167 protein-coding genes and 1 riboswitch are annotated in these 190744 nt (G+C 72.0%); of the genes, 72 read left to right on the top strand and 95 right to left on the bottom strand.

The window, feature by feature from the left end:
- Positions 1 to 274 precede the first annotated feature (274 nt).
- Together ACIRPU_RS22950 and ACIRPU_RS22945 are read right to left on the bottom strand one after the other, a co-directional pair.
- Positions 275 to 1240 (bottom strand): DeoR/GlpR family DNA-binding transcription regulator, encoded by a 966-nt coding sequence (locus tag ACIRPU_RS22950; RefSeq protein WP_403870110.1) that lies wholly within the window; start codon positions 1238 to 1240, stop codon positions 275 to 277.
- Positions 1241 to 1428: 188 nt separating this feature from the next.
- A complete protein-coding gene (locus ACIRPU_RS22945) occupies positions 1429 to 2877 on the bottom strand; it encodes an NAD(P)H-quinone dehydrogenase (protein WP_385559613.1) in 1449 nt (482 codons plus the stop codon).
- Between the two features lie 96 nt (positions 2878 to 2973).
- Here ACIRPU_RS22945 and ACIRPU_RS22940 point away from each other — a divergent pair, with 96 nt between their 5' ends.
- The 5 genes from ACIRPU_RS22940 (at position 2974) to ACIRPU_RS22920 (ending at position 6686) form a co-directional block, all read left to right on the top strand.
- The gene (locus ACIRPU_RS22940) at positions 2974 to 3411 is read left to right on the top strand and encodes a gamma-glutamylcyclotransferase (RefSeq protein WP_355708192.1); all 438 of its coding nucleotides are present in this window, start codon (positions 2974 to 2976) and stop codon (positions 3409 to 3411) included.
- A gap of 54 nt (positions 3412 to 3465) precedes the next feature.
- Positions 3466 to 3747 (top strand): type II toxin-antitoxin system RelE/ParE family toxin, encoded by a 282-nt coding sequence (locus ACIRPU_RS22935; protein WP_403870106.1) that lies wholly within the window; start codon positions 3466 to 3468, stop codon positions 3745 to 3747.
- 98 nt (positions 3748 to 3845) lie between these two features.
- A complete protein-coding gene (locus ACIRPU_RS22930) occupies positions 3846 to 4670 on the top strand; it encodes a purine-nucleoside phosphorylase (RefSeq protein ID WP_355708188.1) in 825 nt (274 codons plus the stop codon).
- Between the two features lie 134 nt (positions 4671 to 4804).
- Positions 4805 to 6436, top strand: coding sequence for a phospho-sugar mutase (locus ACIRPU_RS22925; RefSeq protein ID WP_403870103.1), 1632 nt, complete (start codon positions 4805 to 4807; stop codon positions 6434 to 6436).
- 25 nt (positions 6437 to 6461) lie between these two features.
- The gene (locus tag ACIRPU_RS22920) at positions 6462 to 6686 is read left to right on the top strand and encodes a hypothetical protein (protein ID WP_403870100.1); all 225 of its coding nucleotides are present in this window, start codon (positions 6462 to 6464) and stop codon (positions 6684 to 6686) included.
- 106 nt (positions 6687 to 6792) lie between these two features.
- On the opposite strand, the gene ACIRPU_RS22915 is transcribed toward ACIRPU_RS22920, so the two are convergent.
- On the bottom strand, positions 6793 to 8487 hold the full coding sequence (locus ACIRPU_RS22915; protein ID WP_403870097.1) for a hypothetical protein: 1695 nt from the start codon (positions 8485 to 8487) through the stop codon (positions 6793 to 6795).
- A gap of 253 nt (positions 8488 to 8740) precedes the next feature.
- Positions 8741 to 9466, bottom strand: coding sequence for a PH domain-containing protein (locus ACIRPU_RS22910; RefSeq protein ID WP_403870094.1), 726 nt, complete (start codon positions 9464 to 9466; stop codon positions 8741 to 8743).
- A 123-nt stretch (positions 9467 to 9589) separates the two neighbouring features.
- Here ACIRPU_RS22910 and deoC point away from each other — a divergent pair, with 123 nt between their 5' ends.
- Genes deoC through ACIRPU_RS22895 form a run of 3 tightly spaced genes read left to right on the top strand, consistent with a single transcriptional unit; the run spans position 9590 to position 12913 of the window.
- Complete coding sequence (gene deoC, locus ACIRPU_RS22905; RefSeq protein ID WP_403870143.1) at positions 9590 to 10552, top strand: deoxyribose-phosphate aldolase; 963 nt, start codon at positions 9590 to 9592, stop codon at positions 10550 to 10552.
- Between the two features lie 5 nt (positions 10553 to 10557).
- Positions 10558 to 12009, top strand: coding sequence for an aldehyde dehydrogenase family protein (locus ACIRPU_RS22900; protein WP_384123745.1), 1452 nt, complete (start codon positions 10558 to 10560; stop codon positions 12007 to 12009).
- Complete coding sequence (locus tag ACIRPU_RS22895; protein ID WP_403870092.1) at positions 11999 to 12913, top strand: aldehyde dehydrogenase family protein; 915 nt, start codon at positions 11999 to 12001, stop codon at positions 12911 to 12913. The genes ACIRPU_RS22900 and ACIRPU_RS22895 overlap by 11 nt, the downstream gene beginning before the upstream one ends.
- Positions 12914 to 13032: 119 nt before the next feature.
- Here the strand turns inward: ACIRPU_RS22895 and ACIRPU_RS22890 are convergent, their stop codons facing one another.
- Complete coding sequence (locus tag ACIRPU_RS22890; RefSeq protein WP_403870089.1) at positions 13033 to 13440, bottom strand: hypothetical protein; 408 nt, start codon at positions 13438 to 13440, stop codon at positions 13033 to 13035.
- A 58-nt stretch (positions 13441 to 13498) separates the two neighbouring features.
- Between ACIRPU_RS22890 and ACIRPU_RS22885 the strand changes: the two genes are divergently transcribed.
- The gene (locus ACIRPU_RS22885) at positions 13499 to 14206 is read left to right on the top strand and encodes a uridine kinase (protein WP_384123740.1); all 708 of its coding nucleotides are present in this window, start codon (positions 13499 to 13501) and stop codon (positions 14204 to 14206) included.
- 237 nt (positions 14207 to 14443) lie between these two features.
- Here ACIRPU_RS22885 and ACIRPU_RS22880 read toward each other — a convergent pair whose 3' ends face one another.
- Positions 14444 to 15184, bottom strand: a complete 741-nt coding sequence (locus tag ACIRPU_RS22880) for a SigE family RNA polymerase sigma factor (RefSeq protein WP_384123738.1) — start codon at positions 15182 to 15184, stop codon at positions 14444 to 14446.
- A gap of 639 nt (positions 15185 to 15823) precedes the next feature.
- Between ACIRPU_RS22880 and afsQ1 the strand changes: the two genes are divergently transcribed.
- From afsQ1 to ACIRPU_RS22855, 5 genes are all read left to right on the top strand, one after another.
- Entirely contained in the window at positions 15824 to 16501 is a 678-nt protein-coding gene (gene afsQ1, locus ACIRPU_RS22875; RefSeq protein WP_028807033.1) for a two-component system response regulator AfsQ1, read from the top strand.
- Positions 16498 to 18132 carry an ATP-binding protein gene (locus ACIRPU_RS22870; protein ID WP_403870085.1) on the top strand — a complete coding sequence of 545 codons (1635 nt, stop codon included), beginning with the start codon at positions 16498 to 16500 and terminating at the stop codon, positions 18130 to 18132. The genes afsQ1 and ACIRPU_RS22870 overlap by 4 nt, the downstream gene beginning before the upstream one ends.
- Before the next feature lie 5 nt (positions 18133 to 18137).
- On the top strand, positions 18138 to 18764 hold the full coding sequence (locus ACIRPU_RS22865; RefSeq protein WP_384123757.1) for a hypothetical protein: 627 nt from the start codon (positions 18138 to 18140) through the stop codon (positions 18762 to 18764).
- A gap of 175 nt (positions 18765 to 18939) precedes the next feature.
- Entirely contained in the window at positions 18940 to 19491 is a 552-nt protein-coding gene (locus ACIRPU_RS22860; protein ID WP_403870082.1) for a VanZ family protein, read from the top strand.
- A 93-nt stretch (positions 19492 to 19584) separates the two neighbouring features.
- Positions 19585 to 19788, top strand: a complete 204-nt coding sequence (locus tag ACIRPU_RS22855) for a PspC domain-containing protein (RefSeq protein WP_355708169.1) — start codon at positions 19585 to 19587, stop codon at positions 19786 to 19788.
- A gap of 86 nt (positions 19789 to 19874) precedes the next feature.
- On the opposite strand, the gene ACIRPU_RS22850 is transcribed toward ACIRPU_RS22855, so the two are convergent.
- The gene (locus ACIRPU_RS22850) at positions 19875 to 20228 is read right to left on the bottom strand and encodes an ATP-binding protein (RefSeq protein ID WP_355708167.1); all 354 of its coding nucleotides are present in this window, start codon (positions 20226 to 20228) and stop codon (positions 19875 to 19877) included.
- A gap of 138 nt (positions 20229 to 20366) precedes the next feature.
- Complete coding sequence (locus tag ACIRPU_RS22845) at positions 20367 to 21563, bottom strand: adenosine deaminase (protein ID WP_403870077.1); 1197 nt, start codon at positions 21561 to 21563, stop codon at positions 20367 to 20369.
- A gap of 113 nt (positions 21564 to 21676) precedes the next feature.
- Between ACIRPU_RS22845 and ACIRPU_RS22840 the strand changes: the two genes are divergently transcribed.
- Positions 21677 to 22450, top strand: a complete 774-nt coding sequence (locus ACIRPU_RS22840) for a prolyl oligopeptidase family serine peptidase (RefSeq protein ID WP_355708163.1) — start codon at positions 21677 to 21679, stop codon at positions 22448 to 22450.
- Positions 22451 to 22460: 10 nt separating this feature from the next.
- Here ACIRPU_RS22840 and ACIRPU_RS22835 read toward each other — a convergent pair whose 3' ends face one another.
- Positions 22461 to 23432, bottom strand: a complete 972-nt coding sequence (locus tag ACIRPU_RS22835) for a LysR substrate-binding domain-containing protein (protein WP_355708161.1) — start codon at positions 23430 to 23432, stop codon at positions 22461 to 22463.
- Positions 23433 to 23495: 63 nt separating this feature from the next.
- Between ACIRPU_RS22835 and ACIRPU_RS22830 the strand changes: the two genes are divergently transcribed.
- The 3 genes from ACIRPU_RS22830 to ACIRPU_RS22820 all read left to right on the top strand — a co-directional run bounded on the left by ACIRPU_RS22830 (position 23496) and on the right by ACIRPU_RS22820 (position 27177).
- Positions 23496 to 24782, top strand: coding sequence for an MFS transporter (locus ACIRPU_RS22830; RefSeq protein WP_403870073.1), 1287 nt, complete (start codon positions 23496 to 23498; stop codon positions 24780 to 24782).
- Positions 24783 to 24894: 112 nt separating this feature from the next.
- Positions 24895 to 26010 (top strand): DNA polymerase III subunit beta, encoded by a 1116-nt coding sequence (gene dnaN, locus ACIRPU_RS22825; RefSeq protein WP_403870070.1) that lies wholly within the window; start codon positions 24895 to 24897, stop codon positions 26008 to 26010.
- A gap of 150 nt (positions 26011 to 26160) precedes the next feature.
- On the top strand, positions 26161 to 27177 hold the full coding sequence (locus ACIRPU_RS22820) for a sigma-70 family RNA polymerase sigma factor (protein WP_403870066.1): 1017 nt from the start codon (positions 26161 to 26163) through the stop codon (positions 27175 to 27177).
- On the opposite strand, the gene ACIRPU_RS22815 is transcribed toward ACIRPU_RS22820, so the two are convergent.
- The 9 genes from ACIRPU_RS22815 to ACIRPU_RS22775 form a co-directional block, all read right to left on the bottom strand.
- A complete protein-coding gene (locus tag ACIRPU_RS22815; protein WP_403870063.1) occupies positions 27061 to 27447 on the bottom strand; it encodes an STAS domain-containing protein in 387 nt (128 codons plus the stop codon). The genes ACIRPU_RS22820 and ACIRPU_RS22815 overlap by 117 nt on opposite strands.
- A gap of 70 nt (positions 27448 to 27517) precedes the next feature.
- On the bottom strand, positions 27518 to 28801 hold the full coding sequence (locus ACIRPU_RS22810; RefSeq protein WP_355708208.1) for a thymidine phosphorylase: 1284 nt from the start codon (positions 28799 to 28801) through the stop codon (positions 27518 to 27520).
- Positions 28802 to 28916: 115 nt separating this feature from the next.
- On the bottom strand, positions 28917 to 29333 hold the full coding sequence (locus ACIRPU_RS22805; RefSeq protein ID WP_355708153.1) for a cytidine deaminase: 417 nt from the start codon (positions 29331 to 29333) through the stop codon (positions 28917 to 28919).
- On the bottom strand, positions 29330 to 30592 hold the full coding sequence (locus tag ACIRPU_RS22800) for an ABC transporter permease (RefSeq protein ID WP_403870059.1): 1263 nt from the start codon (positions 30590 to 30592) through the stop codon (positions 29330 to 29332). Before ACIRPU_RS22800 ends, ACIRPU_RS22805 begins: the two co-directional genes overlap by 4 nt.
- Positions 30592 to 31710 (bottom strand): ABC transporter permease, encoded by a 1119-nt coding sequence (locus ACIRPU_RS22795; protein ID WP_355708149.1) that lies wholly within the window; start codon positions 31708 to 31710, stop codon positions 30592 to 30594. The genes ACIRPU_RS22800 and ACIRPU_RS22795 overlap by 1 nt, the downstream gene beginning before the upstream one ends.
- On the bottom strand, positions 31707 to 33410 hold the full coding sequence (locus ACIRPU_RS22790; RefSeq protein ID WP_403870139.1) for an ABC transporter ATP-binding protein: 1704 nt from the start codon (positions 33408 to 33410) through the stop codon (positions 31707 to 31709). The genes ACIRPU_RS22795 and ACIRPU_RS22790 overlap by 4 nt, the downstream gene beginning before the upstream one ends.
- Before the next feature lie 235 nt (positions 33411 to 33645).
- On the bottom strand, positions 33646 to 34698 hold the full coding sequence (locus ACIRPU_RS22785) for a BMP family protein (protein ID WP_403870056.1): 1053 nt from the start codon (positions 34696 to 34698) through the stop codon (positions 33646 to 33648).
- A 242-nt stretch (positions 34699 to 34940) separates the two neighbouring features.
- Positions 34941 to 36017, bottom strand: a complete 1077-nt coding sequence (locus tag ACIRPU_RS22780; RefSeq protein WP_355708144.1) for a BMP family ABC transporter substrate-binding protein — start codon at positions 36015 to 36017, stop codon at positions 34941 to 34943.
- A 277-nt stretch (positions 36018 to 36294) separates the two neighbouring features.
- On the bottom strand, positions 36295 to 37587 hold the full coding sequence (locus tag ACIRPU_RS22775; protein ID WP_403870053.1) for an amidohydrolase: 1293 nt from the start codon (positions 37585 to 37587) through the stop codon (positions 36295 to 36297).
- Between the two features lie 302 nt (positions 37588 to 37889).
- Here ACIRPU_RS22775 and ACIRPU_RS22770 point away from each other — a divergent pair, with 302 nt between their 5' ends.
- Entirely contained in the window at positions 37890 to 38141 is a 252-nt protein-coding gene (locus ACIRPU_RS22770; RefSeq protein WP_403870050.1) for a hypothetical protein, read from the top strand.
- 21 nt (positions 38142 to 38162) lie between these two features.
- Here the strand turns inward: ACIRPU_RS22770 and ACIRPU_RS22765 are convergent, their stop codons facing one another.
- The 4 genes from ACIRPU_RS22765 to ACIRPU_RS22750 are packed head-to-tail and all read right to left on the bottom strand — an operon-like array spanning position 38163 to position 42876.
- A complete protein-coding gene (locus ACIRPU_RS22765; protein ID WP_403870047.1) occupies positions 38163 to 39254 on the bottom strand; it encodes a hypothetical protein in 1092 nt (363 codons plus the stop codon).
- A 43-nt stretch (positions 39255 to 39297) separates the two neighbouring features.
- Positions 39298 to 40236: an N-acetylneuraminate synthase family protein gene (locus tag ACIRPU_RS22760; RefSeq protein ID WP_385559718.1), complete on the bottom strand. Its 939-nt coding sequence runs from the start codon at positions 40234 to 40236 to the stop codon at positions 39298 to 39300.
- Between the two features lie 13 nt (positions 40237 to 40249).
- Entirely contained in the window at positions 40250 to 41497 is a 1248-nt protein-coding gene (locus tag ACIRPU_RS22755; RefSeq protein ID WP_403870043.1) for a cytidylyltransferase domain-containing protein, read from the bottom strand.
- Positions 41498 to 41517: 20 nt separating this feature from the next.
- Positions 41518 to 42876 (bottom strand): DUF6716 putative glycosyltransferase, encoded by a 1359-nt coding sequence (locus tag ACIRPU_RS22750; protein WP_403870040.1) that lies wholly within the window; start codon positions 42874 to 42876, stop codon positions 41518 to 41520.
- A gap of 198 nt (positions 42877 to 43074) precedes the next feature.
- On the opposite strand from ACIRPU_RS22750, the gene ACIRPU_RS22745 reads away from it, so the two are divergent.
- The 3 genes from ACIRPU_RS22745 to ACIRPU_RS22735 all read left to right on the top strand — a co-directional run bounded on the left by ACIRPU_RS22745 (position 43075) and on the right by ACIRPU_RS22735 (position 46801).
- Positions 43075 to 44070, top strand: a complete 996-nt coding sequence (locus ACIRPU_RS22745) for a glycosyltransferase family 2 protein (RefSeq protein ID WP_403870037.1) — start codon at positions 43075 to 43077, stop codon at positions 44068 to 44070.
- Positions 44070 to 45425, top strand: a complete 1356-nt coding sequence (locus tag ACIRPU_RS22740) for a polysialyltransferase family glycosyltransferase (protein ID WP_403870034.1) — start codon at positions 44070 to 44072, stop codon at positions 45423 to 45425. Before ACIRPU_RS22745 ends, ACIRPU_RS22740 begins: the two co-directional genes overlap by 1 nt.
- A gap of 227 nt (positions 45426 to 45652) precedes the next feature.
- On the top strand, positions 45653 to 46801 hold the full coding sequence (locus tag ACIRPU_RS22735) for an acyltransferase family protein (protein WP_403870031.1): 1149 nt from the start codon (positions 45653 to 45655) through the stop codon (positions 46799 to 46801).
- A gap of 149 nt (positions 46802 to 46950) precedes the next feature.
- Here the strand turns inward: ACIRPU_RS22735 and ACIRPU_RS22730 are convergent, their stop codons facing one another.
- Together ACIRPU_RS22730 and ACIRPU_RS22725 are read right to left on the bottom strand one after the other, a co-directional pair.
- Positions 46951 to 48300: an alpha-2,8-polysialyltransferase family protein gene (locus ACIRPU_RS22730; protein WP_403870028.1), complete on the bottom strand. Its 1350-nt coding sequence runs from the start codon at positions 48298 to 48300 to the stop codon at positions 46951 to 46953.
- On the bottom strand, positions 48297 to 49280 hold the full coding sequence (locus ACIRPU_RS22725; RefSeq protein ID WP_403870025.1) for a glycosyltransferase family 2 protein: 984 nt from the start codon (positions 49278 to 49280) through the stop codon (positions 48297 to 48299). The genes ACIRPU_RS22730 and ACIRPU_RS22725 overlap by 4 nt, the downstream gene beginning before the upstream one ends.
- Positions 49281 to 49486: 206 nt before the next feature.
- Between ACIRPU_RS22725 and ACIRPU_RS22720 the strand changes: the two genes are divergently transcribed.
- A complete protein-coding gene (locus tag ACIRPU_RS22720) occupies positions 49487 to 51220 on the top strand; it encodes a hypothetical protein (RefSeq protein WP_403870022.1) in 1734 nt (577 codons plus the stop codon).
- Positions 51221 to 51295: 75 nt separating this feature from the next.
- On the opposite strand, the gene ACIRPU_RS22715 is transcribed toward ACIRPU_RS22720, so the two are convergent.
- The 4 genes from ACIRPU_RS22715 to ACIRPU_RS22700 all read right to left on the bottom strand — a co-directional run bounded on the left by ACIRPU_RS22715 (position 51296) and on the right by ACIRPU_RS22700 (position 54820).
- Positions 51296 to 52564: an NAD(P)/FAD-dependent oxidoreductase gene (locus ACIRPU_RS22715; RefSeq protein ID WP_403870016.1), complete on the bottom strand. Its 1269-nt coding sequence runs from the start codon at positions 52562 to 52564 to the stop codon at positions 51296 to 51298.
- Positions 52561 to 53037, bottom strand: a complete 477-nt coding sequence (locus ACIRPU_RS22710) for a GtrA family protein (RefSeq protein ID WP_403870014.1) — start codon at positions 53035 to 53037, stop codon at positions 52561 to 52563. Before ACIRPU_RS22710 ends, ACIRPU_RS22715 begins: the two co-directional genes overlap by 4 nt.
- On the bottom strand, positions 53027 to 54055 hold the full coding sequence (locus ACIRPU_RS22705; RefSeq protein ID WP_403870011.1) for a glycosyltransferase family 2 protein: 1029 nt from the start codon (positions 54053 to 54055) through the stop codon (positions 53027 to 53029). The genes ACIRPU_RS22710 and ACIRPU_RS22705 overlap by 11 nt, the downstream gene beginning before the upstream one ends.
- 114 nt (positions 54056 to 54169) lie before the next feature.
- Positions 54170 to 54820 carry a TetR/AcrR family transcriptional regulator C-terminal domain-containing protein gene (locus ACIRPU_RS22700; protein WP_403870008.1) on the bottom strand — a complete coding sequence of 217 codons (651 nt, stop codon included), beginning with the start codon at positions 54818 to 54820 and terminating at the stop codon, positions 54170 to 54172.
- A gap of 101 nt (positions 54821 to 54921) precedes the next feature.
- Between ACIRPU_RS22700 and ACIRPU_RS22695 the strand changes: the two genes are divergently transcribed.
- The gene (locus tag ACIRPU_RS22695) at positions 54922 to 56259 is read left to right on the top strand and encodes an FAD-dependent monooxygenase (protein ID WP_403870136.1); all 1338 of its coding nucleotides are present in this window, start codon (positions 54922 to 54924) and stop codon (positions 56257 to 56259) included.
- Here the strand turns inward: ACIRPU_RS22695 and ACIRPU_RS22690 are convergent.
- Together ACIRPU_RS22690 and ACIRPU_RS22685 are read right to left on the bottom strand one after the other, a co-directional pair.
- Entirely contained in the window at positions 56256 to 56828 is a 573-nt protein-coding gene (locus tag ACIRPU_RS22690) for a Uma2 family endonuclease (RefSeq protein WP_385559932.1), read from the bottom strand. The two genes, ACIRPU_RS22695 and ACIRPU_RS22690, sit on opposite strands and share 4 nt — an antisense overlap.
- Before the next feature lie 100 nt (positions 56829 to 56928).
- The gene (locus ACIRPU_RS22685; protein WP_403870005.1) at positions 56929 to 58509 is read right to left on the bottom strand and encodes a methylmalonyl-CoA mutase; all 1581 of its coding nucleotides are present in this window, start codon (positions 58507 to 58509) and stop codon (positions 56929 to 56931) included.
- A 278-nt stretch (positions 58510 to 58787) separates the two neighbouring features.
- On the opposite strand from ACIRPU_RS22685, the gene ACIRPU_RS22680 reads away from it, so the two are divergent.
- Positions 58788 to 59639 carry a L,D-transpeptidase family protein gene (locus tag ACIRPU_RS22680; RefSeq protein ID WP_403870002.1) on the top strand — a complete coding sequence of 284 codons (852 nt, stop codon included), beginning with the start codon at positions 58788 to 58790 and terminating at the stop codon, positions 59637 to 59639.
- Positions 59640 to 59697: 58 nt separating this feature from the next.
- Here ACIRPU_RS22680 and ACIRPU_RS22675 read toward each other — a convergent pair whose 3' ends face one another.
- From ACIRPU_RS22675 to ACIRPU_RS22635, 9 genes are all read right to left on the bottom strand, one after another.
- The gene (locus ACIRPU_RS22675; protein ID WP_403869999.1) at positions 59698 to 60201 is read right to left on the bottom strand and encodes a hypothetical protein; all 504 of its coding nucleotides are present in this window, start codon (positions 60199 to 60201) and stop codon (positions 59698 to 59700) included.
- Positions 60202 to 60490: 289 nt separating this feature from the next.
- Positions 60491 to 61672, bottom strand: a complete 1182-nt coding sequence (locus ACIRPU_RS22670) for a hypothetical protein (protein WP_403869996.1) — start codon at positions 61670 to 61672, stop codon at positions 60491 to 60493.
- Positions 61672 to 62331, bottom strand: coding sequence for an RNA polymerase sigma factor (locus tag ACIRPU_RS22665; protein WP_403869993.1), 660 nt, complete (start codon positions 62329 to 62331; stop codon positions 61672 to 61674). The genes ACIRPU_RS22670 and ACIRPU_RS22665 overlap by 1 nt, the downstream gene beginning before the upstream one ends.
- A 292-nt stretch (positions 62332 to 62623) precedes the next feature.
- Positions 62624 to 63517, bottom strand: coding sequence for a hypothetical protein (locus tag ACIRPU_RS22660; protein ID WP_403869991.1), 894 nt, complete (start codon positions 63515 to 63517; stop codon positions 62624 to 62626).
- A 94-nt stretch (positions 63518 to 63611) separates the two neighbouring features.
- Positions 63612 to 64244 carry an RNA polymerase sigma factor gene (locus ACIRPU_RS22655; protein WP_385559772.1) on the bottom strand — a complete coding sequence of 211 codons (633 nt, stop codon included), beginning with the start codon at positions 64242 to 64244 and terminating at the stop codon, positions 63612 to 63614.
- 179 nt (positions 64245 to 64423) lie between these two features.
- The gene (locus tag ACIRPU_RS22650) at positions 64424 to 64876 is read right to left on the bottom strand and encodes a hypothetical protein (RefSeq protein WP_403870132.1); all 453 of its coding nucleotides are present in this window, start codon (positions 64874 to 64876) and stop codon (positions 64424 to 64426) included.
- 94 nt (positions 64877 to 64970) lie between these two features.
- Complete coding sequence (locus ACIRPU_RS22645; protein WP_403869988.1) at positions 64971 to 65525, bottom strand: hypothetical protein; 555 nt, start codon at positions 65523 to 65525, stop codon at positions 64971 to 64973.
- Between the two features lie 91 nt (positions 65526 to 65616).
- Entirely contained in the window at positions 65617 to 66033 is a 417-nt protein-coding gene (locus ACIRPU_RS22640) for a DUF4328 domain-containing protein (RefSeq protein ID WP_403869985.1), read from the bottom strand.
- Positions 66034 to 66085: 52 nt separating this feature from the next.
- Entirely contained in the window at positions 66086 to 67693 is a 1608-nt protein-coding gene (locus ACIRPU_RS22635) for a glycoside hydrolase family 20 protein (RefSeq protein WP_403870129.1), read from the bottom strand.
- A gap of 249 nt (positions 67694 to 67942) precedes the next feature.
- Between ACIRPU_RS22635 and ACIRPU_RS22630 the strand changes: the two genes are divergently transcribed.
- From ACIRPU_RS22630 to ACIRPU_RS22610, 5 genes are all read left to right on the top strand, one after another.
- Positions 67943 to 68497 carry a 2-oxo-4-hydroxy-4-carboxy-5-ureidoimidazoline decarboxylase gene (locus ACIRPU_RS22630; RefSeq protein ID WP_403869982.1) on the top strand — a complete coding sequence of 185 codons (555 nt, stop codon included), beginning with the start codon at positions 67943 to 67945 and terminating at the stop codon, positions 68495 to 68497.
- A gap of 249 nt (positions 68498 to 68746) precedes the next feature.
- On the top strand, positions 68747 to 69127 hold the full coding sequence (sdhC, locus tag ACIRPU_RS22625; RefSeq protein WP_078615861.1) for a succinate dehydrogenase, cytochrome b556 subunit: 381 nt from the start codon (positions 68747 to 68749) through the stop codon (positions 69125 to 69127).
- Positions 69128 to 69132: 5 nt separating this feature from the next.
- Positions 69133 to 69615 carry a succinate dehydrogenase hydrophobic membrane anchor subunit gene (locus ACIRPU_RS22620; protein ID WP_384122083.1) on the top strand — a complete coding sequence of 161 codons (483 nt, stop codon included), beginning with the start codon at positions 69133 to 69135 and terminating at the stop codon, positions 69613 to 69615.
- A 33-nt stretch (positions 69616 to 69648) separates the two neighbouring features.
- Positions 69649 to 71403, top strand: coding sequence for a succinate dehydrogenase flavoprotein subunit (gene sdhA / locus ACIRPU_RS22615; protein WP_403869978.1), 1755 nt, complete (start codon positions 69649 to 69651; stop codon positions 71401 to 71403).
- Positions 71403 to 72164 (top strand): succinate dehydrogenase iron-sulfur subunit, encoded by a 762-nt coding sequence (locus ACIRPU_RS22610; protein ID WP_351758098.1) that lies wholly within the window; start codon positions 71403 to 71405, stop codon positions 72162 to 72164. Before sdhA ends, ACIRPU_RS22610 begins: the two co-directional genes overlap by 1 nt.
- 108 nt (positions 72165 to 72272) lie before the next feature.
- Here ACIRPU_RS22610 and ACIRPU_RS22605 read toward each other — a convergent pair whose 3' ends face one another.
- The 3 genes from ACIRPU_RS22605 to ACIRPU_RS22595 all read right to left on the bottom strand — a co-directional run bounded on the left by ACIRPU_RS22605 (position 72273) and on the right by ACIRPU_RS22595 (position 73684).
- Complete coding sequence (locus ACIRPU_RS22605) at positions 72273 to 72536, bottom strand: TM2 domain-containing protein (RefSeq protein ID WP_310432318.1); 264 nt, start codon at positions 72534 to 72536, stop codon at positions 72273 to 72275.
- Positions 72537 to 72765: 229 nt separating this feature from the next.
- Entirely contained in the window at positions 72766 to 73191 is a 426-nt protein-coding gene (locus ACIRPU_RS22600; RefSeq protein ID WP_355710214.1) for a DUF2752 domain-containing protein, read from the bottom strand.
- The gene (locus tag ACIRPU_RS22595; protein ID WP_403869974.1) at positions 73184 to 73684 is read right to left on the bottom strand and encodes a TM2 domain-containing protein; all 501 of its coding nucleotides are present in this window, start codon (positions 73682 to 73684) and stop codon (positions 73184 to 73186) included. Before ACIRPU_RS22595 ends, ACIRPU_RS22600 begins: the two co-directional genes overlap by 8 nt.
- A gap of 149 nt (positions 73685 to 73833) precedes the next feature.
- Here ACIRPU_RS22595 and ACIRPU_RS22590 point away from each other — a divergent pair, with 149 nt between their 5' ends.
- The 4 genes from ACIRPU_RS22590 to ACIRPU_RS22575 all read left to right on the top strand — a co-directional run bounded on the left by ACIRPU_RS22590 (position 73834) and on the right by ACIRPU_RS22575 (position 76121).
- Positions 73834 to 74241, top strand: a complete 408-nt coding sequence (locus ACIRPU_RS22590; RefSeq protein ID WP_403869971.1) for a VOC family protein — start codon at positions 73834 to 73836, stop codon at positions 74239 to 74241.
- Between the two features lie 101 nt (positions 74242 to 74342).
- On the top strand, positions 74343 to 74759 hold the full coding sequence (locus ACIRPU_RS22585) for a hypothetical protein (protein WP_355710208.1): 417 nt from the start codon (positions 74343 to 74345) through the stop codon (positions 74757 to 74759).
- 5 nt (positions 74760 to 74764) lie between these two features.
- A complete protein-coding gene (locus ACIRPU_RS22580) occupies positions 74765 to 75286 on the top strand; it encodes a DCC1-like thiol-disulfide oxidoreductase family protein (protein WP_403870126.1) in 522 nt (173 codons plus the stop codon).
- A 10-nt stretch (positions 75287 to 75296) separates the two neighbouring features.
- On the top strand, positions 75297 to 76121 hold the full coding sequence (locus tag ACIRPU_RS22575; RefSeq protein WP_355710206.1) for a TetR family transcriptional regulator: 825 nt from the start codon (positions 75297 to 75299) through the stop codon (positions 76119 to 76121).
- A gap of 1 nt (position 76122) precedes the next feature.
- On the opposite strand, the gene ACIRPU_RS22570 is transcribed toward ACIRPU_RS22575, so the two are convergent.
- Positions 76123 to 78543, bottom strand: coding sequence for an MMPL family transporter (locus ACIRPU_RS22570; protein WP_403870123.1), 2421 nt, complete (start codon positions 78541 to 78543; stop codon positions 76123 to 76125).
- Positions 78544 to 78710: 167 nt separating this feature from the next.
- Here ACIRPU_RS22570 and ACIRPU_RS22565 point away from each other — a divergent pair, with 167 nt between their 5' ends.
- Both ACIRPU_RS22565 and ACIRPU_RS22560 read left to right on the top strand, forming a co-directional pair.
- Positions 78711 to 79400, top strand: a complete 690-nt coding sequence (locus ACIRPU_RS22565) for a response regulator transcription factor (RefSeq protein ID WP_403869967.1) — start codon at positions 78711 to 78713, stop codon at positions 79398 to 79400.
- A complete protein-coding gene (locus ACIRPU_RS22560; RefSeq protein ID WP_403869964.1) occupies positions 79397 to 80842 on the top strand; it encodes an ATP-binding protein in 1446 nt (481 codons plus the stop codon). Before ACIRPU_RS22565 ends, ACIRPU_RS22560 begins: the two co-directional genes overlap by 4 nt.
- Before the next feature lie 64 nt (positions 80843 to 80906).
- Here the strand turns inward: ACIRPU_RS22560 and ACIRPU_RS22555 are convergent, their stop codons facing one another.
- From ACIRPU_RS22555 to ACIRPU_RS22540, 4 genes are all read right to left on the bottom strand, one after another.
- Complete coding sequence (locus ACIRPU_RS22555; RefSeq protein WP_403869961.1) at positions 80907 to 81308, bottom strand: ATP-binding protein; 402 nt, start codon at positions 81306 to 81308, stop codon at positions 80907 to 80909.
- Positions 81309 to 81430: 122 nt separating this feature from the next.
- A complete protein-coding gene (locus ACIRPU_RS22550) occupies positions 81431 to 82984 on the bottom strand; it encodes an ABC transporter substrate-binding protein (protein ID WP_403869958.1) in 1554 nt (517 codons plus the stop codon).
- Between the two features lie 193 nt (positions 82985 to 83177).
- Positions 83178 to 84572: a metallophosphoesterase gene (locus tag ACIRPU_RS22545; protein ID WP_403869955.1), complete on the bottom strand. Its 1395-nt coding sequence runs from the start codon at positions 84570 to 84572 to the stop codon at positions 83178 to 83180.
- A 2-nt stretch (positions 84573 to 84574) separates the two neighbouring features.
- Positions 84575 to 84814, bottom strand: a complete 240-nt coding sequence (locus ACIRPU_RS22540; protein ID WP_355710194.1) for an SCO4848 family membrane protein — start codon at positions 84812 to 84814, stop codon at positions 84575 to 84577.
- Between ACIRPU_RS22540 and ACIRPU_RS22535 the strand changes: the two genes are divergently transcribed.
- Positions 84753 to 86258, top strand: coding sequence for a D-alanyl-D-alanine carboxypeptidase (locus ACIRPU_RS22535; protein ID WP_403869952.1), 1506 nt, complete (start codon positions 84753 to 84755; stop codon positions 86256 to 86258). The two genes, ACIRPU_RS22540 and ACIRPU_RS22535, sit on opposite strands and share 62 nt — an antisense overlap.
- On the opposite strand, the gene ACIRPU_RS22530 is transcribed toward ACIRPU_RS22535, so the two are convergent.
- The 3 genes from ACIRPU_RS22530 to ACIRPU_RS22520 all read right to left on the bottom strand — a co-directional run bounded on the left by ACIRPU_RS22530 (position 86212) and on the right by ACIRPU_RS22520 (position 88724).
- Positions 86212 to 87129 carry a YihY/virulence factor BrkB family protein gene (locus ACIRPU_RS22530; RefSeq protein ID WP_403869949.1) on the bottom strand — a complete coding sequence of 306 codons (918 nt, stop codon included), beginning with the start codon at positions 87127 to 87129 and terminating at the stop codon, positions 86212 to 86214. The genes ACIRPU_RS22535 and ACIRPU_RS22530 overlap by 47 nt on opposite strands.
- A gap of 139 nt (positions 87130 to 87268) precedes the next feature.
- Positions 87269 to 88222, bottom strand: coding sequence for a decaprenyl-phosphate phosphoribosyltransferase (locus tag ACIRPU_RS22525; RefSeq protein WP_403869946.1), 954 nt, complete (start codon positions 88220 to 88222; stop codon positions 87269 to 87271).
- On the bottom strand, positions 88215 to 88724 hold the full coding sequence (locus ACIRPU_RS22520; protein WP_403869944.1) for a phosphatase PAP2 family protein: 510 nt from the start codon (positions 88722 to 88724) through the stop codon (positions 88215 to 88217). Before ACIRPU_RS22520 ends, ACIRPU_RS22525 begins: the two co-directional genes overlap by 8 nt.
- Positions 88725 to 88856: 132 nt before the next feature.
- On the opposite strand from ACIRPU_RS22520, the gene ACIRPU_RS22515 reads away from it, so the two are divergent.
- Positions 88857 to 90242, top strand: coding sequence for an FAD-binding protein (locus tag ACIRPU_RS22515; RefSeq protein WP_403869941.1), 1386 nt, complete (start codon positions 88857 to 88859; stop codon positions 90240 to 90242).
- Positions 90239 to 90994, top strand: a complete 756-nt coding sequence (locus ACIRPU_RS22510) for a decaprenylphospho-beta-D-erythro-pentofuranosid-2-ulose 2-reductase (RefSeq protein ID WP_403869938.1) — start codon at positions 90239 to 90241, stop codon at positions 90992 to 90994. The genes ACIRPU_RS22515 and ACIRPU_RS22510 overlap by 4 nt, the downstream gene beginning before the upstream one ends.
- 27 nt (positions 90995 to 91021) lie before the next feature.
- Here ACIRPU_RS22510 and ACIRPU_RS22505 read toward each other — a convergent pair whose 3' ends face one another.
- The 5 genes from ACIRPU_RS22505 to ACIRPU_RS22485 all read right to left on the bottom strand — a co-directional run bounded on the left by ACIRPU_RS22505 (position 91022) and on the right by ACIRPU_RS22485 (position 96348).
- Positions 91022 to 91600, bottom strand: a complete 579-nt coding sequence (locus ACIRPU_RS22505; protein WP_403869935.1) for a 2'-5' RNA ligase family protein — start codon at positions 91598 to 91600, stop codon at positions 91022 to 91024.
- A 187-nt stretch (positions 91601 to 91787) separates the two neighbouring features.
- On the bottom strand, positions 91788 to 92801 hold the full coding sequence (gene trpS, locus ACIRPU_RS22500) for a tryptophan--tRNA ligase (RefSeq protein WP_385559841.1): 1014 nt from the start codon (positions 92799 to 92801) through the stop codon (positions 91788 to 91790).
- A gap of 81 nt (positions 92802 to 92882) precedes the next feature.
- Entirely contained in the window at positions 92883 to 94334 is a 1452-nt protein-coding gene (locus tag ACIRPU_RS22495; protein ID WP_403869932.1) for a glycine hydroxymethyltransferase, read from the bottom strand.
- Positions 94335 to 94374: 40 nt separating this feature from the next.
- Positions 94375 to 94465, bottom strand: a riboswitch (ZMP/ZTP riboswitch).
- A 207-nt stretch (positions 94466 to 94672) separates the two neighbouring features.
- Positions 94673 to 95860, bottom strand: a complete 1188-nt coding sequence (locus ACIRPU_RS22490; RefSeq protein ID WP_403869929.1) for a glutathionylspermidine synthase family protein — start codon at positions 95858 to 95860, stop codon at positions 94673 to 94675.
- A gap of 32 nt (positions 95861 to 95892) precedes the next feature.
- Positions 95893 to 96348, bottom strand: coding sequence for a hypothetical protein (locus ACIRPU_RS22485; RefSeq protein ID WP_403869927.1), 456 nt, complete (start codon positions 96346 to 96348; stop codon positions 95893 to 95895).
- Between the two features lie 130 nt (positions 96349 to 96478).
- Here ACIRPU_RS22485 and ACIRPU_RS22480 point away from each other — a divergent pair, with 130 nt between their 5' ends.
- Positions 96479 to 97357 (top strand): DMT family transporter, encoded by an 879-nt coding sequence (locus ACIRPU_RS22480; protein ID WP_403870120.1) that lies wholly within the window; start codon positions 96479 to 96481, stop codon positions 97355 to 97357.
- On the opposite strand, the gene ACIRPU_RS22475 is transcribed toward ACIRPU_RS22480, so the two are convergent.
- Positions 97338 to 98117 (bottom strand): DUF3050 domain-containing protein, encoded by a 780-nt coding sequence (locus ACIRPU_RS22475; protein ID WP_403869924.1) that lies wholly within the window; start codon positions 98115 to 98117, stop codon positions 97338 to 97340. The two genes, ACIRPU_RS22480 and ACIRPU_RS22475, sit on opposite strands and share 20 nt — an antisense overlap.
- A 228-nt stretch (positions 98118 to 98345) precedes the next feature.
- Here ACIRPU_RS22475 and ACIRPU_RS22470 point away from each other — a divergent pair, with 228 nt between their 5' ends.
- The 5 genes from ACIRPU_RS22470 to ACIRPU_RS22450 all read left to right on the top strand — a co-directional run bounded on the left by ACIRPU_RS22470 (position 98346) and on the right by ACIRPU_RS22450 (position 105690).
- On the top strand, positions 98346 to 98924 hold the full coding sequence (locus tag ACIRPU_RS22470; protein ID WP_403869921.1) for a hypothetical protein: 579 nt from the start codon (positions 98346 to 98348) through the stop codon (positions 98922 to 98924).
- Between the two features lie 31 nt (positions 98925 to 98955).
- Positions 98956 to 101250, top strand: coding sequence for a chorismate-binding protein (locus ACIRPU_RS22465; protein ID WP_403869918.1), 2295 nt, complete (start codon positions 98956 to 98958; stop codon positions 101248 to 101250).
- Entirely contained in the window at positions 101247 to 102866 is a 1620-nt protein-coding gene (locus ACIRPU_RS22460; protein WP_403869915.1) for a benzoate-CoA ligase family protein, read from the top strand. The genes ACIRPU_RS22465 and ACIRPU_RS22460 overlap by 4 nt, the downstream gene beginning before the upstream one ends.
- 65 nt (positions 102867 to 102931) lie before the next feature.
- Entirely contained in the window at positions 102932 to 104515 is a 1584-nt protein-coding gene (locus ACIRPU_RS22455) for a class I adenylate-forming enzyme family protein (RefSeq protein WP_403869912.1), read from the top strand.
- Entirely contained in the window at positions 104512 to 105690 is a 1179-nt protein-coding gene (locus ACIRPU_RS22450; protein ID WP_403869909.1) for an FAD-dependent oxidoreductase, read from the top strand. The genes ACIRPU_RS22455 and ACIRPU_RS22450 overlap by 4 nt, the downstream gene beginning before the upstream one ends.
- A gap of 161 nt (positions 105691 to 105851) precedes the next feature.
- On the opposite strand, the gene ACIRPU_RS22445 is transcribed toward ACIRPU_RS22450, so the two are convergent.
- Together ACIRPU_RS22445 and ACIRPU_RS22440 are read right to left on the bottom strand one after the other, a co-directional pair.
- Entirely contained in the window at positions 105852 to 106340 is a 489-nt protein-coding gene (locus ACIRPU_RS22445; RefSeq protein WP_403869906.1) for a carboxymuconolactone decarboxylase family protein, read from the bottom strand.
- 32 nt (positions 106341 to 106372) lie between these two features.
- Positions 106373 to 107797: a PLP-dependent aminotransferase family protein gene (locus ACIRPU_RS22440; RefSeq protein WP_403869904.1), complete on the bottom strand. Its 1425-nt coding sequence runs from the start codon at positions 107795 to 107797 to the stop codon at positions 106373 to 106375.
- A 47-nt stretch (positions 107798 to 107844) separates the two neighbouring features.
- Here ACIRPU_RS22440 and ACIRPU_RS22435 point away from each other — a divergent pair, with 47 nt between their 5' ends.
- Genes ACIRPU_RS22435 through ACIRPU_RS22425 form a run of 3 tightly spaced genes read left to right on the top strand, consistent with a single transcriptional unit; the run spans position 107845 to position 109549 of the window.
- Entirely contained in the window at positions 107845 to 108363 is a 519-nt protein-coding gene (locus tag ACIRPU_RS22435; protein ID WP_384117335.1) for a carboxymuconolactone decarboxylase family protein, read from the top strand.
- The gene (locus ACIRPU_RS22430) at positions 108360 to 108803 is read left to right on the top strand and encodes a carboxymuconolactone decarboxylase family protein (protein WP_384117332.1); all 444 of its coding nucleotides are present in this window, start codon (positions 108360 to 108362) and stop codon (positions 108801 to 108803) included. The genes ACIRPU_RS22435 and ACIRPU_RS22430 overlap by 4 nt, the downstream gene beginning before the upstream one ends.
- A 14-nt stretch (positions 108804 to 108817) precedes the next feature.
- Positions 108818 to 109549, top strand: coding sequence for an isocitrate lyase/phosphoenolpyruvate mutase family protein (locus ACIRPU_RS22425; RefSeq protein ID WP_403869900.1), 732 nt, complete (start codon positions 108818 to 108820; stop codon positions 109547 to 109549).
- A gap of 54 nt (positions 109550 to 109603) precedes the next feature.
- Here ACIRPU_RS22425 and ACIRPU_RS22420 read toward each other — a convergent pair whose 3' ends face one another.
- The 5 genes from ACIRPU_RS22420 to ACIRPU_RS22400 form a co-directional block, all read right to left on the bottom strand.
- Entirely contained in the window at positions 109604 to 110575 is a 972-nt protein-coding gene (locus ACIRPU_RS22420; RefSeq protein ID WP_403869897.1) for an ABC transporter substrate-binding protein, read from the bottom strand.
- 2 nt (positions 110576 to 110577) lie between these two features.
- Positions 110578 to 112524, bottom strand: coding sequence for an ABC transporter permease (locus ACIRPU_RS22415; protein ID WP_403869894.1), 1947 nt, complete (start codon positions 112522 to 112524; stop codon positions 110578 to 110580).
- Positions 112524 to 113654: a glycine betaine/L-proline ABC transporter ATP-binding protein gene (locus ACIRPU_RS22410; protein WP_403870117.1), complete on the bottom strand. Its 1131-nt coding sequence runs from the start codon at positions 113652 to 113654 to the stop codon at positions 112524 to 112526. The genes ACIRPU_RS22415 and ACIRPU_RS22410 overlap by 1 nt, the downstream gene beginning before the upstream one ends.
- Before the next feature lie 5 nt (positions 113655 to 113659).
- A complete protein-coding gene (locus ACIRPU_RS22405) occupies positions 113660 to 115192 on the bottom strand; it encodes a GMC family oxidoreductase (RefSeq protein WP_403869891.1) in 1533 nt (510 codons plus the stop codon).
- 140 nt (positions 115193 to 115332) lie between these two features.
- On the bottom strand, positions 115333 to 116862 hold the full coding sequence (locus tag ACIRPU_RS22400) for an aldehyde dehydrogenase family protein (protein WP_403869889.1): 1530 nt from the start codon (positions 116860 to 116862) through the stop codon (positions 115333 to 115335).
- A 241-nt stretch (positions 116863 to 117103) separates the two neighbouring features.
- Here ACIRPU_RS22400 and ACIRPU_RS22395 point away from each other — a divergent pair, with 241 nt between their 5' ends.
- Positions 117104 to 118048 (top strand): GNAT family N-acetyltransferase, encoded by a 945-nt coding sequence (locus ACIRPU_RS22395; RefSeq protein WP_403869886.1) that lies wholly within the window; start codon positions 117104 to 117106, stop codon positions 118046 to 118048.
- Here ACIRPU_RS22395 and ACIRPU_RS22390 read toward each other — a convergent pair.
- Complete coding sequence (locus tag ACIRPU_RS22390; protein WP_403869883.1) at positions 118031 to 118975, bottom strand: LysR family transcriptional regulator; 945 nt, start codon at positions 118973 to 118975, stop codon at positions 118031 to 118033. The genes ACIRPU_RS22395 and ACIRPU_RS22390 overlap by 18 nt on opposite strands.
- 164 nt (positions 118976 to 119139) lie before the next feature.
- On the opposite strand from ACIRPU_RS22390, the gene ACIRPU_RS22385 reads away from it, so the two are divergent.
- The 3 genes from ACIRPU_RS22385 to ACIRPU_RS22375 are packed head-to-tail and all read left to right on the top strand — an operon-like array spanning position 119140 to position 121609.
- Complete coding sequence (locus tag ACIRPU_RS22385; protein ID WP_403869880.1) at positions 119140 to 120546, top strand: MFS transporter; 1407 nt, start codon at positions 119140 to 119142, stop codon at positions 120544 to 120546.
- A 41-nt stretch (positions 120547 to 120587) separates the two neighbouring features.
- On the top strand, positions 120588 to 121430 hold the full coding sequence (locus ACIRPU_RS22380) for a helix-turn-helix domain-containing protein (protein WP_403869877.1): 843 nt from the start codon (positions 120588 to 120590) through the stop codon (positions 121428 to 121430).
- A complete protein-coding gene (locus ACIRPU_RS22375; RefSeq protein WP_403869874.1) occupies positions 121412 to 121609 on the top strand; it encodes a DUF397 domain-containing protein in 198 nt (65 codons plus the stop codon). Before ACIRPU_RS22380 ends, ACIRPU_RS22375 begins: the two co-directional genes overlap by 19 nt.
- A gap of 53 nt (positions 121610 to 121662) precedes the next feature.
- On the opposite strand, the gene ACIRPU_RS22370 is transcribed toward ACIRPU_RS22375, so the two are convergent.
- From ACIRPU_RS22370 to ACIRPU_RS22350, 5 genes are all read right to left on the bottom strand, one after another.
- On the bottom strand, positions 121663 to 122652 hold the full coding sequence (locus ACIRPU_RS22370) for a malate dehydrogenase (RefSeq protein WP_403869871.1): 990 nt from the start codon (positions 122650 to 122652) through the stop codon (positions 121663 to 121665).
- Positions 122653 to 123152: 500 nt separating this feature from the next.
- On the bottom strand, positions 123153 to 124166 hold the full coding sequence (locus tag ACIRPU_RS22365) for a helix-turn-helix domain-containing protein (protein ID WP_403869868.1): 1014 nt from the start codon (positions 124164 to 124166) through the stop codon (positions 123153 to 123155).
- A 146-nt stretch (positions 124167 to 124312) separates the two neighbouring features.
- Complete coding sequence (locus ACIRPU_RS22360) at positions 124313 to 124771, bottom strand: helix-turn-helix domain-containing protein (RefSeq protein ID WP_403869865.1); 459 nt, start codon at positions 124769 to 124771, stop codon at positions 124313 to 124315.
- Positions 124772 to 125058: 287 nt separating this feature from the next.
- Entirely contained in the window at positions 125059 to 125694 is a 636-nt protein-coding gene (locus tag ACIRPU_RS22355; RefSeq protein WP_403869862.1) for a DUF3017 domain-containing protein, read from the bottom strand.
- Complete coding sequence (locus ACIRPU_RS22350) at positions 125684 to 126538, bottom strand: bifunctional methylenetetrahydrofolate dehydrogenase/methenyltetrahydrofolate cyclohydrolase (RefSeq protein ID WP_355705363.1); 855 nt, start codon at positions 126536 to 126538, stop codon at positions 125684 to 125686. Before ACIRPU_RS22350 ends, ACIRPU_RS22355 begins: the two co-directional genes overlap by 11 nt.
- A gap of 293 nt (positions 126539 to 126831) precedes the next feature.
- On the opposite strand from ACIRPU_RS22350, the gene ACIRPU_RS22345 reads away from it, so the two are divergent.
- Positions 126832 to 127464, top strand: a complete 633-nt coding sequence (locus ACIRPU_RS22345; protein ID WP_403869859.1) for an RDD family protein — start codon at positions 126832 to 126834, stop codon at positions 127462 to 127464.
- 108 nt (positions 127465 to 127572) lie between these two features.
- Here ACIRPU_RS22345 and purH read toward each other — a convergent pair whose 3' ends face one another.
- Positions 127573 to 129156, bottom strand: coding sequence for a bifunctional phosphoribosylaminoimidazolecarboxamide formyltransferase/IMP cyclohydrolase (gene purH / locus ACIRPU_RS22340; protein WP_384125299.1), 1584 nt, complete (start codon positions 129154 to 129156; stop codon positions 127573 to 127575).
- Entirely contained in the window at positions 129153 to 129782 is a 630-nt protein-coding gene (purN, locus tag ACIRPU_RS22335) for a phosphoribosylglycinamide formyltransferase (protein WP_355705360.1), read from the bottom strand. Before purN ends, purH begins: the two co-directional genes overlap by 4 nt.
- Positions 129783 to 130101: 319 nt before the next feature.
- On the opposite strand from purN, the gene ACIRPU_RS22330 reads away from it, so the two are divergent.
- The gene (locus ACIRPU_RS22330; protein ID WP_355705359.1) at positions 130102 to 130860 is read left to right on the top strand and encodes a hypothetical protein; all 759 of its coding nucleotides are present in this window, start codon (positions 130102 to 130104) and stop codon (positions 130858 to 130860) included.
- A gap of 139 nt (positions 130861 to 130999) precedes the next feature.
- Here ACIRPU_RS22330 and ACIRPU_RS22325 read toward each other — a convergent pair whose 3' ends face one another.
- Positions 131000 to 132766, bottom strand: a complete 1767-nt coding sequence (locus ACIRPU_RS22325) for a DUF6350 family protein (protein ID WP_403869855.1) — start codon at positions 132764 to 132766, stop codon at positions 131000 to 131002.
- Positions 132767 to 132862: 96 nt separating this feature from the next.
- Between ACIRPU_RS22325 and ACIRPU_RS22320 the strand changes: the two genes are divergently transcribed.
- Positions 132863 to 134146: a helix-turn-helix domain-containing protein gene (locus ACIRPU_RS22320; protein WP_403869852.1), complete on the top strand. Its 1284-nt coding sequence runs from the start codon at positions 132863 to 132865 to the stop codon at positions 134144 to 134146.
- Between the two features lie 123 nt (positions 134147 to 134269).
- Here ACIRPU_RS22320 and sucD read toward each other — a convergent pair whose 3' ends face one another.
- The 6 genes from sucD to ACIRPU_RS22290 form a co-directional block, all read right to left on the bottom strand.
- The gene (gene sucD / locus ACIRPU_RS22315) at positions 134270 to 135157 is read right to left on the bottom strand and encodes a succinate--CoA ligase subunit alpha (RefSeq protein ID WP_307164996.1); all 888 of its coding nucleotides are present in this window, start codon (positions 135155 to 135157) and stop codon (positions 134270 to 134272) included.
- Between the two features lie 21 nt (positions 135158 to 135178).
- Positions 135179 to 136357: an ADP-forming succinate--CoA ligase subunit beta gene (sucC, locus tag ACIRPU_RS22310; RefSeq protein WP_403869849.1), complete on the bottom strand. Its 1179-nt coding sequence runs from the start codon at positions 136355 to 136357 to the stop codon at positions 135179 to 135181.
- A 575-nt stretch (positions 136358 to 136932) separates the two neighbouring features.
- Positions 136933 to 137940 (bottom strand): hypothetical protein, encoded by a 1008-nt coding sequence (locus ACIRPU_RS22305; RefSeq protein WP_403869846.1) that lies wholly within the window; start codon positions 137938 to 137940, stop codon positions 136933 to 136935.
- A gap of 66 nt (positions 137941 to 138006) precedes the next feature.
- The gene (locus ACIRPU_RS22300) at positions 138007 to 139239 is read right to left on the bottom strand and encodes a VWA domain-containing protein (RefSeq protein ID WP_403869843.1); all 1233 of its coding nucleotides are present in this window, start codon (positions 139237 to 139239) and stop codon (positions 138007 to 138009) included.
- A complete protein-coding gene (locus ACIRPU_RS22295; protein ID WP_403869840.1) occupies positions 139236 to 141824 on the bottom strand; it encodes a DUF5682 family protein in 2589 nt (862 codons plus the stop codon). Before ACIRPU_RS22295 ends, ACIRPU_RS22300 begins: the two co-directional genes overlap by 4 nt.
- A 121-nt stretch (positions 141825 to 141945) precedes the next feature.
- Complete coding sequence (locus tag ACIRPU_RS22290; protein ID WP_403869837.1) at positions 141946 to 143088, bottom strand: AAA family ATPase; 1143 nt, start codon at positions 143086 to 143088, stop codon at positions 141946 to 141948.
- A gap of 190 nt (positions 143089 to 143278) precedes the next feature.
- Here ACIRPU_RS22290 and ACIRPU_RS22285 point away from each other — a divergent pair, with 190 nt between their 5' ends.
- Entirely contained in the window at positions 143279 to 144631 is a 1353-nt protein-coding gene (locus ACIRPU_RS22285; protein ID WP_403869834.1) for an SWIM zinc finger family protein, read from the top strand.
- An 80-nt stretch (positions 144632 to 144711) separates the two neighbouring features.
- Positions 144712 to 146373 carry a DUF5691 domain-containing protein gene (locus ACIRPU_RS22280; RefSeq protein WP_403869831.1) on the top strand — a complete coding sequence of 554 codons (1662 nt, stop codon included), beginning with the start codon at positions 144712 to 144714 and terminating at the stop codon, positions 146371 to 146373.
- 135 nt (positions 146374 to 146508) lie between these two features.
- Here the strand turns inward: ACIRPU_RS22280 and ACIRPU_RS22275 are convergent, their stop codons facing one another.
- Positions 146509 to 146925 (bottom strand): cobalamin B12-binding domain-containing protein, encoded by a 417-nt coding sequence (locus tag ACIRPU_RS22275; protein ID WP_355705350.1) that lies wholly within the window; start codon positions 146923 to 146925, stop codon positions 146509 to 146511.
- 499 nt (positions 146926 to 147424) lie between these two features.
- Between ACIRPU_RS22275 and ACIRPU_RS22270 the strand changes: the two genes are divergently transcribed.
- Positions 147425 to 148420 carry a lipase family alpha/beta hydrolase gene (locus tag ACIRPU_RS22270; RefSeq protein WP_403869827.1) on the top strand — a complete coding sequence of 332 codons (996 nt, stop codon included), beginning with the start codon at positions 147425 to 147427 and terminating at the stop codon, positions 148418 to 148420.
- A gap of 277 nt (positions 148421 to 148697) precedes the next feature.
- Complete coding sequence (locus tag ACIRPU_RS22265; protein WP_403869824.1) at positions 148698 to 150227, top strand: M23 family metallopeptidase; 1530 nt, start codon at positions 148698 to 148700, stop codon at positions 150225 to 150227.
- 70 nt (positions 150228 to 150297) lie between these two features.
- Here ACIRPU_RS22265 and pcrA read toward each other — a convergent pair whose 3' ends face one another.
- Positions 150298 to 152799, bottom strand: coding sequence for a DNA helicase PcrA (pcrA, locus tag ACIRPU_RS22260; protein ID WP_403869821.1), 2502 nt, complete (start codon positions 152797 to 152799; stop codon positions 150298 to 150300).
- A gap of 455 nt (positions 152800 to 153254) precedes the next feature.
- Here pcrA and ACIRPU_RS22255 point away from each other — a divergent pair, with 455 nt between their 5' ends.
- Entirely contained in the window at positions 153255 to 154430 is a 1176-nt protein-coding gene (locus ACIRPU_RS22255) for an NlpC/P60 family protein (protein ID WP_403869818.1), read from the top strand.
- A gap of 229 nt (positions 154431 to 154659) precedes the next feature.
- Positions 154660 to 155667: a tellurite resistance/C4-dicarboxylate transporter family protein gene (locus tag ACIRPU_RS22250; protein WP_403869815.1), complete on the top strand. Its 1008-nt coding sequence runs from the start codon at positions 154660 to 154662 to the stop codon at positions 155665 to 155667.
- Here the strand turns inward: ACIRPU_RS22250 and ACIRPU_RS22245 are convergent.
- Complete coding sequence (locus ACIRPU_RS22245) at positions 155645 to 155998, bottom strand: hypothetical protein (protein WP_307164983.1); 354 nt, start codon at positions 155996 to 155998, stop codon at positions 155645 to 155647. The two genes, ACIRPU_RS22250 and ACIRPU_RS22245, sit on opposite strands and share 23 nt — an antisense overlap.
- Before the next feature lie 458 nt (positions 155999 to 156456).
- Here ACIRPU_RS22245 and ACIRPU_RS22240 point away from each other — a divergent pair, with 458 nt between their 5' ends.
- Positions 156457 to 157536 carry an NlpC/P60 family protein gene (locus tag ACIRPU_RS22240; RefSeq protein WP_403869812.1) on the top strand — a complete coding sequence of 360 codons (1080 nt, stop codon included), beginning with the start codon at positions 156457 to 156459 and terminating at the stop codon, positions 157534 to 157536.
- A gap of 13 nt (positions 157537 to 157549) precedes the next feature.
- Here the strand turns inward: ACIRPU_RS22240 and ACIRPU_RS22235 are convergent, their stop codons facing one another.
- Together ACIRPU_RS22235 and ACIRPU_RS22230 are read right to left on the bottom strand one after the other, a co-directional pair.
- Positions 157550 to 158296, bottom strand: coding sequence for a LuxR C-terminal-related transcriptional regulator (locus ACIRPU_RS22235; RefSeq protein ID WP_384117507.1), 747 nt, complete (start codon positions 158294 to 158296; stop codon positions 157550 to 157552).
- Positions 158293 to 159621, bottom strand: a complete 1329-nt coding sequence (locus ACIRPU_RS22230) for a PspC domain-containing protein (RefSeq protein ID WP_403869809.1) — start codon at positions 159619 to 159621, stop codon at positions 158293 to 158295. Before ACIRPU_RS22230 ends, ACIRPU_RS22235 begins: the two co-directional genes overlap by 4 nt.
- A 674-nt stretch (positions 159622 to 160295) precedes the next feature.
- On the opposite strand from ACIRPU_RS22230, the gene ACIRPU_RS22225 reads away from it, so the two are divergent.
- Together ACIRPU_RS22225 and ACIRPU_RS22220 are read left to right on the top strand one after the other, a co-directional pair.
- Positions 160296 to 161576, top strand: a complete 1281-nt coding sequence (locus ACIRPU_RS22225; protein ID WP_403869806.1) for a PspC domain-containing protein — start codon at positions 160296 to 160298, stop codon at positions 161574 to 161576.
- Complete coding sequence (locus ACIRPU_RS22220; protein ID WP_355705340.1) at positions 161563 to 161808, top strand: hypothetical protein; 246 nt, start codon at positions 161563 to 161565, stop codon at positions 161806 to 161808. Before ACIRPU_RS22225 ends, ACIRPU_RS22220 begins: the two co-directional genes overlap by 14 nt.
- Positions 161809 to 162049: 241 nt before the next feature.
- Here ACIRPU_RS22220 and ACIRPU_RS22215 read toward each other — a convergent pair whose 3' ends face one another.
- Entirely contained in the window at positions 162050 to 162586 is a 537-nt protein-coding gene (locus ACIRPU_RS22215) for a DoxX family protein (protein WP_355705339.1), read from the bottom strand.
- A gap of 198 nt (positions 162587 to 162784) precedes the next feature.
- Positions 162785 to 164074, bottom strand: a complete 1290-nt coding sequence (locus tag ACIRPU_RS22210; protein WP_385553485.1) for a hypothetical protein — start codon at positions 164072 to 164074, stop codon at positions 162785 to 162787.
- A gap of 201 nt (positions 164075 to 164275) precedes the next feature.
- Here ACIRPU_RS22210 and ACIRPU_RS22205 point away from each other — a divergent pair, with 201 nt between their 5' ends.
- Positions 164276 to 165217 carry a DUF4429 domain-containing protein gene (locus tag ACIRPU_RS22205; RefSeq protein WP_403869802.1) on the top strand — a complete coding sequence of 314 codons (942 nt, stop codon included), beginning with the start codon at positions 164276 to 164278 and terminating at the stop codon, positions 165215 to 165217.
- A 73-nt stretch (positions 165218 to 165290) separates the two neighbouring features.
- Here ACIRPU_RS22205 and ACIRPU_RS22200 read toward each other — a convergent pair whose 3' ends face one another.
- Positions 165291 to 166085, bottom strand: a complete 795-nt coding sequence (locus tag ACIRPU_RS22200; protein WP_403869799.1) for a class II aldolase/adducin family protein — start codon at positions 166083 to 166085, stop codon at positions 165291 to 165293.
- A gap of 110 nt (positions 166086 to 166195) precedes the next feature.
- On the opposite strand from ACIRPU_RS22200, the gene ACIRPU_RS22195 reads away from it, so the two are divergent.
- Together ACIRPU_RS22195 and ACIRPU_RS22190 are read left to right on the top strand one after the other, a co-directional pair.
- A complete protein-coding gene (locus tag ACIRPU_RS22195) occupies positions 166196 to 166822 on the top strand; it encodes a hypothetical protein (protein WP_403869796.1) in 627 nt (208 codons plus the stop codon).
- Between the two features lie 56 nt (positions 166823 to 166878).
- Complete coding sequence (locus tag ACIRPU_RS22190) at positions 166879 to 167352, top strand: pyridoxamine 5'-phosphate oxidase family protein (protein WP_403869793.1); 474 nt, start codon at positions 166879 to 166881, stop codon at positions 167350 to 167352.
- A 19-nt stretch (positions 167353 to 167371) separates the two neighbouring features.
- On the opposite strand, the gene guaA is transcribed toward ACIRPU_RS22190, so the two are convergent.
- On the bottom strand, positions 167372 to 168952 hold the full coding sequence (guaA, locus tag ACIRPU_RS22185) for a glutamine-hydrolyzing GMP synthase (RefSeq protein ID WP_384117483.1): 1581 nt from the start codon (positions 168950 to 168952) through the stop codon (positions 167372 to 167374).
- A gap of 341 nt (positions 168953 to 169293) precedes the next feature.
- Here guaA and ACIRPU_RS22180 point away from each other — a divergent pair, with 341 nt between their 5' ends.
- The 5 genes from ACIRPU_RS22180 to ACIRPU_RS22160 all read left to right on the top strand — a co-directional run bounded on the left by ACIRPU_RS22180 (position 169294) and on the right by ACIRPU_RS22160 (position 174564).
- Positions 169294 to 169575: a chorismate mutase gene (locus ACIRPU_RS22180; protein WP_355705332.1), complete on the top strand. Its 282-nt coding sequence runs from the start codon at positions 169294 to 169296 to the stop codon at positions 169573 to 169575.
- An 867-nt stretch (positions 169576 to 170442) separates the two neighbouring features.
- Positions 170443 to 171024 carry a hypothetical protein gene (locus ACIRPU_RS22175; RefSeq protein ID WP_403869788.1) on the top strand — a complete coding sequence of 194 codons (582 nt, stop codon included), beginning with the start codon at positions 170443 to 170445 and terminating at the stop codon, positions 171022 to 171024.
- A gap of 27 nt (positions 171025 to 171051) precedes the next feature.
- Positions 171052 to 172101 (top strand): hypothetical protein, encoded by a 1050-nt coding sequence (locus ACIRPU_RS22170; RefSeq protein WP_403869785.1) that lies wholly within the window; start codon positions 171052 to 171054, stop codon positions 172099 to 172101.
- A gap of 183 nt (positions 172102 to 172284) precedes the next feature.
- Complete coding sequence (locus ACIRPU_RS22165; RefSeq protein ID WP_403869782.1) at positions 172285 to 173367, top strand: hypothetical protein; 1083 nt, start codon at positions 172285 to 172287, stop codon at positions 173365 to 173367.
- A gap of 159 nt (positions 173368 to 173526) precedes the next feature.
- Positions 173527 to 174564, top strand: coding sequence for an LPXTG cell wall anchor domain-containing protein (locus ACIRPU_RS22160; protein ID WP_403869779.1), 1038 nt, complete (start codon positions 173527 to 173529; stop codon positions 174562 to 174564).
- A gap of 80 nt (positions 174565 to 174644) precedes the next feature.
- Here the strand turns inward: ACIRPU_RS22160 and ACIRPU_RS22155 are convergent, their stop codons facing one another.
- From ACIRPU_RS22155 to ACIRPU_RS22120, 8 genes are all read right to left on the bottom strand, one after another.
- Positions 174645 to 176423 carry a GMC family oxidoreductase N-terminal domain-containing protein gene (locus ACIRPU_RS22155; protein WP_403869777.1) on the bottom strand — a complete coding sequence of 593 codons (1779 nt, stop codon included), beginning with the start codon at positions 176421 to 176423 and terminating at the stop codon, positions 174645 to 174647.
- A gap of 107 nt (positions 176424 to 176530) precedes the next feature.
- A complete protein-coding gene (locus ACIRPU_RS22150) occupies positions 176531 to 178174 on the bottom strand; it encodes a succinic semialdehyde dehydrogenase (RefSeq protein WP_403869774.1) in 1644 nt (547 codons plus the stop codon).
- A 122-nt stretch (positions 178175 to 178296) separates the two neighbouring features.
- Positions 178297 to 180111 (bottom strand): protein kinase, encoded by a 1815-nt coding sequence (locus ACIRPU_RS22145; protein ID WP_403869771.1) that lies wholly within the window; start codon positions 180109 to 180111, stop codon positions 178297 to 178299.
- A 177-nt stretch (positions 180112 to 180288) separates the two neighbouring features.
- Complete coding sequence (locus ACIRPU_RS22140) at positions 180289 to 181899, bottom strand: serine/threonine-protein kinase (protein WP_403869768.1); 1611 nt, start codon at positions 181897 to 181899, stop codon at positions 180289 to 180291.
- Between the two features lie 92 nt (positions 181900 to 181991).
- Positions 181992 to 183650, bottom strand: a complete 1659-nt coding sequence (locus tag ACIRPU_RS22135; RefSeq protein ID WP_403869765.1) for a protein kinase — start codon at positions 183648 to 183650, stop codon at positions 181992 to 181994.
- A gap of 72 nt (positions 183651 to 183722) precedes the next feature.
- Entirely contained in the window at positions 183723 to 185411 is a 1689-nt protein-coding gene (locus ACIRPU_RS22130) for a protein kinase (protein WP_403869762.1), read from the bottom strand.
- A 148-nt stretch (positions 185412 to 185559) separates the two neighbouring features.
- The gene (locus ACIRPU_RS22125; protein ID WP_403869758.1) at positions 185560 to 188313 is read right to left on the bottom strand and encodes a protein kinase; all 2754 of its coding nucleotides are present in this window, start codon (positions 188311 to 188313) and stop codon (positions 185560 to 185562) included.
- A 176-nt stretch (positions 188314 to 188489) separates the two neighbouring features.
- Positions 188490 to 190652, bottom strand: a complete 2163-nt coding sequence (locus ACIRPU_RS22120; RefSeq protein WP_403869755.1) for a serine/threonine-protein kinase — start codon at positions 190650 to 190652, stop codon at positions 188490 to 188492.
- Positions 190653 to 190744 lie beyond the last annotated feature (92 nt).

Raw genomic sequence — 190744 nt, 5'->3', positions numbered from 1 at the left:
GAACGCGCACCGCTCCGGCACCGTCAAGGCCCTGGCCGCGGAGGTCGGCGCGTCCATCACCTCCGGCGCCGCGATCTGCGAGATCAAGGACTGACCCCACCGGTCACCCGTGCCGAGGCGCCCGTCCAACGGGCGCCTCGCCGCGTTTCAGAGCGCCTCATTCCAGCCCGTCCGGGGGCCCCTCCGGGGGAGTTTGAGGACGAGGCCCGTTCAGGGCCGAACGGGGGTCTGGCGGCGGAGCCCCCAGGTCACCCGGCGCGGCGGCCCCGCGAGGTCAACGGCGACGCAGGTCCGCGACCCGAGCCCGCTCCCCGCCAGGGGGCTGCTCACCCATCATCGAAGCCGCCCGCAGCCCCGCGGCAGCCCCTGGCACCTGACCCCGCCGCGGAGCCGGCAGCGGCACGTCCCGACGCTGCTGCTGATGGCGCGCCGGGGCCGGGTCACCCCCCGGGCTCCCCGACGCCCCGGCCACGGCGATCTGCACCCCCTGGTCCGCCAGAGCCTGGAGCTCGGTGGCCGCACGGTCGTCGTGCGCGGGCGGCTCGTCGGTCACCAGCCGGGTGATGACGTCCGTCGGCACGGTCTGGAACATCGTGTCCGTGCCGAGCTTGGTGTGGTCGGCGAGGACGACGACCTCCGCGGCCGCCTGCACCAGCGCCCGGTCCACGGACGCCGACAGCATGTTGGACGTGGACAGCCCGCGCTCCGCGGTCAGTCCGCTCCCGGAGATGAAGGCCCGCGACACCCTGAGTCCCTGGAGGGACTGCTCGGCGCCGCTCCCCACGAGGGCGTAGTTGGAGCCGCGCAGGGTGCCGCCGGTCATCACGACCTCGACCCGGTTGGCATGGGCCAACGCCTGGGCGACCAGCAGCGAGTTGGTGACGACGGTCAGGCCGGGCACCCGGGCGAGCCGGCGGGCCAGCTCCTGTGTGGTGGTGCCCGCCCCGACCACGATGGCTTCGCCCTCTTCGACGAAGTTCGCGGCGAGATCCGCGATGGCGGTCTTTTCGGCGGTCGCGAGATGGGATTTCTGCGGAAAGCCGGATTCTCGCGTGAACCCGCCCGGCAATACCGCACCGCCGTGTCGGCGGTCGAGGAGTCCTTCTGCCTCCAGTGCGCGCACGTCCCGCCGTACGGTCACTTCGGAGGTCTGGACGACGCGGGCGAGTTCACGGAGCGACACGGCCCCGTTCGCTCGCACCATTTCGAGGATCAATTGACGACGTTCTGCAGCGAACACGAAACTGACAGTAACGCGGACGACCGTCTGCTTTCAGCTCTTTGCGCCGAATAGTAGAAGTTGTTCGCACAGGAGGACGGGGAGTGGTATAGGGCCTGGTTCAGGCGGCTATGCCTCCCGCATGCCCGGCAACCCGGCGACGACGCGCCGTCAACTCCCCGTGACCGGCGGGGAGTCGAAACCGGCCGTCAGGCTTCGCCCGATGTCTTCCGGGTGTGCAGCTGTCGCGCCACTTCGGCGATCGACCCGGAAAGGGACGGGTACACAGTGAACGCGTTCGCGATCTGTTCGACCGTCAGATTGTTGTCGACGGCGATCGAGATCGGGTGGATGAGTTCCGAGGCGCGCGGCGACACGACCACACCGCCGACGACGATCCCGGTGCCGGGCCGGCAGAAGATCTTGACGAAGCCGTCGCGGATGCCCTGCATCTTCGCGCGCGGGTTGCGCAGCAACGGCAGCTTGACGACCCGGGCGTCGATCTTGCCGCCGTCCACGTCGGCCTGGCTGTAGCCGACGGTGGCGATCTCGGGGTCGGTGAAGACGTTCGAGGAGACGGTCTTCAGGTTGAGCGGGGCCACCGCGTCGCCGAGGAAGTGGTACATGGCGATACGCCCCTGCATGGCGGCGACGGAGGCCAGCGCGAAGATCCCGGTCACGTCACCGGCCGCGTACACACCGGGGGCGGTGGTCCGGGAGACCTTGTCGGTCCAGATGTGACCGGACTCGCGGACCTTGACGCCCGCCTCCTCCAGCCCCATCCCCTCGCTGTTGGGAATGGCGCCGACCGCCATCAGGCAGTGCGAGCCGGTGATGACCCGGCCGTCGGACAGGGTGACCTCGACCCGGTCGCCGACCCGCTTGGCGGACTCGGCGCGCGAGCGGGCCATGACGTTCATGCCGCGGCGGCGGAAGACGTCCTCGAGGACGGCGGCGGCGTCCGGGTCCTCGCCGGGCAGCACGCGATCGCGCGAGGACACGAGGGTGACCTTGGAGCCGAGGGCCTGGTAGGCGCCGGCGAACTCCGCGCCGGTCACACCGGAGCCGACCACGATGAGCTCCTCGGGGAGCTCGCCGAGGTCGTAGACCTGGGTCCAGTTCAGGATGCGCTCGCCGTCGGGCTGGGCGTCCGGCAGCTCGCGCGGGTGGGCGCCGGTGGCCAGCAGCACGGCGTCGGCGGTGAGGGTCTCCTCGGTGCCGTCGGCGGCGCTGACCACGACCTTGCGCGAGCCGTCGAGGGCCTGCATGCCCGCCAGCCGGCCGCGTCCGCGCAGCACGCGCGCGCCGGCCCGGGTGACGGAGGCGGTGATGTCGTGCGACTGGGCGAGCGCGAGCCGCTTCACCCGCCGGTTGACCTTGCCGAGGTCCACCCCGACGACCCGGGCGGCCTGCTCCAGCGGCGGGGTGTCGTCGGCGACGATGATCCCCAGCTCTTCGTACGAGGAGTCGAAGGTGGTCATCACCTCGGCCGTGGCGATCAGGGTCTTCGACGGCACGCAGTCGGTCAGCACCGACGCTCCGCCCAGACCGTCGCAGTCGACGACGGTCACCTCCGCGCCGAGCTGCGCGGCCACCAGCGCTGCCTCATAGCCGCCGGGTCCGCCACCGATGATCACGATCCGAGTCACGTACTCCATTGTCCCGCACGGGGGCCGGTGGTACTGCCCCGGGGGGCCGCGAGGGCGCCACCGTTACGAGAGTGACGCGTGCGCGGGCTGCCGTACTCTCCTTGCATGTCGCTCTACGCCGCGTACGCCGGCAACCTCGACGCGCGGCTGATGACCCGCCGCGCTCCCCACTCGCCACTGCGCGCCACCGGCTGGCTGAACGGGTGGCGGCTGACGTTCGGCGGCGAGCAGCTGGGCTGGGAGGGCGCGCTGGCGACGGTCGCCGAGGACCCCGGCGCGCAGGTCTTCGTCGCGCTGTACGACGTCGCCCCCATGGACGAGGACTCCCTGGACCGCTGGGAGGGCGTGGGCCTGGGCATCTACCGGCGCGCCCGGGTGCGGGTGCAGACGCTGGAGGGGGAGGAGTCCGCCTGGATGTTCGTGCTGAACGGCTACGAGGGCGGGCTGCCCGCGGCCCGCTATCTCGGGGAGATCGCCGACGCCGCCGAATCCGCCGGAGCACCACACGATTACGTGATGGAGCTGCGCAAGAGGCCTTGCTGAGCGCGGCCGACTCTGGACTCGGTGGGCATCACAGCAGACGAACGGGAGAGCGCGATGACCGGCAGGACTGCGTACACCGTCTTCTACACGGAGCAGGCGGCAGCGGCGCGCGACCGGCTGGATGAACCCCAGCGGGCGGTGTTCGAGAAGGGCATCATGATGCTCGCCGCGGATCCGTTTCCCGACCTGTCCCGGCCCATAAGCTCCACCGGGGACGACCGGACGATCCGGCTGACCCAGAACATCCTCATCGAGTACACCGTCAGCGTCGGCAGGCTACTGATCTTCATCGTCGAAGTCTTCAACGACAAGGACATCTTCGTCACGGGCGAGTGATCGCTCCGCCCCTCTCGTTGGAAACGACAAGACAACGATCGTCGTCCCGTGGGCTCCGTCATCTACGCGCGTAGGCCTTAACCGGCTACCCTCATCGCGTGAACGCATCTCTTCTCCCGGACGACATCCAGGGCGACCCGCACGCCGCCGCCGACGCCGCCGCCGCGCGCCTGCGCGAACTGACCGGCGCCGAGACCCACGACGTCGCCCTCGTGATGGGCTCCGGCTGGGCACCGGCCGTGGACGCCCTGGGCGCTCCCGACGCCGAGTTCCAGGTCACCGAGCTGCCCGGTTTCCCGCCGCCCGCGGTCGAGGGCCACGGCGGCAAGATCCGCTCGTACCAGATCGGCGAGAAGCGGGCGCTGGTCTTCCTGGGCCGCACCCACTACTACGAGGGCCGCGGCGTCGCCGCCGTCGCCCACGGCGTCCGTACGGCGGTGGCGGCCGGCTGCAAGACGATCGTCCTGACGAACGGCTGCGGCGGCCTGCGCGAGGGCATGCGCCCCGGCCAGCCGGTGCTGATCAGCGACCACCTCAACCTCACGGCGACGTCCCCCATCGTCGGCGCGAACTTCGTGGACCTCACGGACCTGTACTCCCCGCGGCTGCGCACCCTGTGCAAGGAGATCGACGCGACGCTGGAGGAGGGCGTCTACGCCCAGTTCCCCGGCCCGCACTACGAGACCCCGGCCGAGATCCGGATGGCCCGGACCATCGGCGCGGACCTCGTGGGCATGTCGACCGTGCTGGAGGCCATCGCGGCGCGTGAGGCGGGGGCGGAGGTGCTGGGCATCTCCCTCGTGACCAACCTGGCCGCCGGCATGACCGGCGAGCCGCTGAACCACGAAGAGGTCCTCCAGGCGGGACGCGACTCGGCGACGCGCATGGGCTCGCTGCTGGCGCAGGTGCTGGACAGGCTGTAGAAGCGGTTCCGCAGGTGGCTGGGGGCCACCGCCCCCAGACCCCCGCTTCGGCCCTGAAGGGGCCTCGTCCTCGAACGCCGGACGGGCTGAGTGATACCGACCGGCGCTGACACGCAATCGGAGGCTGACCCACCGTGCACGACGATCTCCTCGCCCGCGCCCAGGCCTGGCTCGCGGAGGACCCCGACCCCGAGACCCGCGCGGAGCTGGGCAGGCTCATCGAGGCGGGGGACGTCACCGAGCTGGCCGCCCGTTTCGCCGGCACCCTCCAGTTCGGCACCGCCGGACTTCGCGGGGAGCTCGGCGCCGGACCCATGCGGATGAACCGCTCCGTCGTGATCCGGGCCGCGGCCGGCCTCGCCGCGTACCTCACGAAGAACGGCGGGACCGGCGGGGTCGTCGTCATCGGCTACGACGCCCGCCACAAGTCGGAGGACTTCGCCCGCGACACGGCGGCCGTGATGACGGGCGCCGGATTCCGGGCGGCCGTGCTCCCCCGCCCTCTGCCCACCCCCGTCCTCGCCTTCGCCATAAGGCACCTGGGCGCCGTCGCCGGCGTGGAGGTCACCGCCAGCCACAACCCGCCGCGCGACAACGGCTACAAGGTGTATCTGGGGGACGGCTCGCAGATCGTGCCGCCCGCCGACGTCGAGATCGCGGCCGAGATCGACGCCATCGACGCCCTGAAGGACGTTCCGCGTCCGGAGGCCGGCTGGCAGACCCTCGACGACGCCGTCCTCGACGCCTATCTGGCCCGCACGGACGCCGTCCTCGCCCCGGACTCCCCCCGCACGGCCCGCACGGTCTACACGGCGATGCACGGAGTGGGCAAGGAGGTCCTGCTGGCGGCCTTCGCCCGCGCGGGCTTCCCCGAGCCCGTCCTCGTCGCCGAGCAGGCCGAGCCCGACCCGGACTTCCCGACCGTCGCCTTCCCCAACCCGGAGGAGCCCGGCGCGATGGACCTCGCCTTCGCCAGGGCCCGCGAGACCGGGCCCGACCTGATCATCGCCAACGACCCGGACGCCGACCGCTGCGCCGTGGCCGTGCCCCACGAGGGCGACTGGCGCATGCTGCGGGGCGACGAGGTCGGTTCGCTCCTCGCCGCGCACCTCGTCCGCAGCGGCGCGCGCGGTGTCTTCGCCGAGTCGATCGTGTCCTCCTCCCTCCTCGGCCGTATCGCCGAGCAGGCGGGCCTGCCCTACGAGGAGACCCTCACCGGCTTCAAGTGGATCGCCCGCGTCGACGGCCTGCGCTACGGCTACGAGGAGGCCCTCGGCTACTGCGTGGACCCCGAGGGCGTACGCGACAAGGACGGCATCACCGCCGCCCTGCTCATCACGGAGCTCGCCTCCGCCCTCAAGTCCGAGGGCCGCACCCTCCTCGACCTGCTCGACGACCTCGCCGTGGAGCACGGTCTGCACGCCACCGACCAGCTCTCGGTCCGCGTACAGGACCTCACGGTCATCGCCCGCGCGATGGAGCGGCTCCGCGAGCGGCCCCCGACCTCGCTCGCGGGCCTGGCCATCACCAGGGCCGAGGACCTCACCCAGGGCACGGACAAGCTGCCCCCCACCGACGGCCTGCGCTACACGCTGGACGGCGCCCGGGTCATCGTCCGCCCCAGCGGCACCGAACCGAAGCTGAAGTGCTACCTGGAGGTCGTGGTCCCGGTCGCCGCCCACGCCGACCTCCCGGCGGCCCGCGGCACGGCGGACGACCTGCTCGCCGCGATCAAGCGGGACCTGTCGGCGGCGGCCGGCATCTGAGGGGCGCCGCACACTTCACTTCGCGTTGGCCCCTCGCACCGTCCGAAGGGCGCCGGCGCCTACCGCACCCTCAAGGCCGTCCGGAACCGTCAAGGCCGTCCGGACGGCCGCCGACGGCACCCTCTCCACCACCGTCCGCGGGTACGCCGACGGCTCCTACCTGTGGTCCTACGCCGGCACGGCGGGCACCGCGGCCGCGGTCTCCGCGGGCGCGGTCTCCGCGGGCGCCTTCGTCGACGTGGTGGGCTGAACCCACGCCACCCGTGCGCCGGGCACCCCTCGCGGGTGCCCCGCCGCCGCACACGGACCGCCGACGCCGGACGGGACCCACGGCGGGACCCGCCCGGCGGAGGCCGTCACGGCAGGAACAGCACCGCCGCCGCGCCCACGACCCCTAGAACGATCCCGAGCGGCCACAGCGCACGCCCTCGTTGGCGCTCGTCGGCCGGGGCGTCCGGGCGGGTCGCCGGGTCCCGCCACATCGCGGTGATCTCGGCGGCCGTCCGCTGGTACGGGTGAAGCACGCCGAGCCTGCTCTCCAGCCACGGCCAGCGCGGCGAGGCCACCCGCCACTCCTCGAACGAGGCCCGGGGGCCGAGGATCCGCAGCCGGGCCCCCTCGCACTCCGCGGCCCGGATGTGGTCCCAGGCGAGGTGCCGGGTGCCGCTCAGACCGTTGAACCACAGGCCCTCGTGGTCGGCGGTGATCCGCCACGCGATGCGGCGCGGCAGCAGCAGGGCGGCGAGCAGCGTGGCGACCAGGCCGTAGCCGTACCTCCACCACCCGGAGTCCTCCCAGGAGAGCGGGAGGAACAGCAGCACCAGTCCGACGGCGAACCAGTCGGCCCACCCGGCACGCCACTTCCGTACCCCCGCGGCGGCCTTCCGGCCGGTCCGCTCGGCGACGACGACCGCGGCGGCGGCCCCGCGCAGCTCCTCCAGCCGGGCCTCCCTATGGGCCTTCCCCCGCTCGGTCCTGGCCCGCCACCGGTACGCGAGGGCCGTCACCGGCCGCACGGGCCCCACGGACGCCTCCACCACGGGCGGCTCACCGGCCTTGTCGGCGGCGGCGAGGAACACGACCTCGGCGCCGTCGTAAGGGGTCCCGTACAGAACGGCCTCGCGCAGCGGCCCGGCGCGCTCGTCGTCGATCCGCGCGATCAGCTCCCGAAGACTCTCGTCGTCAGCGTCGTCCTCGGTCTCGTCCTCGTCCTCATCGTCCTCGTCGTCGTCCGCGCCCCCGTCGAGCTCCATGGTGAAGACCGTGAACAGGGGTCGCAGCGCGGCGAGGTCGTCGGCGGCGAAGACCTCGGTCTCGACGTCGCCGTTCTCCCGCACGAGCACGCGCAGCACCGGCGCGGGCGCCCGGCGCAGGCCGACGGCCCGACGGCGGGCCAGCGCCGCCGAGAGCAGCATGGTGAGGCCGAGCCCGGCGAGGCACCAGCCGGCCGCCGGGACCACCTGCCGGTCCTCGGCCAGGTCCCAGAGGCCCGCGGTGGCGTACAGGGCGCCTCCGGCGACGACCGTGACGAGCCCGGACCACAGCAGGAACGTGCCCCGCTCCGACCGCCCGCCCAGGACCCAGGGGGCCCAGGGCGCCTCGGCGGTCACTCCACCGGCGGCCTCCAGCCCCGCCGCCCGTTGCCGCTTCAGCGCGGCCAGCCGCAGGCCCACGGCCACCCAGACGCCCACGAGCGCGGCCGTCAGCCCCAGCCGGACGGGCGAGGCGAAGTCCCCGAGCGTCGATACGGCGGCAACGGCGAACGGCACGAGGACCAGGGCCGCCTCGGGCCGCAGCACCAGCCACACGACGTGCAGGGCGACCAGCGCGGCAGCCCAGGCGGGCAGTCCGCCCGCCCGGTGCAGCAGCCCCGCACCGGCCACGGCCGCCAGCGGCAGCGCCACGAACGCGGACGTCCGCGCCCGCACGGGCACCCAGCGGGGCGGCAGCCCACGCGTCCAGCGCCCCGCCTGCTCGCCCTCCCAGGACCGGCACCCCTCGGGTATCGCCTCCCCGGGCAGCCGCAGAACCTCGACAGAATCCGTACTCATCGCTCCCCGACCTACCGGCCACCAGATCTCCCGCCCCGCACAGCGGCCGTCACGACCGGGGCATATGCCGATGATGACGAAGGACGCTGTGATCCACGGCAACGCGCGGATCACGATCCGCCCCGCCCCGCCCCGCTACCGCGCCCGCCCCGCCCCGCGACTGCGCCCGCCCCGCCTCGCTACCGCGCCCGCCCCGGCCCCCCGAACCGACGCCCCGCCGGCTCACATCCCGCCGCGTCACGCACCGCCGACCTCACCCCACGGCCAGCAGAATCCCCAGCACCACGGCCCCCGCCACCGCCGGGCCCAGGATCTCCCAGGCCCAGCGCTCGGTCACCTCGCCCTGCGCGGTCTCCGCCTTCTCGCGCGCCCCCCACAGCTCCCGCAGCTCGTCCATGACCCGGTCGGTCTCGGCGCGCACGGGCCCGTCCAGTGCCGGGCCGACGTTGCGCGGCACCCCGCCGCGCAGGCCGGTGAGCCCGCCGAGCCCGCCGAGGCCCGCGTCCTGACCGCCGGTCCGGCCGCCCCGGCCGCCCCCGGCCCGCTCCGCCGCCGCCTTGGACTCCCGCCGGGTCGCCTTTTTCCGCGCCCGCAACGAGACCGGGATGGACCACAGCTGGTACTTCTTCCCCGACGCGGTGACGATCTCGTTGGAGTAGCCGGACCGCAGGGCGGCCACCTGCCCCCACGGCAGCACGATCACCCGGAACGGATTGCGGACCCGGAGCCGGTCCTGGCCCGCGAACACGGCGGGCCGCAGGGTGAAGGCGACGATCAACGGCACCATCAGGATCAGCGCCGCGAGCGCCAGCCACGGCGTGCGTCCCTCGCCCACGAAGATCGCGTCGAGGCCGAGCCAGCCCACCAGGCCCAGCAGCAGCACGCCACCGGCCATGCCCGCGGGTGACCGGTAGACGCGGTCCTTGGTCTCGGGTGCCGAAGGCTGCGGCGCGGGTGGCTGGTCTTCCGGGGTCGTCATGGCCCCGATTCTGCCCGACGCCCACCGGCCCGCTCATCCGCAGCCCCGCCGTTCTCGACGAGCATGGATGCGACCGCCGGGGTGTACAGCCGCTACGCGCGTAGATATGCTCGTCTGGTGACCATGCCCACCAATACACCTACCGCAGCCGACGCACTCACGGACGTCACGGCGTCCGACGGCTCGCTGCGCCGCTTCCTCCACGGGCTGCCCGGCGTCGACACGGTCGGCCTGGAGGCGCGCGCCGCCGCGCTCGGCACCCGTTCCATCAAGACGACCGCGAAGGCGTACGCCATCGACCTCGCCATCTCGATGGTCGACCTGACGACGCTGGAAGGCGCGGACACCCCGGGCAAGGTCCGGGCGCTCGGCGCGAAGGCGGTCCGCCCCGACCCGACCGACCGTACGACCCCGGCCGCGGCCGCGGTCTGCGTGTATCCGGACATGGTCGCCACCGCCAAGGAGGCCGTCGCCGGCTCCGGCGTGAAGGTCGCCTCGGTCGCCACCGCCTTCCCGGCCGGTCGCGCCGCCCTCGAGGTGAAGCTCGCGGACGTCCGCGACGCCGTCGCCGCGGGCGCCGACGAGATCGACATGGTCATCGACCGCGGAGCGTTCCTCGCGGGCAAGTACCTGAAGGTGTACGACGAGATCACCGCCGTGCGCGAGGTGTGCGGGACGTCCGCCCGGCTGAAGGTCATCTTCGAGACGGGCGAGCTGTCGACGTACGACAACATCCGCCGGGCGAGCTGGCTCGGCATGCTCGCGGGCGCCGACTTCATCAAGACCTCGACCGGCAAGGTCGCCGTGAACGCCACCCCCGCGAACACCCTCCTGATGCTGGAGGCCGTGCGTGACTTCCGCGCCCAGACCGGCGTCCAGGTCGGCGTGAAGCCCGCCGGCGGCATCCGCACCACCAAGGACGCGATCAAGTTCCTCGTCCTGGTCAACGAGACCGCGGGCGAGGACTGGCTGGACAACCACTGGTTCCGCTTCGGCGCCTCCTCGCTACTGAACGACCTGCTGATGCAGCGTCAGAAGCTGGCCACCGGCCGCTACTCCGGCCCCGACTACGTGACGGTGGACTGATCACCATGGCATCCACGACTGCATCCGCATTCGAGTACGCTCCGGCCCCCGAGTCCCGCTCGGTCGTCGACATCGCCCCCTCCTACGGCCTGTTCATCGACGGTGAGTTCACCGAGGCGGCCGAGGGCAAGGTCTTCAAGACCGTCTCGCCGTCCACCGAGGAGGTCCTCTCCGAGATCGCCCAGGCGGGCGAGGCGGACGTCGACCGTGCCGTGCGGGCCGCCCGCAAGGCCTTCGGGAAGTGGTCCGCGCTGCCGGGCTCCGAGCGCGCCAAGTACCTGTTCCGCATCGCCCGGATCATCCAGGAGCGCAGCCGCGAACTGGCCGTCCTGGAGACGCTGGACAACGGCAAGCCGATCAGGGAGACGCGCGACGCCGACCTGCCCCTGGTCGCCGCGCACTTCTTCTACTACGCGGGCTGGGCGGACAAGCTCGACCACGCCGGCTTCGGCGCCTCGCCGCGGCCCCTCGGCGTGGCCGGCCAGGTCATCCCCTGGAACTTCCCCCTCCTGATGCTGGCGTGGAAGATCGCCCCGGCGCTCGCGACCGGCAACACGGTCGTCCTGAAGCCCGCCGAGACGACCCCCCTCTCCGCCCTGTTCTTCGCGGACGTCTGCCGCCAGGCGGGCCTGCCCAGGGGCGTCGTCAACATCCTCCCCGGCTACGGCGACGCGGGCGCCGCGCTGGTCGCGCACCCGGACGTGAACAAGGTCGCCTTCACCGGCTCCACCGCCGTCGGCAAGGCCATCGCCCGGCAGGTCGCTGGCTCGCACAAGAAGGTCACGCTCGAACTGGGCGGCAAGGGCGCCAACATCGTCTTCGACGACGCGCCGATCGACCAGGCCGTCGAGGGCATCGTCAGCGGCATCTTCTTCAACCAGGGCCAGGTCTGCTGCGCGGGCAGCCGGCTCCTCGTCCAGGAGTCGATCCAGGACGAGCTGCTGGATTCGCTGAAGCGCCGCCTCGCCACCCTCCGGCTCGGCGACCCGCTCGACAAGAACACCGACATCGGCGCGATCAACTCCGCCGAGCAGCTCTCGCGCATCACCTCGCTCGTCGAGCAGGGTGAGGCGGAGGGCGCCGAACGCTGGTCCCCGGCCTGTGAACTGCCCACGTCCGGCTACTGGTTCGCCCCCACGCTCTTCACGAACGTCACCCAGGCGCACACCGTCGCCCGCGACGAGATCTTCGGCCCGGTCCTGTCGGTCCTCAGCTTCCGCACGCCGGAGGAGGCCGTCGCCAAGGCCAACAACACGCCGTACGGCCTGTCGGCCGGCATCTGGACGGAGAAGGGCTCCCGCATCCTCGCGGTCGCGAGCAAGCTCCGCGCGGGCGTGATCTGGTCCAACACGTTCAACAAGTTCGACCCGACGTCGCCGTTCGGCGGCTACAAGGAGTCGGGCTTCGGCCGCGAGGGCGGCCGCCACGGCCTGGAGGCGTACCTCGATGTCCGATAAGACCGACAAGACCGAGCAGCAGCAGCGACTCGGCGTCTTCAAGACCTACAAGCTGTACGTCGGCGGGAAGTTCCCGCGTTCCGAGAGCGGCCGGGTGTACGAGGTGACCGACGCAAAGGGCAAGTGGCTGGCCAACGCACCGCAGTCCTCCCGCAAGGACGCCCGGGACGCGGTCGTCGCCGCCCGCAAGGCGTTCGGCGGCTGGTCCGGGGCGACGGCGTACAACCGGGGCCAGATCCTCTACCGCGTCGCGGAGATGCTGGAGGGCCGCAAGAGCCAGTTCGTCCACGAGGTCGCCGACGCCGAGGGCCTGTCGAAGTCCAGGGCCGCCGACCAGGTCGAGGCGACGATCGACCGCTGGGTCTGGTACGCGGGCTGGACGGACAAGATCGCCCAGGTCGTGGGCGGCGGAAACCCGGTCGCGGGCCCGTACTTCAACCTCTCCTCGCCCGAACCGACGGGTGTGGTCGCGGTCCTGGCCCCGCAGGAGTCGTCCTTCCTGGGCCTGGTCTCGGTCCTCGCCCCGGTGATCGCCACCGGCAACACGGCGATCGTGATCGCGAGCGAGCGCTCCCCGCTGCCGGCGCTGTCGCTCGGCGAGGTGCTGGCCACCTCCGACCTGCCCGGCGGGGTCGTCAACGTCCTCTCCGGCCGTACGGCGGAGATCGCGGCGCCCCTCGCCGCCCACCAGGACGTCAACGCGATCGACCTCGCGGGCGCCGACGACGTGCTGGCGAAGGAGCTGGAGATCGCGGCGGCCGACAACCTGAAGCGCGTTCTTCGTCCACAGCCTGTGGACGACTGGTCGGCGACGCCGGGCATCGACCGCATGACGGCCTTCCTGGAGACGAAGACGGTCTGGCACCCCACGGGTTCACTGGGCGCCTCGGGCTCGTCGTACTGAGGGCAGTTCACCGGTCCCACAAGACGCGGAAGCCGCGCCACCCCTCCGTCCGGGGGCGGCGCGGCTTCCGTCCTTGTGCCGTGTGCCGTGTCGTGTGCCGTGTGCCGTGCGGGGCGCGTTCAGCCGCCCAGCACCTTCGTCACCTCGCCCAGCACCGGGATCGAGCCGATGGACTGCGCCTGCGCCACCGGCCCGGTGAGCATCTGGGAGGTCAGCGGCTTGAAGTCGGCGAGCTGGGTGCCGACGCCGTTGTCGAGGGGGTCGACGCCGGTGCCCGCGAGCGGGTTGGGCTTGAGGCCGGAGACGGCGCCGGTGACGTACGTCAGGGAGCCGAGCGCCCCCTGCACGCCCGCCTGGGGGTCGAGGTGACCGACCGAGGTGGGCCTCGTCCGCACCACGTCGGCGACCGGCTCGCCGGTGGCCGCGGCGGCGGTCCCGGCGCCGGCGCCCAGCGCCACCCCGGCGGTCGCGAGGGCGGCGAGGGCGCGCCGGCCGGTGGAGGTCTGGGGAGAAGCGTGTCGGGCCATCGCGATGCCGCCTTCTGATGCGCAAGGTGATCGGGTCGACACGAAGGGTAGTTGAGGTGTGACGCGCGCATCAAAGCCGACCCGCGGGGTCGTTGACGGCCGGGGGGATGCCGCACACTGGTGTCCCGTGACCTCCCCTCCGCCCATACCGACGCGAGTCGTGCTGCTCTGCGGCCCTTCCGGCTCCGGCAAGTCCCTGCTCGCCGCCCGCTCCGGCCTTCCGGTGCTGCGGCTCGACGACTTCTACAAAGAGGGCGACGACCCGACGCTGCCGCTGGTCGCCGGGAGCGCCGACATCGACTGGGACCACCCCGGATCGTGGGACGCGGACACGGCCGTCGCCTCGATCGTGGAACTGTGCGCCACGAGCCGTACGAACGTTCCCGTCTACGACCTCTCGCTCAGCGCGCGCACCGGCGCGGAAGCGATCGAGATCGGACGAACCCCGCTGTTCATCGCGGAGGGCATCTTCGCCGCCGAGATCGTGAACCGGTGCCGCGAACTGGGCGTCCTGGCCGACGCGCTGTGCCTGAGCCGCGGCCCGGTGAAGACGTTCCGCCGGCGTTTCCTGCGCGATCTGAAGGAGGGCCGCAAGTCGGTGCCCTTCCTGCTGCGCCGCGGCTGGCGCCTGATGCGCGCCGAACGCTCCATCGTCGCCCGCCAGACCGCGCTCGGGGCGCACGCCTGCGACCGCGACGAGGCGCTGGGCCGCCTGGCGGCAGCGGCGGCGGGCCGCCGCGCCCCGACGGCGCGTACGGCCGCCTAGGCCGCTCACAGCGCCGCCGGCGGCAGCGGCACGCAGAAGCGGGACTGGATGGACCCCCCGGCCCTCCAGCCCCGCTTCCTCGGTGCTCCCCCGTGTCCCCCCGGGGTGGTGCTTCCCCCGTACTTGCGCGGTACCGCTCCCCACGTCCCCCGTCGGGCCCCCCGGGTACCGCTTCCCCCGTGTTTCCCCCGTTCACCGGCTCCCCTGAGCGGAGCCGGGCCCTTCCCCCGTTCACCCTCAGGCGACAAGCTCCCCGAAGGCGCTCTCCTCGTCACGGCCGAAGCTGAGGACCTCGTCCTCGCGCAGCCGGCGGAGCGACCGCCAGATGCTGGACTTCACCGTGCCGACACTGATGTCGAGGATCTCCGCGATCTCCGGGTCGGTGCGGCCCTCGTAGTAGCGCAGGACCAGCATCGTCCGCTGGAGTTCGGGCAGCCGCGCCAGCGCCTGCCACAGGACGGCGCGCAGTTCGGTGCCGCGCATCGCGTCCGTGTCGCCGGCCGTCTCCGGCAGCTCCTCGGTCGGGTACTCGTTCAGCTTGCGGCGGCGCCACGCGCTGATGTGCAGGTTGGTCATCGTCCGGCGGAGGTATCCGCCGACCGCGGCCTTGTCACTGATCCGGTCCCACGCCCGGTACGTCGAGAACAGCGCGCTCTGCAGCAGGTCCTCGGCCTCGAAGCGGTCGCCGGTGAGGTGGTAGGCGGTTGCGTACAGGGAGGCGCGGCGCTCCTGGACGTAGGCGGTGAACTCCGCCTCGGTCAGCGAACGACGCTCCCCCGTGTCCTCCCTGTACGCGGCTCCCCCGTGAGCCGCCTGTTCCCCCGTGTCGACCACCGTCATGAAGGTGGTGTGACGCCCGGCGCCGCGAGCGCACCCCCGCCCGCTCACGGCACCGGACTTCTCGGAACCCCGGTGCACGTCGTGCAGACGCGTGACGACTGCGACTGCGTTGGTGCTCATACCGTGCAGCGTGTTCATCTCGCGCCCCCCGTCGTGGACTTACCGGTGTTCGGTCTCTCGCTCCGGTCCGGCTCCGCCGTCGTTCCGCGTCGCCTTGCCCGTGACCAAAAGATTGCCGCCGCCACTTCATCGCCGTGTCCGCCGACTGTCACAGACCTGTCACAGGGGCCTGTCACGCCAACACCACAGGCCGTGCACAGTCGTCCGCAGTACGGCAGTTGGCCCGGTCGGCGCAGGTCACCGCGGGACGCTGCCGGGGGGATTTCCCGGCATGGCGCCGGGCGTGATCGGCGCCCACCGGTGGCCCGGGACGACGCCCGGAGGCTCGGACCGGGGGGCCACGACGAGGACGGCAGGCCACTGTGCGGGTTCGTGGCGGGTCTCGGGGAGCACCTGAGGCCCGGCGGGGAGGCCGGCCGATCCTGTCCGATCCGGCCACGCACCTCGGTCCGCGCACCCGCGAGGAGCTGCTCCGGCCCGTCGAAACCGCAGGTCTGCGGGTTGCGGACCGCACCGGCGTACGGTCTGGGCACAGGCGTTCGCAGGACGTGCCCGACCCCCTGCACGCGGCCCGCGCCGCCGGAACCACCTCCCTCTGGCGTCTCACCACCGACCCACAGGTCGAACGACAGCCCCCTCATGGGCCAGAATGAGCCCGTGCCTTCCCTGTTGCTGATCGAGGACGACGACGCCATCCGTACGGCCCTGGAGCTCTCACTGACGCGCCAGGGACACCGGGTGGCCACCGCTGCCAGCGGTGAGGACGGTCTGAAGCTGCTGCGCGAGCAGCGGCCGGATCTCATCGTGCTGGACGTGATGCTGCCCGGCATCGACGGTTTCGAGGTGTGCCGGCGCATCCGGCGCACCGACCAACTGCCGATCATCTTGCTGACCGCGCGCAGCGACGACATCGACGTGGTCGTCGGGCTGGAGTCCGGCGCCGACGACTACGTCGTCAAACCCGTGCAGGGCCGGGTGCTGGACGCCCGGATCCGGGCCGTGCTGCGCCGCGGAGAGCGTGAGTCGAGCGACTCGGCGACGTTCGGCAGTCTCGTCATCGACCGCGCGGCGATGACGGTGACGAAGAACGGCGAGGACCTCCAGCTCACGCCGACCGAACTGCGGCTGCTGCTCGAACTGAGCCGGCGGCCGGGGCAGGCGCTGTCCCGGCAGCAGCTGCTGCGGCTGGTGTGGGAGCACGACTACCTGGGCGACTCGCGGCTGGTGGACGCCTGTGTCCAGCGGCTGCGGGCCAAGGTGGAGGACGTGCCGTCGTCCCCGGTCCTGATCCGTACCGTGCGCGGCGTCGGCTATCGCCTGGACGCCCCTCAGTGACACAGCCGGCAGGGGGGCTCCGCGGCTGGTCCGCGGCGCGTAAGGGAAGACTTTCGCGGCTGCGTTTCACCAGCCTGCGGCTGCGGCTCGTCGTCGTCTTCGGGGCGGTGGCGCTGACCGCGGCCGTGTCCGCGTCCGGCATCGCGTACTGGCTGAACCGTGAAGCCGTGCTGACCCGCACCCAGGGTGCGGTGCTGCGGGACTTCGAGCAGGAGATGCAGAACCGGGCGGGTTCGCTGCCCGAGAATCCCTCGCAGGACGAGCTCCAGCACACCGCCGGGCAGATGGCCAACAGCAGCCAGCGCTTCAGCGTGCTGCTGGTGGGCGAGGACTCGAGCGGCATGACCGTCTACGGCAACTCGGGCGGGCTGAACGGGTTCTCGCTGGAGGACGTGCCCGGGTCGCTGCGTACGGCGGTGAACAAGCGGCAGGACGTCACGGGCGGCAACAAGGTGCCGTTCCATCTGTACTGGCAGCGGGTCGTCGACCACGGCACGCCCTATCTGGTGGCCGGGACGAAGGTGATCGGGGGCGGGCCGACCGGGTACATGCGCAAGTCGCTGGAGCCGGAGGCCAAGGACCTCAACTCGCTGGCCTGGTCGCTGGGGATCGCCACCGGCCTCGCGCTGATCGGGGCCGCGCTGCTCGCGCAGGCCGCCGGGACGACCGTGCTGAAGCCGGTGCACCGGCTGGGCGTCGCGGCGCGGCGGCTCGGCGAGGGCCGGTTCGACACCCGGCTGCGGGTGTCCGGGACGGACGAACTCGCCGATCTGTCACGGACGTTCAACCGGGCGGCCGAGTCCCTGGAGAAGCGGGTCGCCGACATGGCCGCGCGGGACGACGCCTCGCGGCGGTTCGTCGCCGACATGTCGCACGAGCTGCGGACGCCGCTGACCGCCATCACCACCGTCGCGGAGGTGCTGGAGGAGGAGCTGGACGCCGAGTCGGGCAGCATCGACCCGATGATCGAGCCCGCGGTGCGGCTGGTGGTCAGCGAGACGCGGCGGCTGAACAACCTCGTCGAGAACCTGATGGAGGTCACCCGCTTCGACGCGGGTACGGCGCGGCTGGTGCTGGACGACGTCGACGTGGCCGACCAGATCACCCACTGCATCGACGCGCGGGCCTGGCTGGACGCGGTCGACCTGGACGCCGAGCGCGGCATCCACGCCCTGCTCGACCCGCGCCGTCTGGACGTGATCCTCGCCAACCTGATCGGCAACGCGCTCAAGCACGGCGGTTCGCCGGTGCGGGTGTCGGTGTCGGCGGCGGACGACGCGGTCGTCATCTCCGTGCGCGACCACGGGCCCGGCATCCCCGAGGACGTGCTGCCGCACGTCTTCGACCGGTTCTACAAGGCGAGCGCCTCCCGGCCGCGCTCCGAGGGCAGCGGGCTCGGCCTGTCCATCGCCCTGGAGAACGCCCACATCCACGGTGGCGAGATCACCGCCGCCAACTCCCCGGAGGGCGGCGCGGTGTTCACGCTGCGGCTGCCCCGGGGCGTCCTGGAGGCGGCGGACCAGGTCGGCGAGGAGGACGAGCAGGCCGGGCGGTCGGCACGGTCCGTCCCGTCCATGCCCGTGCAGTCCGGGAAGTCCGGGAAGTCCGTGCAGGACAAGGGGGACGCGTAGTGACCATGCGCCGTGCGTCGGTACGACGGCTGCTCGCCCTGCCCGTGCTGGCCGGCCTTGCCGGTCTGCTCGCCGGCTGCGGGATCCGGTCGACCGAGGTGCCGACCGACTTCGGGCCCGCGCCCTCCCGGGCGCGCTGCTCGCTCACCGAGCCGGACGTGACCTCGCAGTCCGCCCGCGCGGGCGTGCCGGTGCAGGTGTTCCTGCTGTGCGGTTCGTCGCTGGTGGCCGTCGACCGGTCCGTGCGGGTGCCGGACGGCACGGCGGACGTCGCACGGCGGGTGCTGGTGGCGCAGGGCCTGCTCGACCAGCTCGCCGAGTCGCCGTCGGCGGGCGAGAAGGAGGCCGGGTACACGACGGACGTGCGCGGCGGCATGACCGTCGGCGGGCCCGGTCCGAGGGACCCCGACGACGCGCTGCGGCTGAGCGCCCAGCCCGGGGACATGACCTCCTACGCCCTCGCCCAGCTCGTCTGTACGTTCTCCGACTCGGCGGCGGCCGAGGGCAACGGCTCGGTGGTCCTGGGCGGCCCCGGCTCCGACCCGCTGCGCCGCTACGAGTGCACCGACGAGGTCCGCTCCCGCCCCGGCAGTGCGGAGCCCCCGTCCTCGGCGATCACCGACGGCGGCTGAGCCGGGCCCGGGGTCCGGCCGGTGTGGCGGACGCCTCATGCCGTGCCCGGTGGCCGCGGTCGTCGCAGGTCACCGTCTGTCGCGGGGCGGTGGCGGCCGGGCGGGGCCGCTGACTCGTGCCGGTGTCGGGGAACGGCCCGGAACCGATCGTGCCGGGGGGCGCGTCTTGGGGGGCGTGCAGCGTCAAGGCTCCATCGGCGGCAGCGCCGCGATCCGCATCCGCGCGACCGGGATCATTCTCCTGGCCGCCCACCTCGTGTTCGTCGCCTGGGTCGCGCTGCGCCCGCTGAACGTCCCCTGGGTGGTGCCGGCCAACCTCCATCCGTTCGACGGGATCCGGGCCGACCTGAGACTGGGCTGGCCCGAGGCGGCCCGGCGGATCGGTGAGGGGCTGGGGCTGCTGGCCCCGCTGGGCTTTCTGCTGCCGCTGGTGCACGGCAGGCTCCGGGTCTCGCCGCTCGCCTCCCTGATCCGTACGGTCACGGCGGGCGCCCTGCTGTCGCTGGGCATCGAGCTGTTGCAGACCGGGGTGCCCGGTCAGGTCGTGGACGTCGACTCGATGCTGCTGAACACCCTGGGCGTGGCGCTGGCGCACGTCGCGGTGGTGCCGGCGGTGCGTGCCTGGCTGCGCCGCAGGGACGAGCGCCGGGGGCGTGCCACGGTCCGTCAGGAGGAGGCCGCTCAGGGTCTGACCCCGAGGATTTCCAGGGTCGGGGTCGCACCATAGAGCGACGCTTCGTCCCCTTCGTCACCGTAGCGTGGAAGACAGATGGAGCGGCCGTAGGGGCCGCTCCGGCAGACGCTCGCGAAGGAGCCGCAGATGTCCAGCCTCGCTCGCCCCACCCACGGCCGCATGATCGGCGGAGTGTGCGCCGCGCTGGCCCGGCGCTTCGGCACCTCCGCGACCACGATGCGCGTGATCTTCGTCCTCTCCTGTCTGCTGCCCGGCCCGCAGTTCCTGCTCTACATAGCGCTGTGGGTGCTGCTGCCCTCGGAGGACAAGGCGGCGCGCACGGCCTGGTGACGGCCGTCCACGGCAACGCCGTCGGGTCGCGCCCGGTGTCTCCGGGTGCGCCCCGACGGCGTGTCGTGCGTGGCGGACGGTGCCGTTCAGCCCAGCGGGATGCCGTTCACCGGCAGGCCGTGCGTCGGCAGGCCCTTGAGCGGCAGACCACCGAGCAGACCGGCGACGGGCGCGGTCGGCCCCTCGGCGAGCAGCTTCTCGGCGACCGGCTGGGCGGCGGACAGGCCCGCGCCGAGCGCCGGCTGGGCCTGCGTCAGCACCTCACCGGCCGCGGGCAGCGCCGAGGTCAGGTTCTCCGCGGGCAGCGTCCTGGTGACGCCGTCCAGGGCCTGCGTGGCGTCCGGGACGGCGGGGGCGGCGTGCGCGGCACCCGCACCGACGGCGGCGAAGGCGGCACCGAGAGCGGCGACACCGAGGGTCTTGGCAGCAGACTGCTTCATGATGAATGCGTCCTCGAATGGGATACGGGGAACTGAGCGGTTCTCGACCGTAAACACGGAGAGGGGTCGGCGGCAAACATCGAAATGCGGACGGATGGTGAACGCCCGCACGCACTCCGCGCCCCGAAAAACCGCTACTCAGCCTTCCGTGACCGTAGAACCCCTGGTGGAGGCGGTCTGCTGGAACAGCCATTCGGACTTCAGCTCGGAATAGCCGGGCTTGATCACGTCACTGATCATGGCGAGCCGTTCATCGAAAGGAATGAATGCTGACTTCATAGCATTGACAGAGAACCACTGGAGATCGTCGAGCGTATAGCCGAACGCGTCGACAAGGTGCTCGAATTCCCGGCTCATGCTGGTGCCGGACATCAGGCGGTTGTCCGTGTTGACGGTGGCCCGGAAGTGGAGCCGGCGCAGCAGGCCGATGGGGTGCTCGGCGTAGGAGGCGGCCGCTCCGGTCTGGAGGTTGGAGCTGGGGCACAGCTCCAGCGGGATGCGCTTGTCGCGGACGTAGGAGGCGAGCCGGCCGAGCTTGACACTGCCGTCGGCGGCGATCTCGATGTCGTCGATGATGCGCACCCCGTGACCGAGCCGGTCGGCGCCGCACCACTGGAGGGCCTGCCAGATCGACGGCAGCCCGAAGGCCTCGCCGGCGTGGATGGTGAAGTGGTTGTTCTCGCGCTTCAGGTACTCGAAGGCGTCGAGGTGCCGGGTGGGCGGGAAGCCCGCCTCGGCGCCCGCGATGTCGAAGCCCACGACCCCGAGGTCCCGGTAGCGGTTGGCGAGTTCGGCGATCTCCAGGGCGCGGGCCGCGTGCCGCATGGCGGTGAGCAGGGCGCCGACGCGGATGCGGTGCCCGTTGCGCCGGGCCGTCCGTTCGCCCTCCCGGAAGCCTTCGTTGACGGCCTCGACGACCTCTTCGAGGCTCAGTCCGCCTTCGAGGTGCTGCTCGGGCGCGTAGCGCACCTCGGCGTAGACGACACCGTCCTCGGCGAGGTCCTCGGCGCACTCGCGGGCGACCCGGACGAGCGCGTCGCGGGTCTGCATCACGCCGACGGTGTGCGAGAAGGTCTCCAGATACCGTTCCAGCGAGCCGGAGTCGGCGGCCTCCCGGAACCAGATGCCGAGCTTGTCGGGGTCGGTCTCCGGGAGTTGGACGATGGGGGCACCTCCCACGCCGTCAGGGCTGTGGGGGACGGCGTCCCGGGCGAGGTCGACGATCGTGCCGGGACGCAGCCCGCCGTCGAGATGGTCGTGCAGCAGAACCTTGGGTGCCCGCCGGATCTGGTCCGAGCTCGGGGTGATGCCCGCCTGGGTGCTCTGGCTCGTCATTTCCGCACTCTAACTCCTACGCGCGTAGATGGCGCGTTGTACAACTCCGCCGATACGTAACGGTGACCGCCCGGACAGGTGGAGTACAACGGCGCTTCTGACACTGTTCTGTCATGGCACAGGATGTGACGCCGGTTCGGACGGTCCGGCTGGGGAAGGCGCTCGGCCCCGCGCCGACAGCGGTGAGCGGGGTGGTGCTGCTGCTCCCGGGCGGCGAGGAGGTGTCCAGCCGGAGACCGTCCGCAGTGTGGGCGGCCGCCTCCGTACGGGGGCTGGGGCGCAGGCTGGCCCGGGCGGGACGCGAGGAGGGCCTGGCCATCCACGCCGTGCACTACCGCTACCGCGGCTGGAACGGCAGCGAGGCGCATCTCGCCGCCGACGCGGCCTGGGCCGCCGACGAGGCCGTACGGCGTTACGGGGACGTCCCCGTGTGCCTGACCGGCGTCGACATGGGCGCACGGGCCGCGCTGCGGGCGGGCGGCCACGAGGCCGTCAACTCCGTGCTGGCGATCGCTCCCTGGCTGCCGGAGGAGGACATGGCCGCTCCGCCCGAACCGGTGAAGCAGCTGGCGGGGCGGCGGGTGCTGATCGTGCACGGCACGAACGACGAGCGCTGCGACCCCGAGCTGTCGTTCCGGCTCGCGGCACGGGCGAAGAAGGCGAACCGGGACGTGTGCCGGTTCGAGGTGCACTCCGACGGCCACGGACTGCACCAGTACCGCGGTGAAGTCCTGGCGCTGGCCGAGGACTTCGTCATGGGCGCGCTGTTCGGCCGGGCGCTCTCCCGGCCGGTGGAGGACGCGCTGGCCGCCCCGCCGCCGCTGGGGCTGCGAATGCCGTTGGCCGTGGGGTTCGGCGCCTCGTTACGGCGCCCGGGCCGCCCCTGAGGCGCGGCCCTCAGTTCGGCAGCAGGTTGCCCCTCCTGGACAGCAGGAACTTCTTGAAGGCCGCCACGGGCGGGGTGTCCGGGTGGCCGTCCAGCCAGGCCACGCCGATCTCGCGGGCGGCTCTCGGGGCCGTGACCGTCAGCTCCACCACCCCCGGGCGGGCCACGGCGGGCGGCGGCAGCAGCGCCACGCCCAGCCCCGCCGCCACCAGTCCGCGCAGGGTCTCCGCCTCCTCGCCCTCGAAGGCGATCCGGGGCCGGAAACCGGCCTCCTTGCAGAGGTCGTCGGTGATGCGGCGCAGTCCGTAGCCCGGTTCCAGGGTCACGAACGTCTCGTCGGCGGCCTCGGCGAGGCGGACCCGCCTGCGGGCGGCGAGACGGTGGTCGGCGGGGACGACCAGGCGCAGCTTCTGCTCGTCGAGGCGGCGGGCCACCAGGTCGGGGGCGTCCGGGACCGGTGAGGTCAGACAGAGGTCCAGCTCCCCCGCCCGCAGCCGCTCCAGCATCGCCTCGCCGTAGTTCTGGACCAGGCTGAAGCGGACGCGCGGGTGATCGGCGCGGAAGGCGTGGATCAGCCCGGGGACGGTCTCGGCGCCCATGGTGTGCAGGAAGCCGAAGGCGACCTTGCCGGTGGCCGCGTCGGCGTCCGCCCGGACCTCGTCGGCGGCCCGCTCGATCTCGCCGAGGGCGCGCTCGACGGAGGCGAGGAAGGTGCGCCCGGCGGGGGTGAGGGAGACCGTGCGGCCGTGCCGGGCGAACAGGTCGACGCCCAGGTCCTGTTCGAGGCGGACCATGGCCCGGGACAGCGTCGACTGCGGGACCTGCATCTCCTGCGCGGCGCGCGTGACGTGCTCGGTACGGGCGACCCCGGCGAAGTACGCGAGCCGGGGGGCCAGCACCCTCGACATCTCCGCCGCGTCCGCCATGTCTTCTGTGTCACTGGACGGTGACAGGCGAGCCTCTGACCTCTGTTGATGCACCATGGGAACGATTATGACGATTCCATGCATTGGACGGATGAGCAGGGGCGTACGTAACTTCGAGGCATGTCTCCCGCCAGTACCGGGGCGTCCACGCTCGTGGGCGCCGCGTCCTCCGCTTCCGTCTCCTCCACTCCCCCGTCCGCCGACTCCCGTCTGGCCCCCGGCGGCCCCGGCTACCGCCGGATGAGCTTCGCGCTCTTCCTCGCCGGTGTGGCCACCTTCGCCCTGCTGTACTCCACGCAGGCGCTCCTGCCGCTGATCTCCGGTGACTTCGGGGTGGCGGCGAGTCAGGCGAGCTGGACGGTGGCGGCGGCGACCGGCGGACTGGCGTTGTTCGTGCTGCCGATGAGCGCCCTGTCGGAGCGCTACGGCCGCCGTACGGTCATGACGGCCTCGCTGGGCGTCGCGGTCGGCGTGGGCATGCTGGTGCCGTTCGCGCCCTCCCTGGGCACGCTGGTCCTGCTGCGGGCGGTGCAGGGCGCGGCGCTGGCCGGTCTGCCGGCGTCGGCGACCGCGTATCTGGCCGAGGAGGTCCGGCCGAAGGCGCTCGTCACGGCGATCGGTCTCTTCGTGGCGGGCAACAGCGTCGGCGGGATGAGCGGCCGGGTCATCACCGGCTGGGTCGCACAGGAGTGGGGCTGGCGGGTGGCCGTCGGCGTGATCGGCGCCCTCGCGGTGGCCTGCGCGATCGCCTTCCGCCTGCTGCTGCCGGCGCCCCGGCACTTCAAGGCGGGTTCACTGGCGCCGCACGTCCTGATCGGCACGGTCCGTGAGCACCTCGCCAACCCGCTGCTGTGCCGTCTGTACGCGATCGGCGCGCTGTTCATGACCGTCTTCGGCGGCGTGTACACGGTGATCGGCTACCGGCTGACGGAGGCGCCGTTCTCCCTCCCCCAGGGCATCGTCGGCTCGATCTTCCTGGTGTACCTGGTGGGCACGGTGTCGGCGTCGACGGCGGGCCGGCTGGTCGGCCGCCTGGGCCGGCGCGGTGCGCTGTACCTGGCGGGCGGCACCACGGCGACCGGACTGCTGCTGTCGCTGGCGGACTCGCTGGCCCTGGTCCTGCTCGGCCTGGTCCTGATCACGGCGGGCTTCTTCGCGGGGCACGCGGTGGCCTCCTCGGCGGTCAGCAAGACGGCGACGACCGGCCGCGCGCAGGCCTCCGCCCTCTACCAGTCCGCGTACTACATCGGCTCCAGCACCGGCTCCACGGTCGGCGCGCTGGCCTTCCACTCGGGCGGCTGGGCCGGCACGGTCGGCGTGGGCGTCCTGGCGGTGCTCGGCGTCGTGACGATCACGGTGTTCGGGACGCGGGCGGCCCGCCGGGAGACCCTGGTCGCCGCGCACTGATCGTCCCGCGGCCTTCCCGCGACCTTCCCGCGGTCCTCCCCCTGCTCGGGGCCGGTTGTCAGTGGTGGCGCATAGCCTCCGCGCGACGACCGGTGCGAGCAGGGGGTTTTTGATGGAGTTCCGGATCGACCGCGGTGACCTCGTCGAGGCGGTGGCCTGGGCGGCTCGCGCGCTGCCCGCCCGTACGCCGGTGCCCGTGCTGGGCGGGCTGCTGCTGGACGCGGCGACGGGCCGGCTGACCGTGTCGGGCTTCGACTTCGAGACGGCGGCGCGGATCGAGACCGACGCCGAGGTCCGGGGGGCGGGCACGGTGCTGGTGCTCGGCCGCCGGCTCCTCGACATCTGCAAGGTGCTGCCGGACGGGCCGGTGAGCTGCGCCCTGGACGGCACCCGGTTCACGGTCGAGGCGGGCGGCACCGGTTTCGGCCTGTCGACCCTGCCGCGCGAGGAGTACCCCACCCCGCCCGCACCGCCGCGGGTCTACGGCACCGTGGACGCGGCCGCGTTCGCCGCCGCCGTCGCCCAGGTCGCGGTGGCCGCGGGCCGCGACGACACGCTCCCGGTGCTGACGGGCGTCCAACTGCGCCTGGAAGGCGATGAGATGACGCTGTCCGCGTCGGACCGCTACCGGTACGCGGTACGGCGGCTGGGGTGGCGGCCGCAGGCGGCCGGCGAAGAGGTGGCGGAGGCGCTCGTGCCGGCCCGTCGGCTGCTGGACGTGACCCGGTCGCTGGCCCGGTGCGGGGAGGTCCGGGTCGGACTCGACGGGGCCTCGGGGAGCGGCCCGATCGGGTTCGAGGGCGGACGGACGCGGACGGTGGTACGGCGGCTGGACGGACGGCTGCCGGCCCCCGGGAAGCTGTTCGACATGGCGGGGGCCGCGGTCGCCGAGGTGGAGAGCGCGGCACTGACGGAGGCCGTGCGGCGCGTCGCGGTGGTGGCGGAGGCGAGCAGTCCGGTACGGCTGGACTTCTCGGCCGGGTCCGTCCTGTTGCGCGCCGGGTACGGCGACGACGTGGCCACCCAGCGGCTGCCCGCCGCGCTGACCGGCGCCGAGGAGGTGACCGTGGCCTTCAACCCGGCGTATCTGCTGGACGCGCTGGCCTCCTTCGAGGCGCCGACCCTGCGGGTCGAGCTGCTGGGGACGGGACAGCGGGCGCTGCTCGGCGCCGCGGACGCCCCCGAGACCCACCGGCACCTGCTGATGTCCGTGAAGCAGCTGGTCTGAGAGCGCCTTCGGCGCCCTTCCACGTGCCGTCCACACGCCTTCTACCTGCGCCTTCGCCGACTCGGCGGGCCATTGTCAGTGGGCTGCGGTAGCTTCCGAAGTGCTGGGCGCAAAGGCGCGTGACAGATGGGCCACAGGGGTGGGTGGACGATGGGCAACAGCACGGCGACGACGACCGACATCGACGTCGCACTGGAGAAGCACCGGACGGAACTGACCGGCTACTGCTACCGCATGCTCGGTTCCTCCTTCGAGGCCGAGGACGCGGTGCAGGACACCCTGGTGCGCGCCTGGCGGAGCTACGAGAAGTTCGAGGGCCGCTCCAGTCTGCGTTCGTGGCTGTACCGGATCGCGACGAACGTCTGTCTGGACATGCTGACGGCCGGCAACAAGCGGGCCCGGCCGATGGACCTCTCCGAGTCCACCCCGCTCGCCCGGGCGGCCCTCTCGCCCCGCCCCGACAACACCTGGCTGGAGCCGATGCCGGACGCCCGTGTGCTGCCGACGGTGGAGGACCCGGCCGAGGCGGCGGTCGCCAAGGAGTCGGTGCGCCTCGCGTTCATGGCCGCCTTGCAGCAGCTCCCGCCGAAGCAGCGGGCGGTGCTGATCCTGCGCGAGGTGCTGGCGTGGAAGGCGAGCGAGGTCGCCGAGCTGCTCGACACCTCGGTCGCCTCGGTCAACAGCGCGCTCCAGCGGGCGCGGGCGACCCTGTCCGAGCGGGAGGCCTCCGGCGCGGACGCGGCGGTGTCCGACCCGTTGGACGAGGAGCAGCAGAAACTGCTCGACCGCTATGTGGCGGCCTTCGAGGGCTATGACATGGCGGCGCTGACGGCCCTCCTGCACGAGGACGCCATCATGACGATGCCGCCGTTCGACCTGTGGCTGACAGGGCACGACGACATCACCGGCTTCATGACCACGCTCGGCTCCGCGTGCGAGGGCTCGCGCCTGCTGCCGGTGCAGGTCAACGGTCTTCCGGGCTTCGCCCAGTACAAGCCGGACCCCGACGAGGGCGGGTTCACGCCGTGGGCGATCCAGGTCCTGGAGATCTCAGACGGCCGCCTCACCGGGTTCCACTTCTACCTCGACACCCAGCGCTGGTTCCCCCTCTTCGGCCTCCCCCTCCACCTCGAAGCGGAGACCGACGAGGTCGAGCAGGGCGCGTAGGGCCGGGTCGGGGGCGCGCAGTCGTATGTGTCCCCCGGCCCGCCGGGCGGCCAGCTGGAGCCGCGCCAGCAGGTCGACGGCGACGAGCCCCGGCGGTCCGATCCCGGCGACGTCACAGACGACCACCGGGGTGCCGGTGGCCGCCAGCAGCGCCCGTACGTCGTCGACGAGCCCTGCCACCCGCGGGCGGGTGACGGGGCCGGTCAGGGTGAGCACGGGCGGTGTCGTCGCTTCCACGATCGGTAGACCGGCGCGGGGCGCCCAACTCATCGGAGCGGGAGAACCACGGTCGGGCGATCGTCGCGGCGACGCGTTCAGGCGACGCGTTCAGGCGATGCGTTCAGGCGATGCGTTCCAGCACCACGGGGGACGCGGTGAACCCGGTTCCGGCCGCGCCGATGTCGTACGAGCCCAACGCCGCCTGGAGCGCGTACTCGAAGCGCTCCGGGGTGTCCGTGTGCAGGGTCAGCAGGGGCTGGCCCTCCGTGACCGTGTCCCCGGGCTTGGCGTGGAGTTCGACGCCCGCGCCCGCCTGCACCGGGTCCTCCTTGCGGGCCCGGCCCGCGCCGAGGCGCCAGGCGGCGATGCCGATGTCGTAGGCGTCGAGGCGGGTCAGGACGCCCGAGGCGCCCGCCTTCACCACGTGCTGTTCCTTCGCCGTGGGAAGCGGGGCGTCCGGGTCGCCGCCCTGGGCCGCGATCATGCGGCGCCAGACGTCCATCGCCGAGCCGTCGGCCAGCGCCTTCGCCGGGTCCGCGTCCTTCACGCCGGCCGCGTCGAGCATCTCGCGGGCGAGGGCGATCGTCAGTTCCACCACGTCCGCCGGGCCGCCGCCGGCCAGCACCTCGACCGACTCGCGGACCTCGAGGGCGTTGCCGGCCGTGAGGCCGAGAGGGGTGGACATGTCGGTCAGCAGCGCGACCGTCTTCACGCCGTGGTCGGTGCCCAGGCCGACCATCGTGGAGGCCAGCTCACGGGCGTCCTCGATGGTCTTCATGAAGGCCCCGGTGCCGACCTTCACGTCGAGGACCAGCGAGCCGGTGCCCTCCGCGATCTTCTTCGACATGATCGACGAGGCGATCAGCGGGATCGCCTCCACCGTGCCCGTGACGTCCCGCAGCGCGTACAGCTTCTTGTCGGCCGGGGCCAGGCCGTCGCCCGCCGCGCAGATCACCGCGCCGGTCGTGTCCAGGACGTGCAGCATCTCCTCGTTCGACAGCAGCGCGCGCCAGCCGGGGATCGACTCCAGCTTGTCCAGGGTGCCGCCGGTGTGGCCGAGACCCCGGCCGGAGAGCTGGGGTACCGCCGCACCGCAGGCCGCCACCAGCGGGGCCAGCGGGAGCGTGATCTTGTCTCCGACGCCGCCCGTGGAGTGCTTGTCGGCCGTCGGGCGGGACAGCGCCGAGAAGTCCATGCGCTCACCGGAAGCGATCATCGCGGCCGTCCAGCGGGCGATCTCGCGGCGGTTCATGCCGTTGAGCAGGATGGCCATGTTGAGGGCGGCCATCTGGTAGTCGGCGACCTCGCCGCCGGTGTACGCGTCGATGACCCAGTCGATCTGCTCGTCGCTGAGCTCGCCGCGGTCCCGCTTGGTGCGGATGACGGAGACCGCATCCATCGACAACTGCGTCATGGCTTTCCTTCCGGTGGTGCACCGTAGTGCGGGTGCACGGTGGTGCGGCAAGACGTTGCAGAAACCGCGCGGCCCCTCTGCGCCGGTCAGAGGGGCCGCGCGGGACTTACTTGGTGAGGTGGCCCGGGCCGAAGGCCTGCGGGAGCATCTCGGCCAGCGGCAGGATCCCGGCCGGCGTCTCCAGCAGCAGCTCCGGGCCGCCGAACTCGTAGAGGAGCTGACGGCAGCGGCCGCACGGGACGAGGATCTCGCCACGGCCGTCCACGCAGGTGAAGTGCGTGAGCCGGCCGCCTCCGGTGTTCTGGAGCTCCGAGACCAGCCCGCACTCGGCGCACAGGCCGATCCCGTAGGAGGCGTTCTCGACGTTGCAGCCCGACACGATCCGGCCGTCGTCGACGAGGGCCGCCACGCCGACCGGGTAGCCGGAGTACGGGGCGTACGCCCGGGACATGGCGTCCCGGGCCACCGTACGCAGCTTCTCCCAGTCGACCTGGTCGGCGGATCCGGCGGCGGGCGGGGTCATTTGCCCTGCCCCTTCCGGTACGGCATGCCGTCCGCCTTGGGCATCCTGAGGGACTGGGCGGAGAGCGAGAGCACCAACAGGGTGACGACGTACGGGGCGGCCGTCACGACCTGGCGCGGGACCTCGTCCGTGCCGACGTACCAGACGAACATCAGGGCCGAGATCAGCGCGGTGACGACGGCGGGGACGTACTTCTTCTGCCACGCCAGGTAGGCCGCGCCGAACACCAGCACGATCGCCAGCAGCAGGATCAGCGCGTGCACGTTGGTGGTGCCGCCGCGCAGGTTGAGGCTGTCGGTGTAGCCGAACAGGCCCGCGCCGAGGGCGAGGCCGCCCGGCATCCAGTTGCCGAAGATCATCGCGGCGAGGCCGATGTAGCCGCGGCCCGCGGTCTGGCCGTCCAGGTAGACGTTCGAGGCCACGATGGACAGGAACGCGCCGCCGAGGCCGGCGAAGCCACCGCTGATGATCACGGCGATGTACTTGTACTTGTAGACGTTGACGCCGAGGGACTCGGCGGCCACCGGGTTCTCGCCGCAGGACCGCAGCCGCAGACCGAAGGCCGTCCGCCACAGCACCCACCAGGTGGCCGGGACGAGGGCGACGGCGACGACGGTGAGCGGCGACAGGTCGGTGATCAGACCGCCGACCAGTCCCGCGATGTCCGAGACCAGGAACCAGTGCTTCTCGTTGAGCGTGTCCAGCCAGCTCGACAGGCCGGGTACGTCGAAGGTGCCCAGCGAGTCGATCGGCGGGGACTGCTTGGAGGAGCCCTGCGGGACGCCCTCGAAGGCGAACTTCGACAGATAGCGCGTGGTGCCGAGGGCCAGGATGTTGATGGCCACACCGGAGACGATGTGGTTCACGTTGAAGGTGACGGTCGCGATGGCGTGCAGGACGGCGCCGAGCGCGCCGCCGATGATGCCGAAGACGACGCCCGTCCACGGGCCCCACTGGTAGCCGGCCCAGGCGCCGAACCAGGTGCCGAGGATCATCATGCCCTCGAGGCCGATGTTGACGACGCCCGCGCGTTCGGCCCACAGACCGCCGAGGCCGGCGAGGCCGATCGGGACGGCGAGGCGCAGGGCCGTGGACATCTGGCCGGTGGAGGTGATGCCGTCGGCGCCGGTGATCAGGCGGACGATCGAGGTCAGCACCAGGACGCCCGCGATGATCAGCAGGAGGACCGGGAGCGAGATTTTGCGGCCGCCCTTGCCGGGCTGCTTCGCCTTCGGCTTGGCGATGGTCGTGGTGCTCATCAGACCGTCACCTCCTTCTTGGTGTTCTGGGCGGCGGCGGCGAGCTCGGCGCCGACGCGCTTCTGCTGACGGCGCAGACCCCACTGGCGAACGGCCTCGTACGAGATGACGACCGCGAAGACGATGAGGCCCTGCATGATCGTGGCGATCTCCTTCTCGTACGCCACCGGGGTCGCGTAGTCGAGGGCCGGAGAGGCCTTGTCGAGGAAGGCGATCAGGAGCGCGGCGAAGGCGATGCCGACCGGGTTGTTGCGGCCCAGCAGGGCGATGGTGATGCCGGTGAAGCCGAGACCCGTGGGGAAGCTCAGGCTGTAGGTGTGGGCGTCGCCGAGCAGCAGGGGCAGGCCGGAGAGGCCCGCGATGCCGCCGGAGATGAGCATCGCGGTGAGGACCATCTTCTTGGCGTCGACGCCGGAGGCCGCGGCGGCGGTCTCGGACTCGCCGGTGGCGCGCAGGTCGAAGCCGAAGCGGGTGCGGTTGAGGACGACCCAGTAGACGATGCCGAGGGCGATGGCGAGGAAGACCAGGCCGTAGATCTCGCCGACGTCCGCGCCCAGGTCGATGCCGGGCACCCAGCCGGAGTCCTTCATGATGCCGGTGGTGTTGTTGTTGCCGACCTGCACGCCCCACATGTTGTCGAGGGTGAGGTAGCCGATGACGCTGGTGGCGATCGCGTTCAGCATGATCGTCGCCACGACCTCGCTGACCCCGCGGGTGACCTTCAGGACGCCCGCGATGCCGGCCCAGAAGGCGCCGGTGAGGACGCCGACCAGGAGCAGCAGCGGGATCTGGAGGAAGGACGGCAGGGCGATGTTCGCGCCGACCACGGCGGTCATCATCGCGGCGAGGCGGTACTGGCCGTCGACGCCGATGTTGAACAGGTTCATGCGGAAGCCGATGGCGACCGCGAGGGCGGCGATGTAGTACATCGAGGCCTGGTTGACGATCAGGACCTGGACGTCGGAGTAACCGGCCTGCTCCAGCATGAGCGTGTACGGCTCGATCGGGCTCTTGCCCGAGGCGATCAGCACGACCGAGGTCAGCAGGATCGCCGCGACGAGCGCGATGACCGGGCCGGCCACCGCGAGGAGCACGCGCTCCTTGTCGAACTTCTTCATCGGGCCTCGTCCTCCGGACCGGCAGCTTCCTCGGTGGTTTCCGCGTCGTCGACGTGTTCTTCGTCCACGTGTTCCAGGTGACCGGACGCGGCGCCGGTCATGGCGGAGCCGAGCTCCTCCGGGGTGATGGTGGCGGGGTCGGCGTCCGCGACCAGGGTGCCGTTGTAGATCACGCGCAGGGTGTCCGACAGACCGATGAGCTCGTCGAGGTCGGCGGAGATCAGCAGCACGGCCAGACCCTCGCGGCGGGCCTCGCGGATGCGGTCCCAGATCTGGGCCTGCGCGCCGACGTCCACACCCCGGGTGGGGTGGGCGGCGATCAGGAACTTCGGGTTGTGGCTCATCTCGCGGCCGACGATCAGCTTCTGCTGGTTGCCGCCGGAGAGCGAGGCGGCGGTGACGTCGATGCCGGGGGTGCGGACGTCGAACTCCTCGACGATCCGGCGGGTGTCGGCCTGGGCGCCCTTGATGTTCAGCCAGAAGCCCTTGGCGTTGGGCGCCTCGGTGACGTGGCCGAGGATGCGGTTCTCCCAGAGGGGCGCCTCCAGGAGCAGGCCCTGGCGGTGGCGGTCCTCGGGGATGTAGCCGACGCCGGACTCGCGCCGCTTGCGCGTGTTCCAGGGGGTGATGTCCTCGCCGAGGAAGGCGATGCTGCCGGAGTCGGCGTTCTTGGTGCCGATCAGCGCGTCGATCAGCTCGGTCTGGCCGTTGCCCTCGACGCCGGCGATGCCCATGACCTCACCGGCGTGGATGGTGAAGCTGACGTCGTCGAGGGCCTTCTTGACCTCGCCGCCGAGAGCGACCTCGGGCGAGATCATGCCGCTGACCCCGCCGGCCGTGGGCTCCGCCTCGACGCCCAGGGAGGCGCCGCCGCTGGCGTACACGGTGAGGTGCGTGACCTGGATGACGGGCTTGTCGGTGACCGTGGACTCGGCGGTCTCCGGGGTGGGCAGTTCGCTGCCGACCATCATCTCGGCGAGCTGACGCGGGGTCGTCTCGGCGGGGACGGCCGTGCCGACGGTCGTACCGCGCCGGATGACCGTGATCTCGTCGGCGACGGACAGCACCTCGCCCAGCTTGTGGGAGATGAAGATGACCGACAGGCCCTCGGACTTCAGCTCGCGCAGGTTGTCGAAGAGCGCGTCGACCTCCTGCGGGACGAGCACGGCGGTCGGCTCGTCGAGGATGAGGGTCTTGGCTCCGCGGAAGAGGACCTTGAGGATCTCCACGCGCTGTCGGTCGGCGACGCCGAGGTCCTCGACCAGGGCGTCGGGGCGCACGCCGAGCCCGTAGCGGTCGGAGATCTCCTTGATCTTCTTACGGGCGTTGCCACCGATGCCGTACAGCTTCTCGCTGCCCAGCACCACGTTCTCCAGGACGGTCAGGTTGTCGGCCAGCATGAAGTGCTGGTGGACCATGCCGATGCCGCGTGCGATGGCGTCGGCGGGGCTGGAGAAGCTCACCTGGTCGCCGTCAACCGCGATGGTGCCCTCGTCCGGCTTCTGCATGCCGTAGAGGATCTTCATCAGCGTCGACTTGCCGGCGCCGTTCTCGCCGACGAGGGCGTGCACGGTGCCTTTGCGGACGGCGAGGTGGATGTCGTGGTTGGCGACGACACCGGGGAAGCGCTTGGTGATCCCCGCCAGCTCTACCGCGATCGTCGACTGTGCGGTGAGCGGAGGGCTGCTGGACGCGTCGATGGCGCACTCTCCTTGGGAAAGGGGTCGCTCTACGCGCGTAGCGCCCCTGCTTTAAATAGTGCCCGGATCAGGTCGATCTTGATCGATCCTGCTTGAGATCCCGATCAAATCTCGATCCGTTCCGAGCATTCTGCCGCGCGAACGGGGCGCGGGGAGGACATCCTTCCCGCGCCCGGTTCCGTGACCGTAACGCTGCCATTACAGCGCTTCTTTGGCCAAGGCCTCTGACGGAAGGTCAGGAGGTCTTCACCGTGATCGTGCCGTCCTTGATGCCCGCTTCGGCCTTCTTGATCGCGTCCTGGATCGCGGTGTTGCTCGCGAACTCCGGGTTCGAGTCCGACACGCTCACGCCGCCGTTCTCGAGGCTGCCGCGCACGACGCCGGTCGCCGGCTTGCCGTCCTTGACGGACTTGGCGAGCGTGTAGACCGCACCCTCGACGTTCTTCATGGCCGAGGTCAGGATCGATGCCTTGTACGCCTTCAGCGCGTCCTGCTTGTACTGGTCGGAGTCGACGCCGATGGCCCAGACCTTGTGGGCGTTGGCGGCCTTGATGACACCCTGACCGGACAGACCGGCGGCGGCGTAGACGACGTCCGCACCGGCGTCGATCTGACCCTCGGCGGCGCTCTCACCCTTGTCGGGGCTGGAGAAGCCACCCTCGGCGGCGGTCTCGGTCAGGTACTGCGACTTGACCGTGACACCCTTCTTGGTGTCCTCGACGCCCTGCTTGAAGCCGGCCTCGAACTTGTGGATCAGCGGGACGTCCACGCCACCGACGAAGCCGACGGTGTTGGTCTTCGTGGCCTTGGCGGCGGCGACACCGGCGAGGTAGGAGGCCTGCTCCTCGTGGAAGACGAGGTCGGCGACGTTGTCGGCCTTGATCTGCTCGTCGTCGACGATGCCGAAGGTGGTCTTCGGGTACTTGGCCGCGACCTCCTTGACGGCCGGCGCGTAGGCGAAGCCGACGCCGATCACCGGGTTGTAGCCCTGCTTGGCAAGGCTCTCCAGGCGCTGCACCTTGTCCGCGTCGGACTCGCCGTCCTGCGGCTCGACCGCGGTGGACTTGTAGCCGAACTCCTTGTCGGCCTTGTCCAGGCCGGCCGTGGCGGCGTCGTTGAAGGACTGGTCGCCCTTGCCGCCGACGTCGTACGCGAGCGCGAGGCCCAGGTTCTTGTCACTGCTGCTGGAGGAGGAGGACGACGTGGAGGAGCTTCCGCAAGCGGAAACGGTCACGGCGAGAGCTGCGGTGGCAACACCCGCAACCGCGATTCGGGACACCCGGCGCATGGAACTTGACTCCTTTGTGCAAGCGCCCAAACCAGGCGCTGGTTCCGCCGCAGCGTAACGCGCGTAGACCAGACGGAAAAACCCTTCTGTCCGGTCCGTTACCGAGCTGTGGCCACAGTCGCGGTCCAGGTTACGGACAGCAGTACGCCCCTTGCGGGAGGCAAGGGGCGTATGGGCTGCAAGGACGCCCGTAAGGGCGTAGCCGGGGGCCGGTCCGGCGCTTTGTCGCGCGTTACTCGGTGTTACTTGGTGTTAACGGTGATCTTGCCGTCGATGATGTCCTTCTTGGCCTTGTCGACGGCCGCGACGACGTCCGTCATCGCCTTGTACTTCGGGTTGCTGTCGGCGAATCCGACCCCGTCGTTGGAGAGGCTGCCGCGGACCACACCGGACAGCGGCTTGCCCGCGTGGACGGACTTCACGAGGTCGTAGACGGCGCCGCCGACGTTCTTCAGCGCCGAGCCGAGGATGTAGTCCTTGTACGCCGCCAGCGCGCTCTGGCTGTACTGGTCGGAGTCGACGCCGATGGCCCAGACCTTCTTGGCCGCGGCCTCGGTGATCACGCCCTGACCGGAGAGACCGGCCGCGTGGTAGATGACGTCGGCGCCCGCCTCGATCTGACCGCTCGCCGCGTCCTTGCCCTTGTCGGGGCTGGAGAAGCCGCCTTCCTGGGCGGTCTCGGTCAGGTACTGCGACTCGATCTTGATGTTCGGATCGACCGACTTGGCGCCCTGGACGTAACCCGCCTCGAACTTGTGGATCAGCGGGATGTCCACGCCGCCGATGAAGCCGATGTGCGCCTTCTTGGTGGCCTTGGCGGCGGCGACACCGGCCAGGTACGAGGCCTGCTCCTCGTGGAAGACCATGTCGGCGACGTTCTTCGCCTGGATCTGCTCGTCGTCGATGATCCCGAAGGTGATCTTCGGGAACTTGGCGGCGACCTCCTTGACGGCCGGCGCGTAGGCGAAGCCGACGCCGATCACCGGGTTGTAGCCGGCCTGGGCGAGCTGGGTCAGCCGCTGCACCTTGTCCGCGTCGGACTCGCCGTCCTGCGGCTCGATGTCCTGGCCGCCGATCTTGAATTCCTTCTCGGCCTTCTCGAACCCGGCGTAGGCGGCGTCGTTGAACGACTGGTCGCCCTTGCCGCCGATGTCGTACGCGAGGCCGATGCCCTTGCCCGAGTAGGTGCCGCTGCTGGATTCCGAGTCGCTCGACTTGGAGTCGGTGCTGGACTTGCCGCAGCCGGCGGCGGCAAGCGCGACGACCGCGACGGTCACCGCGGCCCGGGAAAATCTCGTCCTCCGAGATATCAGACGCATAGCAAGCACCCCTTCATCCCCACGGCGCCGTGACCGGCCCGCTTTCCCCTTGGTGGCGCCGTACAGGAGGGGCTCCCCAACAAGCCTTTCCCGGTGGCGATTCCGGCGCACAGTAACGCGCGTAGAAGCGGAGGGGAACGGGGTTTCTCCGGGCCGTTATCGATTCGTGCCGACGCCGGGTTACAACCGCGTCCCCGGAGTTACGCGCGGGTCACACAAGGGGACGAAGGGGCGTCTTTCCGGCACCCCTTCGCCCACGTCCCTTCGCCGTGCCGCCTCAGTGGCCGCGGGTCTCCGCGTCCAGCAGCGCGGCCGCCGTGAAGAGCTCGACGCCGACGGTGATCGCCGACTCGTCCGCGTCGAAGTCGCCCTGGTGCAGATCGCGCACGGTGCGCTCGCCGGGCGGACGGACCCCGAGCCGGGCCATCGCGCCGGGCACCCGCTCGAGGTACCAGGAGAAGTCCTCGCCGCCGAGGCTCTGTTCGGTGCTCTCCACGCCCGCCTCGCCGCGCCGGGCGACCATCGCGTCCCGCAGCAGCCCGGCGACGTCGCCGTCGTTGACGACGGGCGGGACGCCCCGCACGTAGTTGATCTCCGACTTGGCCCGGTGCAGGTTGGCGACCTCGTCGATCGCCGCGACGACGATGTCCGGGGCCTGCCGCCACGCCTCGATGTCCAGGCAGCGGACGGTCCCGGAGAGCTCGGCGTGCTGCGGGATCACGTTTGGGGCGTGTCCGCTCTCGATCCGGCCCCAGGTGACGGCCAGCCCGGCCCGGGTGTCGACGCGGCGGCCGACCAGCGCGGGCACGTCGGTGACGACCCGGGCGACGGCGGTCACGAGGTCGGTGGTCAGGTGCGGGCGGGCGGTGTGGCCGCCGGGCCCGTCCAGCGAGATCTCCAGCCGGTCACAGGCCGAGGTGATGGCCCCCTCGCGCAGCCCGACCTTGCCCGCGTCGACCCGCGGGTCGCAGTGCACGGCGATGATCCGCCCGACCCCGTCCAGCGCCCCGCCCTCGATGGCGTCGGCCGCGCCGCCGGGGAGCACCTCCTCGGCGGGCTGGAAGATCAGCCGCACGGGCCGCGGGAGCCTGCCCTGCCGGTGCAGCTCGGCGAGGACGAGTCCGGCGCCGAGGACGACGGTGGTGTGCACGTCGTGCCCGCAGGCGTGCGCGCGGTCCGGCACCCTCGAGCGGTACGCGCACTCGGTCTTCGTGTCCGGGATGGGCAGCGCGTCGATGTCGGCGCGCATCGCCAGGACGGGCACGCCGTCGGCGCCGGCACCCGCCGCGCCCCCTCCGCCCACGGTCCCGATGTCACAGATGAGGCCCGTCCCCACGGCGAGTACGCGCGGCTCGAGACCGGCCTTCTCCAGGCGCGCCTTGATCGCGGCCGTCGTACGGAACTCCTGGTTGCCGAGCTCGGGGTGCATGTGCATGTCGCGGCGGAAGGCCACGAGCTCTGCGCGCAGCGCCTCCGGCAAGGTGCCGGGAAGGGCTCCGGGGAGCGCACCCGGAAGTGCACCGGGGAGCACGTCTTCCCCTGACGGATCGGCCTCGGACTCTCGGGACATCAGTTGCTTCACCCTCTGAAGGGTAGGACGCCGGGGCGGTCAACTGACCCGATCAACAAAAGTTCAACCCGTTAGGCGAAGAAAAGTTGGCCGCGCGGCGCATGGCTGCTGTGGTGGATGGGTAAACTCGCCGGCTTCTCGGTCGGCACCCACACTTCTTCCTTCCTTTCACGGATACCACGGACGGCTCGAGACACGCTGGGTTTGTCCACGGACCGGGACCGATCCCGGAATCATCACCTCCATGCAGCGGTTGCGCCACGCTGGGCGACGACACGGGGCCGACCGGGCACGGTGCCCCCATGGAGACGATGACGTGCGGGTGCGGCGAGGACCGGATACCCGGGATCCTGGCCAGGGGCGTGGTGGCGCTGGCGCTGACCGGGCTGGCGGTGATGGCCGTCACGGCGTGTCTGCTCGTGGGTGCGCTGTGGGTGGTCACCCGGTGGCGCGAGCGGGCGCACGCCGAGCGCGAGGAAAGCTTCTTCGACGGGTTCGGCCGTTGGGAGGAGGAACAGGCGGAGCCGCCGCCCCCACGGGGCGGCGGCTCGTAGTCGCCCGGGTCCCGGCCGTCCTCAGACGACGCTCACCGCCGCCAGCCGGTGTACGTCCTTCGCCGTGCCCGTCACCCCGGACAGGAACCCCTGCGCCCGGGGCGAGGCGTGTTCCGTCAGCCAGGCCGGGTCGATGTCGCAGACCGCGACGCGCACGTCGGTGCCGGACAGGGCCAGCGGCAGGGTGTGGACGACCGTGGACGGGAAGCTGAGGACGGTCCGGCCGATGGGGCCGCGGCGGGCGATCAGTTCCAGCGGGAGGTCCGGGCGGACCACCTCGAGCCCCGTCTCGACGGCCAGCCGGTGGAGTTTCTCCGTGCTCTCCCGGCGGTGGGCGAAGTAACGGGTCGCGCCGTGGGCCTTGGCCAGCCTCTGGACGGCCTCCAGGTAGCGGTCGGCGTCCACCACGCCGGTCTCCACCAGTGAGGTGCCGACCATGTCCGCGGTCTTCGTCACACGCGGCGGACCGAAGCGGTCGCGGGTCCAGGCGAAGACGTTGGACGTGATCGTGACGCCGTCGGGGGCGTCCTTTATGGGCATGGAGGAGAAGACCTCGACCCCGCGGTCCGCGCCAGGGGTCAGCCGGCGGCGGGCCGCGGCGGACACCGGGGCGAAGAGCACGTCACGGGGGCCGGTACGGCCGCCCTTGCGGTGCCAGCGCACGAGCCGTTCACCGCGGGCCAGCTGGCCCACGAACTCCATCGTCGCCGTCCCGTCGTCCACCACGACCAGCTCGCTCGCCCGGGTGATGGTCAGCAGCAGCTGGACGTAACGGGAGAACGGGTCGCCCATCACCATCCGTTCCGCGTGCCGCAGCAGCGGCATGAGGCCGCCGATCGTGCGGAAGGGCGCCGTGGTGCCGCCGCGGGCCTCCTCCCAGCGGACCGTGTGCCCCTCCCGGCGGGCCAGCTCGGCCATGCGGCGCAGCTGGCCGCGGGTCATCGGGTCGGTCGGGGACAGGACGACGAGGGTGAATCCCGCGCCGGGCTCCTCCCGCGAGTGGAGTTCCCGGGCGTGCGCCCACTCCAGGACGTTCAGGAGCTGCACCGGACTCTCGACGAACGCGAGGGTGTGGGGGGTGTGGCCGGAGTTCTTCCCGGCGCGAGGACTCATCGTCGGACGACCATCCCGTAAGGCACTCGGAGGGGTATTCAGGTCACACCGCGACCGGTTCGCCCGCCGCCGCCGCGATCTCCGCCGCCGCGACGACGCCCGACACGCGGCGCAGCTTCTTCATGGGGCCGAGCTCGGAGTCGTAGACCTTCTTGACGCCGTCGCCGAGGGAGGCCTCGATGGTGCGGATGTCGCGGACGAGGCGGGTGAGGCCGCCCGGCTCGACGGAGGCGGCCTGGTCGGAGCCCCACATCGCGCGGTCGAGGGTGATGTGGCGCTCGACGAAGGTGGCGCCGAGGGCGACCGCGGCGAGGGTGGTCTGGAGGCCGGTCTCGTGGCCGGAGTAGCCGATCGGGACGTTCGGGAACTCCTTCTCCAGCGTGTTGATCACGCGGAGGTTGAGCTCCTCGGCCTTCGCCGGGTAGGTCGAGGTGGCGTGGCACATGAGGATGTTGTCGCTGCCGAGGACCTCGACCGCGTGGCGGATCTGCCTCGGCGTCGACATGCCGGTGGAGAGGATGACGGCGCGGTCGGTGGAGCGCAGGGCGCGCAGCAGCTCGTCGTCGGTCAGCGAGGCGGACGCCACCTTGTGCGCGGGGACGTCGAACTTCTCCAGGAAGGCGACCGCCTCGGTGTCCCACGGGGACGCGAACCAGGCGATGCCCTTCTCCTTGCAGTACTCGTCGATCTGGCGGTACTCGTCCTCGCCGAACTCGACGCGGTGGCGGTAGTCGATGTAGGTCATCCGGCCCCAGGGCGTGTCGCGCTCGATGTCCCACTGGTCGCGCGGGGTGCAGATCTCGGGGGTGCGCTTCTGGAACTTCACGGCGTCGCAGCCGGCCTCGGCGGCCACGTCGATCAGCTTGAAGGCGTTGTCGAGCTCGCCGTTGTGGTTGATGCCGATCTCGCCGCAGATGTAGACGGGCCTGCCGGGACCGACCTCGCGGGAACCGAACGTGCGCAGACGGGAGTTGGTGCTCATGGCGGAGATGTCCTTACCTGGTGAGGGTGTCGAGAGAGGGTCCGAGGATCCAGCCGGCGATCTCCCGGATCGCGCCGTCGCCGCCGGGGAGGGTGGTGACCGCGCGTGCGGCGCCGCGTACGACGTCGTGGGCGCTCGCGACCGCCACCGGCCAGCCGACGAGGGCGAAGCAGGGGAGGTCGTTGACGTCGTTGCCGACGTAGAGCACGCGCTCCGGCGCGATGCCCTGTTCCTCGCACCACTGCTTGAGCGCGAGGTCCTTGCGGTCGATGCCGTGCAGGACGGGGAGCTTCAGCTTCCGGGCCCGGGCGGCGACGACCGGGTTCTGTTCGGTCGAGAGGATCAGCATCCGCAGGCCCGACCTGCGCAGGGCGGCGATGCCGAGGCCGTCGCCGCGGTGCACGGAGACGAACTCCCGTCCGTCGGAGTCGATCAGCACCCGGTCGTCGGTCTGGGTGCCGTCGAAGTCGAGGACGACCGCGTCGATGTCCGCGGCGGTGGGCAGGGAGCCGGGCCGGTCCGCGTCGAAGAGGCCCGCCAGCGCCCTGGCCCGGGCCAGGTCGTGCGGGTCGTCGATCTCCAGGACCCGGGCGGGGTCGGTGCGGACGAGTTCCGTGCGGCCGAAGAAGCGGTGGCCGTGCGCGCGGAAGCCGCCGGTCTCCATGGCGTAGGCGGCGCCGGTCTCCAGGAGGTCCTGGGGGCGGTCCTGGCGGCGGGGGCGGAAGGCCTTGTCGTGGTTGACGCCGAAGCCGCCGGCCGGGCCGGGGCCTCCGTCGCCGCCCCCGGCCTCCTCGCCGTCCGCGTCGCGCCAGACGAAGCCGTGGAACGGGGCCACCGTCACCGCGGTGTCGGCGCCCTGCTCGACGACGGCCGCGGCGACCCCGTCGATGTCGTCGCGGACGAGGAAGGGGCTGGTGCACTGCACGAGCAGGACGGCGTCGACCGGGGAGCCGTGCAGCGCCTCGTGGGCGTCCAGGGCGTGCAGGACGGCCGCCTCGGAGGTCGCGGTGTCACCGGCGATGGCGGCGGGCCGGAGCACCACCTCCGCGCCCGCCTCCCGCGCCGCCGCCGCGATGGCGTGGTCGTCGGTGGAGACGACGACGTCCGTCACGAGGCGGGTCGCCCGGCACTCGCGGACCGCGCGGGTGACGAGCGGTACGCCGCCCACCGGCGCGAGGTTCTTCGCGGGCACGCCCTTGGAGCCGCCGCGCGCGGGGATCACCGCGAGCACACGGCGCGCCCCTGCTGGTGAGTCGGACATGGATTTCTCTCCTTGACGGGTCACAGCTCCCCCATCCGCCGGATGACCGGGGCCACCCGCTGCACGCCGTGCCGGTAGGCGCCGCGCGCCGCCCGGCGCACGATCTGCCGGACCGGGCCCGGTTCCCTCCCGGCGGCCGGCGCGCCGGGCAGCGGGCTGCCGTCGGGGCCGAGGTGGTGGCGGGCGAGGATGCCGGGCAGATAGCCGGGCGCGGTCGCGGGCGTGTAGTAGGGGGTGAGGGGCGGAAGGCCGTGGGGGTTGTCGAGCAAGGCGCCGATCCGCTCACGGGCCGCGTCGAAGGCGGTCGCGTACGAGCCTCCCCCGGAGGCGGGGCCCCCGACGGCGACGCCCTGGCGGGCCACCCACTCCTCGTCGGGGGCGGGCCGGTGCCCGGCGTCGAGCTGGTCCCAGGAGGCGAGGCAGCCGGAGCCGACGAAGTGGTGGTTGCCGAGCGCCTCGCGCACCCCGAGGTCGGTGAGGACGACCGTGGGGATCCGACGGTGCAGGGACTCCAGAGCGGCCGTCGAACTGACCGTGACCATGAGGTCGGTGCGGTCGAGGACTTCGCCCATGTTCCCGTACACCAGACGGAAGTTGGGCGGCGGATCGAGCTTCTGCACCAGCTTCTGGTACGGCAGCTCCTCGATGTGGGTGGTGTGCTCGCCCGGCTTGGAGCGGAGCTTCAGCAGCACCTCCCGCTCGGGGCGCAGCCGTGCGTGCCGCACCAGCCGGTCGAGCAGGTACGCGCGGTCCCTGCGGTTCTCCGGCACGGAGGGCTGCGCGGCGAACACGACGGTGTAGGGGTCGTGTTCACCCGTGTACGGTTCACCGCCCAGGAACGGCAGGGCCACTTCGGTCACCGACGAGGCGTCGGCGCCCACCCCCTCGTACACGGCGCGGAAACGCTCCGCGTCCTGCCGGGAGTTGGCGAGGACGAGATCGGCGCCGTGCCGCAGCAGCAGCCCGTCGGCGAGCTTCTCGTAGACGACGCCGACGTAGCCGGTGACGACGACGGGGCGTTCGGTCCGCTCCTCCCAGATCCGCTTCAGGCCGTGCAGGATCGCCTGGACGCCGCCGCCGACCAGGGCAAGGACGAGGACGTCGTACGACGTCCGCGTCATGGCGCGCAGGAACTCGAGCGCGGTGACCTCGGTCAGCGAGTCGGCGTGCACACCGACCTCGGCCAGTTGGCGGGGGGTGGGGGTGGCCCGGCCGCGCAGCAGGAATCCGTCCAGGACGGGGGCGACTTGCGCCCCGCTCCCGGATCCGGCTTCCATGGAGGGCGCGATCCGCGTCGCGGTCAGCGCACCCCATTTCCATCGGGTGTCGGAGTCCGCGAGGACGGCGATCCGTGGGGGGTTGGCAGTACTTGCTGGCACGAGCTAGACGCTAGAAAGCAATTCCCCCGCTTTACCCAACCTCGACTCAACGAGAAGTTAACAGCGCGCCACCGGACGCCGAACTGGCCCGCTTAATGCGCGAAAGCGCAGGGGGTGCACCATTCCGACACATCGAGTTCACCCCCCGTATCCACACCGGCAAGTTTTGCCGCCGGGGGCCCTTCTAAGGTTTCGCAGGTGCCCAAGCTTTCCGTGATCGTGCCGTTCTACAACGTTCAGCAATACGCGCCCGACACCCTGACGAGCCTGCGTTCGAACGCACGCGAGGACTTCGAGTTCATTCTGGTCGACGACTGTTCGACCGACGCGACCTCGGACATCCTTGCGCGTGCGGAGCGAGAACTGCCGGGCGCGGTGTTGGTCAGACACGAAAAGAACGGAGGGCTGGCGACCGCGAGAAACACCGGCATCGACAAGGCGCGCGGCGATTATCTGACTTTCCTGGACGGCGACGACTGGCTGGCGCCCGGATACTTCCCTCGGCTTCTCGCCTCTATAGAGGAACTGGGCTGCGACTTCGTCCGCACCGACCATGTGCAGTGCACCGCGCGGGCCCGGAGCATCCACCGCGTGCCGCACGGCCGGCGCGGGACGGTGATGAGCCCGCGGGAGGCGATCCTGCCCGCCGACCGGTCCACTTCGGTGGACTACGCCTACGCCTGGGCCGGTATCTACCACCGCCGTCTCGTCGACCGCGGACTGCTGCACTTCACCGACGGGCTGCGGACGGCCGAGGACCGGCCCTGGATCTGGAAGCTCCACCGGGAGGCGGACACCTTCGCCGTGGTGGGACTGCTGGGCGTCTACTACCGGCGCGGGGTGGCCTCTTCCCTCACCCAGATCGGCGACGTACGGCAACTGGACTTCATCCGCGCCTTCGACCAGGTGATCGAAGAGACGGCGCGGGACGCCGAGGGCGAGAAGCTGCTGCCCAAGGCGGTGCGCACCTACTGCGCGATCATGACGCATCACCTCGGCTCGATCGAAAGGTTCGAACCCGCCGTGGCACGGAAACTGCGCTCCCTGTGCGCCGCCGCCCTGAAGCGAATGCCGCAGGACGTGCTCGCGGAGGTCATGGACTCGATGGACGTACAGCGGGCGGGTGCCCTGCGGCGGGTACGGCGCAGGCCGGTGGCCGCACGGACGGTGGCGGCACGGACGGTGGCCGTCTGATGCCTCGCACCACCCGGATCTTCTGCGTCTCGACCCTGTACGGCGCCGCGACCCTGGCCGCGGCCCTCGACGCCGGGCTCTTCGCACCGACCGACCGCCGGCTGCTGCTGGTCACCAACAACGCGGTCAACCCGGAGATCACCCCGTCCGTCGACGCCATGCCGGGCTTCGCCCGGATCCGTGAGCGCTTCGACGAGGTGCTGTCCTGGAACGAGACCATCGCCCCCTTCCACCCCGGCGGCTGGGGCCCGCGCGGGGACGACATCCCCATGTGGGAGCGGTACGTACGGCTGTTGTGGGATCTCGGTGACGACGAGATCCACCTGGCCGTGGAGTCCATCCAGGTGAATCCGGCGCTGGCGCTGTGCCAGTTGTTCACCGGCGCGCCCGTCGACGCCTACGCCGACGGCCTGATGAGCTACGGCCCCACACGGGACAAGATCGACCCGCTGGTCGGCACCCGGGTCGACCGGCTGCTGCACCTCGACCTGGTGCCGGGCCTCACCCCGCTGCTGCTCACCGAGTTCGGCGTGCCACCGGTGGTGGTGCCGTCCGAGGCGTTCCTGAAGGTGCTGGGCGAACTCGCCGAGGACGAGAGCGGGTTGCCCTCCGACGAGGAGCAACCGGCGCTGCTGCTGGGGCAGTACCTGTCGGCGCTGGGCATCATCGGCGACGCCGAGGAGGAGGAACTGCATCTGGGCATGGTGCGCGGCGCCGTGGCGCTCGGACACCGCAGACTCGTCTTCAAACCGCACCCCACGGCGCCCGTCCGCTGGTCCCGGCTGCTGGAGGACGAGGCGAGGAACCTGGGCGCCGAACTCGTCCTGCTCGACCGGCCCGTCCTCGCGGAGGTGGCCTACCAGCGGCTGCGGCCCGCCCTCGTCGTCGGCTGCTTCTCCACCGCGCTGCTCACCGCCGCCGGTCTGTACGGCCTCCCGGTCGCCCGGATCGGCACCGACACCGTGCTGGCCAGGCTCGCGCCGTACCAGAACAGCAACCGGGTGCCGCTCACCATCGTCGATTTGCTGCTGCCGGACCTGGCGGACAGGGGGGCGGTGGAGGCGTGGGCCATGCCGTCGGCGGAGCGGGTGGAGGAGCTGGCCGCGCTCCTCAAGGCCGTCGGCTTCGCGATGCAGCCCAAGATCTACCCGGGGCTGCTGGGCGAGGCGGAGCGCTACCTCTCCACGCACCTCGACGCGCACACCTGGCGCTACTTCAAGCGCCGGCGCCTGGCGGCACTGGCCCTCCCCGGCGCCGTCCCGGGCCAGCTCGCGTTCATCCCGCGCAACGCGACCGTCCGCCGCCTGGCGCGCCGGGCGCGGGCCCTGAAGCGGGTGACCGGCAAGAGCCGGTAGCTGCGGTCGCCCTCCCGCGTCGCCGTATCGGCCGGGTGGCCCGACGGCCGGAAACAAGACATACCGGGACAGCTGTTCATCCGATCGTCATTCCTGCGCCGCCGGTCAGTCAGCCGTCACTCACCCCGGACTTGTCGGAGATGCATAGCGTTCCGTCGTCGAGACGACGGCCCTCGGCCGTCACACGCGACGGAACACCTCTCATGACTCCCACGGAAGGTCCCAGGATGAGCGCGGCTGACCAGGCGGCGGCACCGGCCGCGACCCCGGCACTCCGGATGAACCTGCTCATCCCCGAGCGGGCTCCGGTCCGGCCCCGGGCGGAGAGCCGGCTGCGCGCCCTGGACGGGCTGCGGCTGCTGGCGGCCCTGATGGTCTGCTTCTACCACTACGCCGGCAAGAACGGCGAGGTCGCCCAGTCCTGGCACCAGTCCCCCGGCCAGAAGTTCCCGACGCTGTCGCAATTCGCCACCTACGGCAGCCTGGGCGTGCAGTTCTTCTTCCTGATCAGCGGGTTCGTGATCTGCATGAGCAGCTGGGGCCGGAGCATGGGGGACTTCTTCCGCTCCCGGGTGGCCCGGCTGTACCCGGCGTACTGGGCGGCGATCGTCCTGGTCACCGCCGCGGGCCTGATCCTGCCGGTGGTGGCCTCGCCGCTGCGCTCGGACGAGATCCTCACCAACCTCACCATGCTCCAGCAGCCGATGGGCGTGCCCCGGGTGCTGGGCGTGGACTGGACGCTCTGGGTGGAGGTGCGCTTCTACGCCCTGTTCGCGCTGTTCGTGGTCTGGCGGGGCGTCACCTACCGCCGGGTGGTGACGTTCTGCATCCTGTGGACGCTGGCCGGCGTCTTCGCCCGGGTCGCCGACAACCCGCTGACCGACGAGCTGGTGATGCGGGACCACGCCCCGTACTTCATCGGCGGTCTGGCCTTCTACCTGATCCACCGCTTCGGCAACGACCTGCTGCTGTGGGGCATCGTCGGCTTCAGCTTCCTGCTCGGCCAGCGCTACTCGGTCACGGCCCTGTGGCACCCCGGCCCGCAGGGCCAGTTCCACCGCAGTCCGTACGTCATCGAGCTGATCGTCCTCGTCGCCTTCGTCGCCGTCGGCGCGGTGGCCGTGGGCTGGACCAGCCGGGCGAACTGGCGCTGGCTGACGGTGGCCGGGGCGCTGACGTACCCCTTCTACCTGATCCACGAGCACCTGGGCTGGTTCTTCATCCGGGTGCTGTACCGCGAGTTCGGGCTGAGCCCGTACCTGACGATCGGCACGACGGTGCTGTCGATGCTCGGGATCGCCTGGCTTCTCCACCGGTTCGTGGAGAAGCCGATCGGACCCCGGCTCAAGCGGGCGCTCGCCGCGCGGCGGGCCTGAGCGGTTCGGCGATGCCGCGACAGGCCGTCGGCCGTCTGCGGCACCGCCGTGGCTGATCGCGCGGTTCCCCGCGCCCCTGAGGGGGTGAGCGGGGCACTGCGCGTCCCCGCTCACCCCCTCAGCCCCTCACCCCCTCAGCCCCTCAGCCGTCAACGCGCCGTCGACCGGATCCGGCGTACGGCACGGCGGACCGCCGGGTGACGGCGCAGTGCCTCGGCGCGGATCGGACCGCCGCCGGGAAGGCGGAGGTTCGTGAGGCGGCGGCGCTTGAAGTAGCGCTGGTAGGGGGACCCTTCGGCGAGATGCGCGGCGAGCCATGTGACCGCCTCGGCGCGCAGGCTGTGGTACTTGCGGGACTGCATGCAGTACCCCACGGCCCGGATCAGGGGCGTCAGCTCCTCGGCCGCCCCCGCGAGTTCGAGCGGGGCGCCGAGCTCCGCCTGCTCCGCGTCGGGCAGCGCCACGTCGATGATGGTGAGCGGGACGCGGTTGCTGTTCTCGTACGGCGTGATGCGGTCCAGGAGCAGCTCCGTGCCGACCCGGGCGACGGGAATGCCGTAGAAGGCGGCGGCGGTCATCAGGGCCGTGGAGAAGCAGCCGATGACGAGTTTCGGCTTGAGGTAGGCGAAGACCGTCTCGGCGAGGATCGGTTCGTTCAGCACGGTGAGCCGCACGCCGAGTTCCCCGGCGGCCGCCTCCAGGGACTCGCTGTAGACGGCGGGCGCGCTCGGGTGCGGCTTGAACAGCACGTTCTCGTGACCCGCGCGGGCGGCGGCGCGCAGCATGCGGACATGCAGCCGCTCCTCCTCGTCCTGGGTGATCAGGTCGATCGCGGAGAGGTACTGGCCGAGGAGCACGGCGGTGGCGGGGTGGTCGGCCGGGAGCCGTTCGGCGAGGAGGCCGGCGCCGGCCTCGCCGATCTGCGCGAGGACGTCGACCATCGCCTCGCGCGGGACGGCCTCGGGCCGGACGCCGTACTCGGACAGGAGCATCGGCCGCAGACCGGGCACCAGGTCGAGGTGGAGCACGCGCGTGATGCGGCTGCTCATGCCGTGCGGGATGCGGTTGCGGGTGGGGCCGTAGCTCATCAGGCCGTCCGCGTAGACGTGGATCGGGCTGTCCGCGAAGATGTCGGCGATCGCACGGGAGGGGTTGGCCTGGATGGACTCGCAGGCGATCTCGACCTGTTCGTCGCCCAGGTCCCAGGCGAGGCGTACGGCCTTCTCCCAGAGCCGGGTGTCCTGGGCGCGCGGCGACCAGCCGACCGGGTGGTGCGGGGAGATGAACTCGTTCCAGGAGTACACCTGGTCGAACTCGGGGCGCAGCTTCTCGAAGCCGGCCATCCGGTCCAGCGGGGTGCCGACCTCCGGCGCGGCGGCGGTGTTGCTGACGACGAGGATGCGGCGGACGCCCTCGCGCGGGCCGAACCGACCGGCGCGGATCGCGGCGGTGACGGTCGCGGCCGCGTACTGGGTGGCCGAGCAGAATATCTGGATCATGCCGCCACGCCCTTCATACCGCCGCGCACCCTGCGCAGCACCTGTACGCGTTCCTCGCCCATCCCCACCACGGCCTCGCCCAGTTCCTCCTCGCTCATCGCGCCCAGCGCCCCGGCGGCCAGCCGCTTCAGCTTCGCGGCCACACTGCGCTCGAACCGGCGTCGGTCGATCAGCTGGTGGGCGATGACGACGCAGAAGTTGCGCAGCGCCTTCCCGCGCAGCCGGTCCGCCTCGGGATCGTCGGCGAGCTCGGCGAGGACGAGGTCGAAGGAGCGGAAGAAGTCCAGCTGGCGCACGTCGCCGATCTGGGTGAGCGAACTGGCGATGCCCCGGCGGTAGAAGACCCCGTGCAGGCTGGCGACGACGTAGGACTCCGCCCTGCGGTGCAGGTCCCAGATCCACGGCCGGTCCTCGGCGGTGCGCAGCCCGTCGTGGAAGCGGAGCATGCCCCGGTCGAGGAGGCGGCGGTGGTAGACGCCGGCCCAGGCGTACGGATAGTCGACCATCGTGGTGTCGTCGACGGGGAGGATCGAGGTGCGCGGGTCGAGCGGGGTGTGGCGGCGGCCCTCGGGCGCCCGGTGAACGGCCCGCTCGAGTCCGGTGACCTGCACATGGTCGGTGCGTACGAAGTCGACGTCGAACCGCTCGGCGACGTCCACCAACTGGGCCAGATAGCCCGGCGCCAGCCAGTCGTCGCCGTCGAGGAAGGTGAGGTAGCGGCCTTCCGCGACATCGATGCCGGTGTTGCGCGCGGTCGCCAGTCCGCCGTTCCGCTCGTGCCGGATCACCCGACTGTTCCCGAGCCGCTCCGTCAGGGCGAGGAGCGCTTCGTAGGTCCTGTCCTTGGTGGATCTGTCCTCGACGAAGATGAACTCGAAGTCGTCCCGGGCATTGTTGACCAGGCTGGTCACGGTCTCGGGCAGATACGACTCGATGTTGTAGCAGGGGACGACGACGGACAGGGTCGGTGTGTTGGCCACGTGTGCGCACCTGAATTCTCAGCGGAAAGTCAAGTGATCCTAAGAAAGTAGGATCAGCCTTCGCATGTCCCGTCGCCGACACCCAGGTGAATTCGGCGTGACATCCGGATCGGGTCGGGAAATGGCAGATGAAGAACGGGTGAGCCGCCCCCTCCTCCTTTTCATCGCCCCGTATTCTCGCGGAATTCGATGCTACGTTCGCGCACGTGACCGACATATCCACCTCACCTCCGCCCGTCGCGCGGCGCGGGCCGAGCCCGCACGGACCGGCTACGCGCCGGCTGCGCCTCACCTCGCCCGCGGGGTGGACCACCGCCATCACCACCGCCGCGCTGCTGATCTGGACGACCCTCACCGCCGGTGTCTTCCTCGACATCCGCTATGTGCTGGCCGCCCTGCGCACGACGGGGGCGAGCGGGCTGTCCCCCTCCGAGATCTTCGCCCACCGGCCCTTCTTCTACCGCTGGTTGCTCGCCGGTCTGGACTCCGTCACCGGCGGGTCGAACGCGGTGCGCGAGGCCCTCCTGCGGCTCATCGGCATCGTCCTGTGCGCGGCCGCCGGTCTGCTGCTGCACCGGGCCCTGCGCCGCCGCATGCCGGAGCGGGACGCGCTGCTCGTCTCGGGCCTGGTCGCCCTCACGTTGGCCTTCGCGCCCGTCATCGACTACCTGCAGCCGGAGTGGTTCGCGATCGTCTTCGCGACGGTCGCCGTCGCCGCCGCGCTCGGCGTCCGCCGCCGCTGGCAGGCCACCGCGCTCGCCGCGCTGCCGCTCGCTCTCGCCCTGCTGATGAAGTACTCCACGGCGGGCACCGCCGCGATGGCACTCCTCGTGGTCTTCGCCGTCGACCGGGTACGGGGCCTGCTGCTCGCCGCCGCGACCGCCGTCGGCACCGGCCTGCTCTTCGCGCTCAGCGCCTGGTCGGGCTCGCGCGAGCTCCAGTGGCTGCGCGACATGCCGCACATCAACGCGCACGCGCTGGGCAAGGACCCGATCGTCGTTTCGGACCTGCTGCTGCGGACCGCCGACTACCTGGGCGACCGGATCGCGGTGACGCCGGTGCTCGCGCTGCTGCCCGGCGCGTTGCTGCTGTTCGCCGCCACCCTCCCGTCGCGCCGGCAGCGCGCCGAGGCCGTGCTCGTCACCCTGCTGCTCCTCGTCATCGCGCTGGCCGTCGTGGTCTACCAGGGCAACTGGTTCGCGTACCACGGCGAGAGCCTGCCGGTGCTGGCCGCGGCCCTGACCGCTCTCGCGATCGGCCGCTGGTACGGCGCCCACGGCCGGCCTCCGCTGTGCCTCACCCTGCTCGCCCTCCTGTACGGGGCGACCCCGCTGCTCGCCCTCGTCCGTACGGACGTCGACACGGACGTCGTCGCGTGGCTCGCCTCGGCGGCGGCTCTCCTCGCCGGGGCGGCGGACCTGCTGTGGGTGCGGGCACCGCGTGCGCGCGCCCTCCGGGTTCCGGTCGCCCTGCCGGTCCTCGCGGTCGTCGTGTGCCTGGCCGCGACCGTGTGGCCCCTGTCCGGGGTCCGGGTGATCGAGGGGCGGATCGTCACGACCAACGCCGAGCTCAAGGCGCAGGCGCGGTCGGCGGAAGCGGCGGCGAAGCAGGTGGACGCCGAACTCCCGGACGGCGTACCCGTGCTGTATCTGACCTTCGGCCAGCAGGCGTATTACATCGACCATCCCACCGCCTGCCGGTACCCCTTCCCCACGTTCTTCAACGTGCCCAAGCAGCTCACCGAGGTGCCCTCGCTCGAGTCGACCCGGGAGAACGTGCGCTGCATCACGCAGGAGCACCCGGCCGCCTACGCCGTCTACCAGCCCAGCTGGCTGTCGCTGGGCATCATCGACCCGCGGATCGCCGCCGACATCCGCAGGGCGTACCAGTGCCCCAAGCCGGTGAACCAGCAGCTCGTGGTGTGCACGGCGCGCCGCTGAGGCACCTGCGGCGCACCGGAACGGCCCCGGCGGTGAACTCCTCGCCGGGGCCGTTCGTCCGTGCGGCAGGCCGCGTCAGGCGACGCCCGCGATGCGCGCCGCCTTGTGACCCAGCTCCACCGAGTAGCTCTGGCCCCGGTCCTGCGGGTAGATCTGCGCCATCGTCGCGAGCGTCACCCCGCTGAGATGGGTCTCGTGGCCGGGGATCAGCGCCTTGTACTCGGGCGTGACCACGGGCTGGGCGAAGGGCGCCCGCGAGAAGTGCCAGTCCTGGATCCAGGAGCGGTCGAACTCGGGGTTCACCCGCTTGAGCCACGGCAGGAACCGCTCCAGCAGCTCGGCCGGCTCGCCGGTGAAGCGCCAGTCGTCGCGCTCGACGTAGTTGCCCACGTAGAGGATGTGACGGCCGCCGTACTGGGCCGGGTCGATCATCTGCGTGTGCTCGACGACCGCCAGGAAGGGGAAGTCGGGCTCGTTGATGTTGAGCCAGTAGTACGGGATGGCGCTGCGGTCCAGCTCCAGGACGAAACAGGTCGCGCCCAGGTACTGGTTGCGCCAGACAGCGTCGTCGGCCGGCGCGTCGGCGGCCTTGGCGAAGGCGGGCTGCGGAGTGGTGACGATCAGATGGTCGAAGACGTACGAGGCGCCGTCGGCGGTGCGCACGGTGACCTGCCCGTCGCCGCCGTCCTGACGGATCGTCTCCATCCGCTTGCCGAACTCGACCTTGCCGCCACGCTCGGCGATCCGGTCGGCGAGCGTCGCGTACACCCGCTCGAACCCGCCGTCCATGTAGCCGAGTTCGAAGGTGCGGCAGTGGACCCGCGCCCACAGCCAGGCCATGGACACCTGGTCGGCTCGCTCGCCGAACTTCCCGCGCAGCAGCGGCTCCCAGACCGCCTCGGTGGCGCGCCGACCGGCCCACTTGCGCAGCCAGCTCAGGGCGGTGCGGTCGTTGAACTTCTCCCCGTCGCGCACGACCTTCAGCCACGCCGAGGACAGACCGAAGCGGACGCCGGCGGGCAGTCCGTACAGCGGGGAGGTCAGCATCTCCAGCGGTGTGCTGAAGGGATGCGTCTTCCCGCCCCGGAACACCCCGGTCGTGGTCTTGTGGAAGTGCAGGTCGCCGCCCAGGCCCAGCTCCTCGATGAGCTCGATCATCCGGCGGTCGCTGCGGAAGATGTGGTGGTAGTAGCGCTCCAGCGGCACTCCCCCGACGGGGATCGACGCGGCGAGCCCGCCGAGTTCGTCGGCGGCCTCCAGGACGGTGACCGCGTGACCCTGCTTGACCGCGTCGTACGCGGCGGTGAGGCCGGTCGCTCCCGCGCCGATGACGCCGAGATTCATGCGAAACTCCACTTTCTGTTGAGCGCGAACTGGAAGACCAGCACCAGCGGCAGCGAGCCGGCCTTCACCAGGTTCGGATCGACGCCGAGCCCCCGGGAGAACACCGCGAGCAGCACGAACGTCAGGGCGATACCGGTCAGGCCGACGGCGTAGAAGCGCAGGTAGCGCAGCAGCAGACGGTCGCGCTTGCCGAAGGTGAACAGGGCGTTCAGGACGAAGTTGTTGGTGATGCCGAGGCTGGTGGAGAGCACGTTGGCCACCTGCTCGTGCAGGCCGGCCACGTTGTAGAGCAGCAGGAAAGCGCCCAGGTCGAGGAGGACGCCGCTGCCGCCGACCAGTGCGTAGGTGATCAGCTGCCGAAGGTCGCGGGTGCGGCCGTCGGCGCCCTGCGGGGTGTCGCCGTCCGCCGGGGCGCCGGCGTCCGTACGGGTGCCGGTGCCGGTGCCGTTCCGCACCATGTCCTCAGTCGCCATGGCCGGTGTCGTCACCGGCGGACTCCGCCGGGTCGTGCGAGATGACCTGCCGCACGGTGTACAGGGGCCGCCCCTGCACCTCGTTGTAGGTGCGTCCGATATAGCTGCCCAGCACACCGAGCGACAGCATCTGCACACCGCCCATGAACAGCACGACGACCATCAGCATCGTCCAGCCGGAGACCGTGATCTCGGGCCGCAGCAGCTTCATGGCGAGCGCGTAGCAGATGCCGATCAGGGAGAACGCGAGCACCGCGAACCCCAGCTTGGTGATCATCCGCAGCGGGGCGGTGGAGAAGCCGGTCAGGCCGTCGATGGCGAGGCGCGCCATCTTGCGCAGCGGGTACTTGGTCTCGCCGGCGAACCGCTCGTCGCGGTCGAAGTGCACCTCGCTCTGCCGGAAGCCCATCGAGGCGACCATGCCGCGCACGAACCGGCTGCGCTCCCTGAAGCGTCGCAGCTCGTCGGCGGCGCGCCGGTCCATGAGCCGGAAGTCGCCGGTGTCGAGCGGGATGTCCACATCGGTGGAGGACCGCAGCACACGGTAGTAGGCGTGCGCGGTGGCCCGCTTGAACAGCGTGTCCTGACGGCTGCGCCGACGGGCGTGCACGATCTCCGCGCCGTCCCGCCAGGCGTCGATCAGCCGGAGGCTGACCTTCGGCGGATCCTGGAGGTCGGTGTCCATGACGATCACGGCATCGCCGCGCGCCTCGTCGATACCGGCCGTGATGGCCATCTGGTGGCCGAAGTTGCGTGCGAAGTCGACGACCCGGACGCGCCGGTCGTTCTTCGCGATGTCTTCCAGGATGAGCGACGTGCCGTCGGCGGAGCCGTCGTTGACGTACACCAACTCATAGGTGTATTCGGGGCGTTCGCGCAGTGCCGCCACGAGCTCCTCGTGGAAGTGGCGGATCCCGTCCTGTTCGTCGAAGACGGGCAGTACATAAGAGACGAGCGCGGCGCCACCCCGCTGGCGGGGCACGCGGGACTCCTGCACCCGGCTGGATATGTCAGGCATTCGGTGAAGCTATGGGCAGGATGTGAACGCGCCACGAACGCACGATGAGTGGTGCAATGCGGTGAATCGACATACGTTCCCCGCGCGCACCCCGGCCGGTCGGCCGGAGTTCGGCTACGGGACCCCGTAGCGTGCGGCGATTCCGGCCACGACGATCTCCAGGCCTTCCTCGAACTGCCGGTCGTAGTTCTGGAAGAGCTCCGCGCCCGCCTTCGCCGACAGCCGGAACTCGGCGAGCAGCCGGGCGCGTTCCGCCACGTCGAACCCCTCGCGCCGCTCGTCCGGCCGCGGGTGCACGCCCTGTTCCTCGGTGACGAACCCGACGGTGAACGCGTACGCGGTCGACGAGGCGCGTACGGCGTCGGCGAGGGTGAAGCCGGCGGCCGTGAACAGGCGCAGGTTCTCCTCCATCTGCACGGCGTGCTCGGTGCCGGTGAAGCGGGAGCCGCTGAAGACCTTCGCGCCGTCGCGGTAGGCGAGCAGCGCCGCGCGCAGCCCGTGGTTGACCTTGCGCGTCCGGTCCTGCCAGGTGTCGGCGGGGTCGAGCGCGACGCCCGCGACCATCCGCCGGTACATCTCGGTCGCCATCTCGTCGAGCAGGGCCCGCTTGTCCTTGAAGTGCCAGTACAGGGCGGGCGCCTTGACGTTCAGCTCCTGGGCGATGGCGCGCTGGGTCAGCCCGTCGAGCCCTGTCTCGTTCAGGAGCCTGAGGGCGGTGTCCGCGACCCGCTTGCGGTCGAGGGGGGCGCGTCGTTCGGTACTCACACTTGACAGCTTAACGCCGTTAAGGCCACTCTCGTGAACGACAGCACTTAACAGCGTTAAGGAGAGAGCTCATGGACACACCCATGAAGGCGACCGCGCAGGTGGACGTGGACGTCCTGATCGTCGGCGCGGGCCCCACCGGCCTCGCCCTCGGCATCGACCTGGCCCGGCGCGGAGTGGACGCGCTGGTGGTGGAACGCGGCGAGACCCTCGCCCCCGGCTCACGCGGCAAGGGCCTCCAGCCGCGCACGATGGAGGTCTACGAGGATCTCGGCGTCCTCGACGAGATCCTCGCCGCCGGTGGCGCGTACCCGGTCGGCATGGTCTGGGCGGACGGCGAGCAGGCAGGCGAGCACGCGATGTTCGACCCGATGGAGGACGGCGAGGAGGGCTGCCGCTTCACCGTCCCGTGGATGATCCCGCAGTGGCGCAACCAGGAGATCCTGCTGGCACGGCTGACGGAACTGGGCGGGACCGTGGCCTTCGGCCGTGAGGTGGTGCGGCTCGAACAGGACGGGGACGGCGTGACGGCGCACTTCGCCTCCGGCGTACCGGTCCGCGCCCGGTACGCCGTCGCCGCGGACGGCGGCCGCTCGGCGGTGCGCCGCGCGCTGGGCGTCAAGATGACGGGCGAGACGCTCGACCCGGACGCGGCCCTGGTGGCGGACGTGCGGATCCCCGGCCTGGACCGGACGTGGTGGCACCTGTTCCCGCCGAGCGGGCCGGACTCGGGCTTCCTGGCGCTGTGCCCCCTGGCCGGGACGGACCAGTTCCAGCTGGTGGCGCGGCTTCCCGAGGGGACGGATCCGGATCTGTCCCTGGACGGCGTCCGCAAGCTGGTCGCCGAGCGCACCCACCTCGCGCCCGAGAGGGTGACAGAGGTCTTGTGGATGTCCGACTTCCGCCCGCGCGCCGCCCTGGCGGACCGCTTCCGCGAGGGACGGGTCTTCCTGGCCGGCGACGCGGCCCACGTGCACTCCCCGGCCGGCGGCCAGGGCCTGAACACCAGCGTCCAGGACGCGTACAACCTGGGCTGGAAGCTGGGCGCGGTCCTGAGCGGGCGGGCGCCGGAGGCTCTGCTGGACACCTACGAGGAGGAGCGCCGCCCCATCGCCGAACACGTACTCGGCCTCTCCACCGCGATCCACCGCGAGGAGGCGAAGCGGGGTGCCGCGACCCGCCAGCTCGGCCTGAACTACCGGCATGCGTCCCTGAGCGAGGAGACCCGGGAGAACCCCGGCCCGCTGTCCGCCGGCGACCGCGTACCGGACCTGACGATCGACGGCGTCCGCCTCTTCGACCGGCTCAGGGGCCCGGACTGGACCCTGCTGAGCCTGGAGGACGGGCTGTTCCTGGTCCGCCCCGACGGCTATGTGGGCTGGGCGGGCGACACGGAGGACGGCCTCGCGTCCTACCGCGCACGGGTCGGCCTCGGCTAGTCGTCGCCGTCGAGGAGGGTGTCGACGGAGAGGTCGAGCGCCACACCGACGGACTCGGGGACGGGGACGGCCTGGCCTCGCTGGTAGCGGACGGGGTCGGGGTATTTGCCGTCTACCGGGTCTTGATAGAGGAGGACCAGGTCATGCTTGCGGTCGGCAATGAGGTAGACCGGGATGTTGGCCCTGGCATAGATGTCGACCTTGGTGGCTGTGTCATTGGTCCAGTTGGAGGACGTCACTTCCAGCACCATGCGGAAGACATGCGGGGCATAGCAGTTCTTTTCGACGAGCGCGTCGTGGAAGTCTGCGTCCACCACGGACAGGTCCGGCACGGCGTAATCGTCCGGCCCGGTCGGCAACCACAAGCCGATTCCCCCGACCGTTCTCAGCCCCGCCTGCCGATCTCCGGCTTCGTGGCACGCCACGATCAGCCAGGACAGTGTCACTTGGTGCGGCCCATCCGGCGGCGGTGTCACGACAATGCTCCCGTTGAGGATCTCCACCCGGTGCCCGGGCAGCTCCTCCCACAGCCGGTCGGCAGCATCAGCGAGCGACGACTCGTGCAGCATCACAGCCACGGCACCCTCCTTATCGGGAACAGCCTCCACGAGCGTAACCAGGGACGGGCGTTTCCCGCCCCCGATCACCCATTCGGAGGAATCGCCCAGCTCAGAACGCATCCGACGGCACGTACGTCCCCCAGACCCCCCGGAGGGCGTTGCACACCTCGCCCACCGTCGCCCGCGCCCGCAGCGCGTCCTTCATCGGGTACAGGACGTTGTCCTCACCCTCGGCGGCCTTCTTCAGGGCGTCCAGCGCGGCGTCCACCGCCGCCTGGTCCCGCCCCGCCCGCAGCTTCGCGAGGCGCTCCGCCTGCTGGGCCTCGATGGCCGGGTCGACGCGGAGCGGCTCGTAGGGCTCCTCCGTGTCGAGCTGGTAGCGGTTGACGCCGACCACGACCCGCTCGCCGGAGTCGGTCTCCTGGGCGATCCGGTAGGCGGAGCGCTCGATCTCGGACTTCTGGAAGCCGTGCTCGATGGCGGCGACCGCGCCACCGAGGTCCTCGACCTTGCGCATCAGCTCGACGGCCGCCGCCTCGACGTCGTCGGTCATCTTCTCGACGACGTAGGAGCCCGCGAAGGGGTCGACGGTCGCGGTCACGTCCGTCTCGTAGGCCAGCACCTGCTGGGTGCGCAGGGCGAGGCGCGCGCTCTTGTCCGTGGGGAGCGCGATCGCCTCGTCGAAGGAGTTGGTGTGCAGGGACTGGGTGCCGCCGAGCACCGCGGCCAGGCCCTGGACGGCGACCCGGACCAGGTTCACCTCCGGCTGCTGGGCCGTCAGCTGGACGCCGGCCGTCTGCGTGTGGAAGCGGAGCATCAGCGACTTGGGGTTCTTCGCGCCGAACTCCTCCCGCATCACCCGCGCCCAGATCCGGCGCGCGGCGCGGAACTTCGCGACCTCTTCGAGGATCGTCGTACGGGCCACGAAGAAGAAGGACAGGCGGGGCGCGAAGTCGTCCACGTCCATGCCGGCCGCGACGGCCGTACGGACGTACTCGATGCCGTCCGCCAGGGTGAAGGCGATCTCCTGCGCCGGGGACGCGCCCGCCTCCGCCATGTGGTAGCCGGAGATCGAGATGGTGTTCCACTTCGGGATCTCGGTCCTGCAGTACTTGAAGATGTCGGCGATCAGCCGGAGCGAGGGCTTCGGCGGGAAGATGTACGTGCCCCGCGCGATGTACTCCTTCAGCACGTCGTTCTGGATCGTGCCCGTGAGCTTGTCGGCCGGGACGCCCTGCTCCTCGCCGACCAGCTGGTACATGAGCAGCAGCAGGGCCGCCGGGGCGTTGATCGTCATCGACGTCGACACCTTGTCCAGCGGGATCCCGCCGAACAGCACCCGCATGTCCTCGACCGAGTCGATGGCCACGCCCACCTTGCCGACCTCGCCGCTCGCGATCGGGGCGTCGGAGTCGTGGCCCATCTGGGTGGGCAGGTCGAAGGCGACCGACAGGCCCATCGTGCCGTTGGCGATCAGCTGCTGGTAGCGGGCGTTGGACTCCACCGCCGTGCCGAAGCCCGCGTACTGGCGCATGGTCCAGGGGCGGCCGGTGTACATCGACGGGTAGACGCCCCGGGTGAAGGGATACTCGCCCGGCTCGCCCAGCTGCTCGGCCGGGTCCCAGCCCGCCAGGTCCTGCGGCCCGTACACCGGCTCGATGGGCAGTCCGGACTCCGACTCACGCGCCATGGATGTGATGCCTCCCGCTGAGCAATACCCGCTGCTTCAACCACTTCTTCGGCCACTTCTTCGGCCACTTCTTCGACCACTCGGGTCACTTGCCGGTCGCCTGCCGACGTCCATCGGTTACCCGCCAGTACGGTCCGACCGTCCGACGGACTGTATCGGCGCGCGTGCGCCCCGTGCAGAGGACCACGCTGGGACCTTCCTCACAAGACGGTCCGCGGTGCCGGTCACCACAATGCCGGTCCGTTCGCGAGCCGTCATCCGGGGGGAACATCTCAGGCATGCGGATGCGGAGATCGATCGCCGTCCTGGCCGGCACGGCGGCTCTGATGACGGTGTGCGGCTGTAGCGTGCGGACCCCGGGCGCGGACGGGGCGGCACGCCCGCCCGCCTCCGCCGACGTCGGCCGGACGGCCTCGGCGTCGGCCCCGGCCCGGACCACCACCGACGACAGGCCGGGCGCCCCGGCCACCAGAACCCCGGCCACCAGCGTCCCGCCTGCCGCCGTCCTGTGGTCGCGCGGCGACAAGGGACGCGACGTCCGCGAGCTCCAGGCCCGGCTGCGCCAGGTCGCCTGGCTCTTCGAGGGACCCACCGGAACGTACGGCGAACGCACCGAGCAGGCCGTGAAGGGCTTCCAGGGCAAGCGCGGGCTGCCGACGACCGGGAGGACGGACACCGTCACCTGGCAGCGACTGCTGGGGATGACGCACGAACCCGGGCAGTGGGAGCTGTATGCGATGGGCGGCCAACCGGCCGCGGCGCCCGACGCCCGGTGCCTGTCCGGGCGGGTGCTGTGCATCGACAAGACGACCAGGACCCTGCGCTGGATGGTCGACGGCCGGACCCTGATGACGGTGTCGGTCCGCTTCGGCTCGCAGTACACACCCACCCGGGAAGGCGTGTTCCACGTCTACTGGAAGTCCCGCGACCATGTGTCCACGCTCTACCACTCACCGATGCCGTACGCGATGTTCTTCAGCGGCGGCCAAGCGGTGCACTACTCGGCCGACTTCGCCGCCCGCGGCTACGCGGGGGCCTCGCACGGGTGCGTCAACGTGCGGGACGAGACGGCGATCGCGAGCCTCTTCGCGCAGGTGCGGAACGGCGACAAGGTCGTCGTGTCGTGGTGAGGAGGCACCCGTGCCGGGCCGGCCGGCGCGCTCGGCCGGAGAGCGGCGGCGAACTCTCCTACACAGGAGGCCTGTCGATAGTGCTGGACCGCACGACGCTCCTGTCGGCCGAAGGATCGAGCGCCCTCACCACATGACCACCTTCAGGCCCTCCATTGCATTTCCAAACCGCAGTCTCATCGAAATAATCAACGTGCAGGCCGAAGGAATGGCGGCCACAGGCGGGCCAGACTGTGGCGTAATAATCCATGACAAATTCCTGCACCCCTTCCGCCACGACGCCCAGAACTTCCGCCCAATCCGGCGTCGAGACTTCTGCGGACTTGAAGCGAACTACACCGGCCGGCCCAAATTCCGGGTCGCGAAAATAATTGACGTAGCAAAACTCCTCCCCGTCAACCCTTTTCCCGGTTTCGTCGAACACCGACTTCTGGATCACCTCAAGGGCTGATCTCGCCATGGAGAAGGTTCGCGTGGTCCAAAGTTCGCAGAATTCATCTCCGGATATTTCGCCGAATTCATCATGCACCTCGGACATCCATGTCAGCACCTCCTCCGACATGGGATCCCCTTGCCGCCAGACGGCTTGCAGCATCCTGTTCCGCCAGTCCAGAAAATTCGACACCCGCGCCGGCCCTCCGATGGGATTCACCTACGGTGTCGAGTGTGGGGCGCGAGCGGGACCGGGGGAACGTGTCCCGCCCGCGCCGAGCGCACGAGCCGGAAGTACGGGGGGAACCCCGGCTCTGTGCAAGGGCCGATGACCAGTCGGCTCACTTGTTACTGCGCTCCGGCCGCCGAAAACGTCACACCCTGCGCGAAAAAACTTCGGCGATCATCGAACTCGCAGGTCAGCGGTGGTGCGAGGACGAGCTTCCGCCGGAGTGACCGGAGTGACCAGAGCCGCCCGAGCGGTCGGAGCCGCTGCCGTCCCGGCCGCCGTTGTCGCCGTCACCGCCGCCATGGCCGCCGCCTCGGCCGCCATGACCACGACCCCGATCACCGTCACCGTCACGATCACGATCACGACCACCGTCGTCGTCGCCGTCGTCGTCGGAACCGCCCTTGTCGCCCGACCCGGACCTGTCGCCCGTGGCGCCTCCACGGCCGCCGCGGTCGCTCTGGTTCTTTCCGGAGTCCCGGCCGCTCGTGCCGTACGGGGTGCGGTCGTCGCCTCGGGAGTTTCCCGCGGTGCCGCCGAGGACGCCCGCGCAGTACTTCGGCACACGCGTCGGGCCGCCCGCGAGGTGCTCCAGGGTCTGGCGGCGCCCGGTGTCCAGGGTGCGGCCCGCGCTCAGCTCACGGCAGGACGAGGTCACGCCGGTCGGCCAGGTGCCGTCGGGGCCCGGGGTGGCCGAGGGGGCGCCGTCCGTCCTCCCGTTCCCGGCGTCCTCGCGGCCGGTCGCGCCCGTACCGCCGTCCGGTGTCGCCGGGTCCGCGTCCCCGCCCGAGGCGTCCGGCGTGGGTGAGACGCGCGGGCGCTCGTCCGGGACCACGGGGGCCGAGACGGATGCCACGGGTCGGGCGGGTTCGGCGCCGTCGAACGGGGTCGGCAGGACACCCGTCCCGGCCGCGATCCCGCCCACCATCCCGGCGGCGAGCGCGGCGGCGAGCCCCAGCCGCGCGGGCCGGCTCCACCGGGCCGGACGTCCGGCCTGCGGGACCCGGCCGCCGATGCGCACCAGTCCCGCGTCGGCGGCGGACGTGACGCGGGGCCGACCGGCGACGGCGGGCGCGGTGCCGCCCTCGGATCCGGGGGCACCGGTGCCCGGAGCGGCGAGAGCGGCACGTCCCGCCAGGTCGGCGCGGTCCGCGTGGGCCTTGCGGAAGGCGGCCAGGGCCGCGGCCTCACCGGGGAGTTCCTCGTCGGCGGGCAGGGGCTCGGCGGCCGGCGCGGCGAGCGCGGCGAGGGCCCGGGCGAGCCGCTCGGCCTCTTCCCCGGCGGCGGCGTCGACAGCGTTGTCGGGTGACTCACCGCGCAGCAGACGCTCCGCCGTTTCTCGATCGAGCCACCTGTCCCGCTTGTCGGCCATCACATGTCCTTCTGCGTCCGCGCGCGCGTATGCGTCACACCAGCGGACGTCACCGCGCGCGAGCGCGGTTCTCGCTGAGGCGGCAGCGCGTCGAGGCCGCGGGCCGTCTCCGGGTCCTCGCCCAGCAGTTCGGCGAGCTTCTTCAGACCGCGATGCGCGGCCGTACGGACGGCACCGGGCCGTTTGCCGAGCGTCTCGGCGGCCGTCTTGGCGTCCAGGCCCATGACGACCCGCAGCACGACGGCCTCGGCCTGGTCCTGCGGCAGCCGGGCTATGAGGTCCAGGGCGCGGCCGGTGGCCAGCGCCTCCATGGCCTCGCCCGCGGTGTCGGACTCGGCGGCCCGGCCGGTCAGTTCGGTCTCGTCGGCGACCGTCGCCGGGCGCCGGCCGCGCATGCGTACGTGGTCCAGCGCGCGGTTGCGGGCGATCCGGGCGGCCCAGCCGCGGAAGCGGTCCGCGTCGCCGCTGAACCGCTCCAGGTCCCGGGCTATCTGGAGCCAGGCCTCGGAGGACACGTCCTCCGCGTCGAGATCACCGACGAGCGTGCGTACGTACCCGAGCAGCCGCGGGTGCACCGTGCGGTACACAGTCCGGAACGCGGTCTCGTCCCCGTCCTGTGCCGCGAGCACCGCGGCTGTCAGCTCCGCGTCGTCCCCCACGTCGTGGTTCCTCGGTCGATGATTCACGGTTTTCTGGACCGCAGGTCGTTGCGGTGGTCTGCCGCTTGGCCGTCCGGCGCGAAAGGCACGTTACGACCTGAAACCGCCGCACGTCCATGTCCGTAGAACATGCAACTAACTCGTGACGCGAGCGGGCGTGCTCGGGGTGTGACAGAAAACGCACTCATGGCGCTGTAGGGAGTACGGGCCGCCGCGCGGCCCGTGCCGCGCGACGGCCGGGGCCTCTCCTGTGGGGGGTGGCGGCCTCGGCCGTTGCTTTGGCGGCAACCGATTACTGCCCCTCGGCCCCGCTCCCGGCGGTCTTCCCGGCCTTGGGCGACCCCCCGGCGTTGGGCGACTCCCCGGCCTTCGGGGCGTTCTCGGTCTTCTCGGTCGTCTCAGTCTTCGGCGTCTTCCCGGCCTGCTCGGTCTTGTCGGCCCGCTGGGTCTTGTCGGCCTCCGGAGCCTTGCCGGCCTTCGGGCTTCCGCCGGCCTTCGGTCCGCCCCCTGCCGACGCCGACGCGGCTACCGCTGCCCGGCAGTACGCGACGACGTTCTTCTCGCCGCCCGCGGCCGTCACGAGCCGTTGCCAGGCCGTGGAGTCCATCGCCTTGCCGCGCCCCCGGACCTTCTCGTAGGCACGGCAGTGCGCTTCGGTGTCCTCGGCGCTCGCGGGACGGTCCCGGTCGGCGGGGGCGGCCGGCCGCGGGTTCACGGAGGCCGTGCCGGCGGACCCGGACCCGGACGCGGTCGCGGACGGTCCGGGACGCCCCGCGCCACCGGCGACGTCGTCCGTGGAGGAGCCGACGGCGGCGAACGCGACCCCGCCCAGCGCCAGGCCGGCGACCAGCACGGAGAGCGTGGCCCGCAGCGAGCGAACCGTGTGCCGCCGGGCCCGGGGCCGCCAGTCGTCCCGGCGCCGGGTACGGGCCTGGTGCGCACCCGCGTCCCGGGCGGCCCGGAAGGCGGCGACGGCCCGCCGCTCGCCCTCGCTGTCGGCGTCCGGGCGGTCGCCGGACCCGTGCGCGCTCCGGTCGCGCAGGGCTTGGCCGAGCAGCGCCTCCAGCGTGGCTGCCGCGATCCCCGGTGCGCCGGCGGCGGCAGGGGCTTCGTCGTCGTCGGCGGCGTCCACGGGGTGTGCGCGCCGACGGCTGTGGCCCGCGCCGTCGTTCAGCCGTTCACCCATGTCCGTTTCCGCCTCTGTCCCGTCCGTCCGATCAGGCCGTTCGACCTGGTGGCCGGGCCCGCCACTGATCCATACGGTCCGCAGCCCTCGCCGTTCATGTCGACTCCCCCAGCGTTCGGGGGCCGCCATCCGTCACACCTTCGCCCTCGCCCGCGGCGCCGAGCTGGCGGGCCAGCCGCTTCAGTCCCCGGTGCGCGGCCGTACGGACGGCGCCCGGGCGCTTGCCGAGGACGCGGGCCGCGGCGGGGCCGTCCAGCCCCACGACCACCCGCAGCAGCACCGCCTCGGCCTGGTCGCGCGGCAGCCCGCGGACCAGCTCCAGGGCGTGCCCGGTGGAGAGCGACTCCAGCGCCTCGTCATGGGTGCTGTGCGGGCCGGCCAGGTCGAGGACGACGTCCTGGTCCAGCACCGCGGACCGGGGCCGGACCCGCATCCGGCGCAGATGGTCGAGGGCCCGGTGCCGGGCGATGGTCGCCGTCCAGCCGCGGAACCCCGCGCCGTCGCCCTTGAAGCGCCCCAGGTCCCGGGCTATCTCCAGCCAGGCGTCGGAGGCCACGTCCTCGGCTTCGTCGCCGACGATCCCCCGCAGATAGCCGAGCAGTCCCGGTTGCACGAGCCGGTACGCCACGGCGAACGCGGCCTCGTCGCCGTCCTGGGCCCGCGTCACGGCCGCGCCCAGTTCCCCGTCGTACGCCTGCGCGCGCCGGGGTTCCCCTCCCTGGCCCAAGACTGTCCTCGTTCGTACGGAGTTCGTTCCGGCGCGCGACTCCCCCGTCGGACCCCGGGTCCGAACACGGCCACGCCCCCCACGGTCCTCAGCGTCGAACCCCACAGAAGTGTCACAGCGGACGAATCCACCGCCGGGCCCACCGGGCGCGGCGGGCCCCGCCGCGCTCCCGCTGCCGGCTATCGCTTCCCCCGCGTCGCGTCCCGGCACAGCAGCCGCAGGGAGCCGTGGCCGCCGAAGCAGCGGCGGGCCTCGTCGAGGGGTTCCCAGAGGCGGCCGTCGGGGGTGCGGACCCAGTGGTCGCCGGCGGAGCCCCACCACTCGGCGCCGGTCTGCCGGACGATCACCTCGCCGGCGTAGGAGCCGAGCCCGCGCAGCACATTCGCCACGGCGTTGTACGGCGGGCCCTCGCGCCGCAGTTCCTCGATCATCCGGTCGACGCGCCACAGGCTCGGCGCCGAGTGGTCGAGGTGGGGCCGTACGGCGTCGGGCGCGGCGGCCACCGCCTCCGCCGCCCAGCGCACGGGTTTCGCGGCGGCGGAGGGGCGGGGCGGCTGGTCGGTCCGGCCCGTCGGGTTCGTCCGGTCGGTCTGGTCGGTCCGGTCTGTCTGGTCGGTCGTCCTACGCGTCACATCAGGAAGAGCGAGGTCGGAGCGGGTTGTGTCACTCATATTCGGGGCCTTTCCAAGACCGGCGCAGGACCGACCCACCTCCCCCGCACTCCGCTCACCTTCGTCCACGAGCCCGTCGCGAGACCACCGCGCGCAGCACCCGGCGCCCCTCCGTGGAGACCTCGAGGGCCCGGCGCAGTCCGCCCACGCCATGACCGGCGAGCACCTCCAGGACGGTGACCTGGCGGCGCAGCTCGGCGGCGACGAGAGGTGACATGCCCTCGGTACGGCCTTCCCGGCGGGAGTCGACCGGAGAGGCGTCCGACGTCGGGTCGAGGAGGCGGTGGATCTGGAGCGAGGCGACGGAGCAGGCGTCGGCCCAGAGCCGTACCTCGGCGGCGGAGCGGTCGTCGGGAGCGGCGGCCAGCATCCGGCGGGTGAGGAGCTCGGCCTCGTCGCCCTCCTCCGCGGCGGACGCCAGTTTGCCGCGCACCTGTTCCAGCAACTCGCCCCAGTCGGCGGCCTCGGAGTCCTCCGTGAGGTTGCCCCACAGCGGCCGCAAGGTCTCGTCGTCGCCCCCGAGCAGGGGTATGCACCGATCCAAACAAGCCAGCCCGCTGGCAGCCAGTCCGCGCTCGTCGGCCTGAGCGATCAGTTCCACCAGGCTCATCCACGCCTCCCTCGCCAGGGCACCGACCTTACGGAGCCCACACTTCCCCTTACTGCGTGCGACGGGCCAGGAGTGTCACAGCCAGGGGTTTTCAGCCAACTCCGCCGAAGCCACGGGCTTCACCCGCGCCACCGACTCCACCGACCCCGCCCGTGCCACCGACCCCGCCGAAGGCGCCGACCGGCGGCGGCGGTACCGCGCCGGGACCCTGGAGCGCCTTCTCGTTCTGCATCCCCGTCAGCCGTAGGACGAAGGCGATCGCGAGGGCGGCCGCGACGAGGTCGGCCAGGTCCGCGAAGATCACCTGGGTCATGGCGTCGTGGACCTCCGCGGCCGTCCCCGCCTCGGTGTACGACCGGAGGCCTGTCCGGTCGGCGAGGAGCGAGACGATCCACATCGCCCACCAGGCGTTGACCGGCCCGTGCGGCCGGGGCCGGCCCCAGGGGGTGCCGGGGCTCCCCCGACGTCCGTGTGTGAAGGCCGCGCCGGGCTCTCCCCTGAGCCTCACGCACGGCAGCACGCGGAACATACGGCTACCGGCGCCGCGAGTACACCGGAAATCAACCGAGCTTGTTCGCCAGCGCCGTGAACTGCGTCCAGGTCAGCGCCGGTGTCCTGGCGTCCCACAGCTTCTGCGAGGTGGCCCGCAGCGGCATCCGGACGCCGGCCGCGACCTGGTCCTGCGTCTGCGAGTTCGCGAGGTCGCACCACACCGAGAAGGAGCCGCCGAGGATCTGGGCGTCGTACTTCGCGGCCACCGGCGTCGTGCCGCGCAGCACCCGCGGGGTCCACTGCTCGTAGATCCGCCGGCCCGTCGGGTAGGCGAAGTCGTTCGGCTCGCCGAGGACGTAGTACAGGTACTCGTCGTTGTAGTTGAGCATCTTGCGCCCCGCGCTCAGGTACTCGACCGGCGGCCGGGCCCCGATCTCCTTGCCCGTCCAGTAGGCGACGACGAGGTCGGAGGCCGGCTTGACCGACGTACCGCGGAAGAAGCCGTCGTTCCACACCCGCATCGTGCGGTCGTGGGCGCGGACGGTGTCCGCGCGGTCGTTGAGCCAGCCGGTGGTGAGGTCGGCGACGCCCGCGCCGGAGCCGTACCGGGCCGTCGCGGCGGCGGCGAGCTGGGGGTAGGAGGCCGCCGGGCTGGACACCGTCAGGGCCTGGTACTCGTCGCCGCCGAGGTGCCAGTAGCTGCCGGGGAAGACGTCGGCGTACTCGTCCAGCAGGTCGTCGAGGAGGCTCGCGGAGTCGTCCTTGGAGATGTCGATCGCCCCGCGGGTCGCCACCCCGCTCGCGTTGCGCAGCTGGAGCTCGGGGTGGGCGGCGAGGACGGCGCCCAGGTGCCCGGGTGAGTCGATCTCGGGCACGACGGTGATGTGGCGGCTCGCGGCGAGCGCGACGATCCTCTTCACCTCGGCCTTGGTGAGGTGCAGGCTGGAGACGATCTCCGGGTGGCTGGAGGACTCGATCCGGAAGGCCTGGTCGTCGGAGAAGTGCAGACCGAGCTGGTTGTACTTGAGGTCGCCGAGCTCGCGCACCCGGTCCTCGATCCAGGCCGCGGTGAAGTGCTTGCGCGCGATGTCCAGCGTGAACCCGCGCTGCGGCTTGGCCGGCTGGTCGCGTACGACGCCCTCCGGCGCGCTGCCGCCGGAGTGCACCTCCTGCTTGAGGGTGCGGGTGCCGTAGAAGACTCCGGCGTCGGAGGGCGCGCTGATGGTGACCCGCCCGCCGCGCACGGTCATGGTGTACGACTCCGGGTTCGCGCCCTCGTCGTCGTTGAGCGCCAGCCGCAGGTCGCCGGCGCGTACGTCGTCCTTCTCCCCGGCGTACGTCAGCCCCAGCTCACCGGCGACCAGCCGGCCCTCGTCGGCGAGGTCCGCGTCGCTCACCACCACCCGGCGGGTGGACTGCGGCTTCCACCCCGGGCCGCGCGCCGGGGTGTGGGAGCCGACGGCGGGGATGGTGCGGGGGGTGGTGGAGAGGGCGTAGGAGCGGCTGGGCGTCGGGGTGGCGGCCTGCGCGGCGGCGGCGCCGGTGTCACCGGCGCCGGGCGTCCTCGCGGCGGCCTGCCGGGAGGCGGCCGATCCGGCGGGTGTCGTGCCGTCGTCGTCCGCCGAGGCCCACACGCCGAGTCCGACGCCGAGCGCGGCGACCAGCCCACCCGCCAGCAGCGACCGCGCCACGACCTGCTGGTGCGGCTTCCTCTGCGGCGCCCGGCGCCGATGCCTGTGCCTGCTCACTCCGCCAACCGTACGACCCCCGGCCGCCCGAAGCGCGCCGAGCCCGGCGTGACGGAGTCCACGACACGTTCCGAAACTCTCTCGTTCGGGTGAAATTCAGGCATCGGTCAGACACGTCCTGACCGCTCTCGATAACGTGTCGACACACCTTTCACTGCATCCCCTGCCACATCACACGTGACGCGAGGATCCACGCTGCCTGCGCACCGTCTCTCCCCTCTCTCCGGCTCCCTCGCCATACCGGCGCAGACCCGGACCTCACCCGCACGTCCGCTGGACGGTTTCAACGCCTCCCCCGTCGACGAGGCGCACCGCACCCTCCTCGCCTGTCTCCGCAGCCTCCGCTGGGCCCGTCGCATCGCCGACCACCGCCCGTATCCGACGCTCGACGCCCTCCTGGCCGCCTCCGACGAGGCCGCGTACGACCTGAGCCCGGCCGATCTGGCGGAGGCCCTGGCGGCGGAGTCCCTGCCCGGACTGCCGGAGGACGCCTACGGAGCGGCGCACATGGCGCTGAACGCGGCCCACGCGGCCTACGAGGCCAGATTCGGACACGCGTTCGTCATCTGCCTCGACGGTGTCCCGGCGGACGAGGCGCTGGACCGCTTCCTGGAAGGCATCCGGTCACGATTGACAAACGATCCGGAGGACGAGCGGGTGGTCGCGGCCGAGGAGCTGCGCCGCCTCGCCAGGCAGCGGCTGACCGGCTCGGTCCGGGCCGCGGGGCTGTGACCTCCCCGCTCCGCCGTCGGGCGCGAGCGGCCACGCCGGATCCACGGACGGCGCATAACGGCCCAACCCACCCCGGATGCCTCCGGCGCTCACCCATACGCGTGCCAGTTTGATCACACCGGTAGGCCCCCTGTAAGCCGAGCGCCCATGGCTGGCTACGATGCTGGGGGCCGGTGGACCGTACCCGGCCGGGCCCGTCCGACACCCCAAGCCGGCAGGCCCCAATCCCCGCTCCCGGAGGGTTCTTCCGTGCCGGCTGGAACGCTGTACCGCGGCCGGGAAGGAATGTGGTCCTGGGTGGCTCATCGAGTCACCGGCGTCCTCATCTTCTTCTTCCTGTTCGTTCACGTGCTGGACACCGCCCTCGTGCGTGTCTCACCCGAGGACTACGACAAGGTCGTAGCCACCTACAAGACGCCGGTCGTGGCGCTGCTGGAGTACGGCCTCGTGGCCGCCATCCTCTTCCACGCGCTCAACGGCCTGCGCGTCATCGCCGTCGACTTCTGGTCGAAGGGCCCGCGCTACCAGAAGCAGATGCTCTGGAGCGTCGTCGGTCTGTGGCTGTTGCTGATGCTCGGGGCGATCTACCCCGTGCTCGGCCACGCCGCTCGTGAACTGTTCGGGAGCTGAGACCGATGGCCACCACTGAAACCACCGCGGCCGGGATCGGCCCCGTCGAGGGCGGCTCCGTCTACGACGTGGACAACCCCGCGCCCCTCATCGAGCCCCCGCGGCAGCGCACCAGGAAGACCCCGAGGTCCACTCGGGGCAACTTCGAGATGGGCGCCTGGCTGTTCATGCGTCTGTCCGGCGTCGTGCTGGTCGTCCTGGTCCTGGGTCACCTGCTGATCCAGCTCGTGCTGGACGGCGGCGTCTCCAAGATCGGCTTCGCCTTCGTGGCCGGCCGCTGGGCCTCCCCGTTCTGGCAGGTCTGGGACCTGCTGATGCTGTGGCTCGCCATGCTGCACGGGACGAACGGCCTGCGCACGGTCATCAACGACTACGCGGAGCGCGCGAACACCCGGCTGTGGCTGAAGGGCCTGCTCTACACCGCCACGGTGTTCACCATCCTGCTGGGCACGCTGGTGATCTTCACCTTCGACCCGAACATCCGCTAGGCGCACGGGACCGAGGGACTGAGAGAAACACTCATGAAGATCCATAAGTACGACACAGTCATCGTCGGCGCAGGTGGCGCCGGTATGCGCGCCGCGATCGAGTCGACGAAGCGCAGCCGCACCGCCGTGCTGACCAAGCTCTACCCCACCCGCTCCCACACGGGCGCCGCGCAGGGCGGCATGGCCGCCGCGCTGGCCAACGTGGAAGAGGACAACTGGGAGTGGCACACCTTCGACACGGTCAAGGGCGGTGACTACCTGGTCGACCAGGACGCCGCCGAGATCCTGGCGAAGGAGGCCATCGACTCCGTCCTCGACCTGGAGAAGATGGGCCTGCCGTTCAACCGGACGCCCAACGGCACGATCGACCAGCGCCGCTTCGGCGGTCACAGCCGCAACCACGGCGAGGCCCCGGTCCGCCGGTCCTGCTACGCGGCCGACCGCACCGGTCACATGATCCTCCAGACGCTGTACCAGAACTGCGTCAAGGAGGGCGTGGAGTTCTTCAACGAGTTCTACGTCCTGGACCAGCTCCTCACCGAGGTCGACGGCGTGCAGCGGTCGGCGGGCGTGGTCGCGTACGAGCTGGCCACCGGTGAGATCCACGTCTTCCAGGCGAAGGCCGTGATCTACGCCTCCGGCGGCACCGGCAAGTTCTTCAAGGTGACGTCGAACGCGCACACGCTGACGGGTGACGGCCAGGCGGCCGTGTACCGGCGCGGGCTGCCGCTGGAGGACATGGAGTTCTTCCAGTTCCACCCGACCGGCATCTGGCGCATGGGCATCCTGCTGACGGAGGGCGCCCGCGGTGAGGGCGGCATCCTCCGCAACAAGGACGGCGAGCGCTTCATGGAGAAGTACGCGCCGGTCATGAAGGACCTCGCGTCGCGTGACGTCGTCTCGCGCTCCATCTACACGGAGATCCGTGAGGGCCGCGGCTGCGGTCCCGAGGGCGACCACGTCTACCTCGACCTCACGCACCTCCCGCCGGAGCAGCTGGACGCGAAGCTCCCGGACATCACGGAGTTCGCGCGCACGTACCTCGGCATCGAGCCGTACACGGACCCGATCCCGATCCAGCCCACCGCGCACTACGCGATGGGCGGCATCCCGACGAACGTCCAGGGCGAGGTCCTGAGCGACAACACGACGGTCGTCCCGGGCCTGTACGCGGCCGGCGAGGTCGCCTGTGTGTCGGTGCACGGCGCGAACCGTCTGGGCACGAACTCGCTGCTGGACATCAACGTGTTCGGCAAGCGGGCCGGCATCGCCGCCGCCGAGTACTCGCAGAAGGCGGAGTACGTCGAGCTGCCGGAGAACCCCGCCCAGCAGGTGATCGACCAGGTGGAGCACCTGCGCGCGTCCACCGGCACCGAGCGGGTGGCGGAACTGCGCCGCGAGCTGCAGGAGACCATGGACGCCAACGTCATGGTGTTCCGCACGGAGCAGACGATCAAGACGGCGGTCGAGAAGCTCGCCGAGCTGCGCGAGCGGTACCACAACATCTCGATCCAGGACAAGGGCCGGCGGTTCAACACCGACCTGCTGGAGGCCATCGAGCTGGGCAACCTGCTCGACCTGGCCGAGGTCATGGCGGTGTCGGCGCTGGCCCGCAAGGAGTCCCGCGGCGGTCACTACCGCGAGGACTACCCGAACCGCGACGACGTCAACTTCATGCGCCACACCATGGCGTACCGCGAGGTGGGCGACGACGGCACCGAGTCCATCCGACTCGACTACAAGCCGGTCGTCCAGACCCGCTACCAGCCGATGGAGCGTAAGTACTGATGGCAACCCCCGTTCTGGACAAGGTCGAGGCGGAGTCCGCGGCCTCCCCGTACATCACGGTCACCTTCCGGGTCCGCCGGTTCAACCCGGAGGTCTCGGCGGAGGCCGTCTGGCAGGACTTCACGCTGGAGATCGACCCGAAGGAGCGCGTCCTCGACGGTCTCCACAAGATCAAGTGGGACGTCGACGGCACGCTGACCTTCCGGCGTTCCTGCGCCCACGGCATCTGCGGTTCGGACGCGATGCGGATCAACGGCAAGAACCGCCTGGCGTGCAAGACGCTGATCAAGGACATCAACCCCGAGAAGCCGATCACGGTCGAGCCCATAAAGGGCCTGACGGTCCTGAAGGACCTGGTCGTCGACATGGACCCGTTCTTCCAGGCGTACCGGGACGTCATGCCCTTCCTCATCACGAAGGACACGAACGAGCCCACGCGCGAGCGCTTCCAGACCGCCGAGGACCGCGAGCGGTTCGACGACACGACGAAGTGCATCCTCTGCGCGGCCTGCACGTCGTCCTGCCCGGTGTTCTGGAACGACGGCCAGTACTTCGGTCCGGCCGCGATCGTGAACGCCCACCGCTTCATCTTCGACTCGCGTGACGAGGCGGGTGAGCAGCGTCTGGAGATCCTGAACGACAAGGACGGCGTCTGGCGCTGCCGTACGACGTTCAACTGCACGGACGCCTGCCCGCGCGGTATCGAGGTCACGAAGGCGATCCAGGAGGTGAAGCGAGCGCTGATCACGCGCCGCTTCTGAGCCATCCGGCTCGCTGAGCCCGGCGACACGGCGAGGGCCCCGCTCCTTGAAAGAGCGGGGCCCTCGCCGTGTCGCCGGGCCGGTGTCGGCCGGGTCAGCGCGCCGGTGTCAGCCGCGCAGGACGCGACCCTGCTTGTCGGTGCGGTCGTTGCTGGTGAGGAACAGGATGCCGTCGACCAGCGCCCAGATGCCGAGGCCGCCGCAGGTGAAGAGCTGGGCGATGCCCACGCCGACGGAGCCGACGTAGAAGCGTCCGATGCCGAGGGTGCCCAGGAAGAGCTGGAGGATACCGGCGACGATCTTGGACTTGTCGGAGTACGGACGACCCAGGGGGTCGACCCCGTAGGGGGCCTGCGGGGTGGGGACGGTCATGAGAACTGCTCCTGGAATGACTGTGGGAGGCCGGGACGGCCCGCTCCGAGATGGGGAGTCCAGGAGGGATGCGACGCGAGAACCACACGCGTCGACCGACGTCGACCGATCTCGACCCACGTCCTCGCACGGCTCCGCCATGCCAGAACGTCCCCCCTGTGACTGGTGAGCCTAGAGAAAACAGAGGGTAAAAAGGGAGTACAGATGATCCATTGTTCCTGATCCGTGATCAAAATCCGTCAACCAGGTTTCGCAGCACCGTCCATGCCACCGCGACACCGAGGACGACCGTCGAGGCCCTCGGACTCAGCCGCGGATGCCAGGTGCGGCCGTGCAGACCCGCCCACATCCAACGGACCAGCAGCGCAAGCGCATACGGCGAGGCGAGCAGCAGCACGCGGTTGTCGAGCCAGGCCTGCGTGAAGTGACCGTGCATCAGGTCGTACACCATGCGGGTGCCGCCGCAGGCGGGGCAGAGCAGGCCGGTGAGGAGCCGGAACGGGCACTGCGGGAGCCAGTGGCCGGGCTGGTGCGGGTCGGTGACGTAGAGATACGCGGAGCCGGCCGCGCCGGCGGCGAGCACCGCGAGGGGGCCCGCCGCCGGGTGCCGCAGCGCGGCCGAACACCTCGCGGAGAGGCGCTCCGCGTCAGCCACGCAGGATCCGCCCGTTGGAGTCGGTCTTGTCGTCGCTGACCAGCAGGATGATGCCGTCGATGAGCGCCCAGATGCCGAGGCCGCCGCAGGTGAACAGCTGGGCGAGGCCGATGCCGACGTCGCCCATGTAGAACCGGCCGACGCCGAAGCTGCCCAGGGTGAGCTGGAGCACGCCCGCGACGATCTTCGACTTCTCGGAGTAGGGGCGGCCCATGAGGTCGTACCCGTAGGGGGCTTGGGGGTCGCCGGTGAAGGTGCCGGGAGGTATGTACCCGGGGGCGGGGTAGCCGGGGGCCGCGTAGCCGGGGTGGGCGTAGCCCGGGTAGGGCGGCTGGCCGGGCTGGGGATAGCCGTAGGGGCCGGGACCGGGCTGGCCCGGGTGGCCCGCGTCCTGCGGGCCGCCGGGGCCGGCGCCGGGGTACCCGTAGCCGGGCGGGGGCGGCTGCGGCGGCTGCTGCTGTGGCTCCTGGGGCTGCTGCGGCGTTTCGGACAAGGTGAGTTCCCCCGAGGTCAGGTGATCGGATCATCCGCAGATAAGAAGAGGGCGGATGAATGCAGAACATCTTGCAGCAGAAAACCCGCCACGCGGAGACCGGGGTGCTCTTGACCGGTTTTCGGGCCCTCTACACCTAATCTGACGGCATGTCAGATGACCAGTCGTACGAGGTGCTCGGTTTCGACAACCTCCTGCTGCCCGTCGGGGACCTCGGCGAGGCGGTCGGCTTCTACGAGCGGGCCGGGTTCACGGTGGGACTGCGGTTCGACGAGGCCGGGATCGCCCTGCTGAAGGTCGGGGGCGAGACGCCGGGGGTTCTCCTCCGGCACGAGGAGGCCCTGGGGCACCGGCCGCCGAACTGGCCGTCCCCGTGCGTCTGGCTGGAGGTGCCGGACGCGCGGGCGGCGGCGCGACGGCTGGCCGAGGCCGGCATCACCCCCGTGGACCCGCCGTTCTCCACGGCCACCGGCTGGACCGTCGAGATCGCCGACCCGTGGGGGAACGTCCTCGGGTTCACGGACTACCTCAAGCGGCCCGAGCTGGCGAGGCGTTAGGGCGGCGGGCGGCCTCGCCCCACCCAGTTGAACGTGTTCAAAACAAGCGCTACAGTCATCCACGACAGCGTTTTGAACGCGTTCAAGAAAAGGTGGGGAACATGGACCGCACGGTCATCGCCTACGTCGTCTACCTGGTCGTCAGCATCGGACTGACGATCTGGGTGGCCAGGACCCTCAGTCGCAACGGCCGGATATTCCTCGCCGACGTGCTCCAGGGGAACGAGAAGCTCGCCGACGCCGTCAACCACCTCCTGGTGGTCGGTTTCTACCTCCTCAACCTCGGCTTCGTCGCCCTCTACCTGAGCGGCGACGACACCATCGAGGACACGCGCGGCATCTTCGAGGCCCTCTCGACGAAGCTCGGCGTGGTGCTGCTGGTCCTCGGCGCGATGCACCTGGCCAACGTGTACGTCCTCAACCGGATCCGGCGGCGCGGGGTCATGGAGCGGGAGCAGGTCCCGCCGGTCGGCCCGCAGGGCTGGACGGCCCCCTCGGCTCCCGCCGCCGGGGCGTGAGCACGATGGCAGCCGACCGGCCCGCCGCCGACCGGGACGGCAAGCGCGTCCCGGTCCGCCGGCTCACCGTGCTCCACGACGCCGGGTGCTCGCTGTGCGGCTTCCTGCGCGACTGGCTGGGCCGGCAGCCGCAGCTGGTGCCGCTGGAGTTCGTCGCGGCGGGGTCCGCGGAGGCGGCCGCCCGCTTCCCCGGCCTCGACCACCGCGCGACCCTCGACGAGATCACCGTCGTCGGCGACCTCGGTCAGGTCTACCAGGGCGCCGCCGCCTGGATCGTCACCCTGTGGGCGCTGCGCGAGTACCGCCCGATGTCCCACCGGCTGTCCACGCCCGCCGGGGCGAAGCTGGCGCGGGGCGCCGTTCTCGCCGCCGCCAGGTGGCGCGACGGGCGCGGGCAGTCCGCGGGCCAGTCCGCGGGCTGGGGCGGGGGCGTCTACCGCCGCGGCGACGGTTGGGCGTACGACCCGCAGGCGGGCTGGCACTACAACCCGCCCACCTGTGCCGACGGCGCCTGCTTCACTGGCTAGGCTCCTGTACGTGCCCGCGAACAACGACGGTCCCGCCGAGGCCGCTTCCCCGTCCGAGCCCCCTGAGGCCGCTTCCGCGACCGAACCTCATGAGGCCGCCCCCACGTCCAAGTCCGAGCAGACCCGCGCTCTGATCCTGGAGACGGCGATGCGGCTGTTCCAGGAGCGTGGCTACGACAAGACGACGATGCGGGCCATCGCCCAGGAGGCGGGCGTCTCGGTCGGCAACGCGTACTACTACTTCGCCGGCAAGGAGCACCTGATCCAGGGCTTCTACGACCGGCTGGCCGCCGAGCACCGGGAGGCCGTACGGGACGTCCTGGCGCGGGAGACCGGTCTGGAGGCCCGGCTGGCGGGCGTGCTGCGGGTCTGGCTGGAGGTGGCCGAGCCGTACCACGAGTTCGCGGTCCAGTTCTTCAAGAACGCCGCCGACCCGGACAGCCCGCTCAGCCCCTTCTCCGCCGAGTCGGAGCACGCGCGCGTGGAGGCCATCGCCGTCCACAAGGAGGTCCTCGCGGGGTCGAAGGCGAAGGTCCCGGAGGAGCTGCGCGAGGTGCTCCCCGAGTTGATGTGGCTCTCCCAGATGGGCCTCGTCATGTACTGGATCTACGACCGCACGGAGGGGCGCGAGCGCAGCTACCGGCTGGCCGGCCGGGGCGCGCGGCTCACCGCGCGGGGCGTGGCGCTGGCCCGGTTCCGGGTGCTGCGGCCGCTCGTCCTCGAGGTCCACGACCTGTTCACGGACTTCCTGCCCGGCATGACCAACGCCCTGCCTGACCCGGTGAAGAAGAGCCCGCCGGGCCGGACGGGCGCGGCGGGCTCCTCCTCGGACTGACTCAGCTCACCTCGGCGCCCTCCTCCAGCTCCACGTCGTGGACCAGGGGCTCCCCGGTGACCGTCAGCTGCCGGACCCGCTTCAGCAGGAGCGGCTCGGCCGTCGTCGCCAGCAGATACGTGCCCGGGGCGGGGACGGAGAGGATGTACGAGCCGTCGGCGAGGGAGGTCACGCGGTCCAGTTCCCGCCCGTCCCGCGCCACCAGGGCGACCCTCGCGCCCTCGACCGGTTCGCCGGCCGTGTCGCGGACGTAGCCGTGCACGACCGAGGCCGGTCCTTCGCCCGCCGCGACCGTCGCAGGCGCCGCCTCCTCCTTGGGCTCGACCGCGAGATGCGGCAGCCGCTTCTCCAGCCAGCCGGGCAGCCACCAGTTGGAGTCGCCGAGCAGATGCATCGCGGCCGGGACCAGTGCCGTACGCAGGATGAACGCGTCCAGCGCGACCGCGGCCGCGAGGCCGACGCCCGCCATCGCCGCGCCCGCGTCACCGCTGAGCACGAAGGCGAGGAAGACGCAGACCATGATCAGGGCGGCGGAGTTGATGACCCGGCTGGTTTCCGCGAGGCCCACCCGGACCGCTCGCGCGTTGTCCCTGGTGTGCACCCACTCCTCGTGCATCCGGCTGACCAGGAAGACCTGGTAGTCCATGGACAGGCCGAAGAGCAGGGACAGCATGATGACGGGCAGGAAGGCGTTGATCGGTCCTTCCTTGCCGAGGCCGAGCAGGTCCAGGCCCCAGCCCCACTGGAAGACCGCGACGAGGACGCCGAAGGAGGCCGCGGCCGCGACCAGGTTCATCACGGCGGCCGTCAGCGGCACCACCAGGGAGCGGAAGGCGACCAGGAGCAGCAGGAAGCCCAGGCCGATGATGGTGGCGACGAAGAGCGGCAGCCGGTCGCCGGTGACCGTGGCGAAGTCCTTGGAGACCGCCGTGACACCGCCCACGTGCGCCTGCGCCCCGGCCTGCGGGATGACGTCGTCCCGCAGCCGGTCGATCAGGGTGTCCGTCTCCGCGGACTGCGGCGAGGTCGTGGGCACCACCTGGATGACCGTGACGCCGCTCGCGGGCGGCAGCGCGGCCACCTGGGCGACGCCGGGCGTGTTCTTGATGTCCTGGGCCAGGGCGGTGGCGTCACCGCCGTCCACGACCACCTGGAGGGGGCCGTTGAAGCCCGGCCCGAAGCCCTCGGCGAGCAGGTCGTAGGCCTGCCGGGTGGTCGTCGAGGCGTCGTCGTTGCCCTGGTCGGTGGCGCCGAGGCGGAGCGACAGCACGGGGAGCGCGAGGACGGCCATGACGGCCAGCGCGAGCGCGGCGATCGTCTTCGGCCGGCGCTGCACGCCCACCGACCAGCGGGCCGCGGGGCCGCTCTCCTTCTCCGGCTCCGGACCGGTCGCGGCCAGCACGCGCCGCTGCTTGCGGCTCAGCACCCGCGGGCCGAGGAAGCCGAGCAGGGCGGGCAGCAGGGTCGTCGCGGCGAGGACGCTCAGCACCACCGTCAGGGAGGTGCCGATGACGACGCCGTCCAGGAAGCGCAGGTTCGTCACCAGCATCCCGGCCAGCGCGATGCACACCGTGCCGCCGGCGAACAGCACGGCCCGGCCGGAGGTGTTGAGGGCGACGACCGTCGACTCCTCCGGGTCCAGGCCGCGCAGGACGCCCTTGCGGTGCCGGGTGACGATGAACAGGGCGTAGTCGATGCCGACGCCGAGGCCGATCAGCGAGGACAGCAGCGGGGCCAGGTCCGGGATGTCGGTGACATGGCTCAGCAACTGGGTCGAGAACAGGCCCATGCCGACGCCGAAGACCGCCACGGCGAGCGGCAGCAGCATCGCGTACAGCGAGCCGAAGGCGAGGAACAGCACGACGGCCGCCGCCGCGAGGCCGACCATCTCGGCGAGGCCGGTGGGCGGTTCCTGCACCCGCTGGACGGCCTGGCCGCCCACCTCGACCTCCAGGCCGTCGCGTCCGGCGTCCCGCGCGGTGTCGACGACGTCCTGGACGAGTTCCTTCGGTACGGCGTTCGCCTGCTCGGTGAAGGTGATCTGGGCGTAGGCGATCCGCCCGTCACCGCTGATCTGCGCCGCGTCCGCCGCGTCCGCCGCGTCCGCCGCGTAGGGGCCGGTGACCCCGCCGACGCCCTTCATGCCCGCGATCTTCTCGAGCGCGGGCTGGATCCGGGACCGTACGTCCTGGTCCCGTACCGAGCCCTCGTCGACCTTCCACACGACCGTGTCGGTGTCTCCGGCGCTCGCCGGGAACGCCTTCTCCATCAGGTCGTACGCCTTCTTCGAGTCCGTGTCGGGGAGGGAGAAGACGTTCGCGTAGTCCGTGCCCGCCGTCGAGGCCGAGAATCCCAGCCCGAACAGCGCCCCCACCCAGAGCAACAGGACCACCAGCCGGTGTCGATAGCACCAGCGTGCCAATGCCGCCACGCTCAGTCTCCTTCTGCAGATCGTCGGTCGGTCCCCCAGGTCCTGGGCAACAGGATCGGCGGCGCCACGCGTGCGTGGACATGTGACGACCATGACTCTCAAGGAACTCCAAAGCGGGAACCGGCCCGATCCTCGGTGGGTCCGCCGATACTGGGGGCATGACGACGGCTTGTGGCACCGTGCTGGTCGTGGAGGACGAACCGAGCATCGCGGACGTCCTGGCCATCGCCCTGCGCTACCACCGCTTCGAGGTCATGACCGCGGGCACCGTCCGCGAGGCGCTCGCCCTCGCGGACCGCACCCGGCCCGACGTGGCCCTGCTGGACGTGATGCTGCCGGACGGCGACGGCCGGGCGCTGGGGCGTGAACTGCGGGCGCGCAGGCCGGACCTGGCACTGGTGTTCCTCACCGCGCGGGACGCGCCGACCGAGATCGTCGGCGCCCTCGGCTTCGGCGACGACTACATCACCAAACCGTTCGACATCGACGTGGTCGTCGCGCGGATCACCGCCGTGCTGCGCCGTACCCGGCCGGCCGACGTCCTTCCGCAGCGGCCGCCGCTGCGCTACGGCGACCTGGAGCTCGACGAGACGACGTACAGCGTGCACCGCGCCGGCCGCTCGGTCGAGCTCACCCCCACCGAGTACGCGCTGCTGCGCTTCCTGGTGCGCAACGGCGGCCGGGTCGTGCCCAAGGAGCAACTCCTGCGCCATGTCTGGCAGTACGAGCACACCGCGCCGGAGTCGACGGTCGTCGAGACCTACATCAGCTATCTGCGGCGCAAGCTGGACGTCCTCGGACCGCCGGTGATCACCACCCGGCGGGGCGTCGGATACGGACTGGCGTGAGGCGGATCCACCGGCACGGCATCCACTCGCTGCGGGCCAAGCTGACGACGGCGAACGTGGGGCTGCTCGCGCTCGGCATCGTCGTCGCGACCGCCGTCAGCCTGATGGGGATGCGGCACTACCTGCTCGACCAGGTGGACGCCGAGCTGACCAAGATGCGCGACTCGCTGGGCAGTTCGCAGCTGACGCTGCGCCAGATCGACTCGCTGTCCGTGCTGAGCGTCGTCAGCGACCGGCTCATGCCCCAGAACACGGACAGCCGGCCGACGCCCGACTCGATCTTCACCGCCGTCGACGGCCGGGGCACGGCGCTCACCATCTTCGACGTGCGGCCGACCGACGCCCAGCGCGGCCTCGCGGACGCGGTGCCCGACCCGCTCGCCCTCAGCGCCGACGCCGACCCGCACGACGTCACCGTGCACGGCGACACGTACCGCGCGACCGCGACCCGGCTCACCGACGGCACGTACATCCTGCTGGCCACCTCCACCGAAGGCCTCCACAAGGGCATAGCGAAGGCCCTGAAGCTCGACCTCGCCGTCGGCACGCTGCTGCTGGCCCTGCTCGCCTGTCTGACCCTGTTCAGCGTGCGGCGGCGGATGCGGCCGCTGGAGGACATGGTGGAGACGTCGTCGGCGATCGCCGAGGGTGACCTGACCCGGCGTGTGCCCTCCAGCCACCACCCCACCCAGGAGGTCGAACAGCTGCGGCTCGCCCTGAACTCGATGCTCCACCAGGTGGAGACGGCGTACCGCACGCGCGAGCACAGCGCGGCCCAGCTGCGCCGTTTCGTGGCCGACGCCTCGCACGAACTGCGCACCCCGCTCTCCGCGATCCGCGGCTACCTCCAGCTGTACGACCAGGGGATGCTGGTCGAGCCGGAGGACCGCAGGCGGGCCTGGGACCGGATGAACGGCGAGGTGGACCGGATGGGCCGGCTCGTCGACGAGCTGCTCACGCTGGCCCGCCTCGACCAGCGGCCCGAACTGCGGCTGCGGGGCGTCGACGTGAGCCGTCTGGTGCGGGACTCGGCGCAGGACCTGCGCGCGCAGCAGCCGGACCGGCCGGTCACGGTCGCGGCCGACGGGGCCGTGCTGGTGCGGGCCGACGAGTCGGGGCTGCGTCAGGTGCTGGGCAACCTGGTGGCCAACGTGCGCACGCACACCTCGGCCGAGGTGCCGGTGCGGCTCGGGGTGGAGCGGGTGGACGGGGTCGTACGGCTGTCGGTCGAGGACGAGGGGCCGGGGCTGGGGCCGGAGGACGCGGCGCGGGTGTTCGACCGTTTCTTCCGGGCCGGGGGCGGCGCGGGCAGCGGTCTGGGCCTGGCGATCGTGCAGGGGGTCGTCCAGGCGCACGGCGGCGAGGTGAGCGTGCGGACGGCGCCGGGCGAGGGGCTGGCCGTGACGGTGACGCTGCCGACCCGGCCGAAGGCCTGTGTCTGACCGCGTGTCACGAAGGGTCGCCACAGGAGGTGCGTCACGGAGGTGCGTCACCGGCGGGCTCGGGCTAGGCGGGGGCCGTGACCAGTGCCCATACCGTCTTGCCGTGCCGGCCCCGGCTCCACACGCCCCACGCGGCCGCGAGGTGCTCCACCAGGTGCAGCCCCCGTCCGTGTTCCTCCGACTCGCCGACCAGCCGTAGCCGGGGTTCGTGCCGGCCCTCGTCGGAGACCTCTATGAGGCAGGAACCGTCACCGAGGGCCGTGACGGCCACCTCGAACTCCCGCTCGAGCAGGGGCCCGTGGCGTACGACGTTGGTGGCAAGCTCGGACACGACGAGGACGGCGTGGGCCAGCGCCGGGTCGTCGGGGCCGTGCCCCCAGTCCGCGAGATGGTCCCGTACCCGGCGCCGGGCGAGACCGACGGACGCCGGGTGCCGGGGCAGCCGGAACGAGTTGCGTCTCAGCACGTCTGCTCCTCATCCCGTACACACCTCCGTCACATGGTGCCGCTTCGGGTGCCTGCCCGGTGTGACGGGGGCGCATGCCCGGCTCGCGGGATCAAGTCCGCGAGCCGGGTGGGGACTTCGGCTCAGATCCAGTCGAGTTTCCAGAGACGGAACACGCCGTTGCCGTCCGCCAGGAACTGGCCGCCGCCGATGTCCGCGCTGGTGACGATGTACTCCTTGCGCTGCCACAACGGGACGACCGGCACGTCCTCGGCGATGACCTGCTGGAGGTCACGGAAGTCGGCGGCGACCCGGCTGCGGTCGGCGAACTGCCGGCTTCCGGCGATGTACTTGTCGACGGTCTTGCTGCTGTAGCCGGTGTTCATGGTGGAGTCGGTGCCGACCAGCGGGCCCGCGAAGGTGTCCGGGTCGGGGTAGTCGGCGACCCAGCCGACCGCGTACGCGTCGAGCTTGCCGGTGGCCCACCGCTTCTGGAAGTCGGTCCACTCGTAACCCTTGACGTCCACCTTGAACAGACCGCTCGCCTCCAGCTGCCGCTTGATCTCCTTGGCCTCGGCCGCCGCGGCCCCGCTGCCCAGGCCGTAGCCGTAGGTGAACCTCACCGGAACGGTGACGCCGGCCGACTCCAGGAGCTTGCGCGCCTTCCCGGCGCTCCCGTCCGGGTAGCTGTCGAAGAAGGAGGTGGTGTGGCCGGTGATGCCGGTCGGGATGAGCGAGTACAGCGGCTCGACGGTCCCGTCGTACACGCTCGCCGCCAGCTGCTCGCGGTCGATCAGCCAGGCCATCGCCTTGCGGACGTCCGTCTCGTGCAGCGGTGAACCGGAGCGGGTGTTGAAGTACAGGTTGCGGGTCTCGGAGCCGTCGGCCTCGTAGACGCGCTGGTCGGGGTCGCTGGGGTTGAGGGCGGCCAGCACCGAGGGCGGCAGCTGGCGGGTGGCGGCCTCGACCGCCTTGGCCTTCCAGGCCTTCTCCAGGGCCTCGGGGTCCGCGTAGTAGCGCAACTCGATGGGGGAACCGGTCGACACGGCGCCCTTGTACCGCGAGTTGGGCGACAGCAGGATCTTCTTGCCCTTCGTGTACGCCTTCAGCTGGTACGGGCCGGAGCCGTCCACGCGGCTGCCGACGCGCAGGCCGTCCGCCGGGTATTGGGTGTGGTCGACGATCGAGCCCGCTCCGGTGGCCACCTTGAACGGGAACGTGGCGTCCGGCGACGACAGGTGGAAGGTGACCTTCAGGTCCTTGGCGTCCACCGACTTCAGGGTGGAGAACAGGGACGCCGGGCCGACATCCGAGTTGATCTTCTTGACCCGGTCGAAGGAGAACTTCACGTCCTCGGCGGTCACCTGGGTGCCGCCGCTGAAGGTGAGGTCGTCACGCAGCTCGCAGCTGTACGTGACGAGACTGTCCTTGGCGAAGGAACAGCTCTCGGCGGCGTCCGGCACGGGCGAGACGCCACCCGGCTCGTAGGTCAGCAACGACTGGAAGACGTTGCTGAACAGCGCCCAGGATCCGGCGTCGTAGGCCCCCGCCGGATCGAGCGAGGTGACGCTGTCCGTGGTGCCGACCGTGATGGTCGCGCCCCCGCTGTCCTGCGACGGCAGCAACTGCCAGCCGCCCACTCCGACGACCGCGAGAACCAGCAGCGCCACGAGAATCCGCATGCGAACAGATCGCATGGTGATGCCCTGCCTCCCCAGGCCGCCAGCAGGGCCCAGTCCACAGAAAAAGTGCCGCTCCCCTTGGCGGCGGGCTCACCTAACCACACGTGTTTCGCCAGGGGGAAGAGGATTCTGGGGAGATGGGAAAGAACTTACCGACGCCTTGTTTCGACCGGGTTTCACAGTCTCTCCACAGGCTTCTGATCGGCCGTCAGGCGTGCGTCGAGGCCAGTTCGACGACGGTGATGTCGGAGGGGGCTCCCACGCGGGTGGGCGGGCCCCAGGCGCCCGCGCCCCGGGACACGTACAGCTGGGTGTCGCCGTAGCGTTCCAGCCCCGCCACGGTCGGGTTCGCGGCGGCCGCGAGGAAGTTGCCGGGCCACAGCTGGCCGCCGTGCGTGTGGCCGGAGAGCTGGAGGTCGACGCCGTGGCGTACGGCGTCGTGGATCTGGACGGGCTGGTGGGCGAGGAGCACGCACGCGCGCGTGGTGTCACGGTCGCCGAGCGCGCCGGCGAAGTCGGGCCCCTGGCCCTCGCTCTCGCCCGCGATGTCGTTGACGCCGGCCAGGTCGAACCAGGGCAGCTCCGTACGGGCGTTCTCCAGCGGGTCCAGGCCGAGCCGCCGCACCTCCTCGACCCACTGTGCGGCGCCGGAGAAGTACTCGTGGTTGCCGGTGACGAAGAAGCTGCCCTGCCGGGCCTTCAGCTGCGCGAGCGGGGCCGCCGCCGGGCCCAGGTCCTTCACGCTGCCGTCGACCAGGTCACCGACGACCGCGATCAGGTCGGGCTGCGTCGCGTTGATCGTGTCGACGACCTTCTGCGCGAAGCCCCGGCCGAGGACCGGGCCCAGATGGATGTCGCTGACGACCGCGATCCGGTAGCCGTGGGCGCCGCGCGGGAGCTTGGCCAGGGGCACCGTCACCCGCTTGACCCTGGGGCCGCGCAGCACGCCGTAGGTGCCGTAGCCGACCGTCCCGACGGCCGCGGCGGCCGCCGCACCGGCCACGACCCGGGACACGAAGACCCGGCGGGACGGGGCCGAAGGGGACCGCTCCGGGCTCTCGGGCTCCGGGCGCTCGGGCGCCGCGCCGTCGGGCGCCGGCTTCCCGGATCCCGGCCGTTCGGACACCGGCCCCTCGGCCTCCGGACTCTCGGGCGCCGACCGTTCGGACGGTGAACCCTCGGGCGCCGGCTCGGCGCGTGGGGGCCGCCCGGCCTCCGGCGTCTCGGAGGCCGGCGCTCCGATCGGGACCGGCTTCGGCTCGGGCTGCGCCGCGGGGGTCCCGGCGGACGCCCGCTTCTCCAGGAAGCGGCGCAGCAGCGGCCGTACGGCCTCGCCCACGAGCACGGCGAGCAACAGGTAGACCGACAGGGCCAGCCACAGGAAGCCCGGCCAGGCCAGCACGCGCTGGAGCCAGAAGGGGGCTCCGGTGCGTTCGGCGACCAGGGCGCCGATCGCCAGCGCCCAGCCGCCCGCGACCAGCACCGCACCGGCGCGGCGGGCCGGGCCGGGGCCGCGGGTGGTGTCGTGGAACAGCCGCCGCCACAGGTACCAGTTGGCCCCGACCAGCACGGTCAGGGCGAGCAGCACGAAGACGATCACCATGGCTATGACGCCTGCCGCAGTGCGCGTAGACCGCGCAACCCGATGGCCCCGACGACCGTCCCCAAGAGGAAGGAGACGACGGCGAGCGTCAGATGCACCCAGAAGTACGCCGTGGGATCGCCGTCGTCGAACGCGAGTCCGCTGCTGTCCTTGACCAGGTTCTTGACGAAAGTGACCCAGATGACCCAGCTCCACACCCCGAAGGCGAGCAGGAACCAGGAGATGGGGCGGCTGAGCTTCATGGGTTCAGTATCACCGGCGGTTGTCCGGTTCCGTGACCGGGGTGGGGAGGGTGACGGGACTTCCCGTCGTGTGCCAGGTACGTTCTCCGTCGTGCCCGCACCCATGAAGCAGACCGTCAGGCGATCCCTGCTGGTCACCTCCGCGATTCTCGCGTCCCTCGCGCTCACCGCGCCCGCCTCGCTCGCGGCGCCGAGCCCCTCACCGTCCCCGGCGGCGTCCGGCTCGCCGTCCGGATCGGCCTCGCCGTCCGGATCGCCGTCCGCGTCCGCCTCCCCGTCGGTCACTCCCCCGGCCAACATGTCGTCCGTGGGCGGCACGCGGCTCGGGCAGGCCGGGACGCAGGTGGCGATCGCGGGTGGCGCGCCGGTGCTGCCGAAGGACCTCACCGCGCGGTCGTGGATCGTCGCCGACGCCGAGTCGGGGGACGTGCTCGCCGCGCACAACGCGCACTGGCGGCTGCCCCCGGCGAGCACGATGAAGATGCTCTTCGCCGACACCGTGCTGCCGAGGTTCCCCAAGAACACCGTGCACAAGGTCGAGGCGAAGGACCTGGCCGGCATGGGGGCCGGTTCCAGCCTCGTCGGCATAAAGGAGGGCGAGACGTATACGGTCCACGATCTGTGGCTCGGCGTCTTCCTGCGCTCCGGCAACGACGCCGTGCACGTCCTGTCGCAGATGAACGGCGGCATCGCGGAGACCGTCAAGGACATGAACGAGCACGCCGAGGAGCTCCAGGCCCTCGACACGAGCGTCGTCTCCCCGGACGGCTACGACGCCTCCGGCCAGGTCTCCTCCGCGTACGACCTGACGCTGTTCGCCCGCTCGGGACTGCAGAAGCAGGACTTCCGGGAGTACTGCTCGACCGTCACGGCCAAGTTCCCCGGCGAGACGACGAAGAACAAGAAGGGCAAGACGACCCGCGGGACCTTCGAGATCCAGAACACCAACCGGCTGCTCAGCGGCGACTACGACATCTCGCAGTACCCGGGCATCGCGGGCGTCAAGAACGGCAACACCACCAACGCGGGCGCCACCTTCACCGGCGTGGCCGAGCGCAACGGCAAGGTGCTGCTCGTGACGGTCATGAACCCGTCGAAGACCGACCACAACGAGGTCTACAAGGAGACCGCCGCCCTGCTGGACTGGGGTTTCCAGGCGGCCGGCAAGGTGACGCCGGTCGGTGAGCTGGTCGCGCCGAAGGGCGCCGCGCAGGCCAGCGCGCAGCCCGGCGCCAACCCGTCGGCATCCGAGGGGTCCGGGCAGGCGGGCGGCGCCGGGGACGTGTCGGCGAAGCCGGTGGCGGGCTCGGTGACCGAGGACGGCTCGGGCGGCATGTGGATCGCGCTGGCGATCGCCGGCGGCCTGCTGGTGCTGCTCGCGGGCGGCGGGTATCTCGTCAACCGCCGCTGGCCGCTGCCGGACCTGGTACGACGTCGTCTCTGACGTCGATGTCCCGGGGGTTGTCGGGGACGCTGCCCGTCGCCGTCCAGGCCGCGCAGTACAGGACCAGCTTCGAGGTGAAGTTGATCCACAGCAGCAGGGCGATGGGCACGCCGAACGCGCCGTACATGCTCTTGGCGGCCACGCCCTGCATGTAGCCGCTCAGCAGCAGCTTCAGCAGTTCGAAGCCGACGGCGCCGATGAGCGCGGCGACGACGAGGCGGCGGCGCGGGGGTTCGACGCCGGGCAGCAGCGTGAGGACGTACAGCAGGAGCAGGAAGTCGGCGAGGACGGCGACGGAGAACGCGGCGACGCGCAGCAGGACGGTGCCCCAGCCCTCCTTGTCGATGCCGGACTGCTCGGTGATCCAGCCGACCAGCGCCGAGGCGACGGTGGAGATGGCGAGGGTGAGCAGGACGGCGCCGCCGAAGCCGACGAGGACGCCGGTGTCCTTGGCCTTGCGCAGGACGGGGTTCTCGTCGTCGTCGGGCCGCTCCCAGACGGCGCGCAGACAGTCCCGCATCTGGCCGACCCAGCCGATGCCGGTGAGCAGCAGCAGCGCACCGGCGATGAGCCCGATGGCGCCCGCGTTCTGGACCAGGCCGTTGATGTCCAGCTGGTCGGAGATGCCGGGGACCTGGTCGGCGATCTTGTCCTGGAGCTCCTGCTGCCGGGAATCGCTCAGCGTGGCGGCGGCGACGGCGGCGGCCACGGTCAGCAGCGGGAAGAGCGCGACGAAGCTGACGAACGTCATGGCGGCGGCCAGCCGCGTCCACTTCACCCGGTCGAGGCGCTCGTACGACCGCCACGCGTGCGTGGCCATGAGGCGCGCGATCCACGGCCCGATGCCGGGGAGCTTCTTCAGCCAGTCCATGATCCGACTCTGCCCCTGTCCGGAGGAACGACGCGGATATCGCCGAGGCGAATCCCGCGGAACACCAGGGTTCGGGTACCCCGGAATCGCGGGAGGGTGGCCGGTGCGGTGCCACGCGGTCGCGCCGCGCGCGCGTGGCTCACCAGTCGGCCACCGCCAGCCCGTACATGGCAAGCCAGGCCAGGCCGATCAGGGCGAGGGCGCGGTCGCCCAGGACGACCTCCTCGGGCTCGCCCGCGGTGCCCCGGTCGGCGAAGACGGCGTAGCGCAGGACCGCCAGGATGAAGGCGACCACGGACAGCTGGCGCCAGGGCAGCACGCTCGTGTGCGGGACGCCGCCCTCCTCCAGGGCCCACAGGCAGTAGCCGAGCACGGCGACGCCGGCCGCCAGCTGCCAGACGAAGCGCAGGTAGCCGGTGGTGTACTCGGTGAGCAGCACGCGCGTGGCGCCCGCGGTGCCGGCCAGCTGGACGGCCTCGGAGTAGCGCTTGGCGGAGACCATGAACAGCGCCCCGAACCCGGTGGTGATCAGGAACCAGCGGGAGAGCGGGATCCCCAGGGCGAGTCCGCCCGCCATGGCGCGCATCAGGAAGCCGGTCGTGACGACGACCAGGTCGACGACCAGGACGTGCTTCAGGCTGACGCAGTAGGCCAGTTGCATGCCCAGGTAGGCGATGAGGAGCCCCGCGACGGCGGGGGTCGTCACCGAGGCCGCGGCGGCCGGGGCGAGGACCGCGAGGGCGCCCGCGACGCCGTACGCGACGGGCACCGGGACCTGTCCGGCGGCGATCGGGCGGTGCCGCTTGGTGGGGTGGGCGCGGTCGGCGTCGGCGTCACGGGCGTCGTTGATCAGGTAGACGGCGGCGGCGCAGGCGGTGAACAGCGCGAACACGAGGGCGAGTTGGCCGAGTGCGTGCAGGGAGAAGAGCCGGCCGGCCGCGGCGGGGGCGGCGACGACCAGGATGTTCTTGACCCACTGCTTGGGGCGGGTGGTGCGCAGGAGGCCGCCGACGAGGGTGCCGGGGCGGTCGCTCGGGGGCCGGGGAGCCGGCGGGCGGTGCGCGCGCTGCCGGTGGAGCAGTGCCTCAGCCATGGTGGCCCTCTCTCATCCAGCGCGCCCCCAACCGCGCGGTGGCCGCGCCCAGCGCCGCGCCCGCCGCCACGTCGGAGGGGTGGTGGACGCCGACGACCAGGCGGGAGAGGCACATCGCGGCGGCGATCGGCGCGGCGGCGTACGCCCCGAGTGAGCCGTAGGCGACGGCGGCGGCCGTGGCGGAGGTCGCGTGCGAGCTGGGGAAGGAGTGCCGTCCCGCGGTGCGCACGAGGGGTTCGACGTGGGCGGGGCGCGGGCGCCGGACGATGCGTTTCACTCCCATGCTGGCGGCGTGCGCGCCCGCGGTGAGCGCGGTGGCGCGCAGCCAGGAGCCGCGCCGGGAGCCGTCGACGGCGGCTCCCACGACGCCCGCCGCGAGCCACAGGGCGCCGTGCTCGCCCGCCCAGGAGAGGGCGCACGCGACGCGGGCGACGCGTGGGTCCGCGCCCCGGGCGTGGAGCGCCGTGAGGATCCTGTGGTCCAGGTCGTCGAGTTCGTCCATGTGGACTCACTGTTCACGCCTGCACCGTCGGAACTCCGGCAATATTGAGCGACATCCCATTAATCACCCATTTCGGGGAGCCATGCATGTTTCAAAATAAATCGCCCATATAGAGGCGATACGGTCACCAGCATGTCTGCCGAGACCCCTACCGCGACCGCCGCCGAGAACGTCTCCCTCACGGGATGGGGCCGTACCGCTCCCTCCGCCGCGCGCCTGGTCCGCCCCCGGACCTACGCGGAGGCCGTGACGGCCGTGCGGGACTGCGGGCCCCGCGGAGGCATCCCCAGGGGCCTGGGGCGGGCGTACGGGGACGCGGCGCAGAACGCCGGCGGTGCCGTGATCGACCTGACCGGCCTGGACCGGATCCATGTCATCGACGCCGCCGACGGCAGCGTCCTGTGCGACGCGGGGGTCTCCCTGCACCGGCTCATGGAAGTCCTGCTGCCGCTCGGCTGGTTCGTGCCCGTGACCCCCGGCACCCGGTACGTGACCGTGGGCGGCGCGATCGGCGCCGACATCCACGGCAAGAACCACCATGTGTCCGGGTCCTTCACCCGTCATGTGCTGTCCTTCGAACTGCTCACGGCGGACGGCACGATCCGCACGGTGGACCAGGGCACCGACCTGTTCGACGCGACCGCCGGCGGCCTGGGCCTGACCGGCGTCGTCCTGACGGCCAGGATCCGGCTCCAGCCGGTCGGGACGTCCCTGATGTCGGTCGACACCGAGCGGGCCGCCGACCTCGACGACCTGATGGCCCGGCTGACGGCCGGCGACCACCGCCACCGCTACTCGGTCGCGTGGATCGACCTCCTCGCGCGCGGGGCCGCCACCGGACGCGCCGTCCTGACCCGTGGCGAGCACGCGCCCCTGGACGCGCTGCCCGCCCGCGCGCGCAGGGCCCCGCTCGCGTTCCGCCCGCCCCGGCTCCCGGCCGCTCCCGCGTTCCTGCCGAGCGGCCTGCTCACCCGCACGACCGTCGGACTGTTCAACGAGCTCTGGTACCGCGGAGCGCCACGCGCGCGCACCGGCGAACTCCAGAGCCTGTCCGCCTTCTTCCACCCCCTCGACGGCGTCCCGCACTGGAACCGCGTCTACGGCCGCGACGGCTTCGTGCAGTACCAGTTCGTCGTGGGGTACGGCCAGGAGGACACCCTGCGCCGGATCGTGGGGCGCATCTCCGCCCGCCGCTGCCCGTCCTTCCTCGCCGTCCTCAAACGGTTCGGGGACGCCGACCCCGGCTGGCTCTCCTTCCCGCGCCCGGGCTGGACCCTCGCCGTGGACATCCCGGCCGGACTGCCCGGCCTCGGCGCCTTCCTCGACGAGCTGGACGAGGAGGTGGCCACCGCCGGCGGCCGCGTCTACCTCGCCAAGGACTCCCGGCTGCGCCCCGAACTGCTCAGCGCGATGTACCCGCGCCTCGACGACTTCCGCGCGCTGCGCGCGGAGCTGGACCCGCGCGGAGTGTTCGTGTCGGACCTCGCCCGCCGGCTCAACTTCCAGGAGTCACCATGAAGGACGCCTTCGGCCTCCCCCAGTCCCTTCTCGTCCTCGGCGGCACGTCCGGGATCGCGCTGGCCACCGCGCGCCGTCTGATCGCCCGCCGCACCCGCACGGTGTGGCTGGCCGGCCGCCCGTCGCCCGCCCTGGAGTCGGCCGCCGCCGAGCTGCGCACCCTGGGGGCGGACGTGCACACCGTCCCCTTCGACGCGCTCGATCCGGAGTCCCACGAGGCGGTCCTCGGCAAGGTCTTCGCCGAGGGCGACGTCGACGCGGTGCTGCTCGCCTTCGGCGTCCTCGGCGACCAGGCGAACGACGAGCGCGACCCGGCGGCCGCGGTGCGCGTCGCGCAGACCAACTACACGGGGGCGGTGTCGTCGGGGCTGGTCGCCGCGCGCGCCCTGCAGACCCAGGGCCACGGCTCCCTGGTCGTCCTGTCCTCCGTCGCCGGCGAACGGGCCCGCCGCTCGAACTTCATCTACGGCTCCAGCAAGGCGGGCCTCGACGCCTTCGCCCAGGGGCTGGGGGACGCGCTGCACGGCACGGGCGTGCACGTCATGGTCGTACGCCCCGGGTTCGTCCGGACCAAGATGACCGCGGGGCTCGCGGAGGCGCCGCTGGCGACCACCCCGGAGGCGGTCGCCACGGCCGTCGAGCTGGGGCTGCGGCGCCGCTCGGAGACGGTGTGGGTGCCGGGCGTGCTGCGCGTGGTGATGTCGCTGCTGCGCCACGCGCCCCGCGGGCTGTTCCGCAGGCTGCCGGTCTAGAGCCTGCCGGAAGTACCGGGCGGGCCGCTAGCGGGTCGGCAGCGAGCCGCGGTCGACGTGGGCGGCCTGCGGGGGTACGACCGCGCCCCCGAAGGCGTAGTCGCGCAGCTTGCGCCAGACGCCGTCGGCGCCCTGCTCGGCGAGGGCGAAGCCGGTGCAGGACCACGCGGCCTCGTAGTGGGCGAGCTCCTCGAAGGCCCGGTCCATCGCCGCGTCGTCGATGCCGTGCGCGACGGTGACGTGCGGGTGGTAGGGGAACTGGAGCTCGCGGGTCAGCGGCCCGGAGGCGGCCCGGATCCGGTGCTGGAGCCAGGCGCAGGTCTCCGCGCCCTGGACGACCCGCACGTAGACCACCGGCGACATGGGCCGGAAGGTGCCGGTGCCGGACAGCCTCATCGGGAAGGGGCGGCCGGCCGCGGCGACCTCGGTGAGGTGCGCTTCGACGGCCGGCAGCGCGCCCGACCCGACCTCGGTCGGCGGCAGCAGCGTGACGTGCGTGGGGATGCCGTGAGCCGCGGCGTCGCCGAAGCCCAGGCGCCGCTCCTGGAGCAGGCTGCCGTGAGGCTCCGGGACCGCGATCGACACGCCGATCGTTACGGTCCCCACGTCTTCTCCTGTCGTCATGTCGTCATGGCGGGGTGTGGTGCCGGGTTCGTACTCAGTCGTACGGCTATCGACTGTACGGCCACAGCTGTGCTCTGGGCAGGCGCAGGGAAAGTGATGTGCAGCGCTCTGCCCGGAGGAACAGATGTGCGGTGCGCCCGGAGTGCTACCGCGTGCTTCCGAGCGCCGCTCAGTGCTTCGCGGGCAGGAAGCCCACGCGCCCGTACGTCTGGGAGAGGGTCTCCGCGGCGACGGCGCGCGCCTTCTCCGCGCCCTTGGCCAGGATCGAGTCGAGCGTCTCGGGGTCGTCCAGGTACTGCTGGGTGCGGTCCCGGAACGGCGTCACGAAGTCGACGACGACCTCGGCGAGGTCCGTCTTGAGCGCGCCGTAGAGCTTGCCCTCGTACCGCTGCTCCAGCTCGGGGATGCCGGTGCCGGTCAGCGTCGAGTAGATGCCGAGCAGGTTGCTGACGCCGGGCTTGTTCTCGGTGTCGTAGCGGACGACCGTGTCGGTGTCCGTGACCGCGCTCTTGACCTTCTTCGCGGTCGCCTTCGGGTCGTCGAGCAGGTTGATGAGGCCCTTCGGCGTGGACGCCGACTTGCTCATCTTGATCGACGGGTCCTGGAGGTCGTAGATCTTGCCCGTCTCCTTCAGGATGTGCGGCTTCGGGATCGTGAAGGTCTCGCCGAAGCGGCCGTTGAAGCGCTCGGCGAGGTCGCGGGTCAGCTCGATGTGCTGGCGCTGGTCCTCACCGACCGGGACCTCGTCGGCCTGGTACAGCAGGATGTCCGCGACCTGGAGGATCGGGTACGTGAACAGGCCCACGGAGGCGCGGTCGGCGCCCTGCCTGGCGGACTTGTCCTTGAACTGGGTCATCCGGCTCGCCTCGCCGAACCCGGTGAGGCAGTTCATGACCCAGGCGAGCTGGGCGTGCTCGGGGACGTGGCTCTGGACGAACAGCGTGCAGCGGTCCGGGTCGAGACCGGCCGCGAGCAGCTGGGCGGCGGCCAGCCGCGTGTTCGCGCTGAGCTCCTTCGGGTCCTGCGGGACCGTGATCGCGTGCAGGTCGACGACCATGTAGAACGCGTCGTGGGTCTCCTGGAGGGCCACCCACTGGCGGACGGCGCCGAGGTAGTTGCCGAGGTGGAACGAGCCTGCGGTGGGCTGGATTCCGGAGAGCACGCGGGGTCGGTCAGAGGCCATGCTCATCATTGTCTCAGAGCGCGGAGACCGCCCGGAACGGGTCCCGGGCGGCCATGGGGGCCGCCCGGGGCGCCGCCGGGGTCAGCCGAGGTCGATCTCCGGGTACAGCGGGAAGCCCGCCACCAGGTCGGTCGCCCGCCGGGAGATCTCGTCCGCGACCTTCGCGTCCAGGACGTGGGCGGCCTTCGAGGGGGCGCCCGACTTCGTCGTGCCCGGCTCCGTCGTGGTGAGGACCCGGTCGATCAGGGACGCCACCTCGTCCATCTCGGCCGTCCCGAGACCCCTCGTCGTCAGCGCCGGCGTGCCGATGCGGATGCCGGAGGTGTACCAGGCGCCGTTCGGGTCGGCGGGGATGGCGTTGCGGTTGGTGACGATGCCCGAGTCGAGCAGCGCCGCCTCGGCCTGGCGGCCGGTGAGGCCGTAGGAGGAGGCGACGTCGATCAGGTTCAGGTGGTTGTCCGTGCCGCCGGTCACCAGGGTCGCGCCGCGCCGTGTCAGGCCCTCGGCGAGGGCGCGGGAGTTGTCGACGATGCGCTGGGCGTAGTCCTGGAAGGACGGCTGCCGGGCCTCCGCCAGAGCGACGGCCTTGGCGGCCATGACGTGCGGGAGCGGGCCGCCGAGGACCATCGGGCAGCCGCGGTCGACCTGGTCCTTGAGCGAGTCGTCGCACAGAACCATGCCGCCGCGCGGGCCGCGCAGCGACTTGTGGGTGGTGGTCGTCACGATCTGGGCGTGCGGGACCGGGTCGAAGTCGCCGGTCAGGACCTTGCCCGCGACCAGGCCGGCGAAGTGGGCCATGTCGACCATGAGGGTCGCGCCGACCTCGTCGGCGATCTCGCGCATGATCCGGAAGTTCACCAGACGGGGGTACGCGGAGTAGCCCGCGACGATGATCAGCGGCTTGAAGTCGCGGGCCGAGGCGCGCAGGGCCTCGTAGTCGATCAGGCCGGTGGCCGGGTCGGTGCCGTAGGAGCGCTGGTCGAACATCTTGCCGGAGATGTTCGGGCGGAAGCCATGGGTGAGGTGACCGCCCGCGTCCAGGGACATGCCGAGCATGCGCTGGTTGCCGAAGGCCTGGCGGAGCTCGGCCCAGTCGGCCTCGGAGAGGTCGTTGACCTGGCGGACGCCGGTCTTCTGGAGGAAGGGGACCTCCACGCGGTCGGCGAGGACGGACCAGAAGGCGACGAGGTTGGCGTCGATGCCGGAGTGCGGCTGGACGTAGGCGTGGCGGGCGCCGAAGAGCTCGCGGGCGTGCTCGACGGCCAGCGCCTCGACGGTGTCGACGTTGCGGCAGCCGGCGTAGAAGCGGCGGCCGATGGTGCCCTCGGCGTACTTGTCGCTGAACCAGTTGCCCATCGCGAGGAGGGTGGCCGGGGAGGCGTAGTTCTCCGAGGCGATCAGCTTGAGCATCTCGCGCTGGTCGTGGACCTCCTGGCCGATGGCGTCGGCGACGCGCGGCTCGACGGCGCGGATCACGTCGAGTGCGGCACGGAAGGCGGTGGACTCGGTGGAGAGGGACTGCTGCTCGGACATGTCGTCGGCCTCCGGGGGCGTGGCGTGCGGTCACGGTGCTCGGTCTGGCCCAGGCGCACGGCACTCTTGTCGCTCACAGGCCGCTCCCCGATGGTCCGTCCCATCCCAGCGCGCCAGTCACGGCCCGCTCGCCAGCCTACCGGCCACGTCCGAATCCCAAGGTCCGGCGTCCACCATGCGAGCGACGTCGGACCCGCGCAGGACCACACCTCCAGCGGATCCGGAGCGCCCCCCCCGGATCAGGGGGGGCGGGGATCCGGGGTCTCGAAAGGGCCCGGAGGCCCGGCGGTCTGGCGGTCTGGCGGTCTGGAGGTCTGGAGGTCTGGACGCCCGGAGGTCTAGAGGATCACGTGGGGCAGGAAGCGGGCGTACTCGTCCGTGATCAGGCCGGAGGACTCGCGGATGCCGAGGCCGGCCGACTCGTCCTCCACCATCCACGCGCCGAGGACGACGTGGTTGCCGTCGAACGCGGGGAGGGGCGCCAACTGCTGGTAGCAGCAGGCCTCGTCAGTGCGCGGGGCGGGATCGCCGCCCGGCTCGTGCAGGGTGACGCCGGCGCCCTCGCGGCCCAGCAGCGGCTTGGCCGCGTAGCCGGTGGTGGTCGCCAGCTCGCGGGGGCCGTCGAGGTAGGCGGGGAGGAGGTTGGGGTGCCCGGGGTACAGCTCCCACAGGACGGCCAGCAGCGCCTTGTTGCTGAGGAGCATCTTCCAGGCCGGCTCGATCCACAACGTCGTGCCGGTGCCGCCGCCGTTGTCGAGGGTGTCGAGGACATGGCCGGCGAAGCGGTCGCTGGTCAGCCACTCCCAGGGGTAGAGCTTGAAGCAGCTGCGGATGAAGCGGAGTTGCCGGTCGACGAAGCGGCCGGACAGCGGGTCCCAGCCGATCTCCTCCATGGAGATCCAGTCGGTGTCCAGGCCGGCCTGCTCGGCGGTCTCCTTGAGGTAGGCGACCGTCATGAGGTCCTCGCCCAGCTCGTCCTGCGAGGAGTGCGCGAAGAAGAGCGGGCTGCCGGGCGGGAGCAGGGGGGCCTGCTTCTTCCAGGCGGCGATCAGGCGTTCGTGGAGGGAGTTCCACTGGTCGGCGCCGGGGAATCGTTCCTCCATCCAGAACCACTGGGGGGAGGCCGCCTCCACGAGCGAGGTGGGGGTGTCGGCGTTGTACTCCAGGAGTTTCGCCGGTCCCGTGCCGTCGTAGCGGAGGTCGAAACGACCGTAGACGGACGGTAGTTCATCGCGCCGGCGCCAGGCCTCGGCGACCGCCGCCGCGATCCGCGGGTCGGTGATGCCGAGGTCGGCGAGACGGTCGGACTCGACGAGGTGGGCGGCCGCCGCCAGGCACATGGTGTGCAGTTCCTCGACGGTCCCCTCCAGCGCCTCGACCTCGTCGAGGGTGAAGACGTAGTAGGCGCTCTCGTCCCAGTAGGGGCGCAGGCCGCCGTCGGGGTGACGGGTGAGGGGGTAGACGAGACCCTGTTCCTCGACGGTCCGCTGCCAGTCGGGGCGGGGTTCGATGCTGTGACGTCGCACGGTGCCGGTGTCCTGTTCAGCCGCTCGGGCGCTCAGCCGCCGGAGCTGCCCTTGCCGGAGCTGCCCTTGCCGACACCGCTGCCGCTGTCGCTGTCGCCGCCGAAGCCGTTCCGGTCGACTCCGCCGCCGCCACTGCTGCCGCTGCTGCTGCCTCCGCTGCTGCTGCTCGAGCCGGTCGAGCCGCTGGACCCCTTGCCCGGCTTGGTGAAGGAGCCGCCGTCGACCCAGGAGCCCTTCTTGTCGCCGCCGTAGTACCAGGCGTCGTCCGTGGCGGCCGTGGCGGACTTGCCCGCCTTGCCGGACGTGCCGGACGTGGACTTGCAGTTCTTGTCGGCGACGACCTTGTAGCCCTTGGTGAGGTTGTAGCTGTCGCGGTCGACGCAGCGCTTGTCGGGCTCGGAGGAGCAGGCGGACAGGGCCGCCGCGAGCACTCCCATGCCGCCGAGCACGACCGTGCCCGAGCGAAGTCTCCGACGCGCGTCCGCCATGTTCCGTCTCCCCGTTCGCCGCATCGCCCCTACGACGATTTCCGGCCGTCAGCCTAGACACCGTGCCGGGAGCGGCCGAAGGCGGCCCGCCCACGAGCCGTTCCCCTACAGTCCTTTCGTGCTCTTCGGAATGGTGTGCGCCCTCGGCGCGGCGGTCTGCTTCGGTACGGCGACGGTGCTTCAGGCGATGGCGGCGCGGGCGGCCGCCGGCGGAAGCGGCGGGGACGCGGCGCTGCTGCTGCGGGCGGTGCGGCAGTGGCGCTATCTGGCGGGCCTCGGGCTGGACGGGCTGGGGTTCGTGTTCCAGATCGCCGCGCTGCGCTCGGTGCCGATCTACGCCGTGGGGGCGGCCCTCGCCGCCAGCCTGGCGGTGACGGCGGTGGTCGCGGCGCGGCTGCTGAGGGTACGGCTGAGCCGGACCGAGTGGGCCGCGGTGGGGGTGGTGTGCGCGGGACTGGCGATGCTGGGAGTGGCGGCGGGGACGGAGGGCGAGGAGAGCGGGCCGCCGGCGTTGCCGTGGGTGATGCTCGGCGCGGCGGCCGGGGTGCTGTTGCTGGGGCTGGCCGGAAGGCGGCTGACCGGACGCGGACGGGCGCTGGTGCTGGGGCTCGGGGCCGGTTTCGGGTTCGGGGTGGTCGAGGTGGCGGTGCGGTTGATCGACTCGCTCGACCCGGCGGAGCTGCTCACCGACCCGGCGCTGTACGCCCTGCTGCTGGGGGGCGGCGCCGCGTTCCTGCTGCTGACGACGGCTCTCCAGCGGGGGTCGGTGACGACGGCCACGGCCGGGATAGTGATCGGCGAGACGATCGGCCCCGCGCTGGTGGGCGTGGTGTGGCTGGGCGACCGCACCCGGGAGGGGCTCGGCTGGCTGGCCGTGCTCGGTTTCGCGGTCGCGGTGGCGGGGGCGCTGGCGCTGGCCCGGTTCGGTGAGGCGCCCGAAACGGCACCGCCGGCGGGGTCGGCATCGGAGCCGGCGCCGGAGCCGCCGGTCAGGCCATCGTCGCCGTGATGCCGTCCCACAGGCGGATCCTCGCCTCCAGCGCGAGGATGGCCGTCTCGACGGCCTCCTGCCAGCGCGTGTCGTCCGTGCCGCAGAGGTCGGCGACCATCTGCATGGCCATGGGGGTGTGCTCCTCGCCGTCCACCTCGATGTGGCGGGCCAGGTAGTCACGGAAGAGCGGGAGCCGGTCGGTGCCCTCCTTCTCGATGACCTGGTCGAACATGTCCGGGATGAGGTCCTCCCGGGAGAAGGCGAAGGCGGCGGCCCGGCAGTGCAGCGGCCGGTCGGCGATGATCTGGAAGGTCGTGCGCACGAACTCGGCCGCGGGGGCGGGGACCTGGGCGACCCGCAGCGCCGACGGCACGTCGTGGCCCTCGGCGATCAGCGCGATGAAGGTGTCGATCCGGGCCGTGGGGGCGCCCGCCTCGTCCATGCCCGCGCGGTACAGCTCGAAGTGGCTGGTGAAGCCGCCGTTCAGCTCGTCGCTCTCCTCGACGAGGACGATGTCGTTGATGAGCCGCCGGCTGACCGCGGAGCCGCGCGGCACCCAGGGGACGTCGACGCAGGTGAGGTCCCGCTGGAGCGACTTGAGCAGGGACATGAAGTCCCAGACCGCGAACACGTGGTGCGTCATGAAGACCGCCAGGTCCGCACGGCTGCTCATCCGCTGATAGATCGGGTGGGCGGTCACTTCCTTTCGGATCGGTTCTATTGCGGAACGAGCCTGTTCGATTCCCTCGTGAGTGAGGCTCCAGTCGTACCTGGACATGGTTCTCCTTCGATCAGGAAATTCGCCGGAGGCTCGATCGTGCACTTCTCTCGACTTACCGGCAAGCGCTTCCAGGAATCCCGGAAAGGTTACCGACAGTACCGTTCGACAGAAGGACTCAAGACCGCTGAAAAGACGATGAAAAGCCGCGTTCCGGACAGGACGAGACAGTTGTAGAAGTTTGAAGAACCTGTGAACGCAAGCGCTCTCTGCTGCGTACTCGACGGTGTGACCAGTAATCCCGTCACCGTCACCTCCGCATATCGCGTGGTGCCGGGCCGCGAGGCCGACTTCCACTCCTGGGGGTGGGCCATGCTGGGCGCGAGCGCACGGCAACCCGGCTTCCTGGGGGGCGGTGTACTTGTCGATGGAGAGGCGGAGTGGCATGTGGTCTATCGCTTCGCGACCGAAGGCACGGCGCGGGCCTGGGAGGACTCGGCCGCCAGGGTGGAGTGGGACGAGCGGGCGCTGGGCATCGCCCGGCAGACGGACCGCAGAAGCGTGCGCGGCTCCAAGGCCTGGTTCGACTCCCAGACCCCCGCACCCAGGGCGCCGGCCCCGCCGTCGAAATGGAAGTTATGGTTTGTGAATATGAGCGCGGTTTTCCCGCCCGTGCTCCTCTTTAATCTGATCGCGCTTCCCTATCTCGGTGGCCTCAATCCGTTCATTCGCACACTGCTGCTCTGCCTGTGCGTGACGGCCCTTGTCACCTGGATTCTCATGCCACGCCTTCAGCGTTTCTTCAAGAAATGGCTGTATCCACCGCTCCAAGCGCTTCGTGGACGGCATAAACGACGGACCGCGTAGCACCCGAGAACGACCCCGAGGAGGTGGGCGGGTGAAGACCCTGCTCATCGACAATTACGACTCGTACACGTACAACCTGTTCCAACTGATCGCCGAGGTCAACGGCGAGGAACCGGTGGTGATCCTCAATGACGCCGCCGCGGACGCCGTTCCCGATATCGCCGCCTTCGACAACGTGGTGGTGTCGCCCGGACCCGGGCATCCGTCGAAGAAGCGTGACTTCGGCATCAGCGCGAGAGTGCTCGCCGAGTCCCCGGTGCCGGTGCTCGGGGTCTGCCTCGGCCACCAGGGCATCGCGCACGGGGAGGGCGGCCGGGTGGCGCCCGCCCCGGAGCCGCGGCACGGGCATCTGTCGGCCGTCCGCCACGACGGACGGGACCTGTTCCAGGGTCTGCCGCAGAACTTCACCGCCGTCCGCTACCACTCGCTGTCCGTACGCGAGCCGCTGCCCGCCTCCCTGGAGGCCACCGCCTGGGCGGAGGACGGCGTCCTGATGGGGCTGCGGCACCGCGAACGGCCCCTGTGGGGCGTGCAGTTCCACCCGGAGTCGGTGCTCACCGAGTACGGCCACCGGATGCTCGTGAACTTCCGGAACCTGACGGCCGAGCGGGCCCGCAAGACGCGTACGAAGAACACCGCGGTCACCCCGGACGCGGCGGCGATGCCGAGCCCCAGGACGACCGTCCCCCACCCGCGCCGTGCCGACCGGCCCGTCCATCGGCTGCACACCCGCCGCATCGCCGAGGCGATCGACGCGGAGGCCGCCTTCACCCGGCTGTACGCCGACTCGCCGCGGGCGTTCTGGCTGGACAGCTCCCGGGTCGAGCGGGGACTCTCCCGCTTCTCCTTCTTCGGCGACGACAGCGGTCCGCTCGCCGAGTTCGTCCGGTACGACGTCGAGGCCGGCCGCTGCGAGATCGAGCGGGCGGGGCGGCCGACGCGCAAGGTCCGGGCGAGCGTCTTCGACTATCTCAAGCGGCAGCTGGCGAACCGTCGGGTCGACGCCACCGGGCTCCCCTTCGACTTCACCGGCGGCTATGTCGGCTACTTCGGCTACGAGACGAAGGCCGACTGCGGCTCCCCGAACCGGCATCGCTCCACCACCCCGGACGCCTGCTGGCTGTTCGCCGACCGGCTGATCGCGGTGGACCACGAGAAGGGCTTCACCTACGCGGTCTGTCTGGCGGAGGACACCCCGCACGCCACCCACGAGGCCACCGACTGGCTCGAGACCACGCTGGCCCGGCTCACCTCACTGCCCGCCGAGACCCCGGCGGACCGCCCGGCAGACCGTGCCGTCGGTGCCGCCGGTGGCGTCGAGGCGGTCGGTGCCGCCGGTGCCCTCGCGGTGAGCGGGGCGGGGCTCGGGAGCGGTGAGGCGGGCGTGGGTGAGGTCGAGCCCTGGCTGGTGCGGGACCGGGCGACGTACCTCGCGGACATCGCGGCCTGCCGGCGCGAGCTCGCCGCGGGCACCAGTTACGAGATCTGTCTGACCGACGCCGCCGTCCTACCCGCTCCGGACGACGCCTACGGCTTCTACCGGGTGCTGCGCCGCGTCAACCCCGCGCCGTACGCGGCCTTCCTGAAGTTCGGCGACCTCGACGTGGCCGGCTCCTCGCCCGAACGCTTCCTGCGGATCACCCGGGACGGCGTCGCCGAGGCCAAGCCCGTCAAGGGGACCGCGCCGCGCGGTGCCGGTCCGCTGGAGGACGCCCGGCTCAGGGACGAGCTGGCGGCGGACGCCAAGACCCGCGCCGAGAACCTGATGATCGTCGACCTGCTCCGCAACGATCTGGGGCGGGTCTGCCGGACCGGGACCGTGCGGGTCTCCCGGCTCATGGCCACCGAGACGTACGCCACCGTGCACCAGCTCGTCTCCACCGTCGAGGGCCGGCTGCGCGCGGGCACCGACGCGGTGGACTGCGTACGCGCCTGCTTCCCCGGCGGGTCGATGACGGGGGCGCCGAAGCAGCGCACGCTGGAGATCATCGACGGTCTCGAGACGGAGGCGCGGGGCGTGTACGCGGGCGCCCTCGGCTATCTGGGGTGCAGCGGCGGCGCGGACCTGAACATCGTCATCCGCACGGCCGTCCTGGCCGACGGTCTGCTGCGGATGGGGGCCGGGGGCGCGATCGTCCTGGACTCCGATCCGGTCGCGGAGTACGACGAGATGCTGCTGAAGACGGCCGCGCAGATGCGGGCCCTGCGGGAGCACGGCGCGGCGCCGACCCGGGCGCCCGGAGCGCCGGGGCGGGCGGGCGCGGGCCGCTCCCGGGGCACGCCCCCCGCACCCGGCCCGGCCACCGCGAAGGGCGCCGCCCGATGACCACGTCACAGCCCACGACGGCTTCGCAGCCCACGACGAGGTCGCCCGGTGGTTCCGGGGGCCGGGGGGTCGGTGCAGGCGCCGGTGTCGGCGTCGGTGTCGGTGTCGGCAACCTCGCCGCGGATCTCGCCTCGCTCGCCGAGCGGCGTGGGTGGGGTGGGCGGCCCGCGTTTCATCAGGGGCACCAGGTGTGGACCCACGGTGAGGCGCATGACCTGGGGGCGCGGGCCGCCGGGGTGCTCGCGGGGCACGGGGTGCGGGCCGGGGACCGGGTGCTGCTGGCGCTGCCCGACGGGATCGCGTGGGTCGCGGCCTTCCTCGGCGTCGCCCGGCTCGGGGCCGTGGCCGTCCTGGTCAATCCCGAACTGCCCGCGGCCGAGCACGCGTTCATGGCCGAGGACGTCGACGCCGCGCTGTGCGTGACGGGGCCGGCTCTCGAGGACCGTTTCGCCGACCGGGCGCGCCTGGGCTCCGACCAGCTCCTCGCGCTCGCGCCCGCCGCCGAGCCGGCCGCCGCCCACCCGGTGGACGCGCGGACACCGCTGTACGTGCAGTACACCTCCGGCACCACGGGCCGCCCCAAGGGCGTCGTGCACACGCACGGCGATCCGGGGACGTACCACGAGCTCATCGGCCGGCGGCTGCTCGGAATCACCGAGGAGGACGTCACCTTGTCGGTGTCCAAGCTGTACTTCGCGTACGGCTTCGGCAACGCCTTCGTCTTCCCGCTCTTCTCCGGCTCCAGCGCCGTCCTGGTGGACCGGCGTCCGACACCCGCCGCCGTCGACGAACTCGTCGCCCGGCACCGGGTGAGCCTGCTCTACTCCGTGCCGTCGGCGTACGCGGCGCTGGTCGCCGACCGGGGCGGCGGTCACACGGCCTGCTTCGCCTCGGTGCGCGTCGCGGTGTCGGCCGGCGAGGGCCTGCCGGACGGGCTCGGCGGACAGATCACCGAGCTGCTCGGCGCGCCGGTGCTGGAGCAGATCGGTTCGACCGAGGCCGGTCACGCCTTCTGTGCCAACAGTCTCGGCCACGACCGTCCGGGCACCGTGGGGCGTCCCGTGCCGGGGTTCGAGGTGGAGCTGCGCGACCGTGCCGGGCGGCCCGTGCCGGACGGTGCGGAGGGGGAGCTGTGGGTGCGCGGGCCGACGGTGACGCCCGGGTATCTGAACCGGCCCGAGGAGACGCGGCGCACGCTGGTCGGCGGCTGGCTGGCCACCCACGACCGGGCGCGCCGCGAACCGGACGGCTCCTACCGCCACCTGGGCCGCACCGACGACATGGAGATGGTCGGCGGGATCACCGTCTCCCCGCTGGAGGTGGAGGCCGCTCTGCGCGCCCACCCGGCGGTCCGCGAGGTCGCGGTCGCCGCCGTCCCGGACGGCCGGGGCCGCACCCGCCTGCGCGCCTTCGTCGTCCCCACGGCCCCCACAGCCCCCACCGCCTCCCCCGCCGGCCCCACCGGTCTGGCGCGGCTGGAGGACGAGCTCGTCGCGCTCGCGCGGGAGCGGCTCGCCGCGTTCAAGGTGCCGCGCAGTGTCAGCTTCGTCGCGTCGCTGCCCCGTACTCCCACCGGAAAGCTCCGCCGCCACCTGGTGCGCCAGGGGGCGTGGTGACCGGGTCCGGGTCCGTGTCCGGGTCCATGTCCGGGTCCGGGTCCGTGTCTGAGAGGAACAGCCACATGTCGCAGCAATCCCTGCTCGCCGACCGCGGGTTCTACCTGGGTCCGTTGTTCCGGCGGGCGGCCGACCGGCACGGAGCCGTCTTCGTCACCCTGGACCGGCCGCTGGACACCCACCCCTCCCTCGGGGTCGACCTCGACTACGACGGCCTGGCCGACGTGGTCGAGGAGCTGTCGGGCCGGCTGTGGGCGGCCGGGGTGCGGCCCTCGGAGCAGGTGGTCGTACACAAGACGGACAACGTCGACATCGTGCTGCTGACCTGCGCGGTCTCCCGTATCGGCGCGGTCCCCGTACTCCTCTCCCCCGGTCTGGCCGGCCCCGTCGTCGGGCAGCTGCTCGAACGGCTGCGGCAGCCCTGGCTGATCACCGACCGGGCCAAGCTGGCCGGGCCGCTGAAGGAGGCCGGCATCGACGCGCGGGTGCGCCGGATCCTCTCCGTGGACGACGCGCCGGGCGCCGAGCCCCTGGCGCAGTACGCCGGCGCCGAGCCGCCCGCTCCCGTCCGGCTGCACCCCCGTGAGCCCGCCCTGATCACCCACAGCTCGGGCACCACCGGCGTCCCCAAGCTGGCCGTGCACTGCCCGAACACGATGTGGAACCGGCTGGTGCCGCAGAAGGCGATGGGCTGGCCCACCCGGGGCGAGACCGCCGCGCTGCACATGTCGTTCGTGCACTCGCGCTTCTACCATCTGCTCGGCGTCCTGCTGCACTTCGGCAGCCCGCTCGTGCTGATCACCGACCCGGACCCGGCGAGCGTGGGACCGCTGCTGGTCCGGCACCGCCCCGGCATCGTCGAGACGCATCCCAACACCTTCGTGCTGTGGGAGGAGTTGGCCGACGCGCCCGGTGCTCCGCTGTCCCGGGTGAAGTCGTACGGCTCCACGTTCGACGCGATCCATCCGCGCACGGTACGGCGGCTGCTGGGCGCCTCGCGCCGGCGTGCCCCGTGGCTGATCCAGCTGTACGGGCAGAGCGAGACCGGGCCCGTCGCGTTCCAGTGGTTCACCCGGCGCAGCGTGGAGCGGGCGGACGGACGTCGGGTGGGGATCGGGATCCCGGGCTTCACCCGGGTCCGGGTCGCGGACCCCGACGGCAGGCCGGTCGCCCCCGGCACCCCCGGGCGGATCGAGGCCCGCACCAGGGGCCGCATCCTCACCTACCTCGGCGCGCGGGCGCAGTACGAGCGTCAACTCGACGGCGGGTGGTGGCAGATGGGCGACATGGGATACATGAGCCGCCTGGGCGCGCTGCATCTGATCGACCGGGAGGTGGACCGGATCGACGCCGTGCACAGCAATCTGGCGGTCGAGGACGCGCTGATGGAGCGGCTGGAGGAGCTCCGCGAGGTCGTGATCGTGGCCGGCGCGGACCGTGAGCCGGTGCCGGTGGTGTGCGTGCGGGGCGAGCAGCCCCTCGACCCGGAGCGCTGGCGGGAGGCGACCGCCGATCTGCCCGCGATGGCCGCGCCGCGCCAGTGGCGGTTCGAGGAGCTGCCGATGACGGCGACCTGGAAGGTGAAGCGGGGGGAGATCACCCGGATGCTGACCCAGTTGACCCAGACCCGGGCGAGCGTGCGCGCGTGAATCCCGTGATCGTGGTGGGCGCGGGTCCGGTCGGCCTGTCGGCCGCGCTCGCCCTGCGCGCGCGCGGGCTGCCGGTCGTGCTCCTGGAGGCGGACCACGAGAACCGTGAACGGCCGGGCAGCCGTGCCCTGTTCGTGCACCGGGAGACCCTGCGGCTGCTCGACGGGATGTCCCCGGGGCTGGCCGCCGAGATCACGGCGTACGGCCGGACCTGGCACACCCGGCGCACCCTCTACCGGGGCCGCGAGGTGTACGCGCGGACCTTCCCGCCCCTCTCCGGGCTGCCGCCGTTCACGAGCCTGCGTCAGCTGGACACCGAGCGCTTCCTGCGCGCCGCGTGCGAGCGGGCGGGGGTGGACTTCGTCTGGGACGCGCGGGTCCGCGGTGTACGAACGTCCGGGAACGGCGTCACGCTGGCCGGCGAGGACGGCCGGGAATGGGACGCCGGGTACGTCGTCGCCGCCGACGGCGCCCGCTCGGCCGTCCGGGGCGCGCTGGGCATCCCCATGGAGGGCGTGCGCGGCGAGGGCTTCCATGTCGTCGTCGACGTGGCGGACGTGCCGGGCGCCGAGCTGCCGCTGGAGCGGGTCTTCCATTACGAGCATCCGGGCGTCGGGGGCCGCAGTGTGATGCGGGTGCCGTTCACCGGCGGCTTCCAGGTGGACCTCCAGTGCCGTGACGACGATGCGGAGGAGGTGTACGGGACCGAGGACGCCGTGCGGGAGTGGCTGCCGGGGGTGGTGGGCGACGGGTACGCGGAGCGGATCCTGTGGGTGTCGACGTACCGCTTCCTGCGCAAGGTCGCGGCCTCGTTCACGGACCCGCACGGGCGGGTGCTGCTCGTCGGCGAGGCCGCTCATCTGTTTCCGCCGTTCGGCGCGCGGGGCATGAACAGCGGGATCGCCGACGCGGCGGCGGCCGCGCGGGCCGTGGCCGCCGGCGCGCCGGAGGCGGTGGCCGCGTTCGCGGACGTACGGCGGGCCGCGGGGCTGTTCAACAGCGAGGCGGCCGGGGCCGCCCTGGAGCATCTGCGGCCACGGCGCCGGACCGTACGGCTCAGGCAGCGTGCGGCGGCGGCCCTCGCTCCCGTGCTGCCCGCGTGCGGCTCATGGCTGGAGCACGCGCCGTACGGACCCCGGGGCGGGGCGCCGGCGGTGGCGGGCGGGAAGTACTGAGGAGGACACGTCGACCACACGACCTGCACTCGGAGAGACGAATTGTGGGAGCCGCTTCCGCATTCCTAGGACGCACACACCACGGGCATCGGCAGATATCGCCGATGCCCGAATTCCGCATTCCTTCTCCATTTTTTTCGGATTACTTCTCCACTGCTTCTCTATTGCTTCTTTGCGGGCTGGTAAGCCCCCGGGACCATGCGTGTCGCGACGGCGATCCGGTTGTACGCGTTGATGACCGTGGCCGCCCAGATCAGCGCCGCGACCTGTGCCTCGTCGAAGACCTCCGCGGCCTCGGCGTACACCGCGTCCGGCACCTGCCCGTCGTGCACCAGGGTCACCGCCTCGGTCAACGCCAGTGCGGCGCGCTCCCGTTCGCTGAAGAAGGGGGTCTCCCGCCAGGCGTTCAGGGCGTAGATCCGCTGCTCGGCCTCGCCCTGGGCGCGGGCGTCCTTGGTGTGCATGTCGAGGCAGAACGCGCAGCCGTTGAGCTGTGAGGCGCGGATCCTGACCAGTTCCAGGATCTCGGGTTCGACCTTGGCGTCCTGGGCGGCGATAACGGCGGCGCCGTGCAGGGAGCCCATCGCGGCGGAAACATCGGGGGTTATCCTCTTGAGCGCCACACGGGACACGGAATTATTGTTCGTCATGGGGAGACTGTATTCCCCTGCGGCCGGGAAATCTATCCGGGAAAAGGAATTCCGGAACCGTTCTCGCCGAAGGGAAGCGCCGCGCACAACGCGTCCAGCGCGCCGGACCAGGCGTGGTCCGGCGGGGTGCCGTAGCCGACGACCAGGGCGTCGAGGGGCTCGGTGACCGCGTCGGGATGGCGGTAGCGGGGGATGAGGCCGTCGACCGCCAGGCCCTGGTAGGCCGCCGCCCGCACCACCGCCTCCTCCGTGCCGGGCGGGAGCCGCAGGACAGCGTGCAGACCCGCCGCGATGCCGGTGACGCGGATCGCCGGGGCGTGCGCGGTGAGCGCCGCGACCAGTGCGTCACGGCGTCGGCGGTAGCGGGTGCGCGCCGCCCGGACGTGCCGGTCGTACGCGCCCGACGTGAGGAACTCCGCGAGTGTCAGCTGGTCCAGGACCCCGCAGGTGTCCACCCCGCCCTTGGCCGCGACGACCTCCTCCGCGACGTCCGGCGGCAGCGCCATCCAGCCCAGGCGCAGGCCGGGGGCCAGCGACTTGCTCGCGGTGCCCAGGTACACCACGTGGTCGGGGTCCAGGCCCTGGAGGGCGCCGACGGGCTGGCGGTCGTAGCGGAACTCGCCGTCGTAGTCGTCCTCCAGGACCAGCCCGCCGGTGTGCCGTGCCCAGTCCACGACGGCCGCCCGCCGGTCGTGGTGCAGGGGCACGCCCATCGGGAACTGGTGGGCGGGGGTGAGCAGGACCGCGCCCGCGTCCTTCAACCGGCCGGTGTCCGTGCCCCGTTCGTCGACGGGCAGCGGCGTCGTGGTCAGCCCCGCCGCCGCCAGGAGCCTCCAGTGCTCGTCCAGCCCGTACGAGTCGACGGCGATCGTGCGCACCCCGCGTGCCCGCAGGACGGTGGTGAGCAGTCTCAGTCCGTGCGCGAACCCGGCGCACACCACGATGCGTTCGGGGTCGGCGCGTACGCCGCGGGCGCGGGAGAGGTAGCCGGCGAGGGCGGCGCGCAGTTCGACGCGGCCGCGGGGATCGCCGTAGCCGAGGGCGTCGGAGGGGGCGGTGGTGAGGGCGCGGCGGGCCGCCCTGAGCCACTCGGCGCGCGGGAAGGTCCCGAGGTCGGGGGTGCCGGGGCGCAGGTCGTAGGCGGGCCGGCGGCGCTCGGGGCGAGGGGGCACCGCGCCCGACGGCGGGACGACGCGGCGCTCGGCCACCTTCGTGCCCGAGCCCTGGCGGGCGGTGAGCCAGCCCTCGGCGACGAGGTCGGCGTAGGCGTCGGCGACCGTGTTGCGGGCGATGCCCAGGTCGGCGGCGAGCGAGCGCGAGGAGGGGAGCCGGGTGCCGGAGGGCAGCCGGCCGCTGCGGACGGCCTCGCGCAGGGCGTCGGTCAGGCCCCGGCGCAGGTGCGGTCCGGTCGGTTCCAGATGCAGGTCGACGCCGAAAGTGGCCCATGATCTCGCCATGGAAATGGACCATACTCCTGGGCTGCCCCGCTCCTAGGGTCGAAGGCATGACGACGCACGCAGACCCCACGACCACCGACGAACAGGTTCCGTACGCCCCCGAGCACACCCCCCGGCTGAACTGGTCCGCGCACGCCCCCGAGGTCCTCAAGGCGATGCTCCGGCTCGACGCCGCCGCCCGCAGGGGCCTCGACCCGAAGCTGGTCGAGCTGGTGAAGGTCCGCGCCTCGCAGATCAACCACTGCGCGCTCTGCGTCGACATGCACAGCAAGGACGCCCTCGCGGCGGGCGAGAGCGTCGAGCGGATCATCCAGCTCAGCGCGTGGGAGGAGTCGGCGCACTTCTACACCGAGAAGGAACTCGCGGCGCTGGCCCTGACGGAGGCGGTGACCGTGCTGACGGAGGGCTACGTGCCCGACGCGGTGTACGAGCGGGCCGCCAAGCACTTCGAGGAGGCCGAGCTGGCGCAGCTGATCGCCGCGATCACGGTGATCAACGCGTGGAACCGGTTCGGCGTGACCTGCCGGCTGGTGCCGGGGCACTACCGGCCGGGGCAGCACGCATGAGCCGTACGAATCTCCTCGACCGCGAGGTCGGCCGGGCCATGTCCACGCTCAGCGCGGCCGCGAAGCAGGGGCTCGGCGACCCCGCTCTCGCCGAGCTCGTGGTGATCCGCGCCTCGCAGCTCAACCACTGCGCGTTCTGCCTCGACATGCACCTCACGATCGCCCGCGAGCACGGGGTGAGCGAGAAGCGGCTCGATCTGCTGAGCGCGTGGGAGGAGGCGGGGGACGTCTACGACGAGCGGGAGCGGGCCGCGCTCGCGCTCACCGAGGCGGTGACCGTGCTGACCGGGGGCTTCGTGCCCGACGAGGTGTACGAGCGGGCAGCCAGGCACTTCGACGCCCCTCGGCTCGCCCATCTCGTCGCGCTGATCACCGCCATCAACAGCTGGAACCGGGTGATGGTCGCCCGCCGTATCCCTCCGGGGGGTTACACGCCATGAGCGAGGTGGACGTCATGAGCAAGGTGGACGAGTTCCGCGGGCTGCACCACGGCCGGCTGCCGGGCGACCCTCTCGTCCTGCCCGGCCCCTGGGACGCGGCCAGCGCCCGGGTGTTCGTCGAGGCCGGGTTCCCGGCGCTGGCGACGCCGAGCGCGGGCGTCGCCGCCTCGCTCGGGTACGCGGACGGGCGGACCCCGGCCGACGAGATGTTCGCGGCGGTCGCCCGGATCGTACGGGCGGTGGACGTGCCGGTGTCGGCGGACGTCGAGGACGGATACGGGCTGGCGCCGAAGGAGCTGGTGGAGCGGCTGCTGGAGACGGGCGCCGTCGGCTGCAACCTGGAGGACTCGGTCGACGGTGTCCTCAAGGACCCGCGCGAGCACGCCGAGTGGCTCGCCGAGGTGCGGCGGGCGGCGGGCGACCGGCTCTTCGTCAACGCGCGCGTCGACACCTTCGCGCACGGCGACGGCGACCCCGGAGGGGCCATCGAGCGGGCGGCGGCGTACGTCGCCGCGGGCGCCGACTGCGTCTATCCGATCGGCGCCCCGACGGCCCTCCTGCCGCTGCTGCGGTCGGGGATCCTGGGCCCGCTCAACGTGGGCGGCCGGGTGGACGGCGAGGGCCCCTCGCCCGCCGGACTCGGCAAACTCGGGGCCACCCGCGTCACGTTCGGACCGGGACTCCAGCGGCGGTCGGCAGCCGCCCTGCGGGAGATCAGCACGGAACTGGTGCGGGGCCTGTCCTAGTGCCCGTGCCCGTCCCCGTCCCCGTGCCTGTTGCCGTGGCTGTCCTGGGAGCGCTCAGGACAGCCACGCCTTCCATGTCGACGTGTGGCCGTCCACCCACTTCTTGGCGGCCGCCTCCGGAGTGAGCTTCTGGTCGGCGATCATCAGGGACACCTCGTTCTGGTCCTCCGTCGTCCACTTGAACTTCTTCAGGAAGGCGGCCGCCCTGCCGCCGTCCTTCGAGAAGTCCGCGTTGAGGTACTTCTGGAGCGGGGTCCGCGGGTAGCCGCAGGCCACCTTGTCCGGCTCCGCGTCGCAGCCCTCCTTGTAGGCGGGCAGCTTCACCTCGGTCATCGGGACCTTCTCGAAGAGCCACTGCGGGGCGTACCAGTAGGTGAGGAAGGGCTTCTTCTCCTTGGCGAACTGCCTCATCTGCGTGATCTGGGCGGCCTCGGAACCGGCGAAGACGACCTGGTAGTCGAGCTTCAGGTTCTGCACCAGGGCCTTGTCGTTGGTGACGTAGGACGGGGAGCCGTCCATGAGCTGGCCCTTGCCGCCGCTCTCGGCGGTGCGGAACTGGGACGCGTACTTGTTCAGGTTCTTCCAGTCGGTGACGTCCGGGTGCTGCTTCGCGAAGTACGTCGGGACGAACCAGCCGATGTGTCCGGTGACGCCGAGGTCGCCGCCGCGCGCGATCGTCTTCTTGTCGTCGACGTAGCGCTGCTCCTGGTCGGGGTGGCCCCAGTCCTCCATGATCGCGTCGACCCGGCCCTGGCTGAGCGCGTCCCAGGCGGGCACCTCGTCGACCTGCACGGTGTCGACGCGGTAGCCGAGCTTGTGCTCCAGCAGGTACTGGGCGACGGCCACGTTGGCCTGCGCGCCCACCCAGGACTGGACCGAGAGGGTCACGGTCTTGGCGCCCTGCGCGTTGGCGAACGGCGAGGCCTGCTTGGTCATGTCGGCGGCGCCGCAGCCGGTGAGCAGCAGGAGCGCCGACGCGCCGGCCGTCACAGCGGTCGTACGGGGTTTCAGGTTCCCGAGTCGCATGGTCACGCTCCCTTCTTCACGCGGCGGTCGGCCGGCTGGGTCACCCGGTCGAGCATCAGGCCGAGGCAGACGATCGCGGCGCCGGCCACCAGACCGGTCGCGAGGTCGCCCTGGGCGAGCCCGAACACGGCGTCGTAGCCGAGCGCGCCACCGCCGACCAGACCGCCGATGATGACGACGGCGAGGACGAGGACCACGCCCTGGTTCACGGCGAGCAGCAGCGCGGGCCGGGCGAGCGGAAGCTGGACCTGGCGCAGTTGCTGCGCGCCGGTCGCGCCGAGGGACCGGGCGGACTCCATCGCCGCCGGGTCGACCTGGCGCAGGCCCTGGGTGGTGATGCGGACGACGGCGGGCAGCGCGTAGACGACGGCCGCCGCGACGGCGGGGGCGCGGCCGACGCCGAACAGGGCGACGACCGGGATCAGGTACACGAACTGCGGCATCGTCTGGAACACGTCCAGAACCGGGCGCAGCAGCCGTTCGACGCGGTCGCTGCGGGCGGCGGCGATGCCGGTCGCGAAGCCCAGGACGAGGGTGACGGCGACGGCGGCCAGCACCTGGGAGAGGGTGTCCAGGGACGGTTCCCACACGCCGAGCACGCCGGTCGCGGCCAGCGCGAGGACGGCGGTCAGCGCGGTGCGCCAGGTGCCGATCGGCCAGGCGATCGCGGCGACCAGCAGCAGCACGGCCCACCAGGGCAGTCCCTGGAGGCCGGCCCGGACGGGGTCGAGGACCCAGGTGGTGAAGTGGCCGGCCCAGTCGGCGGTGCCGCCGATCACGGGCACCCCGGAGTAGAGGTGGTCGGTCATCCAGTCGACGGCGTCGTTGACCGGGGCGGCGATGCTCACCGTCCAGGCGTCGGGCCAGTCGATCCGGCCGATCACGCGCCCGACGAGGGCCACGGCCACGGCGGCGGCAGCGGCGTAGAGCCAGCCGGCCCGGCCGCGGCCCGGTTCGCCGTCGCCGGCGCGACCGGCGGCGGCCGTGACCCGGTCCAGGACGACCGCGAGGAGCACGATCGGGATGCCGGCGGCGAGGGCCGCGCCCACGTCGACCGAGGCCAGCGCCTGGTAGACGCGGTCACCGAGGCCGCCCGCGCCGATCACCGACGCGATGACCGCCATGCCGAGGGCCATCATGATCGTCTGGTTGAGGCCGAGGAGGAGTTCCTTGCGGGCCAGCGGGATCCGGGCGGTCAGCAGACGTTGCCGGGCGGTCGCGCCCAGCGACTCCACCGCTTCCAGGACCTCCTTGTCGGCGCCGCGCAGTCCGAGCGCGGTGAGCCGGGCCATGGGCGGGGCGGCGTAGACGACGGTGGCCAGGACGGCCGCCGGGACGCCGATGCCGAAGACGAGCACGACCGGGAGCAGGTAGGCGAAGGCGGGCAGTACCTGCATGGTGTCGAGGACCGGGCGCAGGGCGCGGTCCAGGCGCTCGGAGAGGCCGCCGGCCAGGCCGAGCACCACGCCCACGACGACCGACACGAGGACGGCGACGACCATCAGGGCCAGCGTCTGCATGGTCGGCACCCACATGCCGAGCAGGCCGCAGGCCAGGAACGCGGCCGCCGTGCCGAGCGCGAGCCGCACCCCGGCCACCCGCCAGGCGACCAGCGCGGCCGCCGCGGTGACCCCGGCCCAGCCCGCGCCGAGCAGCACCAGATACACGGCGCGCACCGAGAGGACCACGCCGTTGCTGAGGTAGCCGAAGAAGTAGAGGAACAGCGGGTGGCTGTCGCGGTTGTCGATGATCCAGTCGCTGGCGCCGGTGAGCGGGCTGGTGAGGTCGACGGTGAGCGCGTGCGGCCAGGTGCCGCTGGCCCACCGGGCGTTGGCCAGCGGGACGAGGATCGCGGCCGCGAGCGCGAGCATCAGAAGCTTGCGGACGGCCTGGTGTTTGAGGATGCCCGGAAGGGCGACCCGGGGGGCGGGTGTGGTCAGCGTGGCCATCAGACCGCCTCCTTACGGGGCTCCGTTCCGACCGCGACGGATCCGGGCTCCCGTCCTGCGGGCTGGGATCCGGGACTCGTGCCGGCCACCACGCCGAGCAGCCGCTCGTGGTCGACGACGCCCAGGCACCGGCCCGAGTCCATGACCCGCACCGGGCCGCCCGACCGGGCGACCGCCTCGATCGCCTGGGACACCGTGGCGTCCGGGGACACGGCCGGACCGCCGCCCGCCTCCGCCGACGACGCGGGCCGCATGGCCGTACGGACCGTCAGGACCTGCTCGCGCGGCACGTCCCGGACGAACTCGCGGACGTAGTCGTCGGCCGGGGAGCCCACGATCTCCTCGGGCGTGCCCAGCTGCACGACCTGCCCGTCGCGCATCAGGGCGATGCGGTCGCCCAGCTTCAGCGCCTCGCTGAGGTCGTGGGTGATGAAGACCATCGTGCGGCCCTCCTCGCGGTGCAGCCGGACGACCTCCTCCTGCATGTCGCGCCGGATGAGCGGGTCGAGGGCGCTGAACGGCTCGTCGAAGAGAAGTACCTCGGGGTCGACGGCCAGCGCGCGGGCCAGGCCGACGCGTTGCCGCTGGCCGCCGGAGAGCTGGGCGGGCCTGCGCTGTTCCATGCCGTCCAGGCCGACCTTGTCGACGACATCCTTGGCGCGGGCGCGTCGCTCGGAGCGGCCCATGCCCTGGATCTCCAGGCCGTAGGCCACGTTGTCGAGGACCGTGCGGTGCGGGAGGAGGCCGAAGTGCTGGAAGACCATCGCGGCGCGGTGCCGGCGCAGTTCGCGCAGCCGGGTGCGGTCCATCGCGCGGACGTCCTCGCCGTCGACGACGATGGTGCCGGCCGTCGGCTCGATCAGCCGGGTCAGACAGCGCACCAGGGTGGACTTGCCGGAGCCGGACAGGCCCATGACGACGAAGACCTCGCCCTTGCGCACGTCGAAGGAGACGTCCCGGACGGCGGCCGTGCAGCCGGTGCGGGAGCGGAGTTCGGCGGGCGGGAGCGCGGTGAGCTCCGGGTCGGCGGGGACGCGCTCGGACTTGGGTCCGAAGACCTTCCACAGTCCGTCCACCGAGAAGACGGGGGCGTCGGATTCCGCGGTGGGCGGCTTACGGGTGGCGGGCATGATCGTCATCGCGCATCGTCTCCGATCAGGTCGACGGCTTTCTCGCCGACCATGAGCACCCCGATCATGGGGTTCACGGCGGTCATGGTGGGGAAAACCGAGGCGTCCGCGATGCGGATGCCGTCCAGGCCCCGGATGCGCAACCGCGGGTCGACCACGGCCAGTTCGTCGTCCTCGGCACCCATGCGGCAGGTTCCCGCCGGGTGGTAGACGGTGTGCGCGACCTTGCGGGCGTACTCGCTCAGTTCCTCGTCGCCCGTGATGTCCGGGCCGGGCGCGACCTCGCGCTTGAGCCAGCCGGCCAGCGGCTCGGTCTTCGCGACCTCGCGGGCGATCCTGATCCCGTCGACGAGGGTGCGGCCGTCGTGGTCGTCCTCGTCGGTGAAGTAGCGGAAGTCCAGGGCGGGCTTCACGGCCGGGTCCGCGCTCTCCAGGTAGAGCCGGCCGCGGGACTTCGGCTTGGGGATGTTGGGGGTCATCGAGACGCCGTACGGCGGGCGTTCGTAGCCCAGGCGCTCCGGGTTGTCGGTGAAGGGCACCTGGTAGAAGTGGAACATCAGGTCGGGGCCCGGGTGTTCGGGGTCGCGGCGCACGAAGAGACCGGCGTCGGAGTCCATCGCGGAGTTCTCCGGGAGCGGCCCGTGGGTCTCCCAGACGATCACCGACTCGGGGTGGTCGAGGAGGTTCTCGCCGACGCCGGGCAGGTCGAGCACGACGGGTATGCCGAGCGCGTCCAGGTCGGCCTTCGGGCCGATGCCGGAGTGCAGGAGGAGGCGGGGCGAGTCGACGGCGCCCGCGCACAGCACGACCTCGCGGCGGGCCCGTACGAGGATCTCCTCGCCGTCCTTCGTGCGGACGTGCACGCCTTCCGCGCGCGTGCCGTCGAGCTCCAGCCGGTACGCCCAGCTCTCCAGCAGGATCGTCAGGTTGGGCCGCTCGTCCATCACCGGGTGCAGATAGGCCACCGAGGCGCTCGACCGCTTGTTGGTCTCCGGGTGGTAGGCGAGGTCGAAGAAGCCGACGCCGTCGTCGAAGGGCTTCTCGTTGAAGCCCTCGATCCGCGGCACTCCGGTCGCCTGCTGGGCGGCGTCGACGAAATCGCGGGCGATGGCGTTCCGGTCCTTCTCGTCGACCGGGACGATGTTGTTCAGCAGGCGCGCGTAGTACGCCTCCATGGGGACCGCGCCCCACCCCTCGGCCCCGGCCGCCTCCCACTCGTCGAAGTCGGACGGCAGCGGCTTGAAGGCGATGAGCGTGTTGTGGGAGGAGCAGCCGCCGAGGACGCGGGCGCGGCTGTGCCGGATGTGGGAGTTGCCGCGCGGCTGCTCGGTGGTCGGGTAGTCGTAGTCGAGTTCGCCACCGAGCAGGCCCATCCAGCGGCGCAGGGTGAGGACGTCGTCGCGGCCGACGTCACTGGGGCCGCCCTCGATGACGGCGACGGTGGTGTCGGGGTTCTCGGTCAGCCGGGAGGCGATGACGGAACCGGCGGTTCCGCCTCCGACGACGACATAGTCGTAGACATGTGCGTTCTCTGGCATGGGGGGTACTCCAGGGGCGTGCGAAGTCTTCCGGGGCAGGCGGGGCGGGCGGGTTGCCGGTGGTCGGGAAGCTGTTGGCCGGGAAACCGGTGGTCGGGAAGCCGACGGCCGGGATGCCGACGGCCGGCGTCAGCCAGGCGTCAGCCGGCGAACCAGCGGACGGGGCGCGGCGCGAGGTTCTGGTAGACGTGCTTGGCCTCGCGGTACTCGGCGAGCCCGGCGGGGCCGAGTTCGCGACCCACCCCGCTCTTTCCGAAGCCGCCCCACTCCGCCTGCGGCAGATAGGGGTGGAAGTCGTTGATCCAGACGGTGCCGTGCCGCAGCCGGCCGGCGACCCGGCGCGCCCGGCCCGCGTCGGCGGTCCAGACGGCGCCCGCGAGGCCGTACTCGGTGTCGTTGGCGAGGGCGACGGCCTCGTCCTCGGTGCGGAAGGTCTCGACGGTGAGAACCGGTCCGAAGACCTCCTCCCGCACGACCTTCATCTCGCGGTGGCAGCGGTCGAGGACGGTGGGCTCGTAGAAGTAGCCGGACTCCGGCCGCTGCGGCGCGGGTTCCGGACGCCGGCCGCCGGACCGCAGCACCGCGCCCTCCGCGAGCGCGGAGGCGACGTACGCCTCGGTCTTGGCGCGCTGCTGCTCGGAGACGAGCGGACCGCACTCGACGCCGTCCTCCGTGCCGCGCCCCAGCCGGATCTTCTCGGCCCTGCGGGCGAGTTCGGCGACGAAGCGGTCTCGGACCGACTCCTCGACGATGAGCCGGGAGCCCGCCGAGCAGACCTGGCCGCTGTGGATGAAGGCGGCGTTGAGGGCCTGGTCGACGGCGGTGTCGAAGCCCTCCTCGGTGGCGCAGGAGTCGGCGAAGACCACGTTGGGGTTCTTGCCGCCGAGTTCGAGGGCGACCTTCTTGACGGTCGGGGCGGCCGCCTGGGCCACCTTCGTGCCGCTGACCAGGCCGCCGGTGAAGGAGACGAGGTCGACGTCGGGGTGCTCGGCGAGCCGGGCGCCGACCGTGTGGCCGGGCCCGGTGACGATGCCCGCGACCCCGGCGGGCAGCCCGGCCTCGAGAAGCAGGTCGATGAGCGCGATCGTCGTCATCGGGGTGATCTCGCTCGGCTTGACGACGAACGTGTTGCCGGCGGCGAGCGCCGGGGCGATCTTCCAACTGGCTTGCAGCAGCGGGTAGTTCCAGGGGGTGATCAGCGCGCACACGCCGACCGGCTCATGGACGACGACGCTGTGGATGTCGGGCGAGCCCGCGTCCACCACCCGGCCCGAGGCCTCGCCGGCGACGAGTCCGGCGAAGTAGCGGAAGGCGTCGGCGACGCAGTCGATGTCGACGCGCCCCTCCTCGAGCGTCTTGCCCGCGTCCCGGCTCTCCAGCAGACCGAGCCGTTCGCGATCGCGCACGAGAAGATCGGCGACGCGGTGCAGCAGGGCGGCGCGTTCGACGACGGGGGTGCGCGGCCAGTCGCCCTCGTCGAAGGCGGTGCGGGCGGCCGCGACCGCCAGGTCGGTGTCCTTCTCGTCGCCCTCCGCGACCACGGCGAAGGAGCGGCCGTCCGCGGGGTCGAGGATCTCGCGGGTCGCGCCGGAGACGGCTTCCAGCCACTCTCCGCCCGCATGGATCGTCCGGTGATCTCGCTGTTCCGGCTGTTCCGTCCTGTCGGCCATGATCGGTGTCGCCTTCCGTTCCTGTTCAGTCCCCCTGCGTCACCTATGGGTCTGTCTCGGCGACGGCGTCCACATGCCCCCACCCTCCCATTGCATGCGCAATGCATGGCCGAAAGTGCTCCGCATCACTGAAGTTATGGACATAAAGTGACAAACCGTACGCGTGGTCATGGACGGGTGGCCTGGCCGGACCATGGACGCGGCCAGAACCTTTGACTAAAGTCAAAGAACTATGGAGCCAGTGCAGACAGAGCCAGTGGCGGCGGAGCAGGTGGCGGCAGAGCAGGTGGCGGCGGAGCAGGTGGCGGCCTTCCGTCGCTTCAACCGCTATTTCACGCGCCGGATCGGCGCCCTGGACGACCACTACCTCGGCCAGGACCGCCCGCTGGGCGAGGCCCGGCTGATGTTCGAGATCGCCGACGCGGAGGCCGGCGTGTCCCTGCGCGCGTTGCGCGGCCGGCTCGGTCTGGACGCCGGGTATCTGAGCCGGATGGCGAAGGCCTTGGAGGCGCAGGGCATGGTCCGGATCGGCGTGCACCCCGACGACAACCGGCTGCGGACGGTCGAGCTGACCCCGGCCGGACGCGTCGAGCTCAAGGAGCAGAACCGCCGGGCCGACGTGCGCACGGCGGACCTGCTGGCCGGACTCGGCGAGGACCAGCGCGCGGAACTGACCGCGGCGATGGCCACCGCGCGCCGCCTGCTGCGCCTGGCGGCCATCACCGTCGAACGGGTCGACGGCGCCGCACCGGACGCCCGAGCCTGCCTGGAGGCCTACGCCGCCGACCTCACCGCCCGCTTCGGCAGCTTCACGGCGTCCGACCTGGTCGGCCCGGCGGAGGTCTCCGGCGCGAGGGGCGCCTTCTTCGTGGCGTACGAGGAGGGCCGGGCGGTGGGCTGCGGAGGGCTGCGGACCCTGGAACCCGGCGTCGGCGAGCTCAAGCACGTCTGGGTGCACCCGGACGCCCGGCGCCTCGGCCTCGCCCGGCGGATCCTCGACCACCTGGAGCGGGCGGCGGCGGAGCGCGGCCTGCACCTGCTGCGCCTGGACACGAACGCCACACTCACCGAGGCACGGGCGATGTACCGGGCGTGCGGGTACCGGGAGATCCCCGCGTACGGCGACCACGTCTACGCCGACCACTGGTTCGAGAAGCGGCTCGCGACGTCAACGACCGTCGGCTGACCACCGGGCCACCAGGTCCCGCACCGCGCCCCGCAGCCAGGCGTGGGCCGGGTCGGCGTCGTGGCGCGGGTGCCAGGCCATGCCCAGCCGAAGCGGCGGCAGGGGCAGCGGCACCTCGAAGGAGACCAGCCCGAGGCTCTCCGCCAGCGGCAGCCCCCAGCCGGTGTTGAGACCGACCAGGTCGGTGTCGCGGATGACGAACAGGGAGGACGGCAGGGAGCCGACGGTCCCCACCACCCTTCGCTCCAGGCCGAGTTCGGCGAGCGCGGCGTCGACCGGCCCGTGCAGCCTGCCGCGCCGGGACACGAGGATGTGGTCGGCCTCACGCGCGAACCGCTCGGGCGTCAACTCGCCCTCCAGCAGCGGGTGTCCGGCCCGCGCGACGCCCACCATGCGGTCCTCGTAGAGCTGTTCCCGGTGCACCTCGGGGGCGGTCGTGTCGAGGACGCCCACCTCCAGGTCGGCGGTGCCCTCGCGCAGGAACGGCGCGTCGATGTGACTCTCGCTGAGGAAGCGCAGGCGGATGCCGGGGGCCTCGGCGGCGACGCGGGCGTACAGGGCCGGGCCGTGGGCGGCCGCGATGGCGTCGTGGCCGAGGATCGTGAAGGAGCGGGTCACCGTCCTCAGGTCGGTGCCCTCGGCCGGCGCGAACAACGCACGCGCCCGCTCGACGACCGCGCTCACCTCGGCCCGTACGGCGATCGCGCGGGGCGTCGGCACCATCCGCCGCCCGGCCCGCACCAGGACCGGATCACCGAGCGCCTTGCGGATCCGGCCGAGGGTGCGGCTCATGGCCGGTTCCGACAGGTGCAGGCGCCGGGCCGCGCCCTGCACGCTCTGCTCCTCCAGCAGCACGTCCAGCGCGACCAGCAGATTCATGTCGATGCCCACGGGGGCGCCCACAGGGCCGCTCACAGGGCCGCTCACGGGGCCACCCGCGGCTCCACCCAGCGCCCGGTCACGGATTGCGTCACGCGCATTCGTCCCTTGCAAAGGTTGCACTGGAAAGCAGGTCAGGGGCGAGCCTACGGTGAAAGGGCCCCGGCCGGGCATCCCACTTCACCACTTCACCGAGCTCCCCTGGAGGAGCCGTGCCCTCGCACGCCCTGAAACGATCCACCCTCCTCGCGCTGTGCGCCTGCGTGCTGGTCGCGCAGAGCATGGTCGCCGCGATCAACCTCCTCATCCCACAACTGGGTTCGTCCTCCCTGCACCCCTCGCACACCGAGATCCTGTGGACCGTCGACGCATACGTCATCGCGTTCGCCGGACTGCTCATCCCGGCCGGCGCGCTCGGCGACCGGTACGGCCGCAAGGGCGCCCTGCTCGCCGGGCTCGGCCTGTTCGCCGCGGGCGCCGCCACCAGCGCGTGCGCGCCCGACCCGGCGCTGCTCATCGCGGGCCGGGGCATCTCGGGAGCGGGCGCGGCACTCATCACCCCGGCGACGATGTCGATCCTCGTCCACCTCGCGGGGCCGCGGCGCAGGGCCCAGGCGATGGCGTCCTGGACCCTCGCCATCGGCCTCGGCGGCATGGCGGGCAACCTGGGCGGCGGCCTCGTCGGCCAGTTCCTGACCTGGCGGGCCCTGTTCGGCGCGATGGTCCCGCTGGCGGCCCTGCTGGCGCTCGCCGTGGCACTGACCACCCCGCGCACCGACCGCTCCCCGCACAGCAATCTGGACCCGCTGGGCACCCTGCTGCTCACCGCCGGGCTGGTCGCGGTCCTCTTCGGCATCATCGAGGGGCCGGACCACGGCTGGACCTCGCCCCGCATCCTGGGCTCGTTCGGCGCGGGAGCCGTCCTGATCGCCGCCTTCGCCGTACAGGCCCTGCGCTCCCGCACACCCCTCTTCGACCCGCGCGTGTTCCGCTCCCCCCGTCTGCGGGCGACGAGCCTCGGCCTGATGACGGGCTTCTTCGGCCTGTTCGCGCTGTTCTTCGTCAACTCCCAGTACCTCCAGGAGGTGAAGGGCTACGGGCCCGCCGTCACCGGGGTCGCGATCGTCCCCCTCATCACCGGCATGGCCGTCGTCCCGAAGCTGACCGCCCGCTGGTCGGCGCACCCTCGCCCGGTCATCGGCGCCGGGCTCGCCCTGATCGGCCTCGGACTCCTCGGCGCGTCCAGCGCGGACGCCGGCACGCCCTACGCGCTGTACGCCTGCTGGCTGCTGGTCATCTCGGCGGGCACCGGCCTGTCGATGCCCGCCCTCACCCTGGGCGTCGTCACCTCGCTCCCCCACCACCAGGCGGGCCTCGGCTCCGGCCTCGGCACCTCGGCCCGCGAGATCGGCGCGGCGCTGGGCGTCGCGGTCACCGGCACGGTCCTGGCCGGCCACAACGGCTTCACGGCGGGCATGGGTCCGGCCCTGCGGACGGTCGCGGTGGCGGTGCTCGCGGCGACCGTCGTGGTCGTGACCGGCCTCCGGGACAGGGGAACGGCCGCCGACGAGGCGGCACCCGTGGTACCCGCGAAACGCCTGACCCCGGAACGGCACTGAATTACTCTGCGTATCAAGGGTGTTACGGGGAGGAGCGCGTCATGCCGTCGCGACGAGTGGTCACCGGCCGGAGCCAGGAACCGCGCCGCCGGTTCGCCGAGGAACTGCGGCTGCTGCGCAGCGCGCGCGGGGAGAGCCTGCGCCAGGTCGGCGAGCGGCTGGGCTGGGACCCGTCCACCTTCGGCAAGATGGAGAGCGGGGAGTCGCTGGGCAGCCCCGAGATCGTCGAGGCGCTCGACCAGCACTACGGAACACCGGGGTTGCTGCTGACGCTGTGGGAACTGGCGCTCGCAGACCCGAGCCAGTTCCGCGAGCAGTACCGGCGGTACATGGTGCTGGAGGCGGAGGCGGTGAGCTTGTGGCAATTCTCGGTGAGCATCGTCCCGGGTCTCCTCCAGACCTCCGGGTACGCGCGCGAGGTTCTTGCGTTGGGCGGCCTCAAGGGCAAGGAACTCAACCAACAGATCGAAGCCCGCACCGGTCGACAGAAGTTGCTGGAAGGAGAGGATGCGCCACCCTTCCGGGCCATCCTCTCCGAGGCGGTACTGCGAACCCCGATGCGTGACTCCCGGGAGTGGCAGGAGCAGTTGGAGTACCTGGTCGAGGCATCCGAGCGTACGAACCTCACGCTCCAAGTACTGCCACAGAGCTCGGGTTTGTATGGGCTGGTCAACACCGACACGATGTTCCTACGCCTGCTCGACGGGACTACCGTGGCGTACGTCGAAACCGCTCACCGGGGCGAACTGATCGAGGAAAACGTATCGGTTGAGCGACTGCAACGTGCGTACGATTTGATGCGTGACCTGGCCCTTTCCCCGACCGAGTCACGGAAGTTCATCATGCGGATGTTGGAGGAAGTGCCGTGCGAGCGATCGATCTGAGCAATGTCACCTGGCGCAAGTCCAGCTACAGCAACCCGGACGGCGGCAACTGCCTCGAAGTCGCCGAAGGCATCCCCGCTCTCGTTCCCGTGCGGGACAGCAAGGCCCCCGCGCGCGGAGCGCTTCTCTTCGAGGTGGGCGCCTGGTCCGCGTTCGTCGGGTCCGTCAAGCGGGGCTGAAACAGCGATCCCCGGGCGGCTCGGGCCGCCCGGGGATCATTGGTTCAGGAACCTCAGATGAGGCCGAGGCCGCGGACCGCCTCGCGCTCCTCCGTCAGCTCCTGCACCGACGCGTCGATGCGGGCGCGGGAGAACTCGTTGATGTCCAGGCCCTGGACGATCTCGTACGAGCCGTCCTTGGCGGTGACCGGGAAGGAGGAGATCAGGCCCTCCGGGACGCCGTAGGAGCCGTCCGACGGGATGCCCATGGAGGCCCAGTCGCCGTCCGCCGTGCCGTTGACCCAGGTGTACACGTGGTCGATGGCCGCGTTGGCGGCGGAGGCGGCGGAGGACGCGCCACGCGCCTCGATGATGGCCGCACCGCGCTTGGCGACGGTCGGGATGAACTCCTCGGCCAGCCACTTCTCGTCGTTCACGGTCTCGGCGGCGTTCTTTCCGGCGATCGTGGCGTGGAAGATGTCCGGGTACTGGGTCGCGGAGTGGTTGCCCCAGATGGTCAGCCGCTTGATGTCGGCGACCGTCGAGCCCGTCTTCTTCGCGAGCTGGGTCAGCGCGCGGTTGTGGTCGAGGCGGGTCATCGCGGTGAAGCGCTCGGCCGGTACGTCCGGCGCGGCGGCCTGGGCGATCAGCGCGTTGGTGTTGGCCGGGTTGCCGACGACCAGGACCTTGATGTCGTCCGCGGCGTGGTCGTTGATGGCCTTGCCCTGCGGCTTGAAGATGCCGCCGTTGGCCGAGAGCAGGTCGCCGCGCTCCATGCCCTTGGTGCGCGGGCGGGCGCCGACGAGGAGGGCGACGTTGGCGCCGTCGAAGGCGACGTTCGGGTCATCGCTGATGTCGATGCCCTGGAGCAGCGGGAACGCGCAGTCGTCGAGCTCCATGGCGGTGCCCTCGGCGGCCTTCAGCGCGGGGGTGATCTCCAGCAGGCGCAGCTTGACCGGCACGTCCGCGCCGAGCAGCTGGCCGGAGGCGATGCGGAAGAGCAGGGCGTAACCGATCTGGCCGGCCGCGCCGGTGACGGTGACGTTCACGGGAGTGCGGGTCATGGCGTTCTCCGTATGACAGCTGTCGGTGGGGCGTCCCTGCCCCTGGTGGGACGTACAAATGATCGATCTCTTGGTATCAAGAGATCCAACCAGCGGTCAGGCTATCGCGCCTCCGGGATCCCGGGCGGCCGGGGTTGTGTGGCCCGTCCCACAGAGTGGACCCGGCTGTACAGGCGTAGCCGCCTCGGCCACGGCCGAAGCGGCTCCGGCGGTGCGCGAAAGCGGCGGCCGCCGGTCCGGGAGAGGTGGAACCGAGCGGCCGCCGTGGTGGGGGTGCCGGGTCGCGCCGGACTCCCGTGGGGGTACGGTTCGCGTGCCCGCGGCGGAGGCGGGTATTCCTGCCCGCTCCGACTTTTTCGCGCCGAGCGCCGCCAACACCGTTCACCTCACCCGTTCGGCCCACCGCCAGGCCCACTGTCCGGTCCGAAGTCAGGTCCGGCATCCGTTCCGGCGCCCGGGTCCGGCGGACGGCCCGGCATCAGGTCCGGCATTCGGCCGTCTCAGGGCGTGCACCCCTGCTGCCCCGACGCCAGTACCGCGCACGCCGTCGCGTCCGCCGCGCTCTTCACCGCCACCATCGGGGTGTACGCGATCGTGTCGCCGGCCTCCGTGATGGCGCCGGTCCGGCGCACCGAACCCACGGTGACCCGCACCCCGTCGCCCTGCGCGGCCTGGGTGATCCGGCCCCAGGCCGCCCCGCACGTCCTGCTGTAACGAACCTCGACCAGGGTCGTCCCGACCGTCGCGGACCTCGCCGTCGTCGCGAGGGCGCCACTGCACCCCATCTCCTCCGCGTCCCGGCCCGTGCAGTCGGAGCCGCCGCACAGCACCCCGGAGGGCAGCGCGGCGCTCGGCCCGGCCGGGGCGGACGAGGACGGGGTGGTGCCCACCGCCTGCTTCGGGCCCCCTGCGTCGGTCAGGAGGAACGCGCCCACGACGACCGTCACCACCCCCACGACCCCCGCGAGGAACAGCGTCGTCCGCCGGGGGCCGGAACCGCCCGGGGCGCCGCCGGCCGAACCGCTCGCGTCCCGCGACGTCGGCATCGTCGGTGACACGCCCGCCGGTCCCGCGATGCCCGGAGTCACCGCGATCCGGCCCGCACCACTTCCACCCGCACCGCTCTCGCCCGCACCGCTCCCGCCCACATCGCCGCCGCCCGCACCGCTCTCGCGCACATCGGGCGGCGGCCCGAACTCCCCCAGCGCGGCCCGTGCCTGGGAGATCCGGACGGCCTCCATGGTCCGGTCGTGCCGCAGCTCCGAGCGGCTCCAGGCCCGCTCGGCCAGTTCCCACATGGTGGTCAGATGGATGGGAGGCGTGCCGGTGACCTCGGCCAGCGCGACGATCGCGCCCTTGGGGGCGAGCAGCCGACCGTTGAGATACCGCTCCCAGGACGTCTTGCTGTAGCCCGTACGGTCGGCCACCGCGGCGACGCTCAGTCCCGTGCGGTCCACGACCCGGCGCAACTGCTCCGCGAACTCCCTTACCTGCGGGTCGAGTTCATCGGGCAAAGCCCTCCAGCGAGGCATCGAACCCCCCTCCCTCCACCAAGTCCCCCATTGGCCACGTTAGACCCGATGCCGAGACGATTCGGGACACATACCCGAACTGTCAACGTATCGACACGACGAGCGCACTTCAGCGCGATGTGCGCACCTCAACCGAAGACGACCGCTCCCCCGACGGCCGTGCACAGCAGGGCCAGCAGAAGCAGGGCCGCATACAGCAGAAGGCGTCCGGCGGGCCGGGGCGAGGCCTGGGCAGCGGGCTCCTCCGGGCGGTCCCACCAGGGGACCGTCGGGTCGTCCCGGTACTCCCCGGCCGGGTTCGCCGACGCCGGCCGCGGCCAGGCCTCGACGGCCAGTTCCCAGCGCACGACGTGCCGTTCGGCGTCCGCGCCGACCAGACCCGCCACCCGGCACAGCGCGGCGACGGCCTGCCGGGGCGGCGGCTGGACGGCGTTGAGATAGCGCTGCCAGGAGGACTTGCTGTACGCGGTGCGCGCGCCGAGCGAGGCCAGGCTGAGGCCCGTACCGTCCTTGAGCTGCCGCAACTGCTCGACGAAGTGCCGTACCTCCGACGGCAGCCCGTCCGGCAGCGCCTGCCAGGCGCCCATCCCGCCCCACCTTTCCCTCGATCCGTTGAGGGGACGACGCCGGACGGCCGGACGGTTCCCGGGACGGGGACGGCTGTGGCGGGGCGCGCACACCGTGGCGGAACGGTCACTTCCGTGCCACAGCGCCCTACCGACTGTTGAACGGGCCGGTCAGGAGGGTGGAACGTGGAACGCGTCGGCGGCCCGTCCTCCTCGGGGGATGAGGACGGGCCGCCGTACCGCCGCGTTGCGCCGTACCGAGCCCCGCTCGGCTCCGTGCGGCTCCGTTCAGCTCCGTGCGGCTCCGTTCAGCTGCTGACCGTGAAGTGCAGGGTGTCCTTCAGGAAGGGGATCTGGAGCCACGGGTTGGGCTGCACCATCAGCGCCAGCAGGACGATCGCCGTGCCCAGCACGGTGTACGTCACGATGTCGGTGAAGCGCGAGCGCACGGCGAGCATGCCGACGCCGGGCAGCGTCCAGCGCAGCACCGCGCCGACCAGCAGCCCGACGCCGATCAGGATCGTGCCGATCCGGAACACGTCGAGCGCGGTCACCAGCAGACCGAGCGCGACGATGCCCAGGACGACGATGATCGGCCACTGCCGGGCGGCCAGCGCGTCGCCGGGCGCGGCCCGGCCGCCGCCCTCGGGGCGCGCGGTGTCCCGGGTGAACAGCGGGAAGCGGCGGGTGGTGCGGCGCGGTACGCCGTCGGCGTCGGGCGCGCTGATCGGATCCCGCACCTCGATGTCGTCGATGTCGTCGGCACCGCCGGTGACACCGGTACCACCGGTACCACCGGTACCACCGGTACCACCGCTGACGCCGTTCACGCCGTTCACGCCGATGACGTCGGCATCGTCGTTGACGTCAGTGCTCCTGGTTTCGTCGGTGTTCTTGGTCTCGTCGATGTTCCCGGCCTTGCCGGTGGTTTTGTCAGTCGACACTGCGCTCCGCCGCCTCCACCACGTTGACGAGCAGTTGGGCGCGGGTCATCGGGCCGACGCCGCCGGGGTTCGGTGAGATCCAGCCGGCCACCTCACGGACGTCCGGGTGGACATCGCCCACGATCTTCCCCTCCGCGTTGCGGGAGACGCCGACGTCCAGGACGGCCGCGCCCGGCTTGACGTCCTCGGCCCGGATCAGATGCGCGGAACCCGCCGCGGCGACGATGATGTCCGCCCGCTTCAGGTGCGCCGAGAGGTCCCGGGTGCCGGTGTGACACTGGGTCACCGTCGCGTTCTCGCTGCGCCGCGTCAGCAGCAGCGGCATCGAGCGGCCGATGGTGACCCCGCGGCCGACGACCACGACGTCGGCGCCCTTGATCTCGACGCCGTACCGGCGCAGCAGCGTGAGCACGCCGTTGGGGGTGCAGGGCAGCGGGGCGGGCTCGCCCAGGACAAGCCGGCCGAGGTTCATCGGGTGCAGGCCGTCGGCGTCCTTGGCCGGGTCCATGAGTTCCAGGATCCGGTTCTCGTCGATGCCCTTGGGCAGCGGGAGCTGGACGATGTAGCCGGTGCAGTCGGGGTCGTCGTTCAGCTCACGGACGACCGCCTCGATCTCCTCCTGGGTGGCCGTGCCGGGCAGCTCACGCTGGATGGAGGCGATGCCGACCTCGGCGCAGTCGCGGTGCTTGCCGGCGACGTATTTCTGGCTGCCGGGGTCGGTGCCGACGAGGATCGTGCCGAGTCCGGGCGTCACGCCCTTCTCCCTCAGCGCCGCCACCCGGGCGGTCAGATCGGACTTGATCGCGGCTGCGGTGGCCTTGCCATCGAGAATCTGGGCGGTCATGGACCCATCCTCCCGGATGACGGCCCCCCGGTTCCAATCCGGATCAACCCGGGCGTCGGCGGACCCGGCACCGGCCACGCCCCCCGACGGCTCCGCCCGGTGCCGTTTCGGCCATGATCGGGAAGGTTGCACTTGCACAAAGCCTGCGGAATGTGGCTGGACAGGAGCACACCTGTCCAAGAACGATGGGTCTCCGCAGTATGCGGTCGGTGTTGGGGGGCAAACCGCTCATCTGAAGATGTTCCTCCGCGCACTCCGCGTCGTCCCCGCTTGTGCAACGGAGGAAAACCACCATGAGCTTCGGCCCGCCCAGTGACCCCTACGGTCAGCCGCAGAATCCCCAGCAGGGCCAGCCCGGTTACGGCTACCCACAGCAGGGCCAGCCCGGTTACGGCCAGCAGGCGCCGCAGGGCGTCCCCCCGCAGGGGTACGGCCAGCCGCAGCAGCCCGGCTACCCCCAGCAGCCCGGTTATCCGCAGCAGCCCGGTTATCCGCAGCAGGGCTACGGCTACCCGCAGCAGCCCGGCTACGGCGGTCAGCCGCCGTACGCGAACTGGGGCCAGCGCTTCGGCGCCCTCGTGGTCGACATGCTGGTGTTCGCGGTGCCCTACGCCCTAGTCCTCATCGGCCAGGACAAGCCGGCGCTGCTGGCCATCGGCGCCGCCGCCCTCATCGGCATCGGGATCTGGCAGCTGATCCAGGAAGGCCGCACCGGCCAGACAATCGGCAAGAAGGCCCTGGGTATCCGCCTGGTGCGGGAGATCGACGGGCAGCCGGTCGGCGTCGGCATGGCGTTCGTCCGTCGCCTGGCCGAGACCCTGAACAGCCTGGCGTGCTACCTGGGCTGGCTGTGGCCGGCGTGGGACGCCAAGCGGCAGACTTTCGCCGACAAGGTGTGCAACATGATCGTGATCCGCACGCACTGACACCTGCCCTGACGCGCGCGCTACGCCGCGGACGAACGCAGGTCGGCCCCGGTCCCCCCTCCTCATGCCAGGAGAGGCGACCGGGGCCGCCGCGTCGATCGGGGAAGATCAGTGGAAGAAGTGGCGCGTCCCCGTGAAGTACATCGTCACGCCGGCCTTCTTCGCCGCCTCGACGACCAGCTCGTCACGGACCGAACCACCGGGCTGCACCACGGCCTTGACGCCCGCCTCGACCAGGACCTCCAGCCCGTCCGGGAAGGGGAAGAACGCGTCGGAGGCGGCGTACGAGCCGCGCGCCCGCTCCTCACCGGCCCGCTCGACGGCCAGCTTCGCCGAGTCGACGCGGTTGACCTGCCCCATGCCTACGCCGACCGAGGCGCCGTCCTTGGCGAGCAGGATGGCGTTGGACTTGACGGCCCGACAGGCCCGCCAGGCGAAGGCCAGCTCGGCGAGCTCGGACGCGCCGAGCGCCTCGCCGGTCGCCAGGGTCCAGTTCGCCGGGTCGTCGCCGTCGGCCTGGAGCCGGTCGGTGACCTGGAGCAGCGCGCCGCCGCCGACGGGCTTGAGCTCGACGGCGCCCGCGGGACCCTGCGGCGCCCTGAGCACCCGGATGTTCTTCTTCTTGGTGAGGGCCTCGAGCGCCCCCTCCTCGTAGTCGGGCGCCACGATGACCTCGGTGAAGATCTCGGCGACCTGCTCCGCCATCTCCTTGCTGACCGGACGGTTGACGGCGATGACGCCGCCGAAGGCCGACAGCGGGTCACAGGCGTGCGCCTTGCGGTGCGCCTCGGCCACATCCGCGCCGAAGGCGATCCCGCACGGGTTGGCGTGCTTGATGATCGCGACGGCCGGCTCGGCGTGGTCGTACGCGGCACGGTGGGCGGCGTCCGTGTCCGTGTAGTTGTTGTACGACATCTCCTTGCCGTGCAGCTGCTCGGCCTCGGCGAGACCGCCACCGCTGCCGTCCACGTAGAGCGCGGCGGGCTGGTGCGGGTTCTCGCCGTAGCGCAGGGTGCTCTTGCGCTCCCAGGTGGCGCCGAGGAAGTCGGGGAACCGCGACTCGTCCACGGGCGCGTAGCTGGACGCGAACCAGGAGGCCACGGCCACGTCGTAGGCGGCGGTGTGCTGGAAGGCCTCGGCGGCGAGCCGCTTGCGGGCGGCCAGGTCGAAGCCGCCGCTCTGCACGGCCGAGAGGACGTCGGCGTACCGCGCCGGGCTGGTGACCACGGCCACCGACGGGTGGTTCTTCGCGGCGGCGCGCACCATGGACGGCCCGCCGATGTCGATCTGCTCGACGCACTCGTCCTCGGAGGCGCCCGAGGCGACGGTCTCCCGGAACGGGTAGAGGTTGACGACGACGAGGTCGAACGGCGCGACGCCCAGCTCGTCCAGCTGCTGCCGGTGGCTGTCGAGTCGCAGGTCGGCGAGGATGCCGGCGTGGACCTTGGGGTGCAGGGTCTTGACCCGGCCGTCCAGGCACTCGGGGAAGCCGGTGAGCTCCTCGACCTTGGTGACGGGGACGCCGGCGGCGGCGATGCGGGAGGCGGTGGAACCGGTGGAGACGAGCTCGACACCGGCCTCGTGCAGCCCGCGGGCCAGCTCCTCGAGCCCGGTCTTGTCGTAGACGCTGACGAGCGCGCGACGGATGCCCCGCTTGCTGCTCTCTGCCGTGACAGTGCTGTCGGCGGTCACTGGATAACTACCTTTCGTCCCTCAATGCGATAGCCGTTGCGGGCGAGCCGCCCCACGACCTCGACGAGCAGCCTTCGCTCGACTTCCTTGATGCGCTCGTGCAGAGCGCTCTCGTCGTCCTCGTCCCGGACCTCGACCACGCCCTGGGCGATGATCGGTCCGGTGTCGACGCCGTCGTCGACGAAGTGGACGGTGCAGCCGGTGACCCGGGCGCCGTACGCGAGCGCGTCCCGCACGCCGTGGGCCCCGGGAAAGCTGGGCAGCAGGGCCGGGTGCGTGTTGACGAAACGCCCCCCGAACCGTGCCAGGAATTCCTTCCCCACGATCTTCATGAACCCGGCGGAGACGACGAGGTCCGGCTCGTGGGCGGCCACCGCCTCGGCGAGCGCGGTGTCCCACTCCTCGCGGCTCCCGAAGTCCTTGACCTTCCGCACGAAGGTGGGGATCCCGGCGCGCTCGGCGCGGGCGAGCCCCTCGACGCCCTCCCGGTCGGCTCCGACGGCCACGATCTCGGCGCCGTAGGCGTCGACGCCGGTGGCCGCGATGGCGTCGAGGAGAGCCTGGAGGTTCGTACCGGATCCGGAGACCAGCACGACGAGGCGCTTGGCCACGGGCTTGGCGGCCACGGTGGGGGCCCTTTCTCGGGGAAGCGTTTGCACGGCCGGTTTATACATTCGTACGAATGCTTCGCGCCCCGGGATACGGGGAAGTCTACGAAGCGGCCGACCGTCAGCAACGATACCGGCACACCGGACGGCCCCCACGGGACGGGGGCGGGGCCGGAAGGTAGCGTCTGGGGCGAGCGGGCTCGGGAACGCGGTGGCGACGCGGTGCGTTCTGCAAGTGACGGCCCAGCTAGGCAGTACCAGCCCGAACCGTTTGATACCAGCCAAAGCCGATCACTGGCCGATCACTGGCCGATCACTAGGGGAAGACGCCCACTTGATGCCGGACCGCAGTCTGCGACTCCTCACGCTCCCCCCGCAGTCACGGCAGGGAGGGGAGCGCGGCGCCGTGCTGCTGCGAGAGCGCCCAGCCTCTCCCCCCGACGCCCCCTCGGGCGACAACACGGGCGACAACAAGCCCCCCGAGGACGACAACCCCTTCGCCCCGCCCCCCGAGGGCACCCCGGACCGGCCCTGGCAGCCCCGACGCCCGGCCGGCGACGCCCCCGAGGGCGGACGCACCCCGTGGGGCGGCCAATGGAGCGACCAGCAGCCCGGCCGCTCCCCCGGCGGCTTCGGCGAGCGCCCCGGCGGCCCTCCCGAGGGCGGCGGCCCCGGCACCGACCCCGCCAAGCGCTGGGACCCGACCGACCCCGCCCAGCGCCACGCGCGCTACGCCCTGCTCTGCGGTATGTGGGCCTTCTTCTTCGCGCTCTTCGGCTGGCCGTACGTGGCCCTGCTGCTCGGCGCGCTGGCCCTGAACTGGGGAATCAGCGCCCTGCGCGCCAAGCCCCGCACCCCCGACCCCGACGCCCCGCCCGCCCCGGAGACCACCGGCCGCCCCCAGAAGACCGCCGCCGTCAGCGGCCTGGTCACCGCATCCCTGGCCCTGGCCCTGGTCGCCGCGAGCTTCACCGCGCAGCTGGTCTACAGCGACTACTACACCTGCACGAACGACGCCCTCACCAACGAGGCCAAGCAGTCCTGCGACGACCTGCTCCCCAAGGAACTGAAGAACATCCTGGGCGCCAACGCGTAACCATGTTCAGCCCGTCCTGCGTTTGAGGACGAGGCCGTTCAGGCCGAAGGGGGGCTGGGGGCGCAGCCCCCAGGGACGGGAAGGGTAGGGGCGGCGGGGGCGAAACCCCCTCGACGGTCACCGCCCCACCCCGCCCCCCTCACTCCCCCTCCGCCCCAGCGGCCCCATCGGCCCCCTCACCCTCCCCCGCCTCCCGCAACGCCGCCCACCGAACCTCCCGAGCCACATCCCCATGCCACACCGGCTCCACGCAACCCTCCGGGTCCCTGGGGTCCGGAGGGTCGACCACGCCCAGGGGGGTGATGGGACCCAGGGGGGCGAAGGGGTCCAGGGGTTCGAAGGGGTCCGCGGGGTGGAAGGAGTCCACGGGCTCGAAGGGGTCCACGGGCTCGAAGGGGTCCACGGGCTCGAAGGGACCCAGGGGTTCGAAGGGACCCACCAGCTCGACAGGCTCGGGCGCAATGCCCGGTACGGACCGCACGCCCAACCCGGGCAGGCCCGTCTCCACATGCGCCACAGCCCCGCCACGCCCCACGGGCGAGAAGTCATACAGCTCGGACTCCACCCCCGAAGCGGCGGCGACACCCTCCTTCGCCGTCCGCGACCCCCTGCACAGCCACGCCCGCCCGAGCAGAGCCACCGGCAGCCCGACCCCCACGGTCCACAACGCCACCGCACCCCCCACCTGCCACCACACCGGCCCGAACCGAGCCAACGCGGAAACCCCCAACGGCCCACCGGCCGACCCCGCGAGCCCTCCCATCAGCAGCCCGCACAACACCCCCGCCAGCACCACGCCCCCCGCGGTCCGCCCGCGCGACCAAGCGCCCCCGGCCCCGGCCCCGGCCGCCCGAGCCACGAACACCCCCAGCGTCACCGCGGCGGCCACCGGCACCACCCCCGCCGCCCAGTTCCACGGCGTCCCGCCCCCCGCCTCCGGCACCGCCGCCAGCAGCGGAAACGGCGGCAGCAAGGGCGCCGGGTCGGAGGACAACGGCGCGACCACATGCCCGGCGCCGAGGACGTATCCCGGCCCGAGGGCGTACGCCGCCCCCCACACCGCCGCGTTCGGAACCAGCGCCACGCACAGCAACAGCACCGCGAACCGCCCCGACCAGCCCTCCGTCAGCTGGAGAAACGCCTCACGGGCCGCGCCCAGATGCCATACCGAGGACACCGCCACCAGCGCCGCCCCGCCCCCGAAGAGCACCGCCGCCCCGGCCCCCGCCGCCCGCCCGGCGACCCCGAGCCGCTCCCGCCCGTCCGCCTCGAGGAGCAGTTGCCGCAGACCGCGGGGCAGTACCCGCAGCGCGCTGTCGACAGGCCCGCGGGGACGGCCGTGAGCCGACCACACCCCCTCCCCGGCGGCCAGCGCCGCGACCACCGGGACGCACACCCCCGTCCACACCCACGAGGGCCGCAGCGCGCCGCCGGTCGCGGCGTAGCAGGCGGCGCCCGCCCCGACGACGAGGTAGCCGAGCACGACGCCCGCCCACGCCGTGCGGGCGCCGACGAGCGTCGCGCCCCCGTCGTCACCGCCGCTCCCGTCCGCCGCGTCCCGTGCGGCGCGCCGCACCAGCCACACCGGCAGCGCGAGCAGCAGCAGCGGGGTGACGCCGACCGGCGCCGGGACCCCGGACAGCGTGTCGACGCGCACCAGTTCCGCGCCGTGGGCCAGCAGCCACAGCGCGGCGGCGACATGCAGCGCGCCGTCCGGCCCGCTGTCGGGATACGGCGAGCTGATCCACAGCACCATCACGAGCACGGCGAACGAGCCGAGCCCCAGCCCGGCCGCGAGCGCACCGCCCAGGAGGGCGGCGGCCAGCCCGGAGGAACGGTCACGCATCCGGCTGAGCAGGGGCGACAACGACAGTCGGCGAGCGGTCATCTGGGTCACGCCCGTCATGCTCCCAACGACACGCGCTTTCCCGTCGTAACAGGCGAAGTTCCGTTGTGTCGCCCAATATACGTTTATGTACATTTTCGTGCGAAGGGTTCCCCTGTGACACAGAGCCCTGCCCCGCTCCCCCCTCCCAAGCGGCGCCGACACCTGCGCGAGGCGGCCTCGCTGACGCAGGCTCAGGTCGCCGAGCGGATGGGCGTCACCGGGGAGACGGTGCACGCATGGGAGTCCGGCCGCACGACACCGCGCGGGCGCAGGCGGGAGGCGTACGCGAAACTGCTGGCATCGCTGACCAAGGCGGACATGGTGACGAACACCCAGGAGGCGGCGCCCCCACCCCAGGTGACGGTGTGCCTGACCAAGAAGCCGAACCCCCGCCGAGCGGTATCGGCGCCCACCCCGACCCCGCCCACCCCGACCCCCATCACCTCGGCCCCCATCACCTCGGCCCCGATCGCCTCGACCACCCGCACCCCGACCACCCGCACCCCGGCCACCCCCGCGCCCGCCTCCACCCCCGGCCCGGTCGCGGTCGCGGCCCACGGCCCCGTTCCCGCCTCCGAGACGGAACCCACCCCCCTGACGCCCCTGACGCCCGCTCAGGCCTTCGACGCCCTGTACGCCTTCTGCGCCCCCGCCCTCGTACGACAGACGTACCTGCTCTCCGGTCGCCGCGAACTCGCGCGCGAATCGGTCGAGCAGGCGTTCCAACTGGCTTGGCGGCGCTGGCCCGAGGTGGCGGTGGACCGCGACCCGGCGGGCTGGGTGCGGGCGGCGGCGTACGAGTACGCGCTCTCCCCCTGGCACAGGTTCCGCCCCCGTTACCGCCACCCGGAGCCGCCCCCGGCCGACGCCTCCGACCGCGCGCTGCTGGACGTCCTGCTCACCCTCCCCGCGCCCTACCGTCGCACGCTCCTCCTCTACGACGGCGTCGGCCTCGACCTTCCGGAGACGGCGGCGGAGACGGAGGCGAGCACTCCCGCGGCGGCGAACCGGCTGCTGAACGCCCGCGAGGCGGTCGCCGCGCGGTTGCCCGAACTGGCGGACCCCACCGCACTGCACCGGCGGCTCGCGGAACTGGCGTCCGCCGAACGGCTGCGCGCGGCCAAGCCGACCACCGTGCGGGCGGGCAGCGAACGGCGGGCCCGCTTCTGGACCAGGGCGGCGATCGCGTTCACGGTCGCGATCATCGGCGCGACCGCGCTGACCGTACGTACGGCCCCCACCCGGTACGAGCCCCCGGTACCCCCCGGCGAGACGGTGCAGGGCATCCCCCCGCGGTCGGCCCCCGGCACGCTCTCGGACGCGGAACTGAACCTGCGAGCGAAGCTGAGGTCCGGGATCCTGCACGGCCCGCAACGGCTGATCCCCCTGGCCGAATGACTTGGTCCGGCCGGGCCCGACCCAACCCGGCCAAGGCCGGCCCGACCCGGCCCCCCGCGGGCGGGGAAACGCCGGTGGGCCCGCCCCCACAAGGGGAACGGGCCCACCGGTACGCGGCTGAACTCAGCCGGCCGCGAGGATCTCGCGGGCCAGCTTCGCCGTCTCGGTCGGCGTCTTGCCGACCTTGACGCCGGCGGCCTCGAGGGCCTCCTGCTTCGCCTGGGCGGTGCCGGAGGAGCCGGAGACGATGGCGCCGGCGTGGCCCATGGTCTTGCCCTCGGGCGCGGTGAAGCCCGCGACGTAGCCGACGACCGGCTTCTTCACGTTGTCCTTGATGAAGGCCGCGGCCCGCTCCTCGGCGTCGCCGCCGATCTCACCGATCATGACGATCAGGTCGGTGTCGGGGTCGGCCTCGAACGCGGCGAGCGCGTCGATGTGCGTCGTACCGATGATCGGGTCGCCACCGATGCCGACGGCGGACGAGAAGCCGATGTCACGCAGCTCGTACATCATCTGGTAGGTCAGCGTGCCGGACTTCGAGACCAGACCGATGCGGCCCGGCTTCGTGATGTCGCCCGGGATGATGCCGGCGTTCGACTGGCCCGGGGTGATGAGACCGGGGCAGTTCGGGCCGATGATCCGGGTCTTGTTGCCCTGCGACACGGCGTACGCGTAGAACGCGGCCGAGTCGTGGACGGCGATGCCCTCGGTGATGACGACGGCCAGCGGAATCTCCGCGTCGATCGCCTCGACGACGGCGGCCTTCGCGAAGGCCGGCGGCACGAAGAGGACGGACACGTTGGCGCCCGTCTTCTCGATCGCCTCGGCGACCGTGCCGAAGACCGGGATCTCGGTGCCGTCGAAGTCGACGGACGTGCCCGCCTTACGGGGGTTCACGCCACCGACGATGTTGGTGCCGTCCGCCAGCATGAGCTTGGTGTGCTTCATGCCCGTGGCACCGGTCATGCCCTGGACGATGACCTTGCTGTCCTTGTTCAGGAAGATAGCCATGGCTGTTCTGTCCCTCTTCCCTTACTTCGCAGCCGCGAGCTCGGCGGCCTTGTCGGCCGCGCCGTCCATGGTGTCCACGCGCTGGACCAGCGGGTGGTTGGCGTCGGAGAGGATCTTGCGACCCAGCTCGGCGTTGTTGCCGTCGAGGCGGACGACCAGCGGCTTGGTGACCGCCTCGCCCTTGTCCTTGAGCAGCTGGAGCGCCTGGACGATGCCGTTGGCGACCTCGTCACAGGCGGTGATGCCACCGAAGACGTTGACGAAGACGGACTTGACGTCCGGGTCGCCGAGGATGATCTCCAGGCCGTTCGCCATGACGGCGGCGGAGGCGCCACCACCGATGTCGAGGAAGTTGGCGGGCTTGACCCCACCGTGCGTCTCACCGGCGTACGCGACGACGTCCAGGGTGCTCATGACGAGACCCGCGCCGTTGCCGATGATGCCGACCTCGCCGTCGAGCTTGACGTAGTTGAGGTTCTTCGCCTTCGCGGCGGCCTCGAGCGGGTTGGCCGACGCGTGGTCGACGAACTCCGCGTGTCCCGGCTGACGGAACTCGGCGTTCTCGTCCAGGGAGACCTTGCCGTCGAGGGCGATGACGTCGCCGGAGGCGACCTTCGCCAGCGGGTTGACCTCGACGAGGAGAGCGTCCTCCTCGATGAAGGTCTTCCACAGCGTCACGAGGACGTTGGCGACCTTGTCGGCGACCTCGGCCGGGAAGTTCGCGGCCTCGACGATCTCACGGGCCTTCTCGGGAGTCACACCCTCGTTGGCGTCGATCGGCGTCTTGGCGACGGCCTCCGGGCGGGTCTCCGCCACCTCCTCGATCTCCATGCCGCCCTCGACGGACGCGATGGAGAGGAAGGTGCGGTTGGCACGGTCGAGGAGGAAGGAGACGTAGTACTCCTCCAGGATCTCCGGGGCCGTCTCGGCGATCATCACCTTGTGGACCGTGTGGCCCTTGATGTCCATGCCGAGGATGTTGGTCGCGTGCTCCACGGCCTCGTCGGCGGAGGCGGCGAGCTTCACGCCGCCGGCCTTGCCACGGCCGCCGACCTTCACCTGGGCCTTGACGACGGACTTGCCACCGAGACGCTCGGTGGCTGCGCGGGCCGCCTCAGGCGTGTCGATGACTTCACCGGCCAGCACCGGTACATCGTGCTTGGCGAAGAGGTCCCTCGCCTGGTACTCGAACAGGTCCACGCGCTTCCGTCCCTATCAGTGATCTCGCGGTTCGTTGTCTGCGTGGGCGTGCCGCGAGGGCAACGTGACGTCCGCCGTCTGTCAGTCACAAGGGAGGCGCACACGGTGTCCGAGCGCGCGGCATGTCCGTCTCGCAGGTTATCCCTGCTTGCAGGAGGCCCCTAAATCGAGGGTCACACCTGAGCGGTGATACCTGTCACATGATGCCGGGATCACTGACACCCCGTGCCGGATGTGAGGAGACGAGGAGGGGCGCGGGGAGGGCGCGGGGGAGGAGACGGGAAGGGCCTCACCGGGTTGGGGTTGGCCCGGTGAGGCCCCTTGAGCAGCCCCTTTGGGGCACGGGGCGCTCGATCCTCACCCCAATGAGGATCACTCGGCCCCATCCGTGAGGTTTCGGTCGGACAGACCGAAAGGCTTTCGGCCGTCCGGGGGCCTGCCGCCTCACGGAGTCAACCGGTCAGACGCGTGACGCGCTGCCGTAGTACCTGGATTCGTCGCGCGATCCGCGCACAGCCCCGCACGCCGGAAGATCGTCGGCCGGGGAGAAGGCGCGAGGGAGGGGCGACTGCCCCCTAACCGGGGAAGGCCGGGATGTTCCGGTGCCTGTCCCGTGTGCCGGCTGCCTCGAAGCGCACGGCACTGCCCGGCACCAGTCGCAGCGGCACCCGGTGACACGGGGTGACGGCATGGAGGTCGCCGTGCCGGGACGCGCCGCCGTCGAGCACCGACGCACCGCCGCCCAGCACGCCGTCGCTGCCACCGGCCGGCCCGCGGTGCACCGGCCCGGGAGCGTGAGGGGGAACGTGAGTGCGAGCAGGAGCGTGACCGGCGCGATCGGCGCGGGCGGGCGCGACACGGTGACCGACGTCGACCGAACCGCCGGCCCCGGCACCCACCGGACCGTACGACGCCGTACCCGTACCCGTACCCGTGCCCGCGTGCGTCCCCGTACCCGTACCCGTAGCCGTGTCCGCCGCTGTCACGGTCGCCGTCACCGCCACCGCGTCGACGGCCTTCCGGTCACCGAGTCCGTGCCCCTGCCCTTGCCCTTGCCCGTCCGGCGACGGGGTCGCCGCTGAGCCCTGCGCGGGCACCTCCACGACCGGCACCGGAAGCGTCCGCACCGGAACCGACGGAAGAGCCGGAAGGTCGGGGAGAGCGGGGAGGTCGGAGAGAGCTGGGAGGTCGGAGAGGGCTGGCAGGGCTGGGAGGGCTGGATGACTCGGGAGGTCGGACAGGTCGGGCAGGTCGGGCAGGTCGGAGACGCCGGACAGGTCGGAGACGTCGGGGAGCCTGGGAAGGTCTGCGAGCTCGGGGAGGTGAGGGAGCTCGGGAAGGGCGGGGCGCACGGGGAGCTCGGGGCGTACGGGGAGGTCCGCCGTGATCGGCAGCTTCGGCGAGGACGAGACGGGCGACGTGGACAGGCCCTCCGCCGCGTGCGCCTGTTCCCCGCAGAGAAACCCGAGCGCGAACAACCCGCCGACCAGGAACGCCAGTTGCACCACACGCCGCCCGGCCGCGCCACGCAGGACGCGCAGGAGCCGCAGAGCGGCATCAGGCAGTGCGGTGGGCCAGGTCAAGGGGGGAGATTCCTCCCGTGCGGCGACGACGTGCCCTTGATCCTTGCATGTGCGCCCCGCGTCGCGTCAGGCGGTGTCCGGCACGGGCAGCGGGCGCCTCTCGATCGCCGCCGCCATCACCTCCGGGAAGAGATCTGGTGTGCAGGCGAACGCCGGTGCGCCCAGCGCCGCGAGCCCCGCCGCGTGCTCCCGGTCGTAGGCGGGCGTGCCTTCGTCCGACAGCGCGAGCAGCGCGACGAACTGCACGCCGGACGCCTTCATCGCCGCGACGCGTCGAAGCATCTCGTCCCGTATGCCTCCCTCGTACAGGTCGCTGATGAGCACCACCACCGTCTCGGCGGGCCGGGTGATCCGCGTCTGGCAGTACGCGAGCGCCCGGTTGATGTCCGTGCCGCCGCCGAGCCGGGTGCCGAACAGGACGTCCACCGGGTCGTCGAGCAGGTCGGTGAGATCGGCGACCGCCGTGTCGAAGACGACGAGCCGGGTGCTGATCGACCGCATCGACGCCAGCACCGCCCCGAAGACCGACGCGTACACCACCGACGACGCCATCGATCCCGACTGGTCGATGCAGAGGATCACCTCCTTCTTCACGGACCGCGACGCCCGCCCGTACCCGACGAGCCGCTCCGGCACGACCGTCCCGTACTCGGGCAGGTAATGCTTGAGGTTGACCGCGATCGTGCGGTTCCAGTCGATGTCGTGACGGCGCGGGCGGTGGACGCGCGTGCCGCGGTCGAGGGCGCCGGTGAGCGCGGCCCGGGTCCGGGTGGCCAGCCGCTTCTCCAGGTCCTCGACGACCTTGCGGACCACGGCCCGTGCCGTCTCCTTCGTCGTCTCCGGCATCGCCTTGTTCAGTGAGAGCAGCGTGCCGACGAGCTGCACGTCGGCCTCCACCGCCTCCAGCAACTCCGGTTCCAGCAGCAGCGCGGACAGGCCGAGCCGGTCGATGGCGTCGCGTTGCATGACCTGGACGACCGAGGAGGGGAAGTACGTGCGGATGTCCCCGAGCCAGCGGGCCACCGACGGCGCCGAGGCCCCGAGCCCCGCCGAGCGGTCCCGCCCCGTCCGCGCCCCGCTCTCCTTCCCGTAGAGCGCGGTGAGCGCCCCGTCCATCTGGGCGTCCCGCCCGGAGAGCCCGTGGCCGGTGCCGTCCGCCGCGTCGCCCCCGAGCACCAGCCGCCAGCGCCGCAGCCGCTCCTGCCCGGCCTCGGTCGCCGCCCCGCCGATCACCGCCGCCTCGGTCGTCGCCTCGCCGGTCGCCGCCCCGCCGGTCGCCGCCGCGTCGGTTGTCGTCATGTGCCCATCCCCGCAGGCTCGTTGTCGTCGGCCGTGCCGAGATCCGGCCCCGGCCCCGGCTCCGGTCCCAGCCCCAGCAGCAGTCGCACCACCGGCAGGACGGCGTCCGCGCGTCGCTCGTCGAGCCCGGCCGCGAACCCGGGTGTCCCGGAACCCGCGCCCGGCCCGCCGGCCCGTGTCCCCGGGCCGCGCCGGACCAGCTCGCCGAGCGTCCTGCGCACCCCCGCCTCGTACGCCGAGAACGTCCGTCGCAGCAAGGGCAGTACGTCCGTGAACGCGTCCGCCGGCACCGCCGTGAGCCATCCGTCGACCAGCCCCAGCAGCCGTTCGTCGTGCACGAGGAGCAGACCTCCCCCGGAGCCTCCTCCGACGAAGCCCTCGATCCAGGCGGCCGCGTCCGACGGCGGTGTCCCGGGTGACAGGGCGAGCCCCATGAGCCGCGCCGCCTCGTCCTGGTCCAACTCCCCCTCGTCCAGGAGCAGCCGCACGGCCCGCCCCCGGATCACCCCGGGGACGGTGTCCCGCCCGGCGAGCACCCGCAGCACGCTCCGCCAGCGCTCCCGCAGACCCCCGTGCCCCGGGCGGGGTTCACCCCCGGGATCCCGCCCGGCGCCCGCCGGGAAGGCCCCCGGCGGTCCCCCACCCCCGTCCGCCTCCACCGACCCGGCGCGCCCCCCCGCCGTCCCGGCCCGCTCCGGAGCCGTCGCCGTCTCCTCCAGCATTCCCACCGCCGCGTGCACCGCGTCCACATGGCGTCGCATCTCGTCCGCCGCCTCCGCGTTCAGCGAGGCGCAGGCCGGGGGGAGGCCGACGAAGACCCGTTCGGCGAGGCCCGCGGCCACCTCCGCCAGCGCACCGGTGTCGGTGCCGCGTACGTCGCCGTAGCGGAGCGAACGGACCAGCGCGGGCAGGGCCTGGGCGAGATGGCCGACGTCCGTGTCCAGAGCCGCCCGGTCGGCGAGGACCCGCATCACCGTCGGAAGCGCGTCCGCCAACCCGGCCAGGAGACAGCGCTCGGCGAGCCCGGTCACCTCGGCGAGGCCCCCCGCGGCCACGGCGTCCGCCTCCGCCTTTGCGGTGGCCGCGGCGAGCACGGTCGTCCCCCACACCCCGGCCTCGGCGGTCCGCACCGACAGCTCCGGCTCCCAGCGCAGCCGCCACGTCTCCCGGAACGTCCCCGTGCTGCCGGGCGAGGCGGCCGGCTCGCCCCACTCGATACGCAGCAGCCGCAGCCGGTGCAGGAGCCTGCTGCGCTCGGCGTCGTTCTCCTTGCGCAGGTCGAGCGCCAACTCGCGTGCGTCCGCCTCGGGTTTGAGCCGCAACCGGCGCTGAAGCCGGTCGAGGTCGCGCTGCAACGGCACCGCGGGCGCACCGGCCGGCACCTCGCCCAGGACGTCCCCGACCACCAGCCGGTCGCGCACCAGCGCCGACGGAACGTCCGAGCCCTCGCACAGCACCGCGCGCACGGCGTCGGTCGTCTCGCTCAGCCCGGGCAGCGGCCGGCCGCGCAGCGCGGCGAGCGTCTCGGCCAGCCGGACCGCCTCGATGACATGCGCCGAGGACACGAGCCGGTCCTCCGCACGCAGCAGGACCGCCACCTTCGTCATCCAGCGCTCGACCGGCCGGTCCGGCGCAGCGAACAGGTGGGCGTACCAGCCCGGCGAGTCGACACCCGCCCCGTACCCGCCGTCCCGGGCCAGCCTGCGGTGCGTCCACGGCACCCAGGTCAGGTCGGTCCTGACCTTGGGCAGCCCCTTGAGCAGCGCACGGTCGGCGGCGACGGCGACCTTCCGGCGCAGCGCGGGCACATGCCACGCCCCGCACACCACAGCCACCCCGTCGGACCCGAACTCCTTCTGCGCTGACCGTACTTGGATGCGCATGTACGCCTCCCGCACGAGGTCCCGGTCGCCGCCGTCCTCCCCGGCCTCGGCTTCGCACGCCTCCCTCAGCGCCCCCATGGCCTCCTCGATCGCGGCGAACGGCGCGAACGGGTCCTTCGCCCCCGCCGACCGGTGCTCGACGACGTCCTCCCACCACCGCTCGGGATCGTCGTACCCGGCGACCGCGGCGAGCCGCCCGAGCGGGTCCCCCCGCACCCCCTCCCGGGCCCCGGGCGCGTCCTCCCCGCTCGCGCCCCCTCTCTCGCCCTCGCCCTCGCTTGACTCGCCTCCACTGTCGCCCGCGCTCCCGTTCTGTCCTTCGGGTCCCGGACCCGGCTTCTGCCAGGCCAGTGTGTGCGTGGCCGGGAGGTCGATGAAGCGGGCGGGGACGCCGTGCTCCAGGGCCCAGCGGAGGGCGACCCACTCCGGGGAGAACTCGGCCAGCGGCCAGAAGGCCGAACGGCCGGGTTCGTCGACGGCGTGGGCGAGCAGCGCGACCGGCGGCCGCATGTCCTCGTCGGCGGCGAGCGGGATCAGCGTGTCGGCCTCGGGCGGCCCCTCGACCAGTACGGTCCGGGGCCGGGCGGCGTCCAGCGCCGCCCGTACCGCCCGCGCCGACCCCGGCCCGTGGTGACGCACCCCGAGCAGCAACGGCCGCCCCGCCCCCGGGTCCTGGCCGGCCCCCTCCGTGAGGCCGGTCATCCCCTGCCCTCACGCCTGCGGGGCCACCTCGTGTCGTCGTCCACAGCCACCCTCCACGCTCCGCGGGCCCACGCCCGGATCTCCTCGTTCCCGTCGCCTGCGTCCCTTGCGTCGCTGCCGTTCACGCGCTCACCTCCCGGCAGGCGCGGTAGAAGTCCGTCCAGCCGGCCCGTTCACGGACGACCGCCTCCAGGTACTCCTGCCAGACGACCCGGTCGGCCGCCGGATCGCGGACGACGGCGCCGAGGATGCCCGCGGCCACGTCCCCCGCCCGCAGCACGCCGTCGCCGAAGTGCGCGGCCAGTGCGAGACCGCCGGTGACGACGGAGATGGCCTCGGCGGTGGACAGCGTGCCGCTGGGCGACTTGACCTTCGTACGGCCGTCGGAGGTGACGCCCGCGCGCAGTTCACGGAAGACCGTCACCACCCGGCGGATCTCGTCGATGCCGTCGGGAGTGGCCGGCAGGTCGAGGGAGCGCCCGATCTGGTCGACGCGCCGGGCGACGATGTCCACCTCGGCCTCGACGCTGTCGGGCAGTGGCAGCACCACCGTGTTGAAGCGGCGGCGCAGGGCGCTGGACAGCTCGTTGACCCCGCGGTCGCGGTCGTTGGCCGTGGCGATGAGGCTGAACCCGCGGACTGCCTGCACCTCCTGCCCCAACTCCGGTATCGGCAGGGTCTTCTCCGACAGGATGGTGATGAGGCTGTCCTGTACGTCGGCCGGGATCCGGGTCAGCTCCTCCACCCGCACCGTTGCCCCCTCCGACATGGCCCGCATGACGGGGCTGGGCACCAGCGCGTCCCGGCTCGGCCCGTGCGCGAGCAGCTGCGCGTAGTTCCAGCCGTAGCGGATCGCCTCCTCCGGCGTGCCCGCGGTGCCCTGCACCAGCAGCGTCGAGTCACCGCTGACCGCCGCCGCCAGGTGTTCGGAGACCCAGGTCTTGGCGGTGCCGGGGACGCCGAGCAGCAGCAGGGCGCGGTCGGTGGCGAGGGTGGACACGGCGACCTCGACGATGCGGCGCGGGCCCACGTACTTCGGCGAGATCACCGTGCCGTCCGGAAGGACACCGCCGAGGAGATAGGTGACGACGGCCCACGGCGACAGCTTCCAACGGGCCGGGCGCGGACGGTCGTCCTGCGCGGCCAGCGCGGCGAGTTCGTCGGCGAAGGCGTCCTCGGCGTGCGGACGCAATGCTTCCGCCGGCTCGTTCCCACTCGGTTCCACGGACGTTGGTTCTGCCGTGGGATCTACGGACACGGACATGGCTGAGACCCCCTCCAGCTCGGCCGGTTCGGCATCTGGTGTCCACCGTGCACCACGCCACTGACAATGCGATCCGACCTGCGAAAACGTCCTTCCGGCCACCCGCTCCGGGCGGCCTGCGGACGGCCGGCGGACGGTCTGCGGGCGCTCGCCGGACCGACTGTCAGTGGTGGGATCTACCTTCGATGGCATGACTCAGCAGGGGGTGCGCTGGACGGCGGACCAGGTGCTGGCACTGGCGCCTGACTCCACGTCACGCAAAGCGGGAAGCAAACTCGGCACGGCCGATCCGTGGTCGGGCACGGGCAGTTCGCGGGAGGGGGCGGTATGGGGCCTGTGCGAGGGCAGCGGCGGCACCCCGTACCGGACGGTCGTCGACACCGCGGACGGTACCGGTCCGGCGTACAAGTGCAGTTGCCCGAGCCGCAAGTTCCCGTGCAAGCACGCGCTCGGGCTGCTGCTGCTCTGGTCGGGCGGCGCGGGGGCGATGCCGGCGGGGAGGGCGCCGGACTGGGTCGAGCAATGGATCGCGGAACGCGGGCGCACCCGGGAGGAACGGGAGGCGGGGGCGGCGGGTTCCGGGTCCGGCCCCGCCGATCCGGAGGGGGCGCGCCGCCGGGCGGAGCGGCGCGCCGAGCGGATCACCGCGGGCGCGACGGAGCTGGAGGAGCGGCTCGCCGATCTCCTGCGCTCAGGGCTGGCCACGGCCGAGCGGCCGGGGTACGCCCTGTGGGAGGAGACGGCGGCCCGCATGGTCGACGCGCAGGCGCCCGGACTCGCCTCTCGGGTGCGGGAGTTGGGGTCGGTTCCCGGTTCCGGGCCGGACTGGCCGGCACGCCTGCTGGAGGAGTGCGCGCTGGTCCACCTCCTCGACCGGGGCTGGCTGCACCGTGAGCGGCTGCCGGACGCCCTGGCGGCGACGGTCCGCGCCCGCGTGGGCCTGCCGTCCTCGCCGACGGGCCCGCCGGTCCGCGATCATTGGCTGGTGCTCGCCCAGTACGACACGCCGGACCCGAAACTGACGACCCGCCGCATCTGGCTGTACGGCACCGTCTCGGGCCGCACGGCGCTCCTCCTCTCCTACGGCGCCGCGGGCCGCGCACCGGAGCTCACCCTGCCCGTCGGCCTCGCCCTGGACGCCGAACTGTCCGCACACCCGGGCTCGGGACGACAACGGGTGTCTCTCGGCGAGCAGTTCGCCCCGCCCGTCCTCACCGGGGCCCGCCCCCCGGGCCTGACGACGACCGAGGCGACCGTCCGCTACGGCGAGACCCTGCGTCACGACCCCTGGCAGGACTCCGTCCCGGTGACGCTGGACGACGTCATACCGACCCCGGACGGCGACTCCTGGCAACTGGCGGACGCCGTCGGCGACACGGCGCTCCCGCTCACCCCCGCGGCGGTCTCCCGCCCCGGCCTGTGGCGCCTGGTCGCCCTCTCGGGCGGCGCCCCCGTCAGGGTCTTCGGGGAGTGCGGCCACCGCGGCTTCACCCCGCTGACGGCCTGGCCGACGGGCGCGGGAGAGGCGGTACGCCTGTGCTGAACCAGCCCCCCGCGACAGCGACGACGGCCACACCGGGCGCGACACCCACCACGACGACGACGGCAACAGAAGGGAGTCCTGTGAACGCCGGCCCGCCCCACTCCTCGCCGCCCGCCTGGGAGGACCTGCTCACCACCGCCCTCCTCGGCACGGATCGCCGTACGCCCCCGGGCACGGCCCCCGGCCGGGCCGCGCCGGCCGCCCTGTTGGACGCGGCGGCCGCGGAGACCGTACGCCGACGGGCGGGCCTGCGTCCCGGCCGGGCGGCCCCCCGGCCGGCGCCCGCCGCCGAGGACCCACGTCCGGCACTGCCCGTCGCGGCGGCCCGCCGGCTCGCCTTCCTGCTGGCCGACCGCCCCGGCACCGGTGCGGGCGGCCGCAGAGGCACCGCACCCGATCTCATGGAGCTGCTGCCCCAGTGGCTGACGGCGGTGAACGCCCGAGGATTCGCCGCGCCCGCCGAGTCCCTTCCCGCACTGCTCGACGCGGCCCGCGGGCGTACGGACCTGCGCCCGGCGGCGCTGGAGTTCGCCGGGCCGCGCGCCCTGTGGCTGGCCCGGCTGAACCCCGACTGGCGGTTCGCCCTGCGCGCGACACCGGGCGGCGGCACCTCGCTGCCGGGCCCCGGGGAGACCGGACGCACCGAGACGCTCTGGCAGGAAGGCCTGTTCGCCGAGCGGGTCGCCCTCTTGGCGTCGATCCGGTTCCGCGACCCCGACGCGGCCCGCGAACTGCTGGCCGCGACCTGGTCGACGGAACGCGCCGAGGACCGGCTGATGTTCCTCGACTCGCTGCGCACCGGCCTCGGCCCACGGGACGAGCCCTTCCTGGAGCAGGCGCTGACGGACCGGAGCCGCAATGTGCGGGCCACCGCCGCGGAGCTGCTCTCGGCGCTGCCGGGTTCGGCGCTCGCCGCGCGGATGGCGGTCCGGGCCGGCGCGTGCGTGGCCGTCGACCACACCGTGGACACGCCGACGCTCCTCGTGGAGGCCCCGCACGAGTGCGACGCGGGCATGGAACGCGACGGCGTGTCGGCCAAGGCGCCGCCCGGCCGGGGCGAGCGGTCCTGGTGGTTCGGCCAGCTGGTGGAGGCGGCCCCGCTCACCACCTGGCGGGTGCGCCTGGGCGGCCGTACGCCGGAGCAGATCGTGGCGTTGCCGGTGGCCGACGACTGGCTGGGCGAACTGCACGCGGCGTGGTGCCGGGCCGCCGTACGGCAGTGTGACGCCGACTGGTCGCGGGCGCTGCTCGGAGCGCCGTCGGCGCCCGGCGCGGGCGGTCCCGGCGCGGTCTCCCTCGCCGAGCGGGCCAAGCTCCTGGGCACGCTTCCGGTCGCCGAACGGGCCGAGTGGGTCGCCGGCTTCATCGCGGCCCACGGCCTCTCGGAGGCCTTCCAACTGCTCGGCGTATGCCCCGTGCCGTGGGCCACGCCGCTCGGCCGTTCCGTCGTCGACGCCCTCAACATCGCACGGGACGCGGGCAGTTACCCCTGGAGCTTCAGCGGCGTCATGGGCCTGGCCGAACGCTGTCTCGCCCCCGAGGAGGCGACCCGCCTCGACGCCCTCCTGGCCGTACCGGACGAACCGGAGGACGCCTCCCCGGGCGCGGGCGGCTACTGGGCGGAGGCATTCCAACGACTGGGAAGGACGCTACGACTACGAGCGGTGATGACACAGGAACTGGACAGCACACCGCCCCCCACATCCAGCCCGCCCGGCACATCCAGCCCGCCCGGCGATTGAGGAACACCGGCCCGCATATCCAGCCCGTCCGGCGATTGAGGACGAGGCCCCTTCAGGGCCGAACGGGGGTCTGGGGGCAGCGCCCCCGGGGGAACGGCCACCCGAGCCAACCCGCACAACACCCCGCACAACAACTCAAGCGCCGGCAGGCTGCCGCACGTTCGCCCGAACCCACTCGACGATCGAAGCGGTGGTCGCCCCCGGCGTGAAGATCTCCGCGACACCCTTCTCCTTCAGCGGCGCGATGTCCGCCTCCGGGATGATGCCCCCGCCGAACACCAGGATGTCCGCCGCGTCCCGCTCCTTCAGCAGCTCGATCACCGCGGCGAAGAGCGTGTTGTGGGCGCCGGACAGGATGGACAGACCGATCGCGTCGGCGTCCTCCTGGATCGCCGTGCCGACGATCTGCTCGGGCGTCTGGTGCAGCCCGGTGTAGATGACCTCCATACCGGCGTCGCGCAGCGCCCGCGCGATCACCTTGGCCCCGCGATCGTGGCCGTCGAGCCCCGGCTTGGCCACCACCACGCGGATCGGACCGGCTGCCACACCCATCACTGCCTCCATGAAGCGACTACGTCCATCCTCAACGGCACGGACACCCCGTGCCAGACCGCCCGGGGAAGTGAACGAACGTTATCGCCAGCATCCCGCAACCGGCAGTTTCGCGGTGCGGACCGAGGGGGAAATCACACGAAGGGACATTTTCACCGCGCACCGATCCCCCGCGCCACGGGGGATCGGTCGCACCGGGAGCCGCGAAGAGGTCGCCGTACCGTCACGCCACAGGCCGCTGGCGTGGCGGTACGGCGCATCGGCAGGCACGATGGGCAGGTAGGACAGGTAAGGCACGACAGCGGGGAGCCTCGTCGCCAGACCGGCGGGTTCCTTGCACGTCATCGGTGTAACGGGTGTCACACAAGCCGTACACGCCCCGCACGCCAGGCCGCACCCGCCCCACTCCCTGCCGTGCCCGATCGACCTCCTCCAACCGACTTCCACGAGGGCACACGGGGGACAGAGAAGTCCTCAGCGTGCCGACAGGAGGTCGGCCATGAAGGTCACCCGGGCACTTCAGCCCTTTCTTCCGCTGTGCCAGCGTCTGCTGCCGGACATGCGGACCCTTCCGGGCATCCTGAACCTCTCAAGCCTGCCGAACCTCCCAGGACTCCCCGGCCTTCCCGGCCTGCCGAGCAGACTGGCCGGGCTCTCCCTGACGCTCCTCAAGGCGACCGCCCTCGATCTCGCGATCCTCGCGGGCCACCTGCTCCTCTACCCCTCCGGCATCGCCCAGGAGCGTCGCGCCGCGGCCCGCCCCGCGCTGCCCAGGGCGGGCGGCGCCGACGACCCGGCACAGCTGCCGACCAAGGCCCCGCTCCCGGTCGTCCTGCTGCACGGGTTCATCGACAACCGTTCCGTGTTCGTCCTGCTGCGCCGCAGCCTCGCCCAGCACGGCAGGCACCGGGTGGAGTCGCTCAACTACTCCCCCCTGACCTGCGACATCCGGACGGCCGCCGAACTGCTCGGCCGGCACATAGAGGAGATCTGCGAGCGCACCGGCAGCTCGCAGGTCGACGTGGTCGGACACAGCCTGGGCGGTCTCATCGCCCGCTACTACGTGCAGCGGCTGGGTGGCGACGGCCGCGTCAGGACGCTGGTCACGCTGGGCACCCCGCACTCCGGCACCCGGGTGGCGCCGCTGGCGAACGCGCACCCGATCGTGCGCCAGATGCGCCCCGGCTCCGAGCTGATCGAGGAACTCTCCCGGCCGGCGCCGGGCTGCCGTACCCACTTCGTCAGCTTCTGGAGCGACCTCGACCACCTCATGGACCCGCTGGAGACCGCCTGTGTCGACCATCCCGACCTGTTGGTACAGAACGTCCGGGTGACCGGGATCGGTCACCTCGCCCTGCCTGTCCACCCGGCCGTCGCCACCGGCATACGGCAGGCCCTCGACACGGCGCGTACGGGAGCGTCCGCCGGCGCGCGGACCGGCAGCCGAGCCGGCACCCTCACCGGCACTCAGGCCGACGACCTCACCGTGGCCTGACACCCCCCTGCCAACACCCCTGCCAACGCCCCTGGCAACGCCTCTGACCGCGCCCCGCCCACGCTCCTGGCAGCACCCCTCGCGGCCGTCCGTCCGGCGCGGATATCGAACGCTATTCGAACGTAGGGCCAAACCCGCGCCCGCCGTCCCCCGAAACACGGCCGAATGCCCCTTTCCCGCAGGCACGAAACCTGCGGAAGATTGTCGTGCCCGCGTACTGCCGGGTACAGTCGCCGCACTGCTCTGGCAGCCCCTGTTGTCGGCGAAAGAGAAGTTGGTGAACGACCGTCACCCGTCGGGGATCATGACCACCCCGACCCCGGCTTCCGACGACGCCGCTACGGCGCACTACGCGTCGTACGGCACCCAGGAAGCCCAGTACGACGGCTTCACCACGTACCACGGCTACGAGACCGGCACATTCGACGCCGGCGCGCACGCCACCGGCCACTTCACGCCGGCCGACCCGCTCTTCGGTGAGCTTCCGGGCGACGGCACGGCCTCCGCCACCGGCACGTACGACAACACCCAGTGGGGCACCGGCGGGCACCAGGTCCCGGACACGGGCAGTCACCAGACCCTGAACTACGACGGGTACGCGGCCCAGCACCACGCCGCCTACGACACGGGCGCGTACGACGCCACCGCCTGGTCCGGCGACCACCACCAGCAGCTGAGCGCCGTCCCGCAGCAGGGCACGGCACCGGATGCCAGTGGGCAGTGGGACGCGAACGCCTGGCTCCAGCCCGACCAGTCCGTGAGCCCCGCCGACCAGACCCAGCAGTGGGAATGGGGCACGCAGGCCTTCGACACCGGCGCGTACGACGCCACGCAGTGGAACTCCGACGGCGGCGAGGCCACCCAGCAGGCCTCCGACGAGCACGAGCAGCAGGCCGAGGTCCCGTTCGACCAGCAGGCCACCGCCACCTTCGAACAGGTCGGGCTCGACGAACACGCCCCGGTCGAGGGCGAGTTGCCCGACGGCGCTCCGCTGCCCCTCCTCGACGACCAGGAGGAGGCGACCCCGGCCCCCGCGTCGGGCGGACGGGCCGCCGCCCGCAACGCGAACCGTTCCCGGCGCCGGATGCCCGCGAAGCGCTCCGCGCTGCTGACCGTGGCCGTGCCCTCGGTCTGTGTGATGGGGGTCGCCGGGATCGCCGCGGCCTCGGTCGGCACGCTCACCGGCGGAGACGACAAGAGCACGACGGCGTCCGCCTCGGACGCGCAGCCGGTGAAACCGTCCGCCGCCAACAACAAGCTGGACGCCCAGCTCGAGACCCTCAGCGCCGAGGCCGACGACTTCGCCGACCGGGCCAGCCGGACGCAGGAACGTCTCGACCTCAAGACGCAACAGGAAGCCGAGAAGAAGAAGGCGGCGGCCGAGGCGGCCCGCAAGGAGCGGCTGCGCCCCAAGTACGCCCTCCCGGTCGCGCAGCACGGCCTCAGCGCCTACTTCGGCCAGGCCGGCGTCAACTGGATGTCCCAGCACACCGGCATCGACTTCCCCGTCTCCTACGGGACGACCGTGATGGCGGCGACCGACGGCACCGTACGGACGCAGTGGAACAGCGCCTACGGCAACATGCTGATAGTGACGGCGAAGGACGGCACGGAGACCTGGTACTGCCACCTCTCCAGCTACCGCGTCTCCTCCGGTACGACGGTCAAGGCCGGCGACCCGATCGCGTACTCCGGCAACTCCGGCAACTCCACCGGCCCGCACCTGCACTTCGAGGTCCGGCCCGCGGGGGGCTCCGCGATCGACCCGCTGCCGTGGCTGCGCAGCCACGGACTCAACCCGACGTAAGCGCTCTTCGCGTTCATCACGCTTTTCGCGCTCCGAGCCCCCGCTGTCGCAGCGGGGGCTCACTCGTGCGCTACAGCTTCTCGACCGGCGCGTACCGCAGCAGCAGACGCTTCGGCTTGACGTCGCCGAAGTCGACGGTCGCCTCCGCGTTCGCGCCCGTGCCCTTCACGCCGACGACCGTGCCGAGACCGAACTGGTCGTGGGTGACGCGGTCCCCGACGGCCAGCGTGACCACCGGCTTGTCGGCGGACCGGCGGGTCGCGAAGCCCGACGCGCCCGCGGCCGAGGAACGCGAGCGGGACGAGGACAGCGAGGCCGCCACACCGGAGACGGGACCGGAGGACACGGGCGCGGTCGCCCCCGTCCGCTTCCAGTCCACATGCGTCGGCGGGATCTCCTCCAGGAACCGGGAGGGCGGGTTGTACGACGGCTGCCCCCAGGCGCTGCGCAGCGCGGACCGCGTCAGGTAGAGCCGCTCCCGCGCGCGCGTGATGCCGACGTAGGCCAGGCGGCGCTCCTCCTCGAGTTCCTTGGGCTGGCCGAGGGCGCGCATGTGCGGGAAGACGCCGTCCTCCATGCCGGTGAGGAACACGACCGGGAACTCGAGGCCCTTGGCGGTGTGCAGGGTCATGAGGGTGATGACGCCCGAGCCGGCCTCCTCGTCGGGGATCTGGTCGGAGTCGGCGACCAGGGCGACCCGCTCCAGGAACGCGGAGAGCCCGACCGGCGCCGCGGCCTCGCCCTCCGTCTCGCCCTCGCCGGTCTCCTGCTCGAACTCCAGTGCCACGGCGGCGAGTTCCTGGAGGTTCTCGATCCGGGTCTCGTCCTGCGGGTCGGTGGAGGCCTGCAACTCGGCGAGGTAGCCGGTGCGTTCGAGCACCGCCTCCAGGACCGTCGCCGGAGCGGCGCCCGACTCGACGATCGTGCGGAGCTCCTCCATCAGCGCGTTGAACCGCTTCACGGCGTTCGTCGACCGCGAGGCCATGCCGTACGCCTCGTCGACGCGCTTCAGGGCCTGCGGGAAGCTGATCTTCTCCCGCTGGGAGAGGGCGTCGATCATCGCCTCGGCACGGTCGCCGATGCCCCGCTTGGGCACGTTGAGGATCCGGCGCAGCGGCACCGAGTCCTCCGGGTTGGCCAGCACGCGCAGGTAGGCCAGGACGTCCCGGACCTCCTTGCGCTCGTAGAAGCGGACCCCGCCGACGACCTTGTAGGGCAGGCCGACGCGGATGAAGATCTCTTCGAAGACACGGGACTGGGCGTTGGTGCGGTAGAAGACGGCGACGTCGCCCGCCTTCGCGTCGCCCGCGTCCGTCAGTCGGTCTATCTCGTCGGCGACGAACTGCGCCTCGTCGTGCTCGGTGTCGGCGACGTAGCCGGTGATGCGCGCGCCCGCGCCCGCGTTGGTCCACAGGTTCTTGGGGCGGCGGGACTCGTTGCGCTCGATGACGGCGTTGGCCGCGGACAGGATCGTCTGCGTGGAGCGGTAGTTCTGCTCCAGCAGGATCGTGGTCGCGTCCGGGTAGTCCTCCTCGAACTGGAGGATGTTGCGGATCGTCGCGCCGCGGAAGGCGTAGATCGACTGGTCGGCGTCACCGACGACACAGAGCTCGGCCGGCGGCACGTCGTACTCGCCCGGGGGTACGTCGACGGGGTGCTCGGAGGTGCCGACCAGCTCGCGCACGAGGGCGTACTGGGCGTGGTTGGTGTCCTGGTACTCGTCGACCAGGACATGGCGGAACCGGCGGCGGTAGTGCTCGGCGACGTCCGGGAAGGCGCGCAGCAGATTCACCGTCGTCATGATCAGGTCGTCGAAGTCGAGGGCGTTCGCCTCGCGCAGCCGGGACTGGTACATGGCGTAGGCCTGGGCGAGGGTCTTCTCGAACCCGTCGGCGGCCTGGGCGGCGAAGTCCTCCTCGTCGATCAGCTCGTTCTTCAGGTTGCTGATCTTGGCGCTGAAGGACTTGGGCGGGTAGCGCTTGGGATCGAGGTCCAGGTCGCGGCAGACCAGGGCCATGAGGCGCTTGGAGTCGGCCGCGTCGTAGATCGAGAACGACGACGTGAAGCCGAGCCTCTTGCTCTCGCGGCGCAGGATGCGCACACACGAGCTGTGGAAGGTCATCACCCACATCGCGTGCGCGCGCGGGCCGACGAGCGCTTCGACGCGCTCCTTCATCTCGCCCGCGGCCTTGTTGGTGAAGGTGATCGCGAGGATCTGCCCCGGGTGCACATGCCGCTCGGCGAGGAGGTGGGCGATGCGGTGGGTGAGCACGCGCGTCTTGCCGGAGCCGGCGCCGGCCACGATGAGCAGCGGGGTGCCCGCGTGGGTGACGGCCGCGCGCTGGTTGTCGTTCAGCCCCTCCAGTAGGGCGGCCGCGTCCAGCACGGGGCGCGAGGCGCCGTCGCGGTAGTGGGTGTCCCGCTCCGGGGGCACGTCGAACTTCCCGCCGAACAGATCGTCCGGAACCGACTCCGGTCCGTGATCGTCCTCGGGCGGTGGCGGGGGTTCCTCCTCGTGGGCACGGGGGCCCTGGAGGTTCGCCAGGAAGCTGTCGTCAAAGAGGCTGCTCATCGCTCTCCGAGTCTAGGGGGCGCCACTGACAACCGGCCGCCGTCCCGGGAACATCTCCCGCCCTCACCCTCCGGGACACCCCTGTCACGATCCGCGACCCGCACGATCGCGACATGGGCTCCCGGCCGAAGGTCACGAAAATGTATCGGGCATATCGCCCACCAACCTTCACACGGACCACACGAGTTGGCTACCGTGCCGACAGGCCGTACGACCCCCACCGGCGAACCCGCCGGACCGCACGGCCTCCGCCGAGTCCGACGCGTCCGCTCACGCCGACGGAACCGGGGACCCACCGAGACCTTGGGGTGAATCGGCCCGACGCCCCTGCGGGGGCGGGTCGTAGGGCAACCCTTCCGACCCACTTGCCCGAACCCTCCCCCAGCGCCTGACCAGCCTGGCAGGGACCCCCACCGCTGACCCGGTAGGCGGAGCACTGGAAGGAGTCGCCTCCCTTGGCGTCGCAGCACCGCAAGCCGCGCTCCGCGGGCACGCGCGTGGCGGGCATACGCACCCCCACCCTCGCCACCGCCGCCCTCACGTCCGTGGCCCTGCTCTCCCAGACGGCGAACGCCGCCCCTTCGGACGACGGCAAGCCGAGTCTGGAGGAGGTCGAGAAGAAGGTCGACGACCTCTACCGCCAGGCGGAGTCGGCGACCGAGAAGTACAACGCCGCCCAGGAGAAGACGACCAAGCAGCGCAAGCTCGTCGACGGCCTCCTGGACAACGTCGCCCAGGGCGCCCAGAAACTCAACGAGGCGCGGGAGAAGCTGGGTTCCTACGCCGCCGCCCAGTACCGCACCGGCGCCTCCGCGCCCGACACGGCGGCCTTCCTGCTCGCGGACACCCCACAGGACTACTTCGACCAGAACCAGCTGATGAGCCGGCTGACCGAGCGCCAGAAGGGCGCGGTCGACGACTACGTCACCGAGCGGTCCGCGACGGTGAAGCGGCGCCAGGAGGCCACCGAGAGCCTCGCGACGCTCACCGACTCGCAGAACGACCTGAGGACCGCCAAGGCCACCGTCCAGAAGAAGCTCGGTGCCGCGCGCGAGCTGCTGTCGCAGCTGACGGCCCAGGAGAAGGCGCGCCTCGCGGCGATCGAGAAGCAGCGGCGGGAAGAGGCCGCGGGCAAGGCGGCGGAGCTCGCCCGGCAGCAGGCGGCGGAGCAGGCAGCGGCCCGGCAGGAGAGCGGCGGTACGTCGTCGGGCACGGGCGCGTCCTCGACCGCCCCCTCCACCTCGGCCTCCACCTCCGAGGACTCCGCGTACGCCACCAAGGCCGAGAAGGCGCTCGCCTTCGCCCGCGCGCAGATCGGCAAGCCGTACGTCTGGGGTGCCACGGGACCCGACTCCTACGACTGCTCCGGCCTCACCCAGGCCACCTGGAAGGCCGCCGGCGTCATCCTCCCGCGCACCACCTACGACCAGGTGAACGCGGGCACCACGGTCTCCCTCGCCGACGCCCGGCCCGGCGACCTGGTCTTCTTCTACGACGACGTCAGCCACGTCGGCGTCTACGTCGGCAACGGCACGATGATCCACGCCCCGAAGCCGGGCGCGTACGTCCGCGAGGAGTCCGTCTTCTACGACGGCGAGTCAGGCATCCACAGCGTGGTACGCCCGGCCTGAGGCAGCCCGCCCGGCCTGAGGCACGACGAACGACACGCGGGGCACGCGCGCGTGGGCACGCGACACGCGGGGCACGCGCGACACGCGCGCGTGGGGCTCTCGTTCTCGAGCGACGTGATCCGCCGCACCCTTGAGCCCGCACCCCGCACCCCGCACGCGCGCGTAATTTCTGCGCGCCCGCGCGCGTGCCCCGCTTCCGCAACGCGTCGTGCTCCTTAGCATCGGCCGCATGCCAGGCTCCCCCGCCCTCCCGTCGCCGGCGCCCTCCCCCGGTTCCCCGCTCCGCGTCTGGTGGGCGCAGCGGCCACCGGCGGCGGGGGCCGCGGTCATGGCGACCGGCATCGTGTCGATCGGACTGCACCTGACGGGGTACGACGTCCTGTCCCGCGTCACCCTGGCGCTGGCCGGCGCGGCGTGGCTGGCGCTGGCGGCGGACTTCGTCGTACGGCTGGTGCGCATGCGCGAGCGGTGGCTGACGGAGGCGGGCACGCCCGGGGCGCCGACCGCGGTGGCGGCGACGACCGTACTCGGCACGCGCATGATCGCCCTCGGTCGGCACACCCTCGCGGAGGCGCTGCTCGCGCTGGCGGCGGCGCTGTGGCCCGTGCTGCTCGTGACCGTCGTGCGGCAGTGGAAGCGGGGCATGCCGGGGTCGGTGTTCCTGTGCTGTGTGGCCACCCAGGGGCTCGCCGTACAGGGAGCGGTCCTGGCCGAGGCGGAGGCGGCGGCCTGGCTCGCGCACACGGCGCTCGTGCTGTTCTGGCTCGGACTGGTGCTGTACGGCGTCGCCCTGGCCCTCTTCGACCTCCGGCAGGTGGCCGAGGGCGCCGGGGACCAGTGGGTGGCGGGCGGCGCACTCGCCATCTCGGCACTGGCGGGGGCGGAACTCCTCGCGGCCGACGACGGGGGCCTGTACCTGTGGAACAACGACGACACCGGCGTCCTGCGCACGGTGACCGTCGCGCTGCTGGTCCTGTCCCTGGCCTGGTACGCCGTCCTGCTCGTCGCCGAGGTGCGGTGGCCGCGGCCGCGCTACGACATGTGCCGCTGGGCGACGGCGTTCCCGATGGGGATGACGGCCGTGGCGACCCTGTCCGTGGCCTCCGCCGCCGACGTGCCGTCGCTGAAGGGACCCGGGCAGGCGCTGCTGTGGGTCGCGGTGGCGGCGTGGCTGGCCGTCGCCGCGGCGGCCCTGGTCACGGCCCTGGCGCCCGTCAGGTCCAGAGCACCGCGATGAAGACGTTCGCCACGGTCAGCAGTCCGACCAGGCCGAACAGGGGCTTCTCCACCGTCTCGTCGTCCCGCTTCACATAGACGAGGCCGAGGATCACGATCAGCAGGGCCAGCTTCACACCGATCTTGATGTTGTTGACGTGCTGGTCGTCCGCCTGGTTGAGACCGACCAGGATCACGCCGGTGACCAGCATCGTCGCCGCGCCGTGGAGCATCGCGGGGACGAAGCGGGCCGTGCCCCGGCCCATTGCCTTCAGCTGCGTGAGGAAGCCGCCGAGGAGCGCGGCGATGCCGATGATGTGCAGGCCGACGAAAAGATGGATGAGTACGTCCATGAAGCCGGATGCTAGTCAGCCGTGCGGGTGCCACTCGACACCGGCCCACCCCTCGCGGCCGCACCTGCATATATGCGCCCCATAGCACCGAGCCGCTCCGACGTGTCCCGAAATCGCCGTTTCGGTCAGCGCGCCGCGCGAACCCGACAGCCCGGGTCCGGATTACCGGGCATTTGTGATCACGCCACGGTCCACTCGGGCCACTTCCGCACTTCGCGTTACCCAACCGTCACAGCCGGGCCTAGCGTCCTCCCCCAGGTGACCGGCTCCCCACCGCCGCCCGGGCCAGGGGCGGCAGTCGGCCACCACCGCCGAGAAGGTCCGGCGGCGTCCCGCTCCCCCTGTGCGGGCCGTCGCCGGACACCGTCAGCCGCCCCCCGGGGCCGTCCGTCCCCGACGGCCCTCCGGTAGCTGTACGGACGGACGAGGCGGTCGTACGAAAGGACGTGCAGTCCCACGTGGCAGCGCACCGCAAGCCCCGACAGCGCTCGCTCGGCGGCCAGACGGCCCGCACGGCGTTCACCCTCGCTCTCGCGGGCGCCGCGACGGCGACGGCCTTCGACGGGATCGGACAGGCCGAACCGAACCTGACTCCGGCCCAGGTCAAGGCGAAGGTGGCGAAGCTCTACCAGGAGGCGGAGGAAGCCACCGAGAAGTACAACGGCGCCCAGGAGAAGGCGACGGCGGCCGAGCAGCGACTGGAGAGCCTGCGCGACGAGGCGGCGCGCAAGGAGGAGAAGCTCAACACGGCGCGGGACGCGCTGGGCTCCATGGCGGCGGCGCAGTACCGCAGCACCGGGCTCGACCCGGCCGTGCAACTGGCACTCTCCGACGACCCCGACCAATACCTGGACGGCGCCGCCTTCGCCGAGCGGGCCGGGGACCGCCAGTCCGCCGCCGTCACCCAGGTGCGCAGACAGCTGCGGGAGATCGAGCAGCTGCGCGGCGCCGCGCGCGTCGAACTGACCTCGCTCAAGACGCGCCAGGCCGAGCTGAAGGCCCACAAGAAGACGATCACCGGCAAACTCGACGCGGCGCGCCGCCTGCTGGACCAGCTGACGGTGACGGAGCGGCCCCGGATCGGCGGGGGAACGAGCGGCGGCACTGCGAGCGGCCGTGCCTCCCGCTCCTCGACAGACGGGCGCGACGGCCTCCAGGCTCCCTCCACCGCCGGCGCGCAGGCACCCAACTCCCGTGCTGCGGACGCCGTTTCCTACGCCTACTCCAAGCTCGGCAGCCCGTATGTGTGGGGCGCGACCGGGCCGAACGCCTTCGACTGCTCGGGCCTGGTGCTCGCCTCGTACCGCTCCGCCGGCGTCTCCCTGCCCCGCACCACCTACGCCCAGATCGGCGCCGGCCAGCGCGTCTCCCGCTCCGAACTCCTCCCGGGCGACCTGGTGTTCTTCTACTCCGGCATCACCCACGTCGGCCTCTACATCGGTGACGGCCAGATGATCCACGCACCGAACCCGTCGGCCCCGGTGCGCGTGGCGCCCATCGACGAGATGCCGTTCGCGGGCGCGACGCGCGTCGTGTGAGGCAGTCCGTCCCTCACACCAGCCGTCGTGCCGTCGCCCAGCGGGTCAGCTCGTGCCGGTTGGACAGCTGGAGCTTGCGCAGCACCGCCGAGACATGCGACTCGACCGTCTTGACGGAGATGAAGAGCTGCTTGGCGATCTCCTTGTAGGCATAGCCACGGGCGATGAGCCGCAGGACCTCACGCTCGCGCTGGGTGAGACGGTCCAGGTCCTCGTCGACCGGCGGGGCGTCGGTCGAGGCGAAGGCGTCGAGGACGAACCCGGCGAGCCGCGGCGAGAAGACGGCGTCGCCCTCCTGCACCCGGAAGATGGAGTTGACCAGATCGGTACCGGTGATCGTCTTGGTGACATAGCCTCGGGCGCCGCCCCTGATCACCCCGATCACATCCTCCGCCGCATCCGACACGGACAGGGCGAGGAAGCGCACGGGCTGCTCGGCGTCGGCCATCAACGGAGCGCAACGGCGCAGCACTTCGACCCCGCCGCCACCCGGCAGATGGACGTCGAGGAGGACCACCTCGGGCCGGGTCGCGGTGATCACCGTGACCGCCTGGTCGACGTCCGCAGCCTCACCGACGACCTCGACACCGGTCTGCTCGGTCTGGCCGATCTCGGCCTGGACTCCCGTACGGAACATGCGGTGGTCGTCGACGAGGACCACGCGCACATGGCGCCCGTCCGTGCCGTCGCCGGAGGACTTAGCCGGCTCGGCCGCCTCCGCCGCTCCCCCTGTGCCGTTCGTGTCGGTCGGGTCGCTCATGACGTCTTCTCCGCCCTCTCCATCTCCAGTTCGACCTCCGTGCCGCCGCCCGGCACGGCCCGCAGCCGCGCCGTGCCGCCGTGGCGCTCCATGCGGCCGATGATCGATTCTCTGACGCCCATGCGGTCGCCGGGTATCGAGTCGAGGTCGAAGCCGGGTCCGCGGTCCCGGACGGACACGAAGACCGTCCTGCCCTCGACTTCGGCGTAGACCTGCACGGCGCCGCCCTCGCCACCGTACTTGGCCGCGTTCACCATCGCCTCACGCGCGGCCTGCATCTGTGCGCCGACCCGTTCGTCGAGCGGGCAGTCGCCGACGACCACGACCTCGAGCGGGACGCCGTGCTTGTCCTCGACCTCGGCGGCGTTGCGCCGCACCGCGTCGGCCACCGTGGTCGGTTCGTCGGCCTCCTCCTTGCCGGTGCCCTCGGGTCTGTAGAGCCAGGTGCGCAGGTCCCGCTCCTGGGCGCGGGCGAGGCGGCGCACCTCCCCGGCGTTCTCCGCGTTGCGCTGGATCAGGGTCAGGGTGTGCAGCACCGAGTCGTGGACGTGGGCGGCGACCTCCGCGCGCTCCTGGGCCCGGATGCGCATCAGGCGCTCCTCGGAGAGGTCCTGGGTCATCCGGACCAGGTAGGGACCGGCGAGGAGCGTGATGCCGACGAGTACGGCGAGGGCCGCCTGGAGCACGGAGCCGAGGTGGGCGGCGGAGCCCTGGAGGACGAAGATGCCGGAGACGCCGGCCGTGACGAGCAGGACGCCGGCGCCCGCGCGCAGGAGCGTGAGCGTACGGCGTCTGCGGCCGACCTCGACCCAGCGGGCCCGGCGCGCGTTGTCCGCCTGGCGCCAGACTAGGGCCACGCCCGCGCCGACGAGGACGGCGGGCAGCAGATACGCCTTGGCGCCGCTGCCCACATTCACGTTGCCCACGAAGACCATGGCGACGACGACCATGAGGAGCAGGGCGACGATCTGCCCCTTGTCCGGTTTGCGGGCGACGAGCCTGCGACGGCCGTCGGGCGCGGTCTCGGTGCCGACCAGCGCCGGGGGCTTCTGGTCGCCGACCCCGCCGACCCCGAGCGGTACGAAGAACCAGAAGGCCGCGTAGAGCAGGGCGCCGAGACCGTCCGCCATGAACAGGCCGGCGAAGACGAGCCGCACCCACACGACGGGCAGCCCGAGATGCCCGGCGAGCCCCCGCGCCACGCCCCCGAGCCAGCGTCCGTCACTGCTGCGGTAGAGCTTGCGCGGCGGCCGCGGTTCGACGAGTGGCACTGCTGCGGCTTCCGGCATGCCAACGATGGTCACACGGGCGTCGGTCCCGGGCATCAGGGTTCGCCCCCGAGACGCCCCTGATCTCCGAGCTCCTCGCCCGTCGAACGCCTCCCCCGCCCCGGATCAGGGCCGATATCAGGGTCCGACCAGGGTCATTCCGACTGCCGCGAGGGCGGCTCGCCCGCCACCATGGACTCATGACAGATCACCAGCACGCCGCGGACGCCGTGCCCGACGGGGGCACCGCGCCCGACGCGGCCGCCCCGTCCCCCGGCGCCCGGGGCGCCGCGGGTGAGGAACCTCGCGCGCACGAGCGGGCGGGCGCGCACGAGAAAAAGGGAGAGAGCGCAGGACGCGGCCCGTCGGAGGGCGCCGGCCCGGACGCGGACGACAGGACAGTGCTCGAGGCGGCCACCGAGGCCGCGACAGCCGCCGCGGCGGCAGCCCACACCGGCGCGGGAACGAGCGGCGAAACGGGAGCCGACAGCGGCTCGCCGGAAGAAACCGAAGAGCCGGAAGCAAGCCAGAGGCCAGGCGGAGCCCCGGGACCGGGAGGAAGCCGGGAGCCAGGCGGAGCTCAAGGGCCGGGAGGAGGCCAAGGGCCAGAAGCGAGCCGAGAGCCAGGCGGAGCCCCAGGACCAGGCGAAAGCCAAGGGCCGGAAGCAAGCCGGGGGCCGGGTGGGAGCCGGGGGCCGGGTGGTCCGCGGGTACCGCAAGGGGCCGAAGCGGTGGGGCCTCCGACCAGGTTCCGGCGGGACCGCGAGCACAAAGTGCTCGCCGGCGTGTGCGCGGGCCTCGGGCGGCAGTGCGACATGGACCCGGTGATCTTCCGGATCACGCTCGCCGTGCTCTCCGCGACCGGCGGCATCGGACTCATCTTCTACGGCTTCGCATGGCTCTTCGTCCCCTACGCCGACGACGAGCAGAACGAGGTGCGCAAGCTCCTGACCGGCCGGGTCGACGGCCAGGCCCTCGCGGCCGTGCTGTTCGCGCTGGTCGGCTGCGGGGTGTTCCTGTCGATGCTGAACAACGGCAGCGTGCTGGCCTTCGCCGTCGTCGTCTCCTTCCTCCTCGCGGGCGCCGGCTACTGGTCACGGCACCGGGACTCCTCGGACGCCGACCCGCTGGCCGCGCAGGCCGTGGCCGACGCCCCGCCGGAGGCCCAGGCACCGCCCGTCCCTTCCGCCTATCCCTCGTGGTGGCGCGACCCCATCGTCAAGGACGGCACGCACGACGGCGGCACGGGCTACCTGTGGGGCCCGTGGGACGCCCGCGGCGCCCGGGACTTCACCGCGACCATCGACGTCGACCTCGTCGGCCACACGCGCCGCCCCGAGGACATACGCGCCCCGCACAGGCCGTACGCCGGACCCCGCGGGCCGCGCTGGATCGGCGGCTGGCTCTTCCTGCTCGCCGCGCTCGCGGGCGCTCTCTTCACCCGGCTCACCTGGGACGACCACCCGCTCGGCACCAGCCTCCAGGCGGGGCTCGCGGCCGCGCTCATCGTGCTCGGAGTGGGCATCGCGGTCAGCTCGTTCCTGGGTCGGACCGGTGCGGGCTCGGTGTTCCTGGCGATCGTCACGGCGGGCCTGCTGGCCGGGACGACCGTCCTGCCCAAGGACATCGGGACGCACTGGATCGACACCGTGTGGCAGCCCGCGGCGGTGACGGACGTACAGGCGGCCTACGACCTGGGCACCGGGGACGGCACCCTGGACCTGTCCCGGCTGGATGTCGCGAAGGGACAGACGGTGAGCACCAATGCCGAGGTGGGGGCGGGCCGGCTGCGGGTGATCGTCCCGCCGGACGTGACCGTGAAGGTGAGGATCGACGTGGGGCTGGGAGACATCCAGCTGCCGGGCGACGACGAGAAGGATGTGGACGTGCAGCCGGGCAAACACAAGGAGGTGACCTTGTCACCGGTCTCGGGCGGCAAGGACGCCGGGACCATCGACCTCGACCTCCAGGTCGGAGTGGGACAGGCGGAGGTGGCCCGTGCTGCGTCATGAGTTCCGGCCCGGCAGGCTGGTCGCCGGCGCCTTCTTCACCCTCGCCGGCGTCATCTACGCAGGTGACGCGGGCGGCCTCTGGGAGACGCCGTGGTTCGTGGTGATCCCGGTCGTCACGGTCGGCCTCTGCCTGGCGGGCGCGACGGGCGTCGTGGCGAGGGGCATACGCAGACGACGAGGCTCGTCCCGCCGGACCGCTCCGGCCGGGACCGGCCCGGACCCGGCCCCCTGATCACCTGGCCCCCGGGCGCTCGATCACTCGGACGCCCGGTCACCCGGGCGTGAGATCACCCGGGCGCCCGATCACTCGGCCTCCTGACCGCCCGACCGACTGACCACCCGAGCCGCCGGCCGGCCGGGCGACTGACCACCCGAGCCAGCGGCCGGCCGCGCGACTGACGGCCCGACCGACGGACGCTCACGGTCCATCCGTCGGCGGGGTCGGGCGGGCGTGGGTCGGGCGGGCGTGGGTCCTACCTGGCTCGGGCTCCCGCTCGCTCTCGCCGCCTGGAGCGCCAGGCGGCGTCGAGGGAGAGGACGGGGGCACCGGCGAGGACCAGGGGCAGCCAGGCCATCAGGTAGGCGAGGTCGTTGCCGTAGTAGTACGGGTCCGAGGCCCAACTCACCGTCAGCCACAGGCTGAGCGAGATCAGCGCGCCGCCGAGTGCGGCGAGTCGGGTGAGGACGCCCAGCAGCGCGCCGATGCCCACGGCGAGTTCACCGAAGGCCATCGCGTAGCCGAAGCCGACGGGGCTCTTCAGGGCCATGTCGACCAGGGCCGGGATGGCCGAGGAGTCACGGACGGCGCGCATGGTGTCGCCGATCGAGCCGGCGCCGCTGTCCTTCAGGAAGGCACTGTCGGTGAGCTTGTCGAGGCCGGCGTAGATGAACGTGACGCCGAGGAAGATACGCAAGGGAAGGAGGGCGTACCGGGTGGCGGTGTCCCGCCAGTCGCGGCCGCCGCCGTCGAGATAGGGGGGGTAGGTATCCGTCCGCATGCCGTGAGTCATCGCCCGTAGCCGCCTCTCGCCCGGAGTGGTGGGACCCCTCACCAGACCATACGTACGAAATGGGGGGTGCGCTCAACTGTTTGCACGAGCGCGTCGCACCACTGGTTCACTTCGCCCGGTCGATTCACTCCGGCCCGGTCGATTCACTCCGGCCCGTCGGTCCACGTGAGTCCGAGGGGTCCGCTCCGCCCCGCCGGTTCAGTCCGTGACGTCGATCGCGTACCGGTTCGTCTCCGCACCCGCGGCCGTGACGACCTGCACGTCCACCCGGCCCGGTTCCACGTCCGCCGGGACGGGGACGGTGAGGACGGCGTCGGTGGGGTTGCTGAAGCCGCCGGTGACCGGCACGAGGGGGACATGGACATGGACCGGGCCGATGCGGACGACCATGCGGGAGAGCCGGTCGGCGGTCTGGGCGCCGGGCGGCACGAATCCGGCGCCGCGGATCTCGATGTCGTCGCCGGTGCGGATCGGGGCGTCGAGGTCGCCGGCCTCGCGGGAGCGGACGACGGAGAGGATGACGGGGCGGCCGCCCTCCGCGTACTTGCCGGCGAGGTAGGTCGCGGCCGAGACCAGGACCACGACCGCCAGGCCCCAGGGGAGGTCGGGCAGCTGGTCGGGGCGGCGGGCCAGCCGGACCGCGGCGAAGGCCAGGGCGACGGCGCCGATCACGACGTACTGGATGTCGGCGAAGGTCCCCCGGCCGGCGTCGTCGGTCAGCAGGTCGGCGGCCCGGGGGCGGTGGGCGCGGACCTTCTGGAGCCGCTGGCCGAGGACCCGCAGGCCGACCACCCGGCGCACCAGCACGGCGATCCCGCAGACGACGGCGAGGACGGTCACCACGCCGGCGCCGCGGGAGAGGTCGAGCCCGGCGAGCAGCGCGTCGCGTTCGGCGTGACCGGATGCGGCGGCGAGCCGGCCCACCAGGACCAGCACCGCGTAGGCCACGAGCAGCACCCAGGCGACGGCGACGGCGCGGGAGGTGGAGAGGCGGTTGTCCTCGCCGATCACGGGGGCGAGGGCTCCGCCGCGTGCCCGGTGGAACCAGGAGGCGGCGGTCAGCGCGCCGGCGACGAGCAGCGCGGCGAGGAGTCCGGCGGTGCGGGCGTCGGTCCAGCCCGCGCCGATGGCGGTCAGGGACTGCACCAGCAGCAGCGCCACGACGGCCACCCATACGGTGACCGCCGTGCGCAGCCACAGACGGGACAGCCAGGCCTCGCCCTCGGCGCGGCCGCGTTCGGCGACGAGTTCCGCGGATTGGGTGAGCTCCTCGGAGACCCACTGGCGGGAGGCCGAGACGGAGTGGGCGACGGCCGCCGGCAGGCCGTGCCCGGCCGCGAACCCGTCCCGCTGCACGAGGAACTCGGCCACCGCTCGCCGGTGCCCCGCGCGTGCCCCGTGTGGGCAGTCCCCGCAGGTACAGCCACCCTCGTGGGTGCCCGGCCCCCTGCTCGACTCCGTGCCCTGTCTCGCCTCCTGTACCGCCATGTCCGACGCCCGCCTTCCCCACGACCCGATCGGATGGCGACCCCCGAAGACCCCTGTGTGGAGCCCGGTCGCCGCACTGTGAACAACTCCCCCGCAATGACAGCGAATTGTGCCCTACGGCACACCCCTCGTTCCCGGCAGGTCTGGTCAGCGCGGGTGAAGCGGGCAGGGCCGTGTTGACCCGGCTGCGAGAATTCCCGTATGGCCGAGATCATCCAGCGTGACGGGACCTGGGCCTTCGACGGCACAACGGTCAGGATCACCCCGGGACTCCACCGCTCCGTACCGCTGTTCCGGCAGACGTACGGGGAGATCACCGTGCCTCTGGAGGCGGTCGCCGGGATCGTCTACGAGCCCGAACGCAAGCGCGGCCGGCTGCGGATGCGGCTGCGTGAGGGGGCCGATCCGCTGCTGCACGCGACCGGCGGGCGGCTGCCCGATCCGGCCGATCCCTACCGGCTCACCGTGGACGTGGACCGTTCCGGGATCGCCGAGTACCTCGCCGAGGAGATCCGGCACGCGCTGCTGCTCGACCAGGTCCCGGGCGAGCCGACCAAGGCCTACCTCCTGCCGGGCCCGCCGGTTCCGGTCTCCGTGCGTTCCTCCGACGGCACCGTCTCCTTCGACGGCACCCAGGTGCGTGTCGACTGGGCGGACACCTCGGACCGGGTGAAGCGGGCGACGGGCCCGCGCGTGATCAACGTCGGCGATGTCGTACGGGTCGAGTGGCTGCCCAACTCCGGCTACGAGGACGGCTTCCTGCGGTTCGTGACCCGCGAGACGGTGTTCTCGAAGCTGCCGGCCGAGAAGGACCCGTACGCCCTGGACCTGTGGGGGAACGTGAGCCGCGACCTGCTGACGGCCCTGGTCGCGACCGCGGTCACCGCGCGTCTGCCGCATCCCTCCGCACGCGCGGGTGCGGAGCGGACGCCCGAGCCCGAGCGGGAACGCGAGCCCGGGCGGGAACGCGAGTGCGGGGACGTGACCCGCGGGCGCGGGCTCGCGGCGTCCGTCCCGTCCCCGGCCGACCACCACGACATACTGCTGCGCCGACTGCGCGAGCTGGGCGAGCTGCACCGGGACGGGGTGCTCACGGACGAGGAGTTCGCGCGGACGAAGGCGGTCGTGCTGCGCGGTTTCTAGAACGCGGCCGCCGGGCGTCCACGCGGCCCGCTCCCAGGACACGGTCTTCGGAACGCGGCTTCCCGAGCGGGTCTCAGCTCAGCAGGTCCGGTTCGCTTCGGCTGATGTCCTGCCACATCGGCTGGTAGTTGATCCACGCCACGAGGTCGCCGCCGAGCTGTTCCCGGGTCGCGACCGCCGCCCGGTGGTCGATCAGGACGGGGCGGCCCGCCGCCCGCGCGGTCAGCTGGACCTGGCTTGAGCGTTCCATCGACAGGAACCACCAGGCGGCCGCGTCCACCGAGTCTCCGACCGTCAGCAGTCCGTGGTTGCGCAGCACGAGCGCCTTGCGGGAGCCGAGTGCGGACGCGATCCGCCGCCCCTCCTCCGCGTCGACGGCCACGCCGGTGTAGGCGTCGTAGAGCGCGTGATCCTCGTAGAAGGCGCAGCTCTCCTGGGTGATCGGGTCGAGCAGCTCGCCGAGGGCGGCGAGGGCGCGGCCGTGCACCGAGTGGCAGTGGGCGACCGCGACGACGTCCGGGCGGGCGGCGTGCACCTGGGCGTGCACGGTGAAGGCGGCCTGGTTGACGTGGTAGCGGCCCTCGACGACCTGTCCGTCGGCGTTGGCGAGCACCAGGTCGCTGACGGTGACGTGCTTGAAGGGCATCCCGAACGGGTTGACCCAGAAGCAGTCGTCGTACTCCGGGTCGCGGGCGGTGATGTGCCCCGAGACACCGTCCTCGAAGCCGAGCCGCCCGAAGACGCGTACCGCGCCGGCCAGCCGTTCCTTGCGGTGCCGGCGCTCGTCCTCCACCGAGTCGTGCATCGGCGGCATCGCGAACTGAAGCCGGTCGGTGGGCAGGGGGGCAGGCGACGTGGGCCCGTGCATCGGTCCTCCAGCACTGGGTTGCTTTACGACGCGGAAGTTACCGTCGGTCAGTGCAAAAGGGCAGAGCCGTTATGTAAAGATGACGATTTCCGTCACCTTCGGAGCACACCTTGAGCCTCGCCGACCGCCACGTCACCGCCCTCATGCGTCAGATCACGACGCGCGACACCATCGAGCTCGTCCACCCCTTCGCGGAACTGAAGACGATCGGCGCGCTGGTCTACGTCGCCGAGTGCTACGGCTTCCGCTACGAGAGCGTGCGTCTCGTCGGCAAGCACCGCATCCTGCACGTCCAGCTGGTACGCGACTCCGGCCCCTGGGCGCGGCAGCGGGCCGCGGCGAACTCGGCGGCCTTCCCCGACCCGGGCTCCGGCCGCCCGGTGCCGGGCATGTACCTGGGCTCGCTCACCCCGGTCCCCGAGGTGCAGGCGGACGTCGACGTGCTCACGGCGCTCATCCGCCACGACGCCCTCGGCGCGGCCGCCAACCGCACGCAGCTGCTGGCCATCGGCGGGGGCTCGGCGGTGCTGTTCCTGCTGATGGCCGTGCTGACCGGCCAGTACGCCGTGCTGCTCCCGCTCGCCGTGCTGATGCCGCTGTTCATGCTGGGCTCCCTCAAGGTCAACACGACCCGGCGCGCGAAGCTGGCCCAGCGGCTCGTGGCGGCCGGCTGCACGCCGGTGCGGGACGCCGCGGGGCTGGAGCGGTACGTACGGCCGGTGCCGCAGGGCTTCTGACCGGCGGCCCGGGATACCGGACAGCGGATGTCGGGTATCGGGGCCACACTCGCCGTATGACAGCGAACTGGGCGGCCTTCGCCGCAGCCGAACCCGCACTCGCGAAGATCACCGAGGAACGCTTCGGAGCCTTCACGCACCATGTCCTCGCGACGCTCCGCAGGGACGGCTCCCCCCGCACCTCCGGCATCGAGGCCCGTTTCCTCGGCGGTGAGCTGTGGCTCGGCATGATGCCGGGCTCGCTCAAGGCCCTCGACCTGCGCCGTGACCCGCGCTTCTGCCTCCAGGCCAACCCGGGCGCGGGCACCGGGATGGGCGGGGGCGACGTACGGATCGCGGGGCGGGCGGTCGAGGTGGCGGACGGGGCGGCGAGGGCGGCGTATGTGAAAGAGGTGGAACCGCCGCAGCCGTTCCACCTCTTCCGCGCCGAGCTGACGGAGGTCGTACGGACCTACGTCGAGGACGACACCTATCTGGTCGCCCAGGTCTGGCAGCCCGCGGAGCCGGTCCGCACGCTCAAACGGACCTGAGCCCCTCCCTCGGGAGGGCCTACTCCCACTCGATGGTGCCCGGCGGCTTCGAGGTCACGTCGACGACGACACGGTTGACGTCGCGCACCTCGTTGGTGATCCGGGTGGAGATCTTCGCCAGGACGTCGTACGGGAGGCGCGACCAGTCGGCGGTCATCGCGTCCTCGGAGGAGACCGGGCGCAGGACGATCGGGTGGCCGTAGGTGCGGCCGTCGCCCTGCACGCCGACGCTGCGGACGTCCGCGAGGAGGACCACCGGGCACTGCCAGATCTCACGGTCGAGACCGGCGGCCGTCAGCTCCTCACGGGCGATCGCGTCGGCGTCGCGGAGCAGGTCGAGGCGGTCCTTGGTGACCTCGCCGACGATCCGGATACCGAGGCCGGGGCCCGGGAACGGCTGGCGCTGGACGATCTCCTCCGGCAGGCCGAGCTCCTGGCCGACCATGCGGACCTCGTCCTTGAACAGCTTGCGCAGCGGCTCGATCAGCTGGAACTCGAGGTCCTCCGGCAGACCGCCCACGTTGTGGTGCGACTTGATGTTCGCGGTACCGGTGCCGCCGCCGGACTCGACGACGTCCGGGTACAGCGTGCCCTGGACCAGGAACTCCACCGCGGGACCCGCGTCCGCGATGATCTCCGCCTGGGCCTGCTCGAAGACCCGGATGAACTCGCGGCCGATGATCTTCCGCTTCTCCTCGGGGTCCGAGACGCCCTTGAGGGCGGTGAGGAAGCGCTCCTCCGCGTCCACGACCTTCAGCTGGACGCCCGTCGCGGCCACGAAGTCCTTCTCGACCTGCTCGGTCTCGCCCTTGCGCATCAGACCGTGGTCGACGTACACGCAGGTCAGCTGGGAGCCGATGGCCTTCTGGACGAGGGCCGCGGCGACCGCCGAGTCCACGCCGCCGGAGAGGCCGCAGATGGCGCGCTTGTCGCCGACCTGCTCCCGGATGGCCGCGACCTGCTCGTCGATGACATTGCCGGTGGTCCAGTCCGGGGTGAGGCCCGCGCCGCGGTACAGGAAGTGCTCCAGCACCTGCTGGCCGTGCGTGGAGTGCATGACCTCGGGGTGGTACTGGACGCCGTACAGCTTCTTCTCGTCGTTCTCGAAGGCGGCGACCGGGACGACGTCCGTGGAGGCGCTGACGCTGAAGCCCTCGGGGGCGGCGGAGCAGGCGTCGCCGTGCGACATCCACACGGCCTGCTCGGCCGGGGTGCCCTCGAAGAGGGTCGAGGACGAGCGGGAGACGTGCAGCTCGGTGCGGCCGTACTCACGGGCGCCGGTGTTGTCGACCGTGCCACCGAGGGTCTGCGCCATCAGCTGGAAGCCGTAGCACATGCCGAAGACGGGGACGCCGGCCTCGAAGAGCTCGCGGTCGAGGCGGGGGGCGCCCTCCTCGTACACGGACGAGGGGCCGCCGGAGAGGATGATCGCCGCCGGGTTCTTGGCGAGCATCTCCTGGACCGGCATGGTGCTCGGCACGATCTCGCTGTAGACCCGCGCCTCGCGGACTCGACGGGCGATGAGCTGGGCGTACTGCGCACCGAAGTCGACGACCAGGACGGTGTCGGGGGTGGCGGCAGTAGGAGTCGCTGATGACACGGGGGCCTTCCGGCGGTGGGGCGGGGTCTCTGTGTAACCCGATTCTACCGAGGCGGACGTGGGACCGGTCCCGGCGCCGGAACCACCACCGTGTCTCAGGATGCGAACCGCCTCGCGAACCGCCTTGGACCTCGCCCGACGACCCTGCATACTGACCTCATGCTCACGCACCCGACCTTCGTCTTTACCTATGGCAACCGGCCCACCGGCTGCCATGGTCGTGCTGCTTGAGCAACTGACGAGCGACTTCCCAGGCGCCCCGGGCCGACAAGGCCCGGGGCGCCTGTCGTTTTCCCGGGTCCTGCCGCTCCGGGGCACCCGTATCCACCACAGGAGCCCCCATGACCACCATCGACGTGACCGGCGCCCGCACCCCCGAGGCCGCGGACGTGATCACCGGCGCCCGTGAGCGCATCGACGCGCTCGACGACCGGATCATCGGTCTGATCCAGGAACGGATGGCGGTCTCCGCCGTCATCCAGGAAGCGCGGATCACCTCCGGCGGCCGGCGCGTGAACCTCTCCCGCGAGATGGAGATCCTCGGCCACTACCGGGACGCCCTCGGCAAGCCCGGTACGTCTCTGGCGATGACGCTGCTCGAACTGTGCCGGGGCCGCGTCTGAGGTCGGACGTCGGTTCGCCCCCCTCTTCAACAGCCAGCCTTCAGCACCCCCCAGCACCCTTCAGCGCCCTTCTCACCCGTACGGGCGCGTGACCGCCTCCCGGACGGTTTCGTTGGTCCCGGTGTCCGTTCCAGCCAGGGGCGGGCCCGGAATAACCACGCGTGGCTCGCTGGAGCGATGAGGCGTACGGATCGTGCCGTGCGCCGTGGGACCTCGCTCCGGACAAGTGACCGGACGGCAGGGGACAGCAGCCCGGTCACCCAAGAGAACGGCCGGCCTCGGGGACGCCCGGGGCCGAGCCGACCGGCGAAAAATGCAAAAATGCACAAGGGCTGGGTCAAACGGTTGCGGGCGCCGCGCTCATCCAGCACGATGCGTAGAAAGCCCCGAACAGCCCCAAGTCCCCCTCCGGGCAACCGCCTTCCGCGCGTTGCCCGCATTGCCAAAGGTCCAGGCCAGCGGCGCGACCCCCCGGCGCCGCTCCCAGGCACCGGCGCTGCCCTGACGCCGGTGCTGACGATAAAGAAGGGCCTCGCGGATCCGTCCCGCGGGGCCCTTCGTCATGCCCGGGCAAATGCCCACCCGATAAGGGACGCTGTCCGAATGTCGCCTTATACGGGAGGCGGCGGTGAAGGGCCAATGATTTACGGATGCTTTCACCGGACTTTCACGCTATAGACACATTCGGCCTCTTAATGATCCCTTCCAGCCAATCAACACTCGGTCAACTTTTGGCCAGTGCTTGATCCCGTTAGATCGCCCCAACCGCCCCACGCTCACCGGAACTTCCGAGGAGACACACAGGAGGCGGACAGATAGGGGGGATCGCCAGTGGCGATCAAACGGAGGAGTGTCATCGTCATCGGAGTGGCGACCGCAGCCCTGGCCGCGGGCACCACCATCGTCCAGGCCGCTCTGACCGACAACATGTATCCGACCGGGAACTACTTCCACACATGTGTCGACGGCGAAATGGGCGACGGGTTCTGCCAGACGGACAACAAGACCCTCACCATCTACCGCGAGGGCAGTCTGACCGCGGCAGAGAAGAACACCATCTCCCGCGCGGCCAAGGACTACTACGGGCCGACCGACCTCGTGGTGAAGATCCAGTCCTCCGGCGTCTACCGGGGCAGCGCCGAGACGGACGTCGTCTACAAGGCGAAGACCCTCTCGCGCGGAAAGATCGGCATCACCTGGTGCGACGACGCCTCCAGCACGAAGAAGTGCGACCAGCACTACATCGTCTTCAACAAGGACCACACGGGAATCGGCGCCGTCAACAAATCGGACGCGTGCCATGAGACCGGGCACGCCGTCGGCCTGACGCACGGCCCCGAAGCCAGCCCCCGCCTCGACCTGTACGACAACCGCCTCGGCTGCATGTCGTACAACGACGTCTACAAGCTCGGCGCCAACAACAAAGAAAACATCAACGCGACCTACTGAGATCTGACCAGGGGGAATCTCATGGCAATGAGCACCGGAAAGAAAATAACGGGGACCGTGCTGGGCGCCGCCATAGCCGGCGTCCTGGCCGGTTCGGCCGCGCTCGTCCCGTTCACGGACGACGCCCGCGCCACCGACGCGGGCCGGCGGAGCGACGTCGTGCTGGGCGAGTCGAAGGACGCCATTCCGTCCCGCACCGCGAGCGACTGGGTCTCGTACGGCGACCAGGCGGCGGTCGTGCACGTGGCGTCCGAGCACGAAGGGGTCGCCGACAGCGAGGAGATCACGGCGGGCGAGGGCTACCTCTCCCGGACGGTCGACCTCCAGGTCAAGGAACGGGTGTGGTCCCGGTCAGGCGCCACGGCCCTGCCCGACACCCTGTCGATCATCGCGGACGGCTGGGAGTTCAAGGACGAGGGCAAGCTCCGCGTGAGCTCGCAGGACGCGTCCCGCATGGAGGTCGGGCACGACTACCTGGTCTCGTTCGCCCACTTCTCCGACGGGGAGTGGTCGACGCTGGGAACCGGCGCCGTCCTCCCCTACGACAACAGTGAAGTGGGCCAGGGCGAGTACCAGGGCTCGACGGTGACCGCCTCGGCCTACCGCTCGACGATGGCGTCGCGGCTGGTCACCGGTGTGGCCGAACCCCTCACCTACCAGGCGGCGGGCAAGACCGCGGCCGGCGTCAAGTCGCTCCTGACCAGTGCGACCCCCGACGCCACCGCCGCCCAGAACTACTCCCTCGACGCGGTCGCCCGGGCCCGGCTGGTCGCCAAGGCCGCGGCGGCGGCAGCGGCGGCGGCGGACACCTTCTGCCGGGTGGCGGCGCCCCTCGCGACCGACGCCGACAGCAGGTACACGCCGGGCGAGCTCGCGGATGTCATGAGTGACCTCGCCGGAATGTCGGAGGCGTCGGACAGCACGATCCTGCGGGCCTACGCGGGGCAGCTGCGCTCGGGAGACGACTCCGGCTGGATCACCGGCACCATCCGCAAGTCCGCGGCCACCCGGATCACGCGCGCCTGCACCATCGACGTCGGCGACCTCCTGCCGAACGACACGGGCGACACGGAGTGACCGACCCGCGATGACCGGCCCGCGATGACCGGTCCCCCGGTTACGGGTCCCCGGTGACAGGTCCCGGTGACAGGGCGGACCGCCTCCCCCGGCGGTCCGCCCGCTCCGGGCCGCGCCCCGAACGAACAGGGCCCTCCCGGCGTCACAGTGATGACCTTCTGAACCGACCCGAGGGGGAATCCCGTGGCCGTCACCACGCGAACGAAGATCGCGGGGGCCGTGCTGGGCGCGGCCGTCGCCGGTGCGCTCGCGCTCGTCCCGTTGACCGACGACGGCTCCGCGGACGACGCCGACACCGGGAACGTCGTACTCGGCGCTTCGGAGAAGGAGGCGGTGCCGTCCTTCACCGCGACCGACTGGGTGTCGTACGGGGACCAGGTCGCCGTCGTCCGGGTCACGGGCGAGCACGAGCTGCGTGACCCGGGCGAGGAGGCCGGTACGGACGAGGACTATCTGGCGCGGACGATCGACCTCCAGGTGAAGGAGCGCGTGTGGGCCCGGTCCGGCGCGCCCGCCCTGCCGTCGAAGGTGTCGGTCACCGCCGACGGGTGGCGGCTGAAGGACGGCGCGACGAAGGAACTGGGGTCGCCCCACTCCTCGCGGCTCGAGGTCGGCCACGACTACGTGATCACGTTCGCCCGCTTCTCCGACGGAGCGTGGTCGCCGCTGGGCTCGGGCGGTGTCCTGCCCTACGACCACGGCCGGGTCGGCGAAGGGGAGTTCCAGGGGGAGCCGGTCACCGTCGACGCCTACCGTTCGGCGTGGGAGGAGCGGCTGGTACCCGGCGACGAGGAACCGATGGCGTTCCGGTCCATGGGGAAGGCCGCCACGGCCGCCACCGGCGTCCAGGGGATCCTGCGGAGCGCGACTCCCGACGCCACGGCCGCCCGGTACTTCGGCCTCGACCCGGCCGCCCGGTACGAGAAGGTCGCGGGGGTGAGCGAGCCGGCCGACACCTTCTGCTCCGTCGCCGCGCCGCTCGCGGGGTCCGAGGACAGCCGGCACACGCCGGACGAGCTCGCCTCCGTCCTCACCGACCTCGCCGGACTGGCCGGGCAGGACGCCTCGGCGCTGCGTGCGTACGCGACGTCGCTCGAAGCCGCCGCTGACGCCGGCGCCTCCGCCCCGGTCGACGACACCGCCCGCAAGGCCTCGGTCACCAGGATCGAGCGGGAGTGCGGGACCGATGTGGGAGACCTTCTCCCGACGGACCCGGAGGGGGACGCGGGCGACGACGGGGGCTCGCAGGGGGGCTCGAAGGGCTGAGCGGGAGGCCTTGACCTCGGGGGTGTGACGCGTGCCACATAAAGATCCTGTGAGTTGAGCACAACTGTTCACAGCCGTCGCCGGTCACACCCACCGAACCCAAGGCCACATCCCACACCCCCATGCGGAAGGCCTCCCACCGGATCCACCGAGGTCTTCATGAAGCTTCGCCGCACGCTCGTCACCATGGCCGCGACGGCCGTCATCGCGCCGCTCGCCCTGCTGTCCGCACCCGCCGCCTTCGCGGAGGAGAGCGGTTCGCCGTCCGCGAGCGCGTCCGCGTCGGACGACACCTCCGCCTCGCCGTCCGACTCGAGCGGCTCCAGCGCTTCCGCCTCCGAGTCCGAGTCCGACACCTCGTCGGCGTCGGCGTCCGAGTCGCAGAGCGGGAGCGCCTCCAGCTCCTCCTCCGACACCTCGTCGCCGTCCGCGTCCGGCTCGGGCAAGGCCTCCGTGAGCCCGTCGGCGAGCGAGAGCGAGGACGGGCTCGACCCGATCCTGGACTGCAAGACCTTCGACCTGGACGAGAACCTCACGGCCGAGATCAAGGGCCTGCCCGGCAAGATCGTCGCCGGTTCGGGCTGGCACGACTTCACGTACGAGGTCGGGAACAACTCCGACGTCGACTTCAAGAACGTGTACATGACCGCGGTCCTGGAGTACGCCGACGACACGGACGCCTCGCTGTCCGACGGCCTCGCGGTCATCCAGGTCAAGGAGGACGGTAAGTGGACCAACGCCTACCAGGACTCCTACGAGGACGAGAACGGCGAGACGGTCAACATCCCGGGTTCCTTCCTGGCCCAGCTCGACGAGCTGGAGAAGGACTCCTCCGCCACCCTCGACCTCCGTGTGAAGGTCAAGGCGTCGGCCCCGGCGGGCTCCTCGATGGCGATGAGCGACGCTCTGTACGTGGGCGACGCATCCGACTGCCACTTCAACGGTGACTACTACGACGTCCAGATCCTCGCCGCCGGCAGCGACGCGGACGGTGTCGACGACGCCAAGCCGAACGGCGACAAGCCCACCGACGGCGCCAAGCCCCAGGGCGGCGCCAAGCCGATCAGCGGCAGCCTCGCCTCGACCGGCTCCAACTCGGCGCTGCCGATGATCGGGCTCGTCGGCGGAGTCGCCGTGGTGGCCGGCATCGGCGCGGTGTTCGCGGTCCGTCGCCGCAAGGTGGGCGCGCACGCGTAACACGCGTCAAGACCAGCGAAGGGACCTGCGCTCGGAGGGGGGCGCAGGTCCCTTCGCTCATGGCCGGGGCAAGGAACTGCCTAAGGCTTGGGCGGGACGGTCGGCATTCCGAGGAACGGCAGGCGCAGCGCGCCGAACGCCTCCGCCGGCACCGCCGGGCTGATCGGCTCCACCGGCTTCAGCCGCTCGTACGCCGCGCCCTGCGTCGGACGCGGGTCCGTCTCGCCCTTGTTCGGCCAGTACGACATCGCCCGCTCGGCCTGGGCGGTGATGGTGAGCGACGGGTTCACGCCCAGGTTCGCCGAGACCGCGGCGCCGTCGACGACGGAGATGCCGGGGTGGCCGTAGAGGCGGTGGTACGGGTCGATGACACCTGTCTCGCGCGAGTCGCCGATCGGACAGCCGCCGAGGAAGTGCGCGGTGAGCGGGGTGCCCATCAGCTCGCCCACGTTGGAGCCGGCGAAACCGTTGATGTCGGCGGCGATCGCGGAGGCGGCCTCGGAAGCGGCCTTGATCTGCTTGGGGTTGGGGGCGCCGTGGCCCTGGCGGGCGGTGAGCAGGCCCTTGCCGACGCCGTCCGGTTTCAGATACGTCGTCAGCGAGTTGTCCAGGGACTGCATCACCAGGCCGATGATGGTCCGCTCCGACCATTTGCGGTTGGACAGCGAGCGCAGGACGAGGAGCGGGTGGCGGGCCGCGTTCGCCAGCCAGCCGGCGACCCTGGACGAGCCCTCCGCGTACGGCACTTGCAGGATCGACAGGCCGCCCATCGAGTTGGAGCCCTTGCCGTAGCGGACCGGCTCGATATGGGTGCTCTCGTCCGGGTGGACGGAGGAGGTGATGGCGACGCCGCGGGTGAAGTCCACCTTCGCCGCGCCCGTCACCTTGCGGTAGCGGCGGTCGTCGGTCTGCGCGCCGACCAGCGCCTCCGAGTTGGTGCGGGTCAGCTCACCCAACCGCTCGGAGAGGTAAGGGAGTTGGCCGTTCGCCTTCATGCGGTGCAGCAGTGTCTGGGTGCCGTAGGTGCCCGCGGCGAGCACCACGCGGCGGGCCTTGAAGACCCTGCCCTTCGCCTTGCGGCGGTCGTCGGTGGGGAGCGTGGCGACCGCGTAGCCGCCCTGCGAGTCGTCCGTGACCGACACGGCCGTCGTCAACGGGTGCACGACCGCGCCCGCCTTCTCGGCGAGGTGGAGGTAGTTCTCGTTCAGGGTGTTCTTCGCGCCGTGCCGGCAGCCGGTCATGCACTCGCCGCACTCGGTGCAGGCCTTGCGGTCCGGGCCCGCGCCCCCGAAGTAGGGGTCGGCGACCTGCTCCCCCGGCTTCGCCTTCGCCGTCCCGTCGGCGTCCTCGCCGTCGCCGAAGAACACCCCGACCGGCGCCATGTGGAAGGTGTCGCCGACGCCCATCCGCTCCGCGGCCGCCTTCAGATGCACGTCGGAGGGGGTCGTCGTCGGGTTGAGCCGAACGCCCAGCATGCGCCGCGCCTGGTCGTAGTACGGCTTCAGCTCCTCCTGCCAGTCGGTGATGTCACGCCACTGGGGGTCGTCGAAGAAGGGCTTCGGCGGTACGTAGAGGGTGTTGGCGTAGTTGAGGGAGCCGCCGCCCACGCCCGCGCCGGCCAGCACCATGACGTTGCCCAGCAGATGGATGCGCTGGATGCCGTACATGCCGAGCCTGGGGGCCCAGAGGTAGTTCTTCAGGTCCCAGGAGTTCCTGGGGAGCGACTCCCGGGTGAAACGGCGGCCCGCCTCCAGGACGCCTACCCGGTAGCCCTTCTCCGTCAGGCGAAGGGCGGTCACCGAGCCTCCGAAGCCGGAGCCGACGACGAGGACGTCGTAGTCGTAAGCGTCCTGGGACACATGCTCTCCTCGTTGAGAACGGGTGTGGTGGGGCGGATGGGGCGGATGTGATGGGCCGTAGGGCGCGAGGCCGTGGGGCGGCGGGCGCCAGACGCCGGGCGGCAGGCCTAGCGGAAGCGGAACGCCTTCATGAGCTTCAGGCTCCGGCTCATGAACTCCGCGTACTTCTCGTCGTCCATGCCCAGCGCCGGCGCCATCGGCAGCAGCCGCTGCTGGGCCACCGTCTGGGCCTCGGTGTACTTGAGGATGCCCTCGGAGCCGTGGCGGCGGCCGAGACCGGAGTCCTTCATGCCGCCCATGGGGGACTGGACACTGCCGTAGGCGGAGGCGTAGCCCTCGTTGACGTTCACGGTGCCGGCCCGCACCCGTGAGGCGATGTCCCGGCCGCGCCGGCCGTCCCTCGTCCAGACCGACGAGTTCAGGCCGTACGGCGTGGAGTTGGCCTGCTCGACGGCCTCGTCGTCGGTCTTGAAGCGGTAGATCGAGACGACCGGGCCGAAGGTCTCCTCGGTGCAGACGGACATGGGTTCCGTCACGCCGTCGAGGATCGTCGGCTCGAAGAAGTACGGGCCGACGTCCGGGCGGGCGACGCCGCCGGCGACGACCTTGGCGCCCTTGGCGACGGCCTCCTCGACATGCCGGGTCACCGTCTCCAGCTGGCGCTCGCCCACCAGGGAGCCCATGTCGGCGCCGTAGGCCAGCGAGGTGCCCAGCCGCATGGCCTTGGTGCGGGCGGCGAAGCGCTCGACGAAGGCGTCCGCGATCGACTCGTGGACGTACAGCCGCTCGATGGAGATGCAGAGCTGGCCCGCGGAGGAGAAACAGGCGCGGACGGCGCCGGCCGCCGCCTTCTCTATGTCGGCGTCCTCGAGGACCAGCATGGCGTTCTTGCCGCCGAGTTCGAGGGAGACGCCGACGAGACGGGCGGCGGCGCCCTGGGCGACCTCGCGGCCGGTGCGGGTGGAGCCGGTGAAGGAGACGTAGTCGGCGTGCCGGACGACCTCCGGGCCGACGACGGGACCCTCGCCGAGGACGACCTGGAAGACGTCTGCGGGCAGACCCGCCTCGACGAGCAGGTCACGGGCCCAGAGGGCGGTCAGGCAGGTCTCCGTGTCCGGCTTCATCACGACCGCGTTGCCCGCGACGAACGCCGGCAGCGCGTCGCCGACCGACAGCTCCAGCGGGTAGTTCCACGGGGCGATCTGGCCCACGACACCGCGCGGGTGGCGCAGTTCGGTGACCTTCGTCAGCGTCGGCATGGCGCCCGCGTGCCGCTTGGGCCGCAGGTAGGCGGGGGCCTTGCGGCCGTAGTGCCGGGCGGCGACGGCGACCGCCTGCACCTCCTCGTGGGCGTGCAGCCGGGCCTTGCCGGTCTCCAGCTGGATGAGGTCGAGCACCTCGGCCTGGCGCTCCAGCACCAGGTCGTGGAAGCGGAGCAGGACGGCGGCGCGCTCCCGCACCGGCGTCCGCTCCCAGACCGCCTGCGCCTTGCGGGCCGCCTCGAAGGCCTTCAGCACGTCGTCAGGGGTGGACTCGGGCAGGTCGGCCAGCTTCTCGCCCGTGAACGGCGTGTGGTTGGCCGTACGGCCGGAGCCGGTCACGCCCTTGGTGAGCTGGGCGACCAGCTCCGGGGTGACCACGTCCGCGGCGGTGCGCACGCCGGTGGGGGCGGGGGCGAGGGGGTTGGTACCGGTCGTGGTCTTCCCACTGAGCTCGGTGCCGGTCTTTTCCGGGGCCTGCGAGTCCGTCATGAGGCGCAGGGTATGACGTGGGGAAGACTTTGGGTACCCGCCGGTAATACCGTTTCACCGACCGCACACATGGCGCCAGCGTTCACTGGCAACAAACCTGCTGATCAGGACGTTGTGCCCAGTCATTTGCCGATCTCCAGGCGGCCGCGCGCCTCCTTGAACACCGCCGTGCCCTGCTTCTCCTCCGGCGTCCCCTTGGGCATGTCGACGCGCAGCTCGTACATGCGGGCGTCGGCGGTGAGGACGAAGAGTTCCATGACACGGGTCGGGGTGCCGTCCAGACCGTAGGCGGTGTCGGCGAGGGCGGCCTCGTCACCGTGGAAACTGGTGCGGGTGGTCTGGGTGCGCGCGTCCGGCGCGGTGTCGTTCCAGGTCTCCCGCGCCTGGGCGGCCCGGGCCATCGGGGCGGCCGGCGCCTTGTCCCACAGGGTGAGGCGTACGTCGACGGAGCCCGCCGAGTAGACCACCAGGCGCGGCTGCCGATCCGCGCCGTCCTGCCGGGCCGCCTGCCGGTACCGGCTCGGGAGGGAGAGGACGGCGTCCAGTGCGGCCTCACGGTGAGCGACCCAGCGCGTCCCCGCGACGGCGGAGGCGGACGGATCCGTCGGCGCCGAGCCGGCGTAGGTCACCGGCCGCTCCGTCGCCCCGCTGTCGGCCCCGCCGAGCCAGGCGCTCCCCCACCAGGTGCCGCCGGCGAGCAGCCCGCCGAGCACGGCCAGAGTCAGCGAGCGACGCCTCAGTGGGCGCCGAAGGCGGCTCGCGCCGGCCGGACCGGACCTGGCGGCCGAGGCCGGCTGGGGCTGGGGTCCGGGGCGGTCGGTCGCCTTCGGCGGGGCGGTCGGTTGCGCCGGGTCCGGCCGGGCCGCCCCCACGCGCACCGTTCCCGCGTCCTCGCCGAACTCCCGTAGGGCCCGGACGTCCTGAGGCTCGACCTCCTCCTCAGCCACCTCCGCCTTCTCCGCTCCCTCTACCTCTGCCTCTGCCTCTTGCTCTGCCGCTGCCTCGTCCCGCGCCTCTGCCTCGGGGACCGGGCTCGGGACCGGTCGGCCCTCCGCGACGGCGGCGAGCGTCTCGGCGACCTCCGCCGGGTCGGGCCGCTGTACCGGGTCGCGTACCAGGAGCCGTACGACGAGCGGGCCGAGCGGGCCGGCCTGTTTCGGCTCCGGCGGGTCCGCGGCGATGATCGCGGCGAGCGTGGACTCCACGGTCGTACGGCGGAACGGGGACCAGCCCTCGACCGCCGCGTACAGCAGGACGCCCAGGGACCAGAGGTCGGAGGCGGGGCCCCCGCTGCGTCCGGACATCCGCTCGGGCGCGACGAACTCCAGCGAGCCGACGAACTCGCCGCTGACGGTGAGGGATTCCTCGCCCTGGATATGGGCGATGCCGAAGTCGGTGAGGACGACCCGGCCGTGGGGGCGCCCCCGATCGGGCGACGTCGGGAGTGGCGCTGGGCCGAGCAGGACGTTGGCGGGCTTCACGTCCCGGTGGACGATGCCGACGGCGTGCGCCGCGCGCAGGGCGCCCAGGACGGCGAGGCCGATCCGGGCGGCCTCGGCCGGGTCGAGAGGGCCGCGTTTCAGCACCTCGTGCAGGGACTCGCCACGGACCAACTCCATGACGATCCAGGGCAGTCCGCCCTCGCCGTCGGCTCCCGCCCCCTCCACCACCACGTCGTGGATGGCGACGGCGGAGGGGTGGTCGACGCGGGCGGCCGCCCTGGCCTCGCGGTGGAGGCGGTGGGCGGCCCGGCGGTGGAAGTCGTCCTCGGGATCACCGGGCAACCGGGGCTGCTTGACGGCGACCTCGCGTTCCATGAGCTCGTCGCGGGCCCGCCAGACGGTGCCCATACCGCCGGAGCCGATACGTTCCAGCAGCCGGTAGCGCCCGCCGACCGTCCGGCTCTCGGCGCCGCCGGGGTCCCCGTCGTTGCTCATGTCTCCATGACTACCACGATCTCCGGCGCCCTCACCTGCCCAGGGCGAACCGTCCCGTTTCCAGCCGCCGCGCCGCCCCGACACCCGGCCCGGCGGAGTGCGCCGGTGCCGCCAACGCCCCTTCGCCTGCCGCTCGTTCGGCCCGATACGCGGTGACCCGATCCATCCCGTCCCGTCCTAGAGCTTGTCGAGGTCCAGGTTGGCGATCGCCGTGCGGGCCACCTCGCGGCCCCGCGCCGTGAAGTCGCCCGCGCCCGGGTAGGCGACGGTGAGCCGGTACATGTCGCCGGCGGTGGACTTGTAGTAGAGGATCCGCAGCTCGCGCGGGCGGGGGTCCTGGGTGTCGTCGGTGGTGTAGCGGACGGTGTTCCCGGCGGCCTTCCGGTCGCGGAACGTGGCGTTGTCGTCGGGCTGCGTCTTCGGCGCCTTCGGCATGTCGAGGCGGTAGCTGCCGTTCTCCTTGAACACGCCGTCGTCGGCGTACATCTCGGCGGCGGCGGACGCTTTGATCTCCTTGCCGGTGTCCTCCGCCCTGCGGTCCACCGACAGCACCACGGAGATGGCACCGCTCGGGTCGGTGTAGCTGACCCAGTGGCTGTCGTCCGTCTCGCGGTCGGGGACGCCCTTCTTGTAGGTGTCGGGGACCGCCACCTTCGCGGTGACGTCCTTCACCTGGTGCTTCTCCCAGCCGTCCGGCAGCGGCCCCGCGAACGGGTCGGCGACCACCAGGTACGCCGTCACCGCCGCCGCGACGACCGCCGCGCCGAGCACGGTCCACGCCGCACGGCCGAACCGGCGCCGGACGCGCGGGACTTCCACCTGCCGCACGGCCTGGGTGGGCCGGGGTGCGGGCAGGTTCGCGGCGGCCTCCAGCAGGGCCCGTACCCGTGCGGCGGCCGGGCGGCGCGCCGGGTCCTTCTCCAGCAGGCCGTTGACGGCCTCGGCGAGCGGGCCCTGGGCGGCGGCGGGCGGCGCGGGCACCGCGTTGAGGACGGACTGGAGCGTGGCCGGGGTGTTGCTGCGGCGGAACGGCGAGACGCCCTCCGTCGCCGCGTACAGCACCACGCCCAGGGACCACAGGTCGGCGGCCGGGCCGGGGCGCTGGCCCAGCACTCGCTCGGGGGCGATGTACTCCGGCGAGCCGACGATGCCGCCGGTGTCGGTCAGGTTCGTCTCGCCCTCGATCTGGGCGATGCCGAAGTCCGTGAGGACGATCCGGTCGTGCCGGCCGAGGAGGATGTTGTCCGGCTTCACGTCCCGGTGCAGGATGCCCGCCGCGTGCGCGGCCTCCAGCGCGCCGAGCACCTCCAGACCGGTCCGGGCGGCCTCGCGCGCGCTGAGCGTGCCCTCCTGGAGGGCGTCGCCGAGCGAGCGGCCATGGACCAGCTCCATCACGATCCACGGCCGGCCGTCGACGACCGCCACGTCGTGCACGTTCACCACGGCCGGGTGGTCCAGCCGGGCCGCGGCCCGCGCCTCGCGGCGCATCCGTTCGAACACGTTGGCCTGTTCGCGTTCGGGAAGGTGGTCCGGTACGCGGGGTTCCTTGACGGCGACCTCGCGGTCCACCGTCTCGTCCTTGGCGCGCCACACCGTGCCCATACCGCCGTGCCCGAGCTTGGCGAGCAGCCGGTAGCGGCCCGCGATGAGCCGCCCGACGCCCGGCTCCTGCGGAGGGGCGGCCTGGACGGGCACCGCGGTCTGCTGCGGCGGCGCCGGCCTGGGCGGTTGCAGTACAAAACTCGTCGTCTCGTCGGCCTCGTGGCCGACGCCCCCGTCGTGACTCATGGGTCCATCCCTATCGCGCCAGGCAGGCCGGTATCCACCGGTGGCGCCCACCGGTCACAGACCCGTGACGCGTAACGTTCCTTATCTCCCGTTTAGGTCGATACGGCGAAGGTGTCGACCGCGACGTCGAAGTACTCCCGCGCCTCCCGCACCTTGCCGACCGGCGCCGACACCCACACGTCGTACAGCAGCCCGCCCTCCTCCCAGCACAGGTCGTACGTGTGCCGGGGCCCCTCCGCCGCGCTGAAGCCGTTCCAGGTGAACTCCCAGAGGGCGGCGGGGCTCCCACCGTGGCGGGTCTCGGTGACCCGGCCGTCGTGGTAACCGGGGTTGGTGTCCGGGCCCTTGGCGGCGGCGGACTCCATCACGGCGAGCGGGCCCTCGGGGGGCGCGGCGGTGACCTTGATGCCGAGCCGGAAGATCTGCCCCGGGGACATGTAGAAGACCCGCTCGCCCTGCGGGACACGCGTGAAGTCCTCCGGCACGGCGAGCGAGAACCCGGCGGGATCCACCGCCACGCGGTAGCCGGAGGGGGCGGTGGGCGTGCCCGGGCGGTCGTCCGAGGCGGCGGAAGCGGGCCCTCCCGTCGAGGGCGCGGCGGGCTGGGCGGGCCGGGAGGACGTGGGGGAACCGGACGGGGAACGGGTGGCCGAGGGGGTCCCGGTGGCCGTGGGGCTCGTCGACCCGCTCGTCGAGAATCCCGGCGCCGAACTCTTGGGTGTGCGCCCGCCGTCACCGTCGCCGTTCAGCAGCAGCGCAGCCGCCGACACGCCCGCCCCCGCCATCGCGGCGACCAGCAGCGCGGCCACGAGCACACCCCGCGTGGAGCGCTCCCGGGCCGGTGGCTCCCACCGCGGCCGGGGCAGGTCCGCCTGGGTCGGCGTGTACCCCGACGACACCGGCCGCGGCGTACGCCCGGTGTCCAGGTAGGCGCGCAGCAGCCGCTCCGCCTCCGCCGCGCCGAGCCGCCGGTCCGGATCGCGCTCCAGCAGCCCCCGCACGACGGGCAGCAGCGGCTCGGCCTGCGCGGGCGTGCGGATCTCGGCGAAGACGACGGCGTGCAGGATGCCGCCCAACGAGTCGCGGCGGAAGGGCGATTCGCCGCTGAGCGCCGTGCACAGCAGCGCTCCCAGCGACCACAGGTCGGACTCGGCGCCGGTCCGCGCCCCGGACATCCGCTCCGGCGCGGTGTACTCGGGCGAGCCGACGAACGACCCGGTCTCGGTGAGCGTGGTGGCGCCCGCTACCTGCGCGATGCCGAAGTCGGTGAGGACGACGCGGTCGCTGTCGCCTTCGAGCAGGACGTTGGCGGGCTTGATGTCCCGGTGCAGGATCCCGGCCGCGTGCGCGGCGCGCAGGGCGCCGAGCAGGGCGATGCCGATCCGCGCCACCTCGGCCGGCTCGATCGGACCCCGCGCGGCGATCCGGTCGGCGAGCGAGCCGCCGTCGATCAGCTCCATGACGATGTACGGGCGTTCGCCTTCCTCGACGACGTCATGGACGACGATGATGTGCGGGTGGCTCAGCTGGGCCACCGCGCGGGCCTCGCGCAGGGTCCGGTCGCGGCGGCCGCGCGCCTCCTCGTCGGAGAGCGTGTCGTCCTGGGTCAGCTCCTTGACGGCGACACGCCGCCCCAGCAACTGGTCGGTGGCACCCCACACGACCCCCATGCCCCCGCGCCCGAGCCTCGCGTCCAGCCGGTAACGGCCCGCGATGACCCGTACGCCGTCCCCGTCCCCCTCGGTCCCCATGGGCCCATCATGCCCCAACGGACGCCACGCCTCCGGGGCGCCGTCCGGCCAACTACCGGGACGGGCGCAACCCTACGAAGTCGGCTCCCGCCAGCTCTGCAGTACGGACTTGAACTGCTTGGCCGTCTCGGTCCAGTCCTCGGCGGGCGAGGACATGTAGATCGCGTACTCGGAGCCGTCGCGGGCCACGTAGGTCTCCTCGATCGCACGGCGCGGCCCGGGAAACTCCGTGTCCTTCGCCTGCGCGGTCCAGGTGTACTCCCATTCGGAGCCGTCCCGGTCCCGGTAGACGTTCTTCTCCAGGGTGACCCGGTTGTAGGCGACCAGCCGCTTGAGCTGCTGTTCGAGGTCGACCTGGTGCGCGTGCGGGTCACTGAAGTCGGGGGACTCGTCGAGGGCGATGCGGATGAAGTGCTCGCCGCCGTCAGGCGTGTAGTCGATCTGCTTGAGGTCGCCGGCGTCCTGGTACACGACACGCTCCCAGCCCTTGGGGAGCGAGAGCCCGAAGCCGAGCGGGTCGTCGATCTCCTTCCAGGAGTCGGCGCCCTCCTCGGCGGGGGTGCTCGTCCCGGCCGGAGTGCTCGGGCTCGGCGAGGTGGACGCCGACGCGGACCCGTCGGTGCCCTGCCGCCCCTCGTCCCACTTCTGCCACGCCACCGCCGTACCCCCGCCGACCAGCGCGGCGACGACGACCACGAGCGCCAGCACCCGACGACGGCGCCGAGGCGGCTGGGACGACCGCGTGTCGGGGGCCGGGCCGACGTGCGTCGGCCCCACGGCGGTCGCGGGGTGACCGGGTACGGGCGTCGACGCCTCCGGCGGCAACGGAACGTACGCGGTGCGGGCCGTCGGGTGGGTCGGCGGGTGCGCGGCGGAACGGTGGTCCCCCGAGGGCCGGTCGGGCCCTCCGTACTGCGTCGGCACGTACGCCTGCGCCCCGCTGGGGCGTCGGCCCTCGGCCGCCTCGGCGAGGAGTCGTTCGGCCTCGGCGGTGTCGGGACGGGTGGCCGGGTCCTTGCGCAGCAGGGCGGTGATGACCGGGCCGAGCGGGCCGGCGTACGCGGGGTCGGCGGCCTCCTCCTCGACGACGGCCTGAAGAGTGGTCAGCGGCGAGGTGCGCCGGAACGGCGACCGCCCCTCGACGGCCGTGTACAGCGTCGCGCCCAGCGCCCACAAATCGGAGGACGGGCCGGGGTCCTGACCGCGCACCCGCTCGGGGGCCAGGTAGTCGACCGAGCCGACGACCTCCCCGGTCCGCGTGATGGTGCTGTCGCCCTCGATCTGGGCGATGCCGAAGTCGGTGAGGAGGACCCGGCCGTCGTCCGAGAGCAGCACGTTGCCGGGCTTGACGTCGCGGTGCAGGACACCGGCGGAGTGCGCGGCGCGCAGGGCGCGCAGCACCCACAGACCGATCCGGGCCGCCTCGGTGGGCTCGACCCGCCCGTCCTCCTTCACGGCGTCGGCCAGCGAGCGGCCCTCGACCAGCTCCATCACGATCCACGGGCGGCCGTCGTGCTCGAGCACGTCGTGCACGGTGACCACGGCGGAGTGGTTGATCCGCGCGGCCGCGCGGGCCTCCGCCCTGGTCCGCGCCAACAGGACGGCCCGGTCGCTCTCCGCCACGTAGAGCGCGGCCGTCAACTCCTTGATGGCGACGGCCCGGTGGAGCAGCTCGTCGTGCGCACGCCACACCCGGCCCATTCCGCCGCTCCCGATGGCGTCGGCGAGCCGGTAGCGACCCGCCAGGAGCAGGCCCTGCATCTGATTCACGTTGCCCCGCAATGCTCTTGACAACGCCAGCCTAAGGACCGGGCAGCTTCCGGGGAACCGGCAGGGTGCCAAGGTGACAGCACTGTGACGGTTGTCGCTTCCCCCGCCAGGAGGGAACCGACCGCGTCCGGGCCGGCGCTCAGCCGGTGTACTGGTAGGTGGCCGACGCCTGCTCGAACAGCCGGCTGACCTCGTCCCGCTCGGCCTCCGGACCCCTGACCTGCACGATGTGGTAGCGCCCCGAGATGAGGATCGCGACGTTGCGGACGTACAGCGACCGCCCGTCGCCGTCGGTCCAGGTGAACTGCCCCTCGGCCATGGTCCGCGCGCCCACCGTCGTCGTGCGCAGTCCGGAGGCCGTCGCCCAGCTGGAGTCACGGTACGGCTGGAGCTCGCTCTCCTTCTCCCGCTGGTAGACCATCGGGTCGCTGCCGCTCGACGACGCGCTGTCGCGGCCGGGTACGACGATGAGCTCGAAGTCGCCGTGCGAATACACGACCTGGCCGCGCCCGTTCTTCGGGGTGCGGTCCCAACCGTTGGCCACGGCGACCCGGAAGCCGGCGTCGTCCGCCCGGACGGTGAACCCGGCGGCGGCCTGCGTCCCGGACCCGCCGGTCTGCGTCTGAGTGGCCTCCGCTCCTGAGGACGCCGAGGACGGGGAGGCGCCGGCGCCCGGCGAGGTCTGGTCGGGCCGGGGTTCGCTGCTCGCCTCGGGCGCCTGGCCGCCCGGCGCGCCGGTGGCCCCGGTCCGCTGCGAGCCGTCCGAACCGGCGTCTTCCTCGCCTGCCTTGGGCATGAACAGCAGGGCGTACGCGATCGCTCCGGCCAGCACGAGCAGGATCAGGACCAGCAGGGTGCGGCCCAGGCTGCGGGGCGAACCCTTCGTCTCCTGCCGGCCCCGTTTGTGCCGCCCGTGGGTGGCGGGCAGACCGGCACGCCGTCTGCGCACCAGTTCGCCCCGGCGGCGGATGATCGGCAGCCGGCGCGGATCGGTCGGCGGCGCGGCGATGACATAGGTGCCCGCCTCCGGCTCCGGCGCGGACCGCACCAGCGAGCGCAGCCAGCCCCGCAGTTCCTCGAAGTCGAGGCGCTCGGTCGGGTCCTGACGCAGCAGCGACTCGACGACCGGCCTGAGCGGTCCGCACTCCTCGGCGAAGGCAGGCGGCTCGGCGCACACCATCTGCACCAGCTCCGCCGTCGACTCCTCCGGGTAGGGCGCATGCCCCTGTACGGCTCGGAAGAGCAGCGCGCCCAGCGCCCACAGGTCGGTCGCGGGACCGATCGGCGCGGCCAGCTGCCAGTTCTCGTGCACCGGCCCGGCCTGCTCGGGCGCCCACCGTTCGGTGACCGGCCCGACCACGGCCATCCGCGCCTGACGCGCCCGCTCGGCGGCCAGCGCGGTGCCGGGCCCGCGCCGCGCGACGCTCCCGGTCGCCCCGGACATCCCGGTCGCCGGCTCGTCCCAACGGGCCGCGCCCCGCGCCTCACCCTGCCCCTGCCCCTGCCCCTGCCCCTGCCCCTGCGCGGGAACGTGCGCACCGGGGACGGGCGTGAGCGAAGCGTGCGACGCCGGAGGGGCCTCGTACGGTGCGCCACCGGCACCGGCACCGGCACCGAGACCGGGACCGGCGGTATGGACGTGAGCGGACTGCCCTTGGCTGCCGTACCCGGCGGGGCCGGGCACGGGCGCGCCCGAGACGCCGTAGGGGTCGGCGATCTGCCCCGGGGGATGGCCTCGCGGGGTCCCATGGCCGTCGTCGGCCGGGGTTCGGGTGCCGGGCAGGGCCGCACGTCCGTTCTGCTCCGCCTCCTGGGCCTCCTGCACCCGGGCCGCCGCCCGCGCTCCCGCGCGGTACGCGGCGATCGCCCCGGCGCGCGCGGCCCGGATGTCTCCGCCGGTCTCCATCGGCGCCCTGCGGGCCACCGCCCCGGACGTCCCGCCGCCACCGGACGGTTCGCCCGCCTGCACCGGCAACGCACCCGACGCCCGCGCCTCTATGGCAGCCCGCCGAGCGGCCTCGGGATCGACCGCACCGGCACCGAACCCGCCTCCACCGGAACCCCCAACGGAGCCGCCCCCGACGGAACCGCCGAACCCACCGAAGCCGCCTGAGCCGCCGGGCCCGGCGGGGCCGCCGAGAGCGCCCGGGCCGCCCTGCTGAGGCGGGGACGCGGAAGCCCGAGGCCCGCCGACGCTCCCGCCGTGGCCCGCGCCGCCGTTCCCCCGGCCCGCCGCGCCCTGCTCGTCCTCCACCGCGTCCGGCGCCGGCACCGGGTCGTACCCGCACAGCGCCTCTTCCGCCGCGCCGACCGCCAGGCCGGTCAGCATGACCCGCCCGTCGTCGCAGACCAGGACCGTGCGCGCGGTGATGTTCCGGTGCACCCAGCCGTGACCGTGCAGCACCCGCAGCGCCATGAGCACGTCGGAGGCGACCTCGGCCGCCCGGTACGGCGTCAGGGGCTTCTCGGCGAGCAGTGCCGCCAGCGGCCGTGCCGCCACCAGTTCGCTCACTATCCACAGCGAGCCGCCCTCGGCGAACACGTCGAAGACCTGGTCGAGCCGCGGATGGTCGGGAATGCTCGCCGTGGCCTGCGCCGCCTCCAGGGCCCGCCGGACGACGGGGTCGGCGGGCCGCCGCGTCCCCTCACCCACGCCCACGCCCCGGGGTCTCGGTCGCCGCGCCCCACGTTCCCGCGCCGTGAACCCCTCGGGCAGCCCCTCCGCGTCGAGCACCTCGGCCTCGACGACCTCCGGCAACGGCACCTGGCGGACCAGGACTTCCTGTCCGCTGTAGGTGTCGAAGGCGCGGGTCTCGGTGAGTTCGTACTCGTCGGAGGGCGGCAACGGCAGGCGGTAGCGGTCGACCAGTACTCGACCCGCGTAGTCGTCCACGTTGCCTCCCCCGGCCGCCCGGTCGGTCAATTCCGTTCGTGTTGCGTGCCGTTACAGCCGTATCCGGCCGTATAGCTGGATGCGTACCGTCCGCAAGCACTCACGATACGTGCCGGAGGCAACCCGCAAAGAGGGGATGCCAGATCTCACGCCCGAACACGGCTACTCGGCGGCCGCTACTTCTTGGGCGTGAAAGTGTCCGTCAGCGTCGCCCAGGTGGTCTGCCGCAGGTCGGTACCCCATGCGGCGGACTTCGCCGTGTACATCAGCGCGTACCCGAGACTGTCGTTCACGACGAACCCACGGTCGATGGTGCGGTACGCCGTCCCGCCGTCCGTGTAGGTGAACTCCCAGTCGGCCGTGTTCCAGCCCCGGTAGTCCACCTGATCTATTCGGATCTTCTTGTACTGCGTGCGCCTCATGCCCAGCTCTTGGTTCTTCCAGTCGGCGACGGGGTCGTCCTTGGGCGTGGTCGTCCAGGCGACGAGCAGCTTCTGTCCGTCGGGCCCGGTGAAGCGGTCCCCCGCGGAGTCCGAGGACCGGTACTTCCACCCGGCGGGCAGCCCGATCGTGTACCCCTGAACGCCCTTGTGCGTCCTCGCCGCCCCGCCGCTCTCGGACGCGGTGACGCCGGATCCGGCGCCCCCGGCCGCGGAGGTGCCGCCCGAAGCGGAACCGGACGACGCGGCGGACTGCGAGGACGACGCCTCGTTTGTACGGGTCCCGCTGCCGACGTCCTCCTTGGTGTCGGCGCTCGCGCTCCCGCCGGTCACCGCTCCGGAAGCGCCGCCCTTCGCGCCGCCTTCGGTGTCGTCGCCACCGCCGAGGACGAGGGCCAGCACGGTACCGAGCACCGCGAGCGCCACGACCACGGCGATGATCACCAGCGTCCGCTTGGGCACCACATCGGTCAGCGGCGCCCTGGGCACGGCCCGCGGCGGCAGATCCGGCGGCGTCATCACGGGCCATCCGGAACTTCGCCCGGCACCCCCGCCATTGCCCCCGGAAACGGCACCAGAACCAGCACCCGCACCGACGCCTGCACCCGACCCCGACCCCGAACCGGAACCGGATCGAGCCGCCGGCACGGACGGGGACACCTGCGTCGCACCGGACACCGGCCCGGACGCCGATCCCGTCGTGCCCCGGGAGCCCGGGGCCGCGGGCGCCGCGGCGGACGGCGCGGCGGCGGAAGCGGCCGCCCCGGTACCCCGGACCGCACCACCCTTCCGCGCCTCGCTCCGCTGTGCCTCGGGCGCGCCCACGGAACCGGAAGCGCTCGTGCCGTTCGCCGACTTGGCGCGGGCCGCGGCCGCCGAGGTCGCGGCGCCCGCCGCGACGGCGGCCTTGCGCACGGACCGGAACGCGCCGCGCAGCTTCTCGCCCGCCTCCGCGCCCGCCGAACTCCCCCTGCCTCCGGCGGCGTCCGGCAGCGCCGGCAGCGGCACGACCTTCGTCGCGTCCGCCGGCTCGGCGTGCCGCGGTTCGGGCGCGTGCAACACCGCGTTGAACATCGCCCGCGCACCGGCGTCGTCGAGCCGCCGCGCGGGATCCTTGGTGAGCAGGCCGTAGATGACGTCCCTCAGCGGACCCGCGTTCTTCGGCTCCTCCAACTGCTCGGTCATCACCGCGGTGAGCGTGGCGATGGCCGAACCCTTGTCGTACGGGGGCGAGCCCTCGACCGCCGCGTACAGCAGACCGCCGAGCGACCACAGGTCGGCCGCCGGGCCCGGCTTGTGACCACGGGCCCGCTCCGGGGAGATGTACGAGGGCGCGCCGACGAGCATGCCGGTGGAGGTGATCGACGGATCGCCCTCGACCTGTGCGATGCCGAAGTCCGTGAGCACGACCCGGCCGTCCTCGGCGATCAGCACGTTCGACGGCTTCACGTCCCGGTGCAGGATGCCCTCGCGGTGCGCCGAGCGCAGCACGTCGAGGATCGCCAGTCCGACCTCCGCCGCGCGCTTCGGCTCCAGCACGCCGTCCTCACGGATGACCTCGGCGAGCGACTTGCCCTCGACGAGTTCCATCACGATCCACGGCCGGTCGTCCTCCTCGACCACGTCGAAGACGGTCACCGCGCTGTTGTTGCGGATCCGCGCAATGGCCTTGGCCTCGCGCAGTGTCCGTGTGATCAGCCGGCGTTTCTCGTCCTCGTCGATGTTCCCCGGGAACCGCAGCTCCTTGACGGCGACCGTGCGTCCGAGGGTCTCGTCCTCGGCGCGCCACACCGTCCCCATGCCGCCGCGGCCGAGTACATCTCCCAGCCGGTACCGCCCGGCGAGGAGACGTGCGCTCTTGTCCTGACGGGATGCTCCCGCCCGCTCCGCCTCCGACATGCGTCCCCTCATGCAACCCGCCCTGACAGAGCCTCCATTGTCCCTCACCCGACAAGTGCCCGACGCCCAGGGTGCCCCTCATCCCCTCCCGG

Origin of the sequence: Streptomyces sp. NPDC102259, assembly GCF_044766465.1 — a bacterium.
Lineage (GTDB): Bacteria > Actinomycetota > Actinomycetes > Streptomycetales > Streptomycetaceae > Streptomyces.
The sequence above is the reverse complement of the archived record's forward strand: the minus strand, read 5'-3'. Positions and strand labels throughout refer to the sequence as shown.

Coding starts and splice junctions, on each gene's coding strand:
- ACIRPU_RS22775 (WP_403870053.1), bottom strand. CDS start 37,587: ATGTCCCGAGAGTCCGAGGCCGATCCGTCAGGGGAAGACGTGCTCCCC.
- ACIRPU_RS22895 (WP_403870092.1), top strand. CDS start 11,999: ATGTCCGATAAGACCGACAAGACCGAGCAGCAGCAGCGACTCGGCGTC.
- ACIRPU_RS22485 (WP_403869927.1), bottom strand. CDS start 96,348: ATGGCGGACGCGCGTCGGAGACTTCGCTCGGGCACGGTCGTGCTCGGC.
- ACIRPU_RS22565 (WP_403869967.1), top strand. CDS start 78,711: ATGACGACGGCTTGTGGCACCGTGCTGGTCGTGGAGGACGAACCGAGC.
- ACIRPU_RS22845 (WP_403870077.1), bottom strand. CDS start 21,563: ATGACGAGCCAGAGCACCCAGGCGGGCATCACCCCGAGCTCGGACCAG.
- ACIRPU_RS22440 (WP_403869904.1), bottom strand. CDS start 107,797: ATGGCGAGATCATGGGCCACTTTCGGCGTCGACCTGCATCTGGAACCG.
- ACIRPU_RS22660 (WP_403869991.1), bottom strand. CDS start 63,517: ATGGGTGAACGGCTGAACGACGGCGCGGGCCACAGCCGTCGGCGCGCA.
- ACIRPU_RS22150 (WP_403869774.1), bottom strand. CDS start 178,174: ATGACGGACTCGCAGGCCCCGGAAAAGACCGGCACCGAGCTCAGTGGG.
- ACIRPU_RS22520 (WP_403869944.1), bottom strand. CDS start 88,724: ATGGACGAACTCGACGACCTGGACCACAGGATCCTCACGGCGCTCCAC.
- ACIRPU_RS22525 (WP_403869946.1), bottom strand. CDS start 88,222: ATGGCTGAGGCACTGCTCCACCGGCAGCGCGCGCACCGCCCGCCGGCT.
- ACIRPU_RS22800 (WP_403870059.1), bottom strand. CDS start 30,592: ATGAGCACCACGACCATCGCCAAGCCGAAGGCGAAGCAGCCCGGCAAG.
- ACIRPU_RS22345 (WP_403869859.1), top strand. CDS start 126,832: ATGAGCTTCGGCCCGCCCAGTGACCCCTACGGTCAGCCGCAGAATCCC.
- ACIRPU_RS22230 (WP_403869809.1), bottom strand. CDS start 159,621: ATGCCCGGGACCGACGCCCGTGTGACCATCGTTGGCATGCCGGAAGCC.
- dnaN (WP_403870070.1), top strand. CDS start 24,895: ATGGAGTTCCGGATCGACCGCGGTGACCTCGTCGAGGCGGTGGCCTGG.
- ACIRPU_RS22940 (WP_355708192.1), top strand. CDS start 2,974: ATGTCGCTCTACGCCGCGTACGCCGGCAACCTCGACGCGCGGCTGATG.
- ACIRPU_RS22120 (WP_403869755.1), bottom strand. CDS start 190,652: ATGTCGGAGGCGGAGCGGGCGGGAGCATCCCGTCAGGACAAGAGCGCA.
- ACIRPU_RS22535 (WP_403869952.1), top strand. CDS start 84,753: ATGACCCAGCTCCACACCCCGAAGGCGAGCAGGAACCAGGAGATGGGG.
- ACIRPU_RS22910 (WP_403870094.1), bottom strand. CDS start 9,466: ATGACGACCCCGGAAGACCAGCCACCCGCGCCGCAGCCTTCGGCACCC.
- ACIRPU_RS22760 (WP_385559718.1), bottom strand. CDS start 40,236: ATGAGCACCAACTCCCGTCTGCGCACGTTCGGTTCCCGCGAGGTCGGT.
- ACIRPU_RS22445 (WP_403869906.1), bottom strand. CDS start 106,340: ATGACGAACAATAATTCCGTGTCCCGTGTGGCGCTCAAGAGGATAACC.
- trpS (WP_385559841.1), bottom strand. CDS start 92,801: ATGGCCTCTGACCGACCCCGCGTGCTCTCCGGAATCCAGCCCACCGCA.
- ACIRPU_RS22405 (WP_403869891.1), bottom strand. CDS start 115,192: ATGCCAGAGAACGCACATGTCTACGACTATGTCGTCGTCGGAGGCGGA.
- ACIRPU_RS22140 (WP_403869768.1), bottom strand. CDS start 181,899: ATGAGTCACGACGGGGGCGTCGGCCACGAGGCCGACGAGACGACGAGT.
- ACIRPU_RS22135 (WP_403869765.1), bottom strand. CDS start 183,650: ATGGGGACCGAGGGGGACGGGGACGGCGTACGGGTCATCGCGGGCCGT.
- ACIRPU_RS22285 (WP_403869834.1), top strand. CDS start 143,279: ATGACTCAGCAGGGGGTGCGCTGGACGGCGGACCAGGTGCTGGCACTG.
- ACIRPU_RS22900 (WP_384123745.1), top strand. CDS start 10,558: ATGGCATCCACGACTGCATCCGCATTCGAGTACGCTCCGGCCCCCGAG.
- ACIRPU_RS22670 (WP_403869996.1), bottom strand. CDS start 61,672: ATGGCCGACAAGCGGGACAGGTGGCTCGATCGAGAAACGGCGGAGCGT.
- ACIRPU_RS22850 (WP_355708167.1), bottom strand. CDS start 20,228: ATGAAGCAGTCTGCTGCCAAGACCCTCGGTGTCGCCGCTCTCGGTGCC.
- ACIRPU_RS22590 (WP_403869971.1), top strand. CDS start 73,834: ATGTCAGATGACCAGTCGTACGAGGTGCTCGGTTTCGACAACCTCCTG.
- ACIRPU_RS22235 (WP_384117507.1), bottom strand. CDS start 158,296: ATGAGCGACCCGACCGACACGAACGGCACAGGGGGAGCGGCGGAGGCG.
- ACIRPU_RS22415 (WP_403869894.1), bottom strand. CDS start 112,524: ATGGCCACGCTGACCACACCCGCCCCCCGGGTCGCCCTTCCGGGCATC.
- ACIRPU_RS22425 (WP_403869900.1), top strand. CDS start 108,818: ATGAGCAAGGTGGACGAGTTCCGCGGGCTGCACCACGGCCGGCTGCCG.
- ACIRPU_RS22380 (WP_403869877.1), top strand. CDS start 120,588: ATGCCGTCGCGACGAGTGGTCACCGGCCGGAGCCAGGAACCGCGCCGC.
- ACIRPU_RS22540 (WP_355710194.1), bottom strand. CDS start 84,814: ATGAAGCTCAGCCGCCCCATCTCCTGGTTCCTGCTCGCCTTCGGGGTG.
- ACIRPU_RS22460 (WP_403869915.1), top strand. CDS start 101,247: ATGACCACGTCACAGCCCACGACGGCTTCGCAGCCCACGACGAGGTCG.
- ACIRPU_RS22780 (WP_355708144.1), bottom strand. CDS start 36,017: ATGCGTCTGATATCTCGGAGGACGAGATTTTCCCGGGCCGCGGTGACC.
- ACIRPU_RS22290 (WP_403869837.1), bottom strand. CDS start 143,088: ATGTCCGTGTCCGTAGATCCCACGGCAGAACCAACGTCCGTGGAACCG.
- ACIRPU_RS22180 (WP_355705332.1), top strand. CDS start 169,294: ATGACCACCATCGACGTGACCGGCGCCCGCACCCCCGAGGCCGCGGAC.
- ACIRPU_RS22130 (WP_403869762.1), bottom strand. CDS start 185,411: ATGCAGGGCCTGCTCCTGGCGGGTCGCTACCGGCTCGCCGACGCCATC.
- sdhA (WP_403869978.1), top strand. CDS start 69,649: ATGAAGATCCATAAGTACGACACAGTCATCGTCGGCGCAGGTGGCGCC.
- ACIRPU_RS22410 (WP_403870117.1), bottom strand. CDS start 113,654: ATGCCCGCCACCCGTAAGCCGCCCACCGCGGAATCCGACGCCCCCGTC.
- sucD (WP_307164996.1), bottom strand. CDS start 135,157: ATGGCTATCTTCCTGAACAAGGACAGCAAGGTCATCGTCCAGGGCATG.
- ACIRPU_RS22550 (WP_403869958.1), bottom strand. CDS start 82,984: ATGCGATCTGTTCGCATGCGGATTCTCGTGGCGCTGCTGGTTCTCGCG.
- ACIRPU_RS22350 (WP_355705363.1), bottom strand. CDS start 126,538: ATGACCGCCCAGATTCTCGATGGCAAGGCCACCGCAGCCGCGATCAAG.
- ACIRPU_RS22645 (WP_403869988.1), bottom strand. CDS start 65,525: ATGAGCCTGGTGGAACTGATCGCTCAGGCCGACGAGCGCGGACTGGCT.
- ACIRPU_RS22755 (WP_403870043.1), bottom strand. CDS start 41,497: ATGTCCGACTCACCAGCAGGGGCGCGCCGTGTGCTCGCGGTGATCCCC.
- ACIRPU_RS22785 (WP_403870056.1), bottom strand. CDS start 34,698: ATGCGCCGGGTGTCCCGAATCGCGGTTGCGGGTGTTGCCACCGCAGCT.
- ACIRPU_RS22840 (WP_355708163.1), top strand. CDS start 21,677: ATGGCACAGGATGTGACGCCGGTTCGGACGGTCCGGCTGGGGAAGGCG.
- ACIRPU_RS22250 (WP_403869815.1), top strand. CDS start 154,660: ATGCCAGGCTCCCCCGCCCTCCCGTCGCCGGCGCCCTCCCCCGGTTCC.
- ACIRPU_RS22815 (WP_403870063.1), bottom strand. CDS start 27,447: ATGAGTTGGGCGCCCCGCGCCGGTCTACCGATCGTGGAAGCGACGACA.
- ACIRPU_RS22515 (WP_403869941.1), top strand. CDS start 88,857: ATGTCTGCCGAGACCCCTACCGCGACCGCCGCCGAGAACGTCTCCCTC.
- ACIRPU_RS22160 (WP_403869779.1), top strand. CDS start 173,527: ATGAAGCTTCGCCGCACGCTCGTCACCATGGCCGCGACGGCCGTCATC.
- ACIRPU_RS22830 (WP_403870073.1), top strand. CDS start 23,496: ATGTCTCCCGCCAGTACCGGGGCGTCCACGCTCGTGGGCGCCGCGTCC.
- ACIRPU_RS22210 (WP_385553485.1), bottom strand. CDS start 164,074: ATGGCGGTACAGGAGGCGAGACAGGGCACGGAGTCGAGCAGGGGGCCG.
- ACIRPU_RS22915 (WP_403870097.1), bottom strand. CDS start 8,487: ATGAGTACGGATTCTGTCGAGGTTCTGCGGCTGCCCGGGGAGGCGATA.
- ACIRPU_RS22330 (WP_355705359.1), top strand. CDS start 130,102: ATGCCGGACCGCAGTCTGCGACTCCTCACGCTCCCCCCGCAGTCACGG.
- ACIRPU_RS22835 (WP_355708161.1), bottom strand. CDS start 23,432: ATGGTGCATCAACAGAGGTCAGAGGCTCGCCTGTCACCGTCCAGTGAC.
- ACIRPU_RS22200 (WP_403869799.1), bottom strand. CDS start 166,085: ATGCACGGGCCCACGTCGCCTGCCCCCCTGCCCACCGACCGGCTTCAG.
- ACIRPU_RS22740 (WP_403870034.1), top strand. CDS start 44,070: ATGCCTCGCACCACCCGGATCTTCTGCGTCTCGACCCTGTACGGCGCC.
- ACIRPU_RS22190 (WP_403869793.1), top strand. CDS start 166,879: ATGACAGCGAACTGGGCGGCCTTCGCCGCAGCCGAACCCGCACTCGCG.
- ACIRPU_RS22820 (WP_403870066.1), top strand. CDS start 26,161: ATGGGCAACAGCACGGCGACGACGACCGACATCGACGTCGCACTGGAG.
- ACIRPU_RS22245 (WP_307164983.1), bottom strand. CDS start 155,998: ATGGACGTACTCATCCATCTTTTCGTCGGCCTGCACATCATCGGCATC.
- ACIRPU_RS22730 (WP_403870028.1), bottom strand. CDS start 48,300: ATGATCCAGATATTCTGCTCGGCCACCCAGTACGCGGCCGCGACCGTC.
- ACIRPU_RS22680 (WP_403870002.1), top strand. CDS start 58,788: ATGCGGATGCGGAGATCGATCGCCGTCCTGGCCGGCACGGCGGCTCTG.
- ACIRPU_RS22610 (WP_351758098.1), top strand. CDS start 71,403: ATGGCAACCCCCGTTCTGGACAAGGTCGAGGCGGAGTCCGCGGCCTCC.
- ACIRPU_RS22370 (WP_403869871.1), bottom strand. CDS start 122,652: ATGACCCGCACTCCCGTGAACGTCACCGTCACCGGCGCGGCCGGCCAG.
- ACIRPU_RS22735 (WP_403870031.1), top strand. CDS start 45,653: ATGAGCGCGGCTGACCAGGCGGCGGCACCGGCCGCGACCCCGGCACTC.
- ACIRPU_RS22480 (WP_403870120.1), top strand. CDS start 96,479: ATGGTGTGCGCCCTCGGCGCGGCGGTCTGCTTCGGTACGGCGACGGTG.
- ACIRPU_RS22675 (WP_403869999.1), bottom strand. CDS start 60,201: ATGTCGGAGGAGGTGCTGACATGGATGTCCGAGGTGCATGATGAATTC.
- ACIRPU_RS22715 (WP_403870016.1), bottom strand. CDS start 52,564: ATGAATCTCGGCGTCATCGGCGCGGGAGCGACCGGCCTCACCGCCGCG.
- deoC (WP_403870143.1), top strand. CDS start 9,590: ATGCCCACCAATACACCTACCGCAGCCGACGCACTCACGGACGTCACG.
- ACIRPU_RS22880 (WP_384123738.1), bottom strand. CDS start 15,184: ATGAACACGCTGCACGGTATGAGCACCAACGCAGTCGCAGTCGTCACG.
- ACIRPU_RS22770 (WP_403870050.1), top strand. CDS start 37,890: ATGGAGACGATGACGTGCGGGTGCGGCGAGGACCGGATACCCGGGATC.
- ACIRPU_RS22865 (WP_384123757.1), top strand. CDS start 18,138: ATGCGCCGTGCGTCGGTACGACGGCTGCTCGCCCTGCCCGTGCTGGCC.
- ACIRPU_RS22545 (WP_403869955.1), bottom strand. CDS start 84,572: ATGGTGATCGTCTTCGTGCTGCTCGCCCTGACCGTGCTGGTCGGGGCC.
- ACIRPU_RS22455 (WP_403869912.1), top strand. CDS start 102,932: ATGTCGCAGCAATCCCTGCTCGCCGACCGCGGGTTCTACCTGGGTCCG.
- pcrA (WP_403869821.1), bottom strand. CDS start 152,799: ATGAGCAGCCTCTTTGACGACAGCTTCCTGGCGAACCTCCAGGGCCCC.
- ACIRPU_RS22170 (WP_403869785.1), top strand. CDS start 171,052: ATGAGCACCGGAAAGAAAATAACGGGGACCGTGCTGGGCGCCGCCATA.
- ACIRPU_RS22400 (WP_403869889.1), bottom strand. CDS start 116,862: ATGGCCGACAGGACGGAACAGCCGGAACAGCGAGATCACCGGACGATC.
- ACIRPU_RS22430 (WP_384117332.1), top strand. CDS start 108,360: ATGAGCCGTACGAATCTCCTCGACCGCGAGGTCGGCCGGGCCATGTCC.
- ACIRPU_RS22475 (WP_403869924.1), bottom strand. CDS start 98,117: ATGTCCAGGTACGACTGGAGCCTCACTCACGAGGGAATCGAACAGGCT.
- ACIRPU_RS22710 (WP_403870014.1), bottom strand. CDS start 53,037: ATGGCGACTGAGGACATGGTGCGGAACGGCACCGGCACCGGCACCCGT.
- ACIRPU_RS22705 (WP_403870011.1), bottom strand. CDS start 54,055: ATGCCTGACATATCCAGCCGGGTGCAGGAGTCCCGCGTGCCCCGCCAG.
- ACIRPU_RS22605 (WP_310432318.1), bottom strand. CDS start 72,536: ATGACCGTCCCCACCCCGCAGGCCCCCTACGGGGTCGACCCCCTGGGT.
- ACIRPU_RS22270 (WP_403869827.1), top strand. CDS start 147,425: ATGAAGGTCACCCGGGCACTTCAGCCCTTTCTTCCGCTGTGCCAGCGT.
- ACIRPU_RS22890 (WP_403870089.1), bottom strand. CDS start 13,440: ATGGCCCGACACGCTTCTCCCCAGACCTCCACCGGCCGGCGCGCCCTC.
- ACIRPU_RS22325 (WP_403869855.1), bottom strand. CDS start 132,766: ATGACGGGCGTGACCCAGATGACCGCTCGCCGACTGTCGTTGTCGCCC.
- ACIRPU_RS22215 (WP_355705339.1), bottom strand. CDS start 162,586: ATGACTCACGGCATGCGGACGGATACCTACCCCCCCTATCTCGACGGC.
- ACIRPU_RS22580 (WP_403870126.1), top strand. CDS start 74,765: ATGGCAGCCGACCGGCCCGCCGCCGACCGGGACGGCAAGCGCGTCCCG.
- ACIRPU_RS22585 (WP_355710208.1), top strand. CDS start 74,343: ATGGACCGCACGGTCATCGCCTACGTCGTCTACCTGGTCGTCAGCATC.
- ACIRPU_RS22300 (WP_403869843.1), bottom strand. CDS start 139,239: ATGACGACAACCGACGCGGCGGCGACCGGCGGGGCGGCGACCGGCGAG.
- ACIRPU_RS22360 (WP_403869865.1), bottom strand. CDS start 124,771: ATGGGCGCCTGGCAGGCGCTGCCGGACGGGCTGCCGTCGGAGGTACGG.
- ACIRPU_RS22795 (WP_355708149.1), bottom strand. CDS start 31,710: ATGAAGAAGTTCGACAAGGAGCGCGTGCTCCTCGCGGTGGCCGGCCCG.
- ACIRPU_RS22855 (WP_355708169.1), top strand. CDS start 19,585: ATGTCCAGCCTCGCTCGCCCCACCCACGGCCGCATGATCGGCGGAGTG.
- ACIRPU_RS22295 (WP_403869840.1), bottom strand. CDS start 141,824: ATGACCGGCCTCACGGAGGGGGCCGGCCAGGACCCGGGGGCGGGGCGG.
- ACIRPU_RS22510 (WP_403869938.1), top strand. CDS start 90,239: ATGAAGGACGCCTTCGGCCTCCCCCAGTCCCTTCTCGTCCTCGGCGGC.
- ACIRPU_RS22420 (WP_403869897.1), bottom strand. CDS start 110,575: ATGCGACTCGGGAACCTGAAACCCCGTACGACCGCTGTGACGGCCGGC.
- ACIRPU_RS22945 (WP_385559613.1), bottom strand. CDS start 2,877: ATGGAGTACGTGACTCGGATCGTGATCATCGGTGGCGGACCCGGCGGC.
- ACIRPU_RS22435 (WP_384117335.1), top strand. CDS start 107,845: ATGACGACGCACGCAGACCCCACGACCACCGACGAACAGGTTCCGTAC.
- ACIRPU_RS22145 (WP_403869771.1), bottom strand. CDS start 180,111: ATGAGCAACGACGGGGACCCCGGCGGCGCCGAGAGCCGGACGGTCGGC.
- ACIRPU_RS22685 (WP_403870005.1), bottom strand. CDS start 58,509: ATGGCGCGTGAGTCGGAGTCCGGACTGCCCATCGAGCCGGTGTACGGG.
- ACIRPU_RS22620 (WP_384122083.1), top strand. CDS start 69,133: ATGGCCACCACTGAAACCACCGCGGCCGGGATCGGCCCCGTCGAGGGC.
- ACIRPU_RS22205 (WP_403869802.1), top strand. CDS start 164,276: ATGGCCGAGATCATCCAGCGTGACGGGACCTGGGCCTTCGACGGCACA.
- ACIRPU_RS22690 (WP_385559932.1), bottom strand. CDS start 56,828: ATGCTGCACGAGTCGTCGCTCGCTGATGCTGCCGACCGGCTGTGGGAG.
- ACIRPU_RS22530 (WP_403869949.1), bottom strand. CDS start 87,129: ATGGACTGGCTGAAGAAGCTCCCCGGCATCGGGCCGTGGATCGCGCGC.
- ACIRPU_RS22805 (WP_355708153.1), bottom strand. CDS start 29,333: ATGACCCCGCCCGCCGCCGGATCCGCCGACCAGGTCGACTGGGAGAAG.
- ACIRPU_RS22935 (WP_403870106.1), top strand. CDS start 3,466: ATGACCGGCAGGACTGCGTACACCGTCTTCTACACGGAGCAGGCGGCA.
- ACIRPU_RS22495 (WP_403869932.1), bottom strand. CDS start 94,334: ATGTCCGAGCAGCAGTCCCTCTCCACCGAGTCCACCGCCTTCCGTGCC.
- ACIRPU_RS22275 (WP_355705350.1), bottom strand. CDS start 146,925: ATGGGTGTGGCAGCCGGTCCGATCCGCGTGGTGGTGGCCAAGCCGGGG.
- ACIRPU_RS22765 (WP_403870047.1), bottom strand. CDS start 39,254: ATGAGTCCTCGCGCCGGGAAGAACTCCGGCCACACCCCCCACACCCTC.